Origin of the sequence: Labrys methylaminiphilus subsp. lupini (assembly GCF_051161885.1) — a bacterium.
Classification (GTDB): Bacteria; Pseudomonadota; Alphaproteobacteria; order Rhizobiales; family Labraceae; genus Labrys.
Window position 1 is genome coordinate 2365059 of record NZ_JBMDIH010000001.1, and the last position, 228487, is coordinate 2593545.

General features: G+C 62.5%; 206 protein-coding genes, 7 tRNA genes, 1 pseudogene and 2 riboswitches (1 of these 216 running past the window's edge). Of the genes and pseudogenes, 65 read left to right on the forward strand and 149 right to left on the reverse strand.

Features of this window, described 5'->3' with window-relative positions:
• The first annotated feature begins 94 nt into the window (after window positions 1-94).
• The 8 genes from ACN6KF_RS11175 to ACN6KF_RS11210 all read left to right on the forward strand — a co-directional run bounded on the left by ACN6KF_RS11175 (window position 95) and on the right by ACN6KF_RS11210 (window position 13626).
• On the forward strand, window positions 95-3007 hold the full coding sequence (locus ACN6KF_RS11175; RefSeq protein ID WP_434956915.1) for a ribonucleoside-diphosphate reductase subunit alpha: 2913 nt from the start codon (window positions 95-97) through the stop codon (window positions 3005-3007).
• 128 nt (window positions 3008-3135) lie between these two features.
• Window positions 3136-4251: a ribonucleotide-diphosphate reductase subunit beta gene (locus tag ACN6KF_RS11180; RefSeq protein WP_434959653.1), complete on the forward strand. Its 1116-nt coding sequence runs from the start codon at window positions 3136-3138 to the stop codon at window positions 4249-4251.
• A 251-nt stretch (window positions 4252-4502) separates the two neighbouring features.
• Window positions 4503-4708: riboswitch (cobalamin riboswitch) on the forward strand.
• 117 nt (window positions 4709-4825) lie between these two features.
• Window positions 4826-6070 (forward strand): aromatic ring-hydroxylating oxygenase subunit alpha, encoded by a 1245-nt coding sequence (locus ACN6KF_RS11185; protein WP_434956916.1) that lies wholly within the window; start codon window positions 4826-4828, stop codon window positions 6068-6070.
• A gap of 161 nt (window positions 6071-6231) precedes the next feature.
• Window positions 6232-7311 carry an FAD-binding oxidoreductase gene (locus ACN6KF_RS11190; RefSeq protein ID WP_434956917.1) on the forward strand — a complete coding sequence of 360 codons (1080 nt, stop codon included), beginning with the start codon at window positions 6232-6234 and terminating at the stop codon, window positions 7309-7311.
• A gap of 1 nt (window position 7312) precedes the next feature.
• Complete coding sequence (locus tag ACN6KF_RS11195; protein ID WP_434956918.1) at window positions 7313-7618, forward strand: hypothetical protein; 306 nt, start codon at window positions 7313-7315, stop codon at window positions 7616-7618.
• A gap of 291 nt (window positions 7619-7909) precedes the next feature.
• Entirely contained in the window at window positions 7910-11695 is a 3786-nt protein-coding gene (metH, locus tag ACN6KF_RS11200) for a methionine synthase (RefSeq protein WP_434956919.1), read from the forward strand.
• Window positions 11696-11851: 156 nt separating this feature from the next.
• Window positions 11852-11929: riboswitch (SAM riboswitch) on the forward strand.
• A gap of 55 nt (window positions 11930-11984) precedes the next feature.
• Window positions 11985-12908 carry a homoserine O-acetyltransferase MetA gene (metA, locus tag ACN6KF_RS11205; protein WP_434956920.1) on the forward strand — a complete coding sequence of 308 codons (924 nt, stop codon included), beginning with the start codon at window positions 11985-11987 and terminating at the stop codon, window positions 12906-12908.
• A 325-nt stretch (window positions 12909-13233) separates the two neighbouring features.
• Window positions 13234-13626 (forward strand): TetR-like C-terminal domain-containing protein, encoded by a 393-nt coding sequence (locus tag ACN6KF_RS11210; protein ID WP_434956921.1) that lies wholly within the window; start codon window positions 13234-13236, stop codon window positions 13624-13626.
• 21 nt (window positions 13627-13647) lie between these two features.
• Here the strand turns inward: ACN6KF_RS11210 and ACN6KF_RS11215 are convergent, their stop codons facing one another.
• The 4 genes from ACN6KF_RS11215 to cckA form a co-directional block, all read right to left on the reverse strand.
• Window positions 13648-15546, reverse strand: a complete 1899-nt coding sequence (locus ACN6KF_RS11215) for a hypothetical protein (protein WP_434956922.1) — start codon at window positions 15544-15546, stop codon at window positions 13648-13650.
• A gap of 210 nt (window positions 15547-15756) precedes the next feature.
• On the reverse strand, window positions 15757-16650 hold the full coding sequence (locus ACN6KF_RS11220; protein ID WP_434956923.1) for an alpha/beta hydrolase: 894 nt from the start codon (window positions 16648-16650) through the stop codon (window positions 15757-15759).
• Window positions 16651-16747: 97 nt separating this feature from the next.
• Window positions 16748-17632 (reverse strand): alpha/beta hydrolase, encoded by an 885-nt coding sequence (locus tag ACN6KF_RS11225; RefSeq protein WP_434956924.1) that lies wholly within the window; start codon window positions 17630-17632, stop codon window positions 16748-16750.
• A gap of 129 nt (window positions 17633-17761) precedes the next feature.
• Entirely contained in the window at window positions 17762-20320 is a 2559-nt protein-coding gene (gene cckA / locus ACN6KF_RS11230; protein WP_434956925.1) for a cell cycle histidine kinase CckA, read from the reverse strand.
• Window positions 20321-20707: 387 nt separating this feature from the next.
• Between cckA and ACN6KF_RS11235 the strand changes: the two genes are divergently transcribed.
• The 6 genes from ACN6KF_RS11235 to folP all read left to right on the forward strand — a co-directional run bounded on the left by ACN6KF_RS11235 (window position 20708) and on the right by folP (window position 27943).
• Window positions 20708-22093 carry a hypothetical protein gene (locus tag ACN6KF_RS11235; protein WP_434956926.1) on the forward strand — a complete coding sequence of 462 codons (1386 nt, stop codon included), beginning with the start codon at window positions 20708-20710 and terminating at the stop codon, window positions 22091-22093.
• Between the two features lie 296 nt (window positions 22094-22389).
• Window positions 22390-23589 carry a benzoate/H(+) symporter BenE family transporter gene (locus ACN6KF_RS11240; RefSeq protein WP_434956927.1) on the forward strand — a complete coding sequence of 400 codons (1200 nt, stop codon included), beginning with the start codon at window positions 22390-22392 and terminating at the stop codon, window positions 23587-23589.
• A gap of 206 nt (window positions 23590-23795) precedes the next feature.
• The gene (gene pabB, locus ACN6KF_RS11245; RefSeq protein ID WP_434956928.1) at window positions 23796-25166 is read left to right on the forward strand and encodes an aminodeoxychorismate synthase component I; all 1371 of its coding nucleotides are present in this window, start codon (window positions 23796-23798) and stop codon (window positions 25164-25166) included.
• Window positions 25163-25729: an anthranilate synthase component II gene (locus ACN6KF_RS11250; protein WP_434956929.1), complete on the forward strand. Its 567-nt coding sequence runs from the start codon at window positions 25163-25165 to the stop codon at window positions 25727-25729. The genes pabB and ACN6KF_RS11250 overlap by 4 nt, the downstream gene beginning before the upstream one ends.
• The gene (locus ACN6KF_RS11255) at window positions 25726-26637 is read left to right on the forward strand and encodes an aminotransferase class IV (RefSeq protein ID WP_434956930.1); all 912 of its coding nucleotides are present in this window, start codon (window positions 25726-25728) and stop codon (window positions 26635-26637) included. The genes ACN6KF_RS11250 and ACN6KF_RS11255 overlap by 4 nt, the downstream gene beginning before the upstream one ends.
• Before the next feature lie 10 nt (window positions 26638-26647).
• A complete protein-coding gene (gene folP, locus ACN6KF_RS11260; RefSeq protein WP_434956931.1) occupies window positions 26648-27943 on the forward strand; it encodes a dihydropteroate synthase in 1296 nt (431 codons plus the stop codon).
• An 8-nt stretch (window positions 27944-27951) separates the two neighbouring features.
• Here folP and ACN6KF_RS11265 read toward each other — a convergent pair whose 3' ends face one another.
• The gene (locus ACN6KF_RS11265) at window positions 27952-28701 is read right to left on the reverse strand and encodes a rhomboid family intramembrane serine protease (RefSeq protein ID WP_434956932.1); all 750 of its coding nucleotides are present in this window, start codon (window positions 28699-28701) and stop codon (window positions 27952-27954) included.
• 590 nt (window positions 28702-29291) lie between these two features.
• Between ACN6KF_RS11265 and ACN6KF_RS11270 the strand changes: the two genes are divergently transcribed.
• On the forward strand, window positions 29292-29867 hold the full coding sequence (locus tag ACN6KF_RS11270) for a PAS domain-containing protein (RefSeq protein WP_434956933.1): 576 nt from the start codon (window positions 29292-29294) through the stop codon (window positions 29865-29867).
• Between the two features lie 72 nt (window positions 29868-29939).
• On the opposite strand, the gene ACN6KF_RS11275 is transcribed toward ACN6KF_RS11270, so the two are convergent.
• The 3 genes from ACN6KF_RS11275 to ACN6KF_RS11285 form a co-directional block, all read right to left on the reverse strand.
• Window positions 29940-30308, reverse strand: a complete 369-nt coding sequence (locus ACN6KF_RS11275; protein WP_434956934.1) for a hypothetical protein — start codon at window positions 30306-30308, stop codon at window positions 29940-29942.
• Window positions 30309-30513: 205 nt separating this feature from the next.
• Window positions 30514-30933 carry a DUF1489 family protein gene (locus ACN6KF_RS11280; RefSeq protein WP_434956935.1) on the reverse strand — a complete coding sequence of 140 codons (420 nt, stop codon included), beginning with the start codon at window positions 30931-30933 and terminating at the stop codon, window positions 30514-30516.
• Entirely contained in the window at window positions 30933-31577 is a 645-nt protein-coding gene (locus ACN6KF_RS11285; protein WP_434956936.1) for a glutathione S-transferase, read from the reverse strand. The genes ACN6KF_RS11280 and ACN6KF_RS11285 overlap by 1 nt, the downstream gene beginning before the upstream one ends.
• Before the next feature lie 798 nt (window positions 31578-32375).
• Here ACN6KF_RS11285 and ACN6KF_RS11290 point away from each other — a divergent pair.
• A complete protein-coding gene (locus ACN6KF_RS11290; RefSeq protein ID WP_434956937.1) occupies window positions 32376-32639 on the forward strand; it encodes a DUF3253 domain-containing protein in 264 nt (87 codons plus the stop codon).
• A 47-nt stretch (window positions 32640-32686) separates the two neighbouring features.
• Here the strand turns inward: ACN6KF_RS11290 and ACN6KF_RS11295 are convergent, their stop codons facing one another.
• A complete protein-coding gene (locus tag ACN6KF_RS11295; protein WP_434959654.1) occupies window positions 32687-33433 on the reverse strand; it encodes a glycoside hydrolase family 25 protein in 747 nt (248 codons plus the stop codon).
• 408 nt (window positions 33434-33841) lie between these two features.
• On the opposite strand from ACN6KF_RS11295, the gene ACN6KF_RS11300 reads away from it, so the two are divergent.
• On the forward strand, window positions 33842-34705 hold the full coding sequence (locus tag ACN6KF_RS11300) for a polysaccharide deacetylase family protein (RefSeq protein ID WP_434956938.1): 864 nt from the start codon (window positions 33842-33844) through the stop codon (window positions 34703-34705).
• Between the two features lie 62 nt (window positions 34706-34767).
• On the opposite strand, the gene ACN6KF_RS11305 is transcribed toward ACN6KF_RS11300, so the two are convergent.
• Window positions 34768-34852 (reverse strand) — tRNA-Leu (locus tag ACN6KF_RS11305).
• A gap of 147 nt (window positions 34853-34999) precedes the next feature.
• On the opposite strand from ACN6KF_RS11305, the gene lipB reads away from it, so the two are divergent.
• Window positions 35000-35779: a lipoyl(octanoyl) transferase LipB gene (gene lipB / locus ACN6KF_RS11310; RefSeq protein ID WP_434956939.1), complete on the forward strand. Its 780-nt coding sequence runs from the start codon at window positions 35000-35002 to the stop codon at window positions 35777-35779.
• 13 nt (window positions 35780-35792) lie between these two features.
• Here the strand turns inward: lipB and ACN6KF_RS11315 are convergent, their stop codons facing one another.
• From ACN6KF_RS11315 to ACN6KF_RS11325, 3 genes are all read right to left on the reverse strand, one after another.
• On the reverse strand, window positions 35793-36227 hold the full coding sequence (locus ACN6KF_RS11315) for a hypothetical protein (protein WP_434956940.1): 435 nt from the start codon (window positions 36225-36227) through the stop codon (window positions 35793-35795).
• A 102-nt stretch (window positions 36228-36329) separates the two neighbouring features.
• Window positions 36330-37004: a Crp/Fnr family transcriptional regulator gene (locus tag ACN6KF_RS11320; protein WP_434956941.1), complete on the reverse strand. Its 675-nt coding sequence runs from the start codon at window positions 37002-37004 to the stop codon at window positions 36330-36332.
• Between the two features lie 159 nt (window positions 37005-37163).
• Window positions 37164-39179: an acetyl-CoA carboxylase biotin carboxylase subunit gene (locus ACN6KF_RS11325; protein WP_434956942.1), complete on the reverse strand. Its 2016-nt coding sequence runs from the start codon at window positions 39177-39179 to the stop codon at window positions 37164-37166.
• A 221-nt stretch (window positions 39180-39400) separates the two neighbouring features.
• On the opposite strand from ACN6KF_RS11325, the gene ACN6KF_RS11330 reads away from it, so the two are divergent.
• Window positions 39401-41287, forward strand: a complete 1887-nt coding sequence (locus ACN6KF_RS11330; RefSeq protein ID WP_434956943.1) for a caspase family protein — start codon at window positions 39401-39403, stop codon at window positions 41285-41287.
• Window positions 41288-41626: 339 nt separating this feature from the next.
• On the opposite strand, the gene ACN6KF_RS11335 is transcribed toward ACN6KF_RS11330, so the two are convergent.
• The 4 genes from ACN6KF_RS11335 to ACN6KF_RS11350 all read right to left on the reverse strand — a co-directional run bounded on the left by ACN6KF_RS11335 (window position 41627) and on the right by ACN6KF_RS11350 (window position 46533).
• On the reverse strand, window positions 41627-42385 hold the full coding sequence (locus ACN6KF_RS11335) for a hypothetical protein (protein ID WP_434956944.1): 759 nt from the start codon (window positions 42383-42385) through the stop codon (window positions 41627-41629).
• A gap of 521 nt (window positions 42386-42906) precedes the next feature.
• Window positions 42907-44439 (reverse strand): acyl-CoA carboxylase subunit beta, encoded by a 1533-nt coding sequence (locus tag ACN6KF_RS11340; protein ID WP_434956945.1) that lies wholly within the window; start codon window positions 44437-44439, stop codon window positions 42907-42909.
• 70 nt (window positions 44440-44509) lie between these two features.
• Window positions 44510-45730: an MFS transporter gene (locus tag ACN6KF_RS11345; protein WP_434956946.1), complete on the reverse strand. Its 1221-nt coding sequence runs from the start codon at window positions 45728-45730 to the stop codon at window positions 44510-44512.
• Window positions 45727-46533 carry a GNAT family N-acetyltransferase gene (locus ACN6KF_RS11350; protein WP_434956947.1) on the reverse strand — a complete coding sequence of 269 codons (807 nt, stop codon included), beginning with the start codon at window positions 46531-46533 and terminating at the stop codon, window positions 45727-45729. Before ACN6KF_RS11350 ends, ACN6KF_RS11345 begins: the two co-directional genes overlap by 4 nt.
• A gap of 118 nt (window positions 46534-46651) precedes the next feature.
• Between ACN6KF_RS11350 and ACN6KF_RS11355 the strand changes: the two genes are divergently transcribed.
• Both ACN6KF_RS11355 and ACN6KF_RS11360 read left to right on the forward strand, forming a co-directional pair.
• Window positions 46652-47527: a LysR family transcriptional regulator gene (locus ACN6KF_RS11355; protein ID WP_434956948.1), complete on the forward strand. Its 876-nt coding sequence runs from the start codon at window positions 46652-46654 to the stop codon at window positions 47525-47527.
• Window positions 47528-47614: 87 nt separating this feature from the next.
• Window positions 47615-48892, forward strand: coding sequence for an aspartate aminotransferase type Ic (locus tag ACN6KF_RS11360; RefSeq protein WP_434956949.1), 1278 nt, complete (start codon window positions 47615-47617; stop codon window positions 48890-48892).
• A gap of 37 nt (window positions 48893-48929) precedes the next feature.
• On the opposite strand, the gene ACN6KF_RS11365 is transcribed toward ACN6KF_RS11360, so the two are convergent.
• The 5 genes from ACN6KF_RS11365 to ACN6KF_RS11385 form a co-directional block, all read right to left on the reverse strand.
• A complete protein-coding gene (locus ACN6KF_RS11365; RefSeq protein WP_434956950.1) occupies window positions 48930-49715 on the reverse strand; it encodes an ATP12 family chaperone protein in 786 nt (261 codons plus the stop codon).
• Complete coding sequence (locus tag ACN6KF_RS11370; RefSeq protein ID WP_434956951.1) at window positions 49712-50389, reverse strand: HAD-IA family hydrolase; 678 nt, start codon at window positions 50387-50389, stop codon at window positions 49712-49714. Before ACN6KF_RS11370 ends, ACN6KF_RS11365 begins: the two co-directional genes overlap by 4 nt.
• A gap of 3 nt (window positions 50390-50392) precedes the next feature.
• The gene (locus tag ACN6KF_RS11375) at window positions 50393-51388 is read right to left on the reverse strand and encodes an RluA family pseudouridine synthase (protein WP_434956952.1); all 996 of its coding nucleotides are present in this window, start codon (window positions 51386-51388) and stop codon (window positions 50393-50395) included.
• Between the two features lie 254 nt (window positions 51389-51642).
• Entirely contained in the window at window positions 51643-51975 is a 333-nt protein-coding gene (locus ACN6KF_RS11380; RefSeq protein WP_434956953.1) for an ArsR/SmtB family transcription factor, read from the reverse strand.
• Window positions 51950-52207, reverse strand: coding sequence for a YjiS-like domain-containing protein (locus ACN6KF_RS11385; RefSeq protein WP_434956954.1), 258 nt, complete (start codon window positions 52205-52207; stop codon window positions 51950-51952). Before ACN6KF_RS11385 ends, ACN6KF_RS11380 begins: the two co-directional genes overlap by 26 nt.
• A 71-nt stretch (window positions 52208-52278) precedes the next feature.
• Between ACN6KF_RS11385 and ACN6KF_RS11390 the strand changes: the two genes are divergently transcribed.
• Complete coding sequence (locus ACN6KF_RS11390; RefSeq protein ID WP_434956955.1) at window positions 52279-52707, forward strand: GFA family protein; 429 nt, start codon at window positions 52279-52281, stop codon at window positions 52705-52707.
• Window positions 52708-52772: 65 nt separating this feature from the next.
• Window positions 52773-53195, forward strand: a complete 423-nt coding sequence (locus tag ACN6KF_RS11395) for a GFA family protein (RefSeq protein WP_434956956.1) — start codon at window positions 52773-52775, stop codon at window positions 53193-53195.
• Here ACN6KF_RS11395 and pdxR read toward each other — a convergent pair.
• A complete protein-coding gene (pdxR, locus tag ACN6KF_RS11400; RefSeq protein WP_434956957.1) occupies window positions 53190-54578 on the reverse strand; it encodes a MocR-like pyridoxine biosynthesis transcription factor PdxR in 1389 nt (462 codons plus the stop codon). The two genes, ACN6KF_RS11395 and pdxR, sit on opposite strands and share 6 nt — an antisense overlap.
• Window positions 54579-54690: 112 nt before the next feature.
• Between pdxR and ACN6KF_RS11405 the strand changes: the two genes are divergently transcribed.
• Window positions 54691-55431 carry a pyridoxamine 5'-phosphate oxidase family protein gene (locus ACN6KF_RS11405; protein ID WP_434956958.1) on the forward strand — a complete coding sequence of 247 codons (741 nt, stop codon included), beginning with the start codon at window positions 54691-54693 and terminating at the stop codon, window positions 55429-55431.
• A gap of 163 nt (window positions 55432-55594) precedes the next feature.
• Here the strand turns inward: ACN6KF_RS11405 and ACN6KF_RS11410 are convergent, their stop codons facing one another.
• The 37 genes from ACN6KF_RS11410 to rplJ all read right to left on the reverse strand — a co-directional run bounded on the left by ACN6KF_RS11410 (window position 55595) and on the right by rplJ (window position 87278).
• Entirely contained in the window at window positions 55595-56905 is a 1311-nt protein-coding gene (locus ACN6KF_RS11410; protein ID WP_434959655.1) for a replication-associated recombination protein A, read from the reverse strand.
• Window positions 56905-58299: a Do family serine endopeptidase gene (locus tag ACN6KF_RS11415; RefSeq protein WP_434956959.1), complete on the reverse strand. Its 1395-nt coding sequence runs from the start codon at window positions 58297-58299 to the stop codon at window positions 56905-56907. The genes ACN6KF_RS11410 and ACN6KF_RS11415 overlap by 1 nt, the downstream gene beginning before the upstream one ends.
• A gap of 196 nt (window positions 58300-58495) precedes the next feature.
• A complete protein-coding gene (gene rplQ / locus ACN6KF_RS11420) occupies window positions 58496-58912 on the reverse strand; it encodes a 50S ribosomal protein L17 (protein ID WP_434956960.1) in 417 nt (138 codons plus the stop codon).
• A 39-nt stretch (window positions 58913-58951) separates the two neighbouring features.
• Complete coding sequence (locus ACN6KF_RS11425; protein WP_434956961.1) at window positions 58952-59983, reverse strand: DNA-directed RNA polymerase subunit alpha; 1032 nt, start codon at window positions 59981-59983, stop codon at window positions 58952-58954.
• A gap of 67 nt (window positions 59984-60050) precedes the next feature.
• Window positions 60051-60443 (reverse strand): 30S ribosomal protein S11, encoded by a 393-nt coding sequence (rpsK, locus tag ACN6KF_RS11430; protein ID WP_068292125.1) that lies wholly within the window; start codon window positions 60441-60443, stop codon window positions 60051-60053.
• Between the two features lie 56 nt (window positions 60444-60499).
• Entirely contained in the window at window positions 60500-60868 is a 369-nt protein-coding gene (gene rpsM / locus ACN6KF_RS11435; RefSeq protein ID WP_434956962.1) for a 30S ribosomal protein S13, read from the reverse strand.
• A 218-nt stretch (window positions 60869-61086) separates the two neighbouring features.
• Entirely contained in the window at window positions 61087-61677 is a 591-nt protein-coding gene (locus ACN6KF_RS11440) for an adenylate kinase (RefSeq protein WP_434956963.1), read from the reverse strand.
• Entirely contained in the window at window positions 61677-63017 is a 1341-nt protein-coding gene (secY, locus tag ACN6KF_RS11445; protein ID WP_434956964.1) for a preprotein translocase subunit SecY, read from the reverse strand. The genes ACN6KF_RS11440 and secY overlap by 1 nt, the downstream gene beginning before the upstream one ends.
• 76 nt (window positions 63018-63093) lie before the next feature.
• Entirely contained in the window at window positions 63094-63573 is a 480-nt protein-coding gene (gene rplO / locus ACN6KF_RS11450; protein ID WP_434956965.1) for a 50S ribosomal protein L15, read from the reverse strand.
• 12 nt (window positions 63574-63585) lie between these two features.
• Window positions 63586-63777 carry a 50S ribosomal protein L30 gene (gene rpmD / locus ACN6KF_RS11455; protein ID WP_068292106.1) on the reverse strand — a complete coding sequence of 64 codons (192 nt, stop codon included), beginning with the start codon at window positions 63775-63777 and terminating at the stop codon, window positions 63586-63588.
• A 17-nt stretch (window positions 63778-63794) separates the two neighbouring features.
• Window positions 63795-64352, reverse strand: coding sequence for a 30S ribosomal protein S5 (rpsE, locus tag ACN6KF_RS11460; RefSeq protein WP_434956966.1), 558 nt, complete (start codon window positions 64350-64352; stop codon window positions 63795-63797).
• Between the two features lie 12 nt (window positions 64353-64364).
• Window positions 64365-64727 (reverse strand): 50S ribosomal protein L18, encoded by a 363-nt coding sequence (gene rplR, locus ACN6KF_RS11465; RefSeq protein ID WP_434956967.1) that lies wholly within the window; start codon window positions 64725-64727, stop codon window positions 64365-64367.
• A gap of 12 nt (window positions 64728-64739) precedes the next feature.
• On the reverse strand, window positions 64740-65273 hold the full coding sequence (rplF, locus tag ACN6KF_RS11470; protein ID WP_434956968.1) for a 50S ribosomal protein L6: 534 nt from the start codon (window positions 65271-65273) through the stop codon (window positions 64740-64742).
• A gap of 17 nt (window positions 65274-65290) precedes the next feature.
• Window positions 65291-65689: a 30S ribosomal protein S8 gene (gene rpsH / locus ACN6KF_RS11475; RefSeq protein WP_068292097.1), complete on the reverse strand. Its 399-nt coding sequence runs from the start codon at window positions 65687-65689 to the stop codon at window positions 65291-65293.
• A gap of 12 nt (window positions 65690-65701) precedes the next feature.
• Window positions 65702-66007, reverse strand: a complete 306-nt coding sequence (gene rpsN / locus ACN6KF_RS11480) for a 30S ribosomal protein S14 (protein WP_068292095.1) — start codon at window positions 66005-66007, stop codon at window positions 65702-65704.
• A 42-nt stretch (window positions 66008-66049) separates the two neighbouring features.
• Window positions 66050-66637: a 50S ribosomal protein L5 gene (gene rplE, locus ACN6KF_RS11485; RefSeq protein ID WP_149254719.1), complete on the reverse strand. Its 588-nt coding sequence runs from the start codon at window positions 66635-66637 to the stop codon at window positions 66050-66052.
• Entirely contained in the window at window positions 66630-66947 is a 318-nt protein-coding gene (gene rplX / locus ACN6KF_RS11490; RefSeq protein ID WP_149254718.1) for a 50S ribosomal protein L24, read from the reverse strand. Before rplX ends, rplE begins: the two co-directional genes overlap by 8 nt.
• A 1-nt stretch (window position 66948) precedes the next feature.
• The gene (gene rplN, locus ACN6KF_RS11495) at window positions 66949-67317 is read right to left on the reverse strand and encodes a 50S ribosomal protein L14 (RefSeq protein ID WP_149254717.1); all 369 of its coding nucleotides are present in this window, start codon (window positions 67315-67317) and stop codon (window positions 66949-66951) included.
• 339 nt (window positions 67318-67656) lie between these two features.
• Window positions 67657-67908, reverse strand: coding sequence for a 30S ribosomal protein S17 (gene rpsQ, locus ACN6KF_RS11500; protein WP_149254716.1), 252 nt, complete (start codon window positions 67906-67908; stop codon window positions 67657-67659).
• 11 nt (window positions 67909-67919) lie between these two features.
• Window positions 67920-68123 carry a 50S ribosomal protein L29 gene (gene rpmC, locus ACN6KF_RS11505; RefSeq protein WP_149254715.1) on the reverse strand — a complete coding sequence of 68 codons (204 nt, stop codon included), beginning with the start codon at window positions 68121-68123 and terminating at the stop codon, window positions 67920-67922.
• A 10-nt stretch (window positions 68124-68133) separates the two neighbouring features.
• Entirely contained in the window at window positions 68134-68547 is a 414-nt protein-coding gene (gene rplP / locus ACN6KF_RS11510) for a 50S ribosomal protein L16 (RefSeq protein ID WP_149254714.1), read from the reverse strand.
• 30 nt (window positions 68548-68577) lie between these two features.
• The gene (rpsC, locus tag ACN6KF_RS11515) at window positions 68578-69288 is read right to left on the reverse strand and encodes a 30S ribosomal protein S3 (RefSeq protein ID WP_149254713.1); all 711 of its coding nucleotides are present in this window, start codon (window positions 69286-69288) and stop codon (window positions 68578-68580) included.
• Between the two features lie 10 nt (window positions 69289-69298).
• On the reverse strand, window positions 69299-69679 hold the full coding sequence (gene rplV / locus ACN6KF_RS11520; RefSeq protein ID WP_068292065.1) for a 50S ribosomal protein L22: 381 nt from the start codon (window positions 69677-69679) through the stop codon (window positions 69299-69301).
• A gap of 3 nt (window positions 69680-69682) precedes the next feature.
• Window positions 69683-69961 carry a 30S ribosomal protein S19 gene (rpsS, locus tag ACN6KF_RS11525; protein ID WP_068292063.1) on the reverse strand — a complete coding sequence of 93 codons (279 nt, stop codon included), beginning with the start codon at window positions 69959-69961 and terminating at the stop codon, window positions 69683-69685.
• An 11-nt stretch (window positions 69962-69972) separates the two neighbouring features.
• Window positions 69973-70806 (reverse strand): 50S ribosomal protein L2, encoded by an 834-nt coding sequence (gene rplB / locus ACN6KF_RS11530; RefSeq protein ID WP_149254712.1) that lies wholly within the window; start codon window positions 70804-70806, stop codon window positions 69973-69975.
• A 28-nt stretch (window positions 70807-70834) separates the two neighbouring features.
• Window positions 70835-71131 (reverse strand): 50S ribosomal protein L23, encoded by a 297-nt coding sequence (locus ACN6KF_RS11535; RefSeq protein ID WP_434956969.1) that lies wholly within the window; start codon window positions 71129-71131, stop codon window positions 70835-70837.
• Entirely contained in the window at window positions 71128-71748 is a 621-nt protein-coding gene (rplD, locus tag ACN6KF_RS11540) for a 50S ribosomal protein L4 (RefSeq protein ID WP_149254710.1), read from the reverse strand. The genes ACN6KF_RS11535 and rplD overlap by 4 nt, the downstream gene beginning before the upstream one ends.
• Before the next feature lie 10 nt (window positions 71749-71758).
• Window positions 71759-72463, reverse strand: a complete 705-nt coding sequence (gene rplC, locus ACN6KF_RS11545) for a 50S ribosomal protein L3 (RefSeq protein ID WP_434956970.1) — start codon at window positions 72461-72463, stop codon at window positions 71759-71761.
• Between the two features lie 31 nt (window positions 72464-72494).
• Window positions 72495-72803 (reverse strand): 30S ribosomal protein S10, encoded by a 309-nt coding sequence (gene rpsJ, locus ACN6KF_RS11550; protein ID WP_068292049.1) that lies wholly within the window; start codon window positions 72801-72803, stop codon window positions 72495-72497.
• Window positions 72804-72872: 69 nt separating this feature from the next.
• A complete protein-coding gene (tuf, locus tag ACN6KF_RS11555; RefSeq protein WP_434956971.1) occupies window positions 72873-74063 on the reverse strand; it encodes an elongation factor Tu in 1191 nt (396 codons plus the stop codon).
• A 54-nt stretch (window positions 74064-74117) separates the two neighbouring features.
• A complete protein-coding gene (fusA, locus tag ACN6KF_RS11560) occupies window positions 74118-76193 on the reverse strand; it encodes an elongation factor G (protein ID WP_434956972.1) in 2076 nt (691 codons plus the stop codon).
• Between the two features lie 28 nt (window positions 76194-76221).
• A complete protein-coding gene (gene rpsG, locus ACN6KF_RS11565; protein ID WP_068299564.1) occupies window positions 76222-76692 on the reverse strand; it encodes a 30S ribosomal protein S7 in 471 nt (156 codons plus the stop codon).
• A 14-nt stretch (window positions 76693-76706) separates the two neighbouring features.
• Window positions 76707-77078, reverse strand: coding sequence for a 30S ribosomal protein S12 (rpsL, locus tag ACN6KF_RS11570; RefSeq protein ID WP_068299562.1), 372 nt, complete (start codon window positions 77076-77078; stop codon window positions 76707-76709).
• Between the two features lie 481 nt (window positions 77079-77559).
• A complete protein-coding gene (rpoC, locus tag ACN6KF_RS11575; RefSeq protein ID WP_434956973.1) occupies window positions 77560-81762 on the reverse strand; it encodes a DNA-directed RNA polymerase subunit beta' in 4203 nt (1400 codons plus the stop codon).
• Between the two features lie 134 nt (window positions 81763-81896).
• Complete coding sequence (gene rpoB / locus ACN6KF_RS11580; RefSeq protein ID WP_434956974.1) at window positions 81897-86018, reverse strand: DNA-directed RNA polymerase subunit beta; 4122 nt, start codon at window positions 86016-86018, stop codon at window positions 81897-81899.
• A gap of 313 nt (window positions 86019-86331) precedes the next feature.
• Complete coding sequence (rplL, locus tag ACN6KF_RS11585) at window positions 86332-86706, reverse strand: 50S ribosomal protein L7/L12 (RefSeq protein WP_434956975.1); 375 nt, start codon at window positions 86704-86706, stop codon at window positions 86332-86334.
• 53 nt (window positions 86707-86759) lie between these two features.
• Complete coding sequence (gene rplJ / locus ACN6KF_RS11590; protein ID WP_434956976.1) at window positions 86760-87278, reverse strand: 50S ribosomal protein L10; 519 nt, start codon at window positions 87276-87278, stop codon at window positions 86760-86762.
• Between the two features lie 569 nt (window positions 87279-87847).
• Between rplJ and ACN6KF_RS11595 the strand changes: the two genes are divergently transcribed.
• Window positions 87848-88054: a hypothetical protein gene (locus ACN6KF_RS11595; RefSeq protein WP_434956977.1), complete on the forward strand. Its 207-nt coding sequence runs from the start codon at window positions 87848-87850 to the stop codon at window positions 88052-88054.
• Window positions 88055-88239: 185 nt separating this feature from the next.
• Here ACN6KF_RS11595 and rplA read toward each other — a convergent pair whose 3' ends face one another.
• The 9 genes from rplA to ACN6KF_RS11640 form a co-directional block, all read right to left on the reverse strand.
• Window positions 88240-88938 carry a 50S ribosomal protein L1 gene (gene rplA, locus ACN6KF_RS11600; protein WP_434959656.1) on the reverse strand — a complete coding sequence of 233 codons (699 nt, stop codon included), beginning with the start codon at window positions 88936-88938 and terminating at the stop codon, window positions 88240-88242.
• Window positions 88939-88942: 4 nt separating this feature from the next.
• Window positions 88943-89374 carry a 50S ribosomal protein L11 gene (gene rplK / locus ACN6KF_RS11605; protein WP_105865683.1) on the reverse strand — a complete coding sequence of 144 codons (432 nt, stop codon included), beginning with the start codon at window positions 89372-89374 and terminating at the stop codon, window positions 88943-88945.
• Between the two features lie 159 nt (window positions 89375-89533).
• Window positions 89534-90067, reverse strand: coding sequence for a transcription termination/antitermination protein NusG (gene nusG, locus ACN6KF_RS11610; RefSeq protein WP_434956978.1), 534 nt, complete (start codon window positions 90065-90067; stop codon window positions 89534-89536).
• Between the two features lie 12 nt (window positions 90068-90079).
• Window positions 90080-90277: a preprotein translocase subunit SecE gene (gene secE / locus ACN6KF_RS11615; protein WP_434956979.1), complete on the reverse strand. Its 198-nt coding sequence runs from the start codon at window positions 90275-90277 to the stop codon at window positions 90080-90082.
• Between the two features lie 284 nt (window positions 90278-90561).
• Window positions 90562-90637, reverse strand: a tRNA-Trp gene (locus ACN6KF_RS11620).
• A 167-nt stretch (window positions 90638-90804) separates the two neighbouring features.
• Entirely contained in the window at window positions 90805-91125 is a 321-nt protein-coding gene (locus ACN6KF_RS11625; RefSeq protein WP_105865681.1) for a YbjQ family protein, read from the reverse strand.
• 159 nt (window positions 91126-91284) lie between these two features.
• A complete protein-coding gene (gene tuf, locus ACN6KF_RS11630; protein ID WP_434956980.1) occupies window positions 91285-92475 on the reverse strand; it encodes an elongation factor Tu in 1191 nt (396 codons plus the stop codon).
• Between the two features lie 139 nt (window positions 92476-92614).
• Window positions 92615-92688, reverse strand: a tRNA-Gly gene (locus tag ACN6KF_RS11635).
• A 27-nt stretch (window positions 92689-92715) separates the two neighbouring features.
• A tRNA-Tyr gene (locus tag ACN6KF_RS11640) sits at window positions 92716-92800 on the reverse strand.
• A 214-nt stretch (window positions 92801-93014) separates the two neighbouring features.
• Between ACN6KF_RS11640 and ACN6KF_RS11645 the strand changes: the two genes are divergently transcribed.
• A complete protein-coding gene (locus tag ACN6KF_RS11645; RefSeq protein WP_434956981.1) occupies window positions 93015-93788 on the forward strand; it encodes a TrmH family RNA methyltransferase in 774 nt (257 codons plus the stop codon).
• Window positions 93789-93839: 51 nt separating this feature from the next.
• Here ACN6KF_RS11645 and ACN6KF_RS11650 read toward each other — a convergent pair whose 3' ends face one another.
• The 9 genes from ACN6KF_RS11650 to pyrE form a co-directional block, all read right to left on the reverse strand.
• Entirely contained in the window at window positions 93840-94361 is a 522-nt protein-coding gene (locus ACN6KF_RS11650; protein WP_434956982.1) for a hypothetical protein, read from the reverse strand.
• A gap of 65 nt (window positions 94362-94426) precedes the next feature.
• The gene (gene recO / locus ACN6KF_RS11655; protein ID WP_434956983.1) at window positions 94427-95158 is read right to left on the reverse strand and encodes a DNA repair protein RecO; all 732 of its coding nucleotides are present in this window, start codon (window positions 95156-95158) and stop codon (window positions 94427-94429) included.
• A gap of 48 nt (window positions 95159-95206) precedes the next feature.
• Window positions 95207-96121, reverse strand: coding sequence for a GTPase Era (era, locus tag ACN6KF_RS11660; protein WP_434956984.1), 915 nt, complete (start codon window positions 96119-96121; stop codon window positions 95207-95209).
• Between the two features lie 396 nt (window positions 96122-96517).
• Complete coding sequence (rnc, locus tag ACN6KF_RS11665; protein WP_434956985.1) at window positions 96518-97231, reverse strand: ribonuclease III; 714 nt, start codon at window positions 97229-97231, stop codon at window positions 96518-96520.
• Window positions 97228-97809: a signal peptidase I gene (gene lepB / locus ACN6KF_RS11670; RefSeq protein WP_434956986.1), complete on the reverse strand. Its 582-nt coding sequence runs from the start codon at window positions 97807-97809 to the stop codon at window positions 97228-97230. The genes rnc and lepB (ACN6KF_RS11670) overlap by 4 nt, the downstream gene beginning before the upstream one ends.
• 89 nt (window positions 97810-97898) lie before the next feature.
• Window positions 97899-98699 carry a signal peptidase I gene (gene lepB, locus ACN6KF_RS11675; RefSeq protein WP_434956987.1) on the reverse strand — a complete coding sequence of 267 codons (801 nt, stop codon included), beginning with the start codon at window positions 98697-98699 and terminating at the stop codon, window positions 97899-97901.
• 297 nt (window positions 98700-98996) lie between these two features.
• The gene (acpS, locus tag ACN6KF_RS11680) at window positions 98997-99395 is read right to left on the reverse strand and encodes a holo-ACP synthase (protein WP_434956988.1); all 399 of its coding nucleotides are present in this window, start codon (window positions 99393-99395) and stop codon (window positions 98997-98999) included.
• The gene (locus ACN6KF_RS11685; protein ID WP_434956989.1) at window positions 99392-100159 is read right to left on the reverse strand and encodes a pyridoxine 5'-phosphate synthase; all 768 of its coding nucleotides are present in this window, start codon (window positions 100157-100159) and stop codon (window positions 99392-99394) included. Before ACN6KF_RS11685 ends, acpS begins: the two co-directional genes overlap by 4 nt.
• 2 nt (window positions 100160-100161) lie before the next feature.
• On the reverse strand, window positions 100162-100752 hold the full coding sequence (gene pyrE / locus ACN6KF_RS11690) for an orotate phosphoribosyltransferase (RefSeq protein WP_434959657.1): 591 nt from the start codon (window positions 100750-100752) through the stop codon (window positions 100162-100164).
• 233 nt (window positions 100753-100985) lie between these two features.
• Between pyrE and ACN6KF_RS11695 the strand changes: the two genes are divergently transcribed.
• Entirely contained in the window at window positions 100986-101330 is a 345-nt protein-coding gene (locus ACN6KF_RS11695; RefSeq protein WP_434956990.1) for a hypothetical protein, read from the forward strand.
• 55 nt (window positions 101331-101385) lie between these two features.
• Here ACN6KF_RS11695 and ACN6KF_RS11700 read toward each other — a convergent pair whose 3' ends face one another.
• Both ACN6KF_RS11700 and rpoZ read right to left on the reverse strand, forming a co-directional pair.
• On the reverse strand, window positions 101386-103578 hold the full coding sequence (locus ACN6KF_RS11700; protein ID WP_434959658.1) for a RelA/SpoT family protein: 2193 nt from the start codon (window positions 103576-103578) through the stop codon (window positions 101386-101388).
• Window positions 103579-103755: 177 nt separating this feature from the next.
• Entirely contained in the window at window positions 103756-104133 is a 378-nt protein-coding gene (gene rpoZ, locus ACN6KF_RS11705) for a DNA-directed RNA polymerase subunit omega (protein WP_434956991.1), read from the reverse strand.
• 433 nt (window positions 104134-104566) lie between these two features.
• On the opposite strand from rpoZ, the gene ACN6KF_RS11710 reads away from it, so the two are divergent.
• Entirely contained in the window at window positions 104567-105235 is a 669-nt protein-coding gene (locus ACN6KF_RS11710) for a LabA-like NYN domain-containing protein (RefSeq protein WP_434956992.1), read from the forward strand.
• A gap of 212 nt (window positions 105236-105447) precedes the next feature.
• Window positions 105448-106092: a uracil-DNA glycosylase gene (locus ACN6KF_RS11715; RefSeq protein WP_434956993.1), complete on the forward strand. Its 645-nt coding sequence runs from the start codon at window positions 105448-105450 to the stop codon at window positions 106090-106092.
• 32 nt (window positions 106093-106124) lie between these two features.
• On the opposite strand, the gene smpB is transcribed toward ACN6KF_RS11715, so the two are convergent.
• On the reverse strand, window positions 106125-106598 hold the full coding sequence (smpB, locus tag ACN6KF_RS11720; protein WP_434956994.1) for an SsrA-binding protein SmpB: 474 nt from the start codon (window positions 106596-106598) through the stop codon (window positions 106125-106127).
• 134 nt (window positions 106599-106732) lie between these two features.
• Entirely contained in the window at window positions 106733-107623 is an 891-nt protein-coding gene (gene dapA / locus ACN6KF_RS11725; RefSeq protein ID WP_434956995.1) for a 4-hydroxy-tetrahydrodipicolinate synthase, read from the reverse strand.
• Between the two features lie 492 nt (window positions 107624-108115).
• On the opposite strand from dapA, the gene ACN6KF_RS11730 reads away from it, so the two are divergent.
• The gene (locus tag ACN6KF_RS11730) at window positions 108116-110194 is read left to right on the forward strand and encodes a lytic transglycosylase domain-containing protein (protein WP_434956996.1); all 2079 of its coding nucleotides are present in this window, start codon (window positions 108116-108118) and stop codon (window positions 110192-110194) included.
• Between the two features lie 9 nt (window positions 110195-110203).
• Here ACN6KF_RS11730 and ACN6KF_RS11735 read toward each other — a convergent pair whose 3' ends face one another.
• Window positions 110204-111394, reverse strand: coding sequence for a porin (locus ACN6KF_RS11735; RefSeq protein ID WP_434956997.1), 1191 nt, complete (start codon window positions 111392-111394; stop codon window positions 110204-110206).
• A 297-nt stretch (window positions 111395-111691) separates the two neighbouring features.
• On the opposite strand from ACN6KF_RS11735, the gene ACN6KF_RS11740 reads away from it, so the two are divergent.
• Complete coding sequence (locus ACN6KF_RS11740; protein ID WP_434956998.1) at window positions 111692-113362, forward strand: ATP-grasp domain-containing protein; 1671 nt, start codon at window positions 111692-111694, stop codon at window positions 113360-113362.
• Between the two features lie 266 nt (window positions 113363-113628).
• Here the strand turns inward: ACN6KF_RS11740 and ACN6KF_RS11745 are convergent, their stop codons facing one another.
• The 3 genes from ACN6KF_RS11745 to ACN6KF_RS11755 form a co-directional block, all read right to left on the reverse strand.
• Entirely contained in the window at window positions 113629-114972 is a 1344-nt protein-coding gene (locus ACN6KF_RS11745) for a porin (RefSeq protein WP_434956999.1), read from the reverse strand.
• Between the two features lie 914 nt (window positions 114973-115886).
• Complete coding sequence (locus ACN6KF_RS11750) at window positions 115887-117146, reverse strand: porin (RefSeq protein WP_434957000.1); 1260 nt, start codon at window positions 117144-117146, stop codon at window positions 115887-115889.
• 809 nt (window positions 117147-117955) lie between these two features.
• The gene (locus ACN6KF_RS11755) at window positions 117956-118507 is read right to left on the reverse strand and encodes a glycosyltransferase family 2 protein (RefSeq protein WP_434957001.1); all 552 of its coding nucleotides are present in this window, start codon (window positions 118505-118507) and stop codon (window positions 117956-117958) included.
• A gap of 93 nt (window positions 118508-118600) precedes the next feature.
• Between ACN6KF_RS11755 and ACN6KF_RS11760 the strand changes: the two genes are divergently transcribed.
• On the forward strand, window positions 118601-118747 hold the full coding sequence (locus ACN6KF_RS11760; RefSeq protein ID WP_434957002.1) for a hypothetical protein: 147 nt from the start codon (window positions 118601-118603) through the stop codon (window positions 118745-118747).
• Window positions 118748-119051: 304 nt separating this feature from the next.
• Here ACN6KF_RS11760 and ACN6KF_RS11765 read toward each other — a convergent pair whose 3' ends face one another.
• From ACN6KF_RS11765 to ACN6KF_RS11790, 6 genes are all read right to left on the reverse strand, one after another.
• On the reverse strand, window positions 119052-120029 hold the full coding sequence (locus tag ACN6KF_RS11765; protein ID WP_434957003.1) for a phosphotransferase: 978 nt from the start codon (window positions 120027-120029) through the stop codon (window positions 119052-119054).
• 21 nt (window positions 120030-120050) lie between these two features.
• Window positions 120051-121217, reverse strand: a complete 1167-nt coding sequence (locus tag ACN6KF_RS11770) for an iron-containing alcohol dehydrogenase (protein WP_434957004.1) — start codon at window positions 121215-121217, stop codon at window positions 120051-120053.
• 81 nt (window positions 121218-121298) lie between these two features.
• Window positions 121299-122684 (reverse strand): aldehyde dehydrogenase family protein, encoded by a 1386-nt coding sequence (locus ACN6KF_RS11775; RefSeq protein ID WP_434957005.1) that lies wholly within the window; start codon window positions 122682-122684, stop codon window positions 121299-121301.
• A 195-nt stretch (window positions 122685-122879) separates the two neighbouring features.
• Complete coding sequence (locus ACN6KF_RS11780) at window positions 122880-124253, reverse strand: glutamine synthetase family protein (protein WP_434957006.1); 1374 nt, start codon at window positions 124251-124253, stop codon at window positions 122880-122882.
• A 98-nt stretch (window positions 124254-124351) separates the two neighbouring features.
• A complete protein-coding gene (locus tag ACN6KF_RS11785; RefSeq protein WP_434957007.1) occupies window positions 124352-125944 on the reverse strand; it encodes an amino acid permease in 1593 nt (530 codons plus the stop codon).
• A gap of 114 nt (window positions 125945-126058) precedes the next feature.
• Complete coding sequence (locus ACN6KF_RS11790) at window positions 126059-126862, reverse strand: N-formylglutamate amidohydrolase (RefSeq protein ID WP_434957008.1); 804 nt, start codon at window positions 126860-126862, stop codon at window positions 126059-126061.
• A 119-nt stretch (window positions 126863-126981) separates the two neighbouring features.
• Between ACN6KF_RS11790 and ACN6KF_RS11795 the strand changes: the two genes are divergently transcribed.
• Window positions 126982-127854: a MurR/RpiR family transcriptional regulator gene (locus tag ACN6KF_RS11795; RefSeq protein ID WP_434957009.1), complete on the forward strand. Its 873-nt coding sequence runs from the start codon at window positions 126982-126984 to the stop codon at window positions 127852-127854.
• A 20-nt stretch (window positions 127855-127874) separates the two neighbouring features.
• On the opposite strand, the gene ACN6KF_RS11800 is transcribed toward ACN6KF_RS11795, so the two are convergent.
• The 9 genes and pseudogenes from ACN6KF_RS11800 to ACN6KF_RS11840 all read right to left on the reverse strand — a co-directional run bounded on the left by ACN6KF_RS11800 (window position 127875) and on the right by ACN6KF_RS11840 (window position 142423).
• Window positions 127875-128705: a carbohydrate ABC transporter permease gene (locus tag ACN6KF_RS11800; RefSeq protein WP_434957010.1), complete on the reverse strand. Its 831-nt coding sequence runs from the start codon at window positions 128703-128705 to the stop codon at window positions 127875-127877.
• The gene (locus ACN6KF_RS11805) at window positions 128702-129625 is read right to left on the reverse strand and encodes a carbohydrate ABC transporter permease (protein ID WP_434957011.1); all 924 of its coding nucleotides are present in this window, start codon (window positions 129623-129625) and stop codon (window positions 128702-128704) included. Before ACN6KF_RS11805 ends, ACN6KF_RS11800 begins: the two co-directional genes overlap by 4 nt.
• Before the next feature lie 95 nt (window positions 129626-129720).
• The gene (locus ACN6KF_RS11810) at window positions 129721-131064 is read right to left on the reverse strand and encodes an extracellular solute-binding protein (RefSeq protein ID WP_434957012.1); all 1344 of its coding nucleotides are present in this window, start codon (window positions 131062-131064) and stop codon (window positions 129721-129723) included.
• A 25-nt stretch (window positions 131065-131089) separates the two neighbouring features.
• A pseudogene (locus ACN6KF_RS11815) lies at window positions 131090-132567 on the reverse strand (putative N-acetylmannosamine-6-phosphate 2-epimerase).
• A 159-nt stretch (window positions 132568-132726) separates the two neighbouring features.
• The gene (locus ACN6KF_RS11820; RefSeq protein WP_434957013.1) at window positions 132727-133542 is read right to left on the reverse strand and encodes a GntR family transcriptional regulator; all 816 of its coding nucleotides are present in this window, start codon (window positions 133540-133542) and stop codon (window positions 132727-132729) included.
• 71 nt (window positions 133543-133613) lie between these two features.
• Window positions 133614-133757 (reverse strand): hypothetical protein, encoded by a 144-nt coding sequence (locus ACN6KF_RS11825; RefSeq protein ID WP_434957014.1) that lies wholly within the window; start codon window positions 133755-133757, stop codon window positions 133614-133616.
• 14 nt (window positions 133758-133771) lie between these two features.
• Window positions 133772-134923 carry a LysM peptidoglycan-binding domain-containing protein gene (locus tag ACN6KF_RS11830; protein WP_434957015.1) on the reverse strand — a complete coding sequence of 384 codons (1152 nt, stop codon included), beginning with the start codon at window positions 134921-134923 and terminating at the stop codon, window positions 133772-133774.
• A 142-nt stretch (window positions 134924-135065) separates the two neighbouring features.
• Window positions 135066-137186: a penicillin-binding protein 1C gene (gene pbpC / locus ACN6KF_RS11835; protein ID WP_434957016.1), complete on the reverse strand. Its 2121-nt coding sequence runs from the start codon at window positions 137184-137186 to the stop codon at window positions 135066-135068.
• 11 nt (window positions 137187-137197) lie between these two features.
• On the reverse strand, window positions 137198-142423 hold the full coding sequence (locus ACN6KF_RS11840; RefSeq protein WP_434957017.1) for an alpha-2-macroglobulin: 5226 nt from the start codon (window positions 142421-142423) through the stop codon (window positions 137198-137200).
• A 352-nt stretch (window positions 142424-142775) separates the two neighbouring features.
• Between ACN6KF_RS11840 and ACN6KF_RS11845 the strand changes: the two genes are divergently transcribed.
• A tRNA-Phe gene (locus ACN6KF_RS11845) sits at window positions 142776-142851 on the forward strand.
• Between the two features lie 290 nt (window positions 142852-143141).
• Here ACN6KF_RS11845 and ACN6KF_RS11850 read toward each other — a convergent pair.
• From ACN6KF_RS11850 to ACN6KF_RS11875, 6 genes are all read right to left on the reverse strand, one after another.
• The gene (locus ACN6KF_RS11850; protein WP_434957018.1) at window positions 143142-143900 is read right to left on the reverse strand and encodes a hypothetical protein; all 759 of its coding nucleotides are present in this window, start codon (window positions 143898-143900) and stop codon (window positions 143142-143144) included.
• 324 nt (window positions 143901-144224) lie between these two features.
• Window positions 144225-145274 carry an ABC transporter permease gene (locus tag ACN6KF_RS11855; protein ID WP_434957019.1) on the reverse strand — a complete coding sequence of 350 codons (1050 nt, stop codon included), beginning with the start codon at window positions 145272-145274 and terminating at the stop codon, window positions 144225-144227.
• 138 nt (window positions 145275-145412) lie between these two features.
• Entirely contained in the window at window positions 145413-146945 is a 1533-nt protein-coding gene (locus ACN6KF_RS11860; RefSeq protein WP_434957020.1) for a sugar ABC transporter ATP-binding protein, read from the reverse strand.
• A 142-nt stretch (window positions 146946-147087) separates the two neighbouring features.
• Window positions 147088-148017 (reverse strand): sugar ABC transporter substrate-binding protein, encoded by a 930-nt coding sequence (locus ACN6KF_RS11865; RefSeq protein ID WP_434957021.1) that lies wholly within the window; start codon window positions 148015-148017, stop codon window positions 147088-147090.
• A gap of 178 nt (window positions 148018-148195) precedes the next feature.
• A complete protein-coding gene (locus ACN6KF_RS11870) occupies window positions 148196-149026 on the reverse strand; it encodes a TIM barrel protein (protein ID WP_434957022.1) in 831 nt (276 codons plus the stop codon).
• 291 nt (window positions 149027-149317) lie between these two features.
• Window positions 149318-150343: a LacI family DNA-binding transcriptional regulator gene (locus ACN6KF_RS11875; RefSeq protein WP_434957023.1), complete on the reverse strand. Its 1026-nt coding sequence runs from the start codon at window positions 150341-150343 to the stop codon at window positions 149318-149320.
• A gap of 155 nt (window positions 150344-150498) precedes the next feature.
• Here ACN6KF_RS11875 and ACN6KF_RS11880 point away from each other — a divergent pair, with 155 nt between their 5' ends.
• From ACN6KF_RS11880 to ACN6KF_RS11895, 4 genes are read left to right on the forward strand one after another with little or no spacing between them, the layout of a single operon-like run.
• Entirely contained in the window at window positions 150499-151614 is a 1116-nt protein-coding gene (locus tag ACN6KF_RS11880; protein ID WP_434957024.1) for a fatty acid desaturase family protein, read from the forward strand.
• 36 nt (window positions 151615-151650) lie between these two features.
• Window positions 151651-151965 carry a MocE family 2Fe-2S type ferredoxin gene (locus ACN6KF_RS11885; protein ID WP_434957025.1) on the forward strand — a complete coding sequence of 105 codons (315 nt, stop codon included), beginning with the start codon at window positions 151651-151653 and terminating at the stop codon, window positions 151963-151965.
• A 16-nt stretch (window positions 151966-151981) separates the two neighbouring features.
• A complete protein-coding gene (locus tag ACN6KF_RS11890; RefSeq protein ID WP_434957026.1) occupies window positions 151982-153205 on the forward strand; it encodes an NAD(P)/FAD-dependent oxidoreductase in 1224 nt (407 codons plus the stop codon).
• Window positions 153206-153257: 52 nt separating this feature from the next.
• Window positions 153258-154064, forward strand: coding sequence for a 3-methyl-2-oxobutanoate hydroxymethyltransferase (locus ACN6KF_RS11895; protein WP_434957027.1), 807 nt, complete (start codon window positions 153258-153260; stop codon window positions 154062-154064).
• A gap of 174 nt (window positions 154065-154238) precedes the next feature.
• Here the strand turns inward: ACN6KF_RS11895 and ACN6KF_RS11900 are convergent, their stop codons facing one another.
• The 6 genes from ACN6KF_RS11900 to ACN6KF_RS11925 form a co-directional block, all read right to left on the reverse strand.
• Window positions 154239-155279, reverse strand: a complete 1041-nt coding sequence (locus ACN6KF_RS11900; protein ID WP_434959659.1) for a Gfo/Idh/MocA family protein — start codon at window positions 155277-155279, stop codon at window positions 154239-154241.
• A 121-nt stretch (window positions 155280-155400) separates the two neighbouring features.
• Window positions 155401-156186 (reverse strand): ThuA domain-containing protein, encoded by a 786-nt coding sequence (locus ACN6KF_RS11905; protein WP_434957028.1) that lies wholly within the window; start codon window positions 156184-156186, stop codon window positions 155401-155403.
• A 204-nt stretch (window positions 156187-156390) separates the two neighbouring features.
• Window positions 156391-157482: an ABC transporter ATP-binding protein gene (locus tag ACN6KF_RS11910; RefSeq protein WP_434957029.1), complete on the reverse strand. Its 1092-nt coding sequence runs from the start codon at window positions 157480-157482 to the stop codon at window positions 156391-156393.
• A gap of 4 nt (window positions 157483-157486) precedes the next feature.
• Window positions 157487-158308 carry a carbohydrate ABC transporter permease gene (locus tag ACN6KF_RS11915; protein ID WP_434957030.1) on the reverse strand — a complete coding sequence of 274 codons (822 nt, stop codon included), beginning with the start codon at window positions 158306-158308 and terminating at the stop codon, window positions 157487-157489.
• A complete protein-coding gene (locus ACN6KF_RS11920; protein WP_434957031.1) occupies window positions 158305-159231 on the reverse strand; it encodes a carbohydrate ABC transporter permease in 927 nt (308 codons plus the stop codon). The genes ACN6KF_RS11915 and ACN6KF_RS11920 overlap by 4 nt, the downstream gene beginning before the upstream one ends.
• Before the next feature lie 219 nt (window positions 159232-159450).
• Window positions 159451-160710, reverse strand: coding sequence for an ABC transporter substrate-binding protein (locus ACN6KF_RS11925; protein ID WP_434957032.1), 1260 nt, complete (start codon window positions 160708-160710; stop codon window positions 159451-159453).
• Between the two features lie 563 nt (window positions 160711-161273).
• Between ACN6KF_RS11925 and ACN6KF_RS11930 the strand changes: the two genes are divergently transcribed.
• Entirely contained in the window at window positions 161274-162290 is a 1017-nt protein-coding gene (locus tag ACN6KF_RS11930) for a substrate-binding domain-containing protein (protein ID WP_434957033.1), read from the forward strand.
• Window positions 162291-162393: 103 nt separating this feature from the next.
• Here ACN6KF_RS11930 and ACN6KF_RS11935 read toward each other — a convergent pair whose 3' ends face one another.
• Window positions 162394-163287, reverse strand: a complete 894-nt coding sequence (locus ACN6KF_RS11935; RefSeq protein ID WP_434957034.1) for a DMT family transporter — start codon at window positions 163285-163287, stop codon at window positions 162394-162396.
• A gap of 262 nt (window positions 163288-163549) precedes the next feature.
• Complete coding sequence (locus ACN6KF_RS11940) at window positions 163550-164197, reverse strand: cyclic nucleotide-binding domain-containing protein (RefSeq protein WP_434957035.1); 648 nt, start codon at window positions 164195-164197, stop codon at window positions 163550-163552.
• An 814-nt stretch (window positions 164198-165011) separates the two neighbouring features.
• Between ACN6KF_RS11940 and ACN6KF_RS11945 the strand changes: the two genes are divergently transcribed.
• Entirely contained in the window at window positions 165012-165572 is a 561-nt protein-coding gene (locus tag ACN6KF_RS11945; protein WP_434957036.1) for a tyrosine-protein phosphatase, read from the forward strand.
• 41 nt (window positions 165573-165613) lie between these two features.
• Here ACN6KF_RS11945 and ACN6KF_RS11950 read toward each other — a convergent pair.
• Window positions 165614-165689 (reverse strand) — tRNA-Ile (locus ACN6KF_RS11950).
• 148 nt (window positions 165690-165837) lie between these two features.
• Between ACN6KF_RS11950 and ACN6KF_RS11955 the strand changes: the two genes are divergently transcribed.
• Entirely contained in the window at window positions 165838-166551 is a 714-nt protein-coding gene (locus ACN6KF_RS11955) for an SIMPL domain-containing protein (RefSeq protein WP_434957037.1), read from the forward strand.
• 191 nt (window positions 166552-166742) lie between these two features.
• Complete coding sequence (locus ACN6KF_RS11960) at window positions 166743-167228, forward strand: Lrp/AsnC family transcriptional regulator (protein WP_434957038.1); 486 nt, start codon at window positions 166743-166745, stop codon at window positions 167226-167228.
• Window positions 167229-167277: 49 nt separating this feature from the next.
• On the opposite strand, the gene ACN6KF_RS11965 is transcribed toward ACN6KF_RS11960, so the two are convergent.
• The 4 genes from ACN6KF_RS11965 to ACN6KF_RS11980 form a co-directional block, all read right to left on the reverse strand.
• A complete protein-coding gene (locus ACN6KF_RS11965; protein ID WP_434957039.1) occupies window positions 167278-167763 on the reverse strand; it encodes a hypothetical protein in 486 nt (161 codons plus the stop codon).
• 176 nt (window positions 167764-167939) lie between these two features.
• The gene (gene greA / locus ACN6KF_RS11970; protein WP_149254640.1) at window positions 167940-168413 is read right to left on the reverse strand and encodes a transcription elongation factor GreA; all 474 of its coding nucleotides are present in this window, start codon (window positions 168411-168413) and stop codon (window positions 167940-167942) included.
• 122 nt (window positions 168414-168535) lie between these two features.
• The gene (carB, locus tag ACN6KF_RS11975; protein WP_434957040.1) at window positions 168536-171841 is read right to left on the reverse strand and encodes a carbamoyl-phosphate synthase large subunit; all 3306 of its coding nucleotides are present in this window, start codon (window positions 171839-171841) and stop codon (window positions 168536-168538) included.
• A gap of 235 nt (window positions 171842-172076) precedes the next feature.
• Complete coding sequence (locus ACN6KF_RS11980; RefSeq protein ID WP_434957041.1) at window positions 172077-172301, reverse strand: hypothetical protein; 225 nt, start codon at window positions 172299-172301, stop codon at window positions 172077-172079.
• 160 nt (window positions 172302-172461) lie between these two features.
• Here ACN6KF_RS11980 and ACN6KF_RS11985 point away from each other — a divergent pair, with 160 nt between their 5' ends.
• Complete coding sequence (locus ACN6KF_RS11985; RefSeq protein WP_434957042.1) at window positions 172462-172911, forward strand: hypothetical protein; 450 nt, start codon at window positions 172462-172464, stop codon at window positions 172909-172911.
• A gap of 97 nt (window positions 172912-173008) precedes the next feature.
• Here ACN6KF_RS11985 and ACN6KF_RS11990 read toward each other — a convergent pair whose 3' ends face one another.
• From ACN6KF_RS11990 to carA, 3 genes are all read right to left on the reverse strand, one after another.
• Complete coding sequence (locus ACN6KF_RS11990) at window positions 173009-173878, reverse strand: LysR substrate-binding domain-containing protein (RefSeq protein ID WP_434957043.1); 870 nt, start codon at window positions 173876-173878, stop codon at window positions 173009-173011.
• A gap of 439 nt (window positions 173879-174317) precedes the next feature.
• On the reverse strand, window positions 174318-175382 hold the full coding sequence (locus tag ACN6KF_RS11995) for an extensin-like domain-containing protein (protein WP_434957044.1): 1065 nt from the start codon (window positions 175380-175382) through the stop codon (window positions 174318-174320).
• 20 nt (window positions 175383-175402) lie between these two features.
• Window positions 175403-176602 carry a glutamine-hydrolyzing carbamoyl-phosphate synthase small subunit gene (gene carA / locus ACN6KF_RS12000; RefSeq protein WP_434957045.1) on the reverse strand — a complete coding sequence of 400 codons (1200 nt, stop codon included), beginning with the start codon at window positions 176600-176602 and terminating at the stop codon, window positions 175403-175405.
• A gap of 245 nt (window positions 176603-176847) precedes the next feature.
• Between carA and ACN6KF_RS12005 the strand changes: the two genes are divergently transcribed.
• Window positions 176848-177309 (forward strand): GatB/YqeY domain-containing protein, encoded by a 462-nt coding sequence (locus ACN6KF_RS12005; RefSeq protein ID WP_434957046.1) that lies wholly within the window; start codon window positions 176848-176850, stop codon window positions 177307-177309.
• Between the two features lie 74 nt (window positions 177310-177383).
• On the forward strand, window positions 177384-178523 hold the full coding sequence (locus tag ACN6KF_RS12010) for an alpha/beta hydrolase (RefSeq protein WP_434957047.1): 1140 nt from the start codon (window positions 177384-177386) through the stop codon (window positions 178521-178523).
• Window positions 178524-178526: 3 nt separating this feature from the next.
• Here ACN6KF_RS12010 and ACN6KF_RS12015 read toward each other — a convergent pair whose 3' ends face one another.
• Window positions 178527-179453 carry an NAD-dependent epimerase/dehydratase family protein gene (locus tag ACN6KF_RS12015; RefSeq protein WP_434957048.1) on the reverse strand — a complete coding sequence of 309 codons (927 nt, stop codon included), beginning with the start codon at window positions 179451-179453 and terminating at the stop codon, window positions 178527-178529.
• Between the two features lie 56 nt (window positions 179454-179509).
• On the opposite strand from ACN6KF_RS12015, the gene ACN6KF_RS12020 reads away from it, so the two are divergent.
• The 4 genes from ACN6KF_RS12020 to rpoD all read left to right on the forward strand — a co-directional run bounded on the left by ACN6KF_RS12020 (window position 179510) and on the right by rpoD (window position 187008).
• Window positions 179510-180448 (forward strand): LysR family transcriptional regulator, encoded by a 939-nt coding sequence (locus tag ACN6KF_RS12020; protein WP_434957049.1) that lies wholly within the window; start codon window positions 179510-179512, stop codon window positions 180446-180448.
• Between the two features lie 498 nt (window positions 180449-180946).
• Complete coding sequence (locus ACN6KF_RS12025) at window positions 180947-182275, forward strand: porin (protein WP_434957050.1); 1329 nt, start codon at window positions 180947-180949, stop codon at window positions 182273-182275.
• Window positions 182276-182583: 308 nt separating this feature from the next.
• Window positions 182584-184491, forward strand: coding sequence for a DNA primase (gene dnaG / locus ACN6KF_RS12030; protein WP_434957051.1), 1908 nt, complete (start codon window positions 182584-182586; stop codon window positions 184489-184491).
• A 513-nt stretch (window positions 184492-185004) separates the two neighbouring features.
• Complete coding sequence (rpoD, locus tag ACN6KF_RS12035) at window positions 185005-187008, forward strand: RNA polymerase sigma factor RpoD (protein ID WP_434957052.1); 2004 nt, start codon at window positions 185005-185007, stop codon at window positions 187006-187008.
• Window positions 187009-187328: 320 nt separating this feature from the next.
• Here rpoD and ACN6KF_RS12040 read toward each other — a convergent pair whose 3' ends face one another.
• From ACN6KF_RS12040 to ACN6KF_RS12050, 3 genes are all read right to left on the reverse strand, one after another.
• On the reverse strand, window positions 187329-190502 hold the full coding sequence (locus ACN6KF_RS12040; protein ID WP_434957053.1) for an efflux RND transporter permease subunit: 3174 nt from the start codon (window positions 190500-190502) through the stop codon (window positions 187329-187331).
• Window positions 190503-190513: 11 nt separating this feature from the next.
• The gene (locus ACN6KF_RS12045; protein ID WP_434957054.1) at window positions 190514-191665 is read right to left on the reverse strand and encodes an efflux RND transporter periplasmic adaptor subunit; all 1152 of its coding nucleotides are present in this window, start codon (window positions 191663-191665) and stop codon (window positions 190514-190516) included.
• A gap of 363 nt (window positions 191666-192028) precedes the next feature.
• Window positions 192029-192271 (reverse strand): hypothetical protein, encoded by a 243-nt coding sequence (locus tag ACN6KF_RS12050; RefSeq protein WP_434957055.1) that lies wholly within the window; start codon window positions 192269-192271, stop codon window positions 192029-192031.
• A 196-nt stretch (window positions 192272-192467) separates the two neighbouring features.
• On the opposite strand from ACN6KF_RS12050, the gene ACN6KF_RS12055 reads away from it, so the two are divergent.
• The 4 genes from ACN6KF_RS12055 (at window position 192468) to ACN6KF_RS12070 (ending at window position 195680) form a co-directional block, all read left to right on the forward strand.
• Window positions 192468-192767 (forward strand): HlyU family transcriptional regulator, encoded by a 300-nt coding sequence (locus ACN6KF_RS12055; RefSeq protein WP_434957056.1) that lies wholly within the window; start codon window positions 192468-192470, stop codon window positions 192765-192767.
• Window positions 192768-192852: 85 nt separating this feature from the next.
• Window positions 192853-192929 (forward strand) — tRNA-Arg (locus ACN6KF_RS12060).
• Between the two features lie 230 nt (window positions 192930-193159).
• Window positions 193160-194782 carry an ABC-F family ATP-binding cassette domain-containing protein gene (locus tag ACN6KF_RS12065; protein ID WP_434957057.1) on the forward strand — a complete coding sequence of 541 codons (1623 nt, stop codon included), beginning with the start codon at window positions 193160-193162 and terminating at the stop codon, window positions 194780-194782.
• A gap of 139 nt (window positions 194783-194921) precedes the next feature.
• Window positions 194922-195680 (forward strand): YbaY family lipoprotein, encoded by a 759-nt coding sequence (locus tag ACN6KF_RS12070; protein WP_434957058.1) that lies wholly within the window; start codon window positions 194922-194924, stop codon window positions 195678-195680.
• A 13-nt stretch (window positions 195681-195693) separates the two neighbouring features.
• Here ACN6KF_RS12070 and ACN6KF_RS12075 read toward each other — a convergent pair whose 3' ends face one another.
• Window positions 195694-196584 carry a LysR family transcriptional regulator gene (locus tag ACN6KF_RS12075; protein WP_434957059.1) on the reverse strand — a complete coding sequence of 297 codons (891 nt, stop codon included), beginning with the start codon at window positions 196582-196584 and terminating at the stop codon, window positions 195694-195696.
• Between the two features lie 110 nt (window positions 196585-196694).
• Between ACN6KF_RS12075 and ACN6KF_RS12080 the strand changes: the two genes are divergently transcribed.
• The 4 genes from ACN6KF_RS12080 to ACN6KF_RS12095 all read left to right on the forward strand — a co-directional run bounded on the left by ACN6KF_RS12080 (window position 196695) and on the right by ACN6KF_RS12095 (window position 199317).
• Window positions 196695-197369 (forward strand): cysteine hydrolase family protein, encoded by a 675-nt coding sequence (locus tag ACN6KF_RS12080; RefSeq protein WP_434957060.1) that lies wholly within the window; start codon window positions 196695-196697, stop codon window positions 197367-197369.
• Window positions 197366-197701 (forward strand): GYD domain-containing protein, encoded by a 336-nt coding sequence (locus ACN6KF_RS12085; protein WP_434957061.1) that lies wholly within the window; start codon window positions 197366-197368, stop codon window positions 197699-197701. The genes ACN6KF_RS12080 and ACN6KF_RS12085 overlap by 4 nt, the downstream gene beginning before the upstream one ends.
• 114 nt (window positions 197702-197815) lie before the next feature.
• A complete protein-coding gene (locus ACN6KF_RS12090) occupies window positions 197816-198625 on the forward strand; it encodes a transporter substrate-binding domain-containing protein (protein WP_434957062.1) in 810 nt (269 codons plus the stop codon).
• Window positions 198626-198645: 20 nt separating this feature from the next.
• On the forward strand, window positions 198646-199317 hold the full coding sequence (locus ACN6KF_RS12095; RefSeq protein WP_434957063.1) for an amino acid ABC transporter permease: 672 nt from the start codon (window positions 198646-198648) through the stop codon (window positions 199315-199317).
• Between the two features lie 4 nt (window positions 199318-199321).
• On the opposite strand, the gene ACN6KF_RS12100 is transcribed toward ACN6KF_RS12095, so the two are convergent.
• Window positions 199322-199789 (reverse strand): GNAT family N-acetyltransferase, encoded by a 468-nt coding sequence (locus ACN6KF_RS12100; RefSeq protein ID WP_434957064.1) that lies wholly within the window; start codon window positions 199787-199789, stop codon window positions 199322-199324.
• Window positions 199790-199987: 198 nt separating this feature from the next.
• Between ACN6KF_RS12100 and ACN6KF_RS12105 the strand changes: the two genes are divergently transcribed.
• A complete protein-coding gene (locus tag ACN6KF_RS12105; protein WP_434957065.1) occupies window positions 199988-200431 on the forward strand; it encodes a VOC family protein in 444 nt (147 codons plus the stop codon).
• Window positions 200432-200437: 6 nt separating this feature from the next.
• Here the strand turns inward: ACN6KF_RS12105 and soxR are convergent, their stop codons facing one another.
• Window positions 200438-200881, reverse strand: coding sequence for a redox-sensitive transcriptional activator SoxR (gene soxR / locus ACN6KF_RS12110; protein WP_434957066.1), 444 nt, complete (start codon window positions 200879-200881; stop codon window positions 200438-200440).
• A gap of 121 nt (window positions 200882-201002) precedes the next feature.
• Between soxR and ACN6KF_RS12115 the strand changes: the two genes are divergently transcribed.
• Window positions 201003-202436: an MFS transporter gene (locus ACN6KF_RS12115; protein ID WP_434957067.1), complete on the forward strand. Its 1434-nt coding sequence runs from the start codon at window positions 201003-201005 to the stop codon at window positions 202434-202436.
• A 59-nt stretch (window positions 202437-202495) separates the two neighbouring features.
• Here the strand turns inward: ACN6KF_RS12115 and ACN6KF_RS12120 are convergent, their stop codons facing one another.
• From ACN6KF_RS12120 to ACN6KF_RS12140, 5 genes are all read right to left on the reverse strand, one after another.
• Complete coding sequence (locus tag ACN6KF_RS12120; protein ID WP_434957068.1) at window positions 202496-203533, reverse strand: NAD(P)-dependent alcohol dehydrogenase; 1038 nt, start codon at window positions 203531-203533, stop codon at window positions 202496-202498.
• Window positions 203534-203716: 183 nt separating this feature from the next.
• Window positions 203717-205246 carry a sugar ABC transporter ATP-binding protein gene (locus ACN6KF_RS12125; protein ID WP_434957069.1) on the reverse strand — a complete coding sequence of 510 codons (1530 nt, stop codon included), beginning with the start codon at window positions 205244-205246 and terminating at the stop codon, window positions 203717-203719.
• 2 nt (window positions 205247-205248) lie between these two features.
• The gene (locus ACN6KF_RS12130) at window positions 205249-206208 is read right to left on the reverse strand and encodes an ABC transporter permease (protein WP_434957070.1); all 960 of its coding nucleotides are present in this window, start codon (window positions 206206-206208) and stop codon (window positions 205249-205251) included.
• Complete coding sequence (locus ACN6KF_RS12135; protein ID WP_434957071.1) at window positions 206208-207242, reverse strand: ABC transporter permease; 1035 nt, start codon at window positions 207240-207242, stop codon at window positions 206208-206210. The genes ACN6KF_RS12130 and ACN6KF_RS12135 overlap by 1 nt, the downstream gene beginning before the upstream one ends.
• Window positions 207243-207351: 109 nt before the next feature.
• Complete coding sequence (locus ACN6KF_RS12140; protein ID WP_434957072.1) at window positions 207352-208377, reverse strand: sugar ABC transporter substrate-binding protein; 1026 nt, start codon at window positions 208375-208377, stop codon at window positions 207352-207354.
• A 211-nt stretch (window positions 208378-208588) separates the two neighbouring features.
• Between ACN6KF_RS12140 and ACN6KF_RS12145 the strand changes: the two genes are divergently transcribed.
• Genes ACN6KF_RS12145 through ACN6KF_RS12155 form a run of 3 tightly spaced genes read left to right on the forward strand, consistent with a single transcriptional unit; the run spans window position 208589 to window position 211795 of the window.
• Window positions 208589-209314 carry a GntR family transcriptional regulator gene (locus tag ACN6KF_RS12145; RefSeq protein WP_434957073.1) on the forward strand — a complete coding sequence of 242 codons (726 nt, stop codon included), beginning with the start codon at window positions 208589-208591 and terminating at the stop codon, window positions 209312-209314.
• Between the two features lie 4 nt (window positions 209315-209318).
• Window positions 209319-210788 carry a mannitol dehydrogenase family protein gene (locus tag ACN6KF_RS12150; RefSeq protein ID WP_434957074.1) on the forward strand — a complete coding sequence of 490 codons (1470 nt, stop codon included), beginning with the start codon at window positions 209319-209321 and terminating at the stop codon, window positions 210786-210788.
• Window positions 210785-211795, forward strand: coding sequence for a zinc-binding alcohol dehydrogenase family protein (locus ACN6KF_RS12155; RefSeq protein WP_434957075.1), 1011 nt, complete (start codon window positions 210785-210787; stop codon window positions 211793-211795). Before ACN6KF_RS12150 ends, ACN6KF_RS12155 begins: the two co-directional genes overlap by 4 nt.
• 131 nt (window positions 211796-211926) lie before the next feature.
• Here ACN6KF_RS12155 and ACN6KF_RS12160 read toward each other — a convergent pair whose 3' ends face one another.
• The 11 genes from ACN6KF_RS12160 to ACN6KF_RS12210 form a co-directional block, all read right to left on the reverse strand.
• Window positions 211927-213297: an FAD/NAD(P)-binding protein gene (locus ACN6KF_RS12160; protein WP_434957076.1), complete on the reverse strand. Its 1371-nt coding sequence runs from the start codon at window positions 213295-213297 to the stop codon at window positions 211927-211929.
• A gap of 115 nt (window positions 213298-213412) precedes the next feature.
• Window positions 213413-213862, reverse strand: coding sequence for an RrF2 family transcriptional regulator (locus tag ACN6KF_RS12165; protein ID WP_149254599.1), 450 nt, complete (start codon window positions 213860-213862; stop codon window positions 213413-213415).
• Window positions 213863-213997: 135 nt separating this feature from the next.
• Window positions 213998-215419, reverse strand: a complete 1422-nt coding sequence (locus tag ACN6KF_RS12170; RefSeq protein ID WP_434957077.1) for an LLM class flavin-dependent oxidoreductase — start codon at window positions 215417-215419, stop codon at window positions 213998-214000.
• Between the two features lie 100 nt (window positions 215420-215519).
• On the reverse strand, window positions 215520-216713 hold the full coding sequence (gene ssuD, locus ACN6KF_RS12175) for an FMNH2-dependent alkanesulfonate monooxygenase (RefSeq protein WP_434957078.1): 1194 nt from the start codon (window positions 216711-216713) through the stop codon (window positions 215520-215522).
• A 191-nt stretch (window positions 216714-216904) separates the two neighbouring features.
• Complete coding sequence (locus ACN6KF_RS12180; protein ID WP_434957079.1) at window positions 216905-218164, reverse strand: SfnB family sulfur acquisition oxidoreductase; 1260 nt, start codon at window positions 218162-218164, stop codon at window positions 216905-216907.
• 101 nt (window positions 218165-218265) lie between these two features.
• Window positions 218266-219504, reverse strand: coding sequence for an SfnB family sulfur acquisition oxidoreductase (locus ACN6KF_RS12185; protein WP_434957080.1), 1239 nt, complete (start codon window positions 219502-219504; stop codon window positions 218266-218268).
• 21 nt (window positions 219505-219525) lie between these two features.
• Entirely contained in the window at window positions 219526-220035 is a 510-nt protein-coding gene (locus ACN6KF_RS12190) for a flavin reductase family protein (RefSeq protein ID WP_434957081.1), read from the reverse strand.
• 259 nt (window positions 220036-220294) lie between these two features.
• The gene (locus ACN6KF_RS12195; protein ID WP_434957082.1) at window positions 220295-221107 is read right to left on the reverse strand and encodes a MetQ/NlpA family ABC transporter substrate-binding protein; all 813 of its coding nucleotides are present in this window, start codon (window positions 221105-221107) and stop codon (window positions 220295-220297) included.
• A 148-nt stretch (window positions 221108-221255) separates the two neighbouring features.
• Window positions 221256-221921 carry a methionine ABC transporter permease gene (locus tag ACN6KF_RS12200; RefSeq protein ID WP_434957083.1) on the reverse strand — a complete coding sequence of 222 codons (666 nt, stop codon included), beginning with the start codon at window positions 221919-221921 and terminating at the stop codon, window positions 221256-221258.
• A complete protein-coding gene (locus tag ACN6KF_RS12205) occupies window positions 221911-223014 on the reverse strand; it encodes a methionine ABC transporter ATP-binding protein (protein WP_434957084.1) in 1104 nt (367 codons plus the stop codon). The genes ACN6KF_RS12200 and ACN6KF_RS12205 overlap by 11 nt, the downstream gene beginning before the upstream one ends.
• Window positions 223011-223238, reverse strand: a complete 228-nt coding sequence (locus tag ACN6KF_RS12210; protein ID WP_434957085.1) for a hypothetical protein — start codon at window positions 223236-223238, stop codon at window positions 223011-223013. The genes ACN6KF_RS12205 and ACN6KF_RS12210 overlap by 4 nt, the downstream gene beginning before the upstream one ends.
• A 44-nt stretch (window positions 223239-223282) precedes the next feature.
• Between ACN6KF_RS12210 and ACN6KF_RS12215 the strand changes: the two genes are divergently transcribed.
• Window positions 223283-223492 (forward strand): hypothetical protein, encoded by a 210-nt coding sequence (locus tag ACN6KF_RS12215; RefSeq protein WP_434957086.1) that lies wholly within the window; start codon window positions 223283-223285, stop codon window positions 223490-223492.
• Between the two features lie 696 nt (window positions 223493-224188).
• Window positions 224189-225514 carry an NCS2 family permease gene (locus ACN6KF_RS12220; RefSeq protein WP_434959660.1) on the forward strand — a complete coding sequence of 442 codons (1326 nt, stop codon included), beginning with the start codon at window positions 224189-224191 and terminating at the stop codon, window positions 225512-225514.
• An 81-nt stretch (window positions 225515-225595) separates the two neighbouring features.
• Here the strand turns inward: ACN6KF_RS12220 and ACN6KF_RS12225 are convergent, their stop codons facing one another.
• From ACN6KF_RS12225 to ACN6KF_RS12235, 3 genes are read right to left on the reverse strand one after another with little or no spacing between them, the layout of a single operon-like run.
• A complete protein-coding gene (locus ACN6KF_RS12225) occupies window positions 225596-226441 on the reverse strand; it encodes an ATP-binding cassette domain-containing protein (protein ID WP_434957087.1) in 846 nt (281 codons plus the stop codon).
• On the reverse strand, window positions 226396-227208 hold the full coding sequence (locus ACN6KF_RS12230; protein ID WP_434957088.1) for an ABC transporter permease subunit: 813 nt from the start codon (window positions 227206-227208) through the stop codon (window positions 226396-226398). Before ACN6KF_RS12230 ends, ACN6KF_RS12225 begins: the two co-directional genes overlap by 46 nt.
• A 14-nt stretch (window positions 227209-227222) precedes the next feature.
• On the reverse strand, window positions 227223-228179 hold the full coding sequence (locus tag ACN6KF_RS12235) for a sulfonate ABC transporter substrate-binding protein (RefSeq protein WP_434957089.1): 957 nt from the start codon (window positions 228177-228179) through the stop codon (window positions 227223-227225).
• A gap of 285 nt (window positions 228180-228464) precedes the next feature.
• Between ACN6KF_RS12235 and ACN6KF_RS12240 the strand changes: the two genes are divergently transcribed.
• Window positions 228465-228487, forward strand: the 5' portion of a protein-coding gene (locus tag ACN6KF_RS12240; protein WP_434957090.1) for an isopenicillin N synthase family dioxygenase. The gene runs 1021 nt beyond the window's last position; 23 of the gene's 1044 nt are visible here — the first part of the coding sequence; its start codon is at window positions 228465-228467; its stop codon lies off the right edge, out of view.

The window sequence follows — 228487 nt, forward strand, 5'->3', positions numbered from 1 at the left end:
CCCCGACGGATCGCTTTGCTCGTGGCGCATATGCCTGCGCCGACGCGGAACGCGTTCCTTCGGCCCAAGCCTCCAACATTTTGGGGTTTGCCGAATGTCTTTCGATCTCGAAACTGCCACGACCACAAAGACGCCTTTTCCGGCTGCCGGCGCCGACAGGGCGAAGCCGGCCTCGGAACCGGGCTATCAGGTCATTCGCCGCAACGGCGCCGTCACGCCTTTCGATGCCTCCAAGATTTCGGTGGCCCTGACCAAGGCCTTTCTCGCCGTCGAGGGCAATTCGGCCGCTGCTTCGCGCCGGGTGCATGACATTGTCGCCGAACTCACGGCCCAGATCGTTGCCGGCCTGACCCGCCGTGCCGATGCGGGCCGAACCTTCCATATCGAGGACATCCAGGACCAGGTGGAACTCGCCTTGATGCGCGGCGAACACCACAAGGTGGCGCGTGCCTATGTGCTCTATCGCGAACAGCACGCCCAAGAGCGCGCCCTGGAACGAGCAATCGAGACAGAGGCACGGACCGCCATCGCCCCTGCCCTGCGGATGAAGACGGCGGAGGGCTCCTTGCTACCGCTCGACCACGCGCGCCTCACCGCCCTGGTGCGCGAAGCCTGCGCAGATCTTGCCGACACCGATGCAGAGACCGTGCTGAACGAGACGCAGCGCAATCTCTATGACGGCATCAGCCAGGACGAACTGGCGATCGCGCCGATCCTCGCCGCCCGCACCCTGATCGAGACCGAACCTAATTACGCCAAGGTCAGCGCCCGGCTGCTCAACGACAAGCTGCGCCGCGAGGCGCTCAGCTTCGTCGGAGGCCATCCCGACCAGGCGACGCAGGCCGAGATGGCGACTCGCTACGCCGAGTATTTCCATGACTATATCCGCGTCGGCATCGCCAACGAACTGCTCGACCCGGAGCTCGGCCGCTTCGACCTCGCCCGCCTTGCCGCTGCCCTCAAGCCCGAACGCGATCTCAAGTTCGACTATCTCGGCCTGCAGACACTTTATGACCGCTATTTCCTGCATGTGCGCGGCACGCGTTTTGAGCTGCCGCAGGCCTTTTTCATGCGCGTGGCCATGGGCCTGGCCTCGCGCGAGATCGACCGAGAGGCGCGGGCGATCGAATTCTATGATCTTCTGTCCTCCTTCGACTTCATGGCCTCGACGCCGACTTTGTTCAATTCGGGAACACTACGCGCCCAGCTCTCCTCTTGCTTCCTGACCACCGTGTCCGACGACCTCGAAGGCATCTTCAAGGCGGTGAAGGACAATGCGCTGCTCGCCAAATATTCCGGTGGCCTCGGCAATGACTGGAGCAATGTGCGTGGGCTCGGCGCCCATATCAAAGGCACCAATGGCGAAAGCCAGGGCGTGGTGCCCTTCCTCAAGGTCGCCAACGATACCGCAATCGCCGTCAATCAGGGCGGCAAGCGCAAGGGCGCGGTCTGCGCCTATCTGGAGACCTGGCATGTCGACATCGAGGAATTCCTCGATCTTCGCAAGAACACCGGTGACGAGCGCCGCCGCACCCATGACATGAACACCGCCAACTGGGTGCCGGATCTGTTCATGGAACGTGTGGAACAGGATGGCCCCTGGACCCTGTTCTCACCGGACGAAACGCCGGACCTGCACGATCTCTACGGTCCCGCCTTCAAGGTCGCCTATGAGGCGCATGAGGCACGCGCCGCGCGCGGCGAGCTCCGCGTCTTCAGGCAGATCCGGGCCATCGATCTCTGGCGCAAGATGCTGACCATGCTGTTCGAGACCGGGCATCCCTGGATCACCTTCAAGGACCCCTGCAACATCCGCTCGCCCCAGCGTCACGTCGGCGTGGTACATTCCTCGAACCTGTGCACCGAAATTACGCTGAACACCTCCCATGACGAGGTTGCCGTGTGCAATCTCGGCTCGGTCAACCTCGCTGCCCATGTCGACGCCGACGGCCTGATGTTCGACAAGCTCAAGGCGACGGTGACGACGGCGATGCGCATGCTCGACAACGTCATCGACATCAATTTCTACACCATTCCCGAGGCACGGCGTTCCAACCTCAAGCACCGGCCCGTCGGTCTCGGCATCATGGGCTTCCAGGATGCCCTGCAGGCCCTGCGCCTGCCCTATGCCTCCGAAGCCGCCGTGTGCTTTGCCGACGAGAGCATGGAAGCCGTGTCCTTCCATGCCATCTCGGCCTCAACAGACCTGGCGGCCGAGCGCGGTCGCTACCCCAGTTTCGATGGCTCGCTGTGGTCGCAGGGCGTCCTGCCGATCGACTCGGTCGGCCTGCTGGCCGAGACGCGCGACAACGCGGCCTTCGACACCGGCACGACCCTGCCCTGGGACGCCCTGCGCGAGCGGGTGAAGACCGTCGGCATGCGCAATTCCAACACCATGGCGATCGCACCGACGGCGACGATCTCCAACATCTGCGGCGTGTCCCAGTCAATCGAGCCGGCCTATCAGAACCTCTTCGTGAAATCGAACATGTCGGGCGATTTCACAGTGGTGACCTCGGCCCTGGTCCACGATCTCAAGGCACGGGGCTTGTGGGACGAGGTCATGATCTCCGATCTCAAATATTTCGACGGCTCTCTCGGCCAGATCGATCGCATCCCCGAAGAGCTGAAAGCGCTTTACGCCACCGCTTTCGAGATCGACACCGCCTGGCTGATCGAAGCCGCGGCGCGCCGGCAGAAGTGGATCGACCAGGCCCAGTCGCTCAACCTCTATATCGCCAATCCCTCCGGCAAGAAGCTCGATACGCTCTACCGCCTGGCCTGGAAGCGTGGCCTGAAGACGACCTATTACCTGCGCTCGCAGTCGGCCACCCATGTCGAGAAATCGACGCTGAAGGGCACCGACGGCAAGCTCAACGCCGTCTCTGCCACGGTGCCGCAAGCGGCCGCGCCGATCCTGATCGAGACTCAGCCGGAAACACTGCAGTCGCAAGCGTGGGGCAAGGCCTGCTCCATCCACGACCCCGACTGCGAAGCGTGCCAGTGAGCCGAGAACGAGGTGCGATTTTTCCCTTTCGCGCCTTGCTCTCCAACTCTTTGTTTTGACGCGTTTTCTTAAGCGAAAAGTCTATCAACCTTTCTGGAAAACGCTCTGAGGATAAGAAAACGATGACGATGCTCGACTGGTCCGAACCCACCTCGCCCGCAACCCAGCTTCCCCTGCCACAGAGCACGGCGGATGCGACCGGCCTCGGCGCGATCGACCGCAAGGGCGGCCGTGTCACGGTCGACGAGAAACGGATGATCAATGCCCGCGCCGACGTAAACCAGCTCCTGCCGCTCAAATACAAATGGGCCTGGGAGAAATATCTCGCCGGCTGCAACAACCATTGGATGCCGACCGAGGTATCGATGCAGGCGGACATCGCGCTGTGGAAGTCCAAGGACGGCCTGACACAGGACGAGCGGCGCATGCTCAAGCGCAATCTCGGCTTCTTCGCCGCCTCCGAGAGCCTGGTCGCCAACAATATCGTCCTGGCGATCTACCGCCACCTCACCAACCCCGAATGCCGGCAATATTTGCTGCGCCAAGCTTTCGAGGAGGCGGTGCACACCCACACCTTCCAATATATCGTCGAGAGCCTCGGGCTCGACGAGGGCGAACTCTTCAACATGTATCGCGAGATACCCTCGATCACCGACAAGGCGGCCTGGGCGCTCAAGCATACCCAGCATCTCGACGATCCCGATTTCAAGACCGGCACGCCGGACGCTGACCAGGCCTTCCTGCGCGATCTCGTCGCCTTCTACGTCATCTTCGAGGGCATGTGGTTCTATACCGGCTTTGCCCAGATCCTCTCGCTCGGCCGGCGCAACAAGATGGTGGGGATCGCCGAGCAGTATCAGTACATCCTGCGCGACGAGAGCATCCATCTGAACTTCGGCATCGACGTGATCAACCAGATCAAGATCGAGAACCCGCATCTGTGGACGCTGACCTTCCAAGCCGATCTCCAGCAGATGATCCGCGAAGCCGCTGAACTGGAGGCCGCCTATGGCCGGGACACCATGCCGCGCGGCTTCCTCGGCCTCAACGCGGTGTCCTGCGAACAATACATGCATTTCATCGCCAACAGGCGCTGCGCCCAGCTCGGGCTCATGCCGGTATTCCCGGACGTGGAGAACCCCTTCCCCTGGATGAGCGAGGCGATGGACCTGAAGAAGGAGAAGAACTTCTTCGAGACGCGTGTCATCGAATATCAGAACGGTGGCGCGCTGAGCTGGGATTGAAGGCACGCTTTCGAGGTCTTCGGAACAAATCGGAGGAAAGCTGGGATGGGGAATCATGGCCCTCATCCAGATTTCAGATCCCAACATCTCGAAAGGAGTGGGACAGGTTGCTCCATCATCCCCCGCCATGCGGGGAATGATGGACATTGAATGTCTCCTTCCCGACCTTCCTTCCTCAAGCTCTCGATGACAATGTCCTGAACACACCATCATCCGTCGCATCGCCTCTAGTCGGTGCGCCGACTCGATGTATTCTAATCCTCATTCGAGGTGCCGGTTCGCCCCCAAGGCGGACTGGAGAATTTGGGAAGCCGGTCTGAATCCGGCGCTGCCCCCGCAACGGTAGAGGAGAAGATCGCGGCAGGTGCCACTGGGTCGGGAAGACCTGGGAAGGCGTCGCGATCGGGCCGGAAGGCCGCTCCTGAGCCCGGAAACCAGCCACGAAGAAAACCGACGGACGCGGTGGGCGTTCCGGGAGGAGGTTTGGCTGCGCCTTTTCACCGGCGCGGATCGCCGAGCCGCTTTCCCATCCCGCTGCCAAGTCAACGCATTGGTTGTCACGCGGGATTTTGACATGACAGCGCATCAGGACATGCTGGGCCGCCTCCGGACCCATCAACCGGGCACCACGCTCGAGGGCAAATTCTACACAGACCCGGAGTACTTCCGGCTGGATATGGAGAACATCTGGTACCGTGAATGGCTGTTCTCGGGCCATGATTGCGAGCTCGGCAAGCCGGGCAGCTATTTCACTCTCCAGGTCGGCGACTATCCGGTGATCGTCCTGCGCTCCGGTGACGGCGCCATCCGCGCCTTTCACAATTCCTGCCGGCACCGGGGATCACGGCTCTGCGCGGCCGAGCGCGGCAGCGTCGCCAAGCTGGTCTGCCCCTATCATCAGTGGACCTACGAGCTCGACGGGCGCCTGCTGTTCGCCCGCGACATGGGCCCCGGCTTCGACGCCGCGCAATATGGGCTGAAGCCCGTGCATTGCGAGAGCGTGGCCGGCTATATCTGGATCTGCCTTGCCAAGGAGGCACCCGATTTCGAGACCTTCCGCGCCGGCGCCATGCCCTATCTGGCACCGCATGGCCTTAAAAACACCAAGGTGGCCTTCGAGAGCACCATCGTCGAAAAGGGCAATTGGAAGCTGGTGTGGGAGAACAACCGCGAGTGCTACCACTGCGCGGGTAATCATCCCGAGCTTTGCCGTACCTTCCCAGAAGCCCCGACGGTGACGGGTATCCAGGGTGCCGACAAGGATCCGCTCATCGGCCAGCATTGGCGGCGTTGCGAGGAAGCCGGCCTGCCCAGCACCTTCAGCATTTCCGGTGACGGCCAGTTCCGCATGGCCCGCATGCCGCTGCTGCGCAATGCCGCCAGCTATACGATGTCGGGCAAACCGGCGGTGCAACGCCCCCTCAGCCCGACGATCGAAGAAGGCAATATCGGCGCCCTCCTGCTCTTCCACTATCCCACCACCTGGAACCACGTGTTGGGCGACCATGCCGTGAGCTTCCGCGTGCTTCCGATCGGGCCGAAGGAAACCCAGGTCACCACCAAATGGCTGGTGCACAAGGATGCGGTCGAAGGGGTCGACTATAATCTCGATGAACTCACCCATGTCTGGCAGATGACCAACGACCAGGACCGCCAGATCGTCGAGGAAAACCAGCTCGGCGTCTCTTCGCCCGTCTACACGCCCGGACCCTACGCCCCCGAACACGAGGGCGGCGTTATGCAGTTCGTCGAGTGGTATCGCAACGCCATGGAAGCGGCGCTGGGTAACGACGGCGTCCGCCTGCGCAGCGTGGCCTAGCACCTTTTCACCCTCCCCTGGAGGGGGAGGGGCGGACGAAGTACGGGGTGGGGTGAGAAACACAGCAGCTGGTGAAAATCACCCCACCCCGACGCTTCGCGTCGACCCTCCCCCTCCAGGGGAGGGTGTTAGCGAAACCGACATATACAAGGGCAGACATCATGCCGATCGCTACACAAAAATTCAGGCATATCGACGAAACGCCGCCGTGGAACGATCAGAGCCAGGCGCTCGAATGCGTTTCGATCATCCATGAGGGCCGCGACGTCGCGACCTTCACCTTCCGCGCCGCCGAACAGGGTTGGTTCCGCTACGAACCCGGCCAGTTCATCACGCTGGAGATCCCGGCCGAGGCCGGGCCGGTGCTGCGCACTTATACGCTGTCGTCGAGCCCTTCCCGCCCGCTTTCTATCAGCGTCACCGCCAAGGCGCAGGCCTCCAGCATCGGCACGCGCTGGATGCTGGACAACCTCAAACCCGGCACGCGGTTGAAGGCCTACGGCCCGCTCGGCCAGTTCAGCTTCTCTCGTCATCCGGCGGAAAAATACCTCTTCATCTCGGCCGGATCCGGCATCACGCCGATGATGTCGATGACCCGTTTTGCCGAAGACCACGGCGCCGCCACCGATATCGCTTTCGTCAACTGCGCACGCCGGCCGGGCGAGATCATCTTCCGCCAGGAGTTGGAGCGCATGGCCGGACGCATGCAGCGCCTGCGCCTCGCCTGGATCGTGGAAGAGACCGAGGCCCATGAAGCCTGGACCGGCTTCCAGGGTCGGCTCAACGCTCCGGCCCTGCGCTTGATCGCACCGGATTTTCGCGAGCGCGAAGTGTTCTGCTGCGGCCCCGCGCCTTTCATGGCAGCGGTCAAGGACATGCTCGAAGCCAATGGCTACGACATGCGCCGCTATCATGAAGAGAGCTTCCAGCCGGCCGAAACTCCAATGGAGGACATCGGTGCGGACGAAGCCCTTGCCGGCGAAGCCAGCGTGGCCTTCACCAGATCCGGCATCGAGGTGCCGGCCTCCAGCCGCGAGACCATTCTTCAGCTCGCCCGCGGCGCCGGCCTCAACATTCCGACCGGTTGCACAATGGGCCTGTGCGGCACCTGCAAGGTACAATGCCTGTCGGGGGAGACCGCCATGACCCACCAGGGCGGCATCCGCGAGGAGGAAATCGCCGCCGGCCTGGTGCTGGCCTGCTGCACCCGGCCGCTCGGCCGTGTCGAGATCGAGGCTTGAGATGACGATTGCCGCGCAGAATACCGTCGACGTCGACGCCGCCATCGTGCACTCCATCCTGGAGGCTTCTCGGGACGAAGGTCCGACACTGCCAGAAGAGCGAGCCCGCACCTTGATGCTGGCCTGGATCCTCAGCCGCGAAGACGGTGCGGACCTGGCCAGGGAAGCCGTCGATCTGAAAGTCCTGCTGCTCGAGGCCTCGATCCCGGACAATCCGCTGCTGCCGCATCTGAGCAGCCTGCTCGACGAGGTGCGCGATCATGTCGGTCGGCGACCAGGCCGGCGGCGTTTGCGGGCAGATGCCTAAGCCAGCCAGATATAGCAGAAGTTGGAGGGCGGACGACACATCCATAGGCGCGGGATCAAGGCGAAAAGCGCAATAATACCCTCCCCCTCCAGGGGAGGGTAAAGAATTGAGGCCTCGCTGCCTTGACCCAGCGCCTATGGATGTTCCGTCCGCCTCTTCCCTTCTCCACCATCCCCCAGCAATCCCAGACAGAAAACCGGCGCTTCCGGGATAGTTCACCTTGACCTCTCTTTTCTCAGCGCTATCATATAAGGATATCTTGATATCGTAATTCCGTTATAGGAGCTTGTGATGAGCGCTCCGGTCGAAGCCCTGTTCGCCGCGCCTGCCCCAACCGATCGGGGCGCGGAGATCCTCGCCGCCCTTACCGCCGCCGCGCGCGAGCGCATCCTGATCCTGGACGGCGCGATGGGCACGCAGATCCAGGGGCTCGGCTTCGAGGAGGACCATTTCCGGGGTGAGCGCTTCGTCGGCTGCGACTGCCATCTCAAGGGCAACAACGACCTTCTCACCCTCACCCAGCCTGCCGCGATCGAGGCGATTCATTACGCCTATGCCATGGCCGGCGCCGACATATTGGAGACGAACACCTTCTCCTCCACCTCCATCGCCCAGGCCGATTACGGCATGCAGGAGGCGGTCTACGATCTCAATCGCGATGGTGCGCGCCTCGCCCGCCGAGCCGCAATCAAGGCAGAGCAGCAGGACGGGCGCCGGCGCTTCGTCGCCGGCGCGCTTGGCCCAACCAATCGCACCGCCTCCATCTCGCCGGACGTCAACAATCCCGGCTATCGCGCCGTCAGCTTCGATGACCTCCGGATTGCCTATGCCGAGCAGATCCGCGGCCTCATCGACGGCGGCGCCGACATCATCCTGATCGAGACCATTTTCGACACGCTCAACGCCAAGGCCGCCATCTTCGCCTGCGAGGAAGTGTTTGGCGAAAAGGAAGTGCGCCTGCCCGTGATGATCTCGGGTACCATCACCGATCTCTCCGGCCGCACCCTCAGCGGACAGACACCGACGGCGTTCTGGCATTCGGTGCGGCATGCCCGACCCTTCACCATCGGCCTCAACTGCGCGCTCGGCGCCAATGCGATGCGGGCGCATCTCGACGAGATCTCCACGGTCGCGGATACCTTCGTCTGCGCCTATCCCAATGCCGGCCTGCCCAACGAATTCGGCCAGTATGACGAGAGCCCGGAAGCGATGGCGGCGCAGATCGAGGGCTTTGCCCGCGACGGCCTGGTCAATATCGTCGGCGGCTGCTGCGGCTCGACGCCGGAGCATATCCGCGCCATCGCCGAAGCGGTCGGCCGGCATGCGCCGCGCCCGATTCCCGAGATCGAACCCAAGATGAAGCTGTCGGGGCTCGAGCCCTTCACGCTCGACGCGACCATCCCCTTCGTGAATGTGGGCGAGCGCACCAACGTCACCGGCTCTGCCAAGTTTCGTAAGCTCATCACCGCCGGCGACTATGCTACCGCACTCGACATCGCCCGCGACCAGGTCGCCAATGGCGCCCAGATCATCGACATTAACATGGACGAGGGCCTGATCGATTCCGAAAAGGCCATGGTCGAGTTCCTCAACCTGATCGCCGCCGAGCCGGACATCGCCCGCGTGCCGGTTATGATCGATTCCTCGAAATTCTCAATCATCGAGGCTGGCCTGAAATGCGTGCAGGGCAAACCGCTGGTCAATTCGATCTCCATGAAGGAAGGCGAGGAAGCCTTTCTTCACCATGCCCGCCTGGTGCGGGCCTACGGCGCGGCCGTGGTGGTGATGGCCTTCGACGAACAGGGACAGGCCGATACGCTGGAACGCAAGGTCGCCATCTGCAGCCGAGCCTATAAGCTCTTGACGGAGCAGGCGGGCTTCCCGCCCGAGGATATCGTCTTCGATCCCAACATCTTCGCCGTCGCCACCGGCATCGAGGAACATAACGGCTATGGCGTCGCCTTCATCGAGGCGACGCGGCAGATCAGGACCACCCTGCCCCACGCCCATATTTCGGGCGGTGTATCCAATCTCTCCTTCTCGTTCCGCGGCAATGAGCCGGTGCGAGAGGCTATGCACGCCGTGTTCCTCTACCATGCCATCCAGGCCGGCATGGACATGGGCATCGTCAATGCCGGGCAACTCGCCGTCTATGAATCCATCGATCCGGACTTGCGCGAAGCCTGCGAGGATGTCGTGCTCAACCGGCCCTCGCGCGGGGCGCTGAACCCGACCGAACGCCTGCTCGAACTGGCCGAGCGTTTCCGTGGCGCCGCCGGCAAGGAAGCCAAGGAAAAGGATCTCGCCTGGCGTGAGTGGCCGGTCGAGCAGCGCATATCCCATGCGCTCGTCAATGGCATTACCGAGTTCATCGATGCCGATACCGAGGAGGCGCGTCTTGCGGCCGCACGTCCCTTGCACGTCATTGAAGGGCCACTGATGGCCGGCATGAACGTGGTTGGCGATCTCTTCGGTGCAGGCAAGATGTTCCTGCCGCAAGTGGTGAAGTCGGCTCGTGTGATGAAGCAGGCCGTCGCCAGCCTCCTGCCCTATATGGAGGCCGAGAAGCTTGCCAATGGTGGCACTGGCGAACGCCAGAGCGCCGGCAAGATTTTGATGGCGACCGTGAAGGGCGACGTACACGACATCGGCAAGAACATCGTCGGCGTCGTGCTCGCCTGCAACAATTACGAGATCATCGATCTCGGCGTGATGGTGCCGTCGGCAAAAATCCTCGAGGTGGCGCGTCAGGAGAAGGTCGACATCATCGGGCTGTCCGGCCTGATCACACCCTCGCTCGACGAAATGGTGCATGTCGCCGCCGAGATGGAACGCGAGGGCTTCGACATCCCCTTGCTGATCGGCGGCGCCACTACCAGCCGCGTCCATACTGCCGTGAAGGTGCATCCGCGCTATGACCGTGGCCAGGCCGTCTATGTGACGGATGCGAGCCGCGCCGTCGGCGTCGTCTCCAGCCTGCTGTCCCCCGCGAACAAGGCGGGCTATGTCGAAACCGTCCAGGCCGAATACGCCAAGGTCGCGGCGGCGCATGCCCGCAGCGAGGCCGACAAGCTGCGCCTGCCGCTCGCCAAGGCCAGGGCCAACGCCCACAAGGTGGATTGGACAGGCTTCACGGCACCGAAACCATCCTTCCTGGGAACACGGGTCTTCGAGAACTACGATCTCGCCGAGCTTTCGCGCTACATCGACTGGACGCCGTTCTTCCAGACCTGGGAACTGAAGGGGCGTTATCCCGCCATCCTGTCCGACGAGAAGCAGGGAGCGGCTGCACGCCAGCTTTTCGACGATGCCCAGGCCATATTGGCACGCATCATCGCGGAGAAATGGTTCCGGCCGAAAGCCATAATCGGCTTCTGGCCGGCGAACGCCGTCGGCGACGATATACATTTGTATACGGATGAGAACCGCAGCCGGAAGCTCGCAAGCCTGCACACCCTGCGCCAGCAGCTCACCAAGCGCGACGGGCGGGCCAATGTAGCCCTCTCCGACTTCGTTGCCCCTGAAACGAGTGGCCAGGGCGACTATCTCGGCGGCTTCGTGGTCACGGCCGGCATGGAAGAGGACGAGATCGCCAAGCGCTTCGAACGCGCCAATGACGACTATGGCTCGATCATGGTCAAGGCTCTGGCCGACCGTTTCGCCGAGGCTTTCGCCGAACGCATGCATGAGCGCGTCCGCAAGGAGTTCTGGGGCTATGCGATCGACGAGAACCTGGCCCCCGACCAACTCATCGGCGAACCCTATCGCGGTATCCGCCCTGCCCCCGGCTATCCCGCCCAGCCCGACCATACCGAGAAGGGCACACTGTTCCACCTGCTCGACGCCGAAGAACGCATCGGCGTACGCCTGACCGAGAGCTATGCGATGTGGCCGGGCGCCTCGGTGTCCGGGCTCTATTTCGCCCATCCCGATGCCTATTACTTCGGGGTGTCGAAGATCGAGCAGGACCAGGTCGAGGATTACGCCGCCCGCAAGGGCATGACGGTGAACGAAGTCGAACGCTGGCTTTCGCCAGTGCTGAACTATGTGCCGCGAACGGCGGAGGCGGCGGAGTAGATTCCCGGGATCGCCGGCTTCCGGTCCGCGGATATGCACGGGGAACATGGAGGGTCGATCTCCAGATCGACCCTCCAATCCCGCAAGGTGAGAGCCCCTCTGCCCACCGCTCACGCTCCCAGGATTGCCATTGATTTCCATTCACCACAGGATTAACTCTCTCCTCGTGGTGATTTGGCCGGCCGGCTTGCAGCCACGTTAAACAACTCGCTAAAGGGCCGCTGGATGCATTCCATCCGTGGACCTGTCGCATTGCTTTCCGGCTGGCCCAACGTCGATCGAGTGCAACATGCCTATCAAGATTCCGGATACCCTGCCCGCCTTCTCCACCCTGGTCAGCGAAGGGGTGCGGGTGATGACGGAAACTGCCGCCATCCGGCAAGATATCCGTCCGCTGCAGATAGGCCTGCTCAATCTGATGCCCAACAAGATCCGCACCGAGCTGCAGATGGCGCGCCTGGTCGGCGCCACGCCGCTGCAGGTCGAACTCTCGCTGGTGCGTGTCGGCGGCCACCGTGCCAAGAATACCTCCGAGGACCACCTGCTTGCCTTCTACGAAACCTGGGAAGAGGTGCGCGAGCGCAAATTCGACGGCTTCATCATCACCGGCGCGCCGGTGGAGACCCTGCCCTTCGAAGACGTGACCTATTGGAAGGAACTCGAGCAGATCCTCGACTGGACCACGACCAACGTGCATTCCACGCTGAACGTGTGCTGGGGCGCGATGGCGGCCATCTGGCATTTCCACCGCATTCCCAAATATGACCTGACCGAGAAGGCCTTTGGTGTCTACCAGCACCACAACCGCAAGCCTTCCTCGATCTATCTCAACGGCTTTTCAGACGACTTCCACATACCCGTCTCGCGTTGGACGGAGGTCCGCAGCGAAGATGTGCGCAAGAATGCCGAGTTGGAGATCTTGATGGATTCGGACGAAACCGGCGTGTGTCTCATTCACGAGCAAAAGGGCAACCGGCTCTATCTGTTCAACCATGTCGAATATGAATCGACCTCGCTGGCCGATGAGTATTTCCGCGACGTCGACTCGGGCGTGCCGATCAAGCTGCCGAAGAACTACTTCCCCTATGACGATCCATCCTTCCCGCCGCGCAATTTCTGGCGCAGCCACGCCCATCTTCTGTTCGGCAACTGGATCAACGAGATCTACCAGACGACATCCTATGACCTGAGCGAAGTCGGCAGGGGGCGCTGAGATTCTCTCGGGTGCACGGGCGCTTAGGCGCGGATTGGAGGGTCGATCTCCAGATCGACCATCTTGGAAGCACCGTCGCGCAGGAAAGGAAGAAGGTCGATCTGCAGATCGACCCTCCAATCCGCGCTTATCCTGCTAAAAAAGTGCCCGTGCCCCCCGGAAGCCCCTCAATCCTTGGCGCGATCCATGCGCATCAGCAACTGCTCGGTCTTGGCGTCTTCGATGCGGTTGTGCAGCCGGCCGGCCTCCTGCTGGTCCGTGCAAGGTCTTGATCGGCGTCACGCAGGTCTGGATCAGCATCACCGTGCCCATGGCCAGATAGGCCTTGATCCAGGCCGAGGCGGGTGGCAGTCGGCGCACCATCGCCAATCGCACCTTGATCGCGCTCGCCAATGGCTATCTGGATTTCGCCGCCGAGCATGGGGGACGCTGGCACGCCCTCTTCGACTTCCGCCTTCCGGACGGCCAGGACCTGCCGGAAGACCATTTGTGCCAGCAGGATGCACTCTTCCAGCATCTGGAAGCCCCGCTCGCCGTGCTCCAGCCGGGTCTGCCTCTTTCCGAAAGATCTCTTCTCGCCCGCTCTCTCTTCTCGGCCGCCCATGGCATGGTGCTGCTCGGACTGGAGGGCAAGCTGGTGCAGTTGCCCCTGCCCTATCTGCGCGAACAGGTCGCCCTGGTGGTCAGCGCCATGGGCCGAGGCCTCGAATGCAGCTGAGGGCTTGTTCCTCTGCAGGCGTCAAAGCAAGCCCAATCGCCTCGCAACACGCCTGCGCTGGTCGATGATGGTGTGCCGATAAAGGGAGGGCTCCAATCGAAACTCTGGTGAAATCGGCCATGTCATGCCTGCAAGATCGAGCATGGTCTGGGCATTGCTGCCCATCTTGGACATGCCGGTTCCCCCTTCGCCGAAGCGAACCACCACATTGTCGCCAAGCCGGACGATCTGGCCGTTGTTGGGGCCGTTGACGCCGCGGGCGCAAGGCCAGGCGCAGACCACATCTTCGAATGTCAGCCCGCAATCGGGCGTGAGGATGCTGAGTATGCTCGCCAGCGCGCTGATGGCGTAGCTTCTGCTGTAGACAGGCAAGCCGATGACCCCGCCGCAGGTCAATTTCATGACGAGATGGCTGGACGTCCGCCCGACCTCGACAAAATGCGTCTGCTTCATGCCGGTGAATGGCAGATTTCTCACCCTATCGGGATCGGTGATCCGAAACAGGAGCTGCGCCGAAAGCCCGGTCGCGATGGTCTGATGGGGTACCGGCAGGTCGAACCGAAGGCGATCCGATAGGCGAGACAGTGCCGAGCCCACCCGATCATAGTGAAAGGTCGCTGTCGGGCCGAGGGAGAGACATAGATGGTCTAGGGCAACATGCGTGCGTGCGCCTGTCTGGAGATCCTCTAGCGCAATCGCAGCCGCTCGTGGCATGCCTTTTTCGTCCCTGTCGAAATAGACAGAAGTCAGGCGTTGCCGATGCCGGCATTCGATGCCGTGCCGCTGCATCGCCTCCATGCAGACGCGATCAAAGCCGTGGCGAATGCAGCCATTGCCCAGGAAGAGGTCGCCGGACACCACGCGCTCCAGGATGCCGGGGCCATAAAAGCGTTGCAGGCCAGCGGCATCGAGCTTTTCGACGGCAAGGCCGACGTCCTCCGCAAGCTCCCTGTTGTCGATCAGTGAAGCGTCGTGGTTCTTGCGGGAGAGATAGAGGAAAACAGCGCGGGGTCCGTCCTGGTCGAGACGCAGTCGGATCGACAGCCGCCTTTCGATTTCGCTCAGGATCCGTGTCGAGACCTTGCTGGCCAGGCGGCTCTTCACATGATCCGTCTGCAGTCCGAGAAGCTTGCGAAGGTGCTGTACCAGACCATGCCACTCATTGTGAAGATAGACGGGCAGGTCCCGCAACCGAACGCCACGAGGCCACAGGTCGACCTTCTTGTAGTCGAGGTCGAGGGCGACCGATGCATCCTTCTCGCCCAAAATCGCCCGCTTGAGGGCGGTCGCCAGGATGCCAAGCCCCGTATTGTCGAGCTCGGCATTGAGCGCATTGGCGTGATTGACATGCTCGTAGCTCGCCGACCCGCTCTCATTGGATTGCTCAGCGCCATCGAGGACGAAAATCACCTCCGAAGCCTCGGCCTGATCTGTCTCCAGGCCGCTGAGGAGAGCCCCGATCTTAGCGGCGGGGCCCCCGACGAAAATCGCCCTCGGCCGACAAGACCCCGCCTCCCGCGCCGCTCGGTGTTCCCCTACGAGGCGCCGCACTTCCGCGGGGGCCTGGTCCAGTCGTGCAATGAAAACCTGGTTTTCTCCCCTCACCCTTACGCCTCGAAGGGCGAAGGCAGGCTGGTAGGGACTTTCGGAAACCAGGGAGGGACTGGCCTCGACCATGGCCTCATAGGCCTGGCGTACGCGAGAAGACGGATTTACCCAGACGGCCTTGCCCGCGAAATAATCTCCTTCCAGTAGATAATCCAGGAACCTGTCGCCGGCGGGATTGGCATGCGTCATTGCCTTCCGCAGATGGTCGAGCGAAGGAAAAGCTGCCCTCGGCATCGCATTGAAAAAGGACTGAGAAGCCTCAGGCGTGGGCTCGTCGCGATCGAGGTCGGGAAGAGTGAGTTCGGAAGGCATGCTGCGATCTGCGAAGACAGGAAAATTGTACCTTCATGCAATATCGCTTTCTACAGCCGCAAGTAGAACAATTTGCAAAGCACCACCCGGATCGCGACATCCGGATGGCTAGGCCGGCCGATGCGGCGATATCGACGACAGCCCGGCTGACTCAAGCCGATACTCGAACGACGATTAGCGCCAGTTCCTCGATCCGGCCTATCCTTCGACTTATTGTGGCAGAGCCAGCCTGCCCGATCCCAACGCCGAGGTAATGGCCCAGCCGAAACCCGCCGGAATGCTATTGCGATGGTTCTTGCCCGGCACCACCAGCGAGCGGATGCTCAGGCCCGGAAAGCCGCGTTCTCGCAGGCGCGCCTCGAATGCCTTCACGCCGCCAACCATATCCTTGGTGTAGCCGCGCCGTCCCGCATCGTAGCGGGAGACTTCGTCGCCACCGACATACATCAGGACCTCTGCCTTCAAGTCGCTGTTGGCCTTGGCATAATCGGCTTCGATCGCCAGGATGGCCTGATCGCCGAACCAGAAAGAGGGGCTGCCGAGCATATAGGTCGCGAACAGGTCGGGCTCCGTCAGCAGGATGCGCGTACCGAGCAGGCCGCCATAGGAATGGCCCCAGTAAAGGCGCCGGCCGGGATCGGCCCGATATTGCCGCTCGACATAGGGGATCACGGTCTGGCGCAGATAGAGCTGATAAGCGCTCGCCCCGCCATAGGCGGTGTCTCCGGGCTTGAGGGCAACCGGCGTGTAGTCGCGCTTGCGGCTCACCTCCAGATTTTCGCCCTTCGCATAGGAAAGACCGACGATGATGGGATCCTCCCGCAGGCTCCCTTCGCCGTAGAGTGCCCTCACCTCACAGGCCAGCGGCCTGACAGCACGGCCGCCATCGGCCAGATAGAGAACGGGATAGAGCTTGGCCGCGGCCGCGTCATAGCCGGAGGGCAGGCTGACCTCGATGTCATAGGATCGGCCCGAGACGGGATCGGGCACGGATTGGGTGAGGATGCCGCCGGGATCGCATGAGCGCCATTTTCCGGCCTTGCCTTCGGCGGCTTCGATGGGAGCGCTCAGGCAGGCGGCGATGAGGGCGGCCAAAGCGAGCACGAGAGCAAAACGTGATCTTCCTGAATCACATTTTCTCTTCAACCCATTGTTTTGGCGTCGTTTCACAGCCAGCCGCCCCTCCGTTTACCCGCGACGCTCATCCGCCGGCGAGTGCGGAGGTGATGGCCCAGGCAAAGCCCGGGGGAATGGTGGTGCGGTGGTTCTTGCCCGGCACCACGAGAGAGTGGATCGTCAGGCTTGGAAAACCGCGAGATTTCAAGAGCTTCTCGAACGTCCTGACATCGCCGACCATATCCTGGGTATCGCCGCGCCGGCCTGGATCGTAGCGGCTGATCTCGTCGCCGCCGACATAGATCAGGACATGGGCCTTCAGGTCACGGTTCGCCCTGGCGTAGTCGGCCTCCATCGTCAGGATGGCGTGATCGGCGAACCACAAGGACGGGCTGCCGAGAATATAGGAACGGAAGAGGCCGGGTTCGGTCAGCAGTATCCGGGCTCCGAGAAGCCCGCCATAGGAATGGCCCCAGAACAGGCGTCTTCTGGGGTCGGTCCGATAAAGGCCCTCGATCACGGGCATGACGGTCTTGCCGAGATAGGCCTGAAAGGCCCCGGCTCCGCCATAACCAGGCTTGTCGGCAACCGGCGTGTAGTCGCGAGCCCGGCTTACCGCAAAGCCCTCGCCCTTGGCATAGGACAGGCCGACGAGGATAGGTTCTTCCGCCAGCTTGCCGTCGCGATGGAGCTTTCTGACCAGGCGGAGCGCCTCCTGGCGCCGCGGTTCCTTCGACAGGCAGGTTGCGGACGCGGCAAGGTGGCCACCATCGGCATAATACAGCACCGGATAGCGCTTGGCGGGATTGGCCTGGTAATCCGACGGCAAGGTGACCTCGACATCATAGGATCGGCCCGAGACGGGATCGGCGATGGAACGGATCTGGGTGCCGCCGAGATCGCAGCCTGTCGGGATGCCGTCTCTAGCCTCGGCTGACATCGCGCCGAGCACCACCAGGCCGGCGGCCATCCAAATTCTTGCGTGAAAAAACAATGACGCAATATCCAAAATTACAGTTCAAGCAATTGCTTAAGTCGTCATGAGGAGCTGGCCAGCTCGAACGCCGCGCATCGCCCGAAAACCGTTCCAGCCGCCAATCTACGGCTTCATATTGGACTTCACGGCCTCGACCAACTGCTTCATCGAGAAGGGCTTGGGCAGGAAGGCGAATTCCTCGCCCTCAGGCATGTTCTTGGCGAACGCCTCTTCGGCATAGCCGGAGACGAAGATGATCCGCGTCGTCGAATTGCGCTTGCGCATTTCCTTGAGCAGGGTCGGCCCATCCATTTCGGGCATCACCACGTCGGATACGACGAGATCGATCTCGTTCTCGCCTTCGTCGATGATCTGCAGGGCCTCGATGCCCGAACCGGCTTCGATGACCTCGAAGCCACGGGCCGTCAGGGTGCGGGCAGAGAGCGCCCGCAGGGCCTCCTCGTCCTCGACCAGCAGAATGCGGCCGCGCCCGGTGAGATCGGGCATGTCCTTGGTCTTGGCCGGTGTCGACCCAGCCTGGCCCGGTGGGGTGTCGGCCTCGACGCTGGCTGCCTTCGCCAACTCGATCATACGCGGCAGGAAGATCTGGAAGATCGTGCCCTTGCCCTCCACCGAGTGGACGAGGATGGAGCCGCCGGTCTGCTTGACGATGCCGTAGACGGTGGAAAGCCCGAGGCCGGTGCCCTTGCCGACATCCTTGGTGGTGAAAAAGGGCTCGAAGATCTTGTCCAGGACGGCCGGCGGAATGCCGCTGCCATTGTCCTCGACCTCGACGGTGACATAGTCGGCCGGCGGCAATTCGCTGCGATCGAGGGCGCTCGCCTCCGAGATCGGCACATTGCGCGTACGGATGATCACCTTGCCGCCATCGGCCATGGCATCGCGCGCATTGACGGTGAGGTTCATCACCACCTGTTCGAACTGGTTGACGTCCACTTTCACCGGCCAGAGATCGCGGCCATGCACGACCTCCAGCGCGACTTTCTCGCCGAGCAGGCGCCGCAGCAGCATCGACAGGTCCGACATCGCGTCATTGAGGTTCAGCACCTGCGGGCGCAGGGTCTGCCGGCGCGAGAACGCAAGCAACTGGCGCACCAGATTGGCGGCGCGGTTGGCGTTGCTCTTGATCGCCATGATGTCCTGGAAAGCGGGATCGCCGGGCTTGTGGCTGCCGAGCAGGGAATCGGCCGCCAGCATGATCACCCCGAGCACATTGTTGAAATCGTGCGCTACGCCGCCGGCAAGCTGGCCGACCGCATTCATCTTCTGGCTCTGGGTGAACTGCTCCTGCAGCGTGCGCTGCTCGGTGGTGTCGATCATATAGACGATCGCTGCTTCCTTCTCGTTCTCGCCGCGATCGACGGGCGCGAACCAGAAGCGGGCGGAGCGGCTGCCCTGTCCGGCCAAGGAAGCCTCGGCCGGTTCGATGTCGCCGCGGCCGGCCATGGCGAGACGGGTCAGTTTGCTCAGGCCCTCGCGGTCGCGCTCGACCACGGCCTCGAGCAGGGAATGGCCCGGTGCGTCGCCATTGAGGGACTCCTTGAACAGGCGCATGAAGGCCGCGTTGGTACGCACGATCCTGGCGTTTTCGTCAATCGTCGCAATGGCCAAAGGCGAGTTGTTGAAGAAGCGTGCAAAACGAACTTCCGCCGCTCGCAAGCCTTCTGAAACGTCGCCGCCCGGCCCGCGATAGATCACCAGGGTCCGCGAGGGGCCGGGCTGGCCATCGGCGGCGAAGGCGATCTTGTGGAACAGGCGCACGGGCATGATGGTGCCGTTGCGGCGCCTGAGATCGATGTCGAAGATCTCGGTGCGCACGCTGCCCGGCTCGCTGGCCTGCGTCACCACCAAAGCGCCGGCATTGCCGGGCGCGATGTCGGCTAGAGTCAGGCCGCCTGTGCCGAACTGGGCGAGGTCATAGTCGAGCCAGCCGGCGAGCGTGGCGTTGAGATAAACGATCTCGCCCGAAGGATCGGCGGAGAAAAAGCCGGCCGGCGCGTGGTCAAGATAGTCTATGGCGTGCTGCAGTTCCTGGAAGACGTTTTCCTGGCGCTCGCGCTCGCGCGTGATGTCGGCAACGGTCCACACCGTCTCCCCTGCACCGGAGGGGCGTGCGATCGGACGCACCCGCACGCGATACCAGGAGGCCGTTCCGGAAGGCGGCGCCGAGGCGATGCGAAATTCCTCGGCGAGGCGCTGCCCGGCCCGCGCAGCCTGCGCCAGGCGATACGTCGCCTCCGAAACGTCGGGGTCCCCCGTGAAAGCCCGCTCCACCGTGCGGATGTCCTGCTCGCCCATGGCGCCGGTCAGCGTCAGATACGCTTCGTTGGCATAGATGATACGGCCATCCTTGTTGGTGACGAGGATGCCTTCCGGAGAATCGTCGGCGATCAGCTTGGTGAGGTCGTTGCGGGCGATCGAGCTCTGGCCGAAATGGGCGATTCCCATCGCCCAGGCGAACATCGCAATCATGCCGACGATGGCAAAGACGGCCAGGATACCGAAACTGGCGACCTTGCCCCAGTCATAGGGCAGCAGCGACACCCCCACGGCGATGAGGATGATCACCGCGGCAAGCGCCAGCACCCAGAAGATGCCGCTGGGCCGCTCGCTGCGATCGACTGCGGCGCCGCGTGCCGCCGCCTCCTCGCCTTCAGCCATGTTCAACCCCACCGCGCATCGTCAAAGGGCGATTCGCTCCGGCGAACCGCATAATGGTCAGTTTGGCTTAGCAGTTCACATTTCAAAATGTGTTAACCTCGTTGACCAAAAATATCGTGGTCCCTTGCAGCGTTTTAGCTCCGTCCAAACGCATGCTCGACCATGGTATACCCTCAGCGAAACGGCTGAGAGGGAAGACAAATCCGCCCCTTTTGCGGCATTTCTCCGAATTTTTGGCCAATTCCAAGGGACAAGCCTTAGTTTTGCGACTTTGCTGTTGATTCTTGCACGTTAACCGTCTTCTAAGAAACCAGCCCGGAAAGAGTACTGGTCGTATCAGGCTGCCATCCCCTATCGGCACCGGACCAGATCTAAGGAAATGTATCGATGGATTCGTTGAACTCTTGGCTGCCCGCGCAGTTGTTCGCCTTGGCTGGCCTGCTGGTGGTGGGAGTCGTCCTGATGTTCATCTGGCGCACGCTCAACCGGCCCCAGCTCGGCGGCGGCGTCAAGGGCGGTCGGCAGTCGCGGCTCGGCGTGGTGGATTCCTATGGCGTCGGCGCCCGTCAGCTCGTGCTGGTTCGGCGTGACAATGTCGAACATCTGATCATGATCGGCGGCCCGAACGACGTGGTCGTCGAATCCAGCATTCTGCGCGCCCGCTCGGCCGGCCAGGCTCAGCGCCCGGCTTCGCCCGGTGCAGCAACGCCGCCGGTGCAGGAGCGTGCGACTGCCGTCGCGGCCCCACCGCGGCAGGTCGAGGAAGACTTCGCCCGTCCGACCTCGGTCGCTCCCCCGCCTGTCGCCAGGATCGATACGCCAACTCCGGCACCGGCCACCACGGCGGCCAGCAGGACACCCACTGCCCCCCCTACCCTGGCCGCTACCACGACCCCGGCGCCTTCGACCACTTCCGCAACCACTTCCGCCGCGCGTTCGGGCGTGGTGCCCCCGCGCGAGCCCGGCTTCTTCCAGCGGGCCACTTCGCGCTTGCCGAATTTCGGCCGGGCCGCCGCTCCTGCAACGACGCCGACCCCGGCCGCACCTGCCGCACCGGTGACCGAAGAGCCGCGCGCCACGATCGATACCGCGCATTTCGAGGAGCTTCTGGCCGACGAGACGCCTACGACGACGCCGGCGCCCAAGCCAACGGTATCGGCCGCACAAACCACGCCAGCCCCCAAGCCCAAGGCTGACCTTGACTTCGAAATCGCGGAGGGGCTCGATCTCGAACCCGCGCCCGAAACGCAGGAGCCACCGCCTCCGACCACCACCGCACGCCTGACGCTGCCCGAGATCCGTCTGCCGGATCTGCGCTTGCCGGAATGGCGTCGCCCCGAGGCCACACCCGCTCCCACGCCTGCGCCGCGCCAAGCGTCGGAGCTTCGGGTCGAACCTCGTTTCTCCGCCGATCCGCGTCCGGCCAGCGAGCCGTCGCACGCTCCCGGTGGCCGTATCGAACCCTCGCTGGGAACGCCGGCGCCACGCGCCCAGGCCGAGCCGACGCGTACGGAACCCTTCCGGGTCGGCGAAAGACTGACGACGCCGACCCGCCCGGCCACCACACCGCCGGCGCCCACCTCGAGCACCCCGGCCGCACCGACCGCCACTGCGGCACCGACGCCGGCGCCAACACCGGCTCCCACACCAACGCCGCCTCCGGCTCCAACGACTACCCCGGCTCCAGCCGAGGTCGAAGACCCCTTCGCCAGCCTCGAGGAGGAAATGGCGAGTCTCCTGGGGCGAAGCCGAGACGACAGCAAGAAGTCCTGAACGGACAAGCAAGCAACGGGCGGATCTTCCGCCCGTTTTCTTTTGGTGCCCTAAACACGAACCGGACACGCGAAGAGGCTCGTCGATACGCGCGCCAATGGGCGGCCTATCTGGAGGCCGAGATTTGGATGTGCATGCCCGCGGAGAATACGGGCAGAGAAATCCTCACCTCCGGCTCAAACCGGCCTGGTTTGATCTCCCAATCCGTCTGACATATGGCTTGCACATTTCGTGTCGGGGCCCGAATAAAGCGGTCTCGTGCTACGTCCGTCTCAATAAATCTGGTTCCCCTCGCCATGCGTTCCTTCTTTGCAGACCTCAACGGCCAGTCGGCCGGCATGGGCGTGCTTACCGCTGTGGTCGGCTATACCAGTTCGGTGGCGGTGGTGATCAACGGCATGAGCGCCGTCGGTGCATCGCCAGGCCAGATCGCCTCGGGCCTTGCCACTTTGTGCGTCACCATGGGCCTGTGCGGTGCCGGCCTGAGCCTCATGACCCGCATGCCGATCTCGACGGCGTGGTCGACGCCCGGCATGGCGCTGCTGGCGAGCCTGACGGCGCCGGCCGGGGGCTATCCCGCGGCCGTGGGCGCCTTTCTGATCGTCGGCGTGCTGATCATGATCGCCGGCTTGTGGGCGCCACTCGGCAAGCTGATCACGCGCATTCCCCGTCCTATCGCGGGCGCGATGCTGGCCGGCATCCTGTTCAAGCTCTGCCTTGCCCCGATCGCCGCCCTTGGTCAGGTGCCCAAATTCGCTATACCCGTGGTGCTGACCTGGCTGGCTGTGGGTCGCTTCTACCGTCTGTGGGCTGCACCCGCGGCGCTTGCTGTCGCCTTGGGCGCCATGGCGTTCGATGGCCAGGCGAGCACGCTGCCCCTGGCTCTGCCGTCGCTTGAATTCGTTGCCCCAAGCTTCGATTGGCAAACACTGATTTCGATCGGCCTACCGCTCTTCGTCGTCACCATGGCCTCCCAGAACATTCCGGGCCTGACCGTGCTGGCGACCTATGGCTATCAACCGCCGACAAGGCCGGCCTTCCTCGCGACCGGGGGCGTATCGGCGCTCTCCTCCTTGCTGGGGGCTCCCACCATCAACCTCGCAGCGATTACCGCCGCCCTCTGCGCCGGTCCGGATGCCCATGCCCAGCCCGAACGGCGCTATACCGCCGCGGTGGTGGCTGGGCTGTTCTATGCGGCGATCTTCTCGTTGCTGTCGGCGATCGCCACTGGCCTGGTCACGGCATCCTCGCCGATCCTGATCGAAGCGGCGGCGGGACTGGCCCTGGTGAGCGCTTTCGGTGCTTCCCTGCTCGGCGCCGTGCAGGAGGAAAGCCAGCGCCTGCCGGCGCTTGCGACCTTCCTGGTCACCGCATCCGGCTTCAGTCTGTACGGCATCGGTGCCGCCTTCTGGGGCCTTTGTGCGGGGCTTGTCGTGACCATGCTCTATTCCACCGCAAACAGAGGCACGACAAAGGCAAAAAAAAGCGCTACATAGACATGCGATGTTCCACGTATCTCCACAGGGCTGAGAGATGCGGGACGCTTGGGCTCATCTTGTATGCAAGCCTCAGCGTGATGAGTTCCGGCCGGCTGACAGGGAAGCCGCCCGACGCTCCAATCGCCGAACATTGAAGCGGTCTGTCCGCATCACACGAGCTGGCCGGCATTTTTATGCTGCACCAGGATTGTGCTTGAGCTGCCATGATCATTGTTGAGATACCCTGGATCGATCCCCTAGAAGCCGCGGCCGCCATGGCCAGCCAGCCGCGACTGGCCCTGCTCGACAGCGCCATGCCGCATGCGACGCTCGGGCGGTGGTCCTATCTGGCTGCCTCCCCCTTCGGCCGGTTCAAGGTCGTCGACGGCGTTGCGCGCTGGAACGATGCCGCCATCGACGGCAGGCCGATGGAGGCCTTACGCCATCTGCTGCGGCAGCATGCCCGCCCTGCTATGCCGGGGGCGCCTCCCTTCACAGGCGGTGCCATCGGCAATTTCGCCTATGAGGCAGGTCATCTGTTCGAGCGCTTCGGATCATCGGTTCCATCCGCCGCTCCGGGCACCCCGCAGATCGACTTGCCCTTCTATGATCGCCTCCTCGCCTTCGACACCATCGAGAAACGCGCTTTCGCCATTGCACCGGACCGGGCTTGCGCCGAACGGCTCGTCGAGGGCCTCCAGGCCCAGCCTCACCGGGCGTCGGCGCCGCGCGCACTGACCTGGCACGACAGCCGCAGCCGGAGCGAGTACGAGGCCGAGGTCGCTCGCGTGGTCGGCTATATCCGCGACGGCGACATATTCCAGGCCAATCTCTCCCATCGCTTCAGCGCAACGCCCCAGCACGGCGCCGACCCGCTGGCGACCTATCTCGCCTTGCGGCGGTCCAATCCGGCGCCATTCGCCGCCCTGCTTGTCGACGGTATCAACTTCATCGCCTCGACCTCGCCCGAGCGCTTTTTGCGTCTGAACACCGGCCAAGATGCGGGGTTGGTCGAAGCCAGGCCGATCAAGGGCACCAAGCGTCGCTGCACCCATCCCGCCATGGACATCGCCATCGCCCAGTCGCTCGCCCGCAGCGAGAAGGACCGGGCCGAGAACATCATGATCGTCGATCTCCTGCGCAACGACCTGTCACGCGTCTGCGAAGCAGGTAGCGTCGAGGTTCCGATGTTGTGTGGTATCGAAACCTATGCCTCGGTTCACCATCTGACCTCGGCGGTGACGGGCCGCCTGAAGGCGGGGCTCGACGTCACCGACCTGATCGCGGCCACCTTCCCGGGCGGCTCGATCACAGGGGCGCCGAAGATTCGCGCCATGGAAATCATCGGCGAACTCGAGCGCGAGCCGCGCGGTGCCTATTGCGGTGCCATCGGCTGGATCGGCTTCGACGGCGCCGCCGATCTCAACATCGCCATCCGCACCCTCAGCTATGACGGCAAGGACCTCTCTGTACGGGCGGGCGGCGGCATCACGCTGCTCTCCGACCCCTTTGCCGAGTATGACGAGACGCTGGCCAAGGCCGAGCGGCTCATCGCGGCCTTCGAGGATGCCTCCCGCGCGGAGGAAGCGGCATGATCCTGATCGTCGATAATTACGATTCCTTCGTCTTCAACGTCTCCCGCTATTTCGAGGAGGCCGGTGCCAAGACCCATGTCGCCCGCAACGACGCCGTCTGCGCCGATGACGTCGTCAGCCTGGGTGCCAAGGCGCTGGTGTTCTCGCCGGGTCCCAAGGCGCCGCGCGATGCCGGCGCTTCGCTCGACCTGATCAAGCTGTTTTCCGGCAGATTACCCATTCTCGGCATCTGCCTCGGCCATCAATGCATCGGCGAGGTCTTTGGCGGGCGCACCGCCCATGCTCGCACTCCCATGCATGGCCGCGCCTCGCGCATCGAGCATCAGGGTGGCGGCCTGTTCGCCGGGCTGCCGCGCCCCTTCGAGGCCGCGCGCTATCACTCGCTGATCGTCGAGATCGACGAGGACGGCCCGCTGGAGGTCACGGCCCGCAGCGACGAGGGAGAGATCATGGCACTCACCCATCGCCAGCACCCCACTTTCGGCGTGCAATTCCATCCCGAATTGATCCTAACGCCGCAAGGACATCAGATCATCCGCGCGTTCCTGGATCGCGTGCAGTGAGTTTCCTTCTTTATCGTCTCCTGGCGGGCGGCACCGCCGACGCCCCCCAAATCGATGCCCGTCAACCCGACATTCCTTGGGTCAACGCCCTCGATCGTGGCTTCCAGCTCGGCGACGGCGTGTTCGACACCATGAGCTGCTTCAGGGGCCGTCCCTTCGCGGAAGAACGACACCGCGCCCGCCTCATCCAGCATGCGGCCGCCATCGGCATCGATGTCGATTCGGCCCGGTTGCAGGAGGCGCTCGCCGGCGTGCTGGATGAGCTGGGCGAACGCCATGCCATCGTGCGCACCACGGTGACGCGAGGACAGGCAGCCCGGGGCCTGTGGCCGCCACCGGGCAATCCACCCACCATCCTGGTGACGGCGCAGCCTTGGGGTCCGAGCCTCGTCGGCCAGCCCGCATGCCTGTGCGAGGCCGGGCTGCCGCGCAACCAGTTCTCGCCGCTCGCCCGCCTGAAATCCCTCAACTACCTCGAAAACATCCTCGCCGCCCGCCGGGCCACCGAGATCGGCGCCGACGATGCCCTGATCCGTAATCTCGACGGCAATGCCGTCTCAACCACCATCGCCAACCTCTTTGCCATCGTCGACGGCCGGTTCGTCACGCCCCCCTGCGCCGATGGCTGCCTCGACGGCGTCATGCGCGCCGTGCTGTTGGAAGAGGCGAAGGCCCTCGGCTTCGATATCAGCGAGACCAGTCTTACACCGCCCCTGCTCGACCAGGCCGAAGCGCTGTTTCTCACCAATTCCGTGCGCCTGGTCCGGCCCGTCATTGCGCTGGGCAAGCGGAGCTTGATCCCGCCCCCCCGCGCCGCCGAATCCATCAATCGCCTCTTCAACGCCCTCCTGGCCCGCATCGAATACGACATCGGCATGCGCCTCGAGGTTGCCCTTCCCATCCAGTGAGCAAAGTTCCATGATCTACGTTGCCCTCGGTGCCAATCTTCCGTCCTCCGAAGGAGCTCCCCGTGAGACCCTTCGCCGGGCAGTCTCTGCCCTGGCCGCCCGCGGATTGACGATTTCGGCGCGTTCACGCCTGTTCCTGACCGAACCCGTGCCCCGTTCGGACCAGCCCTGGTATGCGAACCAGGTCATCGCCGTCGACAGCGCCCTCCCGCCCCATCAGATTCTCTCCCTCTTGCTCGAGGTCGAATTGCAGTTCGGGCGTGAGCGCAGCGAACGCAATGCCGCACGCACGCTGGATCTCGATCTGATCGGCTATGGCAGCGAAGTCATCGACACGCCAGACCTCGTCGTGCCGCACCCACGCATGCATGAACGCGCCTTCGTGCTCGCGCCGCTCGCCGACATCGCGCCGGGCTGGCGCCATCCCGTCAATGGCGAAACCGTAAGCCTGATGCTGGCGCGCAGCGATCGCGCCCATGTGCGTGCCCTCAGGACGGTGCCGCTGCTGATGGGGATCGTCAACGTCACGCCGGACTCATTCTCCGATGGCGGGCGCTACGACAGCGCCGAGACGGCCATCGATCATGCCCGCCAACTCATGGAGGAAGGTGCCGACATACTCGACATCGGCGGTGAGTCGACCCGTCCGGGCGCCGCCCCCGTCGACATCGAAACCGAGTGGCAGCGCGTCGGCCCGGTGATCTCAGCCCTAGCCGAGGAGGCCAGGCGACGCTACCGCCTGATCTCCGTCGATACCCGTCACGCCGAAATCATGGCCCGGGCGCTCGCAGCCGGCGCCACCATGATCAACGACGTCACCGCCCTGGACGATCCAGCCAGCCGCAGGGCCGTGGCTGGCCATGATGCACCCGTGGTGCTGATGCATATGCAGGGCGATCCGCAAAGCATGCAGGTCAACCCTGTTTATGCCGACGTGGTGAAGGATGTGTGCGCCGAACTGAGCTTCAAATGCGAGCGCGCCATCAAGGATGGCATCGCCGCATCGCGCCTGTGGCTCGACCCCGGCATCGGCTTCGGCAAGACAATGGAACACAATCTGGCCCTGCTCGACGCCACCCCGCAATTGCGTGCGCTCGGCTTCCCCGTGCTGATCGGAGCCTCACGCAAGATCTTCATCCGCGGCGTCGATCGCCATGGTCCGGCTTCGGAACGCGTAGCCGGATCGGTTGCCGCCGCTCTCTCTGCCGCCCAGCGCGGCGCCGACGCCGTACGCGTCCACGATGTCGCACAGACGCGCCAGGCCCTGGCTGTGTGGAGCGCCGTCGAGGGCCAGGCGATGAGCTGATCCGGGTTTCAGACGACCCGCCGCAACCGTGGCTGGCGGTCAAAGAAACGAAAGAGAAGCAGGCCGGCTAGGAAGCCGCCTATGTTGGCCGGCCAACCGGGCATCACCTGCGAAGTGGTTATAATCAGCGGGCTGACGGCGTTCCACGCCGTGATGAAGGCGAAGACGGCGAGCCAGATGCGCACATTCTGGTCCGCCAGAGCGTCCCGCAAGGTCCAGGCCGGCTTGCGAAATGCCGCACCGCCGGCGACCCGAAAAGCCGCCATGGCCGACCCGCCCTTGAACAGGAAATGGATGGAGGCTGCGAACAGGCCCGACAAGCCACCGCCTGCCCCAACCATGGCTGCTGCACTGCCCCAGTAGAACAGCAGGCAGGTGAACGAGCCTGCGACGGTACATAGCGCTGTAAAGGCCAGGAACCGCCAGGCTCCGAAGCGCCAAGCCACTGCTGCCCCCAGGATCAGCATGGCTGCGCCATTGATCATCAGCGTGCCAGGATCGGACTGAAGGAAGAAACAGGTCAGGAAGCCGGCAATATCGGCAAGGTGTCCCCCGGGCCAGGCGATGCTCTCTCCGATCGCGGGGTCGTAGCGCAGGGGGGTGAAGGCAAAGATGCCGACCAGCCAGGCGCTCCAACTGACGGGCATCACGGCCCGTGCAATGTGAACGGCGACGACGAGGCCGGTGAGCAGCAGGACGACCGCCGGCACGTTAAAGGCCGCTGGCGGATCGATATTGCCGCGCGATTTCAATGACAAAGAAGTGTCTCCTAAAGCAAGGAGGAAGCCATGACCATCCGCCCCGCCTTTCTTAACATCGATTCGGCACCATTAACGTTTTGTTAACATTAATAATTCGTTTCCAGGCGGTAACCATCCTGCCCTCTGCCCCCCTCTCCCCCGCCAGTGCTATCGTCACCTCCTAGCCCGCCTATGATGGGCGGGAGCGACGTTCGAACGAAGGTCGTTCGCGATGATTGAAGCGAAGGCATGGGCCGATCCCAAATCGGAACATGCCAATAGCGTCCAGTGATCCGCAAGGAACCACAAAGACGCTCTAGCCAATTCGTCGGATTGGCTTGGAAACAAGGCGTCAGAGCAAACAAGCGTTCAGCCTTGAACGCGCTTTGCTCAAAGCGTTTTACGATTTGAAGGCAGTGCCAAAAATCGCAAAGACGCGTCGAAACAAGGAGTTAGAGCAAATAAGCGTTCAGGCATGAACGCGCTTTGCTCAAAGCGTTTTACGATTTGAAGGCAGCGCCAAAAATCGCAAAGACGCGTCGAAACAAGGAGTTAGAGCAAATAAGCGTTCAGGCATGAACGCGCTTTGCTCAAGGGGTGGCTGACCAATGAAGAATACGGCGACACGCGACCTCTATGGCTATTGGGATCAGTTGCGCGGTCAGCGGCCGGCCCCCGAACGCGTCGACATCGATCCGGCCGCCATCCGCCGGGTTCTCGGCGATACCTTCATCGTAGAGATCGACAAGAGCCGCAGCTTTCCTTTCCGCCTGGCCGGAACTCGCATGTGCGCCCTGCTGGGCCAGGAGTTGCGCGGCGCTTCGTTGCTGGACCGATGGGCTGATCCGGCTGCCTTGGCCGAGTTGGTGACGGCGGTATCCTTCGACCTCACGGCGCGGGTGATCACGCTGAGTGGCAGCACGCTGCAAGGCCATCGTCTCGACTTGGAATTGCTGCTTCTGCCGCTCCATCATCGCGGCAAGGCGAATTCGCGCATCCTCGGCAGCCTTACCCCGGGCGAAACACCCTATTGGATCGGCCTGCATCCCATTTCGCGTTTCGATATCGTCGCGGTGGAAGAAATCCCGGCGGCTTCCCGCGTCCAGCGTCGCTCAGCCTTGCCCAGCGGAGCCCGGCGCTATGGCCATCTCACCTTGGTCGAGGGTGGCAAGGCTACCGCCTGATCAGCAGAATATTTCTTGGTTCCGACGCGTTTTTTTTACCGACAAGTCCATCAACTACTCTGGAAAAATGACTTAGTGCAGTCGATGGGCCTGATCGCGCAGGGAACCTGCCCGGCTGCAGCGAAGCAAGGCACCACCCACGCCATCATCGGACAGACGGTCGCGAATGGTGGTAAAACGATCCAGCTCGTGATGATAATCGTCGGCGAGGGCCTGCCAGTCCTCGACCTCTTCAACCTCGTCGAGCCGTGATGCAGCGAAGCGGTCCGCTGCGGCTGCCATATCGGCATAAGCCAAGGCCACAGGCGAAGTGCGGAACAACGTGGTTTCGTTCAGGGAAACTTCACCGGTATCGAGATCGCGAACCTGGACGAGAAAGCCGTCAGACTGCGCGATGACTTCGTAGCACCAGCCCTGCCCTTCTGTACTTGCGATCAACATGGCGTCCTCCATCCACTCAACTTACGGCCATGATGCCAGAGCGGTGAAACTTCGAAGTGCCATCCTGCACACGTCATGGTTAACGCTCGATAACGAATGACGGACAGGTAAGCGGCGATTACGTGCCATAATGACGCATGGTGTGTGACTATAGCGTGAACACGCCTTGCAGCTTTCTTGCAACCGGCCAAGATGGCCTTTCGGCTCACACGAGGCCGATGGTGCGAAGCTCGCGCTGGAGCTCGATGGGCAGGTCGGCATCGGCCGTGCCGGCCTTGGCAAGATCCGGCGGTGCATCGGTCGCGCTGAGATAGCGCCAGCCCTGGAAGGGACCGCGCGGACGGGGATCGACCGCGACGACCACCGGATCGAGCAGGATATCGCAACGCGAGATGCCGTCCTCGTCACGGCGCGCACGCAAATCGGTGATGCGCTGGCGGCAGGAGACGATACCCTTGATCACCCAATAGAGCGAGCCGCCACCGAGGATCGCCTCGCGGTTCTTCGGCATCATCCGGGTGGTGTGGATCTGCTCGCCCGCCAGGCGCAGGCGCAGGGCGATCCACTCCTCGAGGTCGGCGATCGATTCGGCGCCGACGCACAGCTTGATCAGATTAAGGCTCATCACACTGAATCAATATCGACGATCGTTTCGGTTTCTTCGAGCGCGGCCGCTTCCCATTCACGCCACATCGGCGTCGCCATCGCCGCATCCATATAGCGGCGCACCGCGGCCGGCACCTTGACGTCATAGGCGTGCAGGCGGTTCACCACCGGTGCCCACATGGCATCGGCATTGTTGAACTTCGCGCCGAACAGGAAATCGCCGCCACCGCCGAAGCGTGTACGGCAATCGATGATGAGATCGACCACCCTTTCCACACTCGCCTGGGTTTCGTCGTCGAGCGCGATCGCCCTCGGCCGGCGCTTGATATTCATCGGACAGTTGCGGCGCAGCGGCAGGAACCCGGCATGGATCTCAGCGCTGATGGCTCGGGCGTGAGCCCGGCTCTCGCGATCGTCAGGCCAGAGCTCCGGCGCGATCTCGGCCAGATATTCGAGGATGGCAATGGATTCGTGCACCATGATGTCGCCATGGATCAGAATGGGCACCTTGCCGGCTGCCGAGGTCGCCTTGATCATCGCCGACGTTTCGGGATGGCGCAGCCAGATGATCTGTTCCTCGAAGCTCAAACCGGCCGACTTTGCCGCGAGCCAGGGACGCATGGACCAGGAAGAATAATTCTTGTTGCCGATGATCAGTTTCAAGGGGCGTACTCCAGCACCGGCCGCACCATGCCGCCTCCTGCACGGGCGCGCAAACGGAGATTTGCCTCCGTCAACATGCCGTATGACTGCTCAGTTAAACGACCCTGGTGCCAAACATCCGGTTGCAAGCCGGCGGGAGCGCCTTCATTGTTCGATCCACGAACTGCAACGCATCTGAGAGTCGTACCCATGAAGAAAATGCTCGTGCTTGCCGGCCTGCTCACCCTCCCTCTCGCAAGCTGCGTCACGCCGGAGGGCGGTTACGCCGACCGCCCCTATTATAGCGACCCTGGCTATTACGGTGGCGGCTATTATGGTGATAACCAGCGCTATCGCCGGGATCGCTGGCACGGCAGGCCGCGTCCAGGACGGCCGGATCCGGGACCGGGTCGTTTCTTCCCGGGCGCTCCCGTCAACTCACCCGGCGGCGGATTAGGAACGGATTCCGGCTCCACATCGGGGGGCAGGTTTCCGCGTCCGACGCCATCTAGTGCCGGTGGCTCCCCCGGTTTGTCCCGTCCGGGCTGGTCGGCCCCCGCACCCCGTGTGGAGAGCCCAGCGCCGGCCCCAAGCGCGCCTCGGATCGAAAGTCCAGCGCCAGCTCCCAGCGCACCACCAGCCGCCAGTCCTGCGCCCGGCGGTTGCGCGCCCGGTAAGTTCCTTTGCTGAACGATTTCATATCGCTGGCCGGCACCTCCCTGAAGATGCCGGCCAGCGATGAGATGAATTCGTCAGAAGGCGAATAGATTTTTTCGCGAAGAAGCGCTGCTGCGCTTCCGCATCCAGATCGTGAGTTCAATGGTAGACAAGGACGCTCTCGAACAGACGGCGCTGCGCCTGATCGCAACTTTGCCGGTAGGCAAGACCCTCGCCCCCTCTGACATTGCTCAGGAGGTGGGAGGCAAGGCTGCCGATCAATGGGGGCCGCTGATGCAGCCGCTACGTCGCATCGTCGTCCGTCTGGCCAAGGAGGGCCGGCTGATGATCTATCGCAAGGGGGCTCCAGCCGACCCTGACGACTTCAAGGGCGTTTATCGACTGGGGCCGGTACGGATCGATTAGACATTTCAGAGGGCGCCTGGAAGCTCCCTCTGTCGACATACGCAGCCTCAATTGGCGGCGATGCTGCCTGTGGCGACGTTCTGGGCCAGGAAGTCCTGCCATTGCTGCTCGGACCCGGCGAAGGCGTTGCGGTCCACCTGCCCTTGGACTCCCGGCACCGAACCGGTGGCGGTATATTGCCAGAAGGCCCAGGAACGCTTGCCATAGCGCTCGGAAGGATGGCCCTTCACCGAGCGCACCCAGAAGGGATAGGCCTCCAGTTCACCGGTCAGGATTTCGCGATGGAAATCCACCGTGGTGTAGATGATCGGCTTCTTGCCGTAGAAGCGCTCCATCTCGCGTAGAAACACCGCCATGTCAGCATGGATCTTCGGGGCAGGCGGACGCAGCTTGCAGGTCGGCGAAAGGTGATTCCACTCCATGTCCAGAACCGGCGGCAAGGCATCGCTTGCCGGTGGCACATGGGTCTTGAACCAGGCGACCTGATCCTCCACCGGCCGGCAGAAATAATAGAAATGATAGGCGCCTGTCGGTATGCCCGCAGCGCGGGCTCCCTCCCAATTCGCCCTGAACTTGTCGTCGACGCGGTCGCCACCTTCCGTCGCCTTCAGATAGGCGAAGCGCACGCCGCCCCGGGCAGCGGCATTCCAATCGATAATGCCCTGATATTTCGAGACGTCGATGCCATGCACCGGAAACTTGTTCGCCTCGGGGTAGGCCTGCTGAACGGTCGAGCAGGCACTGAGCACCAGCACACCCGCTGCAAGAAACCCGTGCTGGATGAAGCGCGACAGCGATCGCATTGTGAAACCCATTATGAACGGCCATTCCGTCTGGCGCAAAGCGCGTCCATGACTGAACGCTTGTTTGCTCCAACTCATCGTTTCCAAGCCAATCCAACGGATTGGCTAGAGCGTCTTTGCGATTCAAGGTGAGTCCGTCGAATCGCAAAACGCTTCGGCACTTCAACGACTGGAAACACAGGATAGAGAGAGAAGCTTAACCGCATCTCACTGTCGACAAAAATCTTTGAAGACTCGCCTCGCAAAGTGCTTATCAGGCGAATCATTCCCCCATTTTCGGTCGTACCCGTCATGAAAGTCTTGGCCCTAAGCAGATGTCTCCTGATCGCGCTCGTGGCGCGATCAGGAGACATCTGCAAGATATCAAGCATTTGCAGAATATCCCGGCGAGACCCGCGGATGAGCCTCGCCAGGATACTCTGCCTGGCTGCTGCGCTCGCCTGCGCCCTGCCTGCATCCAGCCTCGCGGGTTGCCCGCCGGAGGCGCTGGGCGTGTCACGTACGCTGCCTGTCGGCACCGTCGGCGGCGGCGCGGTCGGGCTCAAGACCTATCCCCAGACCTTGCTGCTGGCGCCGGGAGAGGTGGTTCTGACATTCGACGACGGTCCCATGCCCGGACGCACGGAAAAGATCCTGGACACGCTTTCGGGCCAATGCGTGAAAGCCACCTTCTTCATGATCGGCCGCAACGCCGCTGCCGCACCCGCCCTCGCCGCCCGGGTCGCGAAGGAAGGACATACCGTCGGCTATCATTCGATGACCCATCCCATCCTGCGCCGCCTGCCCTTCGAACGAGCTCGAGCCGATATCGAGAACGGCTACCGTGCCGTCGACAGGGCCGTCTGGGGTGCGGCGGGAGAGCGTCCACACCAGCCCTTCTTCCGCTTTCCCGGCTTTGCCGACTCCCCAGCCCTCAACCAATGGCTGGCCTCGCTCGACATCGTGGCGTTCGGCGCCGATCTGTGGGCAAGCGATTGGGAGCCCGAAACGCCACAGGAGGAACTCAAGCTGGTGCTCGGGCGGCTCGAGAAGAACAAAGGCGGCATCGTGCTCCTGCACGACATCCAGCCGCGCACCGTGGCGATGCTGCCTCAGTTTCTCCAGGAACTCAAAAGGCGCGGCTTTCGAATCGTGCATATCGTGCCCGGCCCCGGTGAACTCGAAACCAAACCTGCTCCCGCCGGCTGGTTCTCCCAGACCGAGCGCATCCTCGCCAACCAGGGCAAGCCTGTTGGCAAGGCCCGCCGCGCCGCGCCGCAATAAACTCCAGCCAAACAAAAAGGCGATCCATCGCTGGATCGCCTTTCCGGAGCCTTGCTCTAATTTGGTGCGGTCAAGAGGACTCGAACCTCCACTGGTCTCCCAACTACCACCTCAAGGTAGCGCGTCTACCAATTCCGCCATGACCGCGGTTGCTGCACAGGGCCGATCCGAAGACCGTGTCGCCATGTGAAGCGGCGCATCGTCTAACAGATCGATCACAGGGCAGCAAGGGCAATTCACGCTTTTCCTGCACTTCGCATGCAAGCCCTTGTCGAAGCCCCAAAATCCGCCGATATGAAGAGGCTGTCCACCCCGATTGGAACCTATCCAGTGACCAGCCGTAATGCCCTCGACCATCATCTCCTGCCCGGCAGCGATTCTCCGCCAGTAGAGTGGCAGGTCATCGCGGGCCTCAGTCCCTATGAGGAAACCGTCGCTGCGATGGAGGCCAGAGCAGGTGCAATTGCGGACGGGGTGGCCGGCGAATGCGTCTGGCTGCTCGAACATCCGCCACTCTACACCGCCGGCACCTCGGCCAGGCACGAAGATCTGGTCGCTCCCGACCGGTTCCCGGTGCACCAGACCGGGCGCGGCGGGCAATACACCTATCACGGCCCCGGCCAGCGGGTGGCTTATGTCATGCTCGATCTCAAGCGCCGCCGACAGGACGTGCGGCGGCTGGTGACGGCGCTGGAAGCCTGGCTGATCGAAACGCTTTGGGCCTTTCACGTGCGCGGCGAACGCCGCGAGGACCGGGTCGGCGTCTGGGTTCGGCGCCCCCAGCGCGGCGAAGGCGCCGAGGACAAGATCGCCGCCATCGGCATCCGCCTCAAGCGCTGGGTCTCCTTCCACGGCATCGCTATCAATGTGGAACCCGATCTCGAGCATTTCTCCGGCATCGTACCCTGTGGCGTCCGCGACCACGGCGTGACCAGTCTGGTCGATCTCGGGCTGCCGGTGACGCTGGAGGATGTCGACCTTGCCTTGCGCCAGACCTTCGAACCGATCTTCGGACAGACGCGCCTGTCGAGGGAAGATATCGAATTGGGAAATGCCGCCAAGGCATTGGTTTGAGCGGACTTTGCGCCTACCAGCTCGTTCTCGCACTGGAGGCGAGTCCGTTGCCCGGTATGATGGCCAGTGCGATCAGCCAGCCGACCATCGGGCCGCTGAACAGGCCGAATGTCGCCAGAGCCTGTTGCCAGGACGCCAGGGCACCCCGGTCGAGAAAGAAGATCGCGATCGCGACGGCCAGCAGATAGAGGCTCAGAAAGGCCGGGATCACCAGGCCGGACCAGCCGAAATCATGCAGGCGCTTGCGTGAAAGGCAAATGGCGGACCAGGCAATGGCCGCAACAAAGGCGAAGGAGCCCAAGCCATAGGGGGGGCCGCTCCAGCCTTGCAGGGCATGGTGACCGCCGACCGTAAGCGCCGCCAGCAGCACGACACCGGCGGTGAAGGCAACGCGATCGATCGCCCCGGAAGGCGATAGCAGCAAACGCAAGATGACGACTGACAGCATTGTCCTGACAACGTACTGAACCCAAGCTGGATATGTCTGTAACATCCGGGGGTTAACGTCGCGTTTCGAAGTTTTGAGTCGACTTGCCGGCATCTTGCCTTGCTACAGCCGCCCCGTTGCCACCCGCATCTTGTCGGCCAGCCCGCCGCCGATTCGCCGATAGAGGGCGTGGGCAATCTGCTCGTCTCGCTTGCACAGCGCCTTGAGCTTGTCCTGGTCGAAGGCCAGCACGCGCACGGCATTTTCCGTGATCACCGTTGCGGTCGCCGGTACGCCGGTGGCAAAGGACACGTCCCCGACGAAAGCCCCGGCACCGACGTGGGCAACGAGTTGTTCGCGCACGCGCACCTCGGTCTGGCCTTCACAGATGAAAGTGAGCTCATGCACCGGATCGGCCTCGGTGGTCACCACCGAGCCCGGTTCCAAAGTGCGCCATTCGGCCGTCCGCAGAAGCTGGGCAATCTGCGCCTTGTCGAGATCGCCGACGATCGGCTTGATGAAAGCCTGTTCGTCGGCGGAGAGCTTGAGACTGAGACGGTCGCGCAGGAGAATGCCGAGCTGCACCAGATTGATCAGGATGAAGGCGCTGTCCCAGGCGATCGACGGCCAGACAGCCGAGCCGCTGAACAGGAAATAGACAACCTCCAGGGCAATGCCGACCACCGCCGCCAGCCGCAGCCAGAAGATGTTGGTCAGGAGATAGGAGATGGCGATGATGGCATAGGCGATGTGGCCAGGGAGCGCGCCCCAGCTGAAGAACTGGTCCCAGACGCTCAAACCCACTCTCCCTCGACCGCAAATGCCGGAATGACATACCAAGTCTCGAAAATGCTGACGCATCCGAGATGCAAACACCTGACGGTTTTCGACACCAAATCAAAGATTTGGCGAAAACCATCAGATAGAACCAAGACGCATTGAAAATGCCTCTCGGTATCAGGCAAAATCCATGATCACCGCATCGACCGCCAGCGTATCACCCGGCTTGACGCGGATCTTCTTGACGGTGGCGTCGCGCTCGGCACGCAGAACGTTCTCCATCTTCATGGCCTCGACGACGCAGAGCGCCTCCCCGGCCTTGACCTCCTGCCCCTCGACGACCTCGATGGCCCGGACCAGTCCGGGCATCGGACACAGCAAGGCCGTTGTAAGCGCCGTGCTGTTCTTGACCGGCATCAGGCGGGCTAGTTCGGCTTCGCGCCGGGTGTAGATGCGGATATCGGCGGCGGTGCCGCGATGGGCCAGCACCACACCGTTGGGAATCGCCCGTACCAGCATGGACACCGGCTCGCCGTGGATGCGGCCCGACCATACTGGCTGGCCGGGCTTCCAGTCCGAGGTGAGTGTCACCAGGCGCTCCGGCGCCCCTTCCGGCGTGAGGAAGGTCACCTGCATCTCCCCGCGCGCCTCGTCCACCTCGACGGTAAAGGCGGTGTCGCCGAGAACCGCCATGCGGCGGCGCTCGAATACCACGGGCTTGCCGACCATCTGCCCACTGATGCTGCGCTTGCGTTGGTTCTGGATATGGTCGATTGCCGTCGCAACCGCCGCCAGCCTGTCAGCAACCGCCCCCTTGGGCGGGCTGACCGAAAATCCGCCGGGGAACTCTTCGGCGATGAAAGCGGTCGACAGCCGTCCTTCCTTCCAGCGTTCATGCTGCATGAGCGCCGAGAGGAAGGGAATATTGTGGCGAATGCCTTCGATGGCAAAGCCGTCGAGCGCATCCGACATGGCGGCGATCGCGCCGGCACGCGTCGGGGCATGCGTGCAGAGCTTGGCGATCATCGGGTCGTAGTGGAGCGAGATCTCGCCTCCCTCGAACACGCCGGTGTCGTTGCGAACCGTCACGCCCTTCTCGCGCCGTTCGGCCGGTGGGCAATACTGGGTCAGGCGGCCGATCGAGGGCAGGAAATTGCGCAGCGGGTCCTCGGCGTAGACGCGTGATTCCACGGCCCACCCGGAGAGCTTGATGTCGGACTGCTTCAGCGCGAGCTTTTCGCCGGCAGCGACGAGGAACATCTGCTCGACCAGATCGATACCCGTCACCAGTTCGGTCACTGGATGCTCAACCTGCAGACGAGTGTTCATCTCCAGGAAGTAGAAGCTCTTGTCCTGCCCGGCCACGAACTCGACGGTGCCGGCGGAATCATAATTGACCGCCTTGGCGAGCGCGACGGCCTGGGCCCCCATCAGTGCCCGCGTCTCTGCATCCAGCAGAGGCGACGGCGCTTCTTCGATCACTTTCTGGTTGCGGCGCTGGATCGAGCATTCACGCTCCCCCAGATGGATGACGTTGCCATGCTTGTCGCCGAGCACCTGGATTTCGATGTGGCGGGGCTCGACGATGAACTTCTCGATGAAGACGCGGTCGTCGCCGAAGCTCGCTTTCGCTTCGGAACGCGCCAGGCGGAAGCCCTCCTCCACCTCCGCGGCCGAATGGGCGATGCGCATGCCCTTACCGCCGCCGCCGGCGGAGGCCTTGATCATCACAGGGTAGCCGATCTCCGTAGCGATGCGGATGGCAGCCGCGCTATCCTCGATGATGCCGAGATGGCCGGGTACGGTGGAAACGCCCGCCGCCGCCGCGGCCTTCTTGGATTCGATCTTGTCGCCCATCGCCGCGATGGCATGCGGATTGGGACCGACGAAAATGATGCCGGCCGCCTTGAGCGCCGTGGCAAAGGCCTCCCGCTCCGACAGGAAGCCGTAACCAGGATGCACTGCATCGGCGCCGGTCTGGCGGCAGGCCTCGATGATCTTCTCGATCTGTAGATAGGATTGAGCCGCGGCCGACGGGCCGATATGGACGGCCTCGTCCGCCATCTCGACGTGCAGGGCATCGCGATCGGCATCGGAATAGACGGCGACCGTGGCGATGCCCATCCGGCGTGCCGTCTTGATGATGCGGCAGGCAATTTCTCCGCGATTGGCAATCAGAACTTTGGAAAACATGCCCGCAATCACCCAGGATGGCTCGAATGGGCTCGCTGCCCTTGACTAGGGCGTCTCATAGATTTCGGCCATACGCAATAAGTCGGCTTGGAGATTCAGGCGACGTACACCGCTGATCGCGGCATCGGGGTGCTTCCGGCCATATCCCTGTTCCCTCCACGCTTTACGCTCCCCGCCCCTTTGCTAAGATCCAGCCCGGCTTCAAGGGTGGTGGGGACCGCATGCATATGAGGATCGTCCTGGCGCTCGCGATATTCGTGGGCACGTGGTGCGCCGCCGGCGCGGCCCACGCCGACAAGCGCGTTGCCCTGCTGATCGGCAATGCTCGCTATCAGAACGCCACGGCACTGATCAATCCGCCCAATGACGTCAGTGGCATGAAGGCGGCGTTGAACCAGGCCGGCTTCACCGTGATCCAGCCCGAAAACGACCTCACCCGTCAGGGCATGGTGCAGGCGCTGCGAGCGTTCGAAACGCAAGCTGCAACGGCGGACGTGGCCGTGATCTATTACTCGGGCCATGGCATGGAACTCAACGGCATCAATTATCTGCTGCCGGTGGATGCACGCCTTGCTACGGACCGGGACGTCGAGGATGAGGCGGTGACCCTCGACAGGGTGCTGCGCTCGCTCGAAGGAGCCTCCCGCCTCAAGCTGGTGATCCTGGATGCCTGTCGCAACAATCCCTTCCTGCCGCGCATGGGCCGCAGCAACAGCAATCGGGCGGTCTCGCGCGGCCTGGCTCGTGCCGAGCCGGCCAGCACCAACACGCTGATTGCCTATTCGGCAGCAGCCGGCACCGTGGCCGCCGACGGCAATGGCCTGAACAGCCCTTTCACCGCCTCGCTGATCAAGCGCATCATCGAGCCCGGCATCGATGTCCGCATCATGCTCGGCAATGTGCGCGACGATGTCATGGCCGATACCGGGAACCAGCAGCAGCCCTTCGTCAACGGATCGCTCGGCGGCGGCGTCCTGTCCCTGATGGCAGCACCGGCCCAAGCCGGCGCCCCTCCCGCCACGGACGCGCTTTTCGGCGAGGCTTCGCAGATCTGGCCGACGCTGCGGGGCAGCACGGATATGGGCGAGCTCGAAACTTTCCGCAGGCGCTATGCCAACACCTTCTTCGGCGAGTTGGCCGACAAGCGCATTAAGGAACTCTCGGCGCTGGCGACCACCAAGACCGTACCGTCCGTCATCCCACAGACAGCTCCCGAACCCGGCCCCGTGCAGAAGCAGGCGGCGGCCGTCCCCCCGGTGAGACCGGCAGTTCCACCGCCTGAAACCGAATGCGACAGGCTGGCCGCCAGCCCCCTGGATCCGGACCGGGTCGGCGCCGGCGTGCTGTTCGGGCAGATCGATGCCGCCCGGGCCGTCGCGGCCTGCAACGGCGGCCTGCAGCAATATCCCGGGACCAAGCGGCTGCTCTTTCAATATGGACGCGCCCTCGATGCCGCCAAGCGCCACGCCGAAGCCTTCGCCACCTATCAGCAGGCCTTTGCGGCCGGCAGTCTCGCCGCGGCCCACAATCTGGCTTTCCTCTATCGCGAGGGCACCGGTGTGCCGCGCGATTATGCCGAAGCCATGCGCTGGTTCCGCAAGGCGGCCGATGGCGGCTATGCCAATTCCTATGTCAGTATCGGCTATCTCTACGAGCTCGGGCTCGGCGTGCCGCGGGACTATGCCGAAGCCATGCGCTGGTATCGCCAGGGCGCCGACCGTGGCGATGTGGAAAGCCACGCCAACATCGCCTTGCTCTATGAGGGCGGCAAAGGCGTGAAACGCGACTTTGCCGAGGCTCTGCGCTGGTACCAGAAGGCTGCCGATCTCGGCGACACCAACAGCTTGGCCAGCCTCGCCTCCTATTACAACAACGGTCGTGGTACCGTGAAGAATCCGGTGGAAGCCGCCAACTACGCCTTCAAGGCCCTGGAGCGCGGTTCCGAGTTCGAGCTCAATGAGCTCTTGACCAACGCCAAGGCGTGGTCGCCGCGCTTCCACTCCGAGATGCTGCTCAAGCTCAAGGCCCGGGGCTATTACAACGGCCCGGTCACCGCCAGCTTCAACGAACAGGCCCGCTCCGCCCTGCGCAAGCTGGCGGGCCGGTGAAGCCTGGAGCGTTTTGCGATTTAGCGGAATCGCCTGGAATCGCAAAGACGCGTCGAAACGAAGCGTTAGAGCAAACGATCGTTCCGTCATGAATGCGCTTTGCTCTAAGGATGAACAGCCTCATATCGAGAGTCATCCCTAAGCAGAGTTTCCTGACGAGGCCCACGGATGGGGCTCGTCAGGAAACTCTGCAAATATCTGAAATCCTGCAGATTCTTCCTGATCGTGCCCGTGGCCCGATCAGGAAGAATTTGCTTGGCAACCAACACCTTGCTGGAAAAGCAGAATGCCGGCCCTGGGGCCGGCATTCGATGACATCGGTTAATGGGCTCGAGCCGGTCAGATCATCTGGCTGATCGGCTTGTCCCAGCTGTTGGTCGCCGCCATCTGGCGCGGATCGACCAGGGCCAGCAGAGCCCGCTCCGCGCGGCTTACCCGGCCATCGTGCTGGATGCGCCGGTTCAGCCAGGCGCTGTCGCGATCGGCCAGAACCACGGGCGTGGTCAGCGAGCGGCCACCCGTATTGCCTGGCTGGTTGGTGGCCAGCAGATGCGCTTGAATGGTTTCGGCAAACAGTCCGTCCCAGGCCGGATCTTCACTGTTGCAGCCTTCGGCCATATCGAACAGCATCTCGGCTTCCTGGCGCGAGATGATACGGCGCTTGGCGCCCTTCTCCACCTGGAAAAGACGAGCCATGCTGGCGATATCCTGCGTGTCGATCACGCGGGAGAAATGGATGCGGCCCTTGGCGGCCGGTCCCTCGCCCGTCATCGCAGCGTGCTGGATTTGGTGCAGCGCGAAGCTGGCCAGTTCGTCGGGCACGCTGTCAGCCTGCTCGACCAGTCGGATCAGCAGACCGAGTTCGGCGGCATTGGCCACCAATCCCTCGCCGCCATCGAGCATCGAAAGGAGCCAGGCTCCCTGCTCCTTGGAAATGCTGCCCTTGGGTTCGTTACGATCCAGGACGAAAGCCGTCAGCATTTCCTCGAAGAGGGCGTTAAAATTCTTGTTGCGTCCTGCCAATACGCCCTGAAGCGCAAAGAGTGCGTCGGCATCGGCGGCCTGGAACAGCGCGCCGTCCTGCCAACGCTGACGCATTTGCTGAACTTCGGAATCCTCGATCGAACCGCGCTCCAGAGCGGGCTCAACTAGAGTTGCGATAGGTGACGTCACCATGGGGTCGTGCCTTGCCTTGGTTTGCGCCTAACTCGCGGCGCCTCATGAAACCCAATTTGAGCCTGGATCACTCAAACTGGCGTTAATGAGTCTCACCCTAAGGGCCGCACATGGCCAAAGAATGTGCTGTTCGCCACAATCCTGTGGCAATGTCGGGCCGAAATCCGATCATTCACAGCTTTGAGCTTGGCGGCCGCCGAGGGTTCGACGAGAGAGTTGATGTAAAGAGGCCGATCCGATACACCCGATATCTATCTGATATCAAACCCTTTTCAGGGTTCAGCCATGCCGCAGCCGCAGGCCTGCCCTGCGGGGTGCGCCTCGCCCAGCGGACATGCGGGAAACGCCGCTCGCGGGATTCACCATGTTTTGTTATTTTCCCCTACGGCAAGCAAAATAACCGGTGGAGCCATCCCGGTCAGTCTCAAGTTTGAGACTGACCGTTATAGCGGGATGTTGTCATGTTTCTTGCGCGGAGCCTCGACATGCTTGTTGCGCAACATGGCCAAGGCGCGTGCCACGCGTTTGCGCGTCTGCGAGGGCTGGACCACTTCGTCAATATAGCCGCGTTCGGCGGCGACGAAGGGGGAGAGGAATCGGTCCTCATAGCCCTTGACGTGCTTGGCGATCTTTTCCGGATCATCCATGTCCTGGCGGAAGATGATCTCCACGGCTCCCTTGGCGCCCATCACCGCGATCTGGGCGGTCGGCCAGGCATAGTTGACATCGGCCCCGACATGCTTGGAAGCCATGACGTCATAGGCGCCGCCATAGGCCTTGCGGGTGATCACGGTCACCAGTGGCACCGTGGCCTGCGAATAGGCGAACAGGAGCTTGGCACCGTGCTTGATCAACCCGCCATATTCCTGCGCCGTGCCGGGCAGGAAGCCGGGAACGTCGACCAGCGTGACGATCGGGATCTCGAAGGCGTTGCAGAAGCGCACGAAACGAGCAGCCTTGCGGCTGGCGTCGGAATCGAGCACGCCGGCCAGCACCATCGGCTGGTTGGCCACGATGCCGACGGTCCGCCCGGCAATGCGCGCGAAGCCCGTGATGATGTTGCGCGCGAACTTCTCCTGGATCTCGAAGAAGTCCCCCTCGTCCGCCAGCTTGGTGACAAGCTCCTTCATGTCATAGGGTTTGTTGGGATTGTCGGGCACCAGCGTGTCGAGCGAGGGTTCGAGCCGCTCGATATCGTCGAAGGACGGGATCTCCGGCGGCCCCTCGCAATTATTGGCCGGCAGGAAGTCGATCAGTCGTCTCATCTGAAGCAAGGCCTCGACATCGTTCTCATAGGCACCGTCGGCCACGGAGGAGCGTACGGCATGCACCGAAGCGCCGCCGAGTTCCTCGGCCGTCACCGTCTCGTTGGTCACCGTCTTGGTGACGTCGGGGCCGGTGACGAACATGTAGCTGGTGTCCTTCACCATGAAGATGAAGTCGGTCATCGCTGGCGAATAGACGTCGCCGCCGGCGCAAGGACCCATGATCAACGAGATCTGCGGGATCACGCCGGAGGCCAGCACATTGCGCCGGAACACCTCGCCATAACCACCGAGCGCAGCGACGCCCTCCTGGATACGGGCACCACCGGCGTCGAACAGACCGATGATCGGCGCCCGGTTCTTGAGTGCCATATCCTGGATCTTGTTGATCTTGGTGGCGTGGGTCTCCGACAGCGAGCCGCCGAACACCGTGAAGTCCTTGGCGAAGACGAAGACCTTGCGGCCATTCACCGTACCCCAGCCGGTGACGACGCCGTCGCCAGAGATATGCGCACGGTCCATGCCGAAATCGACGGCGCGATGCTCGACGAAGGCATCGAATTCCTCGAAGGAACCGGCATCGAGCAGCAATTCCAGGCGCTCGCGTGCGGTAAGCTTGCCCTTGGCGTGCTGTGCTGCGATGCGTTTTTCGCCACCGCCCAACAGGGCCTGGGTGCGGCGTGACTGGAGTTCGGCCAGGATATGCTTCATGAAGGGCGCTTCCCGCGGCTCTTGTTTGAACCTGCCGCGCCTTGTTCCATACAGCGATATCGCCTGGATTTCATCGTGCTCCGCCATTCCCCGGCGAAATTCCACAGGAACCGGCGCTTGCCGGCGCAAAACGCAGCTTGAGCAGGAAGGCCGCGGCCAACGTGATGCCGGCCAGCGCCAGGGAGAGGACGAGCGCCCCCTCTTGGCCCCACCATTCGATCACGCGGGCATAGATGACTGGCGCTCCGGCCGAAACGACGAAGCTCGGCGCCAGCAAGCGGCCGGTGATGGCGCCATAGGCGCGATGGTCGAACAGAACGAGCGGGACCGTGCCCCGCGTAATCGTTGCGAGGCCGTTGCCGGCGCCATAGCCAAGGGCGAACAGCATGGCGGCCGCCAACGAGTAACCACCGGCGAACCCTGCGGCAAAGGAGAGCGGCAGAAGAGAGCAGGCCAGGAGATTGAGCGCGAGCGGATGCAGGCGGGTGCCGAACAAGATCTCGGCAAGCCTCGCGGCGGACTGGCCGATGCCCCGCAGCGTCGCGACCCAGACCGCCGAGGTCTGAGCGAGGCCAAGCCCCGCCAGGATGGCGATCATGTGGGATGACATGCCGGCGTTCAGAAAATTCATGATGGTAGTGATCAGGGCGTAGAGCACGCCGGCAAGAAGGAGGCCGGAACCGGTTCCGCCGAACGTCGGCCGGGAGTCCTCCGCATTGGGTACCGGCCTGTCGCGATGACGAATTGCAGGTAACGCCAAAGCGAGCGGTGCCGTCGCCAGCATCAGGCCGGCATAGACGAGGACGGCTCCCCGCCAGCCTAGACTATCGGCCAGCGCCGTTCCCAACGACCAGAACGCGGTGGAAGAAAGTCCGCCGGGCAGTGCGATCTGGGCCATCGCGCGGCGCGCATCGGCCCCACCGACGCGCGCCAGGGCGGCGAAGGCGGCATCGTAAAGCGTCAGCCGCATGGCCACGCCCAACACCAGCCAAGCGGCGAAATAAGCCGGCAGGGAATGGCTGGTGGCCAGCCCCAAGCATCCCAAGGCGGCGAGCACCGATCCGGTCGTCATCATGCCGCGGCCGCCGTGACGATCGATCAGCCGCCCGCAGAGCGGCGAAACCAGTCCCATCACCAGCAGAGCCAGGGCAAAGCCGCCATAGACGATGTCGCGCGACCAGCCAAGGTCCTCGGCCATCCGCTCGCCGAAGCCGCCGACCAGATAATAGGTGGCGCCCCAGGCCACGAACTGGAAAAGGCCGAGACAAAGGACGGTACGACGCTCGATCACCGCCCGGCCTCGCTGTCGAGGGGCGGCGCGCCATTCCCGATCCCGAGGGAACGCTGCATCAGCACGGTATCGACCCAACGCCCGAGTTTGAAGCCGACCGATGTCAGCACGCCCGCCTCGGAAAAGCCCAGGCGCCGATGCAAGGCGATCGAACCGGTATTGCCGCTATTGCCGATGACGGCCAGCATCTGACGCCAGGGGCCGGCCTCGCAGCGGGCGATCAGTTCCTCCAACAGGAGGCGGCCGACGCCTCGCCCACCCATGTCCGGGGCGACATAGACGGAATCCTCGACGGTGTAGCGATAGGCCGGGCGTGGCCTGTAGGCCGTGGCGTAGCTGTAGCCCACCACGCGCCCTTCCGCCTCCGCCACGAGATAGGGCAGTCCCTGGGCGAGAACGCCGCGGCGGCGCGAAACCAGCTCATCCAGGCTTGGCGGCACTTCCTCGAAGCTCGCCAGCCCCTGCAGCACGTGGTGGGCATAGATCGGCTGCACCGCCGCCATGTCGCTCTCGCGGGCATCCCGCACGAGGATCGCAGCGGCGTTGGCGGTTGGATCCATCCGATTCGCTGTCATTGCCATCGCCTGATTGCATCCCTTCATAGCAGGATCGCTCCTCGTCGCCACGGGGTGACCGGCCAGCGCTCCCCGCCGGGTGACGCCGATATCGGCCAGCAACCGATCGTCGAGTTCTCGCAATGCCGCCCGCTGATGCAGGCGCGACCGGGGAGACAAAGCGAGATAGCGCCCCGTTCCCCTGACAGCTGCCATGAATGCCATCGGCAGCGACAGGTGCTCTGCCATCTCGCGTTCTTCCCGTTTCGTGAAACCGGCCGGATTGTTGCTCCTCGCTTGAAATAAATGAAGCTTTGGAAAATCATGCAAAGCATAAGGAAATTTTTGGTACGAGAATAACTCCGATATGAACAACCTCAATCTCGACCACCTCAAAGCCTTCGCCGATGTCGTCGAGCTCGGCAGTTTCTCGGCGGCGGCGGAACGGCTGAACCTGACGCAACCCGCCGTCAGCCTGCAGGTCCGTCAGTTGGAGCGGCGCTTCGGCACCTTGTTGGTCGAGCGCGTTGGCCGCCGGACAAGACCGACGGCGGCCGGCGCAGACCTCCTGCTCCACGTCGCCCAAATCGATGCCGCAGTGCAGGCGGCGCTGGAAGCCGTGGCGCGCCATGACGGAAAGGTCATGGGAAAGGTACGCATCGGTACGGGCGCGACGGCTTGCATCTTCCTGTTGCCACCGGTTCTCAAGAAATTGCGGCAAGCCTTTCCGAACCTGGAAATTATCATCTCCACCGGCAATACGGCTGAGATCGCCAAGGCAGTCGAAGACAATCGCCTCGACATTGGCCTGGTCGCATTGCCGCTCTCCAGCCGTTCCCTGGAGATCGTTCCCGTGCTGGATGACCCCTTCCTGCTGATCGGCCCGCCGGGCATGACGCTCCCGCAGGAGGCGACGGCAGCAGTGGTCGCCGAGTTGCCGCTGCTGCTTTTCGAGCCAGGAGGCAATACCAGGCGCATCGGCGACGAATGGTTTGCTCAGGCAGGATTGTCTCCCAAACCGGTGATGTCGCTGGGCAGCGTCGAAGCGATCAAGGAACTGGTCAAGGCAGGGCTCGGATGCTCTATCCTGCCCGAAATGGCGGTTCGGGCAGAGGTAACGGCTTTCACCGTACGAAGCCTGACTCCCCTCCTGCATCGAACTCTGGCAGTGGTGCTCCGACGCGACAAGCCACTTCATCGCGGCCTGAAAGAAGTCTTTCGAGCCCTGCAGACCTTGGCGTGAGATGAGCGAGGAATTGAAACCAGCGCTTGAACCTTTCGCTGCAGCGCGTTAGTTCGACGTGCTCATCCTCATCGATAGGAAAAACCCATGTCGAGCCTGGCCGAACTGCGCCCCGATGCCCTCGCTGCCCTCCACGGCGAACTGACGCGCGAATATGAGGCCTTGAAAGACCGCAAACTCTCCCTCGACATGACGCGCGGCAAGCCGGCACCCGAACAGCTCGACCTTGCCGAAGGCATGCTCGCTCTGCCCGGCAACCGCGACCATCTCAGCGAAGCCGGTGAGGACACCCGCAACTATGGCGGCCTGCAGGGACTGGCCGAGGTGCGCAACCTGTTTGCGCCGGTACTCGGCGCGCCCGCCGCCCAGGTCATCGTCGGCAACAATTCCAGTCTGGCATTGATGCATGACGTCCATGTCTATGCATTGCTGCGCGGTGTCCCCGGCGGGCAGAAGCCCTGGAGCAAGGAAGAGGAGATCGCCATCCTCTGCCCGGTGCCGGGCTATGACCGGCATTTCGCCTTGAGCGAATCCTTCGGCATCAAGCTCATCCCGGTGCCGCTCACCGGCGAAGGCCCCGACATGGACGAAGTCGAGCGCCTGGCCGCCGACCCGAAGGTCAAGGCGATCTGGTGCGTACCGCAATATTCCAACCCCAGCGGCGAGACCTATTCGGATGCCGTGGTCGAACGCCTGGCGCGCATGAAGACGGGAGCCGCGGACTTTCGCATCCTATGGGACAACGCCTATGCGTTGCACCATCTCGGTGACACCCGGCCGCATCTCGCCAACATCCTGGAGGCCTGCGCGGCAGCAGGCAATGCCGACAGGGCTGTTGTCTTCGCCTCGACCTCGAAGGTCACCATCGCCGGCGCGGGCCTTGCCTTTATCGCCGCCTCCCCCGCCAATGTGCGCTGGTATCTCGACAATGCGAGCAAGCGCACGATTGGCCCCGACAAGCTCAACCAATTGCGCCATGTCCGCTTCCTGCGCGATCTCGACGGCATCCACGCCCATATGGAAAAGCACCGTTCCTTGATCGCCCCGAAATTCGCGGCAGTCGAGGAAGCCTTCGAACGCCGGCTCGCCAGCCATGGCTTCGCGCGCTGGACCAGGCCTGCCGGCGGCTACTTCATCATTCTGGACGTGCTAGAGGGCACGGGCTCCCGCGTAGTGGCGCTCGCCAAGGCCGCCGGCCTGGCGCTTACCCCGGCCGGTTCCACGCATCCTTACGGCAGGGACCCTGAGGACCGGACCTTGCGCATCGCGCCGACCTATCCGAGCCTCGCCGAGGTAAAGCTGGCCGCCGATGCCGTGGCACTCTGCACCTTGCTGGCGGCGTGTGAAAAGCGCATGGCTGCGTAAAGGATCTGGAGCGCGGACAGGATGTCCGCGCTCCAGATTACCGTCCCAGTGCCAGCAGGCGCGACGCCGCTTCCATCTCGCGCCAGCGCCAGGCGCGGCGTTTCTGAGCCTCTTCGTCCTGGCCCCAGAGCTCGGCCTGATAATCTTCGTCGACATGGGCCGCGGCCCAGGCCGCCTCCGGCTCCAGATAACCGTCTGCAACCGCCAGTGCCAGGATGACGGAACCGGTCAGCGTGGTGACCGCGTGGAGGCTGGCGAGGCCGTATTCGTCATGGCGGGCCACGGCCTCGGCAATGGCGGCCAGGGCTTCCGGGGATTGCTGCTTGTGCTGGATGCCGCGCGTGACGACGAGCTTGGCACCCAGATGACCGGCTGCCCAGGCCAGCACCGGATCCCAGGCTTCGTCCTGGCGCCGAACCAATTCTTCGGGCTGGTCCGCCCTGTAGCAGAGCGAATCCGAGCCGCCATATTTGGCGATCTCGTCGATCACGGCCTGCCGCGACGTGCGCACGCCATCGATCGCCGAGTTGGCGATACGGGTGATCGGCATGGAGAAGGGATCGATATGGCTTCCCTGCCCGTTCCACTCTGCTGCGGCAGCTTCTGCCATTTCAGGCCTGACAAAGGCCAGCAAGGCCTTGGCGGGGGTACGGGCGACCCGTCCGTCCAGTGCCACGGCATGCTGCCCTTCCCGCTCGACCACGCTCGCCTGACTGTAAAAGCGCTTGGGCAGTTCGGGCTTCATGCCCTTCTGGGCGGCATGCATCGGATCGGGCGTGGCGCCGTCGCGGAACCAGTCGCTATAGAAATCGCGGTCGCTCATTGTGGCTGAGGCACCCTGAAAGCTTCGACGAGCGGCAGCAATTGCCCGAAGTCGTCGATGATATGATCGGCCCCCGCCTCGGCGAGCTCAGAAACCGGGTGATTGCCCCAGCTGACGCCGATAGTGCGGGCACCGGCGCTGCGCCCCATCAAGATGTCGAAACTGGTATCGCCGATCATGATGGCATCCTCTGGGCGCAGGCCCACCTCGCCAGCCCCCTGCACGACCATGCCGGGATCGGGCTTGGAGGGCGCGGTATCGGCGGTCTGAATCGTGGCGAACAGCCCCTCCCAGCCGAAACTTTCGAGGATACGATCGACGCCGCGGCGTGACTTGCCGGTCGCCAGGCCCAGGATCACATCATCGCGCCGGCGCAACTCGGCCACCGCCTCCGCCGCACCCGGAAACAGCGGCGGCGCGAAGGCTGGGTCGTTGACGCGGGCGAGAAAGGCTTCGCGATAGAAGCCGGCAGCCTTTTCGATATCGCCGGTGCTGGTGTCGTCGCCGAACAGGCGCTGGATTGCAGGCACCAGCGAGAGCCCGACGATGCTTAGCATCTCCGCGCGCGGCAGCGGCTGGCGCTCCATGCCCTTGAAAGTCTCGACCAGGCAGGCGTGGATCAGGTGCTGGCTGTCGAGCAGCGTGCCGTCGACGTCAAACAGGACAAGTTTCACGTCTCAATCCTCCGGAGCGTCGACGATGGGATCATAGGCCGAGGTGTCGAAGCCCAAAATCTCGAAGCTCTGCTTCATATGCGGCGGCAAGGGTGCGGTGACGTCGAGCGTGCCGCCACGCGGATGTGGCAGGGTGATCCGGCGCGCATGGAGGTGCAGCTTCTTCGGCAGTTCCTCGGGAATGTTTTCCATGGCTTCCCCATATTTGGGGTCGCCGATAATGGGATGGCCGATATGGGCGGTATGGGCGCGCAGCTGATGGGTGCGGCCGGTCACAGGCTTGAGCGAGAGCCAGGACACCGAATTGGCAGCGCGATCGACCAGCGAATAATAGGTGATCGAATGCACGGCTTCTTCATCGCCATGCTTCATCACCCGGACCTTCTCGCCGTCCATGCCGAGCTGCTTGGACAGGAAGAGCGAGATACGGCCCTGCTTGGGCGCAGGCACGCCCTTGACCAGGGCCCAATAGATCTTGCGGGCTGAGCGGGTGCGGAAGATCGCGCCCAGATCGGAGGCCGCCTTGCGCGTCTTGGCCAGCACCAGCACGCCGGAAGTATCGCGATCGAGACGGTGAACGAGACGGGGCTTCTCGCCATCCGGCCCGGCCAGAGCCGCGAGCATGCCGTCGACATGACGCTCGGTGCCGGAACCGCCCTGGACGGACAGGCCATGCGGCTTGTTGATCACCAGGACGTCGCTATCCTCGTGCAGGATCAGGGAGCGGATGAAATCGGCGTCCTTCTGGTTCTGCGACGAGCGCTTGACGCTGGTGATCGCCGGATCGGAACGCGGCAGCGGCGGCACGCGAACAGTTTGATCCTTGCTGAGGCGGTCATTGGTCTTGACGCGCGCGCCGTCGACCCGAATCTGGCCGGAACGCAGCAATTTTTGCAGATGGCCGAAGGCGAGCTCCGGGAAATGCGTCTTGAACCAACGGTCGAGACGCATGCCGTCCTCATCGGCGGTGACAGTACGGGTTTCGACCAGAAAGGACATCAAGGTTCCGACAGTGATTAAGGGATCGCGTCCCTATAAAGCAGCGCAGCGCCGCTGTCTGCCGGAAATCTCCCAAAGGCGCGTCGCCTACCTGTTGAACCTGCGAATGGGTCGACTTGCTAGGCTCGATGCAGTTCACCCGAGGGAGAAACGCTCCGATTTGTCATAGCCAGGCTCGGCCCAGCTATCCAGAAGCTCCCGCGCAACCGGCCAAGGCTGGATTGCCGGGTCATGCCCGGCAATGACAAGGGCCGCTAAGCCCCGACTTCCAGGCCCTCGATGCCCGGCAGCCCTTCACAGCAGTCGGCCACGAAGAAAGTCACGAAGGCGCTGGCCTTGCCGGCGGCGATGCGGCAGCGCTGTACCCGGCCCTGCCGCTCTTGCGTCATCAGGCCAACGGCCAATAATTGCGCGATATGATGGGCCAGCGTCGATTTGGGAATGCCAAGTTCCCTTTGGATGTCGCCGACAGCCAGGCCATCGTCTCCCGCCTTGATCAGCAGTTGAAAAATCTGAAGCCTGTGCGGGTGGCCGAGCTCAGCCAAACACCGCGCCGCATCGTCAAATGCCATATCCGCCAGCGCCATTGTGTTTTCGTGCGCCTCCAAAATGCTTCAAGATCGTCCAGGAATCGGCCAAGGACCGTCTGCGCCCCTGCCAGAAAGGATCAGCCCGGTCGAAAACTTTTTCAAGTTCGCTTCTCTCAATGCCGATATCACGCAACACCCGATCGCTCAGGCCATCGAAGTACTCGATATTGGCACGGCGCTGGCGCTCCGCAAGCAAATCCCCGAGAATGTCTTTGATCCAGCCAAACATGGTCGCCTCCTGAATAGCACCATAGTTCTAGAAATGTAGTCCTATTTTTCGAGTTTACAAGGGGGCATGCGGTGAAGCAGGAGGAGGACAAGCCGATACGGGCCAAGGGCGGCTGCCTGTGCGGATCGGTGCGTTATGTCGTCCGCGGTGCCCTGGCGGACGTGAAGGCTTGCCATTGCCTGATATGCCGGCGTCTGCACGGCTATTGTTGCGCCTACACGGCCTGCGATGCCGCCGATCTCGAGATCCTGCCCTCAACGCGACTGCGTTGGCATCGCGCTTCCCCAATGGCCCGGCGTGGCTTCTGCTCCAAATGCGGAGCACAGCTTTTTTCGATCGGCACCGGCCGCAATCATGTCTCCCTGACGGCCTCGAGCCTTGACGAGCCCACAGGCCTCAAGCTCGCCAAGCATGTCTGCGTGAATCAGAAGGGAGATTATTACGAACTTGCCGACGGCCTACCCCAAGAGGGTGGACGAGACCCGGGAGGTGGGCATTGAAGGGCCGGCCAGTACCCCTCAACCCCATCTCCCCACGACAAGCGACAAACAAAGGAAGATTGGTCATGTCCATAGGCCAGGAACGTCCGATACGGGCGACGGGCGGCTGTCTGTGTGGTTCGGTGCGCTATACCATCCGCGGCGCCGTGCGCGACGTCTGGGCTTGTCACTGCATCTTATGCCGAAGGCTGCACAGCCATTTTGCGGCCTATGCGGCCTGCGATCCCGCCGATCTCGAAATCGCTCCGACGAACAAGCTGCGTTGGTACCGATCTTCGCCAACCGCCCGCCGCGGTTTCTGCTCCAAATGCGGTGCCCAGATCTTCTGGGATGGCAAGGGCAGCGACCACATATCCATTGCGGCCGGAACGCTCAACGAACCGACCGGCCTCAAACTGGTCAAGCATATCTGCGTGAATCAAAAGGGAGACTACTACGAGATTGGCGACGGCCTGCCACAAGAAGGGCAAGAACGCGATTGTCTATGAACGCGCGGGCGTACCGGCTTTCAGAACATCGCCAATACACCTGGCGGCGCTCGCCAGGACGTCCGTCTCAAATCCCGAAAAGCCGAGCACGAGGCCCTGACGGGCTGGGGCGTCCAGATACATGGGTGACAAGGCCCGCGCGCCGACGCCTTCGGCGAACAGCCGTTGGACCATGTCGCGATCACCCGCCGAAGCAGCCAGCGCCGCCACCAGATGGAGCCCATGCTCCGGCACGGCAAAGTCGAGTTCCCCTGCGCAATGAAGGCGCAGGGCGGTGACGAACCCATCCCGCGCGACCTGCACGCGGCGGCGGGCCCGGCGCAGATGGGCTGCGAAATGGCCATCGTTGAGGAAATCGGCGACGGCGCCCTGCACCAGGGTGGGCGGTTGGCGGTCGGACAGGGTTCTCAGGCGCAGCACCCTGTCGAGCAGGGCCGCAGGCAGCACCGCATAGCCGATGCGGATGCCGGGGAACAGGACCTTGGAGAACGTACCAAGATAGGCGACCCGATCGGCGCCGTCCATGCCCTGCAAGGCGGTGAGCGGCGGACCCGAGAACCGGAACTCGCTGTCATAGTCGTCCTCGACGATCCAGGCATCGTTGCGATCAGCCCAGTCGATGAGAGCCAGGCGACGCCGCATGGTCATGGTGACGCCGAGCGGGAACTGGTGGGAGGGCGTGACATAGACGAGACGCCCCCCAGCTTCGAGCGTCTCGCCTCTGGCGGCGTCGACCCCTTCCGCGTCGACGGGAACACCAATCAGCCTGGCGCCCGCTGCCTCCAGCGTGGCCCTGGCCAGAGGGTAGCAAGGATCCTCGATCCAGGCGGCATCGCCCGGCTTGAGAATGGTGCGCACGACAAGATCCAGCCCATGCATGGTCCCGGTGGTGACGACGATCTGCTCGGCATCGCAGCGCACGCCCCGTGCTGCGCGAAGATAGGCCGCGATGGCCTCCCGCAGCTTGCTTCCACCGCGCGGATCGCCATAACGGAAATGCTCCGGCCCCGGCTGGGCGAGGTTTCGCGAGAGCAGCCTGCGAAAGACACGCATGGTCTTGTCGTCGATGGTGGCCACGCCTAGTTCACAGGGGAGTGCCGGCGAGGCCGAGGCCTGCCCAGGCTCGCCGCCGGGCCGCTCCGAGACTGCCGGCACCTGCGCCGCGACGAAGGTGCCCGCCCCGATGCGTGCCTCGGCGAAGCCGTCGGCGACGAGCATCTCGAAGGCGGCGACCGCGGCAGCCCGCGACAGGCCCAGCCGCTTGGCGAGATCGCGCGTGGTCGGCAGTTTGGCGCCCGGCCGTGCCAGGCCCGTCTCGATCAGTCTACGTATGGCGACATAGAGTTCGCGCCTGCGCGGCCCTCGGCCTGGCAACACTGGCATGAGGGTCGACCAATCGGGCCAATTGGTTCGAATATTTTTATCCAAATTGGATCTTTCTTGAACCAATGCGATGACGCACCTTGCGCATATTCATCGTTGAAAGCAAGGCACCATGAAAGAACAGGAAGCCACGCCGGAGCGCTTCGCCGTCAGCGCCCGCAATCGCCTGAAGCGGCGGCACGACCGCGGCCGCTATGATCACGAGGCGGTTTATGCCGTGCTCGATGCCGGCCTTCTGTGCCATGTCGCCTATGTGATCGACGGCCAGCCCTATTGCACGCCGACCATTCACTGGCGCGAGGATGACTGGCTCTATTGGCACGGTTCCTCGGCCAGCCGCATGCTGCGCAACCTCAAGGGCGGCGTCCCGGTCTGTCTCACGGTCTCGCATCTCGACGGGCTGGTGCTGGCGCGTAGCGGCTTCAATCATTCGGCCAATTATCGCTCGGCAATCTGCTTTGGCACCGCTCGTATCATCGACGATCCGGACGAAAAGGCGAAGGCGCTGCTCGGCGTGGTCGATCGCTTCTACCCCGGCCGTGCCGAGGAACTGCGCCAGACGCATGGGCAGGAGAGCAAGGCGACCATGGTGATCGGCATGCGCATCGAGGAGGCCTCGGCCAAAGTGCGCGCCGCCGGCGTCGGTGATGACGAGGAGGATTACGGCCACCCGGTATGGGCCGGCGTCATCCCGATCCAAACGATGATTGGCGCCACCGAGGCCTGCCCTCGTCTATTGCCCGGCATGGCAAAAGGCGCTGGCCTGGCCGGCTATCGTGCCGGACGGCGGCTCGATGAGGCTTTGCTCGAAGCTCAACAGCTCTATGAAGGGGAAGAAGAGGTGGCAGCCTGACCCGGCGTTCCGGCACCGACTCGGGATCGGAGTGTCAATCTCCAGATTGACACTCTTAGAAACCGTCCCATTGCAGAAAGAGATGTCAATCGGGAGATTGACACTCCTATTTTCCGCGTCTTCGACCGCAAAGCTGACGCTCGCGGAAAGGCTTCCTCCCTGCCTACCCCTCGCCGCGCTCGCGCCGGATCTTGTCCCAATAGTCCAGACGCTTGCGGATCTCGCGCTCGAAGCCGCGCTCCACCGGTTCGTAGAACTGTCGCCGGCCAAGGGCATCCGGGAAGTAGTTCTGGCCGGAGAAGCCGTCCGGCTCGTCGTGATCGTAGCGATAGCCTTGGCCGTAGCTTTCGGCCTGCATCAGCTTGGTCGGCGCGTTGAGGATGATCTTGGGCGGCATCAGCGATCCCGCCTCCTTGGCGAGGCGCATGGCCGCCTTGTAGGCATTGTAGGCCGCGTTCGATTTCGGCGCCGTCGCCACATAGATCACCGCCTGCGCGATGGCGAGTTCTCCCTCCGGGCTGCCGAGGAAGTCATAGGCGTCCTTGGCAGCGTTGGCGACCACCAGGGCCTGCGGATCGGCGAGGCCGATATCCTCCACCGCCATGCGCACCACCCGCCGCGCGATAAACAGCGGATCCTCGCCGGCGTCGAACATCCGGGCGAGATAATAGAGCGCTGCGTCGGGATCGGAGCCGCGCACCGATTTGTGCAAGGCCGAGATCAGGTTGTAATGCCCGTCGGCCGACTTGTCGTAGATCGGCGCACGGCGCTGCAGCACCTGCTGCAGCTTGGCCGCGGTGAAGACCTCACCGGGCTTTGCCGCACGCCAAGCCTCCTCGGCCAGGGTCAGGCTGGCGCGGCCATCGCCATCGGCCATGCGCACCAGCGCCGCCCTCGCCTCATCGTCAACAGGCAGCTTCCTGCCCTCGACTTCCTCGGCATGATCGAGAAGACGCAGGATCGCCATGTCGTCCAGTGCATTGAACACCATGACGCGGGCGCGTGACAACAAGGCCGCGTTGAGCTCGAAAGACGGATTCTCCGTGGTCGCGCCGATCAGCGTCACGGTGCCGTCTTCCATCACCGGCAGAAAGCCATCCTGCTGCGCCCGGTTGAAGCGATGGATCTCGTCGACGAAAAGTAGTGTGCCGCGCCCCATCATGCGCCGCGAGCGCGCCGCCTCGAACACCTTCTTCAGATCGGCGACCCCGGTGAAGATCGCCGAAATCTGCTCGAAGGCGAGATCCGTTTCACCGGCCAGCAGGCGCGCCACCGTGGTCTTGCCGGTACCGGGCGGGCCCCAGAAGATCAGGCTGCCGACAGAGCCCGACGCCAGCAGCCGCGTCAGCGCTCCCTCGGGACCGACGAGATGATCCTGCCCGGCTACTTCTGAGAGGTGCTTGGGGCGCATCCTGTCGGCGAGCGGCCGTGGCGCCTCCTTCTCCAGACCCGCAGCGGAAAACAGATCCGACATCATCCCCCCAGGATCGTCGAAATTTGCTGGCCATCCCTGACGATGGTGATGCGCCACAGCCGGCGCGGTTCCTGCACCAAGGCGTCCAATGCCTTGGCATCATCGACCTTCTGGCCGTTGATGACCTGGATCACGTCCTTCTTCTGAAAGCCGAAATTGGCGGCGGCGCTATCGTCTTCGACATTGGTGATCACCACGCCATTGGTATCGAGCGGCATGCCGAGGGTTTCGGCTGTGGCGGGCGAGAGATTGGCGACCGTGGCACCGCTGAGCGGCGAGCGTCCCTGCAGCACCGTGTCGTCGCGCGGCGTGCTCTCGGGGGCGGCCGCAAGCTTGACCGAAACCTTCAGGCGCTCGCCCTTGCGCAACACCTCGAGCTGGGCTTCCCCCCCCAGGGGCTTGGTGGCGAAGCGATAGCCGAACTCGTCCGGATCGGAGACCGCGATACCGTCGACGGCCAGTACCACATCACCCGTCTGCAGCCCGCCTTGAGCCGCCGGCCCGTTCTTGGCGACCTCGGTCACCAGGGCACCAGCCGGCCGTTCCATCGACAGCGACTCGGCGATCTCGGACGAAACGCTCTGCATGCTGGCGCCGATCCAAGGGCGCAGGACCCGATCGGAACCGGCCTGGGCTGAGGCCACCACCACCTTGACCATGGCAGCGGGAATCGCAAAGCCGATACCGATATTACCGCCCGAACGCGAGACGATCGCGGTGTTGATGCCGACCAGCCTGCCGTTGAGATCGACCAAAGCGCCGCCGGAATTGCCCGGATTGATGGCTGCGTCCGTCTGAATGAAGGATTGAAAGTCGGACTGGCCGACCTGGCTGCGCGCCAGCGCCGAGACGATGCCGGAGGTCACCGTCTGCCCGACACCAAAGGGGTCACCGACGGCCAGAACCAGATCCCCCACCTGCACCTTGTCGGAATCGGCGAAATCAAGCGTGGCGAGATCAGCCTTCACGCCCTTGAGGCGGAGCACGGCAAGGTCGGCGCGCTGGTCCTTGAGAATGATATCGGCATCGAACTCCCGCTTGTCGGACAGGGCGACACGGACTTGCGTGGCATTGGCGATCACGTGGTAATTGGTGACGATCATGCCATCCTTGGCGACGATCACGCCCGAGCCGAGCGAGCGCTCCACCCGCTCGCGCGGCGCCGCTCCGCCGCCGAAGAACTGGCGGAAGAAGGGATCGTTGAACATCGGATTGGCCTGCGCCTTCTCGACATGCTGGGCATAGACGTTGACCACCGCGGCAGTCACGCTCTTGACCACTGGAGCAAAGGACAGCTTCACCTGCGCCGCGCTTTCGGGAACTACGCTTTCCTGAGCCTGCGCCGGCACGAGGCCGGCTAAGAGCACGAATGCGGCATAGGACAGTCGACGCATGGATGAACTCCGAGTGGGACAGTTTGATCGGTTTCGCAGATCCTTCTGAACCAGATCATGCGCAAAGCCAATGGTGCAAATGTGGTGATTGTCGCCGCAGATCACAGGTCTGACGCTAGATTTCCACGGCGTTTCAAAACGAAAAAGGGCGGTGCTTGCGCACCGCCCTTCAAATCTTGGATCCTGGATCGAAAGATCAGGCTGCTTCGGCCTGCTCATTGGCAACCGGCCCGGAGTCCTGGCCCTTTGCCGAGACGTCACGATCGACGAACTCGATCACGCCGATCGGCGCGGAATCGCCATGGCGGAAGCCAGCCTTCAGCACGCGGGTGTAGCCACCCTGACGGTCCTTGTAGCGGGTCGCCAGCACGTCGAAGAGCTTCTTGACGATGGTCTCGTCCTGAAGCGTCGCAATGGCCTGGCGGCGGGCATGCAGGTCGCCACGCTTGCCGAGCGTGACCAGCTTCTCGACGATCGGACGCAGGTCCTTGGCCTTGGGAAGCGTGGTGACGATCTGCTCATGCTTGATGAGCGAGGCGGCCATGTTCTCGAACATCGCCTTGCGGTGTTCGGCGGTACGATTGAATTTGCGGTGAGCCTTGCCGTGACGCATTGCCCTGTTCCTTCAAGTTTGGCAGCGCGATGCGCCAGATCAATAATGTTCTTCGAAGCGCTTGGCGAGCTCTTCGATGTTTTCCGGCGGCCAGCCGGGCACTTCCATGCCCAGATGAAGACCCATCTGAGCCAGCACTTCCTTGATCTCGTTCAAGGACTTGCGGCCGAAGTTCGGCGTACGGAGCATTTCGGCTTCCGTCTTCTGGATCAGATCGCCGATATAGACGATATTGTCGTTCTTCAGGCAGTTTGCCGAACGGACCGACAGTTCCAGCTCGTCCACCTTCTTGAGCAGCGCCGGGTTGAAGGCGAGTTCCGGAATGGCCGGGGCCTCGGATTCCTTCTTCGGCTCCTCGAAGTTGACGAAGACTTCGAGCTGATCCTGGATGATGCGGGCCGCATAGGCGAGCGCGTCTTCCGGGGTGATCGCACCGTTGGTCTCAACCGTCAGCGTCAGCTTGTCGTAGTCGAGGATCTGGCCTTCACGGGTGTTCTCCACCTTGAAAGCCACCTTCTTCACCGGCGAATAGAGGCTGTCGACCGGGATGAGACCGATCGGAGCATCTTCAGGGCGATTGCGGTCAGCCGCAACGTAGCCCTTGCCGGTGTTGATGGTGAATTCCATGCGGATCTCCGCACCCTCGTCCAGCGTGCACAGCACGTGCTCGGGATTGAGGATCTGGATGTCGCCGGTGGTCTGGATATCGCCAGCGAAGACCTGCCCCGGACCCTGCTTCTTCAGCACGATCCGCTTGGGTCCCTCGGCCGCCATCTTGACGGCGATCTCCTTGATGTTGAGGACGATATCGGTCACGTCCTCACGCACGCCGGGGATCGACGAGAACTCGTGCAACACGCCATCGATATGCACCGAGGTCACGGCTGCGCCCTGCAGGGACGACAGCAAGACACGGCGCAGCGCATTACCCAAAGTCACGCCAAAGCCACGCTCCAGCGGCTCGGCAACGGCAGTTGCCTGGCTCTTCGGATCTTCTCCCGGAGTCACTTCGAGCTTTTGGGGCTTGATAAGTTCCTGCCAGTTCTTCTGAATCACGACGACACCCTTCAATCGGTCTCGGTGCGGCCAATAAGCCCGGCACGCTCGAATAGCGGCCGGGCCATCTCAAATCGCGAAATTAGACGCGACGACGCTTGCGCGGGCGGCAACCATTATGCGGAATTGGCGTCACGTCGCGGATCGACGTGATCGTGAAGCCCGACGCCTGCAAGGCGCGCAGAGCCGATTCACGACCCGAACCCGGACCAGAAACTTCAACTTCCAACGTGCGCATGCCATGCTCGCTGGCCTTACGGCCGGCATCTTCGGCGGCCATCTGCGCAGCATAGGGGGTCGACTTACGCGAGCCCTTGAAACCCATCGTTCCCGAGGAGGACCAGGCAATCGTGTTGCCTTGGGCGTCGGTGATGGTGATCATGGTGTTGTTGAAGCTCGAATTGACGTGAGCAACGCCAGAAACGATATTCTTGCGTTCGCGACGGCGAACGCGACCAGCGGCTTCTTTTGCCATAGTATGGATCCTTCAAGCGCGCCCGTTGTACCAGGCGCTCGGGATTGAATAAAAACTTACTTCTTCTTGCCGGCGATCGGCTTTGCCTTGCCCTTGCGGGTACGGGCATTGGTATGGGTGCGCTGGCCACGAACCGGCAGGCTGCGGCGATGACGCAGACCGCGATAGCAGCCCAGATCCATCAGACGCTTGATGTTCATCGCGACGTCACGACGAAGATCACCTTCCACGATGTAATCGCGGTCGATCGCCTCACGGATCTGCAGGACCTCCTGGTCCGACAGCTGGTGGACACGGCGCTCAGGCGCGATGCCGACCTTGGCAACGATCTCCTTGGCCTTGGCGGAGCCAATGCCGTGGATATATTGCAGCGCGATCTCGACGCGCTTGGCGGTGGGAATGTTGACACCAGCGATGCGGGCCAATTTCCGGTCTCCAAATCTTTGATCCGGCGTGAGGCCGAATATCAGTTCAATCATCGCCGGCGAACCGGCAGCGCAAAAACGAGCCGTTCGCTCTAACCGAGCGATCGACCCGCGCGTCTTTGACGTGAGAGCCGTCTTCTAGAGATTCTCTGCGAAGACGTCAACTCGTAAAGACAAACTTCATGCATATCGCCTCACGGCGTATGCGAAACGGCGAATCAGACCGAGACCGCCGACAGGGTAGCGTCGATCTCGCGAGTGACCTCGTCGATCGACTTCATCGCATCGACCGGACGAAGATCGCCGCTCTTGCGATAATAGTCAGACAGCGGCGCCGTCTGGGCACGATAAGCTTCAAGACGAGTCTTGAAAGCTTCCGCATTGTCGTCCGGGCGTACCTTCTCGCCGCGAGCGACCGTCTCGGCAGCCCGCTTTTCGATACGCGACAGCAGCACCGACTCGTCGACCACGAACTCGATCACGGCGTCGAGACGCAAACCCTTCTCCGCCAACATCTTGTCGAGGGCCGAAGCCTGCGCCACGGTGCGCGGGAAACCATCAAGGATGAAGCCATTGGCCGCGTCCTTCTCCTCGATGCGGTCGGCGACGATGCCGACGACGATGTCATCCGACACCAGTCCGCCGGAATCCATGACGGCCTTGGCCTTAAGCCCAACCGGCGTACCGGCCTGCACGGCCGCGCGCAGCATGTCACCCGTCGAAAGCTGCGGAATGCCATGCTTTTCCGACAGTCTGACGGCCTGGGTTCCCTTGCCCGCCCCCGGCGGACCCAGCAGAATGAGCTTCATCAGCGACGGCTCCCCTTCAGCTTGGTCTTGCGTACCAGCCCTTCATACTGATGGGCAAGTAGATGGCCATGAATCTGGGCCAGCGTGTCCATCGAAACACTCACCGTAATGAGCAGCGAGGTACCGCCCAGTACGAAGGGAATCGAGGGGACCAGGTAATTCTGGATCTCCGGCACCATGCAGACCAGCGCAATATAGATCGCGCCGACCACGGTGATACGCGTGAGCACATAGTCGATGAACTTGGCGGTGTTCTCGCCCGGACGGATGCCGGGAATGAAGCCGCCGTGCTTCTTGAGATTGTCGGCCGTCTCGGTCGGGTTGAATACGATGGCCGTATAGAAGAAGCAGAAGAACACGATCAGCAGTGCGTACAGCACCATGAACAGCGGCTTGCCGTGATTGAGATAGATCGAGACATTCGCCAACCAGGAGTTGGGATTGCCCTGTGCCACGAAAGCGGCAGCCGTGGTCGGCAGCAGCAACAGCGACGAAGCGAAGATCGGCGGGATCACGCCCGACGTATTCAGCTTAAGCGGCAGATGAGAGGACTGGCCTTCATAGAGACGATTGCCGACCTGGCGTTTGGGATATTGGATCAGCAGGCGACGCTGTGCCCGCTCGAAGAACACGATGGCCAGCACCACGGCAACGGCGACGACGATCGACATCAGCAGCGTGACCGGCGACATGCCGCCCGTGCGCGCCAGATCGAGCATCTGGCCAAGATGAGCCGGGAACTCGGCGACGATGCCGGCCTGGATGATCAGGGACGTACCGTTGCCGATGCCGCGCGAGGTGATCTGCTCGCCGAGCCACAGCAGGAACATGGTGCCGCCGACCAGCGTGATGGTGGTCGAGATCTTGAAGAACAGCCCGGGCGCGAGCACGATGCCCCCCTGCCCGCCTTCCAGACCGATGGCAATGCCCCAGGCCTGCGCCGTCGCCAGCACCACCGTGAGGTAGCGCGTGTACTGGTTCATGATTTTGCGGCCGGCCTCGCCCTCTTTCTTGAGGGCCTCGAGCTGCGGCACGACAGTGGTCAGCAGCTGGATGATGATCGAGGCGGAAATGTAGGGCATGATCGCGAGCGCGAAGATCGCCATACGCGAAACGGCGCCGCCCGAGAACATGTTGAAGAGGCCGAGAATACCACCGGCCTGACCGTCGAAGGCAGACTTATAGGCATCGGGGTTGATTCCGGGCAGCGGGATATAGGTACCCAGCCGGTAGATGACCAACGCGCCAAGCGTAAACCAGATACGCTTCTTGAGTTCGTCAGCCTTGGAGAACGAACTCCAATTGATGCTCGCAGCAAGCTGCTCGGCCGCCGATGCCATGTGGTGCTCCGCCGTGTCGAAAGCGCGCCAAAAAAGGTGCGGCCCGCCAGACGAGGCGGGCCGCTTTCATATAGGATCAGGCTTCCGCCTTTGCCACAGCCTTCAGCACCTTGACCGAGCCGCCAGCCTTCTCGACCGCAGCCACGGCGCCCTTGGTCGCACCGGCGACTTCGAAGGCGAGCTTGGCCTTGATCTCGCCGCGGCCCAGCAGGCGCACGCCGTCAAGAACACGACGGATCACGCCAGCCTGCACCAGAGCCTCGGCGGTGACCGGAGCCTTGGCGTCGAGCTTGCCGGCGTCGACGGCGACCTGGATACGGTCGAGGTTCACCTCGGCGAAGTCCAGGGCAAAGATGTTGTTGAAGCCACGCTTGGGCAGGCGGCGATGCAGCGGCATCTGACCACCTTCGAAGCCCTTGATGGCGACACCGGTGCGCGAGGTCTGACCCTTGACGCCACGGCCGCCGGTCTTGCCCTTGCCAGAGCCGATACCGCGTCCGACGCGCATACGGGCCTTGGTCGCGCCTTCATTGTCGCGAAGATCGTTGAGTTTCATCGTCGCGTCTCCTTACTCGGCCTCGACCACGCGGACGAGGTGGCCGAGCTTGGCGATCATGCCACGCACGGCCGGCGTATCTTCCAGCGTGCTCTTGCGGCGGATCTTGTTAAGGCCCAGGCCGACGAGGGTCGCGCGCTGGTCCGAGGTGCGGCGGATCGGGCTACCGATCTGCTCGACCGTAACGGTCTTGGTCTTAGCCATCGCTCATCCCTCTCCGATCAGTCCGTCGACTCGGCGTCGATACCCTGACGCCGGTTCTGGATCTGCGACACCTTGAGGCTGCGACGAGCTGCGACCGAACGCGGGCTGTCCTCATGCTTCAGGGCGTCGAAAGTGGCACGCACCAGGTTGTAGGGGTTGGACGACCCCAGCGACTTGGCGACGACGTCATGCATGCCGAGCGATTCGAACACAGCGCGCATCGGGCCGCCGGCGATGATGCCGGTACCGGCCGGTGCAGCGCGCAAAATGACCTTGCCGGCGCCATGACGGCCATTGACGTCATGATGCAGGGTACGGCCTTCGCGCAGCGACACACGCACCAAACCACGCTTGGCCTGGTCGGTCGCCTTGCGGATGGCTTCCGGCACTTCGCGAGCCTTGCCATGGCCGAAGCCGACGCGGCCCTTCTGGTCACCAACGACGACGAGCGCCGCAAAACCGAAGCGCTTGCCGCCCTTCACCACCTTGGCAACGCGGTTAATGTGGACTAGGCGGTCCACGAACTCGCTGTCGCGCTCTTCGCGCTGACGATCACGTTCACGTTCACGAGCCATAGAATCCGTTCCTTAGAAGTTGAGGCCGCTTTCGCGGGCCGCATCGGCGAGCGCTTTGACACGCCCGTGGAAGATGTAGCCGCCGCGATCGAAAAAGACGTCCTTGACGCCCTTGGCAACCGCACGCTCACCGAGGAGCTTGCCGATTACCTTCGCGGCCTCGATGTCGGCACCCGTCTTCAAGCTGCCGCGCAGATCCTTTTCAAGCGTCGATGCGGAAACCAGCGTGCTGCCGTTTGCATCGTCGATGACCTGTGCGTAGATGTGCTTGGAAGAGCGGAAAACCGAGAGGCGCGGCCGTCCGTTCGCCACCGAGCGCAGCTGCCGGCGGACACGCGCCTTGCGGCGCTCAAGAGCTTGCCTTGCATTTGCCATTGATTGGCTCCGTTACTTCTTCTTGCCTTCCTTGCGGAAGATGAATTCGCCAGCATACTTGACACCCTTGCCCTTATAGGGCTCGGGGCCGCGATATTCGCGGATCTCAGCCGCGACCTGGCCGACCTTCTGCTTGTCGATACCCGACACGACGATTTCCGTCGGCTTGGGCGTCACCACGGTGATGCCTTCCGGAATCGGATAGTCGACGTCATGCGAATAGCCGAGCGACAGCTTGACGACCTTGCCAGCAACGGCGGCCTTGTAGCCGACGCCGTTGATCTCAAGACGCTTCTCGAAGCCCTGAGTCACGCCCACCAGGATGTTCGACACCATGGTGCGGGACATGCCCCACTGGGAGCGAGCGAGCTTGGAATCGTCCTTCGGGTCGACCTTGAATGCACCGTCCTTGAACTCAACCGAGATGAGATCGGGAACGGTGAAACTGAGTTCGCCCTTCGGGCCCTTGGCCTTGACGGTCTGACCATCCAGGCTGGGGGTGACGCCGGCGGGAACGGCAACCGGCTTCTTACCGATACGAGACATACTATTTCTCCTCCGGCTCAGAATACGGTGCAGATCACTTCGCCGCCGACATTGGATTCACGGGCCTGATGATCGGCCATGACACCACGCGGGGTCGAAACGATGGACACGCCCAGTCCGTTGGCGACGCGCGGAATGTCCTTGACGGACACGTAGACGCGGCGGCCGGGCTTGGAGACGCGGGCGATCTCACGGATCACCGGTGCGCCATCATAATACTTCAACTCGATCTCGAATTCGCTGCGGCCGTTGCCGAAATCGGTAACGGTGTAGTTGCGGATATAGCCTTCCGCCTGCAGCACATCGAGAACGCGAGCGCGCTGGCCGGAACCGGGCGTCGAAACGCTGGTCTTGCGGCGCATCTGCGCGTTACGGATACGGGTCAGCATATCGCCGACAGGATCATTGATCGCCATGACGATATCTCCTCACCAGCTCGACTTCACGAGGCCGGGAACCAGCCCCTTGGAACCGAGTTCGCGCAAAGCAATACGCGACATCTTCAGCTTACGGTAAACGGCGCGCGGACGGCCGGTCACTTCGCAACGGTTGCGCACGCGTTCCTTGGCGGAGTTGCGCGGCAATTCCGAGAGCTTCAGACGAGCGGTGAAGCGCTCTTCCATCGACAACGATTCATCATTGGCGATGGCCTTCAAGCGGGAGCGACGGCCAGCGTACTGCTTGGCAAGCTTCTCGCGGCGCTTGTTCTTCTCAATCGAACTTTTCTTAGCCATGTAGGTCTCCAACGTTCCGCGTTTGAGGGCGGATCAACCGCCTCACTGCCGGAAGGGGAAGTTCATCAACTTCAGAAGCGCACGCGCCTCGTCATCGCTCTTGGCCGTGGTGCAGACGACGATGTCCATACCCCAAACCTGATCGACCTTGTCGTAGTTGATCTCGGGGAACACGATGTGTTCCTTGAAGCCCATGGCATAGTTGCCACGGCCATCGAAGCTCTTCGGGTTGAGGCCACGGAAGTCGCGAACGCGCGGCAGCGCGATCGTCACCAGGCGATCGAAGAACTCATACATGCGGGTCTTGCGAAGGGTCACCTTCGCGCCGATCGGCATGTTCTCACGCACCTTGAACTGCGAGATCGCCTTGCGAGCCCGCGTGATCACCGGCTTCTGACCCGCGATCAAAGCGAGGTCGGCGGCCGCAACGGTGACCTTCTTGGTATCGGCGGTGGCTTCGCCCACGCCCATGTTCAGCACGATCTTGGAAATCGTGGGAACTTCCATCGGGTTCTTGTAGCCGAACTGCTTGATCAGCTCAGGACGAACCACATCATTGTAATAGGCCTTCAGACGCGGCGAATAGGCATCGCCATTCGCGGTCTCGGCTGCGGCTGGGGACTTAGCCATCGATCTGCTCTCCCGAACGCTTGGCGACGCGAACCTTCTTGCCGCCATCGAGAACCTTGAAACCAACGCGGGTCGGCTTGCCATCCTTGGGATCGGCAATGGCAACATTCGACAGGTGGATCGGCGCTTCCTTCGAAATCACGCCGCCTTCCTGGCTCGCAGTCTGGCGCTGATGGCGACGGACGACGTTCACGCCGCGGATGATCGCACGGTTCTCTTCCGGGAAAACCTGGATCACTTCACCGACACGGCCCTTGGAACGGCCGGTCATGACGACGACCTTGTCGCCCTTCTTGATCTTAGCGGCCATGTTACAACACCTCCGGGGCCAGAGAGATGATCTTCATGTGATTCTTGGCGCGCAGCTCGCGCGGAACCGGCCCGAAGATGCGGGTGCCGATCGGCTCTTTCTGATTGTTGATCAGCACGGCCGCATTGCGGTCGAAACGGATCACGGAGCCATCGGGACGACGGATGTCCTTGGCCGTACGTACGACCACGGCCTTCATCACATCACCCTTCTTGACGCGCCCGCGCGGAATGGCTTCCTTGATCGACACCACGATGATGTCGCCGACGGAGGCATATTTCCGCTTCGAGCCGCCCAAAACCTTGATGCACATCACGCGTCGGGCACCTGAATTGTCCGCGACGTCGAGATTCGATTGCATCTGAATCATGACGTACCCTCTTATTCTTCGCAGGCTGGTATCCGCTCACGGCGGACCCGGCCCAACCTCGGGTTTGGCGGCAGGATCGCAACCCAACCGCCGTGAAGTTCTCCACCTGCTCGGCTTTGAACCCACTTCGCCAACCTCACGGCCGGCAAATCATTTCACAAGCACGAAAGCGCGGCCAAGGCGGTGGAGACCTCCACCCCTTTCGCCAACGCTCCAGGAAAGCCGGTCTTCTAGCGATTCCTTCGTCCAACCACAAGCACAAAGCCGGCTTCCGCCGGCTTTTATTTTCACCGTGGTGGTGCGAAGGCGCAGAAAACGCCCCCCTCCCCGGCCTGACGATCAGGCCTTGGCTGCTTCCGCCGCCTGGTCGACGACGACCCAGCGCTTCAGCTTGGACATCGGGCGACCTTCTTCGATCCACACGATATCACCGACCTTGTGGCCGTTGCCCTCGTCATGAGCATGGTAATTCTTGGTGCGACGCACCGTCTTCTTCAGCAGCGGATGGGTGAAGCGGCGCTCCACCTTCACCACAATCGTCTTATCGTTCTTGTCAGAGACGACGACGCCTTGCAGGACGCGCTTGGGCATAAACTATCTCCTCAAGCCTTGGCTTTGGTCGCGGCCTTCTGGCTCTGAACCGTCTTGATCTTGGCGATGGTGCGACGGACTTTGCGCACTTCTGCCGTGTTTTCGAGCTGACCGGTGGCCTTCTGGAAGCGCATGTTGAACTGCGACTTCTTCTGCTTGGCGAGTTCATCGGCAAGCTGGTCGTCGGACAGCACCCTGATGTCAGTGGTCTTCATGGTGTTTTCCTCACTCGGCGATGCGCTGGACGAAGCGGGTCTTGATCGGCAGCTTGGCGGCAGCGAGCGTCAGGGCGGAGCGAGCGATTTCCTCGCTCACGCCGTCCAGTTCGAACATGATGCGACCCGGCTTGACGCGGGCGACCCAATGATCGGGAGCACCCTTGCCTTTACCCATGCGCACCTCAGCCGGCTTCGCCGAAACCGGCACGTCCGGGAACATGCGGATCCACACGCGACCCTGACGCTTCATTTCGCGGGTGATCGCACGACGAGCGGCTTCGATCTGACGCGCGGTGATACGTTCGGGCTCAAGAGCCTTCAGGCCGAACTGGCCGAAGTTCAGGAGCGCGCCCGAGGAGGCCACACCGTGAATGCGGCCCTTGAACTGCTTACGGAATTTAGTGCGCTTGGGTTGCAACATGGTTCTATTCTCTCAGATCCCCGCAGCCGCTCAAGCAGCTTCGTGACGGGGGCGCGAAGACGAACGGCCGGTGTCGGCCTCCGCCAGGCGCTTGTCCTGGGCCATCGGATCATGCTCGAGGATTTCACCCTTGAAGATCCAGACCTTGATGCCGCACGTACCGAAGGTGGTGAACGCCGTCGCCGTGCCGTAATCGACATCGGCTCGCAGCGTATGCAGCGGCACGCGACCTTCGCGGTACCACTCCAGACGCGCGATTTCGGCGCCGCCCAGACGGCCCGAGCAATTGATACGAATGCCCTCGGCGCCCAGACGCATAGCCGACTGAACGGCACGCTTCATGGCACGACGGAAGGCAACGCGACGCTCGAGCTGCTGCGCGATGGAGTCGGCAACCAGGGTCGCATCCACTTCCGGCTTGCGCACTTCAACGATGTTGATGTGCACTTCCGAGGTGGTGAGCTTCGACACGGCCTTCTTCAGCTTGTCGATGTCAGCGCCCTTCTTGCCGATCACGATGCCCGGACGAGCCGAGTAGATCGTGACGCGGCACTTGCGGTGCGGACGCTCGATGACGATGCGCGACACCGCGGCCTGCTTCAGGAGCTTCATCAGCGCCTGACGGATCGCAATATCTTCGTGCAGCAGCTTGCCATATTCGCCCTTGTTGGCGAACCAGCGGGAATCCCAGGTCCGGTTGATGCCCAGACGCAGGCCGATCGGATTAACTTTCTGTCCCATCGCTTGCTCCTTACGCCTTGGCTTCGACCTGGCGGACAACGACCGTCAGGTTGGAGAAGGGCTTCTCGATGCGCCCTGCCCGGCCACGGGCACGAGCGTGGAAACGCTTGATGACGAAGGCCTTGCCGACATAGGCTTCGGAGACGATCAGATCGTCTACGTCGAGGCCATGATTGTTCTCGGCATTGGCGATGGCGCTCTGCAGCGTCTTCTTCACGTCGGTGGCGATACGCTTGCGCGAGAAGGTCAGGTCGGCCAGAGCCGAGTCCACCTTCTTGCCGCGGATCAGCGACGCGACGAGATTGAGCTTCTGCGGCGAAACGCGCAGCATGCGCGCAACCGCCTTCGCCTCGTTGTCAGGCAGGGCCCGTTCGGACTTCGGCTTGCCCATCGTTTACTTCCTCTTCGACTTCTTGTCCGCCGCGTGACCATAGAAGGTCCGGGTCGGAGCAAATTCGCCGAGCTTCATGCCAACCATGTCTTCGGTCACCTGAACCGGAACATGCTTCTGGCCGTTGTAGACGCCAAAAGTCACACCGATGAAGTGCGGCAGAATGGTGGAGCGGCGGCTCCAGGTCTTGATGACTTCGCTACGGCCGGAGCCGCGCGCGGCATCCGCCTTTTTCAGGAGGTACCCGTCAACAAACGGGCCTTTCCAGACTGAGCGGGACACGTGTGGTCTCCTTACTTCTTCTTAGCGTGACGGGACGAGACGATGAACTTGTTCGTCGCCTTGTTCGAACGCGTCTTCTTGCCCTTGGTCGGCTTGCCCCAAGGCGTGACGGGGTGACGACCACCGGAGGTACGGCCTTCGCCGCCACCATGGGGATGGTCGATCGGATTCATGGCAACGCCGCGGACGGACGGCTTGATGCCGAGCCAACGCGAACGACCCGCCTTACCGAGCGAGATGTTCATGTGGTCCGGGTTCGACACCGCACCCACCGTGGCAAAGCAGCTCGACAGAACCAGGCGCTGCTCGCCCGAGTTCAGGCGCAGGATGACATAGGCGCCATCGCGGCCGGCGATCTGGGCATAGCTGCCGGCGGAACGAGCCACCGAGCCACCACGGCCGAGCTTGAGCTCGACATTGTGGACGATGGTGCCAACCGGCATCGCAGACATCGGCATGGCATTGCCAGGCTTCACGTCGGCCGAAGCAGCCGCGATCACCTTGTCGCCGACAGCCAGACGCTGCGGAGCCAGGATGTAGGCCTTCTCGCCATCGGTATAGTCGATGAGCGCGATGAAGGCCGTGCGGTTGGGATCATATTCGATCCGCTCGACCGTACCCTCGACATCAAGCTTACGGCGCTTGAAATCGATGATGCGGTAGGCGCGCTTGTGCCCGCCCGACTTGCGGAACGAGGTGATGCGGCCCGTATTGTTGCGGCCACCCGACTTGGTCAGGCCTTCGGTCAAGGTCTTGACCGGTGCGCCCTTGTAGAGGGCGGAACGGTCGACCAGCACGAGCTGGCGCAGGCCCGGCGTAACCGGCTTGTATTTCCTGAGAGCCATTGGTCTCTCTCCCTTTCCGGCCCGCGCCTCAGAGGCCCGTCGTCACGTCGATCGTGTGGCCTTCGGCCAGGGTCACGATCGCACGCTTGACATCGCTCTGAGTGCCCAGAATGCCCTTGAAACGCTTGGTCTTGCCCTTGCGAACGAGCGTGTTGACGCCCATCACCTTGACATTGAACAGCTTTTCGACGGCGGCTTTGATCTGCGGCTTGGTCGCATCCGGAGAAACCCGGAACACCACCTGGTTATGCTCTGAGTGAGCGGTCGCCTTCTCGGTGATCACCGGCGACACGATCACGTCGTAATGCCTGACATCGGTGCTCATTTGAAGCGCGCCTCCAGCGCATCGACAGCCGCCTTGGTCAGCACGAGGCTGTCACGGCGGAGAATGTCGTAGACGTTGATGCCCTGAACCGGCAGCACATCCACGTTTGGAATGTTGCGGGCGGCCAGCGCGAAGTTCTGGTCGAGTTCGGCGCCATCGATGATCAGCACATTGGCCAAGCCACGCTTGCCGAAGGTGTCCTTCAGCGCCTTGGTCTTGATCACTTCGGCGACGGCCTTGTCGACGATGATCAGCTGCTGCGTTTTCGCTTTGGACGAAAGCGCATGCTTGAGGCCGAGAGCGCGAACCTTCTTGGGCAGGTCGTGGGCGTGGGAACGCACGACCGGACCGAAGGCGCGGCCACCGCCACGGAACTGCGGAGCCGAGGCTGCACCGTGACGAGCACCACCGGTGCCCTTCTGCTTGTACAGCTTCTTCTTGGTCCGGTTGATTTCGGACCGGCCCAGCGTCTTGTGCGTACCGGCCTGGCGCTTGGCCAGCTGCCAGCGCACGACGCGCTGCAGGATGTCGGTGCGCGGCTCGAGACCGAAGATCTCGTCCGACAGCGTGACAGAACCGGCTTCGGAGCCTTCGAGAGTGGTAATTGCGAGTTTCATCGGCTCCTCCTCACTCGCCAGCAGCTGCGGCTGCAGCTTCAGGCAAGCGGAATGCGCCGGGCTTCGGCGCTGCTTCCGGCAGCTGCTTCTTCACGGCGTCGCGCACCAGGATCCAGCCGCCCTTGGCGCCGGGAACGGCACCCTCGACCAGGATCAAGCCACGCTCGACGTCGGTGCGCACGACCTTGAGGTTCAAGGTGGTGATGCGCTCGTCACCCATGTGACCCGCCATCTTCTTGCCGGCGAACGTCTTGCCCGGATCCTGCCGCTGACCGGTCGAACCATGGGCACGATGCGTGATCGAGTTACCATGGCTGGCGCGGTGGCCGGCAAAGTTCCAGCGCTTCATCGAACCGGCAAAACCCTTGCCGATCGAAGTACCGGTGACGTCGACGAACTGGCCGGGGACGAAGTGGTCCGCGGTGATCGTTGCGCCAACCGGAATCAGGTCGCTTTCCGGTACGCGGAATTCGACGACCTTACGCTTGGGCTCCACGTTGGCAACAGCAAAGTGGCCGCGCTGCGCCCTGGTCGTGTTCTTGACCTTGGCGAGGCCGGCACCGAGCTGAAGCGCGGTATAGCCGTTCTTATCGTTAGTCCTGTGAGCGACGACCTGGCAATCGTCGATACGGAGAACCGTGACCGGGACATGCTCGCCAGCGTCGTTATAGACGCGGCTCATGCCGATCTTCTGTGCAATGACACCAGAACGCATGGCGTTCGTTCCTAAGCCTAGAGGAGCCTGATCAGAGCTTGATCTCGACGTCCACGCCTGCGGCGAGGTCGAGCTTCATGAGCGCGTCCACGGTCTGCGGGGTGGGGTCTACGATGTCGAGCAGGCGCTTATGGGTGCGCATCTCGAATTGCTCACGCGATTTCTTGTCCACGTGCGGCGAGCGGTTCACCGTGTATTTTTCGATCCGCGTTGGCAGCGGGATCGGTCCGCGGACGGCGGCGCCAGTGCGCTTGGCCGTCGATACGATCTCGCGGGTCGACGTATCGAGAATACGATGGTCGAACGCCTTGAGACGGATGCGGATGTTCTGGCCGTTCATTGCCCTGACTCCGAAAATTAAATGGCGCGCCGCTCAACGGCGCGCCGAAAGACGCGCGTTGATGAGCTCTTATTCGATGATTGCGGCGACGACGCCGGCGCCGACGGTACGACCGCCTTCACGGATGGCGAAGCGCAGCTTCTCTTCCATGGCGATCGGCACGATCAGGTTCACTTCCATGGCGATGTTGTCGCCAGGCATCACCATCTCCGTACCCTCAGGCAGCGTCACCACGCCCGTCACGTCCGTCGTGCGGAAGTAGAACTGCGGACGGTAGTTGCCGAAGAACGGCGTATGACGACCGCCCTCTTCCTTGGTCAGGATGTAGGCTTCGGCCTTGAACTTGGTGTGCGGCTTCACCGAACCGGGCTTGCACAGCACTTGGCCGCGCTCCACGTCCTCACGCTTGGTGCCGCGCAGCAGCGCGCCGATGTTGTCACCAGCCTGGCCCTGGTCCAGAAGCTTGCGGAACATCTCGACGCCCGTCACCGTCGTCTTCTGCGTGGCGCGGATGCCGACGATCTCGACTTCCTCGCCAACCTTGACGATGCCGCGCTCGACACGGCCGGTCACGACCGTGCCACGACCCGAGATCGAGAACACGTCTTCAACCGGCATCAGGAAGGGCTGGTCGATCGGACGCTCGGGCTGCGGGATGTAGTCGTCAACCGTCTGCATCAGCTTCAGCACCGCGTCATGACCAATCGCCGGGTTGACGTTGTCCAGAGCAGCCTTCGCAGAGCCCATCGTGATCGGAATGTCGTCGCCGGGGAACTCGTACTTCGACAAAAGCTCGCGAACTTCCATCTCAACCAGCTCGAGCAGCTCCGGATCGTCGACAAGGTCGACCTTGTTCAGGAACACGACCAGCGCCGGAACGCCGACCTGGCGGGCCAGCAGAATGTGCTCGCGCGTCTGAGGCATCGGGCCGTCCGCTGCCGAAACAACCAGGATCGCGCCGTCCATCTGCGCCGCGCCCGTGATCATGTTCTTCACATAGTCGGCATGCCCGGGGCAGTCGACATGGGCGTAGTGACGGTTCTTCGTCTCATACTCCACATGCGCCGTCGAGATCGTGATGCCACGAGCCTTCTCTTCCGGTGCCTTGTCGATCTCGTCATACGCCGTGAACGTCGCACCGCCCGTCTCGGCAAGCACCTTCGTGATCGCCGCTGTCAGCGACGTCTTGCCATGGTCAACGTGACCAATCGTGCCGATGTTGCAGTGCGGCTTGTTGCGTTCAAATTTCTCTTTGGCCATCGGGGCCTCCTTCACCTGTCGCCGAAACGGCGGATGAAACTCAAATCAAGGGGATCAGGCGTACTTCGCCTGGATTTCAGCAGCGACGTTGGACGGCGCCTGTTCGTAATGATCGAACTGCATCGTGTAGCTGGCGCGGCCCTGGGTAAAGGAACGCAGCTGGTTGACGTAGCCGAACATGTTCATGAGCGGAACCATGGCGTTCACGACATTCGCGTTGCCGCGCATGTCCTGGCCCTGGATCTGTCCACGCCGGGAGTTGAGATCGCCGATGACCGAGCCGGTATATTCTTCCGGGGTAACGACTTCGACCTTCATGATCGGCTCGAGCAGGACCGAATGGCCCTTCTGCAAACCTTCACGAAGAGCGGCGCGCGAGGCGATTTCGAAGGCAAGAGCCGACGAGTCGACTTCGTGGAAGGCACCGTCGATCAGCGTGACCTTGACGTCGACAACCGGGAAGCCGGCGACGATGCCCGCACCCAGAACCGAGTTGAGGCCCTTTTCGACGCCGGGAATATATTCCTTGGGCACCGAACCGCCGATGATCTTCGATTCGAATTCGAAGCCCTTGCCGGGTTCGTTCGGCTCGACGACGAACTTGACGCGAGCGAACTGGCCGGTACCGCCGGTCTGCTTCTTGTGGGTGTAGTCGATCTCGGCCTTTTTGGTGATCTTCTCGCGGAAGGCCACCTGCGGCGCGCCGACATTGACCTCGACCTTGTGGGTACGACGCAGAATGTCGACCTTGATGTCGAGATGGAGTTCACCCATGCCCTTGATGATGGTCTGGCCGGATTCCTGATCGGTCGACACACGGAAGGACGGATCCTCCGAAGCGAGCTTGATCAGGGCCAAAGCCATCTTTTCCTGGTCCGCCTTGGTCTTGGGTTCCACGGCCATCTCGATGACGGGCTCGGGGAATTCCATGCGTTCCAGGATGACGGGCTTGTTGGGATCGCACAGGGTGTCGCCGGTGCGGGTGTCCTTGAGGCCAACCAAGGCGACGATGTCGCCAGCATAGGCTTCAGCGATTTCCTCGCGGTTGTTGGCATGCATGAGTACCATGCGGCCGACACGCTCGGTCTTCTCGCGGGAGGAGTTGAGCAGCGAGACGCCCTTCTCGAGCTTGCCCGAGTAGATGCGGCAGAAGGTCAGGACACCATACTGGTCGTCCATGATCTTGAAGCCGAGAAGAGAAAGAGGCTCGGAGTCCGAAGACTTGCGCTCGATTTCTTCTTCGGTCTCCGGGTCGATGCCCTTGATGGCCGGCACGTCGACAGGCGACGGCAGATAGTCGACCACGGCATCAAGAAGGGTCTGTACGCCCTTGTTCTTGAAGGCGGAACCAGCGAGAACCGGATAGAAGGCGCCCGTGAGGACGGCCTTGCGGATCAGACGCTTCAGCGTCGCTTCATCCGGCTCCTGGCCATCGAAGAAGGCAGCGAGAACCTCGTCATCGAGTTCCACAGCAGCTTCGATGAGCATGTTGCGGTACTCGACGGCCTTCTCGACCATGTCTTCCGGGATCGGCAGATCGGCGTCGAACTCGGCGCCCAGCGATTCACCCGACCAGATCACGGCCTTCATGCGAACGAGATCGATGATGCCCTTGAAGTTCGACTCCGAACCGATCGGCAGCTGAATGGCGATCGGCTTGGCACCAAGGCGCTTCACGATGTCGTCGAGGCACTTGTAGAAGTCGGCGCCCGTCTTATCCATCTTGTTGGCGAAGACGATACGCGGAACCTTGTACTTGTCACCCTGGCGCCAGACGGTCTCGGTCTGAGGCTCGACGCCTTGGTTGGAGTCGAGCACGCAGACGGCACCGTCGAGTACGCGCAGCGAACGCTCGACTTCGATGGTGAAGTCGACGTGGCCGGGGGTGTCGATGATGTTCAGGCGCTTGCCGGCCCACAGAGCGGTCGTCGCGGCGGACGTGATCGTGATGCCGCGCTCCTGCTCCTGGGTCATGAAGTCCATGGTGGCGGCGCCGTCATGGACTTCGCCGATCTTGTGGGACTTGCCGGTGTAGTAAAGGATCCGCTCGGTCGTCGTGGTCTTACCGGCGTCGATATGCGCCATAATACCAAAGTTGCGGTAGTCCTCGATCGCGTGGGTGCGGGCCATCGTGTGATCCTCAGTCCTGTCTTCCGGCTTACCAGCGGTAATGCGAGAAGGCGCGGTTGGCTTCCGCCATCCGGTGCGTGTCTTCGCGTTTCTTCACGGCGTTGCCGCGATTGTTGGAGGCGTCGAGCAGCTCGCCCGACAGCTTCTCTTCCATGGTCTTCTCGTTGCGGTTACGGGCCGCGCTGAGGATCCAACGGATGGCGAGAGCCTGGCGGCGCTCCGGACGAACTTCGACCGGGACCTGATAGGTCGCACCACCAACGCGGCGGGAGCGAACCTCGATCGCCGGGGCGACATTCGACAAGGCAGTCTGGAACACCGTGATCGGGCTCTGCTTGGCCTTGGCTTCGATGGTGTCGAAAGCGTCGTAGACGATCTTCTCGGCAACCGACTTCTTGCCATCATACATGATGGCATTCATGAACTTGGTCACGACGAGATCACCGAACTTCGGATCCGGAATGATCTCACGCTTTTCTGCACGATGGCGACGGGACATGGTGAAATCTTCCCTTACTTCGGACGCTTCGCGCCGTACTTCGAACGGCGCTGCTTACGGTTCTTGACACCCTGGGTATCGAGAACGCCGCGGAGAATGTGATAGCGGACGCCGGGCAAATCCTTCACGCGGCCGCCGCGGATCATGACCACGGAATGCTCCTGAAGGTTATGGCCTTCGCCGGGGATGTAGCCGATGACCTCGAAGCCATTGGTGAGACGCACCTTGGCAACCTTACGCAAAGCCGAGTTCGGCTTCTTCGGAGTCGTCGTATACACACGAGTGCACACACCGCGCTTCTGCGGGCATGCTTCCAGGTGGCGCGCCTTCTCGCGATACACTTTCGGTTCGCGCGGCTTGCGGATCAGCTGGCTAATGGTTGGCATCGTTCGCCCTTCAACATCGATTAGTACGCCCCTACGAACGCACTGCTTTGCCCTGCGTGAGCAATCACGCAAAACGAAACCGCGCCAGCTTCCCTATTAGGGGATGCAAGCGCGACACCCACAGAGGATCGCAACGCAGAGCGTACGATCATGACCGGAACTGTGTCTGGTAGCCCGGAGGCAGCGTTTAAGCGATCAGTTCCGCGTCTTGTCGACTGCAGGAACAATACGGCTTACGGCCCGCCCTGAAAGTGATGTGGTCTTTAACTGCCGACTCGCCTCTCGTCAAGCGCGAAGCGTGTCAAATTTACCAATAAATGAGGTTTTTGAGCCGATAGGGCCTTTCGCATAGCCCCTTTGCCGTTTTGCATGACTTCCGGCTTCGGGTCTGCCCCTCCCTCGTCATGATCACGGCTCCCTCAAAGACGAAAGGGCGGCTCTTGCAAGCCGCCCTCCCACTCAACCGATCGGTTGAATTTTCTTACTCCGCCGCGGGCAATGCCACGACTTCGGCTTCGGCCGCCGGCGTAGCCGGAACACCGGCCTCGGCCTGCTTCTGCTGCAGGATGAGATCGTCGCGGCGCTTGGCGATCTCGCGGACCCGAGCAACCTGGGCACCAGTACCGGCCGGGATGAGGCGGCCGACGATGACGTTCTCCTTGAGGCCCTCCAGCGTATCCGACTTGCCGTTGACGGCAGCTTCGGTGAGCACGCGGGTGGTTTCCTGGAAGGAGGCCGCCGAGATGAACGAACGCGTCTGCAGCGAAGCCTTGGTGATGCCGAGCAGCACCGGATGGCCCACCGCGGGCTTCCTGCCCTCCTCGACCGCCTTGAGGTTGGCCTCTTCGAACTCGATGCGGTCGACCTGCTCGCTGGGTAGGAACTCGGTCTCACCGGCGTCGGTGACCTCGATCTTCTGCAGCATCTGCCGGACGATCACTTCGATGTGCTTGTCGTTAATCTGCACGCCCTGCAGGCGGTAGACTTCCTGGATTTCGTTGACCAGGTAGGCCGCCAGTTCCTCGACGCCCTTGACCGCCAGAATATCGTGCGGAGCCGGGTTACCATCGACGATGAAGTCACCCTTCTCGACGACGTCGCCGTCTTGGAGATGGATGTGCTTGCCCTTCGGGATCAGATATTCGACCGGCTCCTGATCAGCCTCATGCGGCTGGATCACGAGACGACGCTTGTTCTTGTAGTCGCGACCGAACTGGATCGTGCCGGTGATTTCGGCGATGATCGCCGCATCCTTCGGACGACGAGCCTCGAACAACTCGGCCACGCGCGGCAGACCGCCCGTGATGTCGCGGGTCTTGGCGCTCTCCAGCGGCACGCGGGCGATGACGTCGCCGGCATTCACCTTCGAGCCTGGATCGACCGAGATGACGGATTCGGCCGCCAGGAAGTAGCGGGCGTCGCCGCCGCGCGACAGCTTGGCGATCTTGCCGTCGCCGCCCTTGATCACCAGGGCCGGACGCAGATCCGCCGAGCGGCTCGACGTCCGCCAGTCGGAGACCACGCGCTTGGTGATGCCGGTCGACTCGTCGGCACTCTCGTTAACCGAGATGCCGTCGACCAGATCCTCATAGCCGATCACACCATCGAGTTCGGTGATCACCGGGCGGGTGTAGGGATCCCACTCGGCGATACGCTGGCCGCGCTTGATCTTGTCACCGTCATCGACCTTGATGCGGGCACCATAGGGGACGCGGTTGACCGAGCGCTCCGTGCCGTCATGGTCGAGGACCACGACAGCCAGGTTGCGGGCCATGGCAATCAGCTCGCCGTCCGTGTTCCGCACCACGTTGCGGTTACGGATCTTGACCGTGCCCTCGAAGGTGGACTCGATGTTCGACTGCTCGTTGATCTGCGCCGCGCCACCGATGTGGAAGGTACGCATGGTGAGCTGTGTACCCGGCTCACCGATCGACTGTGCCGCAATGACACCGACAGCCTCGCCCATATTGACGCGCGTGCCGCGTGCCAGGTCGCGACCATAGCAGGTGGCGCAGACGCCGTTCTTGGTCTCGCAGGTGAGCACCGAACGGATCTTAATCTCCTGCAGGCCCGAGGCACTGATCAGGTCGACCGCCTTCTCGTCGATCATCTCGCCCTTCGGCACGATGACGGTGCCGGTCGAGGGGTCGGTGATGTTCTGAGCCGCAGTACGACCGAGGACGCGAATGCCGAGCGAAGCCACGACCTGGCCCGCATCGACGATCGCACGAACACCGATGCCGCCTTCCGAGCCGCAATCGGTCTCGGTGATGATCGAGTCCTGGGCGACGTCGACGAGACGACGCGTCAGATAACCCGAGTTCGCCGTCTTCAAGGCGGTGTCGGCCAGACCCTTGCGGGCGCCGTGGGTCGAGTTGAAGTACTCGAGCACGGTGAGGCCTTCCTTGAAGTTCGAGATGATCGGCGTCTCGATGATTTCACCCGACGGCTTGGCCATCAGGCCGCGCATGGCGCCGAGCTGACGCATCTGGGCCGGCGAACCACGGGCCGAGGAGTGCGCCATCATGTAGATGGAGTTGATCGGCTTGTCGCGGCCGCTCTCGTCCTTCTTCACGGCCGAAATGCGGTCCATCATCTCCTTGGCGAGACGATCGGCACACTTGGCCCAGGCATCGACGACCTTGTTGTACTTCTCACCCTGGGTGATCAGACCGTCATTGTACTGCTGCTCGTAATCCTTCGCGAGAGCGTCGGTCTCGGCCACGATCTTCCACTTGTTCTCCGGCACGACGATGTCGTCCTTGCCGAAGGAGATGCCCGCCTTGAAGGCGTTGGAGAAGCCGAGCGTCATGATGCGGTCGCAGAAGATGACCGCCTCCTTCTGACCCACGTTGCGATAGACGACGTCGATGAGGGCGGAGATTGCCTTCTTCGTCATCAGATTGTTGGCGGCCTCGAAGGAGATCTTGGGATTCTTCGGCAGCAACTCGGCCAGCTTCACGCGGCCGGGCGTGGTGTCGTAGATCTTGGTGACCTCGTTGCCTTCGGCATCGATGCCCCTCCAGCGCCACTTGATCTTCGAGTGCAGCGTGACGACTCTGTTGTCGATCGCATGATCGAGTTCGCCGACGTTGCCGAACACCATGCCCTGCCCGGGCTCGCCGTCCGACATCAGCGTCACATAATACAGGCCGAGCACGACGTCCTGCGACGGCACGATGATCGGCTGACCATTGGCCGGATGCAGGATGTTGTTGGTCGACATCATCAGCACGCGCGCTTCCAGCTGCGCTTCGAGCGACAGCGGGACGTGCACGGCCATCTGGTCACCGTCGAAGTCCGCATTGAAGGCGGTGCAGACAAGCGGATGCAGCTGGATGGCCTTGCCTTCGATCAGCACCGGCTCGAAGGCCTGGATGCCGAGGCGATGCAGCGTCGGAGCACGGTTGAGCAGCACCGGATGCTCGCGGATGACCTCGTCGAGGATATCCCAGACTTCCGGCTTTTCCTTCTCGACCAACTTCTTGGCCTGCTTGACGGTCGCGGAAAGCCCCTTGGCGTCGAGACGCGAATAAATAAAGGGCTTGAACAGCTCCAGCGCCATCTTCTTGGGCAGACCGCACTGATGCAGCTTCAGCTCAGGACCGACGACGATGACCGAACGGCCGGAATAGTCGACGCGCTTGCCGAGCAGGTTCTGGCGGAACCGGCCCTGCTTGCCCTTGAGCATGTCGGACAGCGACTTCAGCGGGCGCTTGTTGGCGCCGGTGATGACGCGGCCACGGCGGCCGTTGTCGAACAGCGCGTCCACAGCTTCCTGCAGCATGCGCTTTTCGTTACGGATGATGATGTCAGGCGCACGCAGTTCGATCAGCCGCTTCAGACGATTGTTGCGGTTGATGACACGGCGATAGAGATCGTTGAGGTCCGAGGTCGCGAAGCGGCCACCGTCGAGCGGGACGAGCGGGCGCAGATCCGGAGGGATCACCGGCACGGCCGTCAGGATCATCCATTCAGGCTTGTTGCCCGACTGGACGAAGGCCTCGATGATCTTCAGGCGCTTGGCCAGCTTCTTGGGCTTGAGCTCCGAGGTGGACTCGGCGATCTCGACGCGCAGATCCGCCGCGATCTTCTCCAGATCCATGGAGCGCAGCATCTCGCGGATGGCCTCGGCGCCGATCATCGCGGTGAAGCTGTCCTCGCCATACTCGTCCTGAGCGCGCGCATACTCATCCTCAGAGAGGAGTTGACGCTCCTTCAAGGGGGTAAGGCCGGGCTCGATCACAACGTAATATTCGAAGTACAGGATGCGCTCGAGATCCTTGAGCGTCATATCCATCAAGAGGCCGATGCGGCTCGGCAGCGACTTCAGGAACCAGATATGGGCGACGGGCGCAGCGAGTTCGATATGGCCCATGCGCTCGCGGCGGACGCGCGACAGCGTGACTTCGACGCCGCACTTCTCGCAGATGACGCCCTTGTACTTCATGCGCTTGTACTTGCCGCACAAGCACTCGTAATCCTTGATGGGTCCGAAGATGCGCGCGCAGAACAAGCCGTCACGTTCGGGCTTGAACGTACGGTAGTTAATGGTCTCCGGCTTCTTGATCTCGCCGTAGGACCAGGAAAGAATCTTTTCCGGCGAAGCGATCGAGATCTTGATCTGATCGAAGGTCTGCGGCTGCGCTACCGGATTGAAGAGATTCATGACCTCTTGGTTCATGGCCGTCTCCAGGTTTGCGCTAAGGCGGGGCCAACGCCCCTGCCCGCGCGGATAAAAATGGGGGGCGGGTCTTCAGACCCGCCTCATTCGCGGCACGGTCACGGCGGGTCCGAAGACCCGCCTCCCGGGCAATGTCACTCGGCAGCTTCGGCCGGCGGCAGCATCTGGTCGGCGTTGCGCAGGCCGGTGAGCTCGACATTGAGGCCCAGCGAACGCATTTCCTTGACCAGCACGTTGAACGATTCCGGAATGCCCGCCTCGAAGGTGTCGTCGCCGCGCACGATGGCCTCGTAGACCTTGGTGCGGCCCGCCACGTCGTCCGACTTGACGGTGAGCATCTCCTGCAGCGTGTAGGCGGCGCCGTAGGCTTCCAGGGCCCACACCTCCATTTCGCCGAAGCGCTGACCGCCGAACTGCGCCTTGCCACCCAGCGGCTGCTGCGTGACCAGCGAGTACGGGCCGATCGAACGGGCATGGATCTTGTCGTCGACCAGATGGTGCAGCTTCAGCATGTAGATGTAGCCGACTGTCACCTTGCGGTCGAAGGGATTGCCCGTGCGCCCGTCGTAGAGCTGCACCTGACCCGAGGCGTCATGCCCCGCCATCCTGAGGAAGTCGACGATGTCGCTTTCCTTGGCGCCGTCGAAGACCGGGGTCGCGATCGGCACGCCGCGGCGAAGCGTCGAGGACATGTCGACGAGCTCACGCTCGTCCATGGACTCGATCTCTTCATTTTTGCCGTAGATGCGGTCGAGCGTATCCTTGAGCTGCTTGGCCCCCTTGCCTCTCTTATAGGCGTCGATGGCATCGCCAACGAGTTTGCCGAGACCGGCAGCTGCCCAACCCATATGGGTTTCGAGAATCTGACCGACATTCATGCGGCTGGGAACACCGAGCGGGTTGAGCACGATGTCGACCGGCGTGCCATCCTCGAGGAAAGGCATGTCTTCGATCGGCATGATGCGCGAAACCACGCCCTTGTTGCCGTGACGGCCTGCCATCTTGTCACCCGGCTGGATCTTGCGCTTCACGGCGACGAAGACCTTGACCATCTTCATCACGCCGGGCGGCAGTTCGTCGCCACGCTGCAGCTTCTCGACCTTGTCCAGGAAGCGCTGTTCAAGGCGCTTCTTGGATTCGTCGTACTGCTTGCGCATGGCCTCGACCTCGCTCATCAGAGCGTCGTCGGCCACGGCGAAGTTCCACCACTGCGAGCGCGGATACTCCTGCATCACGTCGGCAGTAAGCACCGTCTCCTTCTTGAAGCCCTTAGGCCCGCCGATCGCCGCCTTGCCCTCGAGCAATTCGACGAGACGCTGATAGACGTTGCGGTCGAGGATCGCCTGCTCGTCGTCACGGTCCTTGGCCAGGCGCTCGATCTCTTCGCGCTCAATCGCCTGGGCACGCTCGTCCTTGTCGACGCCGTGGCGGTTGAACACGCGCACTTCGACGATGGTGCCGGTGACGCCCGGGGGAACGCGCAACGAGGTATCGCGCACGTCGGAAGCCTTTTCGCCGAAGATGGCGCGCAGGAGCTTTTCTTCCGGCGTCATCGGGCTCTCGCCCTTCGGCGTGATCTTGCCGACTAGGATGTCGCCGGCCTGCACCTCGGCGCCGATATAGACGATGCCAGCCTCGTCCAGGTTCTTCAGCGCTTCTTCCGAGACGTTCGGAATGTCGCGCGTGATTTCTTCCGGACCCAGCTTGGTATCGCGGGCCATCACTTCGAATTCGTCGATGTGGATCGAGGTGAACACGTCCTCCTTGGCGATGTTCTCGCTGAGCAGGATGGAGTCCTCGAAGTTGTAGCCGTTCCAGGGCATGAACGCGACGAGCACGTTACGGCCGAGCGCCAGCTCGCCGAGTTCGGTCGAGGGACCGTCGGCGATGATGTCACCCTTCTTCACGACGTCGCCGACGCGGACCAGCGGCTTCTGCGTGATGCAGGTCGACTGGTTGGAGCGCTGGAACTTCATCAGGCGGTAGATGTCGACGCCCGACTGGGTCGGATCGAGATCGGCGGTGGCGCGGATAACGATACGCGTCGCGTCGATCTGGTCGACGATGCCGGTGCGGCGGGCGCCGATGGCAGCGCCGGAGTCACGGGCCACCACGCTTTCCATGCCGGTGCCGACGAACGGCGCATCGGCGCGCACCAACGGCACGGCCTGACGCTGCATGTTCGCTCCCATCAGCGCCCGGTTGGCGTCGTCATTCTCGATGAAGGGAATGAGCGCGGCGGCAACCGAAACCAGCTGCTTGGGCGACACGTCCATGTAGTCGACGCGGTCAGGCGTCACCATGACGTTTTCACCGGCATGACGGCAGACCACGAAGTCCTCGGTCAGCCGACCTTCCTGGTCGAGCGGGATGTTGGCCTGGGCGACGTAGTATTTGCCCTCTTCCATCGCCGACAGATAGACGACCTCGGGCGTGACCTTGCTGTCGCGGACGCGACGGTAGGGCGCCTCGATGAAGCCGTATTTGTTGACGCGAGCAAAGGTCGCCAGCGAGTTGATCAGACCGATATTCGGGCCTTCCGGCGTCTCGATCGGGCAGATGCGGCCGTAGTGGGTCGGATGCACGTCGCGCACTTCGAAGCCGGCACGCTCGCGGGTCAGACCACCCGGGCCAAGCGCCGACAGGCGACGCTTGTGGGTGATTTCCGACAGCGGGTTGGTCTGGTCCATGAACTGCGAGAGCTGCGAAGAGCCGAAGAACTCGCGCACGGCGGCAGCCGCCGGCTTGGCGTTGATCAGATCCTGCGGCATTACGGTGTCGACGTCGACCGAGGACATGCGCTCCTTGATGGCGCGCTCCATGCGCAGCAGGCCGACGCGATACTGATTTTCCATCAGCTCGCCGACCGAGCGCACGCGGCGGTTGCCGAGATGATCGATGTCGTCGATCTCGCCCTTGCCGTCGCGCAGGTCCACCAGCGTCTTGACCACGGCCAGGATGTCGTCCTTGCGCAGCACGCGGACGGTATCCTCGGCATCGAGGTCGAGGCGCATGTTCATCTTGACGCGGCCGACCGACGAGAGGTCGTAACGCTCGGAATCGAAGAACAGCGACTGGAACATCGCCTCGGCGGAGTCGATCGTCGGCGGCTCACCCGGACGCATCACGCGATAGATGTCGAACAAGGCCTCTTCGCGCGAGTTGTTCTTGTCGACCGCCAGCGTGTTGCGGATGTAGCCACCAACCGTGACGTGATCGATGTCGAGCACGGGAATCTCGTCGAAACCCTCGTCGCCGAGCAGCTTCAGGTTCTTCTCGCTGAGCTCGTCGCCAGCTTCCAGATAGACCTCGCCCGTGTTGAGATTGACGATGTCCTCGGCGACGTAACGGCCGATCAGATCCTCATCCGTGACGCGCAGGGCCTTGAGGCCCTTGTCGGCCAGCGCGCGGGCAGAACGCGCCGTCAGTTTCTTGCCGGCTTCAACCACGACTTCGCCGGTATCGGCGTCGATGAGATCGATGGTCGGCTTGACGCCCTTCAGACGGTTCCAGTCATAGGGAACGCGCCAGCCATCCTTGTCGCGGACATAGGTGATGGAGTTGTAGAAGGTACGCAGAATTTCTTCGCCATCCATGCCGAGGGCAAAGAGCAGCGAGGAGACCGGGATCTTGCGGCGGCGATCGATGCGCGCATGCACGATGTCCTTGGCATCGAACTCGATGTCGAGCCAGGAGCCGCGATAGGGAATGATGCGTGCGGCGAACAGGAGCTTGCCCGACGAGTGGGTCTTGCCCTTGTCGTGATCGAAGAACACGCCCGGCGAACGGTGCATCTGGGAGACGATGACGCGCTCGGTGCCGTTGACGATGAAGGTGCCGTTCGAGGTCATGAGCGGCATGTCGCCCATGTAGACGTCCTGCTCCTTGATGTCCTTCACGGAGCGGGCGCCGGTTTCCTCGTCGACATCGAACACGATCAGACGCAGTGTCACCTTGAGAGGCGCAGCAAAGGTCATGCCGCGCTGGCGGCACTCGTCGACGTCATATTTCGGCGCTTCGAATTCGTAGCGGACGAATTCGAGCATCGCCTTGTTGGAGAAGTCCGAGATCGGGAAGACCGACTTGAATACGGTCTGCAATCCCTCATCCGTCCGCCCGCTCTCGGGCTCCAAGACCTGGAGAAACTGGTCGTAGGAAGCCTTCTGAACCTCGATCAGGTTCGGCATCGTCGCGACTTCGCGGATCTTTCCGAAAAACCGGCGGACGCGCTTGCGGGCATTGGTCGTCTGAGCCATGTGGTCCTCGTCCTTTCAAGCAGGCCCGGCACCATTGCACCGATCCTGCAGGCATTTGAATCGCAGGGAAGATTGCCCTCCCCGCCCGGCACAGCGCCGCTGGTGCGGCCCGGTGCTGAAACTGTCGGCCGGATCACCGGCCCTCGCCATTCTCGTCACGGCAGACCGGAAAATCCCGAACGATCTCATCCAATTGGATCGAAATCTCGAAGATTCTCTGGTCCGCCGTTCCGGCATCTGGTGCGCAAGGCCCCAAAACGCCGAAAAGGCCCCGGGGGAAACCCCGGGGCCAAATCGCCTGAAGCAAGCTCGCTTACTTGAGCTCGACCTTGGCGCCGACCTTCTCGAGGGCAGCCTTGATCTTGTCGGCTTCTTCCTTGGCCACGGCTTCCTTGACGGGCTTCGGAGCAGCTTCGACCAGGTCCTTGGCTTCCTTGAGGCCGAGGCCAGTGATCGCGCGGACTTCCTTGATGACCTCGATCTTCTTGTCGCCAGCAGCAGCCAGAACAACGGTGAACTCGGTCTGAGCTTCAGCAGCCGGAGCGGCCGCAGCAGCCGGGCCAGCCGACACTGCAACAGCAGCAGCAGCCGAAACGCCCCACTTCTCTTCCAGGGCCTTGGCGAGGTCAGCGGCTTCCAGAACCGTCAGGCTCGAGAGGTCTTCAACGATCTTTTCAATCTTGGACATTGTCCGTAATCCTTAGTTTAGGTTCGTACCGGTTTATCGGGTTGCGAACGGCCTTACGCCGCTTCGTCTCGCTTGGCATAGGCTCCGAACACGCGAGCCAGCTTGGCAGCCGGTGCGTTGACGACCTGAGCGACCTTGGTAGCCGGGGCCTGGATAAGGCCGATAAGCTTGGCGCGCAGTTCGTCCAGAGACGGCAGAGACGCAAGCGCCTTGACACCATCCTGGTTCAGAGAGGTCTTGCCCATCGCGCCGCCGAGGATAACGAACTTGTCGTTGGCCTTGGCGAAGTCGACGGCGACCTTCGGAGCAGCCACAGGATCGCTGGAATAAGCGATCAAGGTCGGGCCCTTCATGAGGGGCGCGATGGAGGCCACATCCGTGCCATCGAGAGCGATCTTGGCGAGGCGGTTCTTAGCGACCTTCACGGTCGCACCAGCTGCCTTGGCCTGCTTGCGCAGGTTCTGCATCTGGGCGACGGTCAGGCCGGAATAGTGAGCTACGACGACGACGCCAGAAGCCTTGAAGACTTCCTGGAGAACGCCGATGAACTCCTGCTTTTCCGCTCTTTCCACGTTGCTCTCTCCGGTTGCAGCTTTCCCAAATTCAAAGGAAAGCCGACCGTTGCATTTGCCGCCTTAGGGATACCGGCGAACCGGAACCTTGAAAGGCGACGCTCGATTGCCTGTCCCTCGTTATCGGATATGCGTCAAAATGACACATGCCATCACAACGAGCGAGCCGGATCGAACCAATTCACGAGGCAGCCGCGAGGCGGATACCGAAAACCGGTCTTCCCCGTCTATGCAGGCCAAAAGGAGCGCTTTTCAGGGCCTCTCCCGGCGATTAAGCAGGTTTCCCTGCGCCTGCAGTCTCGGACAGGACATGGCCGTCAAGGCTCGAAAACCCTTCCGACCAGCCTACCGTCCAAATTGCTTTGGACAGCAAAAATCCCGGGCTGTTTACACATCCCAGGGTCATGAACCTTTGATCAGTTCAGTGAGAAGCGCGATATAGTCCCTCTTGGCCGAATTGCCAAGGGGGAATTTGATCGTTACCCCAATTTTTCAAGACGCGATCGAAACACTTTGACTTGCCAATATGGCAGCAGCGTGCTTGCCCCCAGGCTACCAAGGCGACGGGGATGTACAAGTTGGAAATCTCGGGAGCGACGATCAATTGCCTCTTTACGGAAAGCCCGCAGAGCGGTGCTGCGCTGGGGTTGCTGGCACTGAAGACGGGTATCAGCCAGCAATGCTGCTACGCCGGCTGGATGTCAGATCTGGAATATGACCTTTGGCAAATCGCCCCGGAGGCGCCATACAGCCATGGAACAATAACCGCAAGATAGACGCAGCTCCTGCGCCTTCTCACCGAAGAGGCGGATGGTTGGTGTACCTATTCGGATGGTGACGATCCAGTCTTCCTGGATCTTGCGTCATAGCGCGAAAAAGCTGCCTCTAGACCAACTCGAACATAGAAAACCCCGCCGAAGCAGCTTCGGCGGGGTTTTCAAATCGTTCGATGCAAACCGGATCAGGCGCTGAGCACGCTGGCCGGATCGATCTTCACGCCGGGGCCCATCGTCGAGGACAGGGCGACGCGCTGGACATAGGTGCCCTTCGCGCCAGTCGGCTTGGCCTTGACCACGGCGTCGGCGAAAGCCTTGATGTTCTCGGCGAGCTTGTCGGCCGAGAACGAGGCCTTGCCGATAGCGCCATGCACGATGCCGGCCTTCTCGACACGGAACTCGACCGAACCACCCTTCGAAGCCTGCACGGCCGAGGTGACGTCCATGGTCACGGTACCGACCTTCGGGTTCGGCATCATGCCGCGCGGGCCGAGCACCTTACCCAGACGGCCGACCAGCGGCATCATGTCCGGGGTGGCGATGCAGCGATCGAAATCGATCTTGCCGCCATTGACGATCTCGACGAGATCCTCTGCGCCCACCACATCGGCACCGGCAGCGCGGGCTTCGTCAGCCTTGGCGCCGCGGGCGAACACGGCCACGCGCAGCGTCCGGCCCGAACCGTTGGGCAGGTTGCAAACACCGCGGACCATCTGGTCGGCATGGCGGGGATCGACGCCCAGATTCATGGCGATCTCGACGGTTTCGTCGAACTTGGCCTTGGCGCGGTCCTTGATCAGGGCCACAGCCTCATCCAGGCCGTAGAGCTTGATGCGGTCAATGCCTTCCTTGGCCGCGCGAATACGCTTTCCTTGATGTGCCATCATATCACCCGACGATCTCGAGGCCCATCGACTGGGCGGAACCCTTCACCATGGCCATAGCGGCCTCGACCGTATCGCAGTTGAGGTCGGGCAGCTTCTTCTCGGCGATCTCACGGATCTGAGCGATCGTGATCTTGCCAGCCTTGGCGCCCTTGCCGGGGGTCTGTGAACCCGACTTGATGCCGGCAGCTTCCTTGACCCAGTAGGACACCGGGGGAAGCTTCAGTTCGAAGGTGAAGGAACGGTCCTGATAGGCCGTGATGATGACCGGGATCGGCATGCCCTTGGTCATCTGCGCGGTCTTCGCATTGAAGGCCTTGCAGAATTCCATGATGTTCAGGCCACGCTGACCGAGCGCGGGGCCGATGGGCGGCGACGGGTTCGCGGCGCCGGCCGGAACCTGAAGCTTGACGTAGCCCGTAATTTTCTTCGCCATTTGTTGCTCCTATGCGGGTTGCCCCGCGGTTATCAGCCATCAAGAGGATGGCAGGCCATCGAGAGGATGGCAGGTGACCATCGAGATGGCCGGAGTTTCGCGGTTCGGTTTCATCGGGCGGCGATCGGCCCGATGTCTCCTCCCGCGTATGGAATCAGGTCAAACCTTCTCGACCTGCCCATATTCGAGTTCGACCGGTGTGGCCCGGCCGAAAATGGAAACCGCCACCTTGAGGCGGGCACGACCCTCGTCGACTTCCTCGACGATGCCGTTGAAGGAGGCGAACGGGCCGTCCGCGACCTTGACCTGCTCGCCGACCTCGAAGCTGACGGAGGGCTTGGGACGCTCGACGCCATCGGCGACCTGCCCCTTGATGCGCTCCGCCTCACGGTCGGGAATCGGCACGGGCTTGGCCTTGTCGGCACCCAGGAAGCCGGTGACCTTCGGCGTGTTCTTGATGAGGTGATGCACCTCGTCCGTCAGGTCGCACTTCACCAGCACGTAGCCGGGGAAGAACTTGCGTTCGGTGTCGACCTTGCGGCCGCGGCGAACCTCGACGACCTTTTCGGTCGGCACCAGGATCTCTTCGAACAGATCGGAGAGCCCACGCTGGGCGATCTGCTCGCGAATCGACTGCGCGACCTTGTTCTCGAAGTTGGAATAGGCGTGAACGATGTACCAGCGCTTGGCCATTATGGATTTTCCCTAGCGGCCCAGATTCACGATGAAGGAGACGGCACGGATCAACACGGCATCCGTGATGGAGAAGAAGATGGCCATGGCGATGGTGAAGATGACGACCATGAGGGCCGTGATCATGGTTTCCCGGCGGGTGGGCCAGGTGACCTTGTTCGTTTCGTTGCGAACCTGTCGCAAGAACTCCATCGGAGTCGTCTTTGCCATCGTTCTACCGCCTTGACCGAAACAGGATTGTTCCGGCACTCATTTCGAAATCCTACCTTGCAAATGCAAGGCCGGGCCTGAGCGGAGCGTGGATGAAGCGGACATGATCCGGCCAGCCAGGCTCTGCGACGACTGTGAACCTCGCAGGGTCTGCGATCCCGCCCAGCGGGCTTGCAAATCCTGTCCGGCCGTTTTTGCCAACACAAAACCGAGGGTGCGGCCAAGCCCCATCCCCCGGCTTTCATGACAGAGCGAAAAAAGCTAAACGCCTCATCCGCGTAAATTGGCAGGGGCAGCAGGGATCGAACCTGCGACCTACGGTTTTGGAGACCGTCGCTCTACCAGCTGAGCTATACCCCTACGCGTTGCTCGCGCGGCGCCTACATAGCCGCGCAAATGATTTGGCGCAATCCCACAGATGGGGATCGCTGTGTAAATTTTCATCGCCGCCAGGGCAGAAGTGCGACGGACCTGCAGGCGCTCCGCATTTCATGGCAGTTTTCATACCTGGGCTGCCCCGGCCTCGCTTAGACCGGCTCGACGGCCACCGCGGTGCCATAGGCCAGCACCTCGGTGATTCCATCCATGATCTCATTGGCATCGTAGCGCATGGCGATGATGGCATTGGCGCCCAGTTCCTCGGCATGACGCACGAGAAGCTCATAGGCTTCCTGCCGGGCGGTTTCCGCCAGATTGGTATAGACCGACAGCTTGCCGCCGAACACCGACTGGATGGCGCCACCAATATTGCCGATCACGCTGCGCGAACGCACGGTGATACCCCGCACCACGCCGAAATGCTTCACGACGCGGTAACCTGGGAGATCATTGGTAGTGACGACGATCATGACCTGTTCCTCGAATGCGGATAGAGCGTTTTTCAGAAAGGTTGATAGACTTTTCGATTAAGAAAACGCGTCAAAAACACTTTACGCAAAAGCCACCAATACAAACAAAAACGGCGCAGCCAAGGCTGCGCCGTTCCGAACTCAAGCTTTCGCCCGTTCTTATTCGATGATTGCGGCGACGACGCCGGCGCCGACGGTACGACCGCCTTCACGGATGGCGAAGCGCAGCTTCTCTTCCATGGCGATCGGCACGATCAGGTTCACTTCCATGGCGATGTTGTCGCCAGGCATCACCATCTCCGTACCCTCAGGCAGCGTCACCACGCCCGTCACGTCCGTCGTGCGGAAGTAGAACTGCGGACGGTAGTTGCCGAAGAACGGCGTATGACGACCGCCCTCTTCCTTGGTCAGGATGTAGGCTTCGGCCTTGAACTTGGTGTGCGGCTTCACCGAACCGGGCTTGCACAGCACTTGGCCGCGCTCCACGTCCTCACGCTTGGTGCCGCGCAGCAGCGCGCCGATGTTGTCACCAGCCTGGCCCTGGTCCAGAAGCTTGCGGAACATCTCGACGCCCGTCACCGTCGTCTTCTGCGTGGCGCGGATGCCGACGATCTCGACTTCCTCGCCAACCTTGACGATGCCGCGCTCGACACGGCCGGTCACGACCGTGCCACGACCCGAGATCGAGAACACGTCTTCAACCGGCATCAGGAAGGGCTGGTCGATCGGACGCTCGGGCTGCGGGATGTAGTCGTCAACCGTCTGCATCAGCTTCAGCACCGCGTCATGACCAATCGCCGGGTTGACGTTGTCCAGAGCAGCCTTCGCAGAGCCCATCGTGATCGGAATGTCGTCGCCGGGGAACTCGTACTTCGACAAAAGCTCGCGAACTTCCATCTCAACCAGCTCGAGCAGCTCCGGATCGTCGACAAGGTCGACCTTGTTCAGGAACACGACCAGCGCCGGAACGCCGACCTGGCGGGCCAGCAGAATGTGCTCGCGCGTCTGAGGCATCGGGCCGTCCGCTGCCGAAACAACCAGGATCGCGCCGTCCATCTGCGCCGCGCCCGTGATCATGTTCTTCACATAGTCGGCATGCCCGGGGCAGTCGACATGGGCGTAGTGACGGTTCTTCGTCTCATACTCCACATGCGCCGTCGAGATCGTGATGCCACGAGCCTTCTCTTCCGGTGCCTTGTCGATCTGGTCATACGCCGTGAACGTCGCACCGCCCGTCTCGGCAAGCACCTTCGTGATCGCCGCTGTCAGCGACGTCTTGCCATGGTCAACGTGACCAATCGTGCCGATGTTGCAGTGCGGCTTGTTGCGTTCAAATTTCTCTTTGGCCATAGCCCCGTTTCCAGCATTGGAGGATTGGGTATTTCGCCGGTGCGAAATATCGGGCGGCTCGATAGGGGTTTTTGCGGCAACGCGCAAGAAGAGAATGGAGCACGGCGCGTGTGCGGCCCAAAATCCGACCGGAAGGGAGTGGAGCGGGTGAAGGGAATCGAACCCTCGTATTCAGCTTGGAAGGCTGCTGCTCTACCATTGAGCTACACCCGCAACCAAGCACAGTATTCTTTGGACGTTTGGTGGAGGGGGTTGGATTCGAACCAACGTAGGCTGAGCCAACGGATTTACAGTCCGTCCCCTTTAACCACTCGGGCACCCCTCCAAAACGTCCTTCCGCAACGCTGTGACACCGCTGCGAAATCGAAGCGACCAAGTGGCGCGACCGCTTCGTTCAGAGGGCGCCGTTATGGTGAGGGGATCGGTGCCTGTCAACCTAAAAGGCGAAGATTGACGACGAGTTTTTACACTTAATCGCGGACGGGGCTTTTTTTGGCGCGCCGGGCATGTCATGGGCAGTCTCCGGAACGGAGAAAAACATGAAGGACAGGGACCGCAGAGGCCATCGCGGCCACCATCGGGGCTACGCTGGCGAAGCGACGCCGGAAACCGTGGTGATCTATGGCTGGCACCCGGTGCGTGAAGCGCTGCAGAACCCCAACCGCAAGCTCAAGCGGCTGCTCGCCACCGAAAACGCCCTGAAAAGGCTGGCCGACGAGAAGGTCGAGACGAGAATCAAGCCGGAAACCGTCCGTCCCGGCGACATCGACCGTCTGCTCACGCCCGATTCGATTCACCAGGGCCTCTATCTGGAGGCAGCTCCCCTGCCCGCTCCCGCCTTCGGCGAGCTCGGCGCGCAAGATATCGTCCTGGTGCTCGACCAGATCACCGATCCCCATAATGTCGGCGCCATCATCCGCTCGGCCGCCGCCTTCAAGGTGGCTGCGATCATCACGACCGAGCGCCATTCACCAGCCGCCACCGGCGTGCTCGCCAAATCGGCCTCGGGCGGCCTCGAACATGTGCCGGTCGTTTCCGTACGCAATCTCGGCGACACGCTGGATGAAATGGAAGCGAGCGGCGTGACGCGAATCGGTCTCGACTCGGAAGGACCGGCAACATTGGAAGGCACCGTGTTCGCCGGGCCGCTGGCCCTTGTGCTCGGCGCCGAGGGCAAGGGCCTGCGTCAGCGCACCCGTTCGCTCTGCGATGCCTTGGCCCGGCTCGACATGCCCGGCGAGATCAAAAGCCTCAACGTCTCGAATGCCGCCGCCCTCGCACTCTATGTGGCTCGAACGAAGATACCGGCCTGAACGCTATTACTATTTGACCGATCACCGGGAGCCGTAAGGACGAGCGCTGTTCTATTTCGCGGGCTCGAAATCCATACTTTCGAGATTCGGCCGCGGCACCGGCAGGGCTCTTGCCTCCTGAACCGGCTCGGGGCGCGGTTTGGGCGCAGCAGCGAGCGGCAGAGTTTTGGCCGGTTCGAGCTTTTTCGGTGCAGACAGGGCTGCGCTGCGCGGTTTGGGCAGAGCCGGACGCGGCAGGCTTTGCGGCGTCCCGACAAGACGGCGGGGCGGCCGCAGCGGTCGCATCGCCGGGCCACGCTCCTCCGGCAGGACGTCATAGGGGGCGTCGAGATCCGGAGCATAGGCCGGCCCCCTCACCCACGGGCGCGGATAGAAGCTGCGGGTCTCGTAGCCTCCATCATCCTCGCGATAGATGGGCCGCGGGTGATAGGGGCGCATGGGCGCCTCGAACTCGCCGCCCCATCCTCCGTCGTCGTAAAAGGGAGCGTCACGCCAGCCCGCCTGGGCCTGTGTCATCGGCAGAGTGACGAGACAGAACGTAATCGCCAACAAGGAAACAGGACGGATCGTCACGGCGGCATCCTCGAGAACTTCATCCCGGCGATCGTAGCCAACGACTTTGGCGGAATAAGGATTGGTTAACCTTTTTCTTTCGCCACCACCAGGTCTTCCAGCAGCACACGCCTACCCTCGGGCATGGCAAGACCGCGCGGCGCAAAGACATCGCGCTCCAGGAAATATTGGGTGAGGCGCAAGCCATCCGCGATGTCGCCAGCGCCAGGCACGCCTTCCTCTCCGCGCAGAAAGGCTGGCAAGCGCAACAGCCTGTCATGCCAGGGAGTTCCAGCTTCCCGGCAGACCGCCCGCCCACTCTTGGGCGAGACATAGATCAGGTCGTCCCGCCGGCCGGTGACGGCGCAGGCGGCCAGATCGAGGCCGAAGCCGAGGTCCGACAGGATTTCAAGTTCGAATCTTGCGATCAGCGCCGGCGCCAAGGCGGGGTCTCCAAGCACCTCTATGAGGTGGCCGAAGGCCTCGTGGAGCCCTGGATGTGGATCGCGCTCGGGCAGCAGGCGGACCAGGGCCGCCACATGGGTCATGGCGAACAAGGCCAGCCGGGAGGACAGGAACCGAGCAGCATGCAAGGTCAGTCCCTCGACGGCGAAATGACCGAGATGACCTTCGATCCGGGCGCGCCAGGTGAGTTGCACCTCGTTGCCAGGCTGCAGCACAGGCTGCAAAGTCCGCGAGCGCCCTCCCCGCACCATGCCGAGATGACGGCCGTGATCCCGGGTCATAGCCTCCAGGATCACGCTGGATTCGCCGTGGCGGCGCACGCCCAATATGTAACCGCTGTCGATCCATTCCATCGGGTTGGTATTTCGTCAAATCGCAAAACGCATTGGAAGGCGCCTGCCTCAGGGTTTCTCCACCGGGAAGTCCAGGCCCATTTCACGATAGCGCTCGGGGTCGTCAGACCAGTTCTCGCGCACCTTCACGAACAGGAACAGATGCACCGGCACCTCGGCCATGGCCGCGATTTCCTTGCGTGCCGCCATCGAGATCGCCTTGATGGTTTCGCCACCCTTGCCGATGACAATCTTCTTGTGTCCCTCGCGCGTGACATAGATCGTCTGCTCGATGCGGGCGGAACCATCCTTCATCGACGTCCACGCCGTGGTTTCCACCGTCGATTCGTAGGGCAGTTCATCATGCAGTCGCAGGAACAGCTTCTCGCGCGTGATCTCGGCCGCCAGCGAACGCAGGGGCGCATCCGAGATCTGGTCCTCGGGATAGAGCCAGGGTCCGGCTGGCATGATGGAGCCGAGATGACGGGTGAGATCTTCCACGCCGCTGCCGGTCAGCGCCGATAGCATGAAGGTCTGTTCGAAGGGCAGCCGCGCATTGACGGCCTGGGCAAGCTCCAGCAGCTTTTCGCGCTTCACCGCATCGATCTTGTTGAGGATGAGGATGCGCTTCTGCTTGGTTGCCGAAAGCTTTTGCAGGATGGCCTCATTGCCTTCGTCGAGCCCGCGCTGGGCATCGACCAGCAGGCAGACGGCATCGGCATCGGCCGCTCCGCTCCATGCGGTAGTGACCATGGCCCGATCGAGCCGGCGCCTGGGCTGGAAGATGCCAGGCGTGTCGACGAAGATGATCTGTGCTTCGCCTGTGATGGCGATGCCGCGCACGATCGCACGCGTCGTCTGCACCTTATGGGTCACGATCGACAGCTTGGCGCCGACGATGGCGTTCATCAGCGTGGACTTGCCGGCATTGGGTGCGCCGATCAGGGCGACGAAGCCGCATCTTGTTTGCGTAGTCTCGTTCATTTGCTCTTTCTAGGGAAAACTGCGATTTCTTCGCATCGCAATTTTCCCTAACTCTTTGTTTTAACGCATTTTCTCAATCGAACAGTCTATCGACTCTTCCGGAAAATGCTCTTGGATCAATCCGGCTCAAGCAGAATGTCCGAACGCGTCCGCGAGGAACGGGCTCGGACATTCTACCATTGTCGACGTTCTAGCAGACATTCGCGCTCCGAAATACGGCGCGATACGCCCTGGAACAAAGTTCGATTTTACCGAATCGCGCTTTGCTCCAACTCATCGTTTCGACGCGTCTTTGTGGTTTGACCCGTTTCCGACAAACCACAAAACGCTCCGGGCCGCCGCAAGCCGGTTTTGTTCATGTCCCGGGCAGGCCAGTCGGCCATATCCGCCGAAAGTTCAGCTCCGCCGCCCCTCCAGAGAGATGCCTTCGCGTGCCATGAAGGCGGTGGCGGCGGCCTGCTCGGCCAGGCGCTTGGACTTGCCTTCGCCCTCGGCCGAGGCCAGCGTCTCGATATCGACGGCGATTACGAAACGTGGATTGTGATCGGGCCCGGTACGCGAAACCAAGCGATAGGTCGGGGCCTTCAACGCACGGCCCTGCGCCCATTCCTGCAAGGCGGTCTTGGCATCGCTCGGCGGCCTGACCGGAGCGTGAAGCCGCTCGCGCCAGGCGTTCTCGACCACGGCGCGCGCTTTATCATAGCCGGCGTCGACGAAGACGCCGCCGATCAAGGCCTCGCAGACATCGCCAAGCGTGGTGACACGCTTGCGCCCGCCCGAATGGGCCTCGCCAAGGCCGAGCTTGACATGCGGGCCTACCCCCCAGTCGTTTGCGACGGCAGCGCAGGTCTCCTTGCGCACGAGGTCGGAAAGCCGGCGCGACATTGCGCCCTCCTCGTCATCGGGGAAGACGCTGTAAAGCATGTCGGCAACCGCCAGGCCGAGCACACGGTCGCCGAGAAACTCCAGGCGCTGATAACTCTCCAGCCTAGCCGGCCCGTCGAGAAAGCTGATATGCGTCAAGGCTCGCTCCAAGACAGAGCGATCGGCAAAGACATGGCCGAGCGCGGCTTCCAGAGTTTCAAGCGGAGGTTTCTTCTTCGAGCTCATTGTACGATCTTAAACAGGCGCATTTGTCCCTTGGCCGTCGAGAACAGGACCCGCCAGGGTTTGCCCACGAAATTCTCAAGCGGAATATAGCCGACACCGGCGAGATCGCGCGAGTCATCGGAATTGTCGCGATTGTCGCCCATCGTGAAATAATGGCCGGCCGGAACGACATATTCATCGGTATTGTCGTAAAAGCCAATGTCTTCACTAACCTCGATGACTTCATAATTCCGTCCGTTCGACAAGGTCTCCCGATATTTCGGCACCTGTTTGTCGACGCTAAACGCCATCTCCGCTTTGTAGCTGCCGGCCGGCTCGCGCGGCACCCTGCTTCCGTTGATGAACAGACGGCCATCGCGCATCTGGATGCGATCTCCCGGCAGGCCGATCACCCGCTTGATGAAATAGGTGGAGCGATCCTTGGGCAATCGGAATACCGCCATGTCGCCACGAGCGGGGGCCCCGACTAAAGGTCCCTCGCCGAAGGGCAACACCATCACGACGTCACCCACGAGCAGCGTAGGAATGTTGGAACCACTCGGCACCGAGAAATTGCGGCAAGAGGCGAGCAACAGCATAGCGCCACCAGCAAACAGCAATCTGTTGGAGCGGCTCGCATGAGGCCAAATTCGACGCAACACTCCGTCAGACGTGGTCTGATCCGCCATTATCGAATGAGCGAGAACAAACGGCTGCCGCGCACGGTCCACGGCCACTGCCAGAAAGCGAGAGGCGAGGCGTCATCGGCGACGGAGAAGAAGATGATCTGGCCCTTGCCGACGAAATTATCTAGCGGCACGTAGCCGACGGCGGCAAGATCGCGCGAATCATCGGAATTGTCGCGGTTGTCACCCATCATGAAGTAGTTGCCCGGCGGCACGACATATTCATCGGTGTTGTCGTAATAACCGCTGTCGCCCTGGATTTCGATGACCTCGTGCTTCACGCCATTGGGCAGGGTTTCGATATACTTCGGCACCTGCTTGTCGCGCCCGAATTCGTCCTTGACCAGATAGGTGCCCGCCTGTTCGCGCTGAACCATGGTGCCGTTGATGAACAGTCGGCCCTGGCGCACCTGGATCCGATCGCCGGGCAGGCCGATGACGCGCTTGATGAAATCGGTCGAATTGTCCTTGGGCAGCTTGAACACGGCGATGTCGCCGCGCTTCGGCCCCTCGCCCGCCCACAAGCGGCCGGAGGGCAGGAAGCCGGAAATCACCGGCACCGAATAGCGCGACCAGCCATAGCTGTATTTCGAGACCATGACGTAGTCGCCGACCAGAAGCGTCGGGATCAGCGAACCGGACGGAATGTTGAACGGCTGGAACAGGGCCGTGCGGACCACCAGCGCAATGATAAGGGCGTGAATGATGATCTTGATCAGTTCGCCGATACCGCCATCCTTCGACGTCTTCTTGGCGGCGCCGCTGGTGTCGGGCGTCTTGTTCGGTTGGCTGGCCACGCTCATCGGTCTTCCATCTTTGGAGGCGGTCCTTGGCGGGACCGGAGCCTCGGAATATCGCTCCGGTCCAAGATTCCACAAGAACCTTGAAATTACGCAAAGCTTCCGGAGTTGGCCTTGAGGCAAGCTCCGGAAGCTTTGTAACGAAACAACTCTGTTGCGGCTGCTATAACCCCTGCGGATTGAGGGTGCAACGCCGGAGCCTGCCTTCGAGATGCCCTGACGAGGTCAATCATTCACAGGCCACGTCCGCCACAAACAGCATGATTTCGGCAATTGCGCGGCAAACGGCCAGCCCCGCGTTCAAACACGCAGTCGGGCCTCGATCACCACGAAGGCCTGCGCCAGAGGATGCTCGTCGGTCAGGCTAAGATGAATATGGGCTTCATGTCCTGCCGGCAGCAGGCTGTCGAGCAGTTGCAAAGCCGCGCCGGTCAGCCGCAATTCGGGCCGGCCGCTCTCCGCATTGAGGATTTCCATGTCATGCCAATGGATTCCGCTGATGCCGGTCCCCAGCGCTTTCGAGCATGCCTCCTTGGCAGCGAAGCGTTTGGCCAGCGTGCCGGCCTTGTCGGCACGGCCGGCCGCCTTGGCGCGCTCGGCCTCGGTGAAGCAGCGCTGTTGAAAACGCTCGCCATAGCGCGCGAGGGCAGCCTCGATCCGTCTGATGTCGCAAAGATCGCTGCCGATGCCGATGATCATCCGGCCCGGCTCCGTCCGGCCGCCATCGCCGCCTTGACGGTACGGATGCTCTCCGCGAGCCCGACGAATATAGCCTCTCCGATGAGGAAATGCCCGGTATTGAACTCGGCGAATTCGGGCACCGCAGCCAGGATTTCGGAGGTCTCGAAATCAAGCCCGTGCCCGGCATGCACTTCCAGCCCGAGCCCGGCAGCGATGGACGCACCAAGCTTCAGACGCTCGAACTCCGCGGCGGCGTGGCCGGTCTCCCCCGAGGCGACCGCCTCGCACCAGGTTCCCGTATGCAGTTCCACGATATCGGCACCCAGAGCGGCGCACGCCTCCAGCACCGCCCTGTCCGGTTCGACAAACAGGGAGACGCGGATGGCGCTTTCCTTGAGCTGTGGGATCGCCGCTCTCAGATTGGCTTCGGCGGCCCTGACGTCCAGTCCTCCCTCGGTGGTGCGCTCCTCACGCTTTTCCGGCACCAGGCAAACAGCGTGGGGCTTCACGTCCAGCGCGATTGCCAGCATTTCGTCGGTCACCGCCATTTCGAAATTCAGCGGTGCCTTCACCTCGGTGCGGATGCGGCGGATGTCGGCATCGCGGATATGGCGCCTATCCTCGCGCAGATGCGCGGTAATGCCGTCAGCGCCAGCCTCGACCGCCAGATGCGCGGCGCGGACGGGATCGGGCCAGGGGCCGCCGCGCGCATTGCGCACGGTGGCGACGTGGTCGACATTGACGCCGAGACGAAGAATCTTGGGCAGAGCGGCGGAGGTCATTTTCAAGCCTGTCCCGCAAGAGCGCGGCTGCCGGGCTTGACGGCCGGCTGGTTGGCGAGTTCCGGCGGCAGCTTGTCGGCCTCGAAGGTCGGGATGTCGAGGGTCGCCAGGGCCACCAAGGGTTTGCCGAGATCGGCCTTGCCGCCCGAGCGGTCGATCAGGCAGGCCGCGCCCACGATCTCGCCGGGCTGGTTGGCGATGGATGCCAGGCATTCGCGCGAGGACAGGCCGGTGGTGATGATGTCCTCCACCATCACAACGCGCGCACCCTTGGGAATGGCGAAGCCGCGCCGCAACTGGAATTGGCCGTTCTCGCGTTCCACGAACACCGTCTTGGCGCCGAGCGCACGCGCGGTCTCGTAGCCCGGCACGATGCCGCCCACGGCCGGCGACACCACCATGTCGATGGGCCCGAAGGCGGCACGGATGCGCTCGGCCAGGGCGCGGCACAGACGCTCGGTGCGGGGGGGATCCATGAAGACGAGATTCTTCTGCAGGTAGACCGCCGAATGGCGCCCCGACGTCAGGATGAAATGTCCTTCGAGCAATGCTCCCGCCGCCCGGAATTCCGCCAGCACCTCATCCTGCGTCATCATCATCTCCTGGTTTTTCCGGCTGTACGGGCTACGCTTCCAGGGCGTGCAGATCAATGGCCGATACTGGTCGGAGGGCGAAAATTTCGCGAAAAGTCAACAACGGTGCCCCGCCTTTCGGTTGCTGACGGGAGATCTTAGACGTGGCTTTGCGATTCCGAGAGACTTCATCTAATCGCAACACGGTTTAGCCGCCAATTTCCCGTTTTCTCGAGGTATGGAGTGCGAGTGCTGTGAGAAAGTTGATCTTCTGCCTATCGCTGCTGCTCAGCGGATGCGCGATCGGCGATGGCGGAATCCGGCCGCTGTTCTCGATGGGCTCGTCGGAACAGGCCTTCGTCGAGCGCTACGGCAAGCCGGATTTTCGCGCAGAGGAAGGTGGCACCATTCGTCTGGTCTATCTGGGCAATCGCCTCGACTTCCGCCAGCGCGGCGACACGCCACCCATCCCGCTGCCCGAGCAGAAGCGGATCCTGGCTCGCTACGGCCTTGCCTACGACCGCACCTGCGCCGTCCTCGTCAGCCTAATGTTCGGGCGCGTAATCGGGATGACCAGCATCGGTGGGCAATGCAGCTGATCGCGTAGCGCCGAACGCCCGCAGATGAAGCTCCCATCAAAGGTCGAGCCGGCCGTCAGATCACCCGTTGCACCTCGCTCACCACCTTGCGGGCCCGCAAGCCGTCGATGATGGCCAGCAGATGCTTGAGGTCGTAGACCTCGAGATCGATGATCATCTCGGTCATGTCGAAGGAGCGGCGCTGCATGGCGAGATTGTCGATGTTGCCGTCGGTCTCGGCGACAACCTGGGCGATCTGGGCAAGCGTGCCGGGCTCATTGATCGACACCACCTGGACCCGGGCGGGATAGCGCTCGGCGCGGGCCGCTTCCAGATCCCAACGCACGTCGAGCCAAAGCTCGGGCCTGTCTTCGAAATCGGCCAGCGCCTGCGACTGAATCGGATAGATGGTGATCGCCTCGCCCGGGGTGAGGATGGCCACGATACGGTCACCCGGCACCGCCCCGCCTTCGGCAAAACGCACCGGCAGATCACCCATCAGGCCACGCACGGGGATGGCGGCCTTGGCGGGATCACCGCCACCTTGCAGCTTGAAGCGCAGATTCTGTCCGCCCTGCAGGCCGAACCAGGTCTCGTCGAGCCCGGCAGCGGCATGGCTCGACTGTTCGAGCTTGAAGTCGGGGAACACCGCCCGCACCACATCCTGCGAACGCATTTCGCCACGGCCGACGGCTGTGAGCACATCGTCCACGCTTTTGCGGGCGAGGCGCTTGAGCGCTCCCTGCAAGGCATCGGGGCTGTAGGTCTTCTCCAACCGCTCGAAGGCGCGTTCGATGATGCGTTGGCCGAGCCCGGCATATTGCGCCCGCACCGCCGTGCGCGTGGCACGGCGAATGGCGGCGCGCGCCCGGCCCGTGACCACCAGCGTTTCCCAGGCCGCCGGGGGCGTCTGCTGCTTGGCGGTGATGATGGCGACCTCGTCGCCATTGTAGAGTTCGGAGACCAGCGGCGTAGTACGGCCGTTGACGCGGCAGCCCACCGCCGTGTTGCCGACGTCGGTATGCACGGCATAGGCGAAATCGATGGCATTGGCCCCGCGTGGCAAGGTGATCAGCTTGCCCTTCGGCGTGAAGCAGAACACCTGGTCCTGGAACAGCTCGAGTTTGGTATGCTCGAGGAATTCTTCGGGGTTGTCGCCCTCGGCAAGCATCGCCATGGTCCGGCGCAACCAGGCAAAGGCCCGGCTCTCTCCTTCCAGGCGCAGACTATCACCAGCCTTGTTCTCCTTGTAGAGCGCATGGGCGGCAATGCCGAGTTCGGCGATGCGGTGCATCTCCTCGGTTCGGATCTGCAACTCGACGCGCTGATGACCCGGGCCGATCACCGTGGTGTGCAGGGACCGGTAATCGTTCTGCTTGGGTGTGGAGATGTAGTCCTTGAAGCGCCCAGGCACGAGCGGCCATTTGGTGTGGACGAGCCCGAGGGCGCGATAGCAATCCTCCACCTTGTTCACCAGCACGCGGAAGGCGAAGATATCGGAGAGCTGCTCGAAGGCGACCTGCTTCTGCTCGGTCTTCTTGAAGATCGAATAGGGCCGCTTCTCCCGCCCTTTCACCGTCGCTTCGATGCCGCGTTCCTGCAGCCTCTCGCGCAGATCGTTCTCGATCTCGGCAATCAGCGCGCCATTGCGGCGCTTCAAGCCTTCCAAGCGGCGCACGATGGTTTCGTAATGGGCCGGTTGCAATTCGTGGAAGGACAGGTCCTCCAACTCCTCGCGCATATCCTGCATGCCCATGCGCCCGGCCAGCGGTGCATAAATGTCCAGCGTCTCCTGGGCAATGCGGGCGCGCTTTTCCGCCCTCATGAAGTTGAGCGTGCGCATGTTGTGCAAGCGATCCGCCAGCTTGACGAGGAGAACGCGAACGTCCTCGACGATGGCCAGCAAGAGCTTGCGCAGGTTTTCGGCCTGCTTGGCTTCCTTGGAAACCAAATCGAGCTTCTTGATCTTGGTCAGCCCGTCGACGAGAGCCGCAATTTCCTTGCCGAAGCGACGTTCGATCTCGCCGCGCGTGGCATCGGTATCCTCGATGGTGTCATGCAACAAAGCGGCTGCGATGGTGGCATCGTCGAGCTTCAGATCGGTAAGAAGCGAGGCTACCTGAAGGGGATGGGAAAAATAGGGATCACCAGAGGCACGAAATTGCGCGCCGTGCTGCTGCATGGCGTAGACATAGGCAGCGTTGAGCAGATCCTCGTTAACAGCAGGGTTATACGCCCGCACCTTGTCCACGAGTTCATATTGCCGCATCAGGCGAAATGGCGCCGTCACTCACAGTCTCCCGCCGGCCGCCTTCAAGCGCCCGGCTTCATCATTGCCAGCTCCCGGCCAAACCGAAGCATGGCGCTATTCAATACGTCCGCGGCACAAAAGAAAAGCGGGCCGGCAATGCCGACCCGCTGAAATCTTCGGGATCGATGGAGGAGTTTATTCCTCGTCGTCCGAACCGTTGTTGGCTGGCGGAACCAGGCCTTCCAGGCCGCGCAGCAGATCCTCTTCCGACATGCGGTCAAAGGCGACGTTGTCGTCGGAATCACCGGAAGCAAGAGCCGCCGGATCCGATTCGGGCTCGTCCACCTCGACGTATTTCTGCATCGAGTGGATCAGGTCTTCCTTGAGGTCATCCGGGGTCAGGGTCTCGTCCGCGATCTCACGCAGAGCCACCACCGGGTTTTTGTCACGATCGCGATCAATTGTCAGTGCAGCGCCGCCGGCAATCATGCGGGCGCGATGGCTGGCCAGCAGAACCAGCTCGAAGCGGTTCTCGACCTTGTCGATGCAATCTTCCACCGTGACGCGGGCCATGGCGACGCCTTTCTGTACCGTGTTTTGGGATCAAGCGCGCCAACTACACCGCCAAGCGAGTTTGTGCAACCCTAAAAGACCGATCCGTGGTATCCTCCCGCCTCCGAGGCAGAGAGATTGACCGCAAGTTCTACCTCATTCGACTTACATATCGAGGCTGCTCGTCTCGATATTGCAATAATCCTGTAAACACTCTCATTGGAATACGCTCAATCTAATGATAATGCAGACGAACTTGACATTCTATACCGCGATGGGCACAAGCTAGTTGCATCGGACCTAAACTTGTCGTTGCTACCATTCCGCTGACGTTACACAGAGAGGCCTTTCTCGATGTGGTCCTTGGGATTAATATTAGACTGTAATTTAGACCGATTTCAATCGTATTCAAACAGACCGATCATCAGCAGAACGAACCCTAACTGGCAGAAGAATGAACAACACCCAGGAACGCATCGCTCTTTTTATTGATGGCGCCAATCTTTACGCAACGGCGAAAAGCTTGGGGTTTGATATCGACTATCGGAAAATGCTCAAGGAGTACCACAGCCGCGGCTATCTGGTGCGAGCGTTCTATTATACCGCCCTTGTGGAGGATCAGGAGTATTCCTCGATCCGCCCGCTGATCGACTGGCTGGATTATAACGGCTATGCCGTCGTCACCAAGCCGACCAAGGAATTCGTCGACTCCACCGGCCGCCGTAAGGTGAAGGGCAATATGGACATCGAGCTCGCCATCGATGCCATGGAGCTGGCCGATCACATCTCGCACATGATCCTGTTTTCCGGCGACGGTGATTTTCGCTCCCTGGTCGAAGCCATGCAGCGCAAGGGGGTGCGCGTTTCCGTCGTGTCCACCATATCGACCCAGCCTCCGATGGTCGCCGACGAATTGCGGCGCCAGGCGGATGAGTTCGTGGACCTCGTCACGCTTCAAAGCAAGATCGGCCGTGATCCGTCCGAACGCGCCGTGCGCTCGCAGGCCGGTGGCAACTTTCCGGCCGGTCCCGGGCCAACCCGCCAGCCGCCCCAGCAGGGTTTTGCCGGCCAGACCCCCGGCTTCATGTCGGCGAGCCCAAGCGGCCAGGCCGACGATCAATAGATCAAGAACGTTGCCTCGAACGATCGGGTCGTTCTATTGACGGAGCCTTCACGACAGCTCCGTCCGAACCACTTTTCGTTCCAAGCAGATTTCTGTTGATCGGGCCACGGGCATGATCAACAGAAATCTGCAGGATATCAAACATTTGCAGAGTTTCCCGGCGAAGCCCGTCCGTGGGACTCGCCAGAAAACTCTGCTTAGGCCCAATATTCATGATCGCCAGCCAATTCCAAGAACCCGGACGCGATTGCCCGCTTTGCGAGAGGCTCGTCGCCTTTCGCCTGCAGGCGCGCGCCAAGCATCCCGATTGGCACAATGCCCCGGTTTCCAGTTTCGGTCCGGCCTCGGCCCGCTTGCTGATCGGCGGCCTGGCGCCCGGGCTCCAAGGCGCCAATCGCACCGGCAGGCCTTTTACGGGCGATTGGGCCGGCGATCTGCTTTACGAAACATTGGGCGATTTCGGCTTCGCCACCGGCACCTATGACGAGCGCCCCGATGACGGTCTCGAACTCGTCGATTGCCGCATCACCAATGCGGTGCGCTGCGTACCGCCCGAGAACAAGCCTGTTGGCAGCGAGATCGCCGCTTGCCGCCCCTTCCTGGCCAACACCGTGAAGGAAATGCCGAATCTCAAGGTGATATTGGCGCTGGGCAAGATCGGGCATGACAGCGTGGTCACGGCCCTCGGCCGCAGGCCCGCCCACTATCCTTTCGCCCACCATGCGCGCCATGAAATCGGCGGCCTGACGCTCGTCGATAGCTACCACTGCTCGCGCTACAACACCAATACAGGCCGCCTGACCACACCGATGTTCCGGGCGGTCTTCCAGACGATCCGAGATATTCTCGACCGCTGAAACCCGCCTTGCGGGGGTTTATCTTGTAGGCGTCAGCCCTTGTCACGCAGCAGACGACCTTTTTCGCGCTGCCAATCGCGCTTCTTTTCCGTGTCCCGTTTGTCGCCCAAAGTTTTGCCGCGGGCGAGAGCAAGCTCGATCTTGGCCCTGCCCTGCTCATTGAAATAGAGCTTGGTCGGCACGATCGTCAGGCCGTCGCGCTGCACGGCACCGATCAGCTTGCTGATCTGGCGTTTATGCAAAAGTAGTTTGCGCGGACGCTTACGCTCATGGTTGAAGCGGTTGGCCTGCAGATATTCGGGAATGTCCGCGTTGAACAGCAGCAACTCGTCGCCCGACGGCCCGGCATAGGATTCGCCGATCGTTGCCTTGCCCAGGCGCAGCGATTTCACCTCCGTTCCGGCCAGCACGATCCCGGCCTCGAAGGTATCGATCAATTCATAATTGAACCGAGCCTTGCGGTTGTCGGCAACCAGCTTGCGAGCACCGTCCTTCTTGTCCGCCACGTCATCACCCAAAGAGAGCCTTCGAGCGAAACACTCGAAGCAGACTCTACCTTCTTGTTTTCGAAGCGTTTCCTGAGACAGGCAAGATGCCCGTGCTTCAGATGGAGAGGCTTTATCTCCCCCGCTTCAGCGTTTCAATTGAGCAGCCCGGCATGCACCATCGCCTGCTGGATCTGCGTACGCGCCGCGTCCGTCACCGGCAGCAGCGGCAGGCGCACCTCTTCCTTGAGGCGCCCGAGCATGGCCAGACCGCATTTTGCTCCGGCGAGCCCCGGCTCCAGGAAGGTTGCCCCATGAAGTGGGATCAGACGGTCCTGAATTTCAAGGGCCGAGGCATAATCTCCACGCAGCGTCGCTTCCTGCAGGTCCGCGCACAGGCGCGGTGCGATGTTGGAAACCACCGAGATGCAGCCCTGCCCGCCTGCGGCGTTGAAGGCGAGCGCCGTCATGTCCTCACCGGAGAGCTGGATGAAATCCGCCCCGAGTTGCTGGCGCTGCTGCGACACACGGGCGAGATTGCCAGTGGCATCCTTCACCCCGACGATGTTCTTGAGTTCGTAGAGGCGCTTCATCGTCTCCACCGACATGTCGACCACCGAGCGCGGCGGGATGTTGTAGATGAAGATCGGAATGCCGATGGCGTCGTTGACGGCCTTGAAATGCTGGTAGAGGCCTTCCTGCGTCGGCTTGTTGTAATAGGGCGTCACCACCAGCACGGCATCGGCGCCCGCCTTCTCGGCATGAACAGCCAGATCGATCGCCTCGACAGTGTTGTTCGAGCCGGCACCGGCAATTACCGGAACCCGGCCATTGGCCTGGGAGATGCAGATCTCCACCGCCTTGTGATGCTCGGCATGGCTGAGCGTCGGGCTTTCGCCGGTGGTCCCCACTGGTACCAGACCGCTCGTCCCTTCGGCGATCTGCCAGTCGATCAGATCACGAAAACCTTTCTCGTCGATGGCGCCGTCGCGGAACGGCGTCACCAAAGCGGTGAGCGACCCTCTGAACTTTGCCTTCGACATCATCTCAACTCCACGATCCCTGGAGCAAAGCGCGTTCTGGTGGAACCGCACTTTTGCTCTCGCTCTTTGGTTCCAAGCCAATCCAGCCGATTGGCTTGAGCATCTTTGCGTCTCTTGGTGATTCCACCAAATCGCAAAGCGCTTTGCCGGATGGCCGCCTCGGTGCACGCGGCAGCCGGGCGCCAGACATATACGAGCCACCCGGTCACGAAAAGAGCATCGACGGCGATTTGCGGCCGAAAACACCCCGTTTCAACGGGATGATCTTCGCATCGCTCTGGTTAATGGAATGAGTCGGGCCTTCATTGCCGCTTTTTAAGGCAGCAGCCGCGAATCCGCCGCCTTCGGGCCTTGAAAATCACCTTTTCCTCGTGCCTCACTGATGGCGAGAATGCGGCATTCCAACGTCGTCATTCACGCTTCGTCAATCAGAGGACGCGACAATCGCCAAACCGGATCACCTGGATTGGCGTGGCGGCAATGCTCTTGCGGTTCATGACGGGTACATCCCTCTTCGTGGCGGTGCTGACCGGCGCTCTTGCCGCGCCGGTCACGCGCCCGGGCGATGCCACCCTCAAGCATCCCTCCCGCACGGTGGCTCTGCGTACGGATGCCGATACCGCGACGACCTCGACGCGTTCCGACACGGAAATCACCGGCTCCATCATCGTCCCCTCGCCGCTGGTGAACCAGCTCGACACCCTGCGCCAGGCGATCACGGCCTATGAAAGCAGCGACCGCTCTGGCGGCGACAGCCTCGCCCGTTCGCTGACCGATCCGGCCAGCCAGGCCGCGGCGGAGTGGATCGCCATCCGCAGCGCCGCACGCCATATCGGCCTCACCCGAATCAAGGCCTTCCTCGCCGCTTATCCAAGTTGGCCCGGTAACGGCCTGATCCGCCGGCGCGGCGAAGAGGCTCTTTACAATGAGAAGGCCGACGCCGACACGGTGCGAGCCTTCTTTGCCTCGTCCCAGCCAGAGACCGACGAAGGCAAGGTCGCTCTTGCCGCCGTGCTGCAGCGCGACGGCAACCAGGACGGAGCCACAGCCCTCATTCGCGACGCCTATCGCAATGACAGCCTGTCGGGTCAGCTCGAAGGCGATATCCTGCGCGACTACGGCGCCCTTCTTTCACCAGCGGACCACAAATATCGGGCCGATCGTCTGATCTATGATGGCAATTATGACGATGGCTTGCGTGTCGCGGCCCGTGCCGATCCGGCTGCGGTGACGCTTGCCAAGCTGCGCATTGCCGTCGCCAGGCAACCCAAGAACGCCGGCGCCCTGCTGGCTGCCAACGTGTCGACCGACCCGGCCTACATCTTTGCCCGTATCTCCTATCTCAGGCGCCAGAAGAAGCCGCGCGATGCCGCCGCCCTGTTGCTGAAAGCACCGCGCGACGCCGCTGCGCTGGTGCGCCCCGACCAGTGGTGGACGGAACGTCGCCTGGTGGCTCGCGCCTTGCTCGATCAAGGGGATGCGCGGACTGCCCATGCGGTCGTTGCCGGCTATACCGCCGAGAGCGATACGACCCGGATGGAAGCCGAGTTCCATTGCGGCTGGATCGCCCTGCGCTTCCTGAACGACCCTCGAAGTGCGGCCCGGCATTTTGCCAATCTGAGCGCCGAATCCCAGCGGCCGATTTCAGTTGCGCGCGGCGCCTATTGGCAGGGCCGCGCCGCCGAAGCGGCCGGCGACAAGGCCGGGGCGACGGGGTTCTACCAGGCGGCCGCGCGCTATCCGATCACCTATTATGGCCAGATCGCCCGGGCGCGCCTGGGCATGCGTACGCTCGACCTGAACGCTCTGCCCGAAGCCACGCCGGCCAGCCGCGCAGCCTTCGACGAACTTCTGGCGGTGCGTGCCATCAATCAGCTCTACACGCTCGGCAAGCGAGACTACGCTCGCATCCTGGTTGCCGATATGGGCCGACAGCTCCAGGACAGCCAGCAATTGGCCCTGCTCGGCCAGATCGCTCTCGACAATCTCGATGCCAAGACGGCACTCACGGTCGGCAAGTCGGCGACGCAGCGCGGCCTGCCCCTCGATGCGATCGCTTTTCCGATCGGCGCCATTCCCGGCTTCGAGAGTTCCGGCACGGTCGAACGGGCTGTCGTTTACGGCATCGCCCGGCAGGAAAGCGAATTCGGCCATGAGGTGGTCAGCACGGCCGGCGCCCGCGGGCTGATGCAGGTGATGCCTTCGACCGCCAAGGCAACCGCGCGTTTGGCCGGAATCGCTTTCGACGCCAAGAAGCTGACCAGCGATCCGGTCTATAATGCGCGTTTGGGCGAGGCCCATCTGGGTGATCTGATCGGCCGCTTCCGGGGCTCCTACGTCATGACCTTCGCCGCCTATAATGCCGGCCCGGGCAAGGTGGCCGACTGGGTAAAGGCTTATGGCGATCCGCGCGACCCCAAGGTTGATCCGATCGACTGGGTGGAGCGCATCCCCTACACCGAGACACGCAACTACGTGCAGCGCGTGCTGGAGAATGTGCAGGTCTATCGCTCGCGCCTCGATACCAAGAGCATTTTGCTGATCGAAGCCGACATGCGCGGCAAGAGCCGTTAGGATCGAACCTCAAAAGGTGCGTCGAATTCGCATCACGCCCGTCCAGCCCCTCACCTCTTCCTCATAGGGGAAGAAATCCTGTCCGCCCTTGGCCCGATAGGATGAATAGAAGGCTTCCAGGCCAAAGGAGAGACCGCGGGTGACCGTGTAGACGGCATTGCCTCCGGCAATCCAGCCCCTGACATCGGGCGCCGCTGGATTGACAAAATCCCGCGTGGTCGCGCCGCTATAGTCGAGATAGGAACCGAGCAGATTCAACGTCAGCGCCGGGGTGACGTTCATGCCCACCTCGCCGGTAACAGTCCAGCCACGGCCGAGATCCTTGCGCCCGCTGAAATTCTCATAAGCGGCATCGATCTGCTGCCAGCCGAGATAAGAGGAAGCACCATCGGCATAGGTCCCCTCCACTACGACATGCGCACCGGAGCGTATCGGCAGGTTGAGACCGAATGCCCCTCCCACCGCATAACCATAGTCTGATCCGCTGATCTGCGGTGGCCCGGGATAGCGGATCTGGTGGGCGGCCCCGAATAGGGCGAGTGTGCCCCAATCGCGGTCGAGGCGGAGATTGCCGACGACATCGGGCATTGCGGCTCCTCCCGCCGGGCGCCGATCGGGAAAACCGAAGAAGTTCAGCACATCGCTGCGCGTGCCGCGTGCATCCTCGAGCGCCAGTGTTGCCGAGAAACCGCCGCCGAATTCCTGCGTATAGGCGATGAGATTGGTGGTAGCGGCATAGCCGAAATAGGGCTGCAGAAGATCGTTGCCATAGTCGAGATCGTAGATGCCGAAGAAACTATGGGCATAGCCAGCCGTCAGCCCGCCAAATTGCAGAAACGCCTTGTCGACCACGAATTCCGTCTTCGCTCCCGGACCAACATAGGCATCCATGAGCAAGAAAGAGCGCAGCAGGCCGTAATCGGTCTCAGTGCGGGCATCGAAGCCGATCTGGCCGCGCGTGGTGAAGCCGGTGAAGTCATCCTCACGGGTTCTCTGGCGGGTGACCACATAATCGGCCCGCACTTCGCCGCTGATTTTCACGCAGGTATCGCTGCCCGGCAGTTGCCAGAAGCCCACGCCCATGGCGACGCAAGCCTGAAGATAGGTGTCCGGCGCGCCCTTGCTGGCCGGCAGATCCTGCGCCTGGGCGATACAAGCCCCCATCAATGCGCCGGCAAGGCCAATCGCCGCTGCCTTCATCGCTCTCCCCCAAGGTGACGACTCCACGCTCCAGCCGCACAACCTTTGGCTGCAGAGTGCGGCAAAAGCCGAGGCAACTCAATGAAATGCCGCAGGTCGGACCTCCGCAGACCGACTATTGAGACAACGCGTTGCAAAAAGGGCACGCCGCAACGTCAACCTCATCCTGCCTGAAATCGCGTTAGAAGGCCGTGACGTGACACAATCAATTCAGCCTTCCACACGCCGAAACAGTTCCGTTTGGCTGAAACCCTCATTAGGTTGGGAGGGAAGTACCGCACAACCAGAGGTTCCTTGATGTCGACCCCTTTTCAGGCCAGCCGGGACCATGCTGTCGCGCTGCATCGCAACGGTCAAATCGAGCAGGCGGTGGCGGTCTATGAGTACCTTCTGAAACAACAGCCTGACAGCGCCGATCTCCTTGGCCTTCTCGGCGTGGCCAACGAGCAGATCGGTCGCCTCGACCGGGCTGAGAACCTGTTGCGGCAGAGCCTTGGAGAGCGGACATCGATTCCCCTCGTTTATCGCAATCTCAACAACCTGCTCGGTCTTCTGATCGAATCCGATCGGCTGGAGGAGGCGAAATATGCGGCCGAAGATTATTTACCCGGCACCTGGCCGTCGGGGCGCAGACCAGACACCATCGAGCAAGGTACGATCGTCAGCCTGGTCAGTGCCCTGAGGGATCTCGGTCTCGCCGAGCAGGCTCTCGCTACGGGCTTTCCTTTTCTCCCCATTCTGGAGCAGGACGTCGACTTCGGCCTGCTGATCGCCGAAATGCTGCACGACGCCGGCCGGAACGATGAAGCCTTTGCCGCGCTTGATCGGGATTTCGGTCCAGGAGAGGAGCTGCCGAACTTGCATGCGGTTCGTGCCGCACTTGCCTATGAGCGCCATGATCGTGCCGCCTGCGACCAAAGCAGTCAGCGCTTCGTTGCCAGCATGCCCATCCTGCTCGCCGAGGCCGCCCCCTGCCAGCAATTTGTGCTTGCCGTATTCAACCCCTCGCCTGAACTCATCGTTGATTTCCGCGAGCCTCACGGCCACCATTACAGCGGCAACTTCCCGTCGCAATTGGCACAGGCCTTCGCCGATCGTTTCCGCTTCCTCTCCATCCTGGCAGAATCCCCCACCGCCACCGACGCGTTGCGCGGCATGCCACGCCCGGCTCTGGCAATCAACAATGTCGTCAATGCCGAACAATTGATGGTAGAGGACACGCTACAGCGTGTGAGCACCTTCGAGGACAGCCTCGGCGTCAAGGTGATCAATCATCCAAGGCTTGCCGTACAAGCAACGCGCCAGAAGAATTCCGAACGCTTCGCCAATATCCCCGGCATCATTATTCCGAAGGTCTACCGCTATCGCAGCAACAGGGAGCAGAGGCCCGCGCTGATCGAGGATATCGAAAGTCGCTGCGGCTATCCGGTCATCATTCGCACCGTCTTCCAGCAGATGGGTCAGGGAACCTGGCGCATCAACGATCGACAGGGCCTTTGTGAAGCCCTGAGCAAGCTGGAGGGTCTGCAATTTTACGCAATCACCTATATCCAGACCCGCCATGCCAACGGCAGGTTCCGCGCATTGCGGGCGGCTTTTGTCGACAAACAGCCCCTCATCGTCCGCGCCGACTTTAGCGCCCATTGGAACGTACGCGCCCGTCGAGCCCCCGGGCAGCAGGCCTTCTATGGTGAGAACCCGGATCTGTTGGAGACTGCCAATCGTATCGTCCTCGATCCGGAACCAGAACTGGGGGCGAATATCTATGGCAAACTTCGAACGATTGCGGAAAAGATACCGCTCGAGATTTTTGGTATGGATTTCGATCTCACGGAAGAGGGCAATCTGCTGATTTTCGAGATCAACGCGACAATGAATCTGCTTTCGACCGCACCTTCCGGACTTGAATATCCGCCGGAGAGCGAGAAAAAACTCTTGCGTTACATAGAGGGACTTTTCCTTCAGTAGAAAGGATGAAATTTATGTCTAGCACATTTATAAAAAAACAACACTAGAACACACTACCTCCAACAACTACAAATACTCAGCGAAAATATAAATTTTAGCCATAATACATACTATTTCGCTCAAATAAATCGAATAACCCTTGAATTGGGTAAGTGTTATCGCATTATTCTCACAACCTCAATCCAGCCGGCATGGTTGCGACGGTAGTCAACAAAAAACCCAGCTGCTTGCGCAGCTGGGTCTTTTTTGTGAATGATCGAAAACGATCAGAACACGCGCTTCAGACGGACACCGGCCTGCCAGATGTTGGCCTTGTCGCTACGGATCGCCGTCGTCGGCTCCGCGGCGGTACCAGCCACGAAGAGGCCATTGTCAACCTTGACGTGGGTATAGGAAACTTCACCAGCAATCGTCAGGCCCTTAACGATCGTGTAAGTCAGATTACCCGCGACCGAATATTCCTGGACCTTGAAGTCCTGTCCCACGGCGAACGCATCGCCATACTTGGTGTCGATATAGCTGCCGACCAAGTTGGCATTCAACACAGGCGTGATGTTGCCGCCGAGTTCGGCCACGATCGACCAACCCTTGCCACGCTCGAAATTAACGCCAGCGCGGGCGTCTCGGTAGACATCCGTTGTTCCAAGTACCGTGTTGTCGGCTCCGAGATAGTGCGTGGCGCCGTCAGCGTACTGACCTTCAACGACGAAGTGGCCACCATCGATCGCCGGGATCTTAATCAGCAGGGTACCACCAGCAGCGAAGCCGTATTGGTTTTTGTGCGGCCCGGGGACCACGTTGCCAAAGCTATCAAGGGTGTCGCCGGTACGGCTCTGATGCGCCGCAGCCTGCACTGCGAGCGAACCCCAGCTAGAATCATAGCGAAGCTGGCCAACAACATCCGGAACCTGCTGGCCGCCCTGAACGAAGCCGTTGATAACGCTACCAGAACGATGGTCGCGTCCGTCTTCGATCGATAGCGTGGCGCTGAAACCGCCGCCGAACTGGGCTGTGTAGGCGAGCAGGTTAACCGTGCTCAATTCTGCATAATAGGGCGCCCAGATGGTGTCGCCGTACTCGTTGTCGTAGAAGCCGAAGAACGAGTGGGCATAACCAGCCGTCAGGCCACCGAACTGGATGAAGGCCTTGTCGATGCTGAACCGGTTTCCGTTATAAACGCCGCCGCGGCCCCCGCCACTGATCGGATGCGAGTCGGCATTGATTTGGAAATAAGAACGCAGCAGGCCCCACTCGGTCTCGGTGCGGGCATCGAACCAGATTCGGGCCTGGGTATTGAATGCCGAGCGATCGTCGTTACGGTTAAACTTGCCTTTCGCAAGGCCACTGACAGATGTGTTCCCGTCGGTGGAAGTAACCCTGCGAGAACCGATCGAATCGCCGCCAAAGGCGCGGTAATCGGCGCGGATTTCGCCGCCGATCTTGAGGCAGGTGTCGGAGCCGGGGATATAGAAGAAGCCGGGACCGAAGGCCGAGCAGACCTTCACATATTCAACAGCTTCACCCTTGGTCATGGGCAGATCGGCAGCCTGGGCAGTGCCGATGGCGGCAATACCAGCAGCGGCGCCGAGGAGAAGGGACTTCATCGTCATTAGATGACCTCCAAGACAGTTATTATTTGATCGAAAGCGCCGCTTGGTGCTTCGATCGACTCGCGAGACCCCGATCACACGTTAGACTTGCAATCTGGACACGACCCATCGAGTGAATCGTTGTCATGACATTGCTTTACTCCTCTAGGTTGCACAATAGCGATTGCACCCAACAACCTGGGGTCGTGACATTTTGGCAAAGCTGTGTAGCAAAAAGGACACACGCAGCATTTTCGCCACAATTTGGGCGGGTCTCGGCGAAAATTCGGGATTTTCCGGCGATATTCGCATTCGAATGACACAATTGCGCTTCACCAGGCGGGGCCTGCGTCTTGCTATCGGCTGGTGTCGCTTTCGGAAGTTCGAAGGAACTGCAACCGCTCTGTGCCCTATAGATCGGCGATTCCAATCTAATTCCGCCTTGAGAGCATCAATCTAGAATCACCATCATCGAGTCACCGCCCCCCTCGCGGTAACGCGTCTCCATTGACTTTCGCTTGGAAGAACGGCTGGCGATGCGCCATCATTGAACGGGCAGGCGCCGGACTACATACAAAATGCGCAAGTCCACGGCCGCGGGAATGAAGAATCGGACTGCGCGCGAATGCCAGGTGCGATCGCAAAGCGGTACTCGGAGATGTTGCGAAGCCGGCGGCAAAGGCCTCGGGCAACACCTTCTTCCGACACGGATGGGCGATAACCCTCAATCCCGTCTCTGTATCCCCCGCAGCTCATCCGAGGGTGCGATACCCCTCGCTATCGCTTTTTCTCGTGCCATGACGGGCGGCAGGCATTTTTGGCGGTCACAGGGCATAGAACTGACCAATGCCGTAATCACAAGACAATGGCGTGTCTCGCTCATAAAAAAGGCCCGGCTTTCGCCGGGCCTTCCCTAGAATATTCGAACTGAGTGATCAGAACTGGCGCGTGATGCGCATGCCGGCCAGCCAGTTGTCGTACTTGGTACGATCGCGCCCGTCGATCGAAGTGAAGGTCCGATCGAGCTTACCGTGCGTCCAGCCAACCTCACCGGCCACCTTCAGCCCCTTGACGACCGTATAGGTCAGGTTACCGCTGATGCTGTACTCCTTGATACCGACATCGCTGCCATTGGCATTGAACCGGTCGAACGAGGTGTCGATATAGCTGCCGACCAAAACAGCTTGCAATTGCGGCGTGATATGTCCGCCCAATTCACCGGTGATCGACCAACCCTTGCCGGTATCGAGCCGGCCAGCAGCAGTTACGAAGCGGTCAGACTGCGTGACAAAAGTGTTATAGGCGCCAAGGTAATCCAGAGCACCATCCGCATACTGACCTTCGACCACGAACCAGCCGTCGATCGCGGGGATCTTGATCAAGCCGGTTGCGCCGACAGCGTAACCATACTTGTTGCTACGACGAACGTTCACGGCATTGCCGTCAGCATCCACATAGTTCTCGCCCGTGCGAGACTGATGACCTGCCGCCTGCACAGCGAGCGAGCCCCAGGACTGATCCCAGCGAACCTGACCGACGACATCAGGAACCTGCTGCCCACCATCTCTCACGAACGGAGCGATAACATCTACGTTATCGAGAACGCGATGGTCACGGCCGTCTTCGATCGACAGCGTCGCGCTGAAGCCGCCGCCGAACTGGGCGGTATAGGCAAGCAGGTTGACCGTCTTGCTCTGGCCGTAATAGTTACCCTCGAGGGTATCGCCATATTCGTTATCGTAGAAGCCGAAGAACGAATGGGCGTAACCAGCCGTCAGGCCGCCGAACTGAATGAAGGCCTTGTCGATGGCAAAGGCATTCTTCGAGCCATCACCGCCGCCACGACCCTTCAGTTTGTTGGAGTCGGCATTGATCTGGAAGTAGGAACGCAACAGACCCCAATCGGTCTCGGTGCGGGCATCGAACCAAATACGAGCCTGGGTGTCGAAAGCCGAACGGTTGTCGTTGCGGTTATAGCCCGTGCCGCCGAAAGCGTAGTACTTCGCACGGATTTCACCACCGATCTTCAGGCAGGTGTCGGTGCCGGGGATATAGAAGAAGCCCGGACCGAAGGCCGAGCAGACCTTCACATATTCAACGGCTTCGCCCTTGGTCATGGGCAGATCGGCGGCCTGGGCAGCGCCGATGGCGGCGATACCGGCGGCGGCGCCGAGAAGAACTGACTTCATCGTCATGAGATGACCTCCAAGACATTTTTACTCGGTCGGTAGACTTGACCTCTCCGACCGGCTCGCGAGACCCCGGCCCCAACCTCTGGCGGCGGCCCGGAGACGACCCATTGCGTGAATCGTTGGATGTGACAGTGCGGCAGGGAGGGGCTTTTCACAATCTCAAATTGCCACAATTGAGCGTATTCACATCGCTTTGCGTAATACATGTCACCCAAAAGACACAGGAGCGCCACATGTACAGAGTCTATATAGAGGAATTTCAATTCCTGGTTGCATTTAATTTCCAAAACCAACCGCAAATTTCGGAAATCCGCCGAACAGATTTTATATTGAAAACATCAATAACTACACGTATAAGTTTGGTTGCTAAAAATACGAAAATTATTACTTAAGGTTGATAAAAATATATATTACAACTTTTAAGAGCGTCGATCATCAAGCCAAACAAAAGGCGTGCTCGATCTCGCCAGATAGGATGGCATGATGAAGCCTGGGATGGCGTGTTTCGGCTTAGATATTCGACGCCGAAATGCAATGATCGTCGCCGCAGTCGTTTGAAGAGCTTGGTGGCGCAAACGCAGCCCTAAATGCGACCGGTAAAGCCACCGCCAGCCTGAGGCCATCGCAGAGGGCAATCTGCACGCGCCTTCCGAACGACAATCTTGTATTCGACAATCTTTTATTCGAAGGGGCATTACTGCTGCGCCGCCCTGCCTATCAGCGCGATGGTTTCAGGGCTTGAACGCTATAGTGCCAACGCCATGTGCCGGATGGGGAGAAGGCATGCCACCAGCCTCGGCGTGTTTTTAGGCTCAAGCCTCGCCTTGGCTCAAGGCCCGTCGCCGCAGATCCAGAGTTTCAGCGAGATTGCCGCGATAGGAATGGTGGCCGTTGTGGCGGATCGTCGCCGTGGTATCGACCCACAACTCGCCGCCACATTCACGCCATCGGTCGCAAAACGCATAATCCTCGCCAACCGCCTCGCCATTCACCACCGGGATGTTGAACAGCGGAAACAAGCGAAACGGGACGTTATGGTAGAAGTAGCCTTCGTCCCTATAGTGTGCGGCCATGGTCTCGAGCATGTCGCGGCGGCAGAGCATGGCCCCCGCCCCCACTCTGACGGCGCGCGCAAACCCGTTGCGCATGTCGAGCCGCCCCTGTCCCGTCAATGCCGTCGGGTCCTCGAAGACCACGTTCCAGCGCGATGTGACGGCATGAAAATCATCGAGATCGCGAGCGAAAACCTTGCTGGTCTTCTCATTGTCATAGCCCTTCGAGACATAGGGCGCCGCTGTGAAGGGCTTGTCGTGGAGTTGGCTGAACTGCAGCAAGCGCCCGATCGTCTTTGGCGACACCTCCATATCGGAATCCAGGCACAGGAGATAATCGCCCCGTTTTTCCAGGAAATAGCTGACGACCGCGTTCCGTGCATGCTCTAGGTGGGGAATGCCGGATTGACCGAGAAAGTCGACTTCGATCTTTCGCTCTTTCAAATCCAGCGCAATGCCGAGAAAGGAGCGCACAGCATCGATATCGACAAAACGGTTTCCGCATACGCAAGCGATAAGGACACTGGCTCTTTTCATCTCAACACCGAATAAGTAATTATTTCAATAGGGCTCAAATATTTCATTTTACAATTACCAACCAACCCAGAGTTGCATAAGCAATTAGATCGATATTAATCGTAAAAAGATCAGAATCGTAGATCTACTTGGGATAATAACTGACGAAATCCACCACGTGCAACATAGGCGTAGCCACGCGACTAGCGTCTCACTTAAAATTGAAATGATGTGAACACTCAAATCTCCCGGTGAACTATCATCGTACCTATCGTATCGACTTCAATAGTCTTTGGGCGCTGGAGCCTCGCCAGGCTCGTTGCATCCGTTTGATAGATCTTCAGATCAGAGCGGCAGCTGCGTTCACCCGCCCTTCGTTGATCGATATGTAGTCATCGAGCTTGCCCGGCTGATCGGCCACCAACCCATCCTGGGCATAGCCCCAGAATAGGTCACGCATGGCTGCAGCAAGCCGCGTGGTAGCAAAGTCTTCTCCTTCGCTGTGCGTGGGTGCATGGCCGAGCCAGTCGGCCAAGCCGATCTCAATGGCCTCATCCCTCAGGCCGGCATTGTTGACGAGGCTGGCGAGATCGACGAGAGGTTGGCCATACCCCGCATATTCCCAATCGAGCAGCCAAAGGCGCTCGCCATCATCGATGATGTTGTCGCCATGAACATCATTGTGGGCAAAGCCGGATGGCAACAGCTCCAACCGCGCACGCAGGCGTTCGATAAGCGGCCGGTAGCGATCAATGGCTTGCTGCCAGCGATTGGGCTCCGTTGCGAGACGTTTGGCATAACCGGTGAGGAGCGCAATCGGGCTCCGGTCTCGCCGCGTCCCATCATAGCGAGCGGGCATCTCCCGACGGACCCGGCCCAGCAAAGCCAGGCTCCGGCGAAGCTTAGCAGCACCGGCAAGATCGGCCGAACGAAGCGTTTTTCCATCAATGTATCGCAGGATCATCAATCCGGGCTCGGCCCAAACGAGTTCCGGGCCGAGCCCGCATTCGGACGCCGCCCGCGTCGCCGCCTGTTCGGCCGCGCGATCGATGTCATGCGCAGCATTGTCATCGGCGATGCGGGCAACGAAACGGCCCGTCTTCGCTGTAATCAGTAGGTTGCGATTGGTCAGACCGCCGGTCATGGCCTCGATGGCGACAGGACCGCCCCACAAGGGCAAGGCTGCAAGACGATCCTGATAGTGGTGCATAGCTGGCATCGTGCAATCGAACGTGGCGTTCCGAGCGATGACCGACACGCCACGTTTTCGGCTCCGGCATCGTGTTGCTTTTGCCAAAACTGGCACCCGCTTTTGCACGACACCCTAGAGCAGTAGGCTCTAAAGAGCACCCTCCAGTGTCTTGCGATAGAGTTTCAGCGCACCGGCCTTGGTGAGCGTGACGGGATTGCCGCCGGCGGTCGGATCCTTCGGGGCCATCTTCGACATCAGGTCGAATTTCTGGTCGTCGACCTTGAGGCCCGCGAGCGTATGCGGCACGCCGAGTTCCTCGCGCAACGCCAGCGTCCAGTCGAGAAATGCCGAATAGCGTGGCTTCAATCCGATATAGGCCGCCAGCCGCTCGATCTTCTCCTTCACCGCTTTTTTGTTGAAGGCGATGACATAGGGCATGAACACCGCATTGGTCAGGCCGTGATGGGTGTCGTAGAGCGCCCCGACCGGATGGGAGAGCGCATGGATGGCGCCAAGGCCCTTCTGGAAGGCGGTGGCGCCGATGGCCGCGGCCGACATCATGTGGGCCCGGGCTTCGAGATCCGTGCCGTCCTTGTAGGCGCGCGGCAGGAATTCCTTGACCAGGCGCACGCCCTCGACCGCCATGCCTTCAGCCATCGGATGGTAGAAGGGCGAGCAATAGGCTTCCAGGCAGTGTGCCAGCGCATCGAGCCCGGTGCCGGCGGTGATGTGCTTGGGCATGCCGACGGTGAGTTCGGGATCGCAGATCACCACCTTGGGCATCATCAGGGGATGGAAGATCACCTTCTTGGTGTGGGTCTTTTCCTGGGTGATCACCCCTGCCCGGCCGACTTCCGAGCCGGTGCCGGCCGTGGTCGGCACGGCTACGATCGGCACGATGCCGTTGGGATCGGCCCGGGTCCACCAGTCGCCGATGTCCTCGAAGTCCCACATCGGCCGCTTCTGGCCCGCCATGAAGGCGATGACCTTGCCGGCGTCGAGCCCGGAGCCACCACCGAAGGCGACGACGCCGTCATGTCCGCCCTTACGCAGGACTTCCAGGCCTGCATAGACGTTGGACTCGATCGGGTTGGGCTTCACGTCCGAAAAGATGGCGGCATGCAGCCCGGCCGCCTTAAGGCTTTCCAGCGCATCCTTGGTCATTTTCTGGGTGGCGAGGAAAGGATCCGTCACCAGCAGCGGCGCGGTGATGCCGGCGCTCTTGCAGGCTTCTGCCAGTTCCGAGATGCGGCCGGCGCCGAAGCGGATGGCGGTGGGGTAGCTCCAATTGGCGCGGGGAGAGGTCGTGGTCATGGTTGGGTTCCGAAAATGGGGGCGGGTCTTCAGACCCGCTATGGGCGTTGTGAAGGCGGATCTGAAGACCCGCCCCCCAATTCACAGGCTGCGCAGGTGATAGCTCTTGGGTTGGGTCAGCGAGTCGTAACCAAGCCGTGACAAGCCCGTACCGCGGCCGGTATCCTTCACGCCGGTCCAGGTCAGGCCGGGATCGAGATAGTCGCAGCGGTTCATGAAGATGGTGCCCGTCTCGATCTCCCCGCCGATGCGCTCGGCTGCATCGAGATCCTGGGTCCAGATCGCGGCCGTGAGGCCATAGGGCGAGTCGTTCATCAGAGCGATCGCCTCTTCGTCCGACTTCACCTTCATGATGCCGACGACTGGGCCGAAGCTTTCTTCCATCATCACGGACATGGAATGGTCGACATTGGTGAGGATCTGCGGGGCGAGATAGGCCGTGCCGGCCACGTCAGCCGCAAATTTCGACGTATCGATGTGAGCCTTGGCTCCCTTGGCGAGGGCTTCGGCCGTCTGCTTGCGCACCCAGTCGGCAAAGCGGACATTGGCCATCGGGCCGAGCGTCGTCGTCTCCTCGAGCGGGTTGCCGAGCACATATTGGCTGGTGAGATTGGTAAAGCCGTCGACGAAGCGATCGTAATGGCTCTCGTGCACATAGATGCGCTCGATGCCGCAGCAGCACTGGCCCGAATTGAAGAACGCGCCGTCCACCAGGTTTTCGATAGCATGCTCGACATTGGCGTCGGCCCGCACATAGGCTGGGTCCTTGCCGCCGAGTTCGAGTGCAAGCGTCATGAAAGTGCCGGCAGCCGCCTTCTCGATGGCCCGCCCGCCCGCGACCGAGCCGGTGAAATTGGTGTGGTCGACCAGTCCCTTGGCCAGGATGTCGCTGGTCTGCTCGTGGGTGAGCACCAGATTCTGGAACACGCCCTTGGGCAGGCCGGCGGCATCCATCGCCTTCTGGAAGCGCTCGCCGACCAGGATGGTCTGCGCCGCATGCTTGAGGATCACGGCGTTGCCGGCGATCAGGGCTGGGGCAACCGTGTTGACCGCTGTCATGAACGGGTAGTTCCAGGGCGCCACCACGAAGACCACGCCGAGCGGCTCGCGCTTGATCATGCGCTTGAAGCCGGGACGGTCGTCGTCCGGAATGGTCGGAGCCAGACTGTCCTTAGCAATGCGCGCCATATAGCGCACGCGCTCCTCGAAACCGCGGAATTCGCCGCCATAGCGCACCGGCCGGCCCATCTGCTGGGCAAGTTCCGGCACCACTTCCTGGTTCATCGCCAGCATGGCGTCGAGGAACTTCAGGACATAGGCGCTACGCTCCTCGATGGAGAGCCGGCGCCATTCCTTCTGGGCCTTGCGGGCCGCGGCCAGGGCCGCGTCGATCTCGGCAGCACTGGCGGCCCGGCGACGTACCAGCTCCTTGCCGTCGATGGGAGAGATACAGACGATATCGGACATGATTGAGAACCTCGGACGGCTTGGCGCACCGTCATTGCGAGCGCAGCGAAGCAAGCCGGCTTCGCCCCGCATGAAGAACCGAGTTGCTTCGCCGAGCCAATCCTGCCGATTGGTAGGGCTCGCGACGACGAAACATCCCTGTAATACGCAGAAATGATCACGGGTCGACCCGGGCCATTCCCTTTGTGATCACATCTAGATGATTTCGAAATAGCGTTCCAGCTGCCAATCCGAAATCGTGCGGCGGAATTCACGCTCCTCCCACTCGCGCGTCGCGGCGTAGTGTTCGACGAAGGCATCGCCGAACAGCGAACGCGCCGCCTTGGAGGCCTTCAGGCGCTGAGCCGCGTCCCAAAGCGAGCGTGGCAAATGGCGCGCCTTGGGGAATTTCTTATCGTAGGCCGAGCCCTCGACCGGCGCATCGGGCTCGATGCGGTTTTCGATGCCCCACAGGCCCGAGCCGATCGCCGCGGCCAGGGCGATGTAAGGATTGATGTCGGCGGCAGCCACGCGATACTCGACCCGCTGGGATTTTTCCGAGCCGGGAATGACGCGCAAGGCGCAGGTGCGGTTCTCTACGCCCCAGCTCGCATCCGTCGGTGCCCAGAAGCCCGGGATCAGGCGGGTATAGGAATTCACCGTGCAGGCAATCATCGCCAGCAATTCGGGCATCAGCGCCTGCTGGCCGCCGACGAACCAACGCATCTCGTCCGACATAGCATGTGGCTTGGAGGGGTCGTGGAAGATCCCCTTGCCGGTCTTGAGATCCGAGAGTGAGGCATGCAGATGCCCGGACTGGCCCGGCCAGTCATGCGACCACTTGGCCATGAAGGTGGCCATCCAGCCGCGCTTCTGCGCGAGGATCTTGGTGTAGGTCTTGAACAGCGCGGCCTTGTCGGCCATGGCCAGGGCTTCGTCGACCTTGAGTGCCGCTTCGAGCACGCCAGGGCCGGTTTCGGTGTGCAGGCCTTCGATCTCCATGTCCATATCGCGGCACATCTGCAGGAGATCCTGGTAGAAATCGGCATGCACGCCGGCCCGCAGCATGGAGTAGCCAAAAAAGCCCGGCGTAATGTTCTTCAGATTGCGAAAACGCTTCTCGCGCACGCTATGAGGCGTTTCGTCGAAGACGAAGAACTCAAACTCCGCCGCAGCGGAGACCTTGTAACCCATGTCGGCGGCGCGCTTGAGCACCCGACGCAGCGTGCCGCGCGGACAATAGGCCTCCGCCTCGCCGGCGAACTCGCCGATGAAGAGCGGCATGCCGTCTTCGAGCGGGATGACGCGCATGGTTTCAGGCAGGAACCGGGCCTCGGCGTCGCGATAGCCATTGTGCCAGCCGGCGAAACTGGTGTTGTCGTAGAGCTGATCGTTCGAATCCCAGCCCAACACCACATTGCAGAAGCCGAAGCCCTTTTCGAGGGTACTCTCGAATTTCTCGCGAGCCATGTATTTGCCGCGGAAGACGCCGTCTATGTCGAAGACACCGACTTTCACATCGGAAAATCCGTGCTCACGCACATAGGCGATCGCCTCGGCTGCATTGGTTGGTCTCGCTGGGTTCGCCATGATCCGCTAGTTCCGTCTCTCTAGGTCTGTTCTTGGTGGATGGTTCAATGCCCTGGAATGGCCGGCCCCGGCGACACCGGGGCCGGCCGTCGTCACGATCAGGAGCTCTGACCGACGGCCTTTTCGGCTTCTGCGATCTCGCTGGCCCGCTTGGCGATGTCACCACCGATTGGCGGTCCCTTGAACCGGCGCGCCTCGATGCCGAACCACAACACCAGCAGCAGCACCAGCAAGCCGATGGCATAGTTGATCAAGATGTCAAAGGGCGGCTGGATGCCGGCATACATCAGGACGAGCACGCCGAGCACGGCGATCACGCCGAGAGGCTTGGACCAGATACCGAGGCGGAAGGGGCCGAACTCGGTCCAGGTCTTGCCCTCCGCCAGCAATCCGGCTGCGATCGGCATCGCATAGGAGACATAGAGGAACAGCGCGCAGCCCGCCGCCAGGGCCGCGAAGGCGGGCGAATAGAGCGTGGCGGCAATCGAGAGCACCGCTCCGAGCCAGATCGCTGCCACAGGCGTGCGCCAGGTCGGGCTCACGCCCTTCCAGATGCCGGAAGCCGGCAGGCCGCCGTCACGGGCAAAGGCATAGATCATGCGCGAGGTCGAAGTCAGACCGGCCAGGGCGCAGATGAAATTGGCCAGCACGATGCCGATGGCCAGCACATCCTTGAGCAAGCCCGGCGCGGGCAGGTTGTTGAACAAATTGAACCAGCCTGCGCCCCCGTCCTTGGCGGTCTGGGCCAGGTCGGGGCTGGCCAGTACGAAGGATACTGCCATGGCAAAGCCGAATACCAGCGACCAGAACACCGAATGGATCATGCCGCGCGGCACCGCGACGCGGGCATTCTGAGTTTCCTCGGAGGTGTGCGCAGAGGCATCGAACCCGGTGATGGTGTAGAGTGGATAGAGCAGGCCGACCAGGAAAGCGATAAAGGCGGGCCGTGCTTCAGGCACATAGTTGCCACCCGGATCACCCGTGTTGTTCACGAAAGTGGTGAGACGCGAGAAGTCCCAGCCGGCTCCCCAACCCAGGAAGGTCAGGGTCAGCACCACGGCAATCACCAGAATGAGATAGCCCGAAAAGTCAGTCAGCAGCGTAGTGAGCTTGATGCCGAAATGGTTGATCAAGGCCTGGGCCAGCGTGATCAGGCAGACAGCAACGACCTGTGCGGCATAGGCGGAATTGTTGATCGCCGTTGCCTGTTCGGCCGTCATGCCTGATGGCAACGGGTCCGTGGTTACGGCGGTCCACGCAGTTACGTCGACATGGAAGACGCCCGACAGCACCAGATCCCTGAAGAGCAGCCAGACGCCGACATTGACCGAGGCGACGACGAAGATCAGGCCGAGCAGGTTGATCCACGCCGTTGCCCAGCCCCAGCCGCGCCCACCGAGGATCGAGGACCAGTGATAGAGACCGCCCGCCGTCGGGTAAGCCGAACCGATCTGCCCGAGACAGGCGGCGACCACGAGGGCGAATACGCCGCCGATGACCCAGCCGATCGTCGCTTCGAAGCCAGAACCGGTCCCCATCGCCAGCGGAAACGAGGTGATGCCGCCTGCGAGGATGCAGATGATGGAAAAGGAGATCGCAAAATTCGAAAAACCGCCCATGCGGCGCGCCAATTCCTGCGCGTAGCCCATGGAATGGAGGACTTTGACGTCCTCGTCAGTCGATCCGCTCATAGAAAGTCCCCCGACTTATGGTCCAGGATCGGTCGACATTGGACCGATAGACATTGGACCGATGGATGTTACCTTTCACGCAGCTATCGTTTTCGGCCGGTCGTTCCGGCTCTCTCATTTTGGCGAATCGCCTTCCGGCAGGCCGATCCGCTTCAGGATGGTAGCAAGTTTCATGCCCCATTCTTCCTGCTGATTCGGCGCTGCCAGAAGATCGTTGCGGATTTCGATCATCACGCTGGGAAGGCCTTGGCTTTGGCCATGGCGATCGAGCGTGTGATAGACGCGGTCTCCCGGGCTGTAGGGCTCATTGACCCCGACCACCAGACTCGGATCTTCGCGCAGGGCGGCGACCATCGGCGCGGACAGGCTCTCGTCGCGGTCGAAGAGAATGCCGACATGCCAGGGGCGCCGGGTGCCGTTATAGACCGGGGTGAAGCTGTGAATGCCGATGACAGCCACCGGTCCGGCCAGTCGCTTGGCCGACACAACGTCGGCAACCTCGGCGTGGAAAGGCTCGTAGACCTCGCGAACCCGCCGTGCCCGCTCCGCGTCGCTGACATCCGTATTGCCAGGAATGACAGTGCCCTCGCTCCTGAGCGTGATGGCATCGAATACCGCAGGGTCGCGGTTGCAATCGATCACGAGGCGACTGACGGCACAGGACACCAGCGGCGCATCGAGTTCGCGCGCCATCACACGCGCCACGCCAAGGGCACCCGGATCCCAGGCGATATGGCGCTGCAGGTCGGCATCGGACAGGCCGAGCTGGCCATATCGCGCAGGAACGAAGTTGGATGCGTGCTCACAAACGAGGACGTGAGCTCCCCTGCCCCGACCATTATCCAGGATAGCGGTTTCGGGCTGGGTTTCCCCATCCGAGGTTCCTCTAGCGGCTCTCTCGGTGAGCGATTCTAACATTCATTACGTCCGAGCTTATTTTTGTATTGAGTGTTATTTTGAGTACAGCCGTAGCCGACTTGTCAATTGTGAAAATTGTGTCCACCTTCCACTCTCGCTTTTCCAGAGGGAGTCGCCTGATGACCAAACGCCCGGACACGGCGACCACGGCAAGCGATGAGACCTTGGCGACGACCATCCGCAGCAGGCTCGGTTCGCTGACCCCTACCGAGCGGCGCGCCGCCCATGTTCTTTTGTCGAACTACCCGTTCGCGGGCCTTGAGACCGTTGCGCAATTTGCCTCTCGAGCCGGTATTTCGGCGCCCTCGATCCTGCGCTTCATCGCCCGGCTCGGCTTCGGGGCCTATGCCGATTTCCAACGTCATCTGAAGGACGAACTTGAGGCGCAGTTGCAGTCGCCGCTGATGAAGCAGGCACCGGAACAAGCGAATACAACGCCGTTCTCCGCCTTCGCTGCCGCCGTGGTCGCCAACATTACACACAGCTTCGAGGCCATGGCGCCGACCGAGTTCGACGCGATTCTCGCTATCATCGTCGACACCAAGCGTCGGCTGCATATCGTCGGGGGGCGCCTCACGGAAGCCGTGGCGCTCTATACCGTGCGCCATCTCAGGGTCATCCGTCCCGACGTCACGCTGGTCGAGGGACAGGCGGCAACCTGGCGTGACCAGGTCATCGATTTCGGAAAGCGCGACGTCCTGATCGTCTTCGACATCAGGCGCTACCAGGACGATGTGATCCTCCTAGCGCAGGAAGCCTCCGAGCGCGGCGCCACCATCGTGCTGTTCACCGACCAGTGGCTGTCGCCGATCGCCCGCTTTGCGCGCCATGTCATTTCCGCACGCACGGGCGTGCCGTCGAACTGGGATTCGAACGCGGCGATCCTGGCCATCATAGAAGCCCTGATGGCGGCGGCCACCAAGACGCTATGGGACCTTTCCAAGGCCCGCATGGAGGCCCTGGAGGTCCTGCGCAAGAACGCACCGCGATAAGCGTCTTGGCGGGGCCACGCTTATCCCTTGACGGCTCCGGCGGTCAGGGAGCGGCCGATATAGCGATAGGCCAGCAGGCTCATGAGCAATGGCGGCAGCACGGAAAGGATCATCACCGCCGCCGCCGTGCCCCATTGTACCCCACCTCCGCTTGCCGCGAAGAAGAACGAGGCTCCGACGGTGATCGGCACGGCGCTCTGTGTCGTCAGCATCAAGCCGAACAGGAACTCGTTCCAGGCATAGATGAAAGCGAGGATTGCAGAGGAAGCCATCGCCGGCGCTGTCAGGGGCAGCACCACCCGCCACAGCACATAGAACGTGCTGGCGCCATCGACCAGAGCCGCCTCCTCGATCTCGAGCGGCAGGTCCCTGATGGCATTGGCGATCAGCACCAGCACCAAGGGCAGGTTGACGAGGCAGAGGATCAAGGCGAGCCCGAAACGGGTATCGAGCAGTGCAAGACGCTGATAGATCAGATAGATCGGGATGGAGAAGATAATCAGCGGAATGGCACGTAGATTGGTCACCCCGGGCAGCAGCCAGCGCTGCCCGACGCCATGGCGCACGATGGCGTAGGCTGCCGGAAAACTGAGCACGATCGCGAACAAGGAGCCCAGCGAGGCGGCAATCAAGCTGTTGACGAGATAATGCGTGATGTCGAAGCGATCGGAGATCTCCAGCACCTTGGCGAAATTCTCCAGCGTCGGCGCCTCGATCAGCAGAGACGGGTTCTCAGCGATTTCCGCTTCGCTCTTGAACGCGGCGATCAGGGTGGCGATCAGCGGAAAATTCAGGGCGAAGGCCGCGACGAGAAAGACGATCCAGCGCAGGATGGTGAGAAGCCGTGTCATGCGCGCCGCTCCGCCAGCGTCATCAGCCCAGCCACCACGACATAGGACATCACGAGCAGGATCAACGATGCAGCGACGGCAACCCCGATGTTGCTGCCACGGAAGAAGGCTTCGTAGATATAGATGCTGATGGTGGTCGTGCTGCCGCCGGAACCGCTGCCGGTGAGCACATAGACATTGTCGAAGACCCGGAAACTGTCGATGAAGCGGAAGAAGAAGGTGATGGCGATGGCCGGCGCCATATAGGGCAGGTCGATCCAGCGCAGCCGGCGGAAATAGCCGGCACCGTCAATGGCCGCCGCCTCCCTGATTTCGAGGGGGATCGACTGGTAGGCCGAATAGAGGATCAGCAGGGCAAAGGGCGTCCACTGCAGGACCTCGATGGTGACGAGCGTGGCGAAAGCATTGTCCGGGCTGAGGAAAGCCGGGCTGTCCCCGGTGAAAAGCAGGAAATAATAGGGGATCACGCCGACGAACTCCTGCAGCACCAGGCGATACATCAGGCCGACCAAGGCCGGGGCCAGCATCATCGGCAGCATCAGAGCCGCCATCAGCCAGGGCCGCTTAGCCAGGAGCGGGCTGAGAAAGATGGCAAGGAACAGGCCGAGCAGGATTTGCGCAATCGAGGCGGCAACGGCGAACTTCAGCGAGAAGCCCATGGCCCTCCAGAACGCGCCATCCTGGAGCACAGTGACGAAATTACCTAAGCCCTGCAGGCTCGGGCTGCGCAAGGTTTCGAAGGTCACTTTCGAGAGCGAGTAGACGATGTCGATGCAAAGCGGCAGCGCCATCAAAAAGATCAGGAATCCGGTGATCGGGGCGATGAGCAGATAGGGTGTCTTGCTCTTGGCGGGCGCCATCAGGCTGTCTCCGGGCAGGAGCCGCTCGATAGGGCGGCCGTAACGGCAGGCGGCATGCAAGAGCCCTCCGCCTGTTGCGGCCGCCTTGCCCCACCCGCGCAGAGTCCTCATGCGGAACGATGACCAAAGCCACCGCTCCGCTACAGGAAGACCGATTATTTCTTCAACAATTCCTGCATCTTGGCAGCGGTATCCTTCAGCGCCGCGTCAAGATCGGTCTGTCCCGCCCAATAGCCGGTGAAGTCCTTGGCCTGGGTCTCGTAGACCTGCAGCGCGCCGGCCGAGGTGCCGCCTGTCATCACGAAGCCGTACTGGCCGGCAAAGTCGCCGATCTTGGCGAGGTCCGGCCGCTTCGGCAGGGACGCGGTGAGACTGGCGTCGAGCGCCGGCGAACCGCCCGCATCGGCGTAGATCTTCATCGCCTCCGCGCCTGCGAGCCAGTTCAGGAATTTGACGGCCCCCTCCTTATGGGGCGAGGCCTTGTTGAGGCCGAAGCCGAGGCCGTGAATATGGGTGGTACGTCCCTCCGGCCCCTTGGGTGGAGCCAGCGTGTCGATCTTCCCCGCCACGACGGCGTTCTTGGCCGGGTTGTCGAGATCGGCCGCGGCGGCATTCCATTGCAGCATCGTGGCGACCTGCCCGGCACCGAAGGCGGCATTGGCCTCGGCATATTCGTAGGACAGTGAATCCTTGGGGCTGGCCCCGGCATCGTAAAGCTTCTTGTAGAGCTCCAGGCTGGTGCGGTAGGCGGGCGAATCCACCGTGATCTTGCCCGCCGCATCCTGCCAGTCGGCGCCGTAGGAACGCGCCATGGTCTGGAACACCATCATGTTGAACAACAGGTTCTTCATCTGCAGCACGGTGCCGTACCGCGTCGGGCTGGCGTGATTGATGCTCTTGGTGAAGAACAGGGCCGTCGCCGCATAATCGTCCCAGGTCCACGCCTCCGGTTTCACCGGCTGCAGCGGCTTACCGAGATATTTCTGGGCGATCTCGCCATAGGTCTTCTTCCAGCCGTCATCGGCCAGGAGCTTGGCCATCAGGTCCTTGCGCACATACATGAAATGCAAGGACAGATCCGTCGGCACACCATATTGCTTGCCGTCGAACTGCATGGTCTTCAGCACCTTCTCGCCGAAGACCTTAGCGCTGTCGGCCGGCAGATCCACCGGCTGCATGAAAGGCGCATATTTGCCCAGTGAATAGGTAGCGATCAGATTGAGATCGAATTCGGTCGAACCCGCCGCGAGATCGGCCTGCAGCTTGTCCCAGAACCCTTCGCGGTTGAAGAAGATCAGCTTGACCTTGTCGGCATCGGCCAGGCCCGAGCGCTCGTTATAGGCTTTGGCCGTCGCGCGCAGGGCTGTCTCTTCCGGCCCACCCGGCCAGCCGAGAACGGTGACCTCGGCCAAGGCGCTGGTACTGCCCGCCAGCGCCAGAGCCAGACCGGCCAGCAACGCCCTGCATCTGTTCCTTCGGCCTCGCTTCATCTCAAACATGATCCACCTCCGGTGCGCTTTCTGGTTATGGGTCGACGAGATCGGCCACGCCGATCAGTCCCGCTTCGGCGCCGAGCGCGGCAGCGCGGAATTCGGGACGGTATTGGGGAGGAAGCGCGGCGGCGTGGCTTCGCAGCCGATCGAGGAAGCTTTCGGCCAAACCGAGGCCTCCGCCAATGACGAAGCAATCCGGATCGATCAGCATCTGCAAGGAGCGTGCGGCACGAACCAGCGGGAGCACGGCACCGCCGATCAGGGCTTCGGCGCCAGCATCCCCGGCCCTGGCCGCCGCCAGCAGGGCCGGCGGGTCGGGCCACCGCCCGCTGCCGGCCGCCAATCGCGCCAAGGCAGAACCGGCTGCGATATCCTCCAATCGCTGCTCGCCCGCCGTGAGATCGGTAAGGATCTGGCCGACATGCCCAGCCAGGCCATTGCGGCCGGTCAGCAGGCGCCCGCCCAGGACCAGGCCCCCACCCACGCCCGTCGAGACCGTCATGAAGACCATGTCGGTCCCCTGCCCCGCGCCGAAGCGATATTCGCCCCAGGCGGCGGCCTGGGCATCATTGACGGCGGTGATGGGCACGCCGAGGCGCTCGGTGAGAGCTTCCACGAGAGGATAACCATCCGGCACCGGCAGGATGGCTGGATTCAGCGCCGACCAGCGACCTCCTGCTATCCGGCCGGTGACGGCGATGCCGGCCGCGGCATAGCGCCCGCGCCAATCGGATATGCTCGCGACGACGGCATCCAGCCAGGCTTGCGGGCCGCCCTCGCGCGCGGTGTCGACACGGCGCTGCTCCAGTACCCTTTCACCATCGACCAAGGCCGAAAGCGTCTTGGTGCCGCCTATATCGATCGCAAGGACAGGCCGCGGCTGCATGAGCATTCCTAGGAGGATGGGGCGGAGGACGACTTCACCGCCTCGACGAACCAACTCGTTATGTGCTCGGGCCGGGTGATGGCGGATCCGACCACCACGGCATCGGCGCCGGCCTGACGTGCGGCCTGCACCTGTGCGAGCGTGCGATAGCGCCCCTCGGCGAAGACTGGCCGCCCGAGAGCGGCGACCCGGCGTACGAGGTCGACATCCGGATCCTCCGGCACCGGCCCGCCAACATAGCCGGACAGGGTGGTGCCGATCACGGATGCACCTACCTCGGCGGCTGCAACGGCATCCGCGAGCCCGGCGCAATCGGCCATAGATTGGCGTCCGGCGGCATGAATGGCCCCGATCAAGGCAGGCACAGAAACCGGACGGGGCCGCTGTGTGGCATCGAAGGCGATGATGTCGGCACCGGCTTCCGCCAGATCGGCGACGTCCTGCAGCAGGGGCGTGATGAAAACGGGTGTGTTTGCTTCGGCCCGCTTGACCAGGCCGATGACCGGCAGCGATGTTGCCGCACGCACGGCCCTGACATTGGCCAGGCCCTCGATACGCAAGGCAGCAGCCCCCCCTGCCACGGCGGCCAGTGCGAAGCCGACGACGATCTCGGTCCGGTCCATGGCGCCACCGATTACCGGCTGGCATGACACGATCAATCCGTCGAGCGCTCGTTCAACTGCAGATGCCACCCCATGCTCCTCGCTTGCTGATGAGGAAGCCTGACACCGATAGGACCAGAATGCAACCTGTTTAATACCAGTTGAAAAATCACTTGGGATTCAGCCGCGGCGGGCCAGTTCGACCATGAAATCATAGGCATCCCCGCGGTAGCGGCTGCGGGTCAGTTCGACCACGCGTCCGTTTTCCAACGAGCAGCGGCGCTCCATTTCAAGGATGGGCGCACCCGTTTCGATCTCGAGCAGGCGCGCCTCATGGGCGGTCGCCACATCGGCCCTCACTCGCTGGAGGGCCCGCACCGGCTGACAGCCACGCTGATCGAGCGTCACATAGAGCGAACCTTCGATCAGGTCGGGGCTCGGCAGGAACTCGGCCGGCAGCACCGAATACTCGATCGCCATCGGCACGCGATCCGCCAGCCGGAGCCGATGCAGGCGGCAAACCCCAGCACCCGGCGACAGGCCCAGCGCCATGGCTTCGGCCGTGTCGGCCATGCCGACCTCGCGACGTAGCCAGGTGGTGCCGGGCACACGGCCCCGCGCCTCCATGTCCTCGGAAAAGCCGGTGAACACCGTCATCGGCTTTTCCAGGCGCAGCGCCACGCTGGTTCGCGCGCCGTGGCGCTGGACCAGCAACCGTTCCTCGACCAGCCCCTTGATGGCATTGCGCACGGTCACGCGCGACAGATCAAGGCGTTGGGCCAGTTCACGTTCGCCCGGGATCATGGCGCCCGCCGGAACGATGCCCTCCGAAATGGCGCTCCGCAGGGCATCCTGCAGGCGCCGATAGAGAGCCGTCGGGCTTTCGGTTTCCAAGCGTCCCTTGCGCTGCAGATAATCGATCAGCAGCCCGACTTCAGCGCTCTCCGCCGGTTCTGAGCGATCGGCGGTCTGGTCGGGCGAGAAAGATGAAGGCATGCATACACCGATATTTTCAGGCGAGGACACACCGCGATGCCGCGGAGCGGCCGTCAATTATTCGGCTTTGTCTAACACGCAATCTCGATTGACGCATCGGCGACAAGAAAAGGCCGGCCAGCGTTGCTGACCGGCCTGTAAAACTCTGAAACCGCATCGAAGAACAGATTTCGTGCTGAAAGAGCGAAAGAGGCGATGAAGAAGCGTTCAGTCATGAACGCACTTTGCTCTAGTAGGCCAGCGCCGGCGCCAGTCTCGGCGCTGCCTGTACGGCTGCCCGGCGCAAACCCCAGCGCAGCAGGGCGCCCGCCGCCGCGAAGCTCGCCGGATCGTCGGCCACGCCGCCACCGGCAGTAGCGGCATCCTCGAGCAGGGTCAGTCCCACAATGACCACGGCCCCGACGATGGCCACCGTTGCCTTGCCCCAATGGATACCTGACGAGGGCTCCGGGGAAGGCGCGGGCCTGCGATTGGAGAGCACGGGCTCGGGACGCCAAACCCGTGTTGCATCCGGGACGGGACGATAGCTGGGTACGAGAACCGGCTCAGGCAGGGGCGGACGCAGGTGCTGATCCGGCTTCAGCTCGATCTCGACTTTGAACTCGCTGGCGACATAGACGTAGTCGCGGATTCGCCCGGTCATGCGTGGATAGGTCAGCGTGGCCTTGAGCACCGGCTCTCCCGTGCTCGATATGCCGGCGGAAAACTGGGCACCCGGCGAATGGGCATTCGCGCGCAAGGTGAGCTGGCATTCATAGGTGACGCTGTTGGACTTGCGGTCCCAGCTCAATTTGCCGCCGGACACCAGTTCGCCGAGCACGGTCGAGGTCTGCCGGCGCGCCTGCGACTCCAGTCCGCGGTTGCTGTAGACGAGTAGCGGCACCTTGTCGGTCGGCTGCAGGAAGATCGCCCCCTTCAGCTTGACCCTGGCCGAAAAACCATTGCCCTTGATCTCGATGATCGACAGGTCGTCAAGCTGATAGCCGAAACCGAAATTGTTCGCGAGCGTCCTGGCCGCAGGATTGCTGCCGGCATCGGGCTGCACATGCGTATGAGAGGGGGTCGAGCTGCCCCTCGGGGCGGGTACGGAGGCAGGCGAGTTGGGCGCAGGCGGATTGGCTGACTGGGCGGTCGCTGTCGCCGCCGGAGTGCCTGCCGGGACGCCGCGCAGCACCACGCGACGGTGCTGCCTCGGCAAGTAGATCACCGCTCCTGCCCTGATGAGGTCGGGATTGACGATGCCGTGTCCCGTCTTCGCGACGATAGCCGGCTCATTGTTGTAGGCATAGATCTCCGGCCAGCGCACCGGATTGCCATAGTAACGGCCGGCGATTCCCCACAAGGTATCGCCTTGCTTGATCACGTAACGCCCTGCCTGCACGATGCGTTCTCCCGGAAAAAATGGATTTCAGCCAATGAATGGAATGCCGGTACCTGAGGCTAGGCTCGCTTCTTGACAGGAATATTATGGTTCCGGCCGAAAAAACTCGTACTGGGTCATCGAGGCGCCGCACAAACCGCCGTCAATCCAGCCTGATCTGCACACTGGCCGTATGTCCCCTGGCGTCGATCACCGAGAGGCGGGCGAAGCCCTTGCCCGGCTTGTCCCAGATGGCCTCGCGACGCTGTTCGCCGATCACGATCGGCAGGCCATCGGCGAGCCAGGTGAAAGGTGGAGCACCGCCCATGGCCTTGAGAGAGAGTGTGGCGTCCGGTTCGTCGGCCGAGACCTCGACCCTCGCGCCATCGGGCGGAAAGGAGATCACCAGCGGTGCATCGCCTGAACCGGCGGCCGCGACTTCAGGCAAAGCGCCCGGGCGGAACCGTTGCAGGGCGGGCGGCAGCTCAGAGGTTCGCGCGAAGACCACGCCGGGCGGCGGGGACTTCAGCGGCACGCGCCGCTCGCCGATGCGTTGGAAGGCATCGAACAGGATGGGAGCAGCGGCCTTGCGCCCGACCAGGTCCGAAACCGGCGCGCCATCAGGCCGCCCCACCCAGACTGCGACGGTGTTGGCGCCGTCGAACCCGACGGCCCAGGCATCGCGATAGCCATAGGAGGTGCCCGTCTTGTAGGCGATCTTGCCGCCCACGGCGTTCTCCGGCGGCGGCGCCCCGATGAGGACATTGCCGACCTGCCAGGCCGCGGCCTTCTCGAACAGGCGATGGGGCTGCACACCGAGCGCCCGATCCTGCGCCCGCCAGATCAACGGGAGCGCCTCGCCATCCCGCGCCAGAGCCAGATAGAGGGTGGCAAGATCGGTGAGCTTCACGCCGGCGCCGCCAAGACCGACTGCCAGGCCCGGCACGGCGTCGGGCGGCAAGGATGGCTCGGCACCGGCACTCTTCATGCGGGCAATCAGCCGGTTCGGCCCGACGGAATTGAGCAGCATCACCGCCGGCACGTTGAGGGATTGCTGCAAGGCGCGGCGCATCGTGACGGTGCCCTGGAAGGCATCGTCGAAATTCTCGGGCTTGTAGACCCCGAAGCGCACGGGACGATCGTCCACCAGCGTCTCGGGATGGGCAAGGCCGTCCTCGAAGGCGAGGCCGTAGATGAAGGGCTTGAGGGTGGACCCCGGCGATCGCAGCGATTCGGCGAGATCCATCTGGCCGGCCCGCGCCTTGTCGAAATAGCCGACCCCGCCAACATGCGCCCTCACCTCGCCGGTCGCGTTGTCGACGGCGACGATGGCAATCGAAACCCCGCCGCCCAGAGCCGTCGCCCGCTCACGCGCCAGATTTTCGAGCTGCTCCTGCAGGAAGCGCGCAATCGTGGTTGTTAGCACCGGATTGGGATCGCGCTTGCCGGCCTGGACCTGACGCATAAGGTCCTGGCGCACAAGCCGTTCGGCGACATGAGCCGCCAGGATCGGGAAGGGCTTGCGCCCCTGCGGCGCCGCTTCCAGCGTGGCCGCCTCGGCCTGGTCGGGATGGAGCGCGCCTTTGCCGGCAAGAAGCCGCAATACCCGATTTCGGGCGGCCTTGGCCGCGGCAGGAACTCGGTCCGGCCGACGCGATTCAGGAGCCTGCGGCAAGGCCACAAGCATGGCCGCCTCCGCCGTCGAAAGGCGCTTGGGTTCCTTGCCGAAATAGGCCAGCGAAGCGGCCCGCGTTCCTTCCAGATTGCCGCCATAGGGCGCCAGCGCCAGATAGAGGCCGAGGATCTGCTCCTTGCTCAGCCGGTTCTCGATCTGGACGGCACGGATCATCTCGGCCGCCTTGTCGGCAAAGGTGCGATCCGGCCGCGGCTCGAGCAGGCGGGCAACCTGCATGGTCAGGGTCGAGCCGCCAGAGACGATGCGCCCGCGGCTCAGCATCTGCCAGGCCGCCCGGATCATAGCCACCGGATCGATGCCGTGATGGGAATAGAAGCGCTTGTCCTCATAGGCGACCAGCATCGACAGGAAGCGCCTGTCGACCTCCTCCGGCTTTGCCGGCAGTCGCCAATAGCCGTCCGCGGTGGTGAAGGGGCGCAGCAACCTGCCGTCACGATCCACCACCAGCGGAGAATAGGTCACGCTTTCGCCCAGCGGCACCGGGCCGAGGCGTCGCACTGCCTCCGAAAGCGCAAAGCCGCCGGCGTTCACGGCGATAACAGCCGTGAACAAGAGCGCGCATAGGATATGGACGCGCCGATTGGTCATCTCAGTCCGTTCTACCTCTCGGTGACGGTGAGCGTGCCGGTGGCAAGCGTGGCATTGCGCTCGGGCTGATACATGTCCTCAACCGTGGTGCCGGGCAGGATGTAGCGGCCAGGCGCTACCGCGCGGACGACATAGGCGACCTTGGCGGCCTGATCGGTGAACGCGGCGACGAAGCGGTCGTCGCGGAACTCCGAATGGGTGACGTCGGTGAGGTCCTTCAGCCAGGCCATGCTGCCCGTCTCGCCGGTGACGACCAGATTCGGATTCTCGATCTCGAAACCAGCCGGAAGCCGGTCCACGAGCAGGAAGTTGCCGGTCTGGTTGTCGCCGCTCCGGCTTGCATTCAGCACCACCACCAACCGAGTGTTCTGCTTCACCTCCGCGGGGTCCACGGCCTTTCCGTCGAGCGAGAAATAGGTGCGCGTCAGGTTCATGCCGTTGTTGGCGGCCGGCTCGGGCACCACGGGCGAGCCGGAGACCGCGACCACGGCCTGTAGGGCCGAGGCGCCGGGATTGGAGACGGAATGCGGGGTCTTGAGCGCCTCGCCGCGATAGACCTTGTAGAAGGCGCCCTGCTGTTCCGAGCCATCGGCGATCAGCCTGACGGAACGGGCCTGGTCGGCGACACTGCGTGCCGCGAGCACCATCCAGGTCATCTCCTGGGTCGAGGCATAGCGGGATCTGGAGCGCGCATCGGTGATGACCTTGAGCGCCGCCTTGATCACCGGCAGGCCTGCATTGCCGTCACCCGCAAGCGCCACCACCGCCGCGGCGTCGCGCAGCGGCGAGCCGTAATTGCGATAGGCTTGGCTGGCATCGACAGTCTCCTTCTGGAGCGCTTCGGCAGCCGAGCCGAATGCCTCGCCGGCCCGCGGCTTGTCGCCGAGCATGCCGAGGGCCGCGGCGATCTGGGCCCGCGCCATGGCGCTGCCGAACTGGCCGATCTTGGTATCGGCGAGATATTTCAGATCACCTGCCGGCGCCCTGCCGGCCCGAGCCAGCGTGTAGAGCGCGTAGGCGATGTCCTCGCCCTTGCCCTCTTCCACGTCGGGCGCATTGCCGACACGGTTGCGCAGATAGTCGACCGCCTGGTTGAGCGCCAGTTCCGGCACGGCGAAACCCTTCTCGCGGGCCCGCAGCAGGAAGTCGGTGACATAGGCCGACAGCCACAACTCGCCGCTGTCGGCATTCCACAGGCCAAAGGCGCCGTTCGAATCCTGGCGTGCGAGCAGGCGCTGAACCGTATCGCCCAGGCGCTCCTTCACCGTGCCGTCGAGATCGATGGCATTGCCGCCGAGCTCACTGAGATAGAGCAAGGGCAGCGCACGGCTGACGAGCTGTTCCGAGCAGCCATAAGGATAGCGATCGAGATCGCGAAGCAGGCCGGGCACGTCGAGTGCGCTGAACGGCCCCACTGAAAGCGAGACCCCGCCGGTGCCGGGTACCATTTCGGCAACCAGGTCGGCATTGACGGTGATGCCGCCGCCATTGGCGGCAATCGTCTGGATCGTGCGGCGTGTCACCGGCGGATTGGCCGGCAGGATGCCGAGCGTGAAGCTCTGGTCGATGGCGACATTGCCGGGACCGGCCAGGGTGGCGACCAGCTTGCCGGTGCCGATACCGTTGGCGGTAATGGGAATGTTCACCGGCGTGCGCGAGCCCGCGGCCCCGATCTTCACGGTCTGGTAGAGAGCTGATGGCTCGGCGCCAACGGGTCCTTCCATAGTGACGGCGAGCGTGTAGTCGCCCGGCGCGGCCTCGGCATTCACGAGGTCCAGGCGGAAGCGCGACTGGTCACCTACCGCAAGGAAGCGCGGCAAGGTGCCGGCGATCACCACCGGATCGCGCACTTTGACGTCCGCCGACGCATGGCCGACCTTGGTTGGCGTCCAGGCCACCGCCATCACGCGCACCAGGCCGTTAAAGGCAGGGATATCGAAGCTGATCTCGGCCGTGCCGTCGGCACCGACTTCGATCATGCCCGAGAACAGCGCCAGGGGTGCCTGAGTCGGCGGCGGACTGTTGAAATTGGCCCCGCCGTCGCCGCCGGTGCGTATCCGCCCCTTCGCCCCTTCCATGCCGTCGATCAACTGGCCGTAGAGATCGTGCAGCTCAGCCGAAAGGCGCTTCTGGCTGTAATAGAAAGTCTCGGGCTCCGGCGGCTTGTAGCCCGTCAGGTTGAGGATGCCGACATCGACGGCCGCCACGGTGACATAGGCTTTCTCGCCGGCGAGGCCCTCGACCTTCACCGGCACTTTGAGAGGCTGGCGCGGCTTCATGAGCTCGGTCGGCGTGAGCGTGACCTTGAGCGTGCGCTCATTGCGGTCGATGCCGAACCAGGCGAGGCCGATCGCGCGCGTCGGCATGCGCTTGGCGGCGACGTCCATCGGCCGGAAATGGGTGACCACGACATAGGCGCCCGTGCCCCAATCCTTGCCGACGGTGACGGGAACGGTGGTCCCCTTCTCCGGCACGTCGACCAGGGTAGAGGACAGCAGTTTCTCGCCGACCACCTGCACCGCAGCCTTGCCAGCGAAACGGGCATCGATCTTGACCTGCAGTGTGTCGCCGGTCTTGACGCTCGTCTGGTCGAGGGCGACCGGCAGCATATCGGGCGTGTCGGCCTTCTCGCTGGTGTAATAACCCGCATAGAAGGAGCTGGAGGAAGAAGACAATCCATCCGCCGAGATTTCGAGGCGGTACTGGCCCCACTGCACCTGCGCCGAGATCTGAGCGGGCTTGTCGGCCGCGAGGTCGACCGTGCCGCCGCCGACCTTGCGCGCGGTGGTGACGGCTTCATAGTTCCAGCGATTGTTGCTCTTGTACCACTGATAGGTCGTGGTGAGACGCTTGAGCGTCCAGGTCGCGCCCTTGGCCGCTACCTGGTTGCCCTGGGGATCGACGGCAATGGCGTCGAACAGGGCCTGCTGCCCCTCGGGCACCGTGCCCTCGGCGAAGCCGGGCTTCAAGGCCAGCATCGGGCTGGTGGAGGCGATCGGCAGGGAGGCCGAGCGTACGACGCCGCGGCCGCCGCCTTCCTTCATGCGGATGACGAAATTGGCCTTGAGCGGACGAGTGGTCGTCGGCAGTTGCGGCAGCGGCACCGTGAACTCAGCGTGGCCCTTGTCATCGGTCTGGGCGAGATCGTCGACGGTGTTCTGCACCGTATCGACACTCTCGTCCGACAGGCCGAAGGCATAGTTCTTCCATTGCGAGAAGGGCTGGCTGTCGGTCGAGACCGAAACGTCACCCTCGATGTCAAGGCCGGCAGCCGGGGCGCCGAAGAGATAGCGGCCATCCACCTTCAGATTGGCGCCGCTGGTGCGGTCGATGCGGGTGCCGGAGGTGGCGAGGTCGAACTCGATGCGATCGGGCACATAGTCTTCGACCAGGAAGGTGGTCTCGCCGACCGGTGACGCCTTGGGATCGGTGTAGGCGACGACGCGCCAAGTGCCGCTGGCGGCGGAGGGAATGATGGCGATATCGGCCGTGCGGCCGCCGGCGCCCTGGTCCTTCAGCACGGTGCGGGAATATTCGACGCCGTCGGGGCGCTGAACCACCATGGTCACCGGCACGTCGGCCAGGGCGTTGGCATTGCCGTCGCGCAGCAGGATGGCTGCATGCACTGTCTCGCCGCGGCGATAGACGCCGCGCTCGACATAGACGAAGGCATCGGCCGGGCCTGGCGGATCGCGCCCGGTGACGCCGCGATCGGTGAGGTCGAAGGCCTGCTGGGTGAGATCGATGAAGGCGTAGTCGTTCTTCTCGTCGGAAGCCACCACCAGCGCCGGCTCCTGGCCTTCGCTGCCCTTGGTCAGGCCGGCATCGAAGAAGGCGGCGCCATCGGCACCCGTCTTCGCCGAGCCGAGAATCTCGTTGTTGCGGGCTAGCAGGCGCACCGTGACATTGGCGAGCGGATCGGCAGACGCGATCGAACGCAGGAAGACGTGCAGTCCATCCTTGCCCTTGAGAGTGGTCAGGCCGAGATCGGAGACCACGAACCATTGCGTGGCGAGCTGGCTGTCTTCGTCCTCCTTCACCTCACCGGGCTGGGCCGTCATCACATAGAGGCCGGGCTCGATCTTGCCGAGCGCCTCGTCGACCGGAAAGGCGGTGGTGACATCCTGATTGGCGGTGCTGGCAAGGTCCATCGTACCCTGCCAGACCTTCTTGCCCTTGGTGCGGGCGATCTCGCCGGCCTGAGAACCGTAGATCTGCTCGAGGAAGTTGGAATCGATCACGGCCGAGATCAGGCTGCGGTCGCCGACCCGATAGAGGGCGAGCCGGGCCTGGGTGGAGTTGACCGAGACCAGCGGAATGCCGGCCTGGCCGGTGCGCGGCAGGACATAGCTCTTGCCGACGAACTGCACAGACGGCAGGCGGTCGCGCACATAGATCTCATAGTCGGCGTTCTTGAGCAGGCTTTCGTCCACGGCTGAAGGCAGGCCCTGGCGCACAGTGACCTTGTAGCGCCCGCCATGCTTCAGCCCTTCGACGCACAGCTTGGTACCGTCGACGGTAACGGCCGACACAGGGCCAGGCTCCTGGGTGAAATAAGGGGCATAGTCGCTGACCGCGTTGCTCAGCGGATCGGAGAATTGGAAGCACAGGCGCGGTTGCGGCGCATCGCTCTCCACGGTGTAATCGGTGATGCGGAAGCCGTGCTCCTTGCGCACCTCTTCATAGGTTTCGCGAATCTCCGCATTATCGACCAGATCGAGGCTCGCCCGATAGGCGTTGAGGGCCGGGCGCCAGTCCTCGCGCTTGACCAGGGCCTGGGCGACATCGTTCAGCGCCTCCGCTTGTTCCTGCGGTGTCCTGGCAAGCTGATAGGCCCGAATCGAGGCACCGAGCGCCTTGTAGGGCAGTTCATACCGGTCCTGGCTGTTGAAGGGCTCGGCCACCAGCAGCAAATCGGCGAGGCGCTTCCACATCGCGCCGTCATTGGGTGTCAGGGCGATGAACTGTTCCACCACCACGGCGGTGTTGCGGGCATTGTCGGAGCTGACGGCGGCCTTCAGCTCCTCCTGAAGCTGCGGCGCGCTCTTCTTCATGGTCTTGGCCAGCTTGGCGATGCTGTCCTTGTAGCTGTCCGCCGCATAGGAATAGCTGTCGGCCTGGAACAGCGGGGCCGCTTGCGCCGGACCAGCAGCCACCCAGCTCGACACGGCGAGCATGAGCACGAACGCTGAGAAAAACCGCACGAAAACGCCGTGGCGCGTTGCCTGCCTGACCATCTTGCCTGTCCTCTTAGCCGCCCCTCGGCCTATGGCGGCGGTCCTTTCCACGCTAGCGTGCCGGCGTGACCGTGGCGTGTCGTCAGCTATGGAGGGACGCAATCCATAGCTGACGACACGCCACGGTCACGCGATACGCATGGGGAGCGGGCCACCGAGCCACAAGACTAAGGGCGCCCCGGGTCGGCGGCAATCATGATTCAGAGAGTTTTCACCATCTGTACCGGTGGGAACAGCGCGCGTACCGGTGTTTTTGCAGCCGGCTTATTTTTTCCGCGCGAGAGGGCTGGACAACCTCGGAGGCGCTGGCTATAAGCCCGCTCTCGCTTCGGCCTCGGCTGACGCGCTGGATGCCTAGGTAGCTCAGTTGGTAGAGCATGCGACTGAAAATCGCAGTGTCGGCGGTTCAATTCCGTCCCTAGGCACCATCTCCCCTTTCCAATTTTGGCGACCGACAAGAAAGATGCATGGCTGCTGCCGTTTGCTGACCGGTGTCGGCGCGATAGCCGCGGTCCATTTCAGCCAATTGGCGCCCGGGCCCGGCAGAACGAGGTCCTGAACCGTCACCGGGGCGACAAGCAAAACCCGGTCAGAAGAAGCCTTGTGCTTCTAACCGGGCAGGAGTCTGAAACGGCCGGGCCAATTCGCACGCATCCGGCCGAATCTCTCACGAGTTCCCGTCCGAATACGCGCCGGCCCTGCCCTCCAGCGGTAAAAGCTATTGCCAGGTCCAACGATTGTTCAGGACCGCTCCGCGCTCCAGTGTCGGATTGCTACCCCATTTGCGCTCGCCCCAGGTCTCGTAGAGGGCCAGATCAAGGGCGTTGTCCTCCCGGATCTTCTGGCGCAATGCCTCGCCGATATCCTGGCTGCGCAGCGCATTGGCAGGCGCGGCATTCTCATGAGGCAGTTTTTCGAATTTCCAGCCGATATCCTGGGTCATCTGCTCCATCACCGCATCGCAGTTGCGATAATCGCCGACGAACCAGAACGTCTCGAACTGCCTGGAGAGAAATTCGAACCTCTGGCGCTGGCTCATCTTGCGGATGCCCAAGGAGGACAAACCGAAATAATGCCTGAAATAGAAGCGGCTGATGCGGTTGTGCTTGTTGGTCGGATACCATTGCTCGAAGGACATGCCCACGATCCGATGTCTCTCGGGCGTCTTCTGCAGGAAATTGTAAAGCGAGACGTAGAAGGACACCGGCTCCCTGAGCAGGCCGATCTCGCGAATGATGCGGCCGTCGAAGCCCCTGGCTGCGGCGCGCGGCAATCTATGCCCGAACAGGATGCGGATTTCGTCGCGATCGGCCTGAGGTACACGAGCCTGCGGATCGAGCCAGGGCCGTTGTTCGGGCTTGGAATAGATCACGGCGGAACCGCGCGGCGGGACATCGTGCAGGAGATAATCCCTGACGCTCAAACCGGCGCATTTCAGAATATGCGGAAACAGGTAGACTGTTGTGTTGCTGCTCATCAAGTCTCGCAGGCTCGCTCCTCCCGCCCACAGGCCGGAAGTCTTGAACCGCTCACCCCTCTTTCTTGGCCAGGATGACATTCATCGTGAATGCTCCTGGTGCCATGGAAACCATCGCCCCCGCGACAGTGCCAAGGCTCATCCAGTCAATCGCTTGAAGGACCCGCCGGCGTCCGTCACCGTTGAGATCGAATAGATATAGAAAGTTTCCGGCATGGCAACGGAACTGTCCGGGTAATCGAGCTCGATCGCAACCGACCGTATCTGTGGAAACAGATTGCAGCCCCTTCTCGCGAAGGAGCTGCTCGATGGCTTCGCCCCGTTTCAGACCTTTCGGCGGCGACGGTACTGATCGATCACCACGGCGGTGACGATAATGGCACCGAGCACGATCTGCTGCAGAGAGGCCGGCACGCCCAGGAAGGTGAAACCCGACTGCACGACGCTGAGGATCAGCAGGCCGATCACGGTGGAGGTGATGCGTCCCACGCCGCCCGACAGGGACGTTCCCCCGATCACCACGGCTGCGATCGCCTGCAGTTCATAGCCCAGGCCTGCACCGGCCTGGCCCGAACCGCCGCGGGCGATCATCACCACGGCCGCCAAGCCCGACAGCAGGCCGGCAATGCCATAGACCTTGACCAGATGCTTCTTCACGTCGATGCCCGACACGCGCGCCGCCTGCATGTTCGAACCGATCGCATAAGTGAACTTGCCGTAACGGGTGTAGCGCATGGCGATGTGGAAGATCAGCGCCACCACCAGGAAGATGGTGATCGGCAAGTTGATCGAGAAATCGCCGAAGATCTTGGTCGACGAACCAATCATGCTGAAGGAGGGCGTGAAAGTGCTGATTGGCGCGCCATTGGTGTACCAGGTGGCAAAACCGCGGGCCGAAACCATCATGCCGAGGGTGGCGATGAAGGGCGGCACATTGGCATAGGCGATCAGTGCACCATTGACGACGCCGGCGAACAGCCCGGCCGCCAGCCCTGCCAGCACCGGCACGATGAAGGGCAGGTCGGACAGATGGGGATAGACGATGGAACGGGCCGTCGAGACCTGCGCCAGGCTGGCCGCAATCATCGCCGTTGCCCCCACCACCGAACCGGAAGACAAATCGACGCCGCCGGTGATGATGGTCTGCGCCACCCCGACGGCGATGATGCCCACCACCGCCGTCTGCAGGAAGATGATGCTGAGACGATCCGCATTGAACAGGAAGCTCTGCTGCTTGACCGGCCAGCCCAGTGCCTCGAACAGCAGGCCGATGCCGATCAGCACGACCAGAATGCTGACTTCCTGCGGTATGCGCCGGCGCGGCGACGTCGTGGTGGTTCCCGGTGCCTTGTTCGCAATCTCATTGGTCGACATGACGTCCTCCGTTTCCCCATTCCCGGACTTCGTGCATTTCCATTTCGAAGCCACTGCGCCGATCCATCAGGAATCGACCGGGCAGCGCCTCTTTTCCATGCGCGGCTACCAGCCGTGTCTGTCGTGTTCTTATCCCTCTCATCGCGCTGCCAGCTCCATGATGCGGACCTGGTCGGCTTCCGACCGATCGAGGATACCGGTGACGTGACCCGCATGCATCACGACGACCCTGTCGCTCATGCCCAGAACCTCGGGCAGTTCGGACGAGATCATGATGACTGCGACGCCTTCTCCGGCGAGCTTGCTGATCAGGCGGTGGATCTCCGCCTTGGCGCCGACATCGATGCCGCGCGTCGGCTCGTCAAGGATGAGAATGCGCGGCTTGGTCAGCAGCCAGCGGCCGATCAGAACCTTTTGCTGATTGCCGCCAGAGAGATTTTCGATGCGCTCGTGCATGTTGGGAGTCTTGACCCGCAGGGTCGAACTCATTTCGCTGCAAGCCGGCACCACTTCACTGGAGGCGACGAAGCCAGCCTTGACATAGCGTTGCGTCAAAACCGCCATCTGCATGTTCTCGAGGATATCGAGAATGAGGAAGCAGCCGGTGTCCTTGCGGTCTTCGGTGAGAAAGGCCATCCCGTTGCGCATCGCGACGGAGGGCGACCCGATGCTGACCTGCTTGCCGTTGATCGCGATGGTGCCGCTCGTCGCCGGCGTGACGCCGAAGAGCGTCTCCGCGACATTGCTGCGCCCTGCCCCGACCAGCCCTGCAAAGCCGAGGATCTCGCCGGCGCGCAGGTCGAAGGAGACATCGGAAAAGACCCCTTGGAGCGTCAGATTCTTGACCGACAGCACGACCTCGCCGATCGGAACCGTCTCCTTGGGGAACATCTGCGTGATCTCGCGCCCGACCATGCGCCGGATGATCTCGTCACGGGTGAGGTTCTCAGCCAGGTCGGTTCCGATATATTTTCCGTCCCGGAAAATCGAAACCTCGTCAGAGATCTCGAAGAGCTCGTTCATCTTGTGGGTGATGTAGACGATGCCCTTCCCGGCCGCCTTGAGATCGTGGATGATCTCGAACAGATGCGAGACCTCGGTCTCGGTCAACGCCGAGGTCGGCTCATCCATGATGAGCACGTCGGAGTTGTAGGAGATGGCCTTGGCGATCTCGACCATCTGCCGATTGGCTACGCTGAGCGTGCCGACCTCGGCCGCAGGGTCGATCTTGATCTTCAATTGCTCGAACAGCTTGGAGGTGCGGCGATTGAGTTCGGCATGGTCGACGAAGCCGAGCCAGGTCAGCGGCTCACGCCGGATCCAGACATTCTCCGCCACCGTCATGTACTGCATCAGGTTGAGTTCCTGATGGATCATCGCCACGCCGTTTTCCAAGGCATCGAGCGGTCCTGAAAAACGCACTTCCTGTCCGCGAAGCTTCATCGTGCCGGCATCGGTCTGATAGACGCCGGCGATGATCTTCATCAGCGTCGACTTGCCGGCTCCGTTTTCACCCATCAGGGCGTGCACCGTGCCCGGGCGCAGCTTGAACGAAACATTGTCGAGCGCGAGAACGCCGGGGAACCCCTTGCGAACGCCCTCCACTTCGATCAGGTAATCGGACTTGGCTTGCCCGGCCCTTTCGGGCGCGGTCGATTGTGCGACGGCCATCCTCATTTCCCCTCTGCCAGCGCCATGCTGCCGACGTGCGTTCTGGTCGCCCGAAGCTTGGCTCCGGACCTGCGGCCAGACAGGCGGTGAATATTTCCAGGTCCCTCCGGCATCGACCGGAGGGACTTTGGCGCGATTGCGCTCAGTTCTTCTTGAGGTACTTGTCCATATTGGCAGGCGTCACGAGTTCAAAGGGCACCCACACCATCGGATCGGCGATCTTCTCGCCCTTGGCCAGCTTGAGCGCGGTATCGACGGCGCCCTTGCCCTGTCCTTCGGCATTCTGGAAGACGGTGACCTGGAGATCGCCATCCTTCATCGCGCCGAGGCCGTCCTGCGTCGCGTCCACACCACCGACGATGGTCTTGCCGCCGGCAATCCCTGCCTGCTTCAGCGCCTGAATGGCGCCGATCGCCATTTCGTCATTGTTGGAAACCACGGCCGCCGGCTTGATGCCCGAGGTGATCCAATTGGTCATCAGATCGATGGCCGCGGTCCGGTCCCAATTGGCCGTCTGCTTCTGCAGGATCTTGATGCCGGTGCAGGGTTCCTTGGCGATGACGTCCTCGACGTCCTGCGTGCGCTGGCGGGCCGCTTGGTTCGACAATTCGCCCATGATCACCACGATGTCGCCCTTGCCGCCCATCAGCTTGCAGATCTCCTGCATCTCGAGTGTGCCGGACTGGGCCTCGTCGGAGCCAACGAAGGCGACCTTCTCAGGCAGCTTGGTATCGGACGGCATGCGGTTGACGAACACCAGGGGAATACCCGCCTCGGTGGCGAGCTTGGTCATCTGCGGGGTGGCATCGGTATCGACGGGATTGACGATGATCGCGTCAACCTTCTGAGCGATGAAGTTCTGAATCTGGCTGAGCTGCTTGTTGACGTCGTTCTGGCCGTCCTCGACCTGCAGCTTCACGCTCGGCAGCGTCTTGGCGTAGTCCGTCATGCCATTGCGCAGCACGGTGAGGAAATTGTCGTCGAACTTGGCCATGCTGACGCCCACGCTCTGGGCGGACGCCGTGCCACACAGCAAAGCCGTCGCGGCGAGGGCAAAAAGGGTCCGTTTCATCGTGTCTCCTCCCTGGGTCGGATGTCCGGCAGCACCCGTCATTTTCCGGATAATCCCCTTGCGGGGAATTGGTAGACCGTCAAAACACCTTGCGATTTGCTGGAATCATCCAGAATTACAAAGGCCCGTAGAAACAAAGGCTTGGAGCAAAACGCGTTCATGCTCGAACGCGTTTTGCTCAGGACATCAACCCTGCCGCGATCAGAGCCATGCTCGCGGCGATGCGATCCTGGATCTGCCCGGCATCCATTTTCTGTATGCTTTCGGCGAAAGGCTCGAAGGAGAGCGCACCGGTATAGCCGCCGGCGCGCAGCGCCTTGATCTGAGCGATATTGCCCAGACGATCGTCCGCCCCGACAAGGCCGCGATGGCTGTCCCGCATCTCCTCCACCGCTACGGACGTGTCGTCCACGCCGGAGATATGGACCAGCCCAGTGCGGTTCGGGAACAATGCCGCCTCACCGGCAAGATGATGATGGAACGTATCATGCACCAGTTTGAAGGTCCGCGCACCATCGACCGTATCGATACCGGCGACCGCTTCCGATTTCAGGCGCAAGGAGCAGATTTCGAAGCCGAGCGGTTCGACGAGACCGCTCAGCCCGCGTGACGACAGGATCGGCTTGAGCGCCTCCAATGCCTCGATCAAATTGGGAAGGCGCTCACCATCGCCGCACCCGTCACCGTCATTGCGCGGCACCAGCACGAGGGCCTTGGCGCCTGCACCGGCCGCATAATCGGCAAGCTCTTCCGCTTCCGATGCCCGCGCCGCGGTCCACTCGTTGAAGCGTTGCAGGGCATTGATCGACAGGATTTCGACACCGGCTCGCCGCGCTTCCTCCCGCATCGAAACCGCGGATGTCCCATCGAGTATGGCATTGCCGGCGAGATCGTTGCGGATCTCGACCTCGGCGATCCCCAGATTGCGGGCGAGCGCGAAGAATTCCGCAGGCCGCAGCTTCGGCGCGGTCATATGGTTGAGAGCGAAGGATTCGGCTCCGCCTGTCATGAAACACTCCTTGCAGGCGCAAGCGCCTGATTTCCAACCTCGCCAGCGCCAGTTTCCGACGCCATGTGCTTTCCGGTACCTGTCATCAAAATAGAATGATTGGACCGTTTTTGATCTTAATTGGAATTAATATTCTATTTTTGCACTGCGCTGTCAAGTGCGCATTTCTTTTGCGCGCTCGCTCGCGCGCGCTGCACCATCGGTCGCCGGGATCGCGCGCGCCATTGCGGTTGGCCGGGCCCGGCAACATGCCCGGCCGCGCTCCGCAAGGCCGAGCAGGCGTCAAACGTTCTAGATATTTTCGGGAAGATAGAGATTGAAGGGCAGGAAAACCTGTCCGGCTCCTTCCACGCTGCCCGCAAGGCAGGCCTGCGCCATGACGCGGATGAGTTCCACGGGCAGTTGCGGCAGCGGTGTCGCGATGACGAAGGAAATCACCTCTTCGCTCAAGGCCAGGCGCGAGCCCGGCGTCAGCTCGGGACAAACCGCCACCAGCCCTTCCGCCTTTTCCTCGCGCAAGGCGGCAATCACGCCCTCCATGCCGCCGCCGGCCACATAGAGCCCCGCCAGATCCGGATGCCGCCTGATCAGGCCGAAGGTCGCCTCATGGGCGATGCTCGGTTCCTCGAGATTGACACGGCTGTCCAGCACCTCGAAATCGGGCGCATGCTCGCGGAAATAGCTGCGCAGCCCGATTTCCCTGAGTTCATGGCCGTGGAAACGATGGCTGCCGAGAATGATGCCGACCTTGCCGGGCCGGCGTGCCGTCCGCGCGATCAGCCAGCCAGCGGTGCGTCCTGCCTTGCGATTGTCGAGGCCAACATAAGCCGCCCGATGTTCGGCGGCGAAATCGGACAGCAAGGCGAAGACTGGCACGTTGCGGGCCTTTAATTCGGCGACGGCCACGGTGATCTGGGGATGGTCCACCGACACGACGGCCAAGGCCTGGCACCGTTCACCCAACCGGTGCATCCGCTCGGCCACCACGGTCGGCGAGGTGTCGCCATGATGCTCGATGATGGCGGAGATGCGATAGCCGGGCGCCGAAGCGGCCGCTTCGGCGATGGATTGGGCCAGCAAGCTGTAGAAGGGAGACTCGGATTTGAGCAGCAGGAAGCCGAGCCGCAAATGCGGCGTATCGCGATCGAGGCGCTGCTGGATCAGCCCAGCGGCGTAGTAGCCGAGTGCCTTGGCCGCCTCAGCCACGCGCCGGGCTGTTTCCGGCCGGACCGGAAGCCTGCCGTTTAGTACACGGTCAACGGTTGCGGGACTGACACCCGCCTCCCTCGCGACATCCTGGATCGTGGGCCTTGCCATGGCTGTCTCTGATGGAATTACATCATGATGATAGTCGTTTTGACGTGTTTTGATAGAAACTGTCAACCGCCCATTGAGCCCCGCACCGGTGCGACATAGCATCGATGTCAAGGATGAGGCCTGATCGGAACCGGGCCGGACAAGGGAGCTCCGCAATGATGCCGACCCGGCGCGACTACAGTCTGATCGGGCGCGATGCCCAGGCCGCCGTCGAGAGTGGCCTGGCCGCCGCCGAATGGTATCGGTGCGATATTCCCCGCAAGCGCATGAAGGAACTCATGCAGCGCAAGGATGCTCCGGCGATCCGCGACACCGCCCTATGGCTGGCCGGGCTGTTGGTGAGCGGCCTTGCCGCCGGAGTGCTGTGGGGAAGCTGGTGGTGCGTGCCGTTCTTCGCACTTTACGGCATTCTCTACGGTTCGGCTTCGGACTCACGCTGGCACGAATGCGGGCATGGCACCGCCTTCCGTACGCGCTGGATGAATGATGTGATCTATCACATCGCCTGCTTCATGATCATGCGCGAGCCGACGATCTGGCGCTGGAGCCATACCCGACACCACACCGATACCATCATCGTCGGCCGCGACCCCGAGATCGCCGCCATGCGGCCGCCGGCAATGCTGCGCCTCGTCTCGAATGTCTTCGCGATCTCCTCGACCTGGGCTGCTCTCAAAAGCCTCGCCCTGCATGCCACCGGCAGGCTCAGCGAGGAGGAAGAGACCTTCGTGCCGGAGATGGAGCGCGGCAAGGTCTATCTGGTCGCCCGCATCTGGCTCGCCATCCATGCCGCCACCGTCGCACTCTCGCTAGCACTGCAATCCTGGCTGCCGATGATGTTCGTGGGTGTGCTGCCTACCATGTATGGTGGCTGGCTCACCCTCTATTTCGGGCTGACGCAGCATGCGGGCCTGGCCGAGAACGTGCTCGACCACCGCCTCAACTCGCGCACCGTCTACATGAACCCGTTTTTCCGCTTCGTGTACTGGAACATGAATTATCACGTCGAGCATCACATGTTCCCGATGGTGCCCTATCACGCGCTCCCGGAACTGCATAAGGCCATGCTTGCCGACACGCCGACGCCCTACCGCAACACGATCGCGGCCTATCGCGAGATCATCCCGGCCCTGTTTCGACAGAGGAAGGATCCCGAATATTTCGTGCGGCGGATGCTCCCTGCAAGCGCCCAGCCCTATCGCCCCGACCTGCATGGCGAGGTGATCACGCCCGACGACCCGCGTGCCCGTTTCGCCGGCCAGCACCACTGACAGACACAAGACGCAAAATCACATCGGGAGGAAAAAATGAGCACCTGGATCGACGCCTGCGATAGCGAGGATATCGAGCAGGAAGATGTCCTGCGCTTCGATCATGCCGGCCGCACCTATGCGCTCTATCGCAGCCCGGACGATGAATATTTCGCGACGGACGGGCTGTGCACCCATGAACAGATCCACCTCGCCGACGGCCTGGTGATGGACGACATCATCGAATGCCCCAAGCACAATGGGCGATTCAACTACAAGACCGGAGAGGCCAAGGGCGCCCCCGTCTGCATCAACCTGAAGACCTATGCCGTCCGGCTCGCCGACGGCAAGGTCCAGATCCAGCTCGGTTGATCCGATGCAACCGGGCATGGTCATCGTCGGCGCCGGCGAGGCGGGCGCCAGGGCCGCCTTCGCCCTTCGCGAGAACGGCTGGGCAGGCTCCATCACCCTGATCGGGGACGAAGTTCACGCCCCCTATGAGCGTCCGCCCTTGTCGAAGGCGACGCTGCTGGACGAAGCCGGCCCTTCCCCGCGCTATATCGTGGCGGAAGAGCGCTTCGAGGCCGATGCCATCGTCCATCTGGCCAAGCGCACCGTCGCAACGATCGAGCGGGACAGGCGGCTGGTTCGGCTCGATGACGGCAATGCCCTCACCTATGAAAAGCTGCTCCTTGCCACCGGCGCAGCGCCTCGCCGGCTGCCCCTGGCTGGCGCGAACAGGCCCGGATGCGTGACGCTGCGGCGCTTCGAGGATGCCCTGCATCTGAGGGAACGTTTTCGTCCGGGTGCGGAAATCGTCATCATCGGCGGCGGCTTCATCGGGCTGGAACTCGCTGCCAGCGCCCGCCAGCGCGGCGCGGCGGTCACCATCATCGAGGCACTTCCACGGCTGCTCAGTCGGGGGGTGCCCGCCGATATCGCCGAGGTCGTGCAAGAGCGCCATCGAGCGGCAGGCTGCACGCTGCTGTGCGGCGAAGGCATCTCCGCCATCGAGGAGGAGCCAGACGGCCTCGCCGTCCGCCTTACCAGCGGAAAACTGGTGCTCGCCGACCTCGTCGTTCTCGGCGTCGGTGCTTCGCCCAGCACAATGCTGGCTGAGGCGGCAGGCCTTGTCGTTGACAACGGCATCGCCGTCGACGCCAGGCTCCGGACAAGCGACGAAGCCATCTTCGCGGCCGGCGATTGCTGTTCTTTTCCCCTACCCGTCTATGGCGGACGGCGCGTGCGTCTGGAATCCTGGCGCAACGCCCAAGAGCAAGGCGCGCATGCCGCCCGCACAATGCTGGGCGAAGACGTCGCCTTTGACGCCGTTCCCTGGTTCTGGTCGGATCAGTATGACCTATCCCTGCAGGTCGCCGGACTGGTCGACGAGGGGCGCCATACCATTCGCCGAGACGGTGCGGACGGTTCCTTCATCCTCTGCCATCTCGACGATGGCGGACGCCTGGTCGCCGCCAGTGGCATCGGCCCCGGCAATGCCGTCGCCAAGGATATCCGGCTTTGCGAGATGCTGATTGCCAGGCGCGCGCACCCGGACAGGGACAAGCTCACCGATCCCAACACCCGCCTCAAATCCCTTCTCGCTGCCTGATCCGTCCTGCGCCTCGACGATGCGATCTTACCGCAGCCCCCTGGAGACCGTCATGGCCCGCCTTCGTCCCACCGTTGCCGACCTGCTTGCGCTTCGCGGCAAGAAGCAGATCGCCAAACTGAGAGTCACCACACTGGAAGAGGCCGAGGCGGCCGAGCGCGCCGGCATCGGCATGCTCTCGGTTCCCCCCAAGCTGATCGCCGAGCCCGCTTTCCGTGATGCGGCACCGACGGCCTTTGCGGTGACCGGGCTGGAACATGGCCACTACGTCAGCGCGGAAGACTATCTGCGGGCCGCCTTCCTTGCCAGGCAGCAGAGTTCAGACGCCGTCTATTGCGCCGCCAGCCTTGCCACCATCCGGCGGCTTCGCGACGAAGGCATTCCCGTAGTGAGCCATGTCGGCCTGATCCCCTCGCATCGGACCTGGACCGGCGGCTTCAAGGCTGTCGGCAAGACCTTCGAGACCGCCTGGCAGGTCTGGCAGCAGACCAAGGCTCTCGAGGAAGCCGGTGCTTTTGCGGCGGAGATCGAAGTGGTGCCGGTGGAGGTCGCCGCGGCCATCGGCCGCCGGACCAGCCTGTTCATGATCTCCATGGGCGCCGGCGGAGGATGCGATGCGCAGTACCTGTTCGCAGACGATGTGCTCGGCGCCCATGACGGGCATTATCCGCGTCATGCCAAGGTCTATCGCAATTTCCGCGCTGAATATGAGCGCCTGCAAAAGGAACGCATCGCGGCATTTTCCGAATACAATGCCGACGTCGCCAATGGTGCCTTCCCGGCGCCGAACCAGGTCGTCGGCATTGCCGGCGAGGAACTCGAGCGCTTCCTGAAGGCGCTCGATGCCGACGCGGCCTGATCGCAGGCACTGTGAGGCCGCTCCCGAGGACGCAGGCGTCTCGCCCATAGGCGCTAACTTTGCGGCCAGAGGCGTAGGTAGCAGGAGGGTCGATCTGGAGATCGATCCTCCAATCTGGTGCCACCACCCAAAGTTAGCGCCTATGGGCGTCTCGCCCCCGCACCCAAAAGACGATCAGGCGATCGGTGGCGCCGAGGCGATATCCGTGTCGAAGCAGCGATCAATCACGCGCTGCAGATTGGCGGCGTGGCGGAAGCTGGGTTCGGCGTTCTCTCCGCTCTGCACCGCCGCGATGAAGCGCTGGTAATTGGTCTTCACCGGATCGGCGTGCAAATCGCGCCAGGCCTGGGTGTGGATGCCGTCCCCGGTGCAGATGCGCAGGCTGGTAAAGGGGCCGTGATTGATCTCGATCGCGCCCTTGGTGCCGAAGACACTGAGCTTCAGCGTGTTGGCATAGCCAGTCATGAAACGGCTGGTATGGATCACGCCCAGCGCGCCATTTTCGAAACGCACCGACATCACCGCGCTGTCATTGGCATCGAGCGGATAGTCGCCGATCCGGTCGCCCGATGCCTTATGGAAAGTCGCGAGTTGCGCCTGCAACGCGACCGGCGTCATGCTCACGGCATAGCTGGCGAAATCCAGGATGTGGATGCCGACATCGCCTAGCACGCCCTTGGAGCCATGCTCCTCCGACAGACGCCAGAGCCAGCGCGGCTCGGTCGACCAGTCACCCCAGTGATTGCCCACCAGCCAGCTCTGGCGATAGGAGGCCTCGACATGGCGAACCTCGCCGATCTCGCCGCGTGCAATGATGCCGTGGGCCGCTTGCAGCGCCGGCACATCCCGATAGGACAGGTTGACCATGGCAATCAGGCCGGCGGCCTCGGCCGCCGTCGCCATCTCGTCGGCCTGCGGGAAGGTTTCGGCCAGCGGTTTCTCGCACAGGACATGCTTGCCCGCGAGGATCAGCTTCATCGTGGTGGGATGGTGAAACCTGTCGGGCGTGACATTGGCTACGGCATCGAAGCCGCCCCAGGCGATCGCCTCGTCGAGATCACCGAAGGAGTGCGGGATGCCATGCTCGTCGCTGAACTGGCGCGCCCTCGCATCATCGATGTCGACGCCCGCCACCACCTCGGCATCGGGAGAGGCCTGGAAGTGCCGGGCGTGATTGGCCGCCATATTGCCGGTGCCGAGCACGAGAATGCGGATCTTGGACATGGAATGATCTCGGGAGCGCGGACATCCCGTCCGCTCTTGGAAACGTCAGGCGATCAGGAAGTGCGGACATCGCGACGTGCAAGCATGTCGCCGAGATGTCCGCGCTCCAAATTCACCGGAAGCCTTCTTCACCATCCTCGTGGAGCCGTGGCCCCTTCACTTCCAGAGGCACGGGCGCCTTGTCATGCGGCGTGTTGGGCGCTTCGTTGACTCGCTTCCAGGCCGTCGCGGGATTGAAAGCCCATTTCACCGCGTTGCCGAGCACCTTGCGCACGGTGGCGTTGTGGTAAGTCGGATAGGCCTCGTGGCCCGGACGGAAGTAGAAGATCTTGCCGGCGCCGCGCTGATAGGTCAGCCCCGAGCGGAAGACTTCGCCGCCTTCGAACCAGGAGATGAACAGCGTCTCCATCGGCTCGGGCACGGTGAAGGGCTCGCCATACATTTCTTCATGCTCGATCTCGAAATATTCCGGCAGGCCTTCGGCGATCGGGTGGTTCTTGTTCAGCACCCACAGCCGCTCGACCTCCCCGGCCTCGCGCCAGGACAGGGCACAGGGCGTGCCCATGAGCTGCTTGAAGATCTTGGAAAAATGGCCCGAATGCAGAACGATCAGGCCCATGCCCTCCCAGACGCGCTCCTGCACGCGCTTGACGATCTCGTCCTTGACCTCGCCGTGAGCAGTGTGGCCCCACCACAGCAGAACGTCGGTATTCTTGAGTTTCTCGACGGTCAGGCCATGCTCGGGCTCGTCGAGAGTCGCGGTACCGACACTGATGCCCCCGGCCTCCTCCAGCGCCGCCGCAACCTCGCCATGAATGCCCTTGGGATAGAGCTGGCGCACCAGGGCGTTGGTCTGCTCATGCCGGTTCTCGTTCCAGACGAGTGCGCGGATAGTCATGTCGGATTTCCTTTGCCGTCAACGGCGATTCAAAGCGCTTTAATTGAAATCTCTGCCACATCCTGGGGCATGATTGAAGGTGGGATCTGAGGATATTTTCAGGTCCGGCGAAGCTCGCCGGGACCGATGCTCGTTGCACCGGTGGCGGGCGGCTACGCGAGGAGTTCCCGGAGGACGCCCCTGGTGCCGTCCGCCAAGGTCGTTCTAGGCCTGGAGCCGCCGCAGGGCCGCCCCGTCGGCCTTGAAGACATGCGACAATTCTCCCGGCACGCCGATATTCACCTTGGTCGCGGCGACCACGGGTGCGTCCCCGGCATGGCGCAATGTCACCAGCCTGCCGTCCGCCGTGCGCACATAGAGGAAATGGCTTTCGCCGAGTTCCTCGACCACTTCGACATCGCCGGTGAACGAGGCCTCCCCGCCGGTTTCCTGCAGATGTTCGGGCCGAATGCCGAGCTTCACCTTGTCGCCGGCACGCACGCCGTTGCCGTCGACCTTGGCCACCACGCTGCCCCCGCCTGGCAAGGCGACTTTCACGCCGGAGGCGTCGGCCGCCTGCACCTCGGTATCGATGAAATTCATCTGCGGCGAACCGATGAAGCCGGCGACGAACAAATTGTGCGGGTTGTGGTAGAGTTCCAGTGGCGCGCCGACCTGCTCGACATTGCCCGCGTTCAGCACCACGATCTTGTCGGCCAGCGTCATGGCCTCCACCTGGTCATGGGTGACATAGACCATGGTGGCGCCCATCTGCTTGTGTAGCTTGGCGATGGAAATGCGCATCTGCACGCGCAGCGCCGCATCGAGGTTGGAGAGCGGCTCGTCGAACAGGAAGACCTTGGGGTTGCGCACGATGGCGCGGCCGATGGCGACGCGCTGGCGCTGGCCGCCGGACAGCTGCTTGGGCAGGCGCTCGAGCAGCGGCGTCAGTTCCAGGATCTTCGCTGCCTCGCGCACCTTCTGGTCGATGGTCTGCGTATCGGTCTTCGCCAGTTCCAGGCCGAAGGCCATGTTCTGATAGACGTTCATGTGCGGATAGAGCGCATAGGACTGGAACACCATCGAGATGCCGCGATCCTTGGGGGTCTTGTCGTTCACGCGCTGTCCGTCGATCAGGAGGTCGCCGGACGTGATGTCCTCCAATCCGGCGATCAGGCGCAGCAAGGTCGACTTGCCGCAGCCCGACGGACCGACGAAGACCACGAAGTCCCTGTCTTCGATGTCCAGGTTGACGCCATGCAGGGTCTCGATCCGGCCAAAGGCCTTGCGGATATTCTTGAGTGTCACACTCGCCATTTGCTTAACCCTTGACGGCGCCAGCGGTGAGACCCGCGACGATCTTGCGTTGGAAGATGAGGACGAGGACGATGAGGGGCAGCGTCACGATGACCGAGCCGGCCATGATGTTGCCCCAGGGCAGTTCCTGCTGGCTGGCGCCGCTCATCGAGGCGATCGCCACCGGCACGGTGCGGTTGTCGGGCGAGAAGGTCAGCGCGAACAGGAATTCGTTCCAGGCCGCGATGAAGGCGAGCAGGCCCGTCGTCACCATGGCCGGCCACATCAGCGGCATGAACACGCGGCGTACCACCGTCCAGGGGCTGGCGCCGTCGACGAAAGCCGCTTCTTCCAGTTCCCGCGGCAGTTCCTTCATGAAGGTGGTGAGCACCCATACGGTGAAGGGCAGCGTCAGGATCAGGTTGGAAAGCACCAGCGCCGGCATGGTGTTGTAGAGGCCGAAGGCGCGCACAACCTCATACATGCCCGACAGCACCGCGACCTGTGGGAACATCGACACGGCCAGGATGGTCATCAAGAGGAGGCCCCTGCCCTTGAAGTGGACCCGGCCCAGCGCATAGGCGGCCGTCACCCCCAAAAAGAGCGAGATCAGCACCACCGTGACGGCGACGAGGATCGAGTTCCAGATGTTCCAGGCAAAGGGCTGCTGCTCGAACACGCCGACATAATTGGAGAAGTCCAGACTGTCGGGCAGCAGCGAGGTCGAGAACAAAGCCTGGCCCGTACGCATCGAGGTGATGATGGCGTAGTAGAACGGAAAAACGGCGTAGAGGACGATGACGACGACCAGCAGCCAGAATCCGATGGGTTTGAGGACCTTGGTCATCGCGTTGCATCCTCCGAAACACGCACCTTGCCCACGGTCATAGCCAGCACGGTGATGATGCCGATCACCAGGAACAGCAGCGTCGCCGCTGCCGAGCCGAGCCCCGTCTTGGCGAAGTCGACCAGTTGCAGCCGGGCAAAGCCCGACATCGAGATGGTGTCCCGGCTACCCGAGGTCAGCACATAGATCAGGTCGAAGATGCGCAACGCGTCGAGGGCGCGGAAGACCACAGCCACCATCAGGGCCGGGCGGATCAGCGGCAGCGTCACCTTGAAGAACACCTTCACGGGGTGGATGCCGTCGACCTTGGCCGCCTCATAGCAGTCGGATGGCATCATCTGCAGTGCCGCCAGGATCAGCAGGGCCATGAAGGGCGTCGTTTTCCAGACATCCACCATGATCACGGCCCACATCGCCGTCTGCGAATTGGCGGTCCAGGCCACCGGGCTCGAAATGATGTGCAAGCTGAGCAGGATGTGATTGAGGATGCCGAACTGGTCGTTGAGCATCCACAGCCACATCTTGGCCGAGACGATGGTCGGAATGGCCCAGGGGATCAGCACCGCGGCACGGACGAAGGCGCGCCCCTTGAAATTGGCGTTCAGCACCAGCGCGACGATGGTTCCGAGCACCGTCTCCAGGGCCACGGATACCAGCGAGAACCACACCGTGTTCCAGACCGAAAGCCACCACACCTTGTTGGCGAGCAGGCCGATCCAGCGCCCGTCGACATTGGCCAGATAGTTCGAGAAGCCGACGATCTTGTAATTGCCGGGACTGCTCAGCTTGGCATCGGTGAAGCCGAACCAGATGGTGCGCAGCAGCGGCCACCCGGCGACGACAGCCAGCACGACCAGCATGGGCAACAGGAACAGCCATGCCGACCGAACCCTTGTCCGTGTCAGTTCTGATTGACTTGCCATTGGGGACTCCCAGAGGGAAGCAGGAAGAGTTGGCCAGCGGATGCGCCACCACCCAAGTCGAAATTCTTGAAGTCGGAGCGCATGAAGTCGAGATGCGACCTGCCAATAGCCACGCCCACGGGGTCAGGACCCAGGCTTCGGCCATGCGGCTGGAGAGGGAAGGAAGGAAGAAGAAAGAGCGCCGCGAACCGAGGGTTCGCGGCGCAGTCGGGGAGGATGTTACCAGCCCGAGCCCTTGATATTGGCGAGTTCGCCGTCAAGGTCCTCGAGAGCCGTCTCTGCTTTCGCCTTGCCGGACAGCACGCTGGCAATCGCGTTCCAGAAGGCATTCGAAACTTCGTTGTAATTGGCGCCGGTGATCTTGGAGGGACGGGCGACTGCGCTGGTGAAGGTCGCTTTCAGGTCGCCGAAGAACGGTACGGCCTTGAGCACGTCCGGGTCTTCGTAGAGGCTGGCGATGGTGGGATTGTAGCTGCCTTCGATGGCGCGGCGTTTCTGCTCCTCCTTCGAGGTCAGATAGACGGCGAGGTCGGCGGCAAGATCCGCCTTCTTGGAATATTTGGAGACGGCGAGTTGCCACCCGCCGAGCGTACCTGTGTTCTTGCCGTCGGCGCCGCCCTTGGGCAGGGCCACGACCCCGATCTTGCCCTTGACCGGGCTGTCGGCGCCATTGCCCAACGACCAGGCATAGGGCCAGTTGCGCATGAAGGCGGCGTTGCCCGACTGGAACACGCCACGCGCTTCCTCCTCGCCGTAATTGAGCACGCCATCCGGCGCAATCTTGCCGATCCAGGAGGAGGCCAGCGTTACCGCTTCCGCCGCCTTGGGATTGTTGATGGTGATCTTGCCTTCCGCATCGACGATGGTGCCACCGCCGTAGGAGTCGATCCATTCCAACGCATCGCAGGTCAGACCCTCATAGGCCTTGCCCTGGAACACGAAGCCCCAGAATTTGTCGTTGCCGCCCTTGCGCTCTCCCTCCTGAACCTTGGCCGCGGCCTCGGTCATTTCCTGCCAGGTGGTCGGCGGCTTCAGCCCGTTCTTCTCCAGAAGATCCTTGCGATAGTAGAGCACGCCCGCATCGGTGAACCACGGCATGGCGACGAGCTTGCCGCCCACCGTGTTGTTGTCGATGATCGCGGGGAAATGCTCCTTCTCGGCACCCTTGGTGTAGGGGCTGAGATCAATGAAGTGATTGGCGAGAATGCCGGGCCAGATCACGTCGATCTGGAAGACGTCGATGTCGCTCGCACCAGCCGACAGCAGCTGCTGATAGAGCGCCAGCCTTTCATTGGTATCGTTGGGGGTCGAGACGATCTTGACGGTATTGCCGGTCTTCTTGGCCCAGGCTTCCGCGCCGCTCTTGCACAGGGCCAATTCCTGGCCGACTGCGCCGCAGGAAATCGCGACTTCGGCAGCGCTGGCAAAGCTCGTGAGAGCGATAGAGGCAGTCGCGGCCAAGGCCCAACGCATGAACATGCGGTCTTCCTCCCTTTAATGTGCCGTAGCTGCCTCCTCTATGGCAGGTCAGCATAGGCAACCGACATTTCCTCGTTCGAGGTCTCTTTTAGCAGAGCTTCTATAATCTACTTCAAAGCGCTTTGAATTCTAATTCCGACAAAAGTCCGCCTTTGTCAAGGCAACCACATGGCAAAACTGCGTAACAACTGGGGCGCCCGAACAGATCCTCCGAAAGTGGCATGCTCCATTGAAATATTTTGATTGAAATTCAATGCCGCTGATGTTTTTTGAGCGAATGCGTGAGAAACTTGTGAATTTCCCAACAAATACGGCGGTTATGCTACCTATTTGACGGAAAAGAACTAAGCTGACTCAGAAAAAATAATAGAAAGCGTTGGCCCAAAGCGCTTTAATGAACAGATGCGGTCTCATCGCTGCTTGCGGCTGGGGGAGTTGCCTAGAAGGGTGCGCAGTATCGCGAGCTATTCGCTGTGCCCGACGGATATTTCTCTCCGATCCCGGCAAAACGGGTCCGCTTCTGTTCATCGAGAGAAACGAGAAGGCCTGGAAGGAACGTTGCGGTGAACTTGAAGGAACTGTCACAGCATCTGGGTCTGTCCCAGACGACTGTCAGCCGCGCGCTCAACGGCTTTCCGGAAGTTGGCGAGGCGACGCGCAAGCGCGTGCTGGAGGCGGCCGAGACCTACCAATATCGTCCCAATGCCAGCGCACGCAAACTCGCGACCGGTCGCGCGGGGGCGATCGGCATCGTGTTTTCGTCCGAACGCAACATGCTGCTCGATCCGATCTTCACCGATTTTCTCGCCGGCGTCGCCACCCAATGCTCTCGATCCGACAATGACGTGCTGGTCTCCTCCGCCCAGGGCGACGAGGCCGGTACCTATCGACGCCTCGCGCGCGTCCGGTCGGTCGACGCCGTGCTGCTGTCTTCCCCGACGATCGACGATACGCGCATCGCATTGCTGCAGCGGCTGGGCATGCCCCTGGTCATGCATGGACGCACACAGACCGGCCTGCATTATCCCCATCTCGACATCGACAATGAGGGGGCCTTTCACAAGGCCACCACGCTGCTGATCGATCTGGGGCACCGGCGCATCGGCCTGCTCAACGAAAACCTGCGCTTCACCTTCGCTACGCATCGTTCGCAAGGCTGGCGCCGAGCGTTGACCGCCCGGGGGCTCACCGCCTCTCCGGAACTCGAAGGCGGCGCCCGCATGACTGAGGAGAACGGCTACCGCATGGCCCGTGGCCTGTTCGAGCTATCAGACCCGCCGACGGCCCTGCTCTGCTCGTCGATCTTTCTCGCCCTCGGGGCCATGCGGGCGGCCCGGGAGACAGGCCGGGTCGTCGGCAAGAACCTGTCGCTGATCGCCCATGATGACGGCCTCGACGCCATCCGGCCGGAGACACTGACGCCAGCCCTCACCACCACTTTCTCCTCGATCCATGCCGCCGGAATCCGGGTGGCCGAGATCGCCATGGCCTTGGCCAACAGCGCCAATCCCGCCGCCATCGCAGAGATTTGGCCTGTCGATCTCGTCTTCCGCGGCTCCACCGTGCCGCCCGCGCCCTGACTAAAGCAAAGCGCGATTTCGGGAAAATCGCGCTTTGCTTTCTAGTTCCTATTCTGACGCATTTTCTTAAGCGAAAAGTCCATCAGCTTTTCTGGAAAATGCTTTAGCCGGCCGGCGCGGACACAGTGGCTCGATCACGATAGAAGACGAACAATCCGCTGCCGATGATGATGCAATTGCCGATGACGATCGGCAGCGTCGGCACGTCGCGCCAGACGATCCAACCCATCAAAGTGGCCCATACCATGGCCGAATACTGGAACGGGGCGAGCAAGGCAGCCGGCGCCATGGCCAGAGCGCGGGTGATGCATACGAAGCACATCATGGCGACGATACCGACGAGGAACATCAGGGCAAGATCGAACCAGCCCGGCGTAACCCAGGCGAACGGTATCGTAGCCGCGCCGATGACGCCCGCCCCGGCGAACTGCCAGACCACGAGGGAAAGCCAATGCGTGCGCCGCAACTGCCGCGTCACGGTGACCGCCAGGCCGAACATGACGGCGCCGATGAGAGCGATGGGCGAGGCCGAGGAGAACAGTTCCGCCGAAGGCTGGAGCGCCACGAGAACGCCGATGAAGCCGGCGATGACCGCTCCCCAGCGGAACGGCTCCACCCTTTCGCCGAGTAGGGGAACCGACAAGGCGGTGATGATCAGGGGTGCCGCCATGTAGAAGGTCATGACGTCGGCGAGCGGCATGCTGCGCGTGGCGAAATAGAAGCAGTAGGTGTCGCCGGCCATGCACAGGATGCGCAGGATCTGGAGCCGCCACTGGCCGAAATCGAAGAGATCGACCTTCAGGTGCCAGACCATCGGCACGAGGACGATGGCCGCGCCCACCGAGCGCAGCAGCAACAGCTGGCCGACGGAATAGTCGGCAACCAGCCATTTGCCGAGGGCATCGTTCAGGGCGAAAAAGAACACGCCGGTGAGAAAGAGCGCGATGCCCATGCCGACGCTCGCGGCCCCGATACCAGCCTGGCGGGGGGAAGTCATTTCGGTTTCGTTTCCTGCCGGAACAAGGCGCGTTCGGCGATGAATGCGCTTTGCCCAATTCTTGGTTCGAGTTCTTTGGTTCGAAGCGTCTTTGCAAGTCTTGCCGAGTCCGTCAATTCGCAAAGCGTTCCAGGCGCATGGCATGGAGTTTGAAGCGGTCCGGAAGTCGGCCGGGCGTCGCCCCATCCGCCCCGAACGGTCATTTGTCGTACCAATATCCGGACATTGCGGAAAGAGGCAATCTTTCGAGCCCGTAGGGAAATCAGGCGGCCGTCATCTTCGCCGCCATGTCCGAGGCGAGCAAGCCGTCGAGCGCGACCTTGATCAGGGGGCGGCGCATTCGCAAGGCGCTGAGGGCTGCAACCGGCCATTCGACATAACAGGCGCCTGGCTCGACCGTCACAGTGGCCGAGGCCGGCTGGCGACGCAGGAAGCCGACCTCGCCGATGAAGGACTGCGGCCCGATGACCAGATTGCGGCCAGCCTTCTCCACATGGGACCGCCCGTCGAGCACATAATAGACCTTCTCGACCGCTTCCCCCTGGCGCAGGAGGGTGTGGCCATCCTCGCTGCGTCGCCAAAGACCGATCTTCATCAAGGATCGGAACTCGCCCGGCGACAGGCCGCCCAGGGCAGCAAACAGCCGTCGCTCTTCGGCGCTCAGACGAAACTGGGTGCGAGCAAAAACCAGCCTGGCCATCATCAGAAGATTCACGCCCAGATTGACCACGGTCCAGAACAGCGCATCCCACAGCATGATCTCGGGAACGACCAGGTAATAGAGAATGTAGAGCAGGGTCGAGACCACGAGGAGGGCACGCAAGACCAGCTGGTCGCGGCAGGTCAGCGCCGCAACGGCAATGAGGGCGGCGGCATGGATCAGGCCGAGCCGGACAATTTCGAAGAACATTTCAGCACCAGGGAGGGAAGACCGGATGCAGTGTCACGCCGCCATCCGCGGCATCCACATGGTGCGCTCAGCGCAAAAATGCTGTGCGCCCTCGCACGGGTCGGCCGATGTGGCCCCAACCCGGAGCCGACTCGCGCCCATGCAAGGCGCATCGGCTCTAGAACCCCGATAACCGCCTGGTTGCCATTGCGAGTTTGTCGGCTGGCCTCGAATACGGCGACGCCCTCGCCCGGCGCGCTGCTCTGGATGCGCTGATGGGAAACCCTCCGCCATAGTCCGCATGGTTTTGTCGGTTTCGGCAGTGGCGGGCACCTCTCCGAGATGACATCCCCCTCTTGTCGCGCGCCATCGACATAACCACGCAATGTCCATGCAATAATAATCAGCAGTATAGATTTATCGCCGGCGACACTCTTGCAACGCACTTCCCATTAAGCCGGCATATCAATCTCAAAAATTCGGCTTCAGGATGCAAAAAATGCCACCCTTTTTCATGATAATAAGGGACGTAATCAGGGATATATTTAGAAACATTGATAACATAATCTCATTTATTCTAATAAATCTAATGATAATTGCGGCAATTTTCGCATCAATTTATGAAAAAATAAGTACGGATCGCTCCATCGCCCTTGCATCGCTGTCGATCCTGTTCGCGCTGCTGCTGTCTTATTACAGATTGAAACAACATGTCCGCTACAACCCAGGATCTTCCCTGAGACACCTGCTTCCACGCGTCTTGCTTGCACGGTCGAAAGGGGGCAGCCGTGCCTGCGGATGGCTCTCCAGAACCTTGTTCTGGAGCATCTCCGCCGTGGCTATCTATGTCGTGGTGCTCATCTGCTGGGGCAATTTCGGCACGGTGATTCGCGGACAGGTCTATCGGTCCGCCCAACTCGGCAGCGCCACGATGTCATTCAACGTCCAGCGCTATGGCATCAAGGCCATCATCAATCTGCGCGGCAGCAATCCCGGCCAGGATTGGTATGATAGGGAAGTCGCCGATGCGAAGGTGCTCGGCATTCACCACATCGATTTCCGGATGTCGGCCAAGCGGGGGCTGAGCCGGGAACAAGCCGAAGAACTCATCACCTTGATGGCGCAGGCGCCAAAACCGCTGCTGATCCACTGCGCTTCCGGAGCCGACCGCACCGGCCTTGCCGCCGCCCTCTATGTCGCCGCAATCGCCAAGGCCGGCCGCGAGAAGGCGCAAGCCCAATTGTCTCCCTTCTTCGGGCACTTGTCCCTGCCCTTTTTGCCCGGCTATGCCATGGACAGAACCTGGGAGGAATTCGCCCAGTGGCTGAACAAGGTTGGGCACGAACCACACCCTGCGCTGGCTAGGTCGGACGGCAACACCACCGACCTGCAATGACCGATAATCGCGCCAGGCTAGCGAATTCCTGTAAGGAGTTCTGGTGGGCCCGGAGGGACTTGAACCCCCAACCAGACCGTTATGAGCGGCCGGCTCTAACCATTGAGCTACAGGCCCGGCTGTGCCAGACGGGGCATCTATAGGCAGAGTCTTGTCCAGGTTCAATCGGCTATCCGCAATTGCGATGCCTGCCGCAAGCCCGTCATCATGCCGCCGCCTTCGATTGCAAGGTTCCACTCGCAATTTTTATCACTGGAGTTCATCGATGCTACCGTCCTTCGTCGCCCGCCCCGCCCTCGCCGCCTTGCTGCTGGCCGGAGCGCTCGGCGCCGCCCAAGCCGAAGATTTCAAGCGCGTGATCGCCATCAATGGCGAGGCGACGGTCGGTGCCAAGCCGGATCTGGCCTATGTCAGCGTTGGCGTGCAGAGCGCAGGCAAGGTGGCGCGCGACGTGCTGACCGCCAATTCCAAGGCGACCGGCGAGGTTCTCGCCGCGCTCAAGGCAGCCGGCATCGATCCCAAGGACCTGCAGACCTCGGGCTTCAGCGTGCAGCCGGCGAGCCCACAGAACGGCAAGTTCTCGTCGAGTTCCGAAGATGGCCCGGCCATTGCGGGCTATACCGTCTCCAATACCGTGAACGTGACGCTACGCGACCTGCCCAGGCTCGGCGATATCCTCGATAAGGCGGTGAGCGCCGGCGCCAACAGCGTCGAGGGCATCCAGTTCGTCGTCTCCGACCAGTCGGTCCTGCTCGACGGGGCTCGCAAGACCGCCCTGGACGATGCGAGGCGCAAGGCCGAGATCTATGCCAAGGCCTCCGGTCTGCGCTTAGGCAAGCTGGTGGATCTGAGCGAGAATACCGGCCCGATCGGCGGCGGCCTCTATCGCGCCAAGGCCGTGCAGGATTCGGTGCCGATCGAGTCCGGAGAGAGCGCGCTGAACGTCACCGTATCCGCACGCTTCGAGCTTGAAGACTGACCCTTCGCGCTCCGCCAGTATCGAACAAGACTCCACGGGCCAGCACGGCATTTGCCGCAGTGCTGGCCCGCCGATTTTCCGCACACGCAAGTTTGTTTCACGCAGCAAGGCCGATTGGGTAACAAAGATGCTTGCCTGGCTGTTCTCCCCGGTTTAGGACGGCTTAACCGCTCTTAATCGGAATGCTTATCGTGCGCGCACGCCTTGATGCTGTTGACTGGAAAATCCTGCAGGAACTACAGGCCGATGGTCGCATGACCAATGTGGAGCTGGCCAAGCGCGTCGGCATTTCCGCGCCCCCCTGTCTGCGGCGTGTGCGGGCCCTCGAAGATGCCGGCGTGATCAAGGGTTACCGCACCCTGCTCGACGAAACCTCGCTCGGTTACGAGATCACCATCTTCGCCATGGTCAATCTGACCTCGCAGGCCGGTGCGGATCTGCAATCCTTCGAAACCTATGTGAAGAATCAGCCCCTGGTGCGCGAATGCTGGATGCTGTCCGGCGACGTCGATTTCGTGCTCAAATGCGTGGCGAAGGATCTGCGCTCCTTCCAGGCTTTCGTGGCCGAGCTGACGGCAGGGCCGGCCGTGCGCAACGTCAAGACGGCGCTGACTTTGCGCTCTATCAAGGATGATCCGATCGTTCCCCTCGAACTCGACGTGAGCGAAGGGGCCTGACCCCGATGCGGTTCAGCTGGGCGTGCTTGCCCATCTTGAGTGAACCGTATCAAGCCTGAACCAGCTTGCTCAGCAGCCAATGCGCGTAGCTGGAAGCCAGCCAATCATATCGGCGCGGTGTCGGATCAGGCACTTCAGCAGCGGCATCCACCGAGGTCGTGGTGGCGAAGAGCGGGAAGCTCTTGATCACGCCCCCCGATGACGACAGCGTGATGCGGCCATCGAGCGTGTCGACACTGTCGAAGCTGACCAGGCCACCGTCGGAATCCACAGGAAAACTGATGTCGGTAAGCACGACCGACAATGTCGCTCCGCCCTTTGCGCCGGGCTGGTAGCGCGAGCCGAGCTGACGGACGAGATTGCGCTGAAGATAGGGCGGCATGCGCTGGAGCCAGAGATTGCCGCTCCCGCTGACCTGAACCCTGCGGATGACGGGAATGGCGGGATTGTCGCCATAAGAGGTGGCGCAACTGGTGAGCAGCAGACCGGCGCCAATGGTCAGGAAGCCCCTGCGCCCGATACGTTCCGAAGTCATGGTACCCTCCTGCTCGCGATACGCGCTCTCTATAGATACTCGCTCTCTATAGAACGTGCCGTCTCGCCAATCGAAGCAAATTCACGCGACCATGTCGTCCTGTATCCAACAGCAAAACGCCGCACCCGGCGAGGATGCGGCGCACCGTGTTACAGGGCCCGAAATCGGCGGCCGGCTCAACGCCAGGCGACGTTGGCGATCTCATAGGCCTTGGGGCCTTTGGGCGTGTTGACCTCGACGGAGACCCCGATCTTCTTGCCCACCAGCGCGCGGGCGAGCGGCGAACCGATCGAGATCTTGCCGGAGCGGACATCGGCCTCGCTCTCGCCGACGATCTGATAGGTCTTCTTTTCCTCGGTGTCTTCGTCGATCAGCGTGACAAGGGCCCCGAATTTGACGGTGTCGCCGGACAGCTTGGAAATATCGATCACTTCGGCGCGAGACAAAGCATCTTCGAGTTCGGCGACACGGCCTTCATTATGGCCCTGAGCTTCCTTGGCCGCATGATATTCGGCGTTCTCGGAAAGGTCGCCATGGGAACGCGCTTCGGAAATCGCCGCGATGATGCGCGGCCGTTCAACCTGCTGGCGTTCCTTCAATTCTGCCTCGAGCGCGGCATAGCCTGCCGGCGTCATCGGGATCTTGTCCATTGCTTCGTCTTCTCTTTCCAAACGCAAAAAAGATACGCGCCGGACGGACTTCCCCGGCGCGGCTGACATATCGGTTTTGCAATTTTACGGTACCCTCCCCCCACGGGAGAGGGTGCCTCCTTTCAGAAATAGGATTGCAGCGGCCGCACTTCCAGATCCCCGCCCTTATGGGCTTTGATCCCTTGCGCAGCCGCCACCGCTCCGAAGAGAGTGGTGTAATACGGAACTTTATGCAAGAGGGCGGCACGTCGCAACGAACGCGAATCCGCCAGGGCCTGGGCCCCTTCCGTGGTGTTGAACACCAGCTGGATGCTGCCATTCTTGATGGCATCGACGATGTGCGGACGCCCTTCCAAGACCTTGTTGATACGCGTGGCGTTGACGCCATGGCCGGCAAGGAATTGCTGCGTGCCGTCGGTCGCGACGATCGAAAAGCCGAGCTCGGCGAGCAGCCGCATCGAATCGAGGATACGCGGCTTGTCGCTCTCCTTCACCGACACGAACACCGTGCCGCCGGAGGGCACGGTGACACCGGCTCCAAGCTGGCTCTTGGCGAAGGCGACGGCATAGTCGCGGTCGAGACCGATGACTTCGCCGGTCGAGCGCATTTCGGGGCCCAGCACCGTATCGACACCAGGGAAGCGTGCGAAGGGATGCACCACTTCCTTGACCGCGATATGGTCGAGCTTCTTGGCTTTCAGGTTGAAGGAAGCCAGGCTTTCGCCCGCCATGACCCGGGAGGCGATCTTGGCGATCGGCTCGCCGATCACCTTGGCCACGAAGGGCACCGTGCGCGAAGCGCGCGGATTGACCTCGAGCACATAGATCAGGCCGTCCTTGATGGCGTATTGCACATTCATCAGGCCGCCGACATCGAGGGCCAGGGCCATGGCCTTGGACTGGCGTTCGAGTTCGTCCAGGACCTCGGGACTCAGCGAGCGCGGCGGCAGCGAACAGGCCGAATCGCCGGAATGGATACCCGCCTCCTCGATATGCTCCATGATGCCGGCGACGAAGACATCCTTGCCATCGGCGAGCACGTCGACGTCGACCTCGACCGCGTCGGAAAGATAGCGATCGAACAGCAGCGGGTTCTTGCCCAGCAGCGTGTTGATCTGGCCCGTCTTGTCGTTGGGATAGCGCGTCTTGATCTCCGGCGGCACCATCTGCGGCAGGGTACCGAGGAGGTAATCGTCGAAGGCAATCTCGTCGCGGATAATCGCCATGGCGCGTCCGCCCAGTACATAGGAGGGACGCACCACCAGCGGCAGGCCGAGATCGGCGACGACCAGGCGCGCCTGCTCGACCGAATAGGCGATGCCGTTCTTGGGTTGGCGCAGGCCGAGCTTATCGAGCAGGCGCTTGAAGCGGTCGCGGTCCTCGGCGAGATCGATCGCGTCGGGCGTGGTGCCGAGGATGGGAATGCCCGCCTCCTCAAGCGCCGCCGCCAGCTTCAGCGGCGTCTGCCCGCCGAACTGTACGATCACGCCGTGCAGGGTTCCCTTGGACTTCTCGACGCGCAGGATCTCCAGCACGTCCTCGGCCGTCAACGGCTCGAAATAGAGACGGTCAGAGGTGTCGTAGTCGGTCGACACCGTCTCGGGATTGCAGTTGACCATGATGGTTTCATAGCCCGCATCCGAAAGCGCGAAGCAGGCGTGGCAGCAGCAATAGTCGAACTCGATGCCCTGGCCGATGCGGTTGGGACCGCCGCCGAGAATGACGATCTTCTTGGCGTCGGACGGATTGGCTTCGTCGGCCGGCGCGCCAGCGAAGGGCGGCGCATAGGTCGAGTACATATAGGCGGTGGGCGAGGCGAATTCGGCGGCGCAGGTATCGATGCGCTTGAAGACGGGATGCACGGCAAGTTGCGTGCGCAGGTTCTTGACCGTTCCTTCCGGAACACCGGCCAGTGCATCGAGGCGACGGTCGGCGAAGCCCATGGCCTTGAGGCTGCGCAGGGCACCTTGGGTCTGGGGCAGGCCGATCGCGCGCACCTTCTGCTCGGTCTCGACGATGCCGCGGATCTGGGCCAGGAACCAGGGATCGACCTTGCACACGCCGTGGATCTCGACGTCGGACAGGCCGAGGCGCATGGCCTGGGCGATGTTGAGCAGGCGGTCGGGCGTTGGCTTGCCGAGAGCGGCACGGATGGCGTTCTTGTCGTCACCCTGGCCAAGGCCGTCGATCTCGATCTCGTCGAGGCCGTTGAGGCCTGTTTCGAGCGAGCGCAGTGCCTTCTGCAAACTCTCCTGGAAGGTACGGCCAATGGCCATCGCCTCGCCGACCGACTTCATCGCGGTAGAAAGGATCGGCTCGGCGCCCGGGAATTTCTCGAAGGCGAAACGCGGGATCTTGGTGACGACATAGTCGATCGTCGGCTCGAAGGAGGCCGGCGTCGCCCCGCCGGTGATGTCGTTCTCGATCTCGTCCAGCGTATAGCCGACGGCGAGCTTGGCGGCGACCTTGGCGATCGGGAATCCGGTGGCCTTGGAAGCCAGCGCCGAAGAGCGCGAGACGCGCGGATTCATCTCGATGACGACGAGGCGTCCGGTAGCCGGGTCGACGGCAAACTGCACGTTGGAGCCGCCGGTCTCCACCCCGATCTCACGCAGCACCGCGATCGAGGCGTTACGCATGATCTGGTATTCCTTGTCCGTCAGCGTCAGCGCCGGTGCGACGGTGATGGAGTCGCCGGTATGCACGCCCATCGGATCGATGTTCTCGATCGAGCAGACGATGATGGCATTGTCCGCCTTGTCACGGACGACCTCCATCTCGAACTCCTTCCAGCCGAGCACGCTCTCCTCGACCAGGACCTGGCTGGTCGGCGAAGCATCGAGGCCGCGCTCGATGATGTCGATGAACTCGGCCTTGTTGTAGGCGATGCCGCCACCCGTGCCGCCCAGCGTGAAGGAGGGACGGATGATCGCCGGCAGGCCGACATGGTCGAGCGCCTCCAGCGCTTCGGTAAGGCTATGGGCCAGGCTCGAGCGCGGCGTCTCCAGGCCGATCTTGGTCATGGCCTCGCGGAAGCGCTGGCGGTCCTCGGCCTTATCGATGGCGTCGGCATCGGCGCCGATCATCTCGACCCCGAATTTCTCCAGCACGCCCATCTCGGCAAGCTTCAGCGCGGTGTTAAGCGCGGTCTGGCCGCCCATGGTCGGCAGCAGCGCGTCCGGGCGCTCCTTCTCGATGATCTTGGCGACGATCTCGGGCGTGATCGGCTCGACATAGGTCGCATCCGCCAGATCCGGGTCGGTCATGATCGTGGCCGGGTTGGAATTGACCAGGATGACGCGATAGCCCTCCTCGCGCAGGGCCTTGACGGCTTGCGTGCCCGAATAGTCGAATTCGCAGGCTTGGCCGATGACGATCGGGCCAGCGCCGATGATCAGGATGGAGGAAATATCGCTACGTTTTGGCATCGCTCGTCCGATTTAGGAGGGCCGGCATGAAAAAGCCGCGGAGGGGACTCCACGGCCGGATATTCACGGTACCAGCCGATCTCAATCGGCCCGAACACGATTCGGGCCGATTGAGATCGGCTGCGGCGGATCGAGCGGTTCGACTAAACCATTTTGGCGTCTTGCGAAAGGGGCCGAATGCCGACCTGAGCGGAAAGTGACGATCGTAACAGAAATTGTGGGCTCGATGGGCGGCTCAAAGCGGCCCGCGCGTGGTGCATTTCGTCGTCTGGCCGCCGGGCATGCGTACGATATGGACATAGAGCTTGTCGCCCGAGCCGAAATCCATGACATAGGTGTCAATCACCTTGCCACCGTGTTGCAGGAGGCTCCGACAGCTGTCCTTGGTCTGGGCCTGAGCCGTGACCGGTGCGGTGATCAGTCCGGCTGCCAGGACGGCGCGAATCAAACGTAGGCCCATGTCATTCCCTCCTGGCGGTGAGATCCTGTTCGGGACCGATGAAACCTGCCCGGCCACGATAACGCAAGGGAAGCATGTGTCAGCCGCGAAAATGGCCTAATCGTGCCATCATGGTTGGCCATCTCCGCGAGATCTGCCCATTTGGCCGTGGAAAACGCCCATGATCAGCCTACGCCTCGCCATCCTCGCCAGTTGCCTCGTTCTGAGCGCCTGTCGTCTCACCGAGGCCCCCGTTCCAGGCCAGGCCGGGGCACTCGCAGGCTTCGGCGCAACGGGCCGGTTGCTCGACCAAGGCAAGCCCGTTCCGAATATCCGCATTCGCGCGACCTCCTCACACCTGCCAAGCCACAGCATGCTTACCACCACGGATGCGCAAGGACGCTTCCGCCTCGATGCGAGCGGTATCGGCGGCAACCGTGACGTTCTGCGAATCGAGGCGAGCGGCGAGGATTATCATGCCGTCGGTGAGATCTCGCTCACCTCCCTGGCCTTCACCTGCGAGCTCGAAAGCAATGCTCTCTATGCTTCGGACAAGCAGGGGCATTTCTGGAGCGGCAATGACATAGAATGGAAGCCCGGCCAGCCGATCAAGGCGTTGAGATGCCGATAAGCTGCTTCGGAGCGCGGACATCCTGTCCGCCCTTCCTTCCAATAAAACCCTGCGCTCGTGGAGATGAAGGGCGGACAGGATGTCCGCGCTCCGGCCCTCACCGCGCCTGCGACAGCACGAAACGCCGAAAGGCCGCCACCTTGGGCAGAGCCAGAGCGCCGGCTGGATAAGCGAGATAATACCCATAGCCGAGCGTGACTTGTCGGTCGAACAGCGCCACCAGGCGCCCCTGGCGGATCAGCCCCTCAACCACACTGCCGACGACCAGACCGACCCCCTGCCCGGCCAAGGCCAGCTCGATCAGCACGTTCTCGTCGTCGAATACCTGCCCGGCCTGTGCCAGAGCCGGATCGAGGCGTGCCACGGCAAGCCATTCGCGCCAGTCGCTGCGATCCTGATCGTGCAGAAGGCTGGCGCGGGAAAGGTCGGCGGGTTCGGCCAGGCGGAGACGCTCGGCATAATCAGGCGCGGCCACTGGCAGGGTGACCGACGGGCCGATCAATTCCGCCGTGAGGCCCGGCCATTTGCCGAGGCCGCCCCGAATGGCAAGGTCGATGCCTTCGGCCACGATATCCAGCGGCGTCTCGGTATGACGCACCGAAATCTCGATTTCGGGATGGAGCTCGGCAAAGCGTGGCAGGCGTGGTGCCAGCCAGCGGGCACCGAAGGAAGGCGTGGTGGTGATCGAGAGGAGGCTCTGCGCGCGCCTGATGCCGGCAACCGCCCGCTCGATCTCGCCGAAGGCAGCCACCGCTGCCGGCAGCAATTGCTGTCCGGCAGCGGTTAGCTGCAGGCTGCGCGTGGTGCGCTGGAACAATTTGACGCCGAGCTGCTCCTCCAGCACCCGGATCTGATGCGAAACCGCCGCTTGGGTGACGTTCAGCATCTGGGCTGCGCGGGTGAAACTCAACGCCTTTCCCGCCACGGCGAACACGCGCAAGGCCGATAGGGACGGCAGTGTTTCCATATGTTCCACCCACAAGAAAAACTTATGAAAGAGGCACGATATTCAAACTGAACTCGTTTGCCGATTACCCAATATTTCCTGAGAATGACTGCCATGTCACCAAGCTTTTGCAAGCGGTGAGGAGGTAACCTCTCATGATTGATTCTTATCTAACTGCCGGCCTGACCAGAGGCCTTAGCCTTGCCCTGTCACCGCAGGCCGCGCTGCGGGGCACCGAAGTGGCACAGATGGAGGAGCGACGAGCTTATCGAGAAGAAAATCAGCCGCACAGGCGGGCGAGAGCCACAATGACGACGCGCCTGGCCCGGTTCATGCGTCTGTTCCGAGCCAAACCGGAGCCGTCATCGCGGGAGATTGCGAAGACTGTCGGCTGCCGCGGCTGAGGGCCGGCCCGCCGGCAAGAGCGGGCTCGGTGCGCGGACCAGCAATGAGGCTGGTTTTACCGGCAGCTCTTCCAGCGGCCGAGATCCATATGGAAATGGTCTTCGTGGTAGCCATCCGAACCGGGGCCCAGCACGACCTGGAACACGCCACAGGTCACGCCATGCACCTGTTTCAGGAAGGCCGACTTGGCACCCCCGCCCTTGAAGTCATGACGGACGGTGATTTCCTTGCCGCTCGCGGTGATATAGCCGGAAATGTCGATGGCATTGCCCTTGGCATGCTCGGAGAGCTTGGCGCCGCGAATGTTGTTCATGCCCCGGCAGACATAGGAAGCAGCCACCTTGATGGCAACGACGTTCTCGCCGAGATACTGCTTGGCGGCAGCCTGCATGCCGGCCTCCCAGCGCACCAGCCCGTTGACCATGGCGTAGTCGACGGTCGCGGCCGGCACCAGCGTGGTGCGGCTGCCCGGCCCCAACGCCATCAGGCGATAGGGCTGCCCCACGCTGCAAGCCCCCTTGACGATGGCGGCCTCGGGGACCGCACGCGCCAGATTGTTGATGGCAATGCCCGCGCCCGGCAAGGCACCCAGCATGGCGACCTTGGTTTCCGGCGGCGGTGCATTGAGGCCAGGATTGGTGGTCATGCGGTCATCAATGCCACCGGGCCGGCGCACGGGCAGCGGCACGAAGGCATGTGACAAGGTTCCGGGTGGCAAGCCACCGTCGGGCTTGGCATTCGATGCGGCGTTGGCTTGCGCCGGCGCCCCATCGGGCTCTGGCCCGGCCACGTCGATATCTGTATCCGGGCGCGCAGGCGGCAAGGGTGTATCGGCGGCATAGGCGGACACCACGGGAGAATCATTGCCGCGGGGTCGCTCCGGTGGGGTGGGCACGCCGCCATGGACGATCAGGTCCGGCAGGCCTTCCAGCCCGGTCGAAGCCCGGATGGCCCGCATTTGATTGGGCTTGGGCTTGAGGGGCGGCAACGGCTTGGCGTTCGCCGCAGCGATGCTCTTCTGAAAGTAGTCCGGCAGGGGGACCAGCGGTCCATCTGCCGTTTGCGCCACCGCAGTGCCGCAGAAAACAGTCAGGAAGAGACAGGCGACGCTTGCTCGCATGCACACTGCTCCGTTTTCGATCAGGCGTTGTGTTGCGCAACTGCGGCAGCACCATGGCGAGACGCCATGTTTTCGACAAACCGCTTAAAGAGGTAGTGACTATCCTGTGGGCCGGGCGAGGCCTCGGGATGATGCTGCACAGAGAAGACAGGCTTGCCGGTGACCGCGATACCACAATTGGAACCGTCGAACAGCGAGGCATGGGTTTCGACCACGCCAGCCGGCAGGCTGTCGCGATCCAGCGCGAAACCATGGTTCATCGAGACGATCTCGACCTTGCCGGTGGTGAAATCCTTGACCGGATGATTGGCGCCGTGATGGCCCTGCTTCATCTTGGCCGTACGGGCGCCAAGAGCGAGGCCGAGCATCTGGTGGCCGAGGCAGATGCCGAAGATCGGAATGTCTCTTTCGAGCAGCGCCTTGATCGCCGGCACGGCATATTGGCCGGTCGCCGCAGGATCGCCGGGGCCGTTGGAGAGGAAAATACCATCGGGTTCAAGCGCAATGATCTCCTCGGCCGGTGTGGTGGCGGGCACCACGGTGACGGCGCAGCCGGCCGCGGCCAGCAGGCGCAGGATGTTGCGCTTCACGCCGTAATCGATGGCGACCACCTTGTATTGCGGCGCCTCCTGCTTGCCAAAGCCCTGCGACCATTCCCAAGTGGTCTGGTCCCAGTCGAAGCGCTGCGCGGTCGTGACCGGGGGCACCAGATCGAGGCCGTCCATCGAAGGAAGGCCGGCGGCCTCGCGCTTCAGAGCCTCGACGTCGAAATTGCCGTTGGGATCGAAGGCGAGCACCGCATTGGGCATGCCGCCCTCGCGGATGCGTGCCGTCAGCGCCCTGGTATCGATGCCGGCAATCCCGGCGATGTTGCGAGCCTTGAGCCAGGCATCGAGATGGCGGCTGGCACGGTAATTGGCGGGCTCAGTGATCGGCGCATGCAGCACCACGCCCCTCACCCCGGAGGAAGAGGCCATGTTGACCGTCTCGATGTCCTCGTCATTGACACCGACATTGCCGATATGGGGGAAAGTGAAGGTGATGATCTGGCCGGCATAGGAAGGGTCGGTGAGGATTTCCTCATAGCCCGTCATCGCGGTGTTGAAGCACAGTTCGCCCGCCGCCTTCGTCACGGCGCCGAGCCCGATGCCTTCGATCACGGTGCCGTCTGCGAGGACCAGGAGCGCGGTCGCCTTGGGTTCCGCCCAGCCATTTTCCATGTCTCTGTCCTTCGCGCTCGCTTGTGTGACGGTCATTTTCATCTTAAGTGCCGGATGAATGGCGGCGGCACATTTGGCTCCGCCCGGCAGGCGCGGCGGAAAGTAGGGGGCGGACGGCTTGCCGTCAACCCTTGGTGACGCTCAAAATCGTAAGCAAATTCAATGATTTGAGACGGAGCTACCAAATATTTCGCTGCTGCGTGCCGCTCGGTGAACAATTTTGATTCCAGGAAAGGTAGGGCACCATGTCTCTGCGCGACGATTTCACCACCGCCGTCAAGGACGCCATGAAGGGCGGCGACAAGGCCCGCCTGTCGGTCGTGCGCATGATCCAGGCCGGGTTGAAGGACCGCGACATCGCCGCCCGCGGCGGCGAGCATGACGGCAAGATCCCGGAAAGCGAGATCCTGTCCATGCTGCAGAAGATGATCAAGCAGGCCCAGGAGACGCTGGAGACCGCCGTCAAGGCAGGCCGCGAGGAAATGGCCGCAGCCAGCAAGGCCGAGATCGAAACCCTCTCCTCCTTCCTGCCCAGGCAGATGGACGTGGCCGAGACCAAGGCCGCCATCGCCGCCGTGGTGACCGAAATCGGAGCCGCCGGCGTCAAGGACATGGGCAAGGTCATGGCCGCGCTGAAGGAGCGTTTCGCCGGCAAGATGGATTTCGGCAAGACCAGCCCGCTGGTCAAGGAAGCGCTCGGCGGTTAAGGACGTCTAAATTCCAGGCTTTTCCGAGACCGACGCGCCCGCTAGATTGCCGGCCGTGCAACAATGAGGCCGGCATGGCGCCCTTCCCACGCTTCCTGGTTCGGTTTTCGGTGGTCCTGCTCGCCGTGGCCGGCTTGGCGTCCTGCGCCGACCGGCCCGGTGCGCTGATGCTGCATCCGGTCTCGGCATCGCCGGGTATCGGTACGCCGGTCAACATACTGGTCGCCACCACGCGTCAGCGCTCCGCCACCGACAAGAACGACTTCACCACCAAGCGCAATTTCGGCGTGAGTTATGAGGCCTATACGATTTCGGTGCCGCCCAACCATGTCGTCGGCAATATCGAATGGCCGAAGAAGCCTCCCGGCAATCCTGCCGTGAACTTCGTCGTTACCGGTTCGACGGCCCTGGACCAGGCGCGTTTCGACGCAGCCGTGGCAAAGGACACCAAGGGCAGTGGCGAGGTCATCGTCTTCGTGCATGGCTACAACACCAACTACCAGGAAGCCGTCTATCGGGTTGCCCAGCTCGAGAAGGACAGCGGCTTTCCGGGAGCGGTCGTAGCCTTCGCCTGGCCCTCGCTCGGCACCTTGACCGGCTATGTCGCCGATCGCGAGAGCACCACCTATTCGCGCGACTATCTTGAAGCCACCCTCAACGGCCTCGCCCGCACGCCGGGTGTGCGACGCATCCACATCATCGCGCATTCCATGGGTAATTGGCTGGCGGTGGAGACCCTCCGCCAGTCCAAGATCCGTGGCAACTCGGCCTTCATTCCCAAGCTCGGCGAAGTCTTCCTGATGTCGCCGGACATCGACATCGACGTCTTCCGCACCCAACTCGACACCATCGGTAAGCTAAACCAGCCTATCACGGTCGGGATCTCACGCGACGACAGGGCACTCGGCTTCTCGCAGCGACTGGCGGGGGATGTGCCGCGCGTCGGCAATGTTCTGATCGACAACAAGGAGGCCCAGCAGGCCATCGCCCATTACGGCCTGCGGGTGATCGACATGTCGGATGCCCAGAGCCTGGATTCGATGAATCACAGCAAGTTCGTCGGCCTGCTGCCCTCCCTCAGCCAGATGGCCAAGAGCGACGCGGCGGCCGCCCGCGGCAATCCGATCTCGCGCACCGGCCTGTTCGTCGTCAATACGGCCGGCACGCTGCTGCAGACTCCTCTGCGTTTGGGCGAAGCCATCGTCGGGCAGTGATTCTCAGGATTTGAGAAAGCTGGCCGCAGTGGCCGAAATCCCCTGCTCGAGCGGCATCGGCCTGAAGCCGAAAGAACGCTCGAAACTGCCGCCATCGACGAGAAAGGGGCGGTCGTGCTGATAGGCCGTCTCGGTCCACTCCCGTAGAAAAGGCACGAACGCCCCCATCAACCTCTGCAGCCAGCCGGGGAGCGCCTGCAGGCGAGGTTTTACGCCGAGCGCCGTAGCGGCCATGCCGATGATCTCGCGCGGCGTGCGCGCCGGCGCACAGGGCATCATCCAGGCCCGGCCATAGGCCTCGTCCGAAGCATCGGCGAGCAGGATCGCGGCCGCAGCGACATCCGGTGCGTAGGCAAAAGCATGGGGCTCGTCGGCGGCGATGCCGAGTTGGGCGGAGCGGCCGGCGGCAAGACGGCCGATGGCCTCTTGGCCAAGCACCGAAAGCGTCACGCCGGGGCCGTAGAAATCCGTCACCCTCAAGGCTGTGGCCGTCACCGTGCCGGCAGCCTGCCATTGCTGGGTGATAGCGGCGCGCACTCTGCCCTTGCGACCGGGCGCATCGAGGGGCGTGTTCTCATCGAGCGGCCCGGGCTGGGGGCCGTGCATGTAAAGGTCGTCGACAAAAACCAGACGTGCCCCGTTCGCCTCGCAAGCCGCTAGCATATTGGCCATCAGGCGGGGCCAGTCCCTCTCCCAGACGGCCGCGTCATAGGCGAGCCCGATGGTGCAGATCAGCACGTCGTGCCCGTGCAGCGCGGCCGTCAGGCTGGCCCGGTCAAGAGCATCGCAGGCATGGAAATGCACGCCGGACGGCAGATTGGCTGGTTCCCGCCGCTGAGCGACCAGCGCCTCGCGGCCGGCCTCCGAAAGCTGCTGTGCGATGGCGCGGCCGATGGGGCCGTAACCCAGGATCATGATTTTAGCAGACATGGTGCGTTCTCCTTGATGAGGAGACGCTAGCAAGTGCCCTATCATAACTCCAATGCATGGTTTATATTTACTATATGCGCGACGTGCATTTGAAATCGATCGATCTCAACCTGCTGACGGCGCTCGGCGCCCTGCTCGCCCAGCGCAGCGTCAGCCGCGCGGCACGCGAGATCGGCCTCAGCCAGCCGGCGATGAGCCGGGCACTCGATCGTCTGCGCCATCTGTTCGGCGATGAACTGATGCTGCGCTCGGGAGCCGGCATGGTGCTGACAGCGCGCGCCGAGGCGCTGGTGCCGCAGGTGCAGGAGATCCTGGCCGATATCCGCGCCCTCGTTGCCGAACCGCTCTTCGATCCCTCGACCGAGCGCCGCACGCTACGGATTGCGGCCGTCGATTCGCTGACCACCCTGCTCTTTCCCGGCGTGATGGCCCGTCTGCTCGAAGAAGCGCCGCATGTCGATCTGCGCGCCATGCCGATCGGAACGGACATCGCCCGCCGTCTCCAGAGCGGTGATGTCGACCTGACCTTCGCTCTGGCCAACTACCCGCTCGCGGCCGGAACCCATAGCGAGATGCTGATGGACGATCGCCTCGCGCTGATCATGCGGCGCGATCATCCAGCCGCCCGGAACGGACCGCTCAGCCTCGGCGCCTATGCCGCCCTCACACATGTCACCGTGTCCGTCTTCGGCGACGGCAGCACCGAGGCGGATGCAGTGCTGGCCGCGGCCGGGCTGGAAAGACGCATCGGCCTGACAACGCCGCATTTCACCTCGGCGCTGATGGCCGTAGCCCGCACCGAGATGGTGACCATGCTGTCTCGTGCCTTCGCACGCCAGTTCGCTCCGGCCTTCGGGCTCATCCTCCTGGAGCCCCCGATTCGGCCGACGACCTTGCCCGTCACCATGGTCTGGCACGCATCCCGCAAGCATGACCGCCTGCTTGCCTGGCTGCGGGACGTCTTCAGGCAGGTCGCCGCCGAAACCGTGGAGTGAACGCCTCCGCGGCACCGACCGTTTACGCCCCGCAATCAAATTCAACTTCTGAGCGTAATCACGTAAAAACGCATATAACGCGCGAACATCCGTCTGCAATTGCGCCCTGATTTCGCGGTGAAGGCTGTTCCATTTCTAGAACAAATCGGTCGAAAACATGGGGAATTTTCCTTGCGATGCCTGATCATTTACCCAGGACCGCAATAATAATCAGTTTATCTTCAGTGATATACAGTTTTAACAAAACATATATTTAGTTTCATTAAACTGTCACAAAACGTAATGTGGCTTTTTGGAGACACTATTCAGTTATTAAAACGTCATATCAGCTGTCTGTTGCAAACGTTGTTGTGAATCCCCTCGGGATTCCGCAAAGACACTTCGGCTCTCGTTTCACGAGCATCCGGCTTCAAACGCCCTTTTTGGGCGAAAGCCTGTGCCCGGCTCGAGACGAGCCAGCCCGAAGTACCCAACTCAATTTGCTCAGTGAGCCTTCAGATGACGATGAAATCTCTCCTCCTCGGCGCCGCGGCCGGTTTCGCCGCCCTTGCCACCGCCCAGGCCGCCGACCTCCCCATGACCAAGGGAGAAGCCGTCGAATATGTGAAGGTCTGCTCGGCCTTCGGCCCCGGCTTCTTCTACATCCCTGGCAGCGATACCTGCCTCAAGATCGGCGGCGAAATCCGTGCCGACTATCGCTTCTACAACCAGAGCGGCGACGGTGTTACTGGCCGAAACAATTTCAGCGGCGACCGTTACAAGCAGAACCGCAACAACCATAGTAGCGCCTTCAACACCGAGGCTCGCATCTCCTTCGACGCCCGCACGCAGACTGAATTCGGCCTGCTGCGCTCTTTCTTCCAACTCAGAGCCAATAGCCATCCAATTCCGAGCAATTGGAGTGTCGGCAGCGATACGTCTGGCAACACCTTCTCGATCAAATATGCATACATCCAGTTCGGCGGCCTGACAGCCGGGTATGCTCACTCCTTCTTCGGCTTCTATGACCTCGACTACGGCAATACGATCTGGGGGCCTTACTACGCCCAATCCAACGTCGTGAACCTGCTGGCCTACACGGCCGATTTCGGCAGCGGCTTCACAGCAACGCTGTCGGTCGAGGACGGTCGCGACCATCGCCAGAACGCCTTCCAGACTATACAGGGCGGGCAACAGGTCCCCGACATTGTCGGCCAGATCCGTTTGAAGCAGGATTGGGGTTCGATCGCCGTCCAGGCCGCTGCGCATCAATATCGTACGGCCGAGCCCGCGGTTGACGCCGCCGGCATCCCGATCGCCCCTGGCGCCGTAGGCTACTATCCTCGCTCCAATAAATGGGGATACGCGGTCGGAGGAAGCTTGCTGCTGAACATTCCAGCCCTCGACAAGGGTCACTTCGTGATCGAAGGCCAGTATGCCGACGGCGCTCTCGATTATCTCGGAATCGGCAGCACCAAGCTCAAGGGCCAGGACTACTTCGTGACGTCCAACAATCGGACGATCGATGGAGGCAAGGGCTGGTCGGTAACCGCTGAACTTGGCGGCAACTTCACGCCGCAATGGGGGGCCAACCTGGTCGGTGCCTATATCGACACCACCTATGACAAATTCAGCAATCTCGGCGACCGCAAGGTCCAGGAGTATTCGCTGACGGGCAATCTGACCTATACGGTCGTCAAGGGCCTGACCGTCACCGGCGAAGTTACCTACACCCATCAGCAGATCGACAATCTGGCCTTCGTGCCAGCGGCCGGTGCGCCGGCCATCGCCCGCGACGCCAAGTCGGATTTCTGGATGGGTGGCGTGCGCATCAAGCGCACCTTCTGATCCGTCATTGCGATCATCGCATCAAGGGAGGCCCGGCTTGCGCCGGGCCTTTTTTTCGTGCGCTCCGCGCCATGCCGGGATCAGGATCAAAAGAAATCCGCAAGATCTCGGCCAACGGTTCCTCCCTGCGCGTGACGATCACACGCAATCATCGAGAGCGGCGTTTTCATGTCCGCAAGCCGCCATTCTGCTACCTCAGGCGTGAACGGAAGGTGCGCCCTGAGGACAGCGGGGAAAGATTCAACTCATCCCTTCCGTGCTAGAGTGACACTCTTGCGCCTGCGGCCTGCGTCCTCACATAAGAGCCCATGAAATATCCGCCTTCCCTGCTCGACGAAATCCGCGCCCGGCTACCTGTGTCAGAGGTGGTGGGCAGGCGCGTCAAGCTCAAGAAACAGGGCCGGGAATGGCGCGGTCTTTCCCCTTTCAATGCCGAGAAGACGCCCTCCTTCTATGTCAATGACCAGAAGGGCTTCTATCACTGCTTCTCTTCGGGCAAGCATGGCGACATCTTCCGCTTCCTGAGCGAGGTCGAGGGGATCTCCTTCCCCGAAGCCGTGGAGCGTTGCGCCAACGATGCGGGCGTCGCCCTGCCCAAGATGACGGTGGAGGATGTCCGGCGCGAGGAGCAGCGTGCCTCGCTGCACGAGGTGATGGAACTCGCCGCCGCCTTCTTCCAGTCGCGCCTGCAGGCGCGCGAAGGTGCGGCGGCACGCGGCTATCTCGCCGATCGCGGCCTGACGCCGGCGATCCAGGCCGAGTTCGGTATCGGCTATTCGGCGAATGAGAAATTCGCCCTGCGCGACCATCTCGCCGGCAAGGGTGTCGACCGCGACGCCATGATCGAAGCGGGCCTGCTCATCCATGGCGAGGATATCCAGGTCCCCTATGATCGCTTCCGCGACCGCATCATGTTCCCCATCCACGATGCGCGCGGCAAGGTGATCGCTTTCGGCGGCCGCGCCATGGACAAGGAAGCGTCCGCCAAATATCTCAACTCGCCCGAAACTTCGCTCTTCCACAAGGGCGCCTGCCTCTACAACCATCACCGCGCCCGCAAGGCTGCCCATGAGAAGGGTGGCGTCATCGCGGTGGAGGGCTATGTCGACGTCATCATGATGAGCGTGGCGGGGTTCGGTCACACGGTCGCGCCGCTCGGCACGGCCTTGACTGAGGATCAGCTCAACCTGCTCTGGCGCATGAGCGAGGAACCGGTGCTGTGCTTCGACGGTGACAAGGCCGGGCGACGCGCCGCCTATCGCGCCGTCGACGTCGCCCTACCGCAGATCGCGCCCGGCAAGACCCTGAAATTCGCGCTTCTGCCAAGCGGCCAGGATCCGGACGAACTGGTGCGCAGTTCCGGTGCGACCGCCGTTTCGGAAGTCCTGCAAGGCGCCCTGCCGCTGTCCGACATCCTCTGGGAGCGGGAAACGCAAAGCGGTGACTTTTCCACGCCGGAGCGGCGGGCCGCGCTCGAACGCAAGCTGATGGATACGCTGGCGCCGATCCGCGACGAGACGGTACGCAAGCACTATCGCGCGGAAATGGACAACCGCCTGCGCAGTTTCTTTGCCCCCGCCCGGGCCACCCAGTCCGGCTTCGGCGGTGGCCAGCAACGGGCCTGGCGCCAGGGCGGCGGCCGGCGCGAAACGGCCCAGACTGCCCATGTGGTGACACCCGCCGTACGGGAAAGCGCGCATATGCGCGGCGGTCATGGCACCATACCAACCCGTGAGGCCTTGATATTGGCGGCTCTGGTGGCACATCCGCATTTGCTCGACGCCCATTGCGAGTTGCTGGCCGGGCTCGAATTCGACAATGTCGAAGCTGGCCGGTTGCGCAAGGCGTTGATTGACTGCGTGGCGCACGGCTTGCGCGAATCAGTTGAGATCGAAGCCGAACTCAAGACACTTGGATTCGAGCGTTTGCTGGTGCATACCGCCGCTCTGACCGTTCCGGGGCATTTTTGGGTGCGACGGGACGCCGCATTTCCTGACGTTCGGGACGGTTTCCTGCATACAGTGGCCTTGCATCATAAGAATCGCGCGCTACATAAGGAGCTCAAGCACGCTGAGGCGGCTTTGGATCGGGACTTCACTGAAGAGAATTGGGCTCGGCTCACTGATATCAAGGCACAAATCGCCGCGATGGAAGGAACCGAGGCAGTGATCGAAGGGTTTGGAGCTTCCTCCGGGCGGACTTCGCGGGCTGTGTAGGAACCATCAGGGTTAACGGCGGATTAGCCTTTACCCGGGTAGTGATAGCACCAGTTCCTGGAACTGGAATTTCGATTCTACCAGTCGCCGCAAGGCGTTGCGAGGTTGAACGGAAGGTCTTCCCAGGGCTCTGGAGCAAGGCTGTGACAAGTCGGGTGGCTCCGGATACCGGATGCTGCCCTTTTTGGTGTTGGCAAACGGGGTGCCTGTGGCGGGAACCCCTCGCCAGGTCAGGGTTTGGGACTGGAGTTTAGGCTCGAGACCAGGATCCTGCGCCAAGGCCTTGAAGTTGTTTGGAATTATTCGGAGGCGCCTTCCGGCGAATCTGAAGATTTCCATATCGGGTGTCGCACAGGGTGTGCGGATGCGCCAGTGCTTACGGGCCGAAATCTGTGGCCCGGGGGAATTGGTAGTGGCCAGGCTGGTCCTGGTGGAACGTTGTGCGGGATTTCCGAGCTCTACCCGGCGGGGCGAGCTGCGAAATCCTGCTTGAGCGAGTGAGGGAAAGCAACGATGGCGAAAAAGGAAGCTGACAAGGAAGAAACGCCGGACACCGAAGCGCCGAGCCAGGACAGCCCCTTGCTCGACCTCTCGGATGCCGCGGTTCGCGCCTTGATCAAGCGCGCCAAGAAGCGTGGCTACGTCACGCATGAAGAGATCAACAACGTCCTGCCTTCCGATCAGGTCGACGGCGACCAGATCGAGGACGTGCTCGCCATGTTCTCCGAGATGGGGATCAATGTCGTCGAGAACGAAGAGAACGAGGAGCCCGAGGAGGCTGCTCAGGGCGAGGAGGAGGAAGCCGAAGGTGGCGACCTCGTCGAAGCCACCACCTCTTCGCGCGCGATCGCTTCCACCACCACGGCCAAGGAGCCGACGGATCGCACCGACGATCCCGTGCGCATGTATCTGCGCGAGATGGGAACGGTGGAGCTGCTGTCGCGCGAGGGCGAAATCGCCATCGCCAAGCGCATCGAGGCCGGCCGCGAGGCGATGATCGCGGGGCTTTGCGAAAGCCCCCTCACCTTCCAGGCCATCATCATCTGGCGCGACGAGCTCAATGACGGCAAGATTCTCTTGCGCGACATCATCGACCTCGAAGCGACCTATGCCGGCCCCGACGGCAAGAATCCGCCGGCAGTGGCGGGCGAAGGCGAGGCTGAGGCCGGCGAGGCCGAGCAGCAGCAGATGGACGACGACGCCTTGCCGCCGATGGACAGCGACATGGACGAAGACGACATGGAGAACAACGTGTCGCTCTCGGCCATGGAAGCCGAGCTCAAGCCCAAGGTGCTCGAGACCTTCGATCGCATCGCCGACGACTACAAGAAGCTGCGTCGCCTGCAGGACGTGAATGTTGAGAGCCGGTTGCAGAACCGCTCGCTCTCGCCGTCGCAGGACCGCAAGTACAAGAAGCTGAAGGAAGAGATCGTCGTCAACGTAAAGAGCCTCTCGCTCAACCAGGCGCGTATCGATGCCCTGGTCGAGCAGCTCTACGACATCAACAAGCGCCTGATCAGCTATGAAGGCCGCCTGATGCGCCTGGCCGAGAGCTATCGCGTCGATCGGACGGACTTCCTCAAGACCTATCAGGGCTCGGAGCTTGATCCCAAGTGGATCCTGCGCGTCTCCAAGCTCGGTTCGAAGGGCTGGCGAGAGTTCGTGGCCCACGAGCTCGAGACCATCAAGACGATGCGCGAGGATATCCATAACCTCGCCACCGAGACCGGCCTCGAGATCACCGAGTTCCGCAAGATCGTGCATATGGTGCAGAAGGGCGAGCGCGAAGCCCGCCAGGCGAAAAAGGAAATGGTGGAGGCCAATCTGCGCCTCGTCATCTCCATCGCCAAGAAATACACCAATCGCGGCCTGCAGTTCCTCGATCTGATCCAGGAAGGCAATATCGGCTTGATGAAGGCGGTCGACAAGTTCGAGTACCGTCGCGGTTACAAGTTCTCGACCTATGCCACCTGGTGGATCCGGCAGGCGATCACCCGCTCGATCGCCGACCAGGCCCGCACCATCCGCATCCCCGTGCACATGATCGAGACGATCAACAAGATCGTACGGACGAGCCGGCAGATGCTGCACGAGATCGGACGCGAACCGACGCCGGAGGAACTGGCTGAGAAGCTCGCCATGCCGCTCGAAAAGGTGCGCAAGGTGCTCAAGATCGCCAAGGAGCCGATCTCGCTGGAAACTCCGATCGGCGACGAGGAGGATTCACATCTCGGCGATTTCATCGAGGACAAGAACGCCATCCTGCCGATCGACGCGGCCATCCAGTCCAACCTGCGCGAAACGACCACGCGCGTGCTGGCTTCGCTGACCGCCCGTGAGGAACGCGTGCTGCGCATGCGCTTCGGCATCGGCATGAACACCGACCACACGCTGGAAGAAGTCGGCCAGCAGTTCTCGGTGACGCGCGAACGTATCCGCCAGATCGAAGCCAAGGCTCTGCGCAAGCTCAAGCATCCGAGCCGCTCGCGCAAGCTCAGGAGCTTCCTCGACAACTGATCCCTCCCGGGATCACCGGCATCTCAGCGACAATCTTCGGTGAAGATTGTCACCATTGCTGGTTCCTCAGACGAAAAAAGGGCTTCTCCGGCATCGGAGAAGCCCTTTTTGTTGCGCAGAACAATCTGCGTGGCACCCGGCTGGGACCGCGGACGTCTCGTCCGCTTCTTCCCATCCTCCAGCATGGCGTTTCCAAGAGCGGACGGGACGTCGGCGGTCCCAGCCCCTGCGTTTCCTGCAAGGATGTGGGGACCAATGAAAAGGGCTTCTCCAACACGATGGAGAAGCCCTTTGTAGTTGGGTGAAGCGACCGTTCGCTCCTACTCGGCTGCTGGCGCCGCCTCTGCCGGCTTGACTTCCTTGCGCTTCTTGCCCGGGGCAAGCATGCGCAGTGCGACATAGAACACCGGCGTCAGGAACAGGCCGAAGAAGGTCACCCCCAGCATGCCGAAGAACACGGCGGTGCCCAGCGCCTGGCGCATTTCGGCGCCGGGACCGGTGGCGATCAGGAGCGGTACCACACCCAGGATGAAGGCGAAGGCCGTCATCAGGATCGGGCGCAGGCGCAGGCGGCAAGCCTCCACCACCGCTTCGATCGGCGTCTTGCCTTCCCGTGCCTCGGCCTCCCGTGCGAACTCCACGATCAGGATGGCGTTCTTGGCCGCAAGACCGACCAGCACGATCAGGCCGATCTGGGTGAGGATGTTGTTGTCCATGCCACGCGCCATCACCCCGAGCAGGGCGGAGAGCACCGCCATCGGCACGATCAGGATGATGGCGAGCGGCAGCGACCAGCTCTCATACTGGGCGGCCAGCACCAGGAAGACGAAGAGCACCGACAGGGCGAAGATGAAGATCGCGGTGTTGCCCGTCGCACGTTCCTGGAAGGCCAGTTCCGTCCACTGGAAACTGGTTCCCTGCGGCAAGGTCGCCTTTGCCAGAGCCTCCATCTCGTCCAGGGCCTGGGCGGTGGAGACGCCTGGGCCGGCATTGCCCTGCAGCGGCACGGACGGATACATGTTGTAGCGCTGGATCAGCTGTGGGCCTGAGACCTCCTTCACTTCCACCAGCGTACCGAGCGGTACCAGGGCTCCGGAGGCCGAGCGTACGCGCAGGCCGCCGATCTGTTCAGGATCGTTGCGGAAGCGCTGATCGGCCTGGGCCTGCACCTGGTAGACGCGCCCGAACGCATTGAAATCATTGACATAAGCTGTGCCGAGATTCTGCTGCAGCGTGTCGAAGATGTTGGTAATCGGGACGTTCAGGATCTCGGCCTTCTGCCTGTCGATGTTGAGGAAGAGTTGCGGCGAGTTGGCCGAGAAAGTGGTGAACACGCCGGAAAGCTTCGGGTTCTGGCGTGCCTTGCCCATCATCTCGTAGGTCGAAGCGAGGATACGCTGGATATCCGAGCCGAGCCTCTCCTGCACCTGCAGCTTGAAACCACCGGCATTGCCGATGCCGCGCACCGGGGGCGGCGGGATGGCGATGATGAAGGCTTCCTCGATCACCTGCATGCGGCCGAACAGATCCTTGATGATCTTGTCCGCGGTCAATCCTTCCTTCAGGCGCTCCTCGAAAGGCTTGAACGGCACGAAGATCGCGGCCGAATTGGTGGCGTTGGTGAAGGTCGCACCGGAAAAGCCGGCAAAGGCCACGGCATCCTGCGCACCGGGCGTTGCCCGCGCAATTTCGGAGACCCGCCGGGTGACGGCGTCGGTGCGCGAAAGCGCGGCACCGTCCGGTAGCTGCACCACCACGATGGCATAGCCCTGGTCGAGCGTCGGAATGAAGCCCTGCGGCACCTTCTGCACTGCCCAGACCGTACCGGCCAGCAATCCTGCATAGAGCGGCAGCATGATGATCTTGCGCCGGACCACGCGATTGACGCTGGAGGCGTAACCGTTGGACAGACCATCGAAGCTCCGGTTGAAACCGCCGGCCAGGCTCTTGCCGAGCCGCGTCAGCGGATTGCGCGGCGGTTCGTGGCTGTGCGGCTTGAGCAGGATGGCCGCAAGCGCCGGCGACAATGTGAGCGAGACAAAGGCGGAAATGAAGGTCGAGACCGCGATCGTCAGCGCGAACTGCCGGTAGAACTGGCCTGATATGCCGGGAATGAAGGCGGTGGGAATGAACACCGCGCCGAGCACCAGGGCGATGGCGATCACCGCCGTGCCGACCTCGTCCATGGTCTCATGCGCCGCATCGCGTGGGGACATGCCCAGACTGATATTGCGCTCGACATTCTCCACCACGACGATGGCGTCATCGACCACGATACCGATCGCCAGCACCATGCCGAACAAGGTCAGCGTGTTGAGTGAGAAGCCGAAGATGGCCATGATCGCGCAGGTGCCGATCAGCGAGATCGGGATGGCGATCACCGGGATGAGCGCCGTGCGCCAGCTTTGCAGGAAGATGATGATCACCACCACCACCAGCACCACGGCCTCGCCGAGGGTGTGATAGACGGCGTTGACCGACTCCGCGATGAACTGGGTGGGATTGTAGACGATGGAATAGGCGACGCCCGGCGGGAAGGACTGCTTGAGCTCCTCCATCTTCTTGATGATCTCGTCGGCGGCCTCCAGCGCGTTGGTATTCGGGCGTTGGAAGATCGCCAGCGCCACCGCCGGCTTGCCATTGAGGTAGGAATTGGTGACGTAATCCTGGGCGCCGAGTTCCACGCGCGCCACGTCCTGGACCCGGATGAGTTGCCCGTCCGGGGTCGAGCGCACGATCACGCGCCGGAACTGGGCGACATCCTGGAAGCGCCCCTGGGTGTTGATGGTGACCTGGAAGGCGCCGCCCGAACTTGTCGGTTCCTGGCCGATGGCGCCGCTGGAAACCTGGACGTTCTGGGCCTGGATCGCGGTCACCACATCGGACGAGGTCAGGCCGTAGCTGGCGAGTTTGTCGGGATCGAGCCAGACGCGCAGGCTGTATTGGCGCTCGCCGAAGATGGTGAGGTCGCCGACGCCGTCGAGACGAAGCAGGTCGTCACGCACGTTGTTGCGGGCGTAGTTGGAGACATAGAGCTGATCGTAGCGGTCATCCGGCGAAAACATATGGATGACCATCATCAGATCGGGCGAGGATTTCAGCGTGGTGACACCGAGGCGCCTGACATCATCCGGCAGGCGCGGCGTGGCGATCGCGACGCGATTCTGCACCAGCACCTGCGCAGTATCGAGGTCGGTACCGAGCTTGAAGGTGATGGTTAGCGACATCGAGCCGTCATTGGAGGCGTAGGAGGACATGTAGAGCATGTTCTCGACGCCGTTGATCTGCTGCTCCAAAGGCGTGGCCACCGTAGCGGCGACGGTCTGGGCATTGGCGCCCGGATAACTGGCGCGCACCACGATGGTGGGCGGCGCGATCTCGGGATATTGCGCCACCGGCAGGCCCAGAAAGGCGATGGTGCCGACGAGCGTGATCACGACCGCCAAGACCGATGCAAAGATCGGCCGGTCGACGAAGAAATGGGAAAATCGCATGGACCGCTCTCTCAGTTCGCGGCCGCGACAGCGGTGGCCGGCAAGGTCGTCAGCTTGGGATCGACCTTGATGCCGGGCCGCACCCGCATCAGTCCGTTGACGACGATGGTCTCGTCACCCTTGAGCCCCTCGCGGATGACGCGATAGCCGTCCACGCGCGAGCCGACACGGACCGGCTTCAGCGAAATGGCGTTGTCGGCGCCGACGACATAGACGACGCGCCGATCCTGGTCGGACCCGAGTGCGTCCTCCGGCACCAGTACGCCCTTGTATTTGTCGGAACCGAGGATGCGGATGCGGCCGAACAGGCCGGGCACCAGGGCCAGATCCTTGTTCTCGAACACAGCGCGGGCCCGCATGGTGCCGCTGGCGGCATCCAGACGGTTGTCGGTGAAGTCCATATGGCCCTTGTGGATGGGCTCGCGCTCATTGGAAGTGGCGACTAGGACCTCGTTGAGATTGCCATCGCTCGAAATGCGCAGCGACCCGGTCGAGAGCTTCTGATAGGCAAGATAGGAGCGCTCATCGACGTCGAAATAGAAGTTGATCGGGTCCATCGACACCACATTGGTGAGGACCGTCTCATTGGCATTGACGAGGTTGCCGAGCGAGACCAGGCGCCGAGACATCCGGCCGGGGATCGGAGCCCTGATCTCGGTGAACTGCAGGTCGAGCTTGGCGCGGTTCAAGGTCGCCTGGGTCCGGTTGAGATCAGCCTTTGCGGTGGCGAGGGTCTGCGTGCGTTCGTCATAGATCTGGCCGGTGATGTTGCCCGACTTGCGCAGGTTCTCGGCGCGGCCGACGTCACCGGCGGCGAAATCCACCCGCGCCTTGGCTGCCTCGACACCGGCCTGTGCCTCTTCGAGCGCGGCCTGATAAGGACGCTGGTCGATGGTGAAGAGCAGATCCCCCGCCTTGACGATGGCACCGTCGATGAAATGGATCTTGTCGACGTAACCCGAGACACGGGCGCGGATGTCCACCCTGTCGACCGCCTCGAAGCGGCCGATGAAATCGTCATATTCGACGACGTCCTTCACGATGGGCTTGGCCACCGCGACGGGCGGCGGCGGCGCGTTCTGGGCGAGCACCGCGGTGGAGAACCCCAAAGCCAGCAGGGTGCCGATCACGGCATCGCGGCCACGCAAATTTTCTAGTATCATTCTACCTTCACGCATAGCTGCCTCTTCGCGGACCCTGGTGAAAAATCAATAATTTAACGAGAGTCGGCATCAGGCATGCCGAAGCCCCCGTGCGCCGGGCTCGTCGGCAATTCCGATGCCGGCTCCCTTGTCCGGCAAACTGAAAATGAAATCCCCCCGCGGCTCCCGCCGTCTTGTGGGGTCCCTTGATTTTGGTCTTCCTGCGGCAATTTCAAGGCCACCGGCTGAAGACCGATGCGGAAAAAAACGAGAGCGCCTGCTTTAGCGAGGCGCTCGCGGTTCCGGAATCGGAACCAATTGAGAGCATTCTTGCGGTTGCATCGTTCTTGCCGAAAACCGCAATCCACTTTTCGGCACGATACTCTAGCGGCGCCAGCCGCGATGCCGATGGCCGCGATACTCCCATGCGTGGCCATTCTTGCCATCGGGCGCATCCTGGATCGCCTCGTCACAGGCGCCGAAGAAGCGATACCATGGCAGGATGCATTCGATCCTGGCATTGTCGGCGTAGCGCTCACCCTGTTGGCGCGAGGCTGCCTGTCCCGTACCTGTTCCAGCATAGAACCCACCCATCACGATCATGCCGGCGAGAATGAGCTTGTTCATGTCTGTATCCCAGGAATTGCCGCCGCATCTCGTCGCGGCTGGCGAATTCTAGTGGAGCGCGCAGGCAGGAGCAAATCGCCCGCAGCTTCTGCGCGAAAGCCCGTCCTCCCACAACCGGGCGGAACATGCGCCCATTGGCGACAAGCGTCAATGCAGCTATCGTGCGGGCCTCGATCAATCATATTGGGACTTTGCCGTGGCCTCCTTCCTTAAATCCCTCTCCTCCCTGTTCGGAGGCAAACGCGAATCGGATGGTGACCCCACCCCCAAGGGTGATGGCGAGGAATATAACGGCTTTACCGTGCGCCCTGCCCCCTACAAGGAAGGCGGCCAGTATCAGACCTGCGGCTTTGTGGAAAAAGAGATCGGCGGCGAACTCAAGAGCCATAAGTTCATTCGGGCCGATCGTTTCGCCAGTTTGGACGATGCCGTGCAGTTTTCACTGACCAAAGGCAAGCAGTTGATCGACGAGCAGGGCGAGGGTTTATTTCGATAATATGAAAAAAAGCGAGAAGGGGGCTTGCATACCCCGCTAGGCTTGGTTATCAGACCGGCCATGGAAGCGCCGGTCGCTTCCCAGTGCGCCCGTAGCTCAGCTGGATAGAGCATCAGACTACGAATCTGAGGGTCAGAGGTTCGAATCCTTTCGGGCGCGCCATTCTTTCTATTTTTCATCACATTGTCAGTTGCTTGTGGGCATGATTTCATATCCTGCCTCATGGTGATCGACTGATTGTGAACCTGCCGTCCAGTGTGGATGACAGGTGTCCGCCGTTCCCATGATCCGGATTCGTCATTTTCCACGGCACGTCCGGCCTGCTGGGATCTTTCTCCTGTTTCCGGCATCGCGTAAGAGCGTGCTTCCCTCCGCATTGACCGCATCGCTCCATGATCCGCCTCGAAAATATCTCCAAGCAGAACGGCCACCAGATTCTGTTCATCGAAGCCTCCGCCACCCTGCAGAAGGGGGAAAAGGTGGGGCTTGTCGGCCCGAACGGGGCCGGCAAGACCACGCTGTTTCGCATGATCGCCAGCGAGGAAGAACCCGATGAAGGCCGTGTCTCCGTCGATCGCGGCGTCACCATCGGTTATTTCAACCAGGATGTCGGCGAGATGGCCGGCCGTAGCGCCGTCGCCGAGGTGATGAATGGTGCCGGCCCCGTCAGCGAGGTGGCGGCCGAGTTGAAGGAACTCGAAACCGCGATGGCCGACCCGGACCGGGCCGACGACATGGATGCCATCATAGAACGCTATGGTGAGGTGCAGGGCCGCTTCGAGGAACTCGGGGGCTACGCGCTCGAAGGCCGCGCCCGCGAGGTCTTGGCGGGACTGAGCTTCAGCGAGACCATGATGGACGGCGATGTCGGCGCCCTTTCCGGCGGCTGGAAAATGCGGGTCGCCCTCGCCCGCATCCTGCTGATGCGTCCCGACGCCATGCTGCTGGACGAGCCAAGCAACCATCTCGACATCGAGAGCCTGATCTGGCTGGAGGGGTTCCTCAAGGGCTATGAGGGCGCCCTGCTGATGACCTCGCATGACCGCGAATTCATGAACCGCATCGTCTCCAAAGTGGTGGAGATCGATGGCGGCACGCTGACCACCTATTCGGGCGACTACGAGTTTTACGAGCAGCAGCGCGCCCTGAACGAAAAGCAGCACCAGGCGCAGTTCGAGCGCCAGCAGGCGATGCTCGCCAAGGAGATCAAGTTCATCGAGCGCTTCAAGGCGCGCGCTTCCCACGCGGCGCAGGTACAGAGCCGGGTGAAGAAGCTGGAGAAGATCGACAAGATCGAGCCGCCGCGCCGGCGCCAGAGCATTGCCTTCGAGTTCCAGCCTGCACCGCGCTCGGGCGACGACGTCGTCAGCCTGAAGGAGGTGCACAAGGCCTATGGCGATCGCATCATCTATGAAGGCCTTACCTTCCAGGTCCGGCGCAAGGAGCGCTGGTGCGTGATGGGCATCAACGGCGCCGGTAAATCCACCTTGCTCAAGCTCGTTGCTGGCACCGCCGAACCCGACAGGGGCGCGGTCGTGCAGGGCGGCAGCGTCAAGATGGGGTATTTCGCCCAGCATGCCATGGACCTGCTCGACGGCGATTACAGCATCTTCGAGACGCTCGAGGATGCCTTTCCCCAGGCAGGCCAGGGCTCGCTACGCACCCTGGCTGGCTGTTTCGGCTTTTCGGGCGACGATATCGAGAAGAAATGCCGCTTCCTGTCGGGCGGCGAGAAGGCCCGGCTGGTGATGGCCAAGATGCTCTACGATCCGCCGAACTTCCTGGTGCTGGACGAGCCCACCAACCATCTCGACCTGGCGACCAAGGAGATGCTCATCGCGGCCCTGTCGCAATATGAGGGCTCGATGCTGTTCGTTTCGCATGACCGGCGCTTCCTCGCCTCTCTCTCCAATCGTGTGCTGGAGCTGACGCCGGACGGCGTCCACCAATATGGCGGCGGCTACACCGAATATGTCGCCCGCACCGGGCATGAGGCGCCCGGTCTGCACAGCTGAGGCGCGGCGCACCTCTGGGACGGCTCGGCTGACGCCTGCCCCAGCCAAAGGCTGCGAAGGCAGCGTCAGGCTGATAGGGTGACCGAAGAAGCCCGAGGATCGGAACGTGCCGGTCCCATCGCCCTGAGGAGTAGATCCGATGATCAATCGCTGGTGGCCCGTCGTACTAGCCTGCGCTCTGCTCGGCCTGATGCTTCCCGCGAGCGAGGCTTTCGCAAGACAGCGTATCTTGACCGGCACAGTCAGCTATCGAGAGCGCATCGCCTTGCCTCCCTCCGCGATGATCGAGGTCAAGCTCGTCGACGTGTCCCTGGCAGACGCCCCGGCCCGCACGCTGGCGCGGACATCGGTTCGGTCCGGCCGGCAGGTGCCCATTCCCTATCGCCTGCGCTATGATGACAGGTCCCTGAAGCCGACCGGCCGCTATGCCCTGGAGGCACGCATCAGCGTCAATGGCCGCCTCTGGTTCCTCAACACCACCCACCACGCCGTCACCGCGGGCGAGCTCGTGAATGGCGACATCCAGGTCGATCGCGTGGGGCAAGAGGCTGAAGCCAGCCCGGCCGGTCCGAGCGGACGCTGGCTGGCCGAGGACATCAATGGCCGCGGTGTGGTCGACAATGCGCAGAGCGTGCTCGAAATCGCCGCCAATGGCGCGATCTCCGGTCGCGGGGGCTGCAACGGCATGGGCGGCAGGGCCACCATCAGGGGCTCGCGCATTCGCATCGGACAGATCGTCAGCACCCAGATGGCCTGCCCGCCGGCCATCATGGATCAGGAAGGCAAGTTCATCAAAGCCCTGGAGTCCGCGCGCAGCTGGCGCATCGATGCGGCCCGCAACAAGCTGCTGCTCCTGGACGCAAGGGGACGCTCGATCCTCGTCCTCGCTCGCATGTAGCCATTTCGGGAACTCACAACCCGACGCGTTCGACGAGCCGCTCCATCAGCGCCTGCAGGAGCGGCTCCTCCGCCCGGTCGACCGAACAAAGGATGTAATAAGCCGCCGCCGCATTGATCGAGGTGGCGAAGGGCTGAATGAGCCGTCCCTCGCGCAGCAGATTGCGCGTGAGCACGTCCGAGACAAGCGCCAGCCCCTGCCCTTGCACAGCCGAGGCAACCGCCTGTGCCACCGAGGCCACGCGCACGCTGGCACTTCCCTGCAGATTGACCCGTGCCGCCACGGCCCACCGTGCCCATTCCTCGCCGCGGTCCTCGTGCAGCAGCGTGATGCCATTGAGTTTGCGCTCACGATGCTGCAGGTCGAGCCGTGGAAACAGGATCGGCGAGCATACCGTCCGTAAGCGTACCTCGCTGAGCAGGCGCCAGTACCGTCCCGGGAAAGGCGGATTGTCGTAGACGATGGCGACATCGCTGGCCTGCCAATCCACCTCGGCGGCGGTTATCGCCTCGTTGATGGCCAAATTGGCGATGTTACGGCTTTCCGCGAACTCCACCACCACCGCGCTCAGCCAGGCGACCCCGAGCGCGGTCGGCAGGGATAGCGACAGGTTCTGCTGCGGGGTGGCAGCGCCTCGGCTGCGGCAGTCACGTGCAGCCGAATCGAGCTGGCCGAGGCTGACGGCAACCGCCTGGGCAAAATCGCGGCCGGCCGGCGTCAGCGCGATGTTGCGTCCCGCCTTTTCGAACAGGGGGATCCCGATCGCCTCTCCGAGCTTCTTAAGCTGCAGCGAGACGGCGCTTGGACTGAGATTGAGTTCCTCCGCCGCCCGGCGAAGGCTTGCCAGCCGGGCCGTCGCCTCGAAGGTCGGCAGATATTGCAGATAGACCAGGGGTCGAGCCATGATGCCTCGCGCGGTGATCGATGAGATTATTAGAACAATTTTGATTAAAACAAATCGTTTTTTGAGAACAATTTCGGGTGCTATCCAGGATGGCGAAAGGAAGCACCCCGATGATCCAGGCGACACCATTCGATTATCCCTATGACGGCAGGCTCGACGCGCGCTGCACGGCGCTGATCGTCATCGACCTGCAAGAGGACTTCCTCTCGCCGACGGGCTATTTCGCCAGGCAGGGCTATGATCCCAGCCCACTTCGGGCCATCCTGCCGACGGTCAACCGGCTGATCGACGCCGCCCGCGCCGCCGGCATCCGCATCATCCATACCCGCCAGGGCTATCGCGGCGATATGGCGGACATGACCCCTTACGAAAAATGGCGCCGTAAGCGTGCCGGCCTCGACGGCACGCAGGTTCTGCTGCGTTCAAGCCCAGGCTTCGAGATCGTCTCCGACATCGAGGTGCGCTCCGAGGACATCATCGTCGACAAGACTTGCAACGGCGCCTTCACCTACACCGATTTCGAGCACGTGCTGCGGGCCCAGGGCATCACCCATCTGCTTTTCTCGGGCTGCACCACCGATGTATGCGTCCATACCACCTTGCGTGAGGCCTGCGACCGTAACTTCCAATGCCTGACCATCTCGGATGCCTGTGCCAGCGGTGACCAGCGCGCCCATGAGGCAGCCCTACACATGGTGACGGTGGAGAACGGCATCTTCGGCGCCCTGACGGATTCGGCCGCTGTGCTCGCCGGCCTTGCCAAGCTGCCGAGGGCCGGCGCGTGAGCCAGCACCACGGCGCGCCCCAGCGCTACGTCTCGCTGATGCGTCTCACCGCCAAGGGCCTGGCCGAGCTCGGTGACAGCGCCGGGCGCAGGCGTATCAGCGAAGAGCGTGTGGCGGCGTTGGGCGGGCGCTCCATCGCCTTCTACGCCCTGCTCGGCGCTTATGACTTCGTACAGATCTTCGAAATGCCGAGCACCGAAGCGATGATGCAATATGTGCTCACCGCGCGCCGCGACGGCCATGTCGATCCGCTCATCCTCCCCGCCTTCGACACGCAAGCCTATGGCGGGATCATCGAACGCATCCAAGCGGCGGACATCCGGACAAGCTGAAGCATCTTGTGATGAGACGGCATCACCAAGAATCATAAAGACATGTCGAAACAATGAATTAGAGCAAACAAGCGTTCTGCCATGGACGCAGTTTGCTCCAAGGGGGAGACAGTCATGACAGCGAAATTCGTGACCATGGTCGCACTGGCGACGCTTGCCAGCACCGCGGCATGCGCGGAACAGCCGAGCTTCGTTTCGGACGGATCGATCAATATCTGCACCACCGCGGCATTTCCACCCCTGAGCTACAAGCGCTCACCGGGCGACCTGACGCCCGTCGGTATCGACATCGAGATCGCCGAGGCGCTGGCCAAGACCTGGGGCGCCAGCACGAGCTATACCGTCACCGACTTCTCGGGCCTGCTGCCGACGCTGGGTTCGGGGCGCTGCGGCCTGATCATCAGCGGCATCTATGTCAATGACGAGCGCCGCAAGACCTATGACGGCGTGCGCTACATGAAATCGGCCACCGTGCTGGTGACCAAGGCCGGCAACGCGGCGATCGGCAAGCCGGACGACCTCAGCGGCCGCGACGTCGCACTGGAGGCCGGCACCTATTACAAGGAAGAGCGGCTGGATCCCCTGAACAAGACCCTGGAAGCGGCCAGCAAGCCGCCCGTCGCCATCCACAATTATCCGACCCAGCAGGCAGCCTATCAGCAGGTGATGGTGGGCCGCGTCGACGCAACGCTGACCGAGGAGGCCGAGGGTGCCTTCCGCGTTGCCGACGCCAAGGACACGCTACAGATCGCCTATACATGGCAGTCCGACTTCACCTACGGCATCTATATGCGTCGCAAGGACGGCGACCAGGCGCTGGTGCGCAACTCCCTGAGGAAACTTCGCGATGACGGCTTCTTCGCCGCTCTCGCCCAGAAATACGGCCTCAACGCTGCTGTCTTCGACGTCGACTACGACAAGTAGCCGGGAGCAGCGGCGCCGACATGTCCTTCGATCCGGCACTCCTCCTGACGGCACTGACCAACCCGGCCATGCTGCAGGGCGCCGCCATCGCCCTCATCCTGTCCGTCATCGTCTTCGCCGTCTCGTTCTTCCTCTGCCTGCCGCTGGCGGTGTGCCTGAATTCACGCAAGGCGATACGCAATGGCTCGGCGCAGCTCTATGTCTGGGTGTTCCGCGCCGCACCGCTCATTCTGGTGCTGCTCCTGGTGTGGAATGGCTCGCCGCAATTGATGCCCTTTCTGCTCAAGGCAGGCTGGTTCACGCCCTTCGTGGCGGCGGCAATCTCCTTCACCTTGGTCACATCAGCCTATATGGCGGAGATCATGAAGGGAGCCCTGCGCTCGATCGGCGCCGGACAGGGGGAAGCCGCGACCGCGCTCGGCCTCACGCGCCTGCAGGCCTTCAGGCTGGTGATCCTGCCGCAGGCCCTGCGTGTCTCGCTGCCCGCTTTGGTCAACGAGTTCATCAACCTTCTGAAGGTGACCTCGCTCGCCTATGTCATTTCGCTGCGCGAGATCATGGCGGTGGTCAATGACGCGATCGCAGCATCCTTCCGCTTCGTGGAATGGTATTGCGCCGCCCTGATCTACTATCTCGTCATCGTCTCGCTTTTCATGATGGCACAGTCGCTGATCGCCCGCCGCCTGCAGTGAAGCCTCACGGCTTGACGAAGAGGATGGTGGTCAGCCCGCTCTGCCATTCCTCGTCGGGATAGCGACCGGCCTCGCGATAGCCCCGCCAGAGGTAGAAGGCCTGGCTCGGCTGGTTGAAAGTGTCCGTTTCCAGGCGCACCTGTGCAAAGCCAGCCGCCTTGATCGCGGCCTCCGCCGCGTCCATCAGCCGGTGTCCGATACCCTTGCGAGCGTGGCTGGAGTGGACATGCAGGGCATCGATGAAATCGCCTTCCCAGCGCACGAAGCCTGCCACCTCGCCGTCGAGTTCGGCAACCAGGCATTCCTGCCCATGCTCGTCGATGAAGCGATCGGCGAGACCGGAGGTGAGATAGCGCTCGACAGCTGCTGGCGTGATGTTGGGGCGCCAGGTGCTGTCGAACGTATCCCGGAGGATCGCCTTCAACGCCGGCTTGTCCGCCTCGCTGCCCTGCCTGACCACGACGACACCCATTACCATCTACCCCGATTGCAAGCCCGCCCGACCCGGGCTCTTGCGCTTCACACTGCCTTAACCTGATTCTCAGCGGCGTAAGCGCCCGAAGCACGGAGAGATGACCGGCCCATATTCTCGCCATGTCACCACGGAAATTCTCGCTATGTCACCATGGAAGGAAGTACCGACTGACGCCGGATAAGCGCTAGAATGACGATGAGCGCCCTTTTGGAGGACATGCCGATGACACTGACGGTCCAGCCTTTCCTGATGTTCCAGGGGCACGGGCAGGCGGACGCCGCCATGAACCTCTATGTTTCCTTGTTTCCGGACGGCAAGATTCTCGACGTCGAGCGTTACGGCCCCGGTGAAATGGGGCTGCAGGGTTCGATCAAGAAGGCGCGTTTCAGCATCGCCGGCCAGAGCGTGGTCTGCATCGACAGCCCGGTGCAGCACAATTTCACCTTCACGCCATCCTTTTCGTTCTTCATCGATTGCGAGACGAATGAGGAGTTGGATCGTCTCTTCGCCACCCTCTCGCAGGACGGCACTGTCTTCATGGCCCTTGACGATTACGGGTTCAGCCGCCGGTTCGGCTGGATCGCCGACCGTTTCGGCGTCTCCTGGCAGATCAATCTGCCGTTCGAGCCGGTGGGCTGACACAGGCTACGCCTCCGCCTCCTGCATCAGCCTGACCGGCCCACTGCCTGCACCCGCGAGCCGGTCATCGGTATTGAGCAAGGTGCAGCGTTCCATCGACAGGCAGCCGCAACCGATGCAGCCCGTCAGTTCGGCGCGCAGGGTCTGCATCAACGCGATGCGATGGTCGAGCTCGTCGGCCCAGTGACTGGCGAGTATTTCCCAATCGTGCCGGGAAGGCGGACGATCGTCCGGAAGCTCGGCCAGGCGAGCTGCGATCTCCGCCAGCGAGAAGCCGAGTTCCTGCGCCACCTTGATCAGGGCGACGCGGCGCAGCACCGCCCGGTCGTAGCGGCGCTGATTGCCCTGGTTGCGCCGGCTGCGGATCAACCCCTTGCGCTCGTAGAAATGCAGCGCCGTGACCGACACGCCGCTGCGGTGAGCGAGATCGCCGACGCTCAATTCAACCATGGTTCGTCTCCCAAAAACAGCTTGACCTTAACTTAAGTAGAGGTTGTAGGCCAGACGATGTCGGGATGCAGAGGTTGCATCGGACACCGTTCGAGACGGATGCTGGAAGTTGGAGCTGAAGATGGACACGCAAGTCAGCACGGGAACGGAAGCCCGTTGGCGCGAGATCGCGGTCGGCAGCTATGCCGGTGCGACGGCGACGCTTTGCCTTGGCGTTGCCCTGTTCGCCTTCAACAGCTTCCTGGTTTCGACCGCCCTGCCCTCGGCGATCGACGAGCTGGGCGGCGCCTCGTTGATCGCCTGGTCGGTCAGCCTCTATCTGATCTTCGCCATCCTCGGCGGCTCGATCGCGGCGTTGCTCAAGGCCCGCCATGGCGCACGGGCGGCACTGATCGGGGCAGCCCTGCTGTTTACGGCGGGAACGCTGTTCGCGGGCCTTGCTCCCGCCATGGCCGTGCTGCTGGTCGGCCGCGCCTTGCAGGGCTTCGGCGAAGGCCTGATCGCCGCGATCTGCTACGCGCTGATCCCGGAGATCTTTCCCTCCCGCCTGGTTCCCAAGGTGTTCGGCGCCGAGGCGATGGTCTGGGCAGCAGCGGCCTTCGGCGGCCCGGCCGTCGCCGGCATCATCAGCGAGACGGTGTCGTGGCGGGCGGCCTTCCTGGTCAACGTACCGCTGTCGCTGATCTTCATCGCCCTCGTCCTCAAAGTGGTGCCGCATGCAACCCGGCAGGAAGCGGTGCCACTTCCACTCGTCCAGCTCGGCGCCATCGGAGCCGGCATGGCGGCGGTGATGATCGCCGACGTGGCCGGCGGCACCGGCGCGGCCATGCTGCTGCTGGTGCTCGCCGCCCTGCTGTATGTCGGCGCCGTCTACAGCGACAGGCGCTCGCCGGCCCGGCTCTTCCCCAAGGATGCCTTTCGGCTCGGCAAGCCGATCGGCCTCGGGCTTTGGATCGTCTTCCTGATGCCGATGGCCCATTCGGTGGCCTCGGTCTACCTCGTCTATCTGATCCAGCATCTTTGGGGGTACGGCGCCACGCTGGCGGGCGCGCTCAACGCGGTGATGGCGGTGTGCTGGAGCCTCGTCGCCATCGCGGTGGCGAGCGTAACCTCGCAGAGGATCCGTCGCCGGCTGATCTGGCTGGGCCCGCTGCTCCTGGTGCTTGGCCTCAGCGCCATCATCGTCGCGCTCTGGCGGACCGACATCGTGCTGCTCGTCGGCGGCCAGATCCTGATCGGCGTGGGCTTCGGGGCAAGCTGGGGCTATCTGAGCCAGGGCCTGATGGAAGCCTCGCCGGCGGAGGAACGCAACCGCACCTCGGCCCTGCTGCCCACCCTGCAATCGGCGGCCTATGCCATCGGGGCCGCCGTGCTCGGCTTCGTGGCCAACGCCAACGGTGCCGGCTCCGCCACCACGGGTCCACAGCTTCAGCAAGCCATGCTGGCCGTGTTCATCCTGGCGATCGCAATCGCCCTGCCCGGTGTTTTCGCCGCGCTGAAACTGGCGCCGCTTCTGTTCAGGGAGAGGGAGCGGGCTCAGGGCTGCACGAGTTGAGAAAATCCAGCCCTCCCGCGAGGCCCTCGCCTCTTTCAGCAAGAGGGCAGGAAGACGCTTCAGTCCTCCATCAGGATCTGCAGCTTCACGTCTGTGGGCAAGGCCTTGGCGGCCCGCTTGAAGGCGGCGATGGAATCCTGGAAGGTATAGGTGCCGGTGATCAGCGGCTTGAGATCGACCTTGCCCGAACCGATCAGCGCCAGAGCGCGATCATAAATGTTGGCATAGCGGAACACCGTCTCGATGCGGACTTCCTTGGCGATGGCGCCAGGAACGTCGAAATTGACCGGCTCCACCGGCAAGCCGACCAGCACCAGCGCGCCGCCGGGCCGCACCAGGTCGAAGATGCCGTTATAGGCCTTGGCGCTGCCGCTCGCCTCGAACACCACGTCGGCGCCCCACTTGTCGGTCTCCCGCGCGATGGCGGCGGCGAAGGTTTCCTTGGTCAGGTCGACCGGGATGATGCCGTCATAGCGCCCGGCAATCTCGAGCTTTTCCTTGCTGAAATCGGAGATCAGCACCTTGCTGCAGCCGCCGGCCAGGGCAGCAAGCGCGACCATGATGCCGATCGGGCCGGCACCGATCACTGCGCCGACATCGCCAGGTGCGATGCGGGCGCGTGCAGCTGCCTGCATGCCAACGGCGAAGGGCTCGACCATCGCACCTTCGGCGAAGGAGACATTGTCGGGTAGTTTGTAGGTGAAGGCGGCCGGATGCACCGTGAAGGGCGTGAGCACACCATGCACCGGCGGCGTCGCCCAGAAAACCACGGACGGATCGACATTGTAGATGCCGAGCTTTGAGGCCCGAGAACTCAGATCCGGTATGCCGGGCTCCATGCAGACGCGGTCGCCAGCCTTGAGGTTCGTCACCTTCGAGCCGACCTCGACGACCGTGCCGGCCGCTTCATGGCCCAGCACCATCGGCGCGTTGACGATGAAATTGCCGATGCGGCCATGGGTGTAATAATGCACGTCGCTGCCGCAGACGCCGACGGTGTGCAGGGCGATCTTCACATCTGTGGGGCCGACCTCGAGCGGGAGATCGATTTCGCGCAGCGACAATTCGTGCTGGCGTTCGAGGACAAGTGCACGCATGGGTTTCCTCCGGTTTCGGGCAAACGTCGCCGAAGAGCCGGCGCGTATTCATCCGACATTATCGTCAGTTTGTTGCGGCAATCAACCAACTCCGGCAACCAACTCCGGCAACCGACGACGGCGAGCCGACAGAGATATTACCAGCTATCCGTGCGGGCCGATCCGTCAGAAATAATCCGGCCCTCACGCTGCATCGAGCTTGTGGATGAGGTTCATAATGCCTTCGCTCATGGCACCATAGTCGCGGCTGTTGTGCAGGTCTCCCGCCACCCGGTAGCCGTTCATCACCACGATGCGGTCGGCCAGGGCGATCATCTCCGGCATGTCTGAGGTGATGAGCAGGATGGAGGTGCCGGCATCCGACAGTTCGCGAATCAATTCATGCAGATAGGCCTTGGTCTTGATGTCGATTCCAACCGAGGGCTCGTCGATGATCAGGAGCCGCACACCCGCAGCCAGCCATTTAGCCACGCTGATCTTCTGCTGGTTGCCACCGGAGAGATTGCCGACGAGCTGCCCTAGGGAAGGCGTGCGAACCTCCAGCTTGCGGATATAGGGCTCGGTCGCCTTGCGCACGGTACGGTCGGTGAGCAGGCCGCCGAAACCGGCGAGCTTGCGCCAGATCGCGATGCCGGCATTGTCCAGCACCGAATGCAGGAGGATGAGGCCCTCCTGCTTGCGGTCCTCGCTGACATAGCCGAGCCGATGGGTATGGATCGCCTCGCCGACGCTGGTAATGGCCACCTCCTTGCCGTCGAGCCGGATGGTGCCCGACGTCGCCGGCTGCAGCCCCATGATAGACTTGGCGAGTTCGGTGCGCCCGGCTCCCACCAGGCCATAGAGCCCGACGATCTCGCCGCGGCGGACGGTGAGATCGATGTCGCGATGGCCGAAGGGCGTGGCGACCTTCTCGAGCTGCAGCACGGGCGCTGCCCCGGCATGGTCGCGCGGCTTCCAGTCCGGGATCTGCTCGCTGCGCCCGATCATCAGGCGCACGAGATCCTGGCGCCCGAGCCCTTCCATCGACCGGCTGTCGCAGGCATTGCGCCCGTCGCGGAGCACGGTGACCTGGTCGCAGATCTCCTGCACCTCCTCCAGTTTGTGGCTGACGAAGAGCATGCTGACACCCTCGTCCCTGAGCTTCTTGAGCAGAGCGAACAGGGCGACGGTCTCATGCGGAGTCAGGGAGGCCGTCGGCTCGTCGAGCAGCAGCACGCGCGAACGCAGGGACAGCGCCTTGGCGATCTCGACGAGCTGCATCTTGGCGACGCTGAGCTGCGAGACCGGGGTGGCCGGGTCGAGGTCGAGCCCGAGGACGTCGAGCCAGCGCCGCGCTTCGGCATTCACTGCGGCATAGTCGATCGGCTTGAACGGGCTGGCGCTCAGGCGCTCCAGCATGATGTTCTCGCCCACCGAAAAGCGCGGGATGAGGTTGCGTTCCTGATGCACCACGCCGATACCCCTGGCGATGGCGTCGCGGGTCGAGGTGAAATGCACGGGTTGCCCATCCACCACCAGTTCGCCCTCGTCGGGCCTGAGCACACCGGTGATCAGCTTGATCAGTGTGGATTTGCCGGCACCGTTCTCGCCCAGCAAGGCGTGGATGGAGCCCGGGCGTAGGGAGATCGAGACCCCTTCCAGCGCCTTGACGCCCGGGAAGAACTTGCTGACGCCGCGCGCCTGGAAGACCGGGGCTGGTGTCTCTGCCGCCATGGTCAGATCCTCTTCAGGCCGCGGCTGACGCGGATCTCGCGCCAGCGGTTGATGCCGACAGCCCACAGGATCAGGCCGCCGAGAACGACCTGCACCAGGAAGGGATCGATATGGAAGAGCACGAGCGCCTGGGTGATGATGGCGACGATGATCACGCCGAGCAGCGTGGCGAAGCTGGAGACATGGCCGCCCGCGAGCACGGCACCGCCGATCACCGGTGCGGCAAAGGAAAGGATCAGCCAGTCGTCGCCGATGGTCGGCTGCCCGATCTCCAGCCGCGCCACCAGCGCGATGCCGGCCAGGGCCGCCAGCAGGCCCGAAATGGCATGGGCGGTGACGACGGTCCGCGACACCGAGATGCCGGAGAGTTCGGCCGAATGCGGATTGCCGCCTACGGCCAGGATGAAGCGCCCAAGCGGCAGGCGGTTGAGCAGATACCACATCGCCGCGAACACGATGGCCGCCGGGATCACCAGCCAGGGCAGCGGACCCAGGAAGGTGGTGTTGCCGAAATCCTTGACGCTCTGAGGCACGCCGTAGAAGGGCTGGGCCTTGGTGATGGCGAGGTTGATGCCCTTGAACACCGACAGGGTGGCCAATGTGATGACGAAGGCAGAGATACCGGTGCCGGCGATGAAGGCGCCATTGACGATGCCGGCCAGGAGGCCGATCCCCGCCGCCAGCAGCGCGGCAAGCGGCGCCGGCAAGCCCCACACCTGCATCATGCCGGCAAAGGAGATCGCGGCCAGTCCGCCGATGGCCCCGACCGCCAGGTTCATCTGCCCGATGGCGATGATGATCATCTGGGAAAAGGCGATCAGCATGTTCACGGTGATGGCGAGCAGCAGCACCTGGATGTTGAGCGGCGACAGGAAGGACGGGTTGAAGCTGCCGATGAAAGCAATCGCCACGACGGCGATCGCCAGCGGCCCGAACCAGTCGGTCTGCATGAAGCGGGGCATCACACCATCCTCCGATGGGCGAGATAGGAACGGCGTGCCTTATCGATCAGCACGGCTGACAGCAGCAGGCAACCCAGGCAGGCCTGCACCCAGAACTCCCCGATCTGCAGGAGAAGCAGGCCGTTGGTCAGCATCGTAACCAGGATGGCGCCGAGCACGGTGCCGCTCACCGAGACGCGGCCACCGCTGAGCAGCGTGCCGCCGAGCACCGGGCCGAGAAAGGCCGGCAGCAGCCAGTCCTGCCCCAGTTGTCCGGCCATTGAGGGAATGGCCGCGCCGGTACGCGCCACCACGAGCATGGCCGTGATGGCGGCGAGCCCCCCCGACAGCATGTGGCAGAGGATGAAGACACGCCCGACGCGCACGCCGGAAAGCTCGGCGGCCTCGGGACGGGCGCCGGCCGCCAGCATCTCGCGGCCGAAAACGGTGAAGCGATAGAGCATGCCCAGCGCGATCGCCACGATGAGGGCGACGACGAGAAGCGGCGAGACCAGGCCGAACAGGCGCAACCGCCCGAAATTGGAGAAGTCGGCCGGAATGCCGCGGAAGGATTGAGCCTTGGTCAGATAGATCATCGTCCCGAAGAAGATGCTCATGCTGGCAAGGGTGATGATGAAGCTGTGCAGGCCGGAGCGTACCACGACGAAACCGTTGATCCAGCCGAGCGCCGCCGCCAGGGCGATGGCGCCGAGAGCGGCAACAGGCCAGGGCAACCCCGCCAATTCCACCAGGGCGCCAAAGGCCATCGCCGCGCAGACGCCAATGGCGCCGACCGCCAGGTTCAACCCACCGGTGACGATCACCACCATCATGGACAGACCCACCATGATGTTGACGGCGGCGACGCGCCCCAGCGTGAACTGGTTGAAGGGTGAGAAGAACCCTTTGGTGGCGAGGCCGAATAGGCAAGCGAAGACCACGATCAGGACCAGCAGGCCGAATTCGTTTGTCAGGTAGAAGCGCACCGTGCCGCTTTGCATCGGCTTGCCGGTCGTCGGCGCGAGTGTTGCGATTGGGGATTCGTCACCGGCCATCGGCGGATCTCGGCTCCGTAGGAATAGAGTTGCGTCCGGTCGTCACTGCGGGCCTTTTCGATCCTGTGATCGGCGCGGCTCGCAATAACGAACAGTCCCTCCGGCGCGCTTACTTGCAAGCCAGGTAAGTTTTCTCGAAGCTCGCCAGCAGCGTCTTGGTGATGCCCTGCATGGCGGAGATGTAGTTGTCGACACCCGAGGCATCGACGAAAACCGTGCCCGAATCAATGAAGTGGTTGGTCAGTGCATTGGACTTCCAGGGCGCATCGGCCTTCACGGTGCAGCCATTTCGCAGCTTGTCGGCCGCGAAAGAACCGATATAGCCCTGGCCATAGGGGTTCTGCAGCATGGTGCCGTTGACGAAGCCGTCCTTGATCGCCTTGAGCACCACCTCGTCATGGTCGATGGCGACCATTTTGATGCGCTTGTCGCCGATCTTGCGCAAGGCGTTGGAGGCGACCACCGCCGGCACCCAGGCCGTGGTGACGATGCCGTCGATCTCACCGGCATGGGCGGCAAGATAGGCGTTGATCTTCTCTTCCGCCGGCTCGGGCGCGTCGATATCGGCGATGACCTGCACCACCTGCCCGCCTTCTTCCTCGGCAGCCTTCTTTACGGCGTCGATGCGAAGCTGCGTGTTGGGATCGACCAGGAAGCCGGTGAAATGGGCGATGCGCTTCTTGCCGCCCATCGCCTTGAACAATTCCTTGGTGCCGAGATAGGCCGAATTGCCGGTATCGGTACCGAGGCAGAAGGCCGCCTTGGAAGGGTCCTTCAGGCAGCCGGCCAGTGCCATCACCGGCGCGCCGGTATCGGCCAGCTCATTGGCTGTGGCCACCGAACCGACCGGATCGCCCGGGAAGATCAGGAAGGCGTTGTAGCCCTGCGTTACCAGGCTTTCGAGCAGTTCGTTCTGTTGGCTGAGCTCCCATTTCTGCGGAACCTTGTAGTCGGCCGCCCCAAGGCCGAAATCCTTGGCCGCATCTTTGCCGGCCTGATCCCAGGCCGAAAAATAGGGATGCGGACCGCCGGGCACCAGCGCCACCTTGGTGTCATTGGCGGCCAAAGCGGGCAACGCACCGGCGAACAAGGCAGCCACAGCCGCGCAAGCAAAGAGCTGACGTCGAATGAACATGAAATTCCCTCCCTCTGGGGATGACGTGCTGCGGGCGCTTCTCGACTTCGCTTGGCCCGCTTGACAGGTGTGGATACTAGGATCCAAGGTCAATCTATGCAACCATGTTTGCAAGATAATGGTAGCGATCTTGGTCCTCCCCCCATGCCATTCCGATTCAGGATGGAGCATCATATCATTGCGATCATTGCGGTTTTGAAGGAGCCGGCCGATGTCTGCCTTGCCCAACAAACAGTCCGGGCCGGACGAAGACGGGCTGGGCTTTGCCGTCGACATCAATCGCAAGCATCCGGTGGGCGACCAGATCTATGAAGCCTTGAAGCAGGCCATCATCACGGTCAGGCTGATGCCGGGCACCTCGATCAGCGAGAATCGCATCTGCCGCCATTTCGGCGTGTCGCGCACGCCCGTGCGTTCTGCGGTGGTGCGGCTGAGCGAGGACGGCCTGATCGATGTCTATCCGCAGCAGGGCAGCTTCGTCTCGCCCATCCGCCTTGCCGAAGTGCGCGATAGCCATTTCATCCGCAAGCATCTGGAGCTGGCTTTGCTGCGCGAGGCTGCTTCGCGCTGGACATCGGCCAAGAGCGTCGAGGCCCGCGCCATCGTGGAAACGCAACGCCAGGCCATGCTCGCCGATGACAAGGACCGCTTCTTCGAGCAGGACGAACGCTTCCACTACGCCTTTGCCGGCTTCGCCGAGCGCGAAGGCGTATGGCCGACCATCCTGCAGGTCCGCGCCCGCCTTGCACGCTTCGTGCGGCTGTTCGGCACGCCTTCCCGTCTGCCTCTGGTGCTGGAGGAACATCTGGCCGTACTCGATGCCCTCGATGACGGCAGGACGAACGAAGCCGCCGCCCGGCTCGAACAGCATCTCGACATGATCTTCACCATGCTCGCCCAATTGCCGGACGAGTATGGGCCCTATGTTACGGAGTAGCCCGATGCGTCTCGGCACCAGTACCCTCGCCCAACTCAAGGCTGATATCGCCAAACCGCGCTATGATCGGGCCGCGATCCGGCCCGGTATCCTGCATCTGGGCACGGGCGCCTTCCATCGGGCGCATCAGGCTGTCGCCATCGACGATTGCCTGGCCCGCGGCGAGACGGATTGGGCCATCCTCGGCAGTTCGCTGCGGGGCACCCAGACGCGCGACGCCCTCGCTCCCCAGGATGGGTTGTACACACTCGCCATACGCGACAGCGGCCGCGAGGATCTGCGGGTGATCGGATCCGTGCTCGGTGTCACCGTCGCACCGGAAAATCCCACTCTTCTCCTGGACCAACTCGCCGACCCGGCTATCCGGATCGTCACGCTGACGATCACTGAAAAAGGCTATGCAGTCGATCTCGGCAGCGGCGGCCTGAGGCAGGATCATCCCGATATCGTCCATGATCTCGCCAACCCGCAGGCGCCCCGCTCGGCCCTCGGTTTCCTGGTGGAAGCGATCGCGCGCCGGCGCCGGGAGGGCGGTCGCCCCTTCACCGTCCTGTCCTGCGACAACCTTCCGCAAAATGGGCGCACGCTGAAACGCGTGCTCGCCGAATTCGCTGCCCTGCGGGACAAGGACCTGGCGGCCTATATCGCCGGCGAGATCCCCTGCCCCTCCTCCATGGTCGACCGCATCGTGCCGGCGACGACCGACGCGGACCGCACCGCCATTTCCGCCTCGCTCGGCCTCGAAGACGCCTGGCCGGTGCTGGGCGAGCCGTTCAGCCAGTGGGTGATCGAGGATCGCTTTGCCGCCGGCCGGCCGCGCCTGGAGGAAAGCGGCGTCGAGTTCACCGACGATGTCGAGCCCTTCGAGCATATGAAGCTGCGCCTGCTCAACGGCACGCATTCCACCATCGCCGCGGTGGGGCGGCTGGCCGGCCATGAATTCGTGGCGCAGGCGATCGCCGATCCGGTGATCCGCGATCTGATCGAGCGCTATTGGCAATGCGCCATCCCGACCCTGTCCATCCCGGTCGGCAGGGCCTTCGCCTATACGAGGCAGCTTCTCGGCCGCTACGAGAACACCTCCCTGCATCACCGCACCGCACAGATCGCCTCCGACGCTTCGCAGAAACTGCCGCAGCGCATTCTGTCGCCCCTGCGCGATTGCCTCGCCAAGGGACTGCCCTGCGGCCCACTGATCTTCGCTATCGCCGCCTGGATTCGCTCCTGCGGTGGCAGCGACGACAAGGGCCGTTCCCTGCCCCTCAACGATCCGACCTTCGAGGCCTGGACCGGCCAGCCCGACCAGCGCAGTGCAGCGCCCCAGGCTGTGGTCGAGGCTTTTCTCGGCCTTTCTGCTGTTTTCGGCGACGACTTGCCACGCAACGCGGCCTTTGTCGGCGATCTGCAGGCGGCTTATCGGGCGATCGCCACCCAAGGCGTCCTGGGCGCCGCCCAATCCTGGAGACAGACATGAGAGCCCTGAGCTGCGACGAGCCTGGCAAGCTGAGCATCATCCAGCGCGACGAGCCTCGCCCCACCGGGAACGAGGTGTTGGTGCGCATTCGCCATGTCGGTGTCTGCGGCACCGACTATCACATCTTCCATGGCAACCAGCCTTATCTGAGCTATCCGCGGGTGATCGGACACGAGCTCGGCGCCGAGGTCGTCAGCGCGCCGGCGGGATCGGCCCTGCGCACCGGCCAGATCGTCTCGATCATGCCGACGATCTATTGCGGCCACTGCCGTGCCTGCCGGATGGGCAAGACGAATTGCTGCCAGCACCTGGAAGTCCTCGGCGTCCATCGCGACGGCGGGGCCTGTGACTTGATCGCCGTGCCGGAGGCCAACGTCATTCCGGCCGACGGCCTGACGGCAGGACAGGCGGCCATGGTCGAGTTCCTGGCCATCGGCGCCCATGGCGTGGCGCGCGGCGGCATCGGGCCGGGACAGCGCGTGGCGATCGTCGGCGCCGGGCCAATCGGCATCGCAGCCGCCGTCTTCTCCAAGGTGGCTGGCGCCCATGTCAGCGTCGTCGACATCAATCCCCACCGCCTCACCTTCTGCGCGGACGAATTGGGGGTGGATGGCGTCTTCGAGGCCTCCGCCGATATCCGGGATCGCCTCGGTCAGGCAACGGGCGGCGATTTCTTCGACTGCGTCATCGACGCTACCGGCAGCCCCGGCGCCATGCAGAAGGGTTTCGATCTCGTCGGCCATGGCGGCGCCTACGTGCTGCTGTCGCTGGTGCGCGCGGACATCACCTTCAATGATCCGGAATTCCACAAGCGCGAGACCACGCTCTATGCCAGCCGCAATGCCATCAGGCAGGATTTCGAGACCGTGCTGCAGGCGATGCGGGCCGGCAAGGTGCCCCTGCAAGCCCTGGCCAGCCATGAGGGCAGCCTGGACGATGCGCCCGGCCTGATACCGGAATGGTCCAGGCCGGAAACCGGCGTGATCAAGGCGGTCCTGACCGTATAGGCGGCCTGCGCGTCTCAAACCAGGCGGTTGCCACACTCCCTGCCGAAGAAGGCCTGTCGCGTCTTGCTTTGTCAGCTACGCCCCGTCCGCCGGGACGTCCGTGCCCGCATCAGCCAGCAAGCTGCAGATTTCTAGGACGGTGCCGTCAGCAGATGGCCCGCCAGCTTGGCCACCTGCTGGCGGATATCCGGCACGGCTACGATCTCCCAGAACGTGCCGGAGGTGATCGGTCCCACGGCAAAGAGCCGATCCGAGGGCGTGCCATCCACCCCCAGCACACCGCAGTCCAGGCCGACATCCAGGCCGAGGCCGAGGCTGTCGGGCCGCACCCTGCCATCGGCGAGCAATTGGCGCAGAATCGGATTGTCGGTCGCCGTGACGTCAGCCGCGCGCCCGCGGCACTCGAAGACGGCATCCGCATCGATCTGCATTTCGGACGCACCAGTGCGGGCGGTGTAGCGTACCGTTACACCACCTGCCTGCGGATCGAATCCGGTAACCCGTCCCGCCACGATGGCGAGCTGCCCTGCCCGGCGAGCTTCTTCGATCCGCGCTGCGGCGTCCGGTGCCATGCGATGACGATGGATGTCCCACCAGGCCCGGGCATGGCGCAGAAAACGTCGGCGCGCCTCTTGAGACAGGCTGCGCCACAGGGGCTGTGTATAGGGCCGCAGCCCGTCGACGATGGCACGCCAATCGCCCCCCGCTCTCTGGTGTTCAGCCACGAGCCGACGCAGCCAGCGCGTGAGATAGACGATACCCGTGCCATAGGGGATGTCGGCGGCGTCGAGGCGCAGCGGCTGGACCGGCTTGTGCGCCTGCGGGCTGAGGCCGCGCCTGGAAATCGCGGTGATCCGGCCTCGATGTCCGGCATGCAGCAGGGACAGGACCCGGTCGGCCATGGTGAGGCCGGTACCGACGATGACGACAGCGGCATCGGGGGAGAAGGCCGCCGGCCCGGCATCGAACCAGCCATCGAAACGCCAGGGGGCCGGCGACAGCCTGGGACCCTCATTGCCGGTCGCCAGAATGGCGATGTCGGCATTCAGCCTGCCGCCCCCGCTCAGATGGACGACAACGCCTTGCCCGGTTTCCGCGATGCCGACCGCCTCGTCCTGCACGATAACCAGACGCCGGCTACCCGGCCGCTGCACGAGATGCGGCGAGAGCAGATCGGCGAGGTAATCGCGATAAAGGCGCCGGGGCGCGAAGGACTGGGAGTCCGGACAATGGGTGCTGCTATGCTCGCCAACCCAGCGCCAGAAATGGTCGGGATCATCGGGATAGGCGCTCATATTGGCAGCGCGAACATTCAGGAGATGATCGGGATGGCTGGTGCCATAGGCAATGCCGGCGCCGAGCTCCCGGCTCTTCTCCACCAGGGTCACACGCAGATCCGGATGATGATGACGCAGCAGATGGGCCGTCATCAACACGCCGCTCGCTCCGCCTCCGATGACGACGATATGCCTGGAGGAGGCGGAATGGACAGTGAGCGGCATGCTGCAAACTTCGATTAATCTAGTATTTTGATAGATCAATCACACACAGCCGACAAGGTGCTCAGCTGGTGAATTTCAAAGCAGGCCGTCTCAGACACCGATCCAGATGGGCGGATCAGATATGATACATCAAAGTCAGGTCGTCGAGATCGGCGAGCGCCCGCATCTCGGCGAGATTGCGATTGTCCAGCACGGTGGAAATCGCCTGCCGCACTTCCAGCATCATCAGACGCACCGCACACTGGTTCTCGTCGGAACAGTCGTCACAGCGCTGATAGGCCGTGCGGCTGGCGCAGGGGATCGGCGCGAGCGGTCCGTCCAGCACGCGCACGATGTGGCCGACTCGGATTTCGCTTGCGGGCCGGCCGAGAACATAGCCGCCGCCCTTGCCCTTCTTCGAATGTAGGAAGCCAGCATTCTTCAGCTCGCCCAGAATCGTATCGAGGAACTTCTTGGGAATGCCATTCTGTTCAGCGATATCGGAGACAAGACATGGCTTGCCCGGCTCTGCACCGGCCAGATGCACCATTGCCTTGAGGCCGTATTTGCCTTTTTTCGTCAGCATGCGGCCCCCGGACTGCGATTCGGAAATCCACTTCAGCCTTCTGGTAATAGCAAAAGCACTGATTTGCTACTCATGCCGTCGCCAAAGCTTGCCAAAACTAGAGCAAAGCGCGTTCAGGCGTGAACGAGCTTTGCTCTAGCTCCTTGCTTTGGACGCGTCTTTGCGATTCGACGTGCTCCCGTCCAATCGCAAAACGCTATGGCGATAAGCCGACGCCGCATGACTTTCGGGCAGCCGCGGCGAGCCGCCGAAAAGCTTCTCGCGCAAGGTTCCCTCGGCATAAACAGTCTTGTAGCGTCCCCGCCGCTGCAGCTCCGGCACCAGCAGATCGGCGACATCCGCAAAGGTCTCCGGGCGCACCGCGAAGGCGAGGTTGAAGCCGTCAATGCCGGTTTCATCGACCCAGGCTTCCAGCTCGTCAGCCACGCTGGCAGGTGAGCCGATCACCACAGGCCCGACGCCGCCGATCGCCACATGCTCGGCGACCTCGCGCACAGTCCAGCGGCGATCGGGATCGGCGCGGGTGATGTTCTCGAGCGCCGAGCGTCCGGCCTCATTCTCGACATGCTCCACGATCGCATCGCGGTCGAGTTGCGAAAAATCGACACCGGTCCAGCCCGACATCAAGGTCAAGGCTCCCTCGTGATCGGCATAGCGGCGATAATCGGCGAACTTGGCCGCTGCCTCCTCATCCGTGGGCGCCACGATCACCGTCAGCAGGGTAAAGATCAGGATATCGGCAGGGTTGCGTCCGAGCCGTGCAGCGGCCTGCCGAATGGCAGCCACCCGGCCGGCGATCACCTTGCGGCTCGGCCCGGAAATGAAGACGCACTCGGCATGCCGCGCCGCGAAGCCGAGCCCCGCCGGCGAGGTTCCGGCCTGATAGAGCACGGGCGTGCGCTGTGGCGAAGGTTCGCTCAGATGCACGGCATCGATGCGAAAATGCGGTCCGTCATGCTGGACTTTGCGCACCCGCCCGGGATCGGCGAAGACCCCGCTCTGCGCATCCGCAACCACGGCATCGTCAGCCCAGCTTCCTTCCCACAGCTTGTAGACCGCAGCCATATAGTCCTCGGCGATGGCATAGCGGTCGTCATGCGCTGTCTGCTTGTCCTTGCCGGCACCGCGGGCCGCACTATCGAGATAGCCGGTGACGATGTTCCAGCCGATGCGCCCCTCCGTGAGATGGTCGAGCGTCGACATGCGGCGCGCAAAACCATAGGGCGGCTCGTAGCTGAGATTGACGGTGACGCCGAAACCCAGATGCCGCGTCACCGCCGCCATGGCCGGCACGAGCAGCAGGGGATCGTTCACCGGGATCTGCGTGGCGTGGCGCAGGGCCGCTTCGCCATTGCCGCCATAGACGTCGTAGACACCCAGGACGTCGGCCAGGAACAATCCATCGAACAGGCCCCGTTCCAAGATGCGGGCGAGATCGAGCCAATAATCGAGCCGGTTATAGGCGCGCGAACGATCGCGGGGATGGCGCCACAACCCGGGGGACTGATGCGCCACGCAGTTCATTTCGAAGGCATTGAAACGGATGGGTTTGGACATCACTCGGTGTGCCGGTCTTCAGACCGGCAATCCTTGTTGGAAGAAGATTGATGCCGGTCTCGCTCCATCACTTGATGGAGCTGAAAAGACCGGCACACCATTATCCTGCTGCCGCCTTACGATTGGAAGGCGCCACGACATTGGCGATGACCTCGCCGAAGGGGCCGGCATTGCGGGCGGGCCCAAGATCGTTGCCGGTGGTCTTCTTCAGGGGAAGCTTGGGGAAGACCAGTTCGGCGAAGCGATAGCATTCCTCCAGATGCGGATAACCAGAGAGAATGAAGCGGTCGATGCCGAGCGCCATATATTCCTTCATGCGCTCGGCCACCTCGTCGGGATTGCCGACCAGCGCGGTGCCGGCCCCGCCGCGGACCAGGCCGACACCGGCCCACAGATTGGGGCTGATCTCCAGCTTGTCACGCGACCCACCATGCAAGGCCCGCATACGGCTCTGCCCCACCGAATCCATGCGTGCGAACACCTTCTGGGCCGTGGCGATGGTCTCGTCGTCGAGCTTAGAAATCAAGGCATCCGCCGCCTGCCAGGCCTCGGCCGAGGTTTCGCGCACGATCACATGCAGGCGGATGCCGAAGGTGAGCGTGCGGCCATATTTGGCGGCGACCGCCTTGGCATTGGCGATCTTCTCCGCGACCTGCTGGGGCGGCTCGCCCCAGGTCAGGTAGACGTCGACATGCTTGCCGGCGACCTCGTTACCCGCTTCCGACGATCCACCGAAATAGAGCGGCGGATAGGGCTGGCTCACCGGAGGATAGAGCAGCACACCATCTTCGATGCGCAGATGCTTGCCCTCGCGAGTGATCTTGCCGCCCTGCAGGAGGTCACGCCAGATATCGAGGAATTCGTCGGTGACCTCGTAGCGCTCCTTATGGTCGAGGAAGACGCCGTCCCCCTTCAGCTCCACCGGATCGCCGCCGGTGACGACATTGATGAGCAGCCGCCCGTCGGAGAGCCGGTCGAGCGTCGCTGCCGAGCGCGCCGCGAAGGCCGGCGTGGTCAGGCCGGGACGGATCGCCACCAGGAAGCGCAGGCGCTTGGTCAGCGGCACCATGGCCGAGGCGATGACCCAGCTGTCCTCGCAGGAACGGCCGGTGGGCAGCAGCACGCCGAAATAGCCGAGTTCGTCGGCGGCCTTGGCAATCTGAGAGAGGTAGCCGAGCGAGACATGCCGCGCGCCCTCCTCGCTGCCGAGATAGCGCCCGTCGCCATGGGTCGGCAGGAACCAGAGCACATCGGTTTCCTGGGCGGGCGGGGGCAGGTCGAGATCATAGGGCATGGTAAAGTCTCTGGTCGTATATTGGAGGGTCGATCTCCAGATCGACCGTCTTGGAAACGTAGGACGAGATGGGGCGCGAAGACGGTCGATCTGGAGATCGACCCTCCATGCTCCCGGCGCCTTCGGCGGTTAAGTCAGCGCTTATGGAGGTCGGGCCAATTCGGTTCGCGTGTTCATGAACGGGCTTTTGCTTAGATGGCGCCGTGGCGCGGCGGATTGATGCCGTTGAGCCAGTAGTCGCCGATGGCGCGGTATTTCCAGCGCACGGGATCGTGCACGGTGTGGGTGCGGGCGTTGCGCCAGAAACGGTCGAAGCCGAACTGGGTCTGGGTGGCGCGCGAACCGGCGAATTCGATCAGCTTGCTGCCGGCGAGCAGCGAAGCCTCGGTGGAGGCAACCTTGGCCTCGGCGACGGCTATCGAGGCGGCCGCGACCGTCTCCACCGTGGGATCGGCCACGGCGATGTCGGAAAAGCGCCCGGCCCGCTCCAGCAGCGCATCGGAGGCGGCCACACGGATCTTCACCTCGCCAATGCCGGCGATCGTATAGGGATCCTCATAGCCATGATCGAGGCCGCTGTCCTTCCAGGGACGGGCATGCTTCTTCACGAAGCTCAGCGTCTCGGCGAGCGCGGCCCGCGCGATACCGGCCTCGACGGCGGCGTGCATGATCTGCGCCACCGGCCCCATCGAGGTCGGCCGGTCGAAGACGGCCTTCAACGAAATCACCGAGAAGGGATGCACCTCGACATTATCGAGCGTGGTCGTGCCCGAGCCGGTTACCCGCTGGCCGAAGCCGGCCCAATCGTCGATGACCTCGAGCCCCGGTGTCGACCGCGGCACGAAGGAGATGGTCGAACGCCCCTCATCGTCATTGGCCACCACGGCCACCCAATGGGCGAACAGGGCACCGGTGCAATAGAATTTGCGCCCATTGAGGCGCAGCACCGGCCCGTCTTTGCTGAGGCGGGTGTTGTGGTCCTGGGCCGTCTTGGTGCCGATCTCGGACAGGGCATTGCCGATGCGCTCGCCGGCCAGGATGCGGCCATAGAAGAAGCGCTTCTGCTCCTCGCTGCCTTCCAGGCGCAGGGCATGCAGGATGAAGAAGTGGTTCTGCGGAATCTGGCCGATCGAACCATCCGCCGCGGAGAGGAGAGCGATCACCTCGGCCAGAGTGCCGGATGATACCTCGGCGCCGCCATAGGCCTTCGGCACAGTGATGGCGAGCAGGCCGGCATCGGACAGCCAGTCGAGTTCCTCATAGGGCAGGCGCCGCTCGCGATCCCGTTCGATCGCGGTCTCGGCGATGCGGGCCGCGACCTTGCGCGCGGCAGCGAGTGCCTCGGCGTCATCCTTGATGATACGGGCCTTGCCGGCCCGCAAGGGCGGTGCCTTGAACGCAACCAGGCGCTCAGGTGGGGTATCGGCGGTCAGGGCGGCGGCAGTGGGCATGATTTAGTCCTATTCCGGGTGCGCGGGCGTCTCGCCCGCTCTTCCTTCCGGCTTATTCGATGTTTCCAAGGACGGGCGAGACACCCGCGCACCCGGAGAAATCAACTCCAGGGGTGGCGTGGCGGGCTCACGCCGTTCAGGGCGTGATTGCCGACATGGAAGAATTTCCAGCGTACCGGATCATGCAGCGTGTGGGTGCGGGCATTGCGCCAATGCCGGTCCAGATTGTACTGGCCCAGGGTCGAGCGCGTACCGCCGAGTTCGTGCAGCTTGTTGGTGGCGAGGATGGCGATCTCGGTGGTCAGCACCTTGGCCTCGGCAACCGCGACGGCAGCCGCCGTCACGCCCTCCTCAGTCGGCTGCTCCACGATCGCGTCGACAGCCCGCCCGGCCTTCTCCAGCAGGGCCTCGGCGGCATGCAGCTTGATCTTGAGATCGCCGATCTGGGCGATGGTGAAGACATCCTCATAACCGTGCTCCTGGCCGCTATCGATCCAGGGCCGAACGTTGTTGCGCACGAACTTGATGGTCTCCTCGATAGTGCCGCGCGCAATGCCGGCATCGACGGCGGCCTGGATGATCTGGGAGACCGCCCCGTTGGTCGAGGGATTCTCGCCGCCGAGATAGGCCGGTATGACGCCCTCGGGGCCAACCCGGACATTGTCGATGCGGACATTGCCGCTCGCCGTGGTGCGCTGCCCGAAACTCGACCAATTGTCGATGATATCAAGGCCTTCGGCATCGCGGGGCACGATGGCCAGATGCACCTTGCCGGCGGGATCGACGGCGCCGATATGGATGTAATGCGCGAACAGCGCTCCGGTGGCGTAGAACTTCTCGCCCTTGACCCGGTAGCCGTCACCATCGGGCGTGAGCGTGGTCTCGAAGGCACCGACATGCTTGGACTTGGCCTCGGAGAAGGCGTTGCCGAGCCGGTAGCCCGAGAGCACGCGGCTAAACCACAATTTCTTCTGCTCTTCCGACGCGGTAGCCCTGATAACGTCCACGGCGGCGAGATGGTTCTGCGGGATCTGGCCGATGGAAGGATCCGCCGCCGAGATCAGCTTGATCACCTCCGTCAGCGTCACCCAGGAGACGCCGGCACCGCCATAGGATTTGGGAATGGTTATTCCCCAAAGGCCGCTCTTGGAGAAACGGTCGAGTTCCACCGCCGGCAGAAGCCGTTCGCGATCGCGCAGCGCCGCCTCGGCCGCGAATTCCGCCGCCAGAGTCGTGGCAATCTCGATCGCCTCGGCATCGGACGTGATGACATGGGCCTTAGGCTGGAGATCGAATTGAGGTGGCTCGGAGGTGAGCGGCGGCGCAACGGAAATGGTCATGGTGATCCCGGTCTTCTTGAATCAGGCAGGATGGAAGCCGCCATAGCCGCCCTGGGCATAGACGAGCGGCCTGCCATCGGCGGTGCGAATACCGCGTACGGCACCGATGATGATGGAATGGCTGTGGCGGTCGATGAACTCCTCGACCTCGCAATCGACGGAGGCGAGCGCGCCCTCCAGCGCCAGGGCGCCGGTGAAGAGGCGGTTCCAGCCGGCGTTTTCGTACCGGGCCACCCCCTTGATGCCGCCCCGCCCCGCAAAGCGATCGGCGACGTGGCGCTGGTGGTCGGCCAGGATGTTCACGCAATAATGGCCATAGCGGCGGATGACGGGCCAGGCCGAGGCATCGCGGTTGACGCAGATGATCATGGTCGGTGGCTCGACCGACAGCGACACGGCCGACGTCGCCGTGAGGCCGGTACGCTCGTCCCCCTCGCCCGCGGTGATGACGCTGACGCCGCCAGCCACCAGCCGCATGGCGTCGCGCAGATTCGGTGCCGTAACCGGCGGCAGCTTCACGGCGATATTCATGTTCGTATCCGTCATCTGAAAGAAGCAGTGGAGGCCTCGCCTCCCCTTTCGCTGGCACCCAACGGCGCATCGTGGGCGGATGGTGCAACAACAACAATCTTATGTCTATAGATTTTATAGAATTTATGGCCAAAAAAAATTCGAGAGCTTCTGCTCTCGCCTAGGGCCCGCCCCGCTTGCAGCCGATGACGATCATCGGGCTGAGTGCGGTCCGGAAGTGGGTGCGCCAACCGTCAGCCGGCGCACCCCCGAAACGATCTTACCAGGCCGGCTGGATCGCGCCCTTGAAGTTGGCGTTGATGAAATCGGCCACTTCCTGATTCTGGTAGGAGGCGACCAGCTTCTTGAAGATCGGCTTGTCCTTGTCGGCTTCGCGCACGGCGATGAAGTTGCCATAGGGATTATTGGTGCGGCTCTCTTGGATCAGCGCATCCTTGGCCGGCGTCAGGCCGGCGCCGAGGGCGTAGTTGGTGTTGATCACCGCACCGTCGAGATCGGGCAGCAGATTGGCGAGTTGCGAGGCCTCGATCTCCTTGAATTCCACCTTCTTGGGATTGTCGGTGACGTCGAGCACGCTCGGCACCTGGCCATCGGCGGACTTCAGCTTGATCAGGCCATTGGCCTCAAGGAGCTTGAGGGCGCGGCCGCCATTGGAGGGATCATTGGGAATGCCGATGACGGCGCCTTCCTTCAGGTCGGCGAAGGCCTTCAGCTTCTTCGAATAGAGGGCGATCGGCTGCACCAGCGTATAGCCGATCGGCACGATCTTGTAGCCGCGGGCCGCGATCTGGCTATCGAGATAGGGCTTGTGCTGGAAGGCGTTGGCATCGAGATCGCCCTTCTCCAGCGCCTCGTTGGGAATGGCGTAGTCGGAGAAGGAAACCAGTTCGATATCGAGCCCATCTTTGGCGGCAACCTTCTTGGCCACCTCCCAGATGCGCTCCTCGTCGCCACCCATGACGCCGAGCTTGAGCTTGTCGGCAGCAAAGGCCGCACCGGCGGGAGCGAGGGCAAAGACCAGGGCCAGGGCAGCACCGGCGAGGCGGCGGCGCGTCAATGTGTAGGCGGACATGGGAGTCTTTCCTGTTTTAGATAGACGTTGAATCATGTCGAGAGGCACTGGAAATGACTCTCGGTTCCGTCTCGTAAATCACTGCGTTTACCCAATAATTTGCGAGGTGTTCAGGTCTCGGATGCCTCGGCATCTGCGAGACTTGATATCAGTCCTGTCGCACGCGCTTGTTGAGTTTCCGAGCGGCCAGGTCACCCGCCGACTGCACGCCCTGCACGAGCAGGATGAGGATGACCACCACCGCCCCCATCACTTCGGGCATGAAGCGCTGATAGCCATAGCGGATGGCGACATCCCCCAGGCCACCGCCACCGACTACGCCGGCCATGGCCGAATAGCCGATCAGGCTGACCGTGGTGAGGGTGAGGCCAAGCACGAGCCCCGGCAGCGCCTCGGGAAACAGCACCTTGCGGATGATCTGGAACGGCGTGGCCCCGAAGGAGCGCGCCGCCTCGATCAGCCCGGCATCGACTTCGCGAATGGCACTTTCCACGATACGGGCGATGAAGGGAGCGACCGCGATCGTCAACGGCACGATCACGCCTTTCAGGCCGATCGAACTGCCGACCACGAAACGCGTGAACGGAATGATCGCGACAATGAGAATGATGAAGGGCACCGAGCGCACGGCATTCACGATGGCACCGAGCACGGCATTGGCCTTGGGTGAGGCCAGCAACTCGCCACGCCGGCTGGTGGCCAGGAAGATGCCGAGGGGCAAGCCGAAAAGCGTGCCGAACAGGATGGAGACACCCACCATGATCAGGGAATCGCCGGTGGCATCGCGAATGACTCTGAGGATTTCAGGCGACATAGCCAATCACCTCCCCTTGCAGATTGAGCCTCTCCACCGCCGCGACCACGGCAAGCCGGGTTGCCTCGTCGCCTGGCACCGAAACCAGCAGTGCCCCGAAGGGCTCGCCACCGATCGTATCGATGCGACCGGCCAGGATATTGATGTCGATGCCGAGAATGGTGGTGAGACGGCTGACCACCGGCGCTGTAGCGTGCGAGCCGGTGAAGGTGATGCGCAGCACCGCGTGGCTGCCCGGGCTCGGCTGGTCGGCGAGGCGCCGGGCCAGATCGGCCGGCAGTTCGACACCGGTGACACCGCGCACGAAACTGGCCGTGGTGGCATGGCGCGGCTGGGTCAACACCTCGAAGGCGCGCCCCGTCTCGATCAGCTTGCCGGCCTCGAGCACGGCAACCCGATGGCAGATCTCCTTGATCACCGACATTTCATGCGTGATCAGTACGATGGTGACGCCGAGGCGCTGGTTGATATCGGCGAGCAGGGCCAGGATGGAGGCCGTCGTCTCCGGGTCGAGCGCCGAGGTCACCTCGTCGCCAAGCAGGATCTTGGGCCGGGTCGCCAAGGCGCGGGCGATGCCGACGCGCTGCTTCTGGCCGCCCGACAGCTCCGCCGGATAACGGTTGCGCTTGTCGGCCAGCCCGACCAGATCGAGCAGTGGTTCGACGCGCTCCCGGATCTCGGCAGCGGCGATACCGGCCACTTCCAGGGGAAGCGCCACATTCTCGAAGACTGTGCGCGAGGACAAAAGATTGAAGTGCTGGAACACCATGCCGATGGACCGGCGGACCGGGCGCAACTGGCTTTCGCTGAGGGCATCGACCTCGATGCCGTCGACGACGACGCGACCATTGGTCGGCCGCTCCAGCCCGTTGATCAGCCGCAGCAGCGTCGATTTGCCGGCACCACTGCGCCCGATCACGCCGAAGATTTCGCCGCGCGGAATCTCCAGGCTGAGATCGTCGAGCGCGAACACGGCAGAACTGCCCTTGCGCGCGGCGAAGGAACGCGACACGCGTTCGAAGCGCACGATCGGTTCGACTGCCTCCACCTCACCAGGCAAGGTCAGGCTTTCCACTCTCACAGGTGCGTTCACGCCACCAACTCCTCCATGAGGGAGTGCAGGCGCCTGGCAACCTGGCCAGAGAGATAACGTTCGGCATCACGCGGACCCACGAAGGTCATGCCGTCGAAACGGCTGAAGCGCCGGCTCGCAGCATGAAACGCAAAGCGGCGCGCCTGGGGTTCGCGCACCACGATGCCGACGGCGGCACCGGAGATCTCAATAACATAGGATTCGGAATTGGAGGGATGAGACATGATAAGGCCGCCACTTGGTGGCGCTCCGGAAAGACAGGGAAGGCATGCGTTCAGACCAGCTTCAACAACAACAGCTGCAACACATCTTTCCGTCTGGCTTTTTGATACCTGTCCCGCTGGTCGCGATCATGGGCCACTTCCTGTTTGGAGCCCACGACATCAGCCGTGGCGCTTTAGCGTTTGATGACGCGGCGCAAGCTGCACGCTCAAATGCCCGCGATCGACTCCCTGAGAAGCCGATGACACAAAAATAAATAGTCCACAAAATTAGTCAACTGTTGTTCGTGGATTTTTTTGGTCTCCACGAACTTCGTTTGTTCCCTCCATAGACACTGACTTGCATGAACTCAATGTGCCGTAATGATCGGACAAAAAGACGGTCTGCCAGTCAGTAACTCATCGGACCAATGGCCAACCCCACAGGCACGCTGTATAGTGAGCGTAATTTCAGGCTGTATGCCAGCAAGGCCGCTGCGCAAGGTGGATGAGAGCCCAGCGCAGCCCCGTGCAAGGCGGATCGAGAACGGCGCTCATCCCCGAAGGCCTCTGCAAGACGCGCGGAAACCCTCCACTTCCCTCCCCCTTCTCTTACAAATAATTGCGAAAGACCTTCCAGCTTAGCCGGCTGTTGAAAGCCTTGTGTCTCAAGGCAAAGCAACGGAGAAAGGAATGGTTTGAAGCTGGTATCTTGCCGCGTCAAACGAATGGTAGCCGCGATCCCGTCCGGGAAGAACAATCCGGCGCGGGCCTCAGCTGATGTTTTCGGATCGGAACATGGTTCCCGCCCGAAAGCACCAGCAAAGAACTTGAGAAGACGCAGCAATTTCTGGTCTCATCCTTTGGGTTGAAGCAGAAATGCTGCTTAGGGAGTCATAACGCTCGGCAGAGGCCAGCCTCGAACAGGCGATCGAGATCGCTTTACAGGGATGGCCAGACGCGCGACCAAGGTCATGCGCGTGCCGCAAGAGAGGAAGCAAACCGTGCTGGACGCGTTTTTCAAACTGAAGGAACAGGGCACCTCGGTGCGGACGGAGGTGATCGCCGGCATCACCACCTTCCTCACCATGGCCTATATCATCTTCGTCAATCCGGAGATCCTGTCGACCACCGGCATGGACCGCAATGCGGTCTTCGTCGCGACCTGCCTGGCCGCGGCCCTCGGCTCGCTGATCATGGGCTTGGTCGCCCGCTGGCCGATCGGCATGGCGCCGGGCATGGGCCTGAACGCCTTCTTCGCCTTCACCGTCGTCGGCACCATGGGCTTCACCTGGCAGCAGGCGCTGGGCGCGGTGTTCATCTCCGGCTGTATCTTCCTGGTCCTGACCGTCACCGGCGTGCGCAGCTGGTTGATCGCCGGCATTCCGCACTCGATGCGATCGGCCATCGCGGCCGGTATCGGCCTGTTCCTCGGCATCATCGCCCTCAAGAGCTCGGGCATCGTGGTCGCCAGTCCCGCCACACTGGTTACCCTGGGCTCGCTCAAGGAGACCGGCACGCTGCTGGCCATCCTCGGCTTCTTCATCATCGCGGCGCTCGACGTACTCAAGGTTCGCGGCGCCATCCTGATCGGCATTCTCGTCATCACCGCGCTTTCGATCGCACTCGGCGTCAGCAAGTTCGGCGGCGTCATCTCCATGCCGCCCTCCATCCTGCCGACCTTCCTGCAGCTCGACCTGGTCGGCGCCATGCATGCGGGCCTGGTGCATGTCATCCTGGTATTCGTGCTGGTCGAGGTGTTCGACGCCACCGGCACGCTGATCGGCGTTGCCAAGCGCGCCGGCCTGATCCAGCCCGACAAGCCCAACCGCCTCGGCCGCGCTCTGCTGGCCGACAGCTCCGCCATTCTCGCCGGCTCGCTGCTGGGTACCTCCTCAACCACCGCCTATGTTGAAAGCGTGTCCGGCGTGCAGGCTGGCGGGCGCAGCGGCCTCACCGCCATCGTCATCGCCATCCTGTTCCTGGCCGCGCTGTTCTTCTCGCCGCTCGCCGGTTCCGTGCCTGTTTACGCCACTGCGCCCGCTCTGCTCTACGTGGCCTGCCTGATGATGCGCGAACTGCTCGAAGTGGAGTGGGACGACATCACCGAGGCCGCTCCGGCCGCGCTGACCGCGCTGATGATGCCCTTCACCTATTCGATCGCCAACGGCCTCGCCTTCGGCTTCATCAGCTATTGCGCTCTCAAGACCCTCACCGGCCGGCCGGGCCAGGTGCATCTCGCCACCTGGCTGGTCGCCGCGCTGTTCGTCGTCCGCTTCGCCTTCTTCGCGGGCGGTTGAGCCTCCGATCCTCGGACATGGCACAAGCAAGAAGGCCAGGGCAGCATGCTTGCCCTGGCCTTTTTCATATCGGCAGAAAGATCAAACGTAGGACAGCACGCGGCTCGCCAGCTTGGCCGTCCGCTCGTCATCGCGACGCGGGCGCGGCAGGTCGATGGCCAGGTCAAGCGCCACGGCGCCTTCGCGCAGCACGATCACCCGATCCGCCAGCGCTACCGCTTCCGACACGTCGTGCGTGATGAGGATGGCGGTGAAGCCGTGCTCGCGCCAGATTCGCGACAGCAATTGATGCATCTCCACCCGCGTCATGGCGTCGAGCGCGCCGAAGGGCTCGTCGAGCAGCAGGATGTCGGGCCGGCTGACCAAGGCGCGCGCCAGCGCGACACGCTGCCTCTGGCCGCCCGACAACACGCTCGGCCATTCATTGGCCCGATCCCCCAGCCCCACCTCGTCGAGGGCAGCTTGGGCCAGGCCGCGCCAGCTCGGACCGCGGGCGATGCCGACATTGCCGATCACGCGCTGCCAGGGCAGCAGCCGCGCGTCCTGGAACATCAGACGGGCTCCGGCATGTGCGCTTCGCGCGGCCGTTCCGCCGATCTCCACCTCGCCGGCGCTGGGACGGTCGAGGCCGGCAATGAGACGCAAAAGCGTGGATTTGCCGCCGCCCGAACGCCCGACGACGGCGACGAACTCGCCCGGCTTGATGGTGAGATTGAGCCTGTCGAGCACGACGCGGTGATCGAAGGCTTTGGATGCCCCTTTCAGCTCGATCGCCAATCCCTTGGGCTTGGGGGACGGCGCGACGAAATTCGACGGCGCCAGGCTGTTGCGGGTCAATTCGGGAGTGAAATAGCCGTCTTCGACATGGAGCAGAGCGTGGGTCAAGCTAGTGCCTCCCGGCGGGGTCGCGCATAGGTGGGATGCCATTGCAGGGCGGCCTGTTCGAGCAGCTTCACCAGCGTGTCGGAGAGCTTGCCGAGCACGGCATAGATGATCACGCCGAGCAGGATGACGTCCGTCTGCAGGAATTCGCGGGCATTCATGGTCATGTAGCCGATGCCCGATGAAGCGGAGATGGTCTCAGCCACGATCAGCGTCAGCCACATGATGCCAAGGCCGTAGCGCAGGCCCACGAAGACCGACGGCAGGGCGCCTGGCAGGATCACCCGCCAGAATCGCGCCACCGGGCCCAGGCCGTAGACACGAGCCATCTCGGTGAGATGCGGATCGATGGTGCGGATGCCGTGATAGGTATTGATGTAGACGGGAAAGAGCACGCCGAGGACGACCAGGAAGATCTTGGCGCTCTCGCCGATGCCGAACCACAGGATCACCAGCGGAATGATGGCAAGGTGCGGCACGTTGCGCAGCATCTGCAGGGTGGAGTCGAGCAAGAGCTCGGCCGGGCGCCAAACGCCATTGGCGACGCCGAGCGCGAAACCGATGAGGCCGCCAATGGCAAGGCCCTGCAATGCGCGTCCGGCGCTGACGCCGACATTGTGCAGGAGGCTGCCATCCTGGAGTGTCTGCCAGAAGGCGAGCGCCACCGCACTCGGTGCCGAGAGCACCCGCGCCTGCAGCCAGCCGAGATCGGCGGCAAGCTCCCAGCCGGCCAGCAGCAGCACGGGCAGCAGCCAAGGAATCAATCGTCTAATCAGGCGCTGGGTCAGCCCATTGATGCGTTGCGATGCCATCGGTCCCTCCCCGCTCAGAGCGTCACGCCGGGACGTAGCGCGTCGGCGATCTTGATCGCCTTCGGGATGAGGCCGAGCTTATGGAAGGTGTCGGCAATCTGCTGCTGGGCGGCCACCGTCTCGGCAGTGATCGGCTGCACGTTCCAGGACTGCCGGCCGAGCGCCAGCTTGAGCACCGGCGCGGGAATGCCGACGGCGGGGGCGAGTTCCTTCGCCGCCTCGTCGACATGGTCCTTGGCCCATTGGTCGATCTCATTGATGGCGGCCAGGACGGCGTCGATCGCGGCCGGATTGGCCTCGGTGAAGGAGCGTTCACCCAGATAGAATTGCCGGTTGGCGACCAGTCCCTCGCCATTGGCGAGCTGGCGCGCTTCGACGGCGATCTCGGCCGCCGCCTGGAAGGGGTCCCAGATCACCCAGGCATCGATGTCGCCATGCTCGAAAGCGGCTCGTGCGTCGGAAGGCGTCAGGAACACGGTCTGAATGTCGCCATAGGCCAGACCCGCCTTCTCCAGCGCCTTGACCAGAAGATAGTGAACGTTCGATCCCTTGTTGAGCCCGACCTTCTTGCCCTTCAGCTCCGCCACCGATTGCAGCGGGCTATCCTTGCGCACCAGGATCGCCTCGCTGAGGGGGGCAGCCGGTTCGTTGGCGACATAGACCAGGGGTGCGCCAGCGGCCTGGGCAAAGATCGGCGGAGCCTCACCGGTGATGCCGAAATCGAGCGCACCGACATTCAGGGCTTCCAGCAATTGCGGCCCACCGGGAAACTCCGTCCAGGTCACGCCGAAGCCGAGCGGCTCGAGCTTGCGTTCCAGATTCCCGCGCGCCTTGAGCAGCAGGAAGGTGCCGTATTTCTGATAGCCGACGCGCACCGTCTTCGCCGCGGCGCGCGCGGGTCCAAGGGCGGCGGTCACGGCAAGTGCGGGCGCGGCGGCAAGCAGGAAGCGGCGGGTCCAGAGCGCGGTCATCAGGTCATCCTTAGGCATATCGGCCTCTATAATCCCAATAGTTGATAGATTTAGTCAATAATTAATTTCCCGCCCCGGCTGCATGGAATTTGGCCTGCAATCCGGCCTCTTCTTCCAGTGCGGATCGTTCACGATCTGATTCCGTTCTGGTACCTAACTCTCTGGCAGAAAAGTGTTATTTCGGCAGCTCGTCGTTATAATTCTATATAGTCTATAAAATCAGTTGACTTATAAATACCGCCATGGTCGATTTCACACAGAGATTCAACCAGACGGTCCAACGCCATGACGACTTCAGCCGAAAGCCT

Excerpts from the sequence above, each read along its gene's own strand:
- ACN6KF_RS11175 (WP_434956915.1), top strand. The coding sequence starts at position 95 with ATGTCTTTCGATCTCGAAACTGCCACGACCACAAAGACGCCTTTTCCG.
- ACN6KF_RS11180 (WP_434959653.1), top strand. The coding sequence starts at position 3,136 with ATGCTCGACTGGTCCGAACCCACCTCGCCCGCAACCCAGCTTCCCCTG.
- ACN6KF_RS11185 (WP_434956916.1), top strand. The coding sequence starts at position 4,826 with ATGACAGCGCATCAGGACATGCTGGGCCGCCTCCGGACCCATCAACCG.
- ACN6KF_RS11190 (WP_434956917.1), top strand. The coding sequence starts at position 6,232 with ATGCCGATCGCTACACAAAAATTCAGGCATATCGACGAAACGCCGCCG.
- ACN6KF_RS11195 (WP_434956918.1), top strand. The coding sequence starts at position 7,313 with ATGACGATTGCCGCGCAGAATACCGTCGACGTCGACGCCGCCATCGTG.
- metH (WP_434956919.1), top strand. The coding sequence starts at position 7,910 with ATGAGCGCTCCGGTCGAAGCCCTGTTCGCCGCGCCTGCCCCAACCGAT.
- metA (WP_434956920.1), top strand. The coding sequence starts at position 11,985 with ATGCCTATCAAGATTCCGGATACCCTGCCCGCCTTCTCCACCCTGGTC.
- ACN6KF_RS11215 (WP_434956922.1), bottom strand. The coding sequence starts at position 15,546 with ATGCCTTCCGAACTCACTCTTCCCGACCTCGATCGCGACGAGCCCACG.
- ACN6KF_RS11225 (WP_434956924.1), bottom strand. The coding sequence starts at position 17,632 with ATGGCCGCCGGCCTGGTGGTGCTCGGCGCGATGTCAGCCGAGGCTAGA.
- cckA (WP_434956925.1), bottom strand. The coding sequence starts at position 20,320 with ATGGCTGAAGGCGAGGAGGCGGCGGCACGCGGCGCCGCAGTCGATCGC.
- ACN6KF_RS11235 (WP_434956926.1), top strand. The coding sequence starts at position 20,708 with ATGGATTCGTTGAACTCTTGGCTGCCCGCGCAGTTGTTCGCCTTGGCT.
- ACN6KF_RS11240 (WP_434956927.1), top strand. The coding sequence starts at position 22,390 with ATGCGTTCCTTCTTTGCAGACCTCAACGGCCAGTCGGCCGGCATGGGC.
- pabB (WP_434956928.1), top strand. The coding sequence starts at position 23,796 with ATGATCATTGTTGAGATACCCTGGATCGATCCCCTAGAAGCCGCGGCC.
- ACN6KF_RS11250 (WP_434956929.1), top strand. The coding sequence starts at position 25,163 with ATGATCCTGATCGTCGATAATTACGATTCCTTCGTCTTCAACGTCTCC.
- folP (WP_434956931.1), top strand. The coding sequence starts at position 26,648 with ATGATCTACGTTGCCCTCGGTGCCAATCTTCCGTCCTCCGAAGGAGCT.
- ACN6KF_RS11270 (WP_434956933.1), top strand. The coding sequence starts at position 29,292 with ATGAAGAATACGGCGACACGCGACCTCTATGGCTATTGGGATCAGTTG.
- ACN6KF_RS11275 (WP_434956934.1), bottom strand. The coding sequence starts at position 30,308 with ATGTTGATCGCAAGTACAGAAGGGCAGGGCTGGTGCTACGAAGTCATC.
- ACN6KF_RS11280 (WP_434956935.1), bottom strand. The coding sequence starts at position 30,933 with ATGAGCCTTAATCTGATCAAGCTGTGCGTCGGCGCCGAATCGATCGCC.
- ACN6KF_RS11290 (WP_434956937.1), top strand. The coding sequence starts at position 32,376 with ATGGTAGACAAGGACGCTCTCGAACAGACGGCGCTGCGCCTGATCGCA.
- ACN6KF_RS11300 (WP_434956938.1), top strand. The coding sequence starts at position 33,842 with ATGAGCCTCGCCAGGATACTCTGCCTGGCTGCTGCGCTCGCCTGCGCC.
- lipB (WP_434956939.1), top strand. The coding sequence starts at position 35,000 with ATGAAGAGGCTGTCCACCCCGATTGGAACCTATCCAGTGACCAGCCGT.
- ACN6KF_RS11315 (WP_434956940.1), bottom strand. The coding sequence starts at position 36,227 with ATGCTGTCAGTCGTCATCTTGCGTTTGCTGCTATCGCCTTCCGGGGCG.
- ACN6KF_RS11325 (WP_434956942.1), bottom strand. The coding sequence starts at position 39,179 with ATGTTTTCCAAAGTTCTGATTGCCAATCGCGGAGAAATTGCCTGCCGC.
- ACN6KF_RS11330 (WP_434956943.1), top strand. The coding sequence starts at position 39,401 with ATGCATATGAGGATCGTCCTGGCGCTCGCGATATTCGTGGGCACGTGG.
- ACN6KF_RS11335 (WP_434956944.1), bottom strand. The coding sequence starts at position 42,385 with ATGCGTCAGCGTTGGCAGGACGGCGCGCTGTTCCAGGCCGCCGATGCC.
- ACN6KF_RS11340 (WP_434956945.1), bottom strand. The coding sequence starts at position 44,439 with ATGAAGCATATCCTGGCCGAACTCCAGTCACGCCGCACCCAGGCCCTG.
- ACN6KF_RS11350 (WP_434956947.1), bottom strand. The coding sequence starts at position 46,533 with ATGGCAGAGCACCTGTCGCTGCCGATGGCATTCATGGCAGCTGTCAGG.
- ACN6KF_RS11355 (WP_434956948.1), top strand. The coding sequence starts at position 46,652 with ATGAACAACCTCAATCTCGACCACCTCAAAGCCTTCGCCGATGTCGTC.
- ACN6KF_RS11360 (WP_434956949.1), top strand. The coding sequence starts at position 47,615 with ATGTCGAGCCTGGCCGAACTGCGCCCCGATGCCCTCGCTGCCCTCCAC.
- ACN6KF_RS11365 (WP_434956950.1), bottom strand. The coding sequence starts at position 49,715 with ATGAGCGACCGCGATTTCTATAGCGACTGGTTCCGCGACGGCGCCACG.
- ACN6KF_RS11375 (WP_434956952.1), bottom strand. The coding sequence starts at position 51,388 with ATGTCCTTTCTGGTCGAAACCCGTACTGTCACCGCCGATGAGGACGGC.
- ACN6KF_RS11380 (WP_434956953.1), bottom strand. The coding sequence starts at position 51,975 with ATGGCGCTGGCGGATATGGCATTTGACGATGCGGCGCGGTGTTTGGCT.
- ACN6KF_RS11385 (WP_434956954.1), bottom strand. The coding sequence starts at position 52,207 with ATGTTTGGCTGGATCAAAGACATTCTCGGGGATTTGCTTGCGGAGCGC.
- ACN6KF_RS11395 (WP_434956956.1), top strand. The coding sequence starts at position 52,773 with ATGTCCATAGGCCAGGAACGTCCGATACGGGCGACGGGCGGCTGTCTG.
- pdxR (WP_434956957.1), bottom strand. The coding sequence starts at position 54,578 with ATGCCAGTGTTGCCAGGCCGAGGGCCGCGCAGGCGCGAACTCTATGTC.
- ACN6KF_RS11405 (WP_434956958.1), top strand. The coding sequence starts at position 54,691 with ATGAAAGAACAGGAAGCCACGCCGGAGCGCTTCGCCGTCAGCGCCCGC.
- ACN6KF_RS11410 (WP_434959655.1), bottom strand. The coding sequence starts at position 56,905 with ATGTCGGATCTGTTTTCCGCTGCGGGTCTGGAGAAGGAGGCGCCACGG.
- ACN6KF_RS11415 (WP_434956959.1), bottom strand. The coding sequence starts at position 58,299 with ATGCGTCGACTGTCCTATGCCGCATTCGTGCTCTTAGCCGGCCTCGTG.
- rplQ (WP_434956960.1), bottom strand. The coding sequence starts at position 58,912 with ATGCGTCACGGCAAGGCTCACCGCAAATTCAATCGTACCGCCGAACAC.
- rpsK (WP_068292125.1), bottom strand. The coding sequence starts at position 60,443 with ATGGCAAAAGAAGCCGCTGGTCGCGTTCGCCGTCGCGAACGCAAGAAT.
- ACN6KF_RS11440 (WP_434956963.1), bottom strand. The coding sequence starts at position 61,677 with ATGAAGCTCATTCTGCTGGGTCCGCCGGGGGCGGGCAAGGGAACCCAG.
- secY (WP_434956964.1), bottom strand. The coding sequence starts at position 63,017 with ATGGCATCGGCGGCCGAGCAGCTTGCTGCGAGCATCAATTGGAGTTCG.
- rplO (WP_434956965.1), bottom strand. The coding sequence starts at position 63,573 with ATGAAACTCAACGATCTTCGCGACAATGAAGGCGCGACCAAGGCCCGT.
- rpmD (WP_068292106.1), bottom strand. The coding sequence starts at position 63,777 with ATGGCTAAGACCAAGACCGTTACGGTCGAGCAGATCGGTAGCCCGATC.
- rpsE (WP_434956966.1), bottom strand. The coding sequence starts at position 64,352 with ATGGCTCGTGAACGTGAACGTGATCGTCAGCGCGAAGAGCGCGACAGC.
- rplR (WP_434956967.1), bottom strand. The coding sequence starts at position 64,727 with ATGGCAAATGCAAGGCAAGCTCTTGAGCGCCGCAAGGCGCGTGTCCGC.
- rplF (WP_434956968.1), bottom strand. The coding sequence starts at position 65,273 with ATGTCTCGTATCGGTAAGAAGCCGGTTGCCGTTCCCGCCGGCGTCACC.
- rpsH (WP_068292097.1), bottom strand. The coding sequence starts at position 65,689 with ATGGCGATCAATGATCCTGTCGGCGATATGCTGACCCGTATCCGTAAC.
- rpsN (WP_068292095.1), bottom strand. The coding sequence starts at position 66,007 with ATGGCTAAGAAAAGTTCGATTGAGAAGAACAAGCGCCGCGAGAAGCTT.
- rplE (WP_149254719.1), bottom strand. The coding sequence starts at position 66,637 with ATGGCTAAGTCCCCAGCCGCAGCCGAGACCGCGAATGGCGATGCCTAT.
- rplX (WP_149254718.1), bottom strand. The coding sequence starts at position 66,947 with ATGGCCGCTAAGATCAAGAAGGGCGACAAGGTCGTCGTCATGACCGGC.
- rplN (WP_149254717.1), bottom strand. The coding sequence starts at position 67,317 with ATGATTCAGATGCAATCGAATCTCGACGTCGCGGACAATTCAGGTGCC.
- rpsQ (WP_149254716.1), bottom strand. The coding sequence starts at position 67,908 with ATGCCCAAGCGCGTCCTGCAAGGCGTCGTCGTCTCTGACAAGAACGAT.
- rpmC (WP_149254715.1), bottom strand. The coding sequence starts at position 68,123 with ATGAAGACCACTGACATCAGGGTGCTGTCCGACGACCAGCTTGCCGAT.
- rplP (WP_149254714.1), bottom strand. The coding sequence starts at position 68,547 with ATGTTGCAACCCAAGCGCACTAAATTCCGTAAGCAGTTCAAGGGCCGC.
- rpsC (WP_149254713.1), bottom strand. The coding sequence starts at position 69,288 with ATGGGACAGAAAGTTAATCCGATCGGCCTGCGTCTGGGCATCAACCGG.
- rplV (WP_068292065.1), bottom strand. The coding sequence starts at position 69,679 with ATGGGCAAGCCGAAGTCCGAACGGGCCCTGCCTGACAACGAGGCGAAG.
- rplB (WP_149254712.1), bottom strand. The coding sequence starts at position 70,806 with ATGGCTCTCAGGAAATACAAGCCGGTTACGCCGGGCCTGCGCCAGCTC.
- ACN6KF_RS11535 (WP_434956969.1), bottom strand. The coding sequence starts at position 71,131 with ATGAGCACCGATGTCAGGCATTACGACGTGATCGTGTCGCCGGTGATC.
- rplD (WP_149254710.1), bottom strand. The coding sequence starts at position 71,748 with ATGAAACTCGCAATTACCACTCTCGAAGGCTCCGAAGCCGGTTCTGTC.
- rplC (WP_434956970.1), bottom strand. The coding sequence starts at position 72,463 with ATGCGTTCTGGTGTCATTGCACAGAAGATCGGCATGAGCCGCGTCTAT.
- rpsJ (WP_068292049.1), bottom strand. The coding sequence starts at position 72,803 with ATGAACGGCCAGAACATCCGCATCCGTCTCAAGGCGTTCGACCATCGT.
- tuf (WP_434956971.1), bottom strand. The coding sequence starts at position 74,063 with ATGGCCAAAGAGAAATTTGAACGCAACAAGCCGCACTGCAACATCGGC.
- fusA (WP_434956972.1), bottom strand. The coding sequence starts at position 76,193 with ATGGCCCGCACCCACGCGATCGAGGACTACCGCAACTTTGGTATTATG.
- rpsG (WP_068299564.1), bottom strand. The coding sequence starts at position 76,692 with ATGTCCCGTCGCCATCGTGCAGAAAAGCGTGAGATCATTCCGGATCCG.
- rpsL (WP_068299562.1), bottom strand. The coding sequence starts at position 77,078 with ATGCCAACCATTAGCCAGCTGATCCGCAAGCCGCGCGAACCGAAAGTG.
- rpoC (WP_434956973.1), bottom strand. The coding sequence starts at position 81,762 with ATGAACCAAGAGGTCATGAATCTCTTCAATCCGGTAGCGCAGCCGCAG.
- rpoB (WP_434956974.1), bottom strand. The coding sequence starts at position 86,018 with ATGGCTCAGACGACCAATGCCCGCAAGCGCGTCCGCCGGTTTTTCGGA.
- rplL (WP_434956975.1), bottom strand. The coding sequence starts at position 86,706 with ATGTCCAAGATTGAAAAGATCGTTGAAGACCTCTCGAGCCTGACGGTT.
- ACN6KF_RS11595 (WP_434956977.1), top strand. The coding sequence starts at position 87,848 with ATGTACAAGTTGGAAATCTCGGGAGCGACGATCAATTGCCTCTTTACG.
- rplA (WP_434959656.1), bottom strand. The coding sequence starts at position 88,938 with ATGGCACATCAAGGAAAGCGTATTCGCGCGGCCAAGGAAGGCATTGAC.
- rplK (WP_105865683.1), bottom strand. The coding sequence starts at position 89,374 with ATGGCGAAGAAAATTACGGGCTACGTCAAGCTTCAGGTTCCGGCCGGC.
- nusG (WP_434956978.1), bottom strand. The coding sequence starts at position 90,067 with ATGGCCAAGCGCTGGTACATCGTTCACGCCTATTCCAACTTCGAGAAC.
- secE (WP_434956979.1), bottom strand. The coding sequence starts at position 90,277 with ATGGCAAAGACGACTCCGATGGAGTTCTTGCGACAGGTTCGCAACGAA.
- ACN6KF_RS11625 (WP_105865681.1), bottom strand. The coding sequence starts at position 91,125 with ATGATCGTCGTCACTACCAATGATCTCCCAGGTTACCGCGTCGTGAAG.
- tuf (WP_434956980.1), bottom strand. The coding sequence starts at position 92,475 with ATGGCCAAAGAGAAATTTGAACGCAACAAGCCGCACTGCAACATCGGC.
- ACN6KF_RS11645 (WP_434956981.1), top strand. The coding sequence starts at position 93,015 with ATGAAGGACAGGGACCGCAGAGGCCATCGCGGCCACCATCGGGGCTAC.
- recO (WP_434956983.1), bottom strand. The coding sequence starts at position 95,158 with ATGGAATGGATCGACAGCGGTTACATATTGGGCGTGCGCCGCCACGGC.
- era (WP_434956984.1), bottom strand. The coding sequence starts at position 96,121 with ATGAACGAGACTACGCAAACAAGATGCGGCTTCGTCGCCCTGATCGGC.
- rnc (WP_434956985.1), bottom strand. The coding sequence starts at position 97,231 with ATGAGCTCGAAGAAGAAACCTCCGCTTGAAACTCTGGAAGCCGCGCTC.
- lepB (WP_434956986.1), bottom strand. The coding sequence starts at position 97,809 with ATGCTGTTGCTCGCCTCTTGCCGCAATTTCTCGGTGCCGAGTGGTTCC.
- lepB (WP_434956987.1), bottom strand. The coding sequence starts at position 98,699 with ATGAGCGTGGCCAGCCAACCGAACAAGACGCCCGACACCAGCGGCGCC.
- acpS (WP_434956988.1), bottom strand. The coding sequence starts at position 99,395 with ATGATCATCGGCATCGGCAGCGATCTTTGCGACATCAGACGGATCGAG.
- ACN6KF_RS11685 (WP_434956989.1), bottom strand. The coding sequence starts at position 100,159 with ATGACCTCCGCCGCTCTGCCCAAGATTCTTCGTCTCGGCGTCAATGTC.
- pyrE (WP_434959657.1), bottom strand. The coding sequence starts at position 100,752 with ATGACGCAGGATGAGGTGCTGGCGGAATTCCGGGCGGCGGGAGCATTG.
- ACN6KF_RS11700 (WP_434959658.1), bottom strand. The coding sequence starts at position 103,578 with ATGCGGCAATATGAACTCGTGGACAAGGTGCGGGCGTATAACCCTGCT.
- rpoZ (WP_434956991.1), bottom strand. The coding sequence starts at position 104,133 with ATGGCCCGCGTCACGGTGGAAGATTGCATCGACAAGGTCGAGAACCGC.
- ACN6KF_RS11710 (WP_434956992.1), top strand. The coding sequence starts at position 104,567 with ATGAACAACACCCAGGAACGCATCGCTCTTTTTATTGATGGCGCCAAT.
- ACN6KF_RS11715 (WP_434956993.1), top strand. The coding sequence starts at position 105,448 with ATGATCGCCAGCCAATTCCAAGAACCCGGACGCGATTGCCCGCTTTGC.
- dapA (WP_434956995.1), bottom strand. The coding sequence starts at position 107,623 with ATGATGTCGAAGGCAAAGTTCAGAGGGTCGCTCACCGCTTTGGTGACG.
- ACN6KF_RS11730 (WP_434956996.1), top strand. The coding sequence starts at position 108,116 with ATGACGGGTACATCCCTCTTCGTGGCGGTGCTGACCGGCGCTCTTGCC.
- ACN6KF_RS11735 (WP_434956997.1), bottom strand. The coding sequence starts at position 111,394 with ATGAAGGCAGCGGCGATTGGCCTTGCCGGCGCATTGATGGGGGCTTGT.
- ACN6KF_RS11740 (WP_434956998.1), top strand. The coding sequence starts at position 111,692 with ATGTCGACCCCTTTTCAGGCCAGCCGGGACCATGCTGTCGCGCTGCAT.
- ACN6KF_RS11745 (WP_434956999.1), bottom strand. The coding sequence starts at position 114,972 with ATGACGATGAAGTCCCTTCTCCTCGGCGCCGCTGCTGGTATTGCCGCC.
- ACN6KF_RS11750 (WP_434957000.1), bottom strand. The coding sequence starts at position 117,146 with ATGACGATGAAGTCAGTTCTTCTCGGCGCCGCCGCCGGTATCGCCGCC.
- ACN6KF_RS11755 (WP_434957001.1), bottom strand. The coding sequence starts at position 118,507 with ATGGAGGTGTCGCCAAAGACGATCGGGCGCTTGCTGCAGTTCAGCCAA.
- ACN6KF_RS11770 (WP_434957004.1), bottom strand. The coding sequence starts at position 121,217 with ATGACCACGACCTCTCCCCGCGCCAATTGGAGCTACCCCACCGCCATC.
- ACN6KF_RS11775 (WP_434957005.1), bottom strand. The coding sequence starts at position 122,684 with ATGTCCGATATCGTCTGTATCTCTCCCATCGACGGCAAGGAGCTGGTA.
- ACN6KF_RS11780 (WP_434957006.1), bottom strand. The coding sequence starts at position 124,253 with ATGGCGAACCCAGCGAGACCAACCAATGCAGCCGAGGCGATCGCCTAT.
- ACN6KF_RS11785 (WP_434957007.1), bottom strand. The coding sequence starts at position 125,944 with ATGAGCGGATCGACTGACGAGGACGTCAAAGTCCTCCATTCCATGGGC.
- ACN6KF_RS11790 (WP_434957008.1), bottom strand. The coding sequence starts at position 126,862 with ATGTTAGAATCGCTCACCGAGAGAGCCGCTAGAGGAACCTCGGATGGG.
- ACN6KF_RS11795 (WP_434957009.1), top strand. The coding sequence starts at position 126,982 with ATGACCAAACGCCCGGACACGGCGACCACGGCAAGCGATGAGACCTTG.
- ACN6KF_RS11800 (WP_434957010.1), bottom strand. The coding sequence starts at position 128,705 with ATGACACGGCTTCTCACCATCCTGCGCTGGATCGTCTTTCTCGTCGCG.
- ACN6KF_RS11810 (WP_434957012.1), bottom strand. The coding sequence starts at position 131,064 with ATGTTTGAGATGAAGCGAGGCCGAAGGAACAGATGCAGGGCGTTGCTG.
- ACN6KF_RS11820 (WP_434957013.1), bottom strand. The coding sequence starts at position 133,542 with ATGCCTTCATCTTTCTCGCCCGACCAGACCGCCGATCGCTCAGAACCG.
- ACN6KF_RS11825 (WP_434957014.1), bottom strand. The coding sequence starts at position 133,757 with ATGACTGAACGCTTCTTCATCGCCTCTTTCGCTCTTTCAGCACGAAAT.
- pbpC (WP_434957016.1), bottom strand. The coding sequence starts at position 137,186 with ATGACCAATCGGCGCGTCCATATCCTATGCGCGCTCTTGTTCACGGCT.
- ACN6KF_RS11840 (WP_434957017.1), bottom strand. The coding sequence starts at position 142,423 with ATGGTCAGGCAGGCAACGCGCCACGGCGTTTTCGTGCGGTTTTTCTCA.
- ACN6KF_RS11850 (WP_434957018.1), bottom strand. The coding sequence starts at position 143,900 with ATGAGCAGCAACACAACAGTCTACCTGTTTCCGCATATTCTGAAATGC.
- ACN6KF_RS11855 (WP_434957019.1), bottom strand. The coding sequence starts at position 145,274 with ATGTCGACCAATGAGATTGCGAACAAGGCACCGGGAACCACCACGACG.
- ACN6KF_RS11860 (WP_434957020.1), bottom strand. The coding sequence starts at position 146,945 with ATGGCCGTCGCACAATCGACCGCGCCCGAAAGGGCCGGGCAAGCCAAG.
- ACN6KF_RS11865 (WP_434957021.1), bottom strand. The coding sequence starts at position 148,017 with ATGAAACGGACCCTTTTTGCCCTCGCCGCGACGGCTTTGCTGTGTGGC.
- ACN6KF_RS11870 (WP_434957022.1), bottom strand. The coding sequence starts at position 149,026 with ATGACAGGCGGAGCCGAATCCTTCGCTCTCAACCATATGACCGCGCCG.
- ACN6KF_RS11875 (WP_434957023.1), bottom strand. The coding sequence starts at position 150,343 with ATGGCAAGGCCCACGATCCAGGATGTCGCGAGGGAGGCGGGTGTCAGT.
- ACN6KF_RS11880 (WP_434957024.1), top strand. The coding sequence starts at position 150,499 with ATGATGCCGACCCGGCGCGACTACAGTCTGATCGGGCGCGATGCCCAG.
- ACN6KF_RS11885 (WP_434957025.1), top strand. The coding sequence starts at position 151,651 with ATGAGCACCTGGATCGACGCCTGCGATAGCGAGGATATCGAGCAGGAA.
- ACN6KF_RS11890 (WP_434957026.1), top strand. The coding sequence starts at position 151,982 with ATGGTCATCGTCGGCGCCGGCGAGGCGGGCGCCAGGGCCGCCTTCGCC.
- ACN6KF_RS11895 (WP_434957027.1), top strand. The coding sequence starts at position 153,258 with ATGGCCCGCCTTCGTCCCACCGTTGCCGACCTGCTTGCGCTTCGCGGC.
- ACN6KF_RS11905 (WP_434957028.1), bottom strand. The coding sequence starts at position 156,186 with ATGACTATCCGCGCACTCGTCTGGAACGAGAACCGGCATGAGCAGACC.
- ACN6KF_RS11910 (WP_434957029.1), bottom strand. The coding sequence starts at position 157,482 with ATGGCGAGTGTGACACTCAAGAATATCCGCAAGGCCTTTGGCCGGATC.
- ACN6KF_RS11915 (WP_434957030.1), bottom strand. The coding sequence starts at position 158,308 with ATGACCAAGGTCCTCAAACCCATCGGATTCTGGCTGCTGGTCGTCGTC.
- ACN6KF_RS11920 (WP_434957031.1), bottom strand. The coding sequence starts at position 159,231 with ATGGCAAGTCAATCAGAACTGACACGGACAAGGGTTCGGTCGGCATGG.
- ACN6KF_RS11925 (WP_434957032.1), bottom strand. The coding sequence starts at position 160,710 with ATGTTCATGCGTTGGGCCTTGGCCGCGACTGCCTCTATCGCTCTCACG.
- ACN6KF_RS11935 (WP_434957034.1), bottom strand. The coding sequence starts at position 163,287 with ATGACTTCCCCCCGCCAGGCTGGTATCGGGGCCGCGAGCGTCGGCATG.
- ACN6KF_RS11940 (WP_434957035.1), bottom strand. The coding sequence starts at position 164,197 with ATGTTCTTCGAAATTGTCCGGCTCGGCCTGATCCATGCCGCCGCCCTC.
- ACN6KF_RS11955 (WP_434957037.1), top strand. The coding sequence starts at position 165,838 with ATGCTACCGTCCTTCGTCGCCCGCCCCGCCCTCGCCGCCTTGCTGCTG.
- ACN6KF_RS11965 (WP_434957039.1), bottom strand. The coding sequence starts at position 167,763 with ATGACTTCGGAACGTATCGGGCGCAGGGGCTTCCTGACCATTGGCGCC.
- greA (WP_149254640.1), bottom strand. The coding sequence starts at position 168,413 with ATGGACAAGATCCCGATGACGCCGGCAGGCTATGCCGCGCTCGAGGCA.
- carB (WP_434957040.1), bottom strand. The coding sequence starts at position 171,841 with ATGCCAAAACGTAGCGATATTTCCTCCATCCTGATCATCGGCGCTGGC.
- ACN6KF_RS11980 (WP_434957041.1), bottom strand. The coding sequence starts at position 172,301 with ATGGGCCTACGTTTGATTCGCGCCGTCCTGGCAGCCGGACTGATCACC.
- ACN6KF_RS11985 (WP_434957042.1), top strand. The coding sequence starts at position 172,462 with ATGATCAGCCTACGCCTCGCCATCCTCGCCAGTTGCCTCGTTCTGAGC.
- ACN6KF_RS11990 (WP_434957043.1), bottom strand. The coding sequence starts at position 173,878 with ATGGAAACACTGCCGTCCCTATCGGCCTTGCGCGTGTTCGCCGTGGCG.
- ACN6KF_RS11995 (WP_434957044.1), bottom strand. The coding sequence starts at position 175,382 with ATGCGAGCAAGCGTCGCCTGTCTCTTCCTGACTGTTTTCTGCGGCACT.
- carA (WP_434957045.1), bottom strand. The coding sequence starts at position 176,602 with ATGGAAAATGGCTGGGCGGAACCCAAGGCGACCGCGCTCCTGGTCCTC.
- ACN6KF_RS12005 (WP_434957046.1), top strand. The coding sequence starts at position 176,848 with ATGTCTCTGCGCGACGATTTCACCACCGCCGTCAAGGACGCCATGAAG.
- ACN6KF_RS12010 (WP_434957047.1), top strand. The coding sequence starts at position 177,384 with ATGGCGCCCTTCCCACGCTTCCTGGTTCGGTTTTCGGTGGTCCTGCTC.
- ACN6KF_RS12015 (WP_434957048.1), bottom strand. The coding sequence starts at position 179,453 with ATGTCTGCTAAAATCATGATCCTGGGTTACGGCCCCATCGGCCGCGCC.
- ACN6KF_RS12020 (WP_434957049.1), top strand. The coding sequence starts at position 179,510 with ATGGTTTATATTTACTATATGCGCGACGTGCATTTGAAATCGATCGAT.
- ACN6KF_RS12025 (WP_434957050.1), top strand. The coding sequence starts at position 180,947 with ATGACGATGAAATCTCTCCTCCTCGGCGCCGCGGCCGGTTTCGCCGCC.
- dnaG (WP_434957051.1), top strand. The coding sequence starts at position 182,584 with ATGAAATATCCGCCTTCCCTGCTCGACGAAATCCGCGCCCGGCTACCT.
- rpoD (WP_434957052.1), top strand. The coding sequence starts at position 185,005 with ATGGCGAAAAAGGAAGCTGACAAGGAAGAAACGCCGGACACCGAAGCG.
- ACN6KF_RS12040 (WP_434957053.1), bottom strand. The coding sequence starts at position 190,502 with ATGCGATTTTCCCATTTCTTCGTCGACCGGCCGATCTTTGCATCGGTC.
- ACN6KF_RS12045 (WP_434957054.1), bottom strand. The coding sequence starts at position 191,665 with ATGATACTAGAAAATTTGCGTGGCCGCGATGCCGTGATCGGCACCCTG.
- ACN6KF_RS12050 (WP_434957055.1), bottom strand. The coding sequence starts at position 192,271 with ATGAACAAGCTCATTCTCGCCGGCATGATCGTGATGGGTGGGTTCTAT.
- ACN6KF_RS12065 (WP_434957057.1), top strand. The coding sequence starts at position 193,160 with ATGATCCGCCTCGAAAATATCTCCAAGCAGAACGGCCACCAGATTCTG.
- ACN6KF_RS12070 (WP_434957058.1), top strand. The coding sequence starts at position 194,922 with ATGATCAATCGCTGGTGGCCCGTCGTACTAGCCTGCGCTCTGCTCGGC.
- ACN6KF_RS12075 (WP_434957059.1), bottom strand. The coding sequence starts at position 196,584 with ATGGCTCGACCCCTGGTCTATCTGCAATATCTGCCGACCTTCGAGGCG.
- ACN6KF_RS12080 (WP_434957060.1), top strand. The coding sequence starts at position 196,695 with ATGATCCAGGCGACACCATTCGATTATCCCTATGACGGCAGGCTCGAC.
- ACN6KF_RS12090 (WP_434957062.1), top strand. The coding sequence starts at position 197,816 with ATGACAGCGAAATTCGTGACCATGGTCGCACTGGCGACGCTTGCCAGC.
- ACN6KF_RS12095 (WP_434957063.1), top strand. The coding sequence starts at position 198,646 with ATGTCCTTCGATCCGGCACTCCTCCTGACGGCACTGACCAACCCGGCC.
- ACN6KF_RS12100 (WP_434957064.1), bottom strand. The coding sequence starts at position 199,789 with ATGGGTGTCGTCGTGGTCAGGCAGGGCAGCGAGGCGGACAAGCCGGCG.
- ACN6KF_RS12105 (WP_434957065.1), top strand. The coding sequence starts at position 199,988 with ATGAGCGCCCTTTTGGAGGACATGCCGATGACACTGACGGTCCAGCCT.
- soxR (WP_434957066.1), bottom strand. The coding sequence starts at position 200,881 with ATGGTTGAATTGAGCGTCGGCGATCTCGCTCACCGCAGCGGCGTGTCG.
- ACN6KF_RS12115 (WP_434957067.1), top strand. The coding sequence starts at position 201,003 with ATGGACACGCAAGTCAGCACGGGAACGGAAGCCCGTTGGCGCGAGATC.
- ACN6KF_RS12120 (WP_434957068.1), bottom strand. The coding sequence starts at position 203,533 with ATGCGTGCACTTGTCCTCGAACGCCAGCACGAATTGTCGCTGCGCGAA.
- ACN6KF_RS12125 (WP_434957069.1), bottom strand. The coding sequence starts at position 205,246 with ATGGCGGCAGAGACACCAGCCCCGGTCTTCCAGGCGCGCGGCGTCAGC.
- ACN6KF_RS12130 (WP_434957070.1), bottom strand. The coding sequence starts at position 206,208 with ATGCCCCGCTTCATGCAGACCGACTGGTTCGGGCCGCTGGCGATCGCC.
- ACN6KF_RS12135 (WP_434957071.1), bottom strand. The coding sequence starts at position 207,242 with ATGGCCGGTGACGAATCCCCAATCGCAACACTCGCGCCGACGACCGGC.
- ACN6KF_RS12140 (WP_434957072.1), bottom strand. The coding sequence starts at position 208,377 with ATGTTCATTCGACGTCAGCTCTTTGCTTGCGCGGCTGTGGCTGCCTTG.
- ACN6KF_RS12145 (WP_434957073.1), top strand. The coding sequence starts at position 208,589 with ATGTCTGCCTTGCCCAACAAACAGTCCGGGCCGGACGAAGACGGGCTG.
- ACN6KF_RS12150 (WP_434957074.1), top strand. The coding sequence starts at position 209,319 with ATGCGTCTCGGCACCAGTACCCTCGCCCAACTCAAGGCTGATATCGCC.
- ACN6KF_RS12155 (WP_434957075.1), top strand. The coding sequence starts at position 210,785 with ATGAGAGCCCTGAGCTGCGACGAGCCTGGCAAGCTGAGCATCATCCAG.
- ACN6KF_RS12160 (WP_434957076.1), bottom strand. The coding sequence starts at position 213,297 with ATGCCGCTCACTGTCCATTCCGCCTCCTCCAGGCATATCGTCGTCATC.
- ACN6KF_RS12165 (WP_149254599.1), bottom strand. The coding sequence starts at position 213,862 with ATGCTGACGAAAAAAGGCAAATACGGCCTCAAGGCAATGGTGCATCTG.
- ACN6KF_RS12170 (WP_434957077.1), bottom strand. The coding sequence starts at position 215,419 with ATGTCCAAACCCATCCGTTTCAATGCCTTCGAAATGAACTGCGTGGCG.
- ssuD (WP_434957078.1), bottom strand. The coding sequence starts at position 216,713 with ATGCCCTATGATCTCGACCTGCCCCCGCCCGCCCAGGAAACCGATGTG.
- ACN6KF_RS12180 (WP_434957079.1), bottom strand. The coding sequence starts at position 218,164 with ATGCCCACTGCCGCCGCCCTGACCGCCGATACCCCACCTGAGCGCCTG.
- ACN6KF_RS12185 (WP_434957080.1), bottom strand. The coding sequence starts at position 219,504 with ATGACCATTTCCGTTGCGCCGCCGCTCACCTCCGAGCCACCTCAATTC.
- ACN6KF_RS12190 (WP_434957081.1), bottom strand. The coding sequence starts at position 220,035 with ATGAATATCGCCGTGAAGCTGCCGCCGGTTACGGCACCGAATCTGCGC.
- ACN6KF_RS12195 (WP_434957082.1), bottom strand. The coding sequence starts at position 221,107 with ATGTCCGCCTACACATTGACGCGCCGCCGCCTCGCCGGTGCTGCCCTG.
- ACN6KF_RS12200 (WP_434957083.1), bottom strand. The coding sequence starts at position 221,921 with ATGTCGCCTGAAATCCTCAGAGTCATTCGCGATGCCACCGGCGATTCC.
- ACN6KF_RS12210 (WP_434957085.1), bottom strand. The coding sequence starts at position 223,238 with ATGTCTCATCCCTCCAATTCCGAATCCTATGTTATTGAGATCTCCGGT.
- ACN6KF_RS12215 (WP_434957086.1), top strand. The coding sequence starts at position 223,283 with ATGCGTTCAGACCAGCTTCAACAACAACAGCTGCAACACATCTTTCCG.
- ACN6KF_RS12220 (WP_434959660.1), top strand. The coding sequence starts at position 224,189 with ATGCGCGTGCCGCAAGAGAGGAAGCAAACCGTGCTGGACGCGTTTTTC.
- ACN6KF_RS12225 (WP_434957087.1), bottom strand. The coding sequence starts at position 226,441 with ATGGCATCCCACCTATGCGCGACCCCGCCGGGAGGCACTAGCTTGACC.
- ACN6KF_RS12230 (WP_434957088.1), bottom strand. The coding sequence starts at position 227,208 with ATGGCATCGCAACGCATCAATGGGCTGACCCAGCGCCTGATTAGACGA.
- ACN6KF_RS12235 (WP_434957089.1), bottom strand. The coding sequence starts at position 228,179 with ATGACCGCGCTCTGGACCCGCCGCTTCCTGCTTGCCGCCGCGCCCGCA.